At 62.7% G+C, this 229,716-nt stretch carries 212 protein-coding genes, 5 tRNA genes, 2 pseudogenes and 1 riboswitch; of the genes and pseudogenes, 108 read left to right on the top strand and 111 right to left on the bottom strand.

The window, feature by feature from the left end; all coding sequences use genetic code 11:
- Positions 1 to 111: 111 nt before the first annotated feature.
- Positions 112 to 804 (top strand): GcrA family cell cycle regulator, encoded by a 693-nt coding sequence (locus FFS68_RS02630; protein WP_137751738.1) that lies wholly within the window; start codon positions 112 to 114, stop codon positions 802 to 804.
- 10 nt (positions 805 to 814) lie between these two features.
- Entirely contained in the window at positions 815 to 1,213 is a 399-nt protein-coding gene (locus tag FFS68_RS02625; protein ID WP_137751737.1) for a PaaI family thioesterase, read from the top strand.
- Between the two features lie 57 nt (positions 1,214 to 1,270).
- On the opposite strand, the gene FFS68_RS02620 is transcribed toward FFS68_RS02625, so the two are convergent.
- On the bottom strand, positions 1,271 to 2,104 hold the full coding sequence (locus FFS68_RS02620) for an outer membrane beta-barrel protein (RefSeq protein ID WP_137751736.1): 834 nt from the start codon (positions 2,102 to 2,104) through the stop codon (positions 1,271 to 1,273).
- A 169-nt stretch (positions 2,105 to 2,273) separates the two neighbouring features.
- Here FFS68_RS02620 and parE point away from each other — a divergent pair, with 169 nt between their 5' ends.
- Positions 2,274 to 4,253: a DNA topoisomerase IV subunit B gene (gene parE, locus FFS68_RS02615; protein ID WP_137751735.1), complete on the top strand. Its 1,980-nt coding sequence runs from the start codon at positions 2,274 to 2,276 to the stop codon at positions 4,251 to 4,253.
- A gap of 33 nt (positions 4,254 to 4,286) precedes the next feature.
- The gene (locus FFS68_RS02610; protein WP_137751734.1) at positions 4,287 to 5,597 is read left to right on the top strand and encodes a serine hydrolase; all 1,311 of its coding nucleotides are present in this window, start codon (positions 4,287 to 4,289) and stop codon (positions 5,595 to 5,597) included.
- Between the two features lie 18 nt (positions 5,598 to 5,615).
- On the opposite strand, the gene FFS68_RS02605 is transcribed toward FFS68_RS02610, so the two are convergent.
- From FFS68_RS02605 to uvrC, 7 genes are all read right to left on the bottom strand, one after another.
- On the bottom strand, positions 5,616 to 6,407 hold the full coding sequence (locus FFS68_RS02605; RefSeq protein ID WP_137751733.1) for a LysR family transcriptional regulator: 792 nt from the start codon (positions 6,405 to 6,407) through the stop codon (positions 5,616 to 5,618).
- Entirely contained in the window at positions 6,404 to 6,805 is a 402-nt protein-coding gene (gene apaG, locus FFS68_RS02600) for a Co2+/Mg2+ efflux protein ApaG (protein WP_137751776.1), read from the bottom strand. The genes FFS68_RS02605 and apaG overlap by 4 nt, the downstream gene beginning before the upstream one ends.
- A 17-nt stretch (positions 6,806 to 6,822) precedes the next feature.
- Positions 6,823 to 8,028 (bottom strand): aminotransferase class I/II-fold pyridoxal phosphate-dependent enzyme, encoded by a 1,206-nt coding sequence (locus tag FFS68_RS02595; protein ID WP_137751732.1) that lies wholly within the window; start codon positions 8,026 to 8,028, stop codon positions 6,823 to 6,825.
- A gap of 5 nt (positions 8,029 to 8,033) precedes the next feature.
- Positions 8,034 to 9,080, bottom strand: a complete 1,047-nt coding sequence (gene leuB, locus FFS68_RS02590; protein ID WP_137751731.1) for a 3-isopropylmalate dehydrogenase — start codon at positions 9,078 to 9,080, stop codon at positions 8,034 to 8,036.
- A gap of 48 nt (positions 9,081 to 9,128) precedes the next feature.
- Positions 9,129 to 9,866, bottom strand: coding sequence for a DNA repair protein RecO (gene recO / locus FFS68_RS02585; protein ID WP_137751730.1), 738 nt, complete (start codon positions 9,864 to 9,866; stop codon positions 9,129 to 9,131).
- Positions 9,854 to 10,246 carry a PaaI family thioesterase gene (locus FFS68_RS02580; protein WP_137751729.1) on the bottom strand — a complete coding sequence of 131 codons (393 nt, stop codon included), beginning with the start codon at positions 10,244 to 10,246 and terminating at the stop codon, positions 9,854 to 9,856. Before FFS68_RS02580 ends, recO begins: the two co-directional genes overlap by 13 nt.
- 104 nt (positions 10,247 to 10,350) lie before the next feature.
- Positions 10,351 to 12,288: an excinuclease ABC subunit UvrC gene (gene uvrC, locus FFS68_RS02575; RefSeq protein WP_137751728.1), complete on the bottom strand. Its 1,938-nt coding sequence runs from the start codon at positions 12,286 to 12,288 to the stop codon at positions 10,351 to 10,353.
- A 71-nt stretch (positions 12,289 to 12,359) separates the two neighbouring features.
- On the opposite strand from uvrC, the gene FFS68_RS02570 reads away from it, so the two are divergent.
- Positions 12,360 to 13,079: an SDR family NAD(P)-dependent oxidoreductase gene (locus FFS68_RS02570; RefSeq protein WP_137751727.1), complete on the top strand. Its 720-nt coding sequence runs from the start codon at positions 12,360 to 12,362 to the stop codon at positions 13,077 to 13,079.
- A 583-nt stretch (positions 13,080 to 13,662) separates the two neighbouring features.
- Here the strand turns inward: FFS68_RS02570 and FFS68_RS02565 are convergent.
- The 8 genes from FFS68_RS02565 to FFS68_RS02530 all read right to left on the bottom strand — a co-directional run bounded on the left by FFS68_RS02565 (position 13,663) and on the right by FFS68_RS02530 (position 20,253).
- A complete protein-coding gene (locus tag FFS68_RS02565) occupies positions 13,663 to 14,205 on the bottom strand; it encodes a F0F1 ATP synthase subunit B (protein ID WP_137751726.1) in 543 nt (180 codons plus the stop codon).
- Positions 14,198 to 14,698, bottom strand: coding sequence for an ATPase (locus tag FFS68_RS02560; protein WP_137751725.1), 501 nt, complete (start codon positions 14,696 to 14,698; stop codon positions 14,198 to 14,200). The genes FFS68_RS02565 and FFS68_RS02560 overlap by 8 nt, the downstream gene beginning before the upstream one ends.
- 79 nt (positions 14,699 to 14,777) lie before the next feature.
- Positions 14,778 to 15,005: a F0F1 ATP synthase subunit C gene (locus FFS68_RS02555; RefSeq protein ID WP_003044110.1), complete on the bottom strand. Its 228-nt coding sequence runs from the start codon at positions 15,003 to 15,005 to the stop codon at positions 14,778 to 14,780.
- Positions 15,006 to 15,047: 42 nt separating this feature from the next.
- Positions 15,048 to 15,833, bottom strand: coding sequence for a F0F1 ATP synthase subunit A (locus FFS68_RS02550; protein WP_137751724.1), 786 nt, complete (start codon positions 15,831 to 15,833; stop codon positions 15,048 to 15,050).
- Between the two features lie 67 nt (positions 15,834 to 15,900).
- A complete protein-coding gene (locus tag FFS68_RS02545) occupies positions 15,901 to 16,221 on the bottom strand; it encodes an AtpZ/AtpI family protein (RefSeq protein WP_137751723.1) in 321 nt (106 codons plus the stop codon).
- Between the two features lie 233 nt (positions 16,222 to 16,454).
- Positions 16,455 to 16,859 carry a YdbL family protein gene (locus FFS68_RS02540; protein WP_137751775.1) on the bottom strand — a complete coding sequence of 135 codons (405 nt, stop codon included), beginning with the start codon at positions 16,857 to 16,859 and terminating at the stop codon, positions 16,455 to 16,457.
- Positions 16,860 to 16,873: 14 nt separating this feature from the next.
- Positions 16,874 to 17,053: a YnbE family lipoprotein gene (locus FFS68_RS02535; RefSeq protein WP_137751722.1), complete on the bottom strand. Its 180-nt coding sequence runs from the start codon at positions 17,051 to 17,053 to the stop codon at positions 16,874 to 16,876.
- A 32-nt stretch (positions 17,054 to 17,085) separates the two neighbouring features.
- Complete coding sequence (locus FFS68_RS02530) at positions 17,086 to 20,253, bottom strand: YdbH domain-containing protein (protein ID WP_137751721.1); 3,168 nt, start codon at positions 20,251 to 20,253, stop codon at positions 17,086 to 17,088.
- Between the two features lie 214 nt (positions 20,254 to 20,467).
- Here FFS68_RS02530 and radC point away from each other — a divergent pair, with 214 nt between their 5' ends.
- Positions 20,468 to 21,178 (top strand): DNA repair protein RadC, encoded by a 711-nt coding sequence (gene radC / locus FFS68_RS02525; RefSeq protein ID WP_249339985.1) that lies wholly within the window; start codon positions 20,468 to 20,470, stop codon positions 21,176 to 21,178.
- Positions 21,179 to 21,239: 61 nt separating this feature from the next.
- Here radC and FFS68_RS02520 read toward each other — a convergent pair whose 3' ends face one another.
- Positions 21,240 to 21,719, bottom strand: a complete 480-nt coding sequence (locus tag FFS68_RS02520) for a calcium-binding protein (protein WP_137751720.1) — start codon at positions 21,717 to 21,719, stop codon at positions 21,240 to 21,242.
- Between the two features lie 198 nt (positions 21,720 to 21,917).
- Between FFS68_RS02520 and purB the strand changes: the two genes are divergently transcribed.
- The 8 genes from purB (at position 21,918) to FFS68_RS02480 (ending at position 29,451) form a co-directional block, all read left to right on the top strand.
- Positions 21,918 to 23,234: an adenylosuccinate lyase gene (gene purB, locus FFS68_RS02515; RefSeq protein WP_137751719.1), complete on the top strand. Its 1,317-nt coding sequence runs from the start codon at positions 21,918 to 21,920 to the stop codon at positions 23,232 to 23,234.
- Positions 23,235 to 23,303: 69 nt separating this feature from the next.
- Positions 23,304 to 23,663: a LapA family protein gene (locus FFS68_RS02510; RefSeq protein WP_171003716.1), complete on the top strand. Its 360-nt coding sequence runs from the start codon at positions 23,304 to 23,306 to the stop codon at positions 23,661 to 23,663.
- Positions 23,660 to 24,334, top strand: coding sequence for an orotidine-5'-phosphate decarboxylase (gene pyrF, locus FFS68_RS02505; protein ID WP_137751718.1), 675 nt, complete (start codon positions 23,660 to 23,662; stop codon positions 24,332 to 24,334). The genes FFS68_RS02510 and pyrF overlap by 4 nt, the downstream gene beginning before the upstream one ends.
- 135 nt (positions 24,335 to 24,469) lie before the next feature.
- A complete protein-coding gene (locus FFS68_RS02500; protein ID WP_137751717.1) occupies positions 24,470 to 25,099 on the top strand; it encodes a phosphoribosylanthranilate isomerase in 630 nt (209 codons plus the stop codon).
- The gene (gene trpB / locus FFS68_RS02495) at positions 25,096 to 26,328 is read left to right on the top strand and encodes a tryptophan synthase subunit beta (RefSeq protein WP_171003715.1); all 1,233 of its coding nucleotides are present in this window, start codon (positions 25,096 to 25,098) and stop codon (positions 26,326 to 26,328) included. Before FFS68_RS02500 ends, trpB begins: the two co-directional genes overlap by 4 nt.
- Positions 26,325 to 27,116, top strand: coding sequence for a tryptophan synthase subunit alpha (gene trpA / locus FFS68_RS02490; protein ID WP_137751715.1), 792 nt, complete (start codon positions 26,325 to 26,327; stop codon positions 27,114 to 27,116). The genes trpB and trpA overlap by 4 nt, the downstream gene beginning before the upstream one ends.
- Positions 27,113 to 27,964 (top strand): acetyl-CoA carboxylase, carboxyltransferase subunit beta, encoded by an 852-nt coding sequence (gene accD / locus FFS68_RS02485; protein ID WP_137751714.1) that lies wholly within the window; start codon positions 27,113 to 27,115, stop codon positions 27,962 to 27,964. The genes trpA and accD overlap by 4 nt, the downstream gene beginning before the upstream one ends.
- 146 nt (positions 27,965 to 28,110) lie before the next feature.
- Positions 28,111 to 29,451 carry a folylpolyglutamate synthase/dihydrofolate synthase family protein gene (locus tag FFS68_RS02480; protein WP_137751713.1) on the top strand — a complete coding sequence of 447 codons (1,341 nt, stop codon included), beginning with the start codon at positions 28,111 to 28,113 and terminating at the stop codon, positions 29,449 to 29,451.
- Here the strand turns inward: FFS68_RS02480 and FFS68_RS02475 are convergent.
- From FFS68_RS02475 to FFS68_RS02465, 3 genes are all read right to left on the bottom strand, one after another.
- The gene (locus tag FFS68_RS02475; protein WP_137751712.1) at positions 29,448 to 31,004 is read right to left on the bottom strand and encodes an MFS transporter; all 1,557 of its coding nucleotides are present in this window, start codon (positions 31,002 to 31,004) and stop codon (positions 29,448 to 29,450) included. The genes FFS68_RS02480 and FFS68_RS02475 overlap by 4 nt on opposite strands.
- Before the next feature lie 82 nt (positions 31,005 to 31,086).
- A complete protein-coding gene (locus FFS68_RS02470) occupies positions 31,087 to 31,839 on the bottom strand; it encodes a DUF1223 domain-containing protein (protein WP_171003714.1) in 753 nt (250 codons plus the stop codon).
- 70 nt (positions 31,840 to 31,909) lie between these two features.
- Positions 31,910 to 32,347 (bottom strand): response regulator, encoded by a 438-nt coding sequence (locus FFS68_RS02465; protein ID WP_137751710.1) that lies wholly within the window; start codon positions 32,345 to 32,347, stop codon positions 31,910 to 31,912.
- A gap of 154 nt (positions 32,348 to 32,501) precedes the next feature.
- On the opposite strand from FFS68_RS02465, the gene FFS68_RS02460 reads away from it, so the two are divergent.
- The 6 genes from FFS68_RS02460 (at position 32,502) to FFS68_RS02435 (ending at position 39,549) form a co-directional block, all read left to right on the top strand.
- Positions 32,502 to 33,365 carry a pseudouridine synthase gene (locus tag FFS68_RS02460; RefSeq protein WP_137751709.1) on the top strand — a complete coding sequence of 288 codons (864 nt, stop codon included), beginning with the start codon at positions 32,502 to 32,504 and terminating at the stop codon, positions 33,363 to 33,365.
- 5 nt (positions 33,366 to 33,370) lie between these two features.
- The gene (gene rsmD / locus FFS68_RS02455) at positions 33,371 to 33,913 is read left to right on the top strand and encodes a 16S rRNA (guanine(966)-N(2))-methyltransferase RsmD (protein WP_137751708.1); all 543 of its coding nucleotides are present in this window, start codon (positions 33,371 to 33,373) and stop codon (positions 33,911 to 33,913) included.
- Between the two features lie 60 nt (positions 33,914 to 33,973).
- A complete protein-coding gene (locus tag FFS68_RS02450; RefSeq protein WP_137751772.1) occupies positions 33,974 to 36,280 on the top strand; it encodes a UvrD-helicase domain-containing protein in 2,307 nt (768 codons plus the stop codon).
- Between the two features lie 74 nt (positions 36,281 to 36,354).
- Entirely contained in the window at positions 36,355 to 37,263 is a 909-nt protein-coding gene (locus FFS68_RS02445) for a DUF4349 domain-containing protein (protein ID WP_171003713.1), read from the top strand.
- Positions 37,264 to 37,316: 53 nt separating this feature from the next.
- Complete coding sequence (locus tag FFS68_RS02440; protein WP_249339984.1) at positions 37,317 to 38,366, top strand: aspartyl/asparaginyl beta-hydroxylase domain-containing protein; 1,050 nt, start codon at positions 37,317 to 37,319, stop codon at positions 38,364 to 38,366.
- 19 nt (positions 38,367 to 38,385) lie between these two features.
- A complete protein-coding gene (locus FFS68_RS02435; protein ID WP_137751705.1) occupies positions 38,386 to 39,549 on the top strand; it encodes an acyl-CoA dehydrogenase family protein in 1,164 nt (387 codons plus the stop codon).
- A 28-nt stretch (positions 39,550 to 39,577) separates the two neighbouring features.
- On the opposite strand, the gene FFS68_RS02430 is transcribed toward FFS68_RS02435, so the two are convergent.
- Positions 39,578 to 39,653: transfer RNA gene (locus tag FFS68_RS02430), tRNA-Ala, on the bottom strand.
- 96 nt (positions 39,654 to 39,749) lie between these two features.
- On the opposite strand from FFS68_RS02430, the gene FFS68_RS02425 reads away from it, so the two are divergent.
- Complete coding sequence (locus FFS68_RS02425; protein ID WP_137751704.1) at positions 39,750 to 40,766, top strand: NADP-dependent oxidoreductase; 1,017 nt, start codon at positions 39,750 to 39,752, stop codon at positions 40,764 to 40,766.
- A gap of 168 nt (positions 40,767 to 40,934) precedes the next feature.
- Here FFS68_RS02425 and FFS68_RS02420 read toward each other — a convergent pair whose 3' ends face one another.
- Complete coding sequence (locus tag FFS68_RS02420; protein ID WP_137751703.1) at positions 40,935 to 42,317, bottom strand: DEAD/DEAH box helicase; 1,383 nt, start codon at positions 42,315 to 42,317, stop codon at positions 40,935 to 40,937.
- Positions 42,318 to 42,439: 122 nt separating this feature from the next.
- A complete protein-coding gene (locus tag FFS68_RS02415; protein WP_137751702.1) occupies positions 42,440 to 42,964 on the bottom strand; it encodes a hypothetical protein in 525 nt (174 codons plus the stop codon).
- A 177-nt stretch (positions 42,965 to 43,141) separates the two neighbouring features.
- Here FFS68_RS02415 and FFS68_RS02410 point away from each other — a divergent pair, with 177 nt between their 5' ends.
- The 3 genes from FFS68_RS02410 to FFS68_RS02400 all read left to right on the top strand — a co-directional run bounded on the left by FFS68_RS02410 (position 43,142) and on the right by FFS68_RS02400 (position 46,026).
- Positions 43,142 to 44,566, top strand: coding sequence for an FAD-binding oxidoreductase (locus FFS68_RS02410; RefSeq protein ID WP_137751701.1), 1,425 nt, complete (start codon positions 43,142 to 43,144; stop codon positions 44,564 to 44,566).
- Between the two features lie 111 nt (positions 44,567 to 44,677).
- Positions 44,678 to 45,457, top strand: coding sequence for a SapC family protein (locus FFS68_RS02405; RefSeq protein ID WP_137751700.1), 780 nt, complete (start codon positions 44,678 to 44,680; stop codon positions 45,455 to 45,457).
- Between the two features lie 14 nt (positions 45,458 to 45,471).
- Positions 45,472 to 46,026: a cytochrome b gene (locus FFS68_RS02400; RefSeq protein ID WP_171003712.1), complete on the top strand. Its 555-nt coding sequence runs from the start codon at positions 45,472 to 45,474 to the stop codon at positions 46,024 to 46,026.
- A gap of 20 nt (positions 46,027 to 46,046) precedes the next feature.
- On the opposite strand, the gene FFS68_RS02395 is transcribed toward FFS68_RS02400, so the two are convergent.
- Positions 46,047 to 46,313 carry a DUF1674 domain-containing protein gene (locus tag FFS68_RS02395; RefSeq protein ID WP_349290362.1) on the bottom strand — a complete coding sequence of 89 codons (267 nt, stop codon included), beginning with the start codon at positions 46,311 to 46,313 and terminating at the stop codon, positions 46,047 to 46,049.
- Here FFS68_RS02395 and FFS68_RS02390 point away from each other — a divergent pair.
- Positions 46,312 to 47,613, top strand: coding sequence for an RsmB/NOP family class I SAM-dependent RNA methyltransferase (locus FFS68_RS02390; RefSeq protein ID WP_137751698.1), 1,302 nt, complete (start codon positions 46,312 to 46,314; stop codon positions 47,611 to 47,613). The genes FFS68_RS02395 and FFS68_RS02390 overlap by 2 nt on opposite strands.
- Positions 47,614 to 47,637: 24 nt before the next feature.
- On the opposite strand, the gene FFS68_RS02385 is transcribed toward FFS68_RS02390, so the two are convergent.
- Positions 47,638 to 49,362: a DUF885 domain-containing protein gene (locus tag FFS68_RS02385; protein WP_137751697.1), complete on the bottom strand. Its 1,725-nt coding sequence runs from the start codon at positions 49,360 to 49,362 to the stop codon at positions 47,638 to 47,640.
- A gap of 129 nt (positions 49,363 to 49,491) precedes the next feature.
- Between FFS68_RS02385 and FFS68_RS02380 the strand changes: the two genes are divergently transcribed.
- Genes FFS68_RS02380 through FFS68_RS02370 form a run of 3 tightly spaced genes read left to right on the top strand, consistent with a single transcriptional unit; the run spans position 49,492 to position 52,886 of the window.
- On the top strand, positions 49,492 to 50,805 hold the full coding sequence (locus FFS68_RS02380; protein ID WP_137751696.1) for an MFS transporter: 1,314 nt from the start codon (positions 49,492 to 49,494) through the stop codon (positions 50,803 to 50,805).
- Positions 50,802 to 51,722 (top strand): cysteine synthase A, encoded by a 921-nt coding sequence (gene cysK, locus FFS68_RS02375; protein ID WP_137751695.1) that lies wholly within the window; start codon positions 50,802 to 50,804, stop codon positions 51,720 to 51,722. The genes FFS68_RS02380 and cysK overlap by 4 nt, the downstream gene beginning before the upstream one ends.
- A gap of 9 nt (positions 51,723 to 51,731) precedes the next feature.
- The gene (locus FFS68_RS02370) at positions 51,732 to 52,886 is read left to right on the top strand and encodes a cell wall hydrolase (protein ID WP_137751694.1); all 1,155 of its coding nucleotides are present in this window, start codon (positions 51,732 to 51,734) and stop codon (positions 52,884 to 52,886) included.
- A 10-nt stretch (positions 52,887 to 52,896) separates the two neighbouring features.
- Here FFS68_RS02370 and FFS68_RS02365 read toward each other — a convergent pair whose 3' ends face one another.
- From FFS68_RS02365 to FFS68_RS02335, 7 genes are all read right to left on the bottom strand, one after another.
- Entirely contained in the window at positions 52,897 to 53,676 is a 780-nt protein-coding gene (locus FFS68_RS02365) for a DUF2306 domain-containing protein (RefSeq protein WP_137751693.1), read from the bottom strand.
- A 153-nt stretch (positions 53,677 to 53,829) separates the two neighbouring features.
- The gene (locus FFS68_RS02360) at positions 53,830 to 54,867 is read right to left on the bottom strand and encodes an AraC family transcriptional regulator (RefSeq protein WP_137751692.1); all 1,038 of its coding nucleotides are present in this window, start codon (positions 54,865 to 54,867) and stop codon (positions 53,830 to 53,832) included.
- A gap of 21 nt (positions 54,868 to 54,888) precedes the next feature.
- A complete protein-coding gene (locus tag FFS68_RS02355) occupies positions 54,889 to 56,019 on the bottom strand; it encodes a zinc-binding dehydrogenase (RefSeq protein WP_137751691.1) in 1,131 nt (376 codons plus the stop codon).
- Positions 56,020 to 56,177: 158 nt separating this feature from the next.
- Positions 56,178 to 56,921, bottom strand: a complete 744-nt coding sequence (locus FFS68_RS02350) for a 3'(2'),5'-bisphosphate nucleotidase CysQ (protein ID WP_137751770.1) — start codon at positions 56,919 to 56,921, stop codon at positions 56,178 to 56,180.
- A 1-nt stretch (position 56,922) separates the two neighbouring features.
- On the bottom strand, positions 56,923 to 58,839 hold the full coding sequence (gene cysN / locus FFS68_RS02345) for a sulfate adenylyltransferase subunit CysN (RefSeq protein WP_137751690.1): 1,917 nt from the start codon (positions 58,837 to 58,839) through the stop codon (positions 56,923 to 56,925).
- On the bottom strand, positions 58,839 to 59,783 hold the full coding sequence (cysD, locus tag FFS68_RS02340) for a sulfate adenylyltransferase subunit CysD (RefSeq protein ID WP_137751689.1): 945 nt from the start codon (positions 59,781 to 59,783) through the stop codon (positions 58,839 to 58,841). The genes cysN and cysD overlap by 1 nt, the downstream gene beginning before the upstream one ends.
- A gap of 152 nt (positions 59,784 to 59,935) precedes the next feature.
- Positions 59,936 to 60,838, bottom strand: coding sequence for a LysR family transcriptional regulator (locus FFS68_RS02335; RefSeq protein WP_137751688.1), 903 nt, complete (start codon positions 60,836 to 60,838; stop codon positions 59,936 to 59,938).
- Between the two features lie 100 nt (positions 60,839 to 60,938).
- On the opposite strand from FFS68_RS02335, the gene FFS68_RS02330 reads away from it, so the two are divergent.
- The 8 genes from FFS68_RS02330 to FFS68_RS02295 all read left to right on the top strand — a co-directional run bounded on the left by FFS68_RS02330 (position 60,939) and on the right by FFS68_RS02295 (position 68,467).
- Complete coding sequence (locus FFS68_RS02330; RefSeq protein WP_137751687.1) at positions 60,939 to 62,108, top strand: isovaleryl-CoA dehydrogenase; 1,170 nt, start codon at positions 60,939 to 60,941, stop codon at positions 62,106 to 62,108.
- A complete protein-coding gene (locus tag FFS68_RS02325; protein ID WP_137751686.1) occupies positions 62,105 to 62,455 on the top strand; it encodes a hypothetical protein in 351 nt (116 codons plus the stop codon). Before FFS68_RS02330 ends, FFS68_RS02325 begins: the two co-directional genes overlap by 4 nt.
- On the top strand, positions 62,452 to 62,745 hold the full coding sequence (locus FFS68_RS02320) for a hypothetical protein (RefSeq protein ID WP_137751685.1): 294 nt from the start codon (positions 62,452 to 62,454) through the stop codon (positions 62,743 to 62,745). The genes FFS68_RS02325 and FFS68_RS02320 overlap by 4 nt, the downstream gene beginning before the upstream one ends.
- Positions 62,742 to 64,340 carry a carboxyl transferase domain-containing protein gene (locus FFS68_RS02315; RefSeq protein WP_137751684.1) on the top strand — a complete coding sequence of 533 codons (1,599 nt, stop codon included), beginning with the start codon at positions 62,742 to 62,744 and terminating at the stop codon, positions 64,338 to 64,340. The genes FFS68_RS02320 and FFS68_RS02315 overlap by 4 nt, the downstream gene beginning before the upstream one ends.
- Entirely contained in the window at positions 64,337 to 65,068 is a 732-nt protein-coding gene (locus tag FFS68_RS02310; protein ID WP_137751683.1) for a GIY-YIG nuclease family protein, read from the top strand. Before FFS68_RS02315 ends, FFS68_RS02310 begins: the two co-directional genes overlap by 4 nt.
- A complete protein-coding gene (locus FFS68_RS02305; protein ID WP_137751682.1) occupies positions 65,065 to 66,906 on the top strand; it encodes an acetyl/propionyl/methylcrotonyl-CoA carboxylase subunit alpha in 1,842 nt (613 codons plus the stop codon). Before FFS68_RS02310 ends, FFS68_RS02305 begins: the two co-directional genes overlap by 4 nt.
- Before the next feature lie 169 nt (positions 66,907 to 67,075).
- Positions 67,076 to 67,528, top strand: a complete 453-nt coding sequence (locus FFS68_RS02300; RefSeq protein ID WP_137751681.1) for a MaoC family dehydratase — start codon at positions 67,076 to 67,078, stop codon at positions 67,526 to 67,528.
- Positions 67,529 to 67,615: 87 nt separating this feature from the next.
- Positions 67,616 to 68,467 carry a CoA ester lyase gene (locus FFS68_RS02295; RefSeq protein ID WP_137751680.1) on the top strand — a complete coding sequence of 284 codons (852 nt, stop codon included), beginning with the start codon at positions 67,616 to 67,618 and terminating at the stop codon, positions 68,465 to 68,467.
- Positions 68,468 to 68,566: 99 nt separating this feature from the next.
- Here FFS68_RS02295 and FFS68_RS02290 read toward each other — a convergent pair whose 3' ends face one another.
- The 5 genes from FFS68_RS02290 to hisI are packed head-to-tail and all read right to left on the bottom strand — an operon-like array spanning position 68,567 to position 73,383.
- A complete protein-coding gene (locus FFS68_RS02290) occupies positions 68,567 to 70,078 on the bottom strand; it encodes a phospholipase D-like domain-containing protein (protein ID WP_137751679.1) in 1,512 nt (503 codons plus the stop codon).
- Positions 70,079 to 70,123: 45 nt separating this feature from the next.
- On the bottom strand, positions 70,124 to 71,926 hold the full coding sequence (locus tag FFS68_RS02285; protein ID WP_137751678.1) for an acyl-CoA dehydrogenase C-terminal domain-containing protein: 1,803 nt from the start codon (positions 71,924 to 71,926) through the stop codon (positions 70,124 to 70,126).
- A gap of 52 nt (positions 71,927 to 71,978) precedes the next feature.
- Complete coding sequence (locus FFS68_RS02280; protein ID WP_088439096.1) at positions 71,979 to 72,410, bottom strand: MerR family DNA-binding transcriptional regulator; 432 nt, start codon at positions 72,408 to 72,410, stop codon at positions 71,979 to 71,981.
- Positions 72,411 to 72,461: 51 nt separating this feature from the next.
- The gene (locus FFS68_RS02275; RefSeq protein WP_137751677.1) at positions 72,462 to 73,016 is read right to left on the bottom strand and encodes a hypothetical protein; all 555 of its coding nucleotides are present in this window, start codon (positions 73,014 to 73,016) and stop codon (positions 72,462 to 72,464) included.
- Positions 73,003 to 73,383 carry a phosphoribosyl-AMP cyclohydrolase gene (hisI, locus tag FFS68_RS02270; protein WP_137751676.1) on the bottom strand — a complete coding sequence of 127 codons (381 nt, stop codon included), beginning with the start codon at positions 73,381 to 73,383 and terminating at the stop codon, positions 73,003 to 73,005. Before hisI ends, FFS68_RS02275 begins: the two co-directional genes overlap by 14 nt.
- Positions 73,384 to 73,524: 141 nt before the next feature.
- Between hisI and purF the strand changes: the two genes are divergently transcribed.
- The 3 genes from purF (at position 73,525) to FFS68_RS02255 (ending at position 76,169) form a co-directional block, all read left to right on the top strand.
- Entirely contained in the window at positions 73,525 to 74,982 is a 1,458-nt protein-coding gene (purF, locus tag FFS68_RS02265; protein ID WP_137751675.1) for an amidophosphoribosyltransferase, read from the top strand.
- A 10-nt stretch (positions 74,983 to 74,992) separates the two neighbouring features.
- Positions 74,993 to 75,721: an SDR family NAD(P)-dependent oxidoreductase gene (locus FFS68_RS02260; protein WP_137751769.1), complete on the top strand. Its 729-nt coding sequence runs from the start codon at positions 74,993 to 74,995 to the stop codon at positions 75,719 to 75,721.
- A gap of 61 nt (positions 75,722 to 75,782) precedes the next feature.
- Positions 75,783 to 76,169 (top strand): hypothetical protein, encoded by a 387-nt coding sequence (locus tag FFS68_RS02255; RefSeq protein WP_137751674.1) that lies wholly within the window; start codon positions 75,783 to 75,785, stop codon positions 76,167 to 76,169.
- A 153-nt stretch (positions 76,170 to 76,322) separates the two neighbouring features.
- Here the strand turns inward: FFS68_RS02255 and FFS68_RS02250 are convergent, their stop codons facing one another.
- From FFS68_RS02250 to FFS68_RS02225, 6 genes are all read right to left on the bottom strand, one after another.
- Complete coding sequence (locus tag FFS68_RS02250; protein ID WP_249339990.1) at positions 76,323 to 77,399, bottom strand: serine hydrolase domain-containing protein; 1,077 nt, start codon at positions 77,397 to 77,399, stop codon at positions 76,323 to 76,325.
- A 113-nt stretch (positions 77,400 to 77,512) separates the two neighbouring features.
- Entirely contained in the window at positions 77,513 to 78,793 is a 1,281-nt protein-coding gene (locus FFS68_RS02245) for a cyclopropane-fatty-acyl-phospholipid synthase family protein (protein ID WP_137751768.1), read from the bottom strand.
- A gap of 35 nt (positions 78,794 to 78,828) precedes the next feature.
- Positions 78,829 to 80,217 (bottom strand): deoxyribodipyrimidine photo-lyase, encoded by a 1,389-nt coding sequence (locus FFS68_RS02240; RefSeq protein ID WP_137751672.1) that lies wholly within the window; start codon positions 80,215 to 80,217, stop codon positions 78,829 to 78,831.
- The gene (locus tag FFS68_RS02235; RefSeq protein WP_137751671.1) at positions 80,214 to 81,173 is read right to left on the bottom strand and encodes a metal-dependent hydrolase; all 960 of its coding nucleotides are present in this window, start codon (positions 81,171 to 81,173) and stop codon (positions 80,214 to 80,216) included. The genes FFS68_RS02240 and FFS68_RS02235 overlap by 4 nt, the downstream gene beginning before the upstream one ends.
- Before the next feature lie 89 nt (positions 81,174 to 81,262).
- Positions 81,263 to 82,300 (bottom strand): 2-oxoacid:ferredoxin oxidoreductase subunit beta, encoded by a 1,038-nt coding sequence (locus FFS68_RS02230; protein ID WP_137751670.1) that lies wholly within the window; start codon positions 82,298 to 82,300, stop codon positions 81,263 to 81,265.
- Positions 82,297 to 84,159, bottom strand: coding sequence for a 2-oxoacid:acceptor oxidoreductase subunit alpha (locus FFS68_RS02225; RefSeq protein ID WP_137751669.1), 1,863 nt, complete (start codon positions 84,157 to 84,159; stop codon positions 82,297 to 82,299). Before FFS68_RS02225 ends, FFS68_RS02230 begins: the two co-directional genes overlap by 4 nt.
- 197 nt (positions 84,160 to 84,356) lie before the next feature.
- Here FFS68_RS02225 and FFS68_RS02220 point away from each other — a divergent pair, with 197 nt between their 5' ends.
- Together FFS68_RS02220 and FFS68_RS02215 are read left to right on the top strand one after the other, a co-directional pair.
- Positions 84,357 to 85,304 (top strand): alpha/beta hydrolase, encoded by a 948-nt coding sequence (locus FFS68_RS02220; RefSeq protein WP_137751668.1) that lies wholly within the window; start codon positions 84,357 to 84,359, stop codon positions 85,302 to 85,304.
- Positions 85,301 to 85,777 carry an RNA pyrophosphohydrolase gene (locus FFS68_RS02215; RefSeq protein ID WP_137751667.1) on the top strand — a complete coding sequence of 159 codons (477 nt, stop codon included), beginning with the start codon at positions 85,301 to 85,303 and terminating at the stop codon, positions 85,775 to 85,777. Before FFS68_RS02220 ends, FFS68_RS02215 begins: the two co-directional genes overlap by 4 nt.
- Here FFS68_RS02215 and FFS68_RS02210 read toward each other — a convergent pair.
- Entirely contained in the window at positions 85,738 to 86,427 is a 690-nt protein-coding gene (locus FFS68_RS02210; RefSeq protein ID WP_137751666.1) for a uracil-DNA glycosylase, read from the bottom strand. The two genes, FFS68_RS02215 and FFS68_RS02210, sit on opposite strands and share 40 nt — an antisense overlap.
- Before the next feature lie 23 nt (positions 86,428 to 86,450).
- Between FFS68_RS02210 and folK the strand changes: the two genes are divergently transcribed.
- Together folK and FFS68_RS02200 are read left to right on the top strand one after the other, a co-directional pair.
- Complete coding sequence (folK, locus tag FFS68_RS02205) at positions 86,451 to 86,972, top strand: 2-amino-4-hydroxy-6-hydroxymethyldihydropteridine diphosphokinase (protein WP_137751665.1); 522 nt, start codon at positions 86,451 to 86,453, stop codon at positions 86,970 to 86,972.
- Between the two features lie 43 nt (positions 86,973 to 87,015).
- Positions 87,016 to 87,091 (top strand) — tRNA-Lys (locus tag FFS68_RS02200).
- Between the two features lie 28 nt (positions 87,092 to 87,119).
- Here FFS68_RS02200 and FFS68_RS02195 read toward each other — a convergent pair.
- Positions 87,120 to 87,785 carry a spermidine synthase gene (locus FFS68_RS02195; protein WP_137751664.1) on the bottom strand — a complete coding sequence of 222 codons (666 nt, stop codon included), beginning with the start codon at positions 87,783 to 87,785 and terminating at the stop codon, positions 87,120 to 87,122.
- A 183-nt stretch (positions 87,786 to 87,968) separates the two neighbouring features.
- On the opposite strand from FFS68_RS02195, the gene galE reads away from it, so the two are divergent.
- Entirely contained in the window at positions 87,969 to 88,985 is a 1,017-nt protein-coding gene (gene galE, locus FFS68_RS02190) for a UDP-glucose 4-epimerase GalE (RefSeq protein ID WP_137751663.1), read from the top strand.
- A gap of 140 nt (positions 88,986 to 89,125) precedes the next feature.
- On the opposite strand, the gene FFS68_RS02185 is transcribed toward galE, so the two are convergent.
- The 6 genes from FFS68_RS02185 to FFS68_RS02160 form a co-directional block, all read right to left on the bottom strand.
- Positions 89,126 to 89,698, bottom strand: a complete 573-nt coding sequence (locus FFS68_RS02185) for a TMEM165/GDT1 family protein (RefSeq protein ID WP_137751662.1) — start codon at positions 89,696 to 89,698, stop codon at positions 89,126 to 89,128.
- A gap of 21 nt (positions 89,699 to 89,719) precedes the next feature.
- Positions 89,720 to 89,895, bottom strand: a riboswitch (yybP-ykoY riboswitch).
- A complete protein-coding gene (locus FFS68_RS02180) occupies positions 89,874 to 90,158 on the bottom strand; it encodes a hypothetical protein (protein WP_137751661.1) in 285 nt (94 codons plus the stop codon). Its footprint overlaps the riboswitch before it by 22 nt.
- Positions 90,158 to 94,387, bottom strand: a complete 4,230-nt coding sequence (locus FFS68_RS02175; protein ID WP_137751660.1) for a translocation/assembly module TamB domain-containing protein — start codon at positions 94,385 to 94,387, stop codon at positions 90,158 to 90,160. Before FFS68_RS02175 ends, FFS68_RS02180 begins: the two co-directional genes overlap by 1 nt.
- Positions 94,387 to 96,714 (bottom strand): BamA/TamA family outer membrane protein, encoded by a 2,328-nt coding sequence (locus FFS68_RS02170; protein WP_137751659.1) that lies wholly within the window; start codon positions 96,712 to 96,714, stop codon positions 94,387 to 94,389. The genes FFS68_RS02175 and FFS68_RS02170 overlap by 1 nt, the downstream gene beginning before the upstream one ends.
- Before the next feature lie 159 nt (positions 96,715 to 96,873).
- Positions 96,874 to 98,058: a nucleotide sugar dehydrogenase gene (locus FFS68_RS02165; protein ID WP_137751658.1), complete on the bottom strand. Its 1,185-nt coding sequence runs from the start codon at positions 98,056 to 98,058 to the stop codon at positions 96,874 to 96,876.
- Positions 98,059 to 98,150: 92 nt separating this feature from the next.
- Complete coding sequence (locus tag FFS68_RS02160; RefSeq protein ID WP_137751657.1) at positions 98,151 to 99,614, bottom strand: protein adenylyltransferase SelO; 1,464 nt, start codon at positions 99,612 to 99,614, stop codon at positions 98,151 to 98,153.
- A gap of 186 nt (positions 99,615 to 99,800) precedes the next feature.
- Between FFS68_RS02160 and FFS68_RS17775 the strand changes: the two genes are divergently transcribed.
- Positions 99,801 to 101,282, top strand: coding sequence for a hypothetical protein (locus tag FFS68_RS17775; protein ID WP_171003711.1), 1,482 nt, complete (start codon positions 99,801 to 99,803; stop codon positions 101,280 to 101,282).
- 95 nt (positions 101,283 to 101,377) lie between these two features.
- Here the strand turns inward: FFS68_RS17775 and FFS68_RS02145 are convergent, their stop codons facing one another.
- A complete protein-coding gene (locus tag FFS68_RS02145; protein WP_171003710.1) occupies positions 101,378 to 102,676 on the bottom strand; it encodes a sugar transferase in 1,299 nt (432 codons plus the stop codon).
- Positions 102,677 to 102,995: 319 nt separating this feature from the next.
- On the bottom strand, positions 102,996 to 104,165 hold the full coding sequence (locus FFS68_RS02140; protein ID WP_137751653.1) for a glycosyltransferase family 4 protein: 1,170 nt from the start codon (positions 104,163 to 104,165) through the stop codon (positions 102,996 to 102,998).
- A 146-nt stretch (positions 104,166 to 104,311) separates the two neighbouring features.
- Between FFS68_RS02140 and FFS68_RS02135 the strand changes: the two genes are divergently transcribed.
- The gene (locus tag FFS68_RS02135) at positions 104,312 to 105,658 is read left to right on the top strand and encodes a hypothetical protein (RefSeq protein ID WP_137751652.1); all 1,347 of its coding nucleotides are present in this window, start codon (positions 104,312 to 104,314) and stop codon (positions 105,656 to 105,658) included.
- 6 nt (positions 105,659 to 105,664) lie between these two features.
- Here FFS68_RS02135 and asnB read toward each other — a convergent pair.
- The 3 genes and pseudogenes from asnB to FFS68_RS02120 form a co-directional block, all read right to left on the bottom strand.
- Positions 105,665 to 107,538 (bottom strand): annotated as a pseudogene (asnB, locus tag FFS68_RS02130) (asparagine synthase (glutamine-hydrolyzing)).
- A 65-nt stretch (positions 107,539 to 107,603) separates the two neighbouring features.
- Positions 107,604 to 108,749, bottom strand: coding sequence for a glycosyltransferase (locus FFS68_RS02125; RefSeq protein ID WP_171003709.1), 1,146 nt, complete (start codon positions 108,747 to 108,749; stop codon positions 107,604 to 107,606).
- A gap of 134 nt (positions 108,750 to 108,883) precedes the next feature.
- Entirely contained in the window at positions 108,884 to 109,900 is a 1,017-nt protein-coding gene (locus FFS68_RS02120) for an EpsG family protein (protein ID WP_137751650.1), read from the bottom strand.
- Here FFS68_RS02120 and FFS68_RS02115 point away from each other — a divergent pair.
- A complete protein-coding gene (locus FFS68_RS02115; RefSeq protein WP_137751649.1) occupies positions 109,873 to 111,084 on the top strand; it encodes a glycosyltransferase family 4 protein in 1,212 nt (403 codons plus the stop codon). The two genes, FFS68_RS02120 and FFS68_RS02115, sit on opposite strands and share 28 nt — an antisense overlap.
- On the opposite strand, the gene FFS68_RS02110 is transcribed toward FFS68_RS02115, so the two are convergent.
- The 7 genes from FFS68_RS02110 to FFS68_RS02080 are packed head-to-tail and all read right to left on the bottom strand — an operon-like array spanning position 111,054 to position 119,635.
- Complete coding sequence (locus FFS68_RS02110; RefSeq protein ID WP_137751648.1) at positions 111,054 to 111,983, bottom strand: glycosyltransferase family A protein; 930 nt, start codon at positions 111,981 to 111,983, stop codon at positions 111,054 to 111,056. The two genes, FFS68_RS02115 and FFS68_RS02110, sit on opposite strands and share 31 nt — an antisense overlap.
- 2 nt (positions 111,984 to 111,985) lie before the next feature.
- A complete protein-coding gene (locus FFS68_RS02105; protein ID WP_137751647.1) occupies positions 111,986 to 112,819 on the bottom strand; it encodes an FkbM family methyltransferase in 834 nt (277 codons plus the stop codon).
- 2 nt (positions 112,820 to 112,821) lie between these two features.
- Positions 112,822 to 114,147 carry an oligosaccharide flippase family protein gene (locus FFS68_RS02100; protein WP_137751646.1) on the bottom strand — a complete coding sequence of 442 codons (1,326 nt, stop codon included), beginning with the start codon at positions 114,145 to 114,147 and terminating at the stop codon, positions 112,822 to 112,824.
- A 29-nt stretch (positions 114,148 to 114,176) separates the two neighbouring features.
- Complete coding sequence (gene tviB / locus FFS68_RS02095; RefSeq protein ID WP_137751645.1) at positions 114,177 to 115,475, bottom strand: Vi polysaccharide biosynthesis UDP-N-acetylglucosamine C-6 dehydrogenase TviB; 1,299 nt, start codon at positions 115,473 to 115,475, stop codon at positions 114,177 to 114,179.
- Positions 115,472 to 116,488, bottom strand: coding sequence for an SDR family NAD(P)-dependent oxidoreductase (locus tag FFS68_RS02090; protein ID WP_137751644.1), 1,017 nt, complete (start codon positions 116,486 to 116,488; stop codon positions 115,472 to 115,474). The genes tviB and FFS68_RS02090 overlap by 4 nt, the downstream gene beginning before the upstream one ends.
- Positions 116,489 to 116,509: 21 nt before the next feature.
- Entirely contained in the window at positions 116,510 to 117,754 is a 1,245-nt protein-coding gene (locus tag FFS68_RS02085; protein WP_137751643.1) for a hypothetical protein, read from the bottom strand.
- A gap of 33 nt (positions 117,755 to 117,787) precedes the next feature.
- On the bottom strand, positions 117,788 to 119,635 hold the full coding sequence (locus FFS68_RS02080; protein ID WP_249339983.1) for a polysaccharide biosynthesis tyrosine autokinase: 1,848 nt from the start codon (positions 119,633 to 119,635) through the stop codon (positions 117,788 to 117,790).
- Between the two features lie 39 nt (positions 119,636 to 119,674).
- On the opposite strand from FFS68_RS02080, the gene FFS68_RS18080 reads away from it, so the two are divergent.
- Positions 119,675 to 120,016 (top strand): hypothetical protein, encoded by a 342-nt coding sequence (locus tag FFS68_RS18080; protein WP_249339982.1) that lies wholly within the window; start codon positions 119,675 to 119,677, stop codon positions 120,014 to 120,016.
- On the opposite strand, the gene FFS68_RS02075 is transcribed toward FFS68_RS18080, so the two are convergent.
- The 3 genes from FFS68_RS02075 to FFS68_RS02065 form a co-directional block, all read right to left on the bottom strand.
- Complete coding sequence (locus FFS68_RS02075) at positions 120,013 to 120,750, bottom strand: polysaccharide biosynthesis/export family protein (RefSeq protein WP_249339981.1); 738 nt, start codon at positions 120,748 to 120,750, stop codon at positions 120,013 to 120,015. The two genes, FFS68_RS18080 and FFS68_RS02075, sit on opposite strands and share 4 nt — an antisense overlap.
- Before the next feature lie 78 nt (positions 120,751 to 120,828).
- Entirely contained in the window at positions 120,829 to 122,214 is a 1,386-nt protein-coding gene (locus FFS68_RS02070; RefSeq protein WP_171003707.1) for an O-antigen ligase family protein, read from the bottom strand.
- Positions 122,215 to 122,405: 191 nt separating this feature from the next.
- Entirely contained in the window at positions 122,406 to 123,143 is a 738-nt protein-coding gene (locus tag FFS68_RS02065; protein WP_249339980.1) for a metallophosphoesterase family protein, read from the bottom strand.
- Between the two features lie 306 nt (positions 123,144 to 123,449).
- On the opposite strand from FFS68_RS02065, the gene wecB reads away from it, so the two are divergent.
- From wecB to FFS68_RS02005, 12 genes are all read left to right on the top strand, one after another.
- Positions 123,450 to 124,556 (top strand): UDP-N-acetylglucosamine 2-epimerase (non-hydrolyzing), encoded by a 1,107-nt coding sequence (gene wecB / locus FFS68_RS02060; protein ID WP_249339979.1) that lies wholly within the window; start codon positions 123,450 to 123,452, stop codon positions 124,554 to 124,556.
- Entirely contained in the window at positions 124,546 to 125,841 is a 1,296-nt protein-coding gene (gene wecC, locus FFS68_RS02055; protein WP_137751637.1) for a UDP-N-acetyl-D-mannosamine dehydrogenase, read from the top strand. Before wecB ends, wecC begins: the two co-directional genes overlap by 11 nt.
- Before the next feature lie 12 nt (positions 125,842 to 125,853).
- Positions 125,854 to 126,696, top strand: coding sequence for a class I mannose-6-phosphate isomerase (locus tag FFS68_RS02050; protein ID WP_137751636.1), 843 nt, complete (start codon positions 125,854 to 125,856; stop codon positions 126,694 to 126,696).
- Between the two features lie 55 nt (positions 126,697 to 126,751).
- The gene (gene hslV, locus FFS68_RS02045) at positions 126,752 to 127,318 is read left to right on the top strand and encodes an ATP-dependent protease subunit HslV (protein WP_137751635.1); all 567 of its coding nucleotides are present in this window, start codon (positions 126,752 to 126,754) and stop codon (positions 127,316 to 127,318) included.
- A 5-nt stretch (positions 127,319 to 127,323) separates the two neighbouring features.
- On the top strand, positions 127,324 to 128,625 hold the full coding sequence (hslU, locus tag FFS68_RS02040) for an ATP-dependent protease ATPase subunit HslU (RefSeq protein ID WP_137751634.1): 1,302 nt from the start codon (positions 127,324 to 127,326) through the stop codon (positions 128,623 to 128,625).
- Positions 128,626 to 128,768: 143 nt separating this feature from the next.
- On the top strand, positions 128,769 to 129,635 hold the full coding sequence (locus tag FFS68_RS02035; protein ID WP_137751633.1) for a helix-turn-helix domain-containing protein: 867 nt from the start codon (positions 128,769 to 128,771) through the stop codon (positions 129,633 to 129,635).
- Positions 129,636 to 129,755: 120 nt separating this feature from the next.
- Positions 129,756 to 130,691: a tetratricopeptide repeat protein gene (locus FFS68_RS02030; RefSeq protein ID WP_249339978.1), complete on the top strand. Its 936-nt coding sequence runs from the start codon at positions 129,756 to 129,758 to the stop codon at positions 130,689 to 130,691.
- The gene (gene tilS, locus FFS68_RS02025; protein ID WP_137751631.1) at positions 130,645 to 131,649 is read left to right on the top strand and encodes a tRNA lysidine(34) synthetase TilS; all 1,005 of its coding nucleotides are present in this window, start codon (positions 130,645 to 130,647) and stop codon (positions 131,647 to 131,649) included. Before FFS68_RS02030 ends, tilS begins: the two co-directional genes overlap by 47 nt.
- Before the next feature lie 81 nt (positions 131,650 to 131,730).
- The gene (gene ftsH / locus FFS68_RS02020; RefSeq protein WP_137751630.1) at positions 131,731 to 133,677 is read left to right on the top strand and encodes an ATP-dependent zinc metalloprotease FtsH; all 1,947 of its coding nucleotides are present in this window, start codon (positions 131,731 to 131,733) and stop codon (positions 133,675 to 133,677) included.
- 62 nt (positions 133,678 to 133,739) lie between these two features.
- Positions 133,740 to 134,126, top strand: coding sequence for a hypothetical protein (locus FFS68_RS02015; RefSeq protein WP_249339977.1), 387 nt, complete (start codon positions 133,740 to 133,742; stop codon positions 134,124 to 134,126).
- A gap of 33 nt (positions 134,127 to 134,159) precedes the next feature.
- Positions 134,160 to 134,645, top strand: a complete 486-nt coding sequence (locus FFS68_RS02010) for a DUF11 domain-containing protein (RefSeq protein ID WP_171003706.1) — start codon at positions 134,160 to 134,162, stop codon at positions 134,643 to 134,645.
- Positions 134,646 to 134,665: 20 nt separating this feature from the next.
- Positions 134,666 to 135,271, top strand: a complete 606-nt coding sequence (locus FFS68_RS02005; RefSeq protein ID WP_137751628.1) for a DUF3800 domain-containing protein — start codon at positions 134,666 to 134,668, stop codon at positions 135,269 to 135,271.
- A gap of 73 nt (positions 135,272 to 135,344) precedes the next feature.
- On the opposite strand, the gene FFS68_RS02000 is transcribed toward FFS68_RS02005, so the two are convergent.
- Together FFS68_RS02000 and rpoZ are read right to left on the bottom strand one after the other, a co-directional pair.
- Positions 135,345 to 136,415 carry a histidine kinase dimerization/phosphoacceptor domain -containing protein gene (locus FFS68_RS02000; RefSeq protein ID WP_137751627.1) on the bottom strand — a complete coding sequence of 357 codons (1,071 nt, stop codon included), beginning with the start codon at positions 136,413 to 136,415 and terminating at the stop codon, positions 135,345 to 135,347.
- Between the two features lie 636 nt (positions 136,416 to 137,051).
- Positions 137,052 to 137,396 (bottom strand): DNA-directed RNA polymerase subunit omega, encoded by a 345-nt coding sequence (gene rpoZ, locus FFS68_RS01995; protein ID WP_137751626.1) that lies wholly within the window; start codon positions 137,394 to 137,396, stop codon positions 137,052 to 137,054.
- Between the two features lie 140 nt (positions 137,397 to 137,536).
- On the opposite strand from rpoZ, the gene FFS68_RS01990 reads away from it, so the two are divergent.
- Positions 137,537 to 138,736, top strand: coding sequence for a phosphatidylserine/phosphatidylglycerophosphate/cardiolipin synthase family protein (locus tag FFS68_RS01990; RefSeq protein WP_137751625.1), 1,200 nt, complete (start codon positions 137,537 to 137,539; stop codon positions 138,734 to 138,736).
- A 150-nt stretch (positions 138,737 to 138,886) separates the two neighbouring features.
- Here the strand turns inward: FFS68_RS01990 and FFS68_RS01985 are convergent, their stop codons facing one another.
- Positions 138,887 to 139,525, bottom strand: coding sequence for a methyltransferase domain-containing protein (locus tag FFS68_RS01985; RefSeq protein WP_137751624.1), 639 nt, complete (start codon positions 139,523 to 139,525; stop codon positions 138,887 to 138,889).
- 151 nt (positions 139,526 to 139,676) lie between these two features.
- Here FFS68_RS01985 and FFS68_RS01980 point away from each other — a divergent pair, with 151 nt between their 5' ends.
- Positions 139,677 to 140,987, top strand: coding sequence for an MFS transporter (locus tag FFS68_RS01980; RefSeq protein WP_137751623.1), 1,311 nt, complete (start codon positions 139,677 to 139,679; stop codon positions 140,985 to 140,987).
- Between the two features lie 84 nt (positions 140,988 to 141,071).
- Here FFS68_RS01980 and FFS68_RS01975 read toward each other — a convergent pair whose 3' ends face one another.
- Entirely contained in the window at positions 141,072 to 143,399 is a 2,328-nt protein-coding gene (locus tag FFS68_RS01975; RefSeq protein WP_249339976.1) for a CDC48 family AAA ATPase, read from the bottom strand.
- A gap of 155 nt (positions 143,400 to 143,554) precedes the next feature.
- Here FFS68_RS01975 and FFS68_RS01970 point away from each other — a divergent pair, with 155 nt between their 5' ends.
- Positions 143,555 to 144,433: a LysR substrate-binding domain-containing protein gene (locus FFS68_RS01970; protein ID WP_137751622.1), complete on the top strand. Its 879-nt coding sequence runs from the start codon at positions 143,555 to 143,557 to the stop codon at positions 144,431 to 144,433.
- Between the two features lie 36 nt (positions 144,434 to 144,469).
- Here the strand turns inward: FFS68_RS01970 and FFS68_RS18175 are convergent, their stop codons facing one another.
- Together FFS68_RS18175 and FFS68_RS01960 are read right to left on the bottom strand one after the other, a co-directional pair.
- On the bottom strand, positions 144,470 to 146,362 hold the full coding sequence (locus FFS68_RS18175; RefSeq protein ID WP_137751621.1) for a glycosyl hydrolase family 28-related protein: 1,893 nt from the start codon (positions 146,360 to 146,362) through the stop codon (positions 144,470 to 144,472).
- 54 nt (positions 146,363 to 146,416) lie between these two features.
- Positions 146,417 to 146,491 (bottom strand) — tRNA-Thr (locus FFS68_RS01960).
- Positions 146,492 to 146,609: 118 nt separating this feature from the next.
- Between FFS68_RS01960 and FFS68_RS18170 the strand changes: the two genes are divergently transcribed.
- Complete coding sequence (locus tag FFS68_RS18170; protein ID WP_283214589.1) at positions 146,610 to 146,738, top strand: hypothetical protein; 129 nt, start codon at positions 146,610 to 146,612, stop codon at positions 146,736 to 146,738.
- Here the strand turns inward: FFS68_RS18170 and FFS68_RS01955 are convergent.
- The 3 genes and pseudogenes from FFS68_RS01955 to FFS68_RS01945 all read right to left on the bottom strand — a co-directional run bounded on the left by FFS68_RS01955 (position 146,728) and on the right by FFS68_RS01945 (position 148,491).
- Positions 146,728 to 147,042, bottom strand: coding sequence for a DUF1905 domain-containing protein (locus FFS68_RS01955; protein WP_137751620.1), 315 nt, complete (start codon positions 147,040 to 147,042; stop codon positions 146,728 to 146,730). The two genes, FFS68_RS18170 and FFS68_RS01955, sit on opposite strands and share 11 nt — an antisense overlap.
- A gap of 50 nt (positions 147,043 to 147,092) precedes the next feature.
- Positions 147,093 to 147,359: pseudogene (locus tag FFS68_RS01950) on the bottom strand (GIY-YIG nuclease family protein); the annotation flags it as partial.
- Positions 147,360 to 147,501: 142 nt separating this feature from the next.
- Positions 147,502 to 148,491, bottom strand: a complete 990-nt coding sequence (locus tag FFS68_RS01945; RefSeq protein WP_137751619.1) for a peptidylprolyl isomerase — start codon at positions 148,489 to 148,491, stop codon at positions 147,502 to 147,504.
- Positions 148,492 to 148,566: 75 nt separating this feature from the next.
- Between FFS68_RS01945 and FFS68_RS01940 the strand changes: the two genes are divergently transcribed.
- From FFS68_RS01940 to FFS68_RS01920, 5 genes are all read left to right on the top strand, one after another.
- Positions 148,567 to 148,657 (top strand) — tRNA-Ser (locus FFS68_RS01940).
- A gap of 587 nt (positions 148,658 to 149,244) precedes the next feature.
- Positions 149,245 to 150,195, top strand: a complete 951-nt coding sequence (locus FFS68_RS01935) for a hypothetical protein (protein WP_137751618.1) — start codon at positions 149,245 to 149,247, stop codon at positions 150,193 to 150,195.
- 238 nt (positions 150,196 to 150,433) lie between these two features.
- Positions 150,434 to 151,618, top strand: coding sequence for a HEPN domain-containing protein (locus tag FFS68_RS01930; RefSeq protein ID WP_249339975.1), 1,185 nt, complete (start codon positions 150,434 to 150,436; stop codon positions 151,616 to 151,618).
- An 87-nt stretch (positions 151,619 to 151,705) separates the two neighbouring features.
- On the top strand, positions 151,706 to 152,830 hold the full coding sequence (locus FFS68_RS01925) for a hypothetical protein (RefSeq protein WP_137751617.1): 1,125 nt from the start codon (positions 151,706 to 151,708) through the stop codon (positions 152,828 to 152,830).
- Positions 152,831 to 153,289: 459 nt separating this feature from the next.
- Positions 153,290 to 155,167: a nuclease-related domain-containing protein gene (locus FFS68_RS01920; RefSeq protein ID WP_249339974.1), complete on the top strand. Its 1,878-nt coding sequence runs from the start codon at positions 153,290 to 153,292 to the stop codon at positions 155,165 to 155,167.
- A gap of 123 nt (positions 155,168 to 155,290) precedes the next feature.
- On the opposite strand, the gene FFS68_RS01915 is transcribed toward FFS68_RS01920, so the two are convergent.
- The 3 genes from FFS68_RS01915 to FFS68_RS01905 form a co-directional block, all read right to left on the bottom strand.
- The gene (locus FFS68_RS01915) at positions 155,291 to 156,277 is read right to left on the bottom strand and encodes a hypothetical protein (protein WP_137751616.1); all 987 of its coding nucleotides are present in this window, start codon (positions 156,275 to 156,277) and stop codon (positions 155,291 to 155,293) included.
- A 125-nt stretch (positions 156,278 to 156,402) separates the two neighbouring features.
- A complete protein-coding gene (locus FFS68_RS01910; protein ID WP_137751615.1) occupies positions 156,403 to 156,954 on the bottom strand; it encodes a hypothetical protein in 552 nt (183 codons plus the stop codon).
- Positions 156,955 to 157,244: 290 nt separating this feature from the next.
- Positions 157,245 to 157,475: a hypothetical protein gene (locus FFS68_RS01905; RefSeq protein WP_137751614.1), complete on the bottom strand. Its 231-nt coding sequence runs from the start codon at positions 157,473 to 157,475 to the stop codon at positions 157,245 to 157,247.
- A gap of 98 nt (positions 157,476 to 157,573) precedes the next feature.
- On the opposite strand from FFS68_RS01905, the gene FFS68_RS01900 reads away from it, so the two are divergent.
- From FFS68_RS01900 to FFS68_RS01890, 3 genes are all read left to right on the top strand, one after another.
- A complete protein-coding gene (locus FFS68_RS01900; RefSeq protein WP_137751613.1) occupies positions 157,574 to 158,128 on the top strand; it encodes a hypothetical protein in 555 nt (184 codons plus the stop codon).
- Complete coding sequence (locus FFS68_RS01895) at positions 158,121 to 158,426, top strand: sigma factor-like helix-turn-helix DNA-binding protein (protein WP_212742309.1); 306 nt, start codon at positions 158,121 to 158,123, stop codon at positions 158,424 to 158,426. Before FFS68_RS01900 ends, FFS68_RS01895 begins: the two co-directional genes overlap by 8 nt.
- A gap of 191 nt (positions 158,427 to 158,617) precedes the next feature.
- A complete protein-coding gene (locus FFS68_RS01890) occupies positions 158,618 to 159,145 on the top strand; it encodes an Lrp/AsnC family transcriptional regulator (RefSeq protein WP_137751612.1) in 528 nt (175 codons plus the stop codon).
- A gap of 61 nt (positions 159,146 to 159,206) precedes the next feature.
- Here FFS68_RS01890 and FFS68_RS17770 read toward each other — a convergent pair whose 3' ends face one another.
- Both FFS68_RS17770 and FFS68_RS01885 read right to left on the bottom strand, forming a co-directional pair.
- Positions 159,207 to 159,386 carry a hypothetical protein gene (locus FFS68_RS17770; protein WP_171003704.1) on the bottom strand — a complete coding sequence of 60 codons (180 nt, stop codon included), beginning with the start codon at positions 159,384 to 159,386 and terminating at the stop codon, positions 159,207 to 159,209.
- A 16-nt stretch (positions 159,387 to 159,402) separates the two neighbouring features.
- Entirely contained in the window at positions 159,403 to 160,146 is a 744-nt protein-coding gene (locus FFS68_RS01885; protein WP_249339972.1) for a LuxR family transcriptional regulator, read from the bottom strand.
- A 423-nt stretch (positions 160,147 to 160,569) separates the two neighbouring features.
- Between FFS68_RS01885 and FFS68_RS01880 the strand changes: the two genes are divergently transcribed.
- From FFS68_RS01880 to FFS68_RS01820, 13 genes are all read left to right on the top strand, one after another.
- The gene (locus FFS68_RS01880; RefSeq protein WP_137751760.1) at positions 160,570 to 161,235 is read left to right on the top strand and encodes a lytic transglycosylase domain-containing protein; all 666 of its coding nucleotides are present in this window, start codon (positions 160,570 to 160,572) and stop codon (positions 161,233 to 161,235) included.
- A complete protein-coding gene (locus FFS68_RS01875) occupies positions 161,223 to 161,588 on the top strand; it encodes a TrbC/VirB2 family protein (RefSeq protein WP_137751611.1) in 366 nt (121 codons plus the stop codon). Before FFS68_RS01880 ends, FFS68_RS01875 begins: the two co-directional genes overlap by 13 nt.
- Positions 161,589 to 161,614: 26 nt before the next feature.
- Entirely contained in the window at positions 161,615 to 161,938 is a 324-nt protein-coding gene (locus FFS68_RS01870) for a VirB3 family type IV secretion system protein (RefSeq protein ID WP_137751759.1), read from the top strand.
- Complete coding sequence (locus FFS68_RS01865; RefSeq protein WP_249339971.1) at positions 161,931 to 164,348, top strand: VirB4 family type IV secretion/conjugal transfer ATPase; 2,418 nt, start codon at positions 161,931 to 161,933, stop codon at positions 164,346 to 164,348. Before FFS68_RS01870 ends, FFS68_RS01865 begins: the two co-directional genes overlap by 8 nt.
- Before the next feature lie 21 nt (positions 164,349 to 164,369).
- On the top strand, positions 164,370 to 165,074 hold the full coding sequence (locus tag FFS68_RS01860) for a type IV secretion system protein (RefSeq protein ID WP_171003703.1): 705 nt from the start codon (positions 164,370 to 164,372) through the stop codon (positions 165,072 to 165,074).
- Positions 165,075 to 165,355: 281 nt separating this feature from the next.
- Complete coding sequence (locus FFS68_RS01855) at positions 165,356 to 166,351, top strand: type IV secretion system protein (RefSeq protein WP_137751609.1); 996 nt, start codon at positions 165,356 to 165,358, stop codon at positions 166,349 to 166,351.
- Between the two features lie 12 nt (positions 166,352 to 166,363).
- Positions 166,364 to 166,684, top strand: coding sequence for a hypothetical protein (locus FFS68_RS01850; RefSeq protein ID WP_137751608.1), 321 nt, complete (start codon positions 166,364 to 166,366; stop codon positions 166,682 to 166,684).
- 5 nt (positions 166,685 to 166,689) lie between these two features.
- Positions 166,690 to 167,376, top strand: coding sequence for a VirB8/TrbF family protein (locus tag FFS68_RS01845; RefSeq protein WP_137751757.1), 687 nt, complete (start codon positions 166,690 to 166,692; stop codon positions 167,374 to 167,376).
- On the top strand, positions 167,373 to 168,239 hold the full coding sequence (gene virB9, locus FFS68_RS01840) for a P-type conjugative transfer protein VirB9 (RefSeq protein ID WP_137751607.1): 867 nt from the start codon (positions 167,373 to 167,375) through the stop codon (positions 168,237 to 168,239). The genes FFS68_RS01845 and virB9 overlap by 4 nt, the downstream gene beginning before the upstream one ends.
- Positions 168,236 to 169,429 (top strand): type IV secretion system protein VirB10, encoded by a 1,194-nt coding sequence (gene virB10 / locus FFS68_RS01835; RefSeq protein ID WP_249339970.1) that lies wholly within the window; start codon positions 168,236 to 168,238, stop codon positions 169,427 to 169,429. The genes virB9 and virB10 overlap by 4 nt, the downstream gene beginning before the upstream one ends.
- Positions 169,429 to 170,439, top strand: a complete 1,011-nt coding sequence (virB11, locus tag FFS68_RS01830) for a P-type DNA transfer ATPase VirB11 (protein WP_137751605.1) — start codon at positions 169,429 to 169,431, stop codon at positions 170,437 to 170,439. The genes virB10 and virB11 overlap by 1 nt, the downstream gene beginning before the upstream one ends.
- A gap of 67 nt (positions 170,440 to 170,506) precedes the next feature.
- Positions 170,507 to 172,249: a type IV secretory system conjugative DNA transfer family protein gene (locus tag FFS68_RS01825; RefSeq protein ID WP_249339988.1), complete on the top strand. Its 1,743-nt coding sequence runs from the start codon at positions 170,507 to 170,509 to the stop codon at positions 172,247 to 172,249.
- The gene (locus FFS68_RS01820) at positions 172,239 to 173,024 is read left to right on the top strand and encodes an LPD7 domain-containing protein (protein WP_137751603.1); all 786 of its coding nucleotides are present in this window, start codon (positions 172,239 to 172,241) and stop codon (positions 173,022 to 173,024) included. The genes FFS68_RS01825 and FFS68_RS01820 overlap by 11 nt, the downstream gene beginning before the upstream one ends.
- 525 nt (positions 173,025 to 173,549) lie before the next feature.
- Here the strand turns inward: FFS68_RS01820 and FFS68_RS01815 are convergent.
- From FFS68_RS01815 to FFS68_RS01720, 20 genes are all read right to left on the bottom strand, one after another.
- Positions 173,550 to 175,235 (bottom strand): recombinase family protein, encoded by a 1,686-nt coding sequence (locus tag FFS68_RS01815; protein WP_137751602.1) that lies wholly within the window; start codon positions 175,233 to 175,235, stop codon positions 173,550 to 173,552.
- A 52-nt stretch (positions 175,236 to 175,287) separates the two neighbouring features.
- Positions 175,288 to 176,964, bottom strand: a complete 1,677-nt coding sequence (locus FFS68_RS01810; RefSeq protein ID WP_137751601.1) for a recombinase family protein — start codon at positions 176,962 to 176,964, stop codon at positions 175,288 to 175,290.
- 214 nt (positions 176,965 to 177,178) lie between these two features.
- Positions 177,179 to 178,237 (bottom strand): relaxase/mobilization nuclease domain-containing protein, encoded by a 1,059-nt coding sequence (locus FFS68_RS01805; protein ID WP_137751600.1) that lies wholly within the window; start codon positions 178,235 to 178,237, stop codon positions 177,179 to 177,181.
- Positions 178,237 to 178,671 (bottom strand): hypothetical protein, encoded by a 435-nt coding sequence (locus FFS68_RS01800; protein WP_249339987.1) that lies wholly within the window; start codon positions 178,669 to 178,671, stop codon positions 178,237 to 178,239. Before FFS68_RS01800 ends, FFS68_RS01805 begins: the two co-directional genes overlap by 1 nt.
- 581 nt (positions 178,672 to 179,252) lie before the next feature.
- Positions 179,253 to 179,588: a single-stranded DNA-binding protein gene (locus tag FFS68_RS01795; RefSeq protein ID WP_137751598.1), complete on the bottom strand. Its 336-nt coding sequence runs from the start codon at positions 179,586 to 179,588 to the stop codon at positions 179,253 to 179,255.
- Positions 179,589 to 180,103: 515 nt separating this feature from the next.
- Positions 180,104 to 180,301, bottom strand: coding sequence for a DUF1289 domain-containing protein (locus FFS68_RS01790; protein ID WP_137751597.1), 198 nt, complete (start codon positions 180,299 to 180,301; stop codon positions 180,104 to 180,106).
- Positions 180,302 to 180,505: 204 nt separating this feature from the next.
- A complete protein-coding gene (locus tag FFS68_RS01785; RefSeq protein WP_137751596.1) occupies positions 180,506 to 182,368 on the bottom strand; it encodes a ParB/RepB/Spo0J family partition protein in 1,863 nt (620 codons plus the stop codon).
- A 36-nt stretch (positions 182,369 to 182,404) separates the two neighbouring features.
- The gene (locus FFS68_RS01780) at positions 182,405 to 182,596 is read right to left on the bottom strand and encodes a hypothetical protein (RefSeq protein ID WP_137751595.1); all 192 of its coding nucleotides are present in this window, start codon (positions 182,594 to 182,596) and stop codon (positions 182,405 to 182,407) included.
- Between the two features lie 14 nt (positions 182,597 to 182,610).
- Positions 182,611 to 183,003 (bottom strand): DUF3768 domain-containing protein, encoded by a 393-nt coding sequence (locus FFS68_RS01775; RefSeq protein WP_137751594.1) that lies wholly within the window; start codon positions 183,001 to 183,003, stop codon positions 182,611 to 182,613.
- Positions 183,000 to 183,233 (bottom strand): hypothetical protein, encoded by a 234-nt coding sequence (locus tag FFS68_RS01770; RefSeq protein ID WP_137751593.1) that lies wholly within the window; start codon positions 183,231 to 183,233, stop codon positions 183,000 to 183,002. The genes FFS68_RS01775 and FFS68_RS01770 overlap by 4 nt, the downstream gene beginning before the upstream one ends.
- A 744-nt stretch (positions 183,234 to 183,977) precedes the next feature.
- Positions 183,978 to 186,050: an antiviral reverse transcriptase Drt3b gene (gene drt3b, locus FFS68_RS01765; RefSeq protein WP_137751592.1), complete on the bottom strand. Its 2,073-nt coding sequence runs from the start codon at positions 186,048 to 186,050 to the stop codon at positions 183,978 to 183,980.
- Entirely contained in the window at positions 186,043 to 187,389 is a 1,347-nt protein-coding gene (drt3a, locus tag FFS68_RS01760) for an antiviral reverse transcriptase Drt3a (RefSeq protein ID WP_171003702.1), read from the bottom strand. Before drt3a ends, drt3b begins: the two co-directional genes overlap by 8 nt.
- Positions 187,389 to 188,603 carry a GIY-YIG nuclease family protein gene (locus FFS68_RS01755; RefSeq protein ID WP_137751591.1) on the bottom strand — a complete coding sequence of 405 codons (1,215 nt, stop codon included), beginning with the start codon at positions 188,601 to 188,603 and terminating at the stop codon, positions 187,389 to 187,391. The genes drt3a and FFS68_RS01755 overlap by 1 nt, the downstream gene beginning before the upstream one ends.
- Entirely contained in the window at positions 188,596 to 190,722 is a 2,127-nt protein-coding gene (locus FFS68_RS01750; protein ID WP_137751590.1) for a DEAD/DEAH box helicase, read from the bottom strand. The genes FFS68_RS01755 and FFS68_RS01750 overlap by 8 nt, the downstream gene beginning before the upstream one ends.
- Entirely contained in the window at positions 190,719 to 192,023 is a 1,305-nt protein-coding gene (locus tag FFS68_RS01745; protein ID WP_137751589.1) for a PD-(D/E)XK nuclease family protein, read from the bottom strand. Before FFS68_RS01745 ends, FFS68_RS01750 begins: the two co-directional genes overlap by 4 nt.
- Positions 192,020 to 194,794, bottom strand: coding sequence for a DNA methyltransferase (locus tag FFS68_RS01740; protein WP_137751588.1), 2,775 nt, complete (start codon positions 194,792 to 194,794; stop codon positions 192,020 to 192,022). Before FFS68_RS01740 ends, FFS68_RS01745 begins: the two co-directional genes overlap by 4 nt.
- Before the next feature lie 149 nt (positions 194,795 to 194,943).
- The gene (locus FFS68_RS01735) at positions 194,944 to 196,047 is read right to left on the bottom strand and encodes a Fic family protein (protein ID WP_137751587.1); all 1,104 of its coding nucleotides are present in this window, start codon (positions 196,045 to 196,047) and stop codon (positions 194,944 to 194,946) included.
- 203 nt (positions 196,048 to 196,250) lie between these two features.
- Positions 196,251 to 196,787: a GIY-YIG nuclease family protein gene (locus tag FFS68_RS01730; protein WP_137751586.1), complete on the bottom strand. Its 537-nt coding sequence runs from the start codon at positions 196,785 to 196,787 to the stop codon at positions 196,251 to 196,253.
- 278 nt (positions 196,788 to 197,065) lie between these two features.
- A tRNA-Leu gene (locus FFS68_RS01725) sits at positions 197,066 to 197,150 on the bottom strand.
- A gap of 60 nt (positions 197,151 to 197,210) precedes the next feature.
- Positions 197,211 to 198,497, bottom strand: a complete 1,287-nt coding sequence (locus FFS68_RS01720) for a site-specific integrase (RefSeq protein ID WP_137751585.1) — start codon at positions 198,495 to 198,497, stop codon at positions 197,211 to 197,213.
- 271 nt (positions 198,498 to 198,768) lie between these two features.
- Between FFS68_RS01720 and FFS68_RS01715 the strand changes: the two genes are divergently transcribed.
- The gene (locus tag FFS68_RS01715) at positions 198,769 to 199,887 is read left to right on the top strand and encodes an AI-2E family transporter (protein ID WP_137751584.1); all 1,119 of its coding nucleotides are present in this window, start codon (positions 198,769 to 198,771) and stop codon (positions 199,885 to 199,887) included.
- 156 nt (positions 199,888 to 200,043) lie between these two features.
- On the opposite strand, the gene FFS68_RS01710 is transcribed toward FFS68_RS01715, so the two are convergent.
- Positions 200,044 to 201,495: a coniferyl aldehyde dehydrogenase gene (locus FFS68_RS01710; protein WP_137751583.1), complete on the bottom strand. Its 1,452-nt coding sequence runs from the start codon at positions 201,493 to 201,495 to the stop codon at positions 200,044 to 200,046.
- Positions 201,496 to 201,652: 157 nt separating this feature from the next.
- On the opposite strand from FFS68_RS01710, the gene FFS68_RS01705 reads away from it, so the two are divergent.
- Together FFS68_RS01705 and FFS68_RS01700 are read left to right on the top strand one after the other, a co-directional pair.
- Positions 201,653 to 202,840 (top strand): acetyl-CoA C-acyltransferase, encoded by a 1,188-nt coding sequence (locus FFS68_RS01705; protein ID WP_137751582.1) that lies wholly within the window; start codon positions 201,653 to 201,655, stop codon positions 202,838 to 202,840.
- A 267-nt stretch (positions 202,841 to 203,107) separates the two neighbouring features.
- A complete protein-coding gene (locus FFS68_RS01700) occupies positions 203,108 to 203,575 on the top strand; it encodes an RcnB family protein (protein ID WP_137751581.1) in 468 nt (155 codons plus the stop codon).
- A 212-nt stretch (positions 203,576 to 203,787) separates the two neighbouring features.
- Here FFS68_RS01700 and FFS68_RS01695 read toward each other — a convergent pair whose 3' ends face one another.
- Complete coding sequence (locus FFS68_RS01695) at positions 203,788 to 204,246, bottom strand: SH3 domain-containing protein (protein WP_137751580.1); 459 nt, start codon at positions 204,244 to 204,246, stop codon at positions 203,788 to 203,790.
- A gap of 136 nt (positions 204,247 to 204,382) precedes the next feature.
- Here FFS68_RS01695 and FFS68_RS01690 point away from each other — a divergent pair, with 136 nt between their 5' ends.
- A complete protein-coding gene (locus tag FFS68_RS01690) occupies positions 204,383 to 205,381 on the top strand; it encodes a D-glycerate dehydrogenase (protein WP_137751579.1) in 999 nt (332 codons plus the stop codon).
- A gap of 88 nt (positions 205,382 to 205,469) precedes the next feature.
- Here FFS68_RS01690 and FFS68_RS01685 read toward each other — a convergent pair whose 3' ends face one another.
- From FFS68_RS01685 to FFS68_RS01675, 3 genes are all read right to left on the bottom strand, one after another.
- Complete coding sequence (locus tag FFS68_RS01685) at positions 205,470 to 206,873, bottom strand: nitronate monooxygenase (protein ID WP_137751578.1); 1,404 nt, start codon at positions 206,871 to 206,873, stop codon at positions 205,470 to 205,472.
- A gap of 102 nt (positions 206,874 to 206,975) precedes the next feature.
- Positions 206,976 to 208,118 (bottom strand): glycosyltransferase, encoded by a 1,143-nt coding sequence (locus tag FFS68_RS01680; RefSeq protein ID WP_249339969.1) that lies wholly within the window; start codon positions 208,116 to 208,118, stop codon positions 206,976 to 206,978.
- Complete coding sequence (locus FFS68_RS01675; protein ID WP_349290357.1) at positions 208,115 to 208,945, bottom strand: alpha/beta hydrolase; 831 nt, start codon at positions 208,943 to 208,945, stop codon at positions 208,115 to 208,117. Before FFS68_RS01675 ends, FFS68_RS01680 begins: the two co-directional genes overlap by 4 nt.
- Before the next feature lie 217 nt (positions 208,946 to 209,162).
- Here FFS68_RS01675 and astD point away from each other — a divergent pair, with 217 nt between their 5' ends.
- From astD to FFS68_RS01645, 6 genes are all read left to right on the top strand, one after another.
- On the top strand, positions 209,163 to 210,608 hold the full coding sequence (gene astD / locus FFS68_RS01670) for a succinylglutamate-semialdehyde dehydrogenase (RefSeq protein ID WP_137751576.1): 1,446 nt from the start codon (positions 209,163 to 209,165) through the stop codon (positions 210,606 to 210,608).
- 162 nt (positions 210,609 to 210,770) lie between these two features.
- A complete protein-coding gene (gene cobA, locus FFS68_RS01665) occupies positions 210,771 to 211,559 on the top strand; it encodes a uroporphyrinogen-III C-methyltransferase (protein ID WP_137751575.1) in 789 nt (262 codons plus the stop codon).
- Entirely contained in the window at positions 211,556 to 211,852 is a 297-nt protein-coding gene (locus FFS68_RS01660; protein ID WP_088442130.1) for a DUF2849 domain-containing protein, read from the top strand. The genes cobA and FFS68_RS01660 overlap by 4 nt, the downstream gene beginning before the upstream one ends.
- 1 nt (position 211,853) lies before the next feature.
- On the top strand, positions 211,854 to 213,485 hold the full coding sequence (locus FFS68_RS01655) for a nitrite/sulfite reductase (protein ID WP_137751574.1): 1,632 nt from the start codon (positions 211,854 to 211,856) through the stop codon (positions 213,483 to 213,485).
- Positions 213,478 to 213,891, top strand: coding sequence for a DUF934 domain-containing protein (locus FFS68_RS01650; protein WP_137751573.1), 414 nt, complete (start codon positions 213,478 to 213,480; stop codon positions 213,889 to 213,891). Before FFS68_RS01655 ends, FFS68_RS01650 begins: the two co-directional genes overlap by 8 nt.
- Complete coding sequence (locus tag FFS68_RS01645; RefSeq protein WP_137751572.1) at positions 213,884 to 214,762, top strand: phosphoadenylyl-sulfate reductase; 879 nt, start codon at positions 213,884 to 213,886, stop codon at positions 214,760 to 214,762. Before FFS68_RS01650 ends, FFS68_RS01645 begins: the two co-directional genes overlap by 8 nt.
- Before the next feature lie 107 nt (positions 214,763 to 214,869).
- Here the strand turns inward: FFS68_RS01645 and FFS68_RS01640 are convergent, their stop codons facing one another.
- Positions 214,870 to 216,381 carry a replicative DNA helicase gene (locus FFS68_RS01640; RefSeq protein WP_137751571.1) on the bottom strand — a complete coding sequence of 504 codons (1,512 nt, stop codon included), beginning with the start codon at positions 216,379 to 216,381 and terminating at the stop codon, positions 214,870 to 214,872.
- A gap of 129 nt (positions 216,382 to 216,510) precedes the next feature.
- Between FFS68_RS01640 and FFS68_RS01635 the strand changes: the two genes are divergently transcribed.
- The 7 genes from FFS68_RS01635 to FFS68_RS01605 all read left to right on the top strand — a co-directional run bounded on the left by FFS68_RS01635 (position 216,511) and on the right by FFS68_RS01605 (position 221,463).
- Positions 216,511 to 217,008, top strand: coding sequence for a UPF0262 family protein (locus FFS68_RS01635; protein ID WP_137751570.1), 498 nt, complete (start codon positions 216,511 to 216,513; stop codon positions 217,006 to 217,008).
- Between the two features lie 3 nt (positions 217,009 to 217,011).
- Positions 217,012 to 217,767 carry a glycoside hydrolase family 25 protein gene (locus FFS68_RS01630; RefSeq protein WP_137751569.1) on the top strand — a complete coding sequence of 252 codons (756 nt, stop codon included), beginning with the start codon at positions 217,012 to 217,014 and terminating at the stop codon, positions 217,765 to 217,767.
- Positions 217,764 to 218,216, top strand: a complete 453-nt coding sequence (locus tag FFS68_RS01625) for a cytidine deaminase (RefSeq protein ID WP_137751568.1) — start codon at positions 217,764 to 217,766, stop codon at positions 218,214 to 218,216. Before FFS68_RS01630 ends, FFS68_RS01625 begins: the two co-directional genes overlap by 4 nt.
- Positions 218,217 to 218,254: 38 nt before the next feature.
- Entirely contained in the window at positions 218,255 to 218,809 is a 555-nt protein-coding gene (gene dcd / locus FFS68_RS01620; protein WP_137751567.1) for a dCTP deaminase, read from the top strand.
- A 71-nt stretch (positions 218,810 to 218,880) separates the two neighbouring features.
- Positions 218,881 to 219,393, top strand: a complete 513-nt coding sequence (locus tag FFS68_RS01615) for a DoxX family protein (protein ID WP_137751566.1) — start codon at positions 218,881 to 218,883, stop codon at positions 219,391 to 219,393.
- A gap of 92 nt (positions 219,394 to 219,485) precedes the next feature.
- The gene (locus tag FFS68_RS01610; protein ID WP_137751565.1) at positions 219,486 to 220,655 is read left to right on the top strand and encodes a saccharopine dehydrogenase NADP-binding domain-containing protein; all 1,170 of its coding nucleotides are present in this window, start codon (positions 219,486 to 219,488) and stop codon (positions 220,653 to 220,655) included.
- Positions 220,656 to 220,662: 7 nt separating this feature from the next.
- Positions 220,663 to 221,463, top strand: a complete 801-nt coding sequence (locus tag FFS68_RS01605) for a thioesterase family protein (RefSeq protein WP_137751564.1) — start codon at positions 220,663 to 220,665, stop codon at positions 221,461 to 221,463.
- A gap of 111 nt (positions 221,464 to 221,574) precedes the next feature.
- On the opposite strand, the gene FFS68_RS01600 is transcribed toward FFS68_RS01605, so the two are convergent.
- The 4 genes from FFS68_RS01600 to FFS68_RS01585 form a co-directional block, all read right to left on the bottom strand.
- The gene (locus FFS68_RS01600) at positions 221,575 to 222,924 is read right to left on the bottom strand and encodes a HAMP domain-containing sensor histidine kinase (RefSeq protein ID WP_249339968.1); all 1,350 of its coding nucleotides are present in this window, start codon (positions 222,922 to 222,924) and stop codon (positions 221,575 to 221,577) included.
- The gene (locus FFS68_RS01595) at positions 222,921 to 223,655 is read right to left on the bottom strand and encodes a response regulator (protein ID WP_137751563.1); all 735 of its coding nucleotides are present in this window, start codon (positions 223,653 to 223,655) and stop codon (positions 222,921 to 222,923) included. The genes FFS68_RS01600 and FFS68_RS01595 overlap by 4 nt, the downstream gene beginning before the upstream one ends.
- Positions 223,656 to 223,803: 148 nt before the next feature.
- Positions 223,804 to 224,412 carry a hypothetical protein gene (locus FFS68_RS01590; protein ID WP_171003701.1) on the bottom strand — a complete coding sequence of 203 codons (609 nt, stop codon included), beginning with the start codon at positions 224,410 to 224,412 and terminating at the stop codon, positions 223,804 to 223,806.
- Positions 224,413 to 224,632: 220 nt separating this feature from the next.
- Complete coding sequence (locus FFS68_RS01585; RefSeq protein ID WP_137751562.1) at positions 224,633 to 224,860, bottom strand: hypothetical protein; 228 nt, start codon at positions 224,858 to 224,860, stop codon at positions 224,633 to 224,635.
- 230 nt (positions 224,861 to 225,090) lie between these two features.
- Between FFS68_RS01585 and FFS68_RS01580 the strand changes: the two genes are divergently transcribed.
- From FFS68_RS01580 to FFS68_RS01565, 4 genes are all read left to right on the top strand, one after another.
- Positions 225,091 to 225,582, top strand: a complete 492-nt coding sequence (locus FFS68_RS01580) for an FKBP-type peptidyl-prolyl cis-trans isomerase (protein ID WP_137751561.1) — start codon at positions 225,091 to 225,093, stop codon at positions 225,580 to 225,582.
- Between the two features lie 344 nt (positions 225,583 to 225,926).
- The gene (locus FFS68_RS01575) at positions 225,927 to 226,505 is read left to right on the top strand and encodes a site-specific integrase (RefSeq protein ID WP_137751560.1); all 579 of its coding nucleotides are present in this window, start codon (positions 225,927 to 225,929) and stop codon (positions 226,503 to 226,505) included.
- A gap of 5 nt (positions 226,506 to 226,510) precedes the next feature.
- Entirely contained in the window at positions 226,511 to 227,122 is a 612-nt protein-coding gene (locus FFS68_RS01570) for a hypothetical protein (protein WP_137751559.1), read from the top strand.
- A gap of 62 nt (positions 227,123 to 227,184) precedes the next feature.
- Complete coding sequence (locus FFS68_RS01565) at positions 227,185 to 227,544, top strand: DUF3768 domain-containing protein (protein ID WP_171003700.1); 360 nt, start codon at positions 227,185 to 227,187, stop codon at positions 227,542 to 227,544.
- A 1-nt stretch (position 227,545) separates the two neighbouring features.
- On the opposite strand, the gene FFS68_RS01560 is transcribed toward FFS68_RS01565, so the two are convergent.
- Positions 227,546 to 227,755 carry a helix-turn-helix transcriptional regulator gene (locus FFS68_RS01560; protein ID WP_249339967.1) on the bottom strand — a complete coding sequence of 70 codons (210 nt, stop codon included), beginning with the start codon at positions 227,753 to 227,755 and terminating at the stop codon, positions 227,546 to 227,548.
- A 101-nt stretch (positions 227,756 to 227,856) separates the two neighbouring features.
- On the opposite strand from FFS68_RS01560, the gene FFS68_RS01555 reads away from it, so the two are divergent.
- Together FFS68_RS01555 and FFS68_RS01550 are read left to right on the top strand one after the other, a co-directional pair.
- Positions 227,857 to 228,498, top strand: coding sequence for a hypothetical protein (locus tag FFS68_RS01555; RefSeq protein WP_137751556.1), 642 nt, complete (start codon positions 227,857 to 227,859; stop codon positions 228,496 to 228,498).
- Between the two features lie 178 nt (positions 228,499 to 228,676).
- Positions 228,677 to 229,642 (top strand): site-specific DNA-methyltransferase, encoded by a 966-nt coding sequence (locus tag FFS68_RS01550; protein ID WP_171003699.1) that lies wholly within the window; start codon positions 228,677 to 228,679, stop codon positions 229,640 to 229,642.
- The last annotated feature ends 74 nt before the right edge of the window (positions 229,643 to 229,716 follow it).

Below are 229,716 nucleotides of genomic sequence, written 5' to 3'. Positions count from 1 at the left end.
TCGCCTATCGCCTCCCCGATCTTACCGCAAGCTGGGCAGTGGCGCCGGTCCGAAAGGATCGCATCGATGACCGCGACATGGCCCGCGGCGTGGAATGATAAGGAATAGAATATGTCATGGACCGATGAGCGCATCGAAAGCCTGCGCACCATGTGGGAAAAAGGGCTGACCGCCAGCCAGATCGCCGATGAACTCGGCGGCGTGAGCCGCAATGCGGTGATCGGCAAGGCGCATCGCCTGGGCCTGAAATCGCGCCCGTCGCCGGTGAAGGCGACCGACAAGGCCAAGCCTGTCAAGGCAGCCGCCCCCGCGCCCAGGCCCGCCGCCCCTGCGGCGGCGCCGCGCGCCGCTGCCCCGGTCGCGCCCCGCCCGGTCAACACCGCGCCGCCGAAGGCCGAAGCGCGCCCGACGGTCGATACGCCGACCGCCGACGGTTCGGTGGGCGAACAAATCCCGAAGGCGGATCAGCCGCGCATCGTGTCGATCGGCCCCGGCGGCTTTATCCGCCAGGGTCCGGGCGACCAGCAGGCGCCGATCCCGCCCGCACCGCCGCGCCGCCTGGTGCCCGCCAAGCCGAGCCCGGAGATCGCCGACAAGACGACCTTGCTCGACCTCAACGACCGTATCTGCCGCTGGCCGATGGGGCATCCGGGTGAACCCGATTTCCATTTCTGTGGTCAGGCGGTCAATCCCGGCTTCCCTTACTGCGTCGAACATTGCGGCCGCGCCTATCAGGCCCAGCTGCCGCGCGGTACGCGCCGCCCGCCGCCGCCGCCGCCGTTCGGGGGTCCCCGAGTGCGTTAGGGCGCGTTCGGTGAAGCCGTTCGTGCAGGAGTTTGAATTCGCGCGCGCGCTCGGCCTGCAAATGGTCGAACGCGGCGGCGGGCGTTGTGTCATGGCGATCGACGTCGAGCGCGAGCGGCATTTCAGCCCACAGGGCGCCGCGCATGGCGGCGTCGCTTATTCGCTGGCCGACACCGCGATGGGCGGGGCGCTGAGCAGCCTGCTGGGCGCCGATCAATGGTGTGCGACGCTGGAAATCAAGTTCAACTATCATGTTCGCGTCGGCGAAGGGCGGCTGACCTGCGAAGCCGCGGTCCTGCACCGCGGCAAGCGCGTCGCCAATATCGACGCCAAGCTGTATCAGGACGGCCGCCTGGTCAGCAGCGCCAACGGCAATTTCGCGATTTTCGCGGCCCCGACCGCCCAATAGCCAAAAGGCGCCGGATCTTGCGATCCGACGCCTTTCGATTTCTGCTTTCAACAGAATTTAGAAGCGGAAGCTCAGCGTCCCGCGCACACTGTGGGTGCGGAAATTGTCGCTGCTGCGCTTCATATCGGTCCCGCCACCGTTCAGCAGGAACGGGTTGGTCGGCGGCGCGGTACCCGGGCCAACATTGACGACAAAATCATCATCCTTGATGTCGGTATAAAGATACTCGAGGCCGACCGCGATATTGTTGGTCACCATCACTTCGGCGCCGCCACCCGCGGTGTAGCCCCAACCGTTGGTCTTGCCGTTGTCGGCAAAGCTGTTGGCGCCGTTGCTGGTCGAGAAACGGTTGTCGAGGCGGGCATAGGCGCCGCCACCGGTCACATAGAACAGGGCGCCGCCACCGGGCGTGTAACCGGCACGCAGGCGTGCACTGGCCTGATAATCGGCTTCACGACTGAACGTATAGCTTGCCGGGGTGGTCGAGAAAGCCGAGACGCTGTCCCGCGCTACGCTGCGGCCGCCCTCGACAACGGCGCCGAGGACAAAATTGCCCATCCGCTTGTCGAAACCCAGACGCGCGAAATATTCAGGACCGTCCTTGTCGTTGCGGCAGTCGCGGTTGGCGCTGCTCGTCGCCGCACCGTTACAGAAACCGGTCGAGAACGCGTTAGCGCCGCCAACGGTGGTCACCTGATCGCCATAGGTGCCGTCGCGGTTGGTATCAAACACCACGGTTTCGCCGCGGTCGTTGCCTTGCAGCGTGCCGCCGCCGCCGATGCTGATATAGGGGCCGTCGAAATCCTGCGAGGTGTCACGGCCATCCTGGGCCATCGCCGGCACGGCGAGCATCGAAGCCGCCGAAGCGACGAGGAGAGAGGCGAGTTTCATATTGGTTGCTCCACTTTTTTTCTGACTTTGCGTCAGCGGCTAAACGTCAGCGGCGGCTCTAATGTTCCGTATCCAATGATAAATTCGACGAAACGAGTTTTCGCGCGCTGCGCCCGCCGCCCGAAAACCGCGCTTGCCAGCGCGCTTTGCCGCCCCCTATAGCCAGGACATGAGTCACGATTTGTTCGACGCCGCGACCCCGGCCACCGAGAGCTATAATGCTTCGCAGATCGAGGTGCTGGAGGGGCTGGAGCCCGTCCGGCGGCGGCCTGGCATGTATATCGGCGGCACCGACGAACGCGCCCTGCATCACCTGGCCGCCGAAGTTATCGACAACAGCATGGACGAGGCGGTGGCGGGCCATGCCAACCGCATCGAAGTGACGCTCGACGTCGGCAACCGGCTGACCGTCACCGACAATGGCCGCGGCATCCCAATCGACCCGCATCCCAAATTTCCCGGCAAATCGGCGCTCGAGGTCATCATGACCACCCTCCATTCGGGCGGCAAGTTCGAGGGCAAGGCCTATGCAACGTCGGGCGGTCTGCACGGCGTCGGGATCAGTGTCGTCAACGCGCTGTCGATCGACACCGAGATCGAGGTGGCGCGCAGCAAATTGCTTTATCGCCAGCGTTTCGCGCGCGGCACCCCCGTTGGCGGGCTCGAAGAACTTGGCCCCACTCCCAACCGCCGCGGCACCAGCGTATCGTTCGTCCCCGATCCCGAAATCTTTGGCGATCATGGCCGCTTCAAGCCGCAGCGCCTCTATCGCATGGCGCGGTCAAAGGCCTATTTGTTCGCGGGTGTCGAAATCCGCTGGAAATGCGCCCCCGAACTGATCGGCGACGACACGCCAGCCGAGGCGAGCTTCCAGTTTCCCGGCGGCCTTGCCGACCATCTGAAGGAACAGATCGGCACCCGCGACTGTGCCACGGCCGAACCGTTTATCGGCCGCCAGGATTTCCCGGGCGATCAGGGCCGCGCCGAATGGGCGATCGCCTGGCCCTTGTGGTCCGATGGCAGTTATAGCTGGTATTGCAACACCATCCCGACCCCCGCCGGCGGCACCCACGAGGCCGGGCTGCGTTCGGCGCTGACCAAGGGTTTGCGCGGTTTCGGCGAGCTGATCGGGCAAAAAAAAGCCGCACAGATCACCGCCGAGGACGTGTTCAACGGCGGCGAGATGATGCTGTCGGTGTTTATCCGCGACCCGCAGTTCCAGAGCCAGACCAAGGATCGTCTGTCGAGCCCCGAAGCCACCCGCCTCGTCGAAAATGCGGTGCGCGACCATTTCGACCATTTCCTGTCGGACAATATGGACCGCGGCCGCGCTTTGCTCGGCCTGATCCTCGACCGCATGGACGAGCGGCTGAAGCGCAAGGCCGAACGCGAAGTCAAACGCAAGACCGCGACCAGCGGCCGCAAGCTGCGTCTGCCCGGCAAGCTCACAGACTGTGCGAACCACGGCCCCGAAGGCACGGAATTGTTTATCGTTGAAGGCGACAGCGCCGGCGGCAGCGCCAAGCAGGCGCGTAACCGCAAGACGCAGGCGATCCTGCCGATCCGCGGCAAGATATTGAACGTCGCCAGCGCCAGCAACGACAAGATCCGCGCCAATCAGGAAATCGCCGACCTCGCGCTCGCCCTGGGCTGCGGGATGCGCAAGGATTGCGATGCCGACCGGCTGCGCTACGAAAAAATCGTCATCATGACCGACGCCGACGTCGACGGGGCGCACATTGCGACCCTGCTGATGACCTTCTTCTTTCAGGAAATGCCCGACATCGTGCGCCGCGGTCACGTCTATCTCGCGCAGCCGCCGCTCTATCGTATCACGTCGGGCAACACATCGGTGTACGCCCGCGACGATGCGCATCGGGCTGAGATAGAAGCCAAGCAATTCAAGGGCAAGAAGGTCGATGTCGGCCGTTTCAAGGGGTTGGGAGAAATGAACCCGAACCAGCTCAAGGAAACGACGATGGACCCGGCGACGCGCTCGATGCTGCGCGTCACCTTGCCGCAGGAATATGAAGAGCGGCATCTGGTCAAGGATCTGGTCGACCGGCTGATGGGCAAGCATCCCGAACACCGGTTCCAGTTCATCCAGGCCAACGCCGCGACGCTCGACGAGGCGGCGATCGACGCGTAGCGCGCGCGGGGTCACCTGATCGAAAGGGTTTCGATGATCCGTAAAACCGCCCTAGCCGCGCTTTTCATCGTCCTGTCGCTGCCGACGCTCGCCGCCGCGTCGCAGTCGCCCGAAACGGCGGCCCCGACGACGACGGCGTTCGAGCAGCGCGCGGCGGAGCTGGTTGCCATGCTGGACGGCAAGATCGCCTTTGCCGACTATTTCACCCCCACATTCCAAGCCGCGCTGCCAGAAACGGAGTTCAGGGCGATGACCGCCAGCCTGATCATGCGATATGGCAAGCCGGTTGCGGTCGAAAAGGCGGTTTCGACTAATGACCGCTCGGGGTCGCTGTCGCTACGCTTTGAAAAGGGCGTTGCGGCGGTGCTGCTTGACGTCGGTACGGATGCCGACGCCCGCGTGATCGGCCTGCGCCTGACCGGCTTCGAGATGGCCGATGACAGTTTCGACAAGGTCGCTGCTGAAATCGCTACGCTGCCAGGATCGAGCGGTTTCCTCGTCGCCGAACTGGACGGAAACACAGTCCGTCCCCTCGCCGCAGCAAACGTCGACCGGCAGTTTGCCGTCGGTTCGACATTCAAACTTTACGTCCTCGACGAACTGGCGGCACAAGTGGCGGCTGGAAAACGGCACTGGTCCGACGTTGTGCCGTTGTCGCACCTCAGTTTTTCGTCGATGGGCACCGCGAACTGGCCGAAGAACACCCCGGTAACGCTGCAAAGCCTGGCCAACTGGATGATTTCGGTCAGCGACAACAGCGCGACCGACACACTGATTCATCTACTCGGGCGCGAGCCGATTGAAGCGCGGATGCGCGCCGCAGGACATAGCGCGCCGTCGCGCAACATCCCCTTTCTGACCACGGTCGAGGCCTTTACCCTTAAAGGAAACAACTTTGAAAGCGAGCGCGCTGCCTTTATCGCGGGCGACGACGCGGCGCAGCGCAAGCTGATCGAGGCGAACCAGAACCGCCTGACGCTCGCCAATGTTGACGGCGTGAGCTTTGCGGGCGGCCCGCGCTTTATCGACAGTCTCGAATGGTTCGCCAGCCCCAACGATGTCGCGCGGTTGATGATCGACCTGCGCAACCGCAATTCGCCCACCGCGATGTCGGCAATGGCGATCAATCCCGGCGTGAACCCGGGCGCAACCAAGGATTGGACGTGGCTCGGCTACAAGGGTGGGTCCGAACTTGGCGTGATTTCGATGAGCCTGCTCGGTCAGCGCAAGTCCGACGGCAAATGGTTCGTCGTCACCGCGAGCTGGAACAATCCCACGGCGCCGGTCGCGACCGAAACGTTCGTCGGGCTGGTCACGCGATTGCTGGCGCTGGCGGCGAAATAGCCGCCTGCGCCGCGATGTTTACGCCGTCAACGCGGCGACCAGCGCCTTGACCTTTGCCTGCCGCCATTGCGGGGTTGGGGCGACCAGCCAGTAACCGCGCTTCACCGCAACAAATTCGCCGATCTGCCGCACCCGCCCCGCCGCAATGTCGGCCTCGGCCAGCATCGCGGGGACATTTGCATGGCCCAGCCCGTTGGCCGCGGCGTCGATCGCGAGCCCCGCATCGCCCAGCCGCAGCGCGGGTTCGCCGTCGGCGACCGGGCAGCCCGGCCAGGCAATCCGCGTATCGCTGGCGCTGCCCGGACCGGCGACGGTCACCATCAGCGGCTCAGAAAGCGCCACGCCTTCATGGTCACCGACACCGTCGGACCAGAAAATCGCGAGATCCAGATTGGCCTCGGTAAAGTCGATGCCGCCATCGGCCGACACCAACGTGAATCTCACGTCGGGCGCCTGCTGGCTGTAGCGCGCCAGCCGCGGCGCGAGCCATTTGGCGGTGAGGTCGCGCGGCGCGGCGATCGTCAGCGACTGCGACGATTGCCCCGCCTGCATCGCGCGCACCGATTCTTCGAATTGCAGGAAGCCCTGCCGCAGCGCGTCCAGTCCCGCATCGGCCTCGCCCGTCAGCTCCAGCCCCTTCGGCGTCCGGCGGAACAACACCACGCCCAGCATGTCTTCGAGCGCGCGGATCTGTTGCCCGACCGCGGCGGGGGTCACCGCCAGCTCGTCGGCAGCACGCGTGAAGCTGAGGTGCCGGGCCGCGGCGTCGAACACGCGCAAGGCGTTCAGCGGCAGATGGGTGCGCTTCATGCCGCGGTCGCAGGTGCCACGAGCGGGAAATGTGGGATAGCGATCAGCATCTGCGACCCATCGCCGACTTCCATCGTGTAACTCCCGACCATCGACCCTTCGGGGGTCGGGAGCGGGCATCCCGAGACATAATCGTAAGCGCCGCCGGGTGCGATCAGCGGCTGTTCGCCGACGACGCCCTCACCCTCGACTTCGCTGATCTGGCCGCGCCCATCGCTGATCCGCCAGTGACGGCTGATCAACTGGACCGCGACGTCCCCGTGATTCTCGATCCGGACATGATAGGCCCAAAACCAGCGCCCGAGCGCCGGGTGCGACTGTTCGGGCAGATAGCTGACCGACACGCGCACGGTGACGGGTCCGGTGGTCGCCGCGAAGGGGAAGAAGGAGTCGATCATCACGCGGCCAAGGTCGCTCAAAGCCCGACCCTGGTCAATGCCTGGTCCAGATCGGCGATCAGGTCGCGCGGATCCTCCAGCCCGATGTTGATCCGTAACATGCCCTCGACCACCCCCATATCGGCGCGCGCTTCGGCGCTGACGCCGTAATGCGTCGTCGAGGCGGGATGACAGCACAGGCTGCGTGAATCGCCAATATTGTTTGAAATATCGACGAGTTCGAGCGCGTTCAGCAGCGCCATCGCCTGTTTCCGGTCTTCGAGAATGAACGAGAAGATCGGCCCGCACGCCTCCATCTGGCTCATCGCCAGATTATGCTGCGGATGACTGGCGAGGCCGGGATGCAGCATCTTTGGCACGCGCTTTTCGACGAACTTGCCGACTGCCAGCGCGTTTTCCGACTGCCGCCGCGCCCGTAGATCAAGCGTTTCGAGGCCTTTCAGCACCACCCATGCGTTGAACGGCGACAGGTTCGGCCCGGTGTTGCGCTGGAACGGCAACAGCACGTCGTTGATGAATTTCTCGGTCCCGCAGACCGCGCCGGCGAGGACGCGCCCCTGCCCTTCCATCAGCTTGGTCGCCGAATAGGCAACGACGTCGGCGCCATAATCCATCGGCCGCTGCAGCACCGCGGTCGCGAACGCATTGTCGACGACCGACGTGATGCCATGCGCCCGGGCGACGGCGCAGACATGCTTCATGTCGACGATGTCCATTGTCGGATTGGCCGGGGTTTCAAAGAAGAACACTTTCGTGCTCGGCTGGATCGCGCGCTCCCAGGCATCATTGTCGCGCCCATCGATTACCGTCGTTTCGATCCCGAACCGCGGGCACAGATGGTCAACCAGCCAGCGGCACGATCCAAACGCTGCCTTTGCCGCTACGATATGATCGCCCGCCGACAGCTGGCACAGCAGCGCGGTGGTCATTGCCGCCATCCCGGTCGCCTGCGTCCGGCACGCCTCGGCACCCTCCATCAGCGCGATGCGCTCTTCGAGCATCGCCACCGTCGGGTTCTGGAGCCGCGAATAGGTCATGCCCTGCGCTTCACCCGCAAAGCGCGCCGCGACTGTCTCGGCGTCGTCATAGGTATAGCCCGACGTCAGGAACAACGCCTCCGACGTCTCGCCATGTTCGCTGCGCCAGGTGCCGCCGCGCACCGCCTGCGTTGCAGGGTGCCAGTGGCGGGTGGTGTTGCGATCGAAACCCGTCGTCTTTTTCATTGCATCTATCCGTTCAAAGCCGAAACGACTGCGTCACCCAACGCCGTGGTTCCCATGGTGCCGCCCAGATCGGCGCCGCGACACCCGTCGCTCAGCACCTTTGCCACCGCGCCCTCAATCCGCGCCGCGCTCGCTTCGTCGCCGCCCGAATGGCGCAGCAGCATCGCCAGCGACAGGATCATCGCGAGCGGGTTGGCGACGCCCTGCCCGGCAATATCGGGCGCGCTACCGTGGATCGGCTCGTAGAGCCCCTGCGTGCCTTCGCTGAGCGAGGCCGAAGCCAGCAAACCGATCGACCCGACGCACATCGACGCCTGATCGGACAATATGTCGCCGAACAGATTGCCGGTGACGACGACGTCGAACTGGCCGGGGTTGCGGACGAGCTGCATCGCGGCATTGTCGACATACATATGGCTGAGCGCCACGTCGGGATAGTCGGCCGCGACCTCGATCACCACGTCGCGCCACAGCTGCGACGTTTCCAGCACATTCGCCTTGTCGACCGAGCACAGCCGCCCGCGCCGCCCCTGCGCGGCACGGAACGCGACATGCGCGATGCGGCGCACCTCGTTCTCGCTATACGCCATGATGTCATAGCCTTCGCGCTGCCCATCGGCGGTCGTGCGCGTCCCCTTCTCGCCGAAATAGACATCGCCGTTGAGTTCGCGCACGATCAGCAGGTCGATCGCCGACGCGACTTCGGGGCGCAGCGCCGAGCTGTCTTCCAGCCCGGCGAACATTTTGGCGGGGCGGAGATTGGCAAACAGGCCAAGTTCGGCGCGCAGCCCCAATATCGCCTGTTCGGGGCGCAAATGGCGCTCGACATTGTCGAAGCGCGGATCGCCGACGGCGCCGAACAGGATTGCATCGGCGGCTTTTGCCTTCGCCAGCGTCTCGGGCGGCAGCGGATGGCCCGTGGCCGCATAGGCCGCGCCGCCAACCAGCGCGCGGTCGAGCGTCACCGGAAGGGCGAGCGCGGCCAGCACCTTTTCGGCCTCAACCATGATCTCCGGACCGATACCGTCACCAGCCAGCAGCAGGATTTTCAACTCGTCGCCCTTTCGTATCTCGCCCGCCGCTTAGACAGCGGCGGCGCGTCACGCAACCGCCCTGCCCAGCCGATCGATCAATCTTTCCCTTACGGACAGCAAGTCGCGGTTGCGCCCGTCGAGCAGGTCGCGATCGAGGAAGTGGCCGGTGATCACCAGTCCGTCGATCACATCGGGCAAGGACGGGTTCGCATCCGCACCATGCAGGAACGGCGGCAGGCGCATCAGCCGCGCTTCATAGCCTGCCGCGGCGGCCGCGCTCACTGCCCCCCCCGATTTCGGGCTGACAAACCCCAGGTCTTGGGTCGAGCCTGTCACGACGCATTCGTCGAGGTTCATTCCGAACCCCAGTTCGGCAAGCAGCAATTGCTCGTACCGGGCCAGCGCACCCGCCCATTGCCGCGCCGACGACGCGACGCCGATGGCATCGAGCAATCCCGACAGCGCCGAATAGAGCGCCGGATAGGGCTGGCTTTCGGGCAGGATCGTCGCGGTGACGCTGGTCACCCAGTCGATCGCCGCCGCCGCCAGCGGTTCGGCGAGCAGCGGCGCGCGGCTCGCCAGCAGCTCGGCGGTGGCGCTCGCCAATTGCTCCTCGGTGCGCGCACGCAATTCGAGCGCGATCAGATTTCCCGCGATCAAGATCGGGCGCAGCCGCGTCGATCGCCCGCCGCGCACATAACCCGCGACCAGCCCCGCCTCCTCGGTCAGCGCGCGCAGGATTGCCCCATGCTCGCCGTGCGCACGCACCGCACAGACGATCGCCGGGGCGGTCAGGCTGGCCAAAGCACCAGCTGCGTCTGCGTCACCAGCGCGACATCGGCGCCGTCTTCGGTAACGATGCGCGTCTGCCACACCGACACGCGCTTGCCGATCTTGACCGGGGTTGCTTCGCCGACCAGCACCGATCCGACCGGCCCGGCGCCGAGGAAATTGGTCTTGCTCTCGATCGTCGTCGTCCCGCTCGCCCCTTCGGGCAACGTCAGAAACGCCCCGACCGCGCCCAGGCAGTCGGCAAAGGCCATGATCGCGCCGCCATGGACGATCCCGCCAGCGGTGCAGATGTCCGGGCGCACGGGCAGCTTACCCGCGACGCGCTCCTTACCGCCTTCGTGGATTGTCACACCGAGCGTCGCGGCCAGGGGCATCATTGCAGCAAAATCCATATGCTTTCCTCTCAAATCGTCATCCCGATGGAGGCCGGGATCTCAACCTTGCGCCCCCGATGCATCGGCGAGATCCCGGCCTTCGCGGGGATGACGAATGCAGTCTATCCACGCCCCGCATGATAGAAATCATGCACCGCCTGCGCCACCGCCGCGCTTACCCCCGGTGCCTTTTGCAAATCCTCCAGGCTCGCCCCCCGCACCGCGCGTGCGGTGCCGAAATGCATCAGCAGCGCCTTTTTGCGGGACGGGCCGATCCCCGGCACTTCGTCGAGCGGCGACGCCCCCATCGCCTTTGACCGCTTGGCGCGGTGCGCGCCGATCGCAAAGCGGTGCGCCTCGTCGCGCAGCCGCTGGATATAGAAAAGCGCCGCATTGTTCGGCGGCAGCGTGAATTCGCGCCCGTCGGGCCAGTAAAATGTCTCTCGCCCGGCGTTGCGATCGGGCCCCTTGGCGACCCCGACGAAGGGCAGATCGTCGATCCCCAGCTCGGCGAACACCCCCGCGACCGCCGACACCTGCCCCTTGCCGCCGTCGATCAGCACGAGGTCGGGCCATTCGCCCTTGGTGCGCTCGGGGTCTTCCTCGATCGCGCGCGCAAAGCGGCGCTGGAACACCTCGCGCATCATCGCGAAATCGTCGCCCGGCATCGTCTCGGCGCGCTTGATGTTGAACTTGCGGTACGCGCCCTTGATCCAGCCCTCCGGCCCCGCGACCACCATCGCGCCGAGCGCATTGGTGCCCTGGATATGGCTGTTGTCGTAAATCTCGATCCGCTGCGGCGGGTTCTCCAGATCGAATAGCTCGGCGAGCTCGCGGCCCAGCTTGGCTTGCGAGCTGCTCTCGGCGAGCCGTCGGTCGAGCTCTTCGCCCGCATTGCGCACCGCCTGTTCGAGCAAACGGCGGCGGTTGCCGCGTTGCGGCACGCTGATCTCGACCTTGCGCTCGGCGACTTCGCCCAGCGCCTCGGCGAGCAGCTCCATTTCGGCGGGTTCGCGATCGACGAGGATCGTCCTGGGCGGCGGCACGCCTTCGTAAAATTGCATCAGGAAGCTCGCCATCACTTCCTCTTCGGGGACGCCCGAGACATGCGCCGGAAAAAAGCTGCGATGCCCCCAATTCTGGCCGCCGCGGATGAAAAAGCCCGCGACGCACAATTGGCCACCCTTGGCCGCCAGCGCGAACACATCGGCGTCGCCCAGCCCATCGGCGTGCACCGACTGGCTGCCCTGAATGAAGGTCAGCGATTTCAGCCGGTCGCGCAGCACCGCCGCCTGCTCGAAATCCATCGCTTCCGCCGACCTGGTCATCGCATCGCCGAGACGCTTCTGCACGGCGGTCGAGCGGCCCTCGAGAAAGTCCTGCGCGTCGCTAACCAGCCCGGCATATTCCTCGGTGCCGATCCGCCCGACGCACGGCGCGCTGCATCGCTTGATCTGGTACAGCAGGCACGGTCGCGATCGGTTGGCAAAGAAGCTGTCGGTGCAGCTACGCAGCAGGAAAGTTTTTTGCAACGCATTCAGCGTCTTGGTGACCGACCCGGCGCTCGCGAACGGCCCGTAATAACGCCCCTTGGCGCGCCGCGCGCCGCGATGTTTCTGCACCCGCGGGAAATCATGATCCATCCGCAGCAGGATGAAGGGGAAACTTTTGTCGTCGCGCAGCAGCACATTATACGGCGGCCGATAGCGTTTGATCAGTTGCGCTTCGAGCAACAGCGCCTCGGCCTCGCTCGTCGTCGTGACAATCTCCATCGCGCGCGTTTGCGACACCATGCGCTGCAACCGCTGCGGCAGCCGCGCGACCTGGGTGTAATTGGTCACCCGGTTCTTCAGCGCGCGCGCCTTGCCGACGTACAGCACATCGCCGCGCGCATCGAGCATCCGATAGACGCCGGGGCGGGTCGGCAATTTGCGCACGACGCTGCGGATCGCTTCGGCGCCGCGCTCCAGATCGGGCTTGTCATCGGCCTCGCCGCTGCCGCGGATAACGTAGGTGGCCTTCTCTTCATTGAATCGGTCGGGAGCGTTCGGGCGAGCCATGATTTTGCATGTAGGCGATGGTGATGCGACCCGCCATAGTGTGCGAAGCAAAACAACATGGGAGGGGTCGCATGGACGTCAGAGGGAAATTGGCGCTGGTCACCGGCGGCAGCGACGGGATCGGGCGCGAGATCGCGCTGCAATTGCAGGCGGCGGGCGCGGAGGTGATCGTCACCGGGCGCTCGGCCGATAAATTGCAGGCGATGGCGGCGCTGGGCTTTGGGACCATCGCGGGCGATTTGTCGACCGCGGCGGGGATCGATGCCGTCGTGCATGGCGTCGCGGGCAGGCCGCTGGCGGTGCTGGTCAACAATGCGGGGGTTGGCAGCAGCTACGAACCGGATGACGCCGCGACGCTGGACAGCGCGGCGCTGTGCATCCGCACCAACCTCGATGCACCGATCGCGCTTTGCACCCGCCTGCTGCCGACGCTGCGCGCCCAGCCCGAGGCAGCGATCGTCAATGTCACATCGGGCCTCGCCATCGCGCCGCGCGCCGGCGGGTCGATCTATTGCGCGACCAAGGCGGGGCTGCGCAGCTATACGCAGGCGATCCGCTATCTCCTCAAGGACAGCAATGTCCGGGTGATCGAAGCACTGCCGCCCGTCGTCGAAACCAACATGACCGCGGGCCGCGCGGGCAAGAAGATGAGCGCACACGACTGCGCCGCCGAAATCGTCCACGGCATCCGCACCGGCAAAAGCGAGGTCAATGCCGGCATGGTCAAGATGCTGCAGTTCGTCCACAGCCTCTCACCGGCACTGGCCCGGCGGATCATGATCAAATTTTGAAGCGCAGTGGCGTTTGAAGAAATGGCGCGGCTGGCGCACCGAATGTCGGCTTTGGGATGAGGAGCGGACATTTTCGTCTTCGGTTATCGCGGGCCGGGGCCGCGATCCGGTTGGCGCGTGCACCAGGCCAGCATACCAAAGTTCAGGAAAGTTCAGCCTAGTGCAGCGCCGCATTTGTCGCGCTCGGCGGACAGATGGGGTGGGTTTTTGATCGCATCCGGAATCCGGGCGGTGACCACTTTTGCCTGTAAATTGAAAGAGCTGGGATGAAGGCTGGCATAGCGGAACAATGTAGGACAGCGCTTTTTTAGCGGCGGATGGCGGCTTTGGGGTGGGAAGTGGACATTGCATATCCTCCCCATCGACTTGCGATGGGGAGGGGGCAGCCCGTAGGGCTGACGGAGGGGCTGCGACGTTGCTGCCCCTCCACCACCGCTTCGCGGCGGTCCCCCTCCCCATCGCACGTCGATGGGGAGGATTGCTTAAGACCGCTATCGGTCGTTAACAGACATCGCCATTACCCCACAGCAAAACGCCCGCGGAAATCCGCGGGCGCTTTGTGTTTCAGCGATGGCGGAGCGCGTCAGCCTTTGGCGACGCCCGCAATCGCCTGATCGACCAGCGCCTTGTCGGCCGCGGCGTCGTGCCTTTCAGCAATCAGCGCCGCAGCGGCCGCCGTCGCAGCCTTCGCGGTCGCCGCGCGGACTTCGCTCAGCGCGGTCGCTTCGGCGGCGGCGATGCGGTCTTCGGCCATCTGCTTGCGGCGGCCGATCAGTGCGGTCGCGTCGGCTTTCGCCTTGGCGACCAGCGTTTCGGCTTCGGCTTCGGCGCGGGCGCGCATGTCGTCGGCTTCCTTCGCCGCGGCGGCGAGCTTTGCCTCATATTCCGCCTTCAGCGATTCGGCGTCGAGCCGTAGCTGTTCGGCTTCGTTCAGCTGCTTCGAGATCTCGGCGATCCGCTTGTCGAGCATCGCGGCAATCGCGCCGGGCACGCCTTTCCAGACGAGGATACCAAGGAACACGAGCATCGCGATCGACACCCACACCGTCGCGTCCATGCCGAACGCGGTCGGCGCGGCGTGCGCTTCGCCTGCTGCTTCGGACAGGATGAGACCGAAATTAGCCATGGAGCACCGCCTTTACCGCCGCCTTGGCGTCTGCCGCACCGATTTTCACGCCCGACAGCTTGGCGACCAGATCGCCCGCCGCTTCGGCCGCGACCGATTCGATTTCGGCCATCGCCGACTTGCGCGCCGCCGCGACATCGGCTTCCGCCGCTGCCAGCTTGTCGCCCAGTTCGGCATCGACCTTGGCTAGACGCTTTTCGGCGTCCTTGGCGGCCTTGTCCTTGGCTTCGGCAACCGCTTTTTGCGCGGCGACGCGGCTCGCGTCGCTCTGCTGGCGATAGCTTTCCTCAAGTCCATCGGCGGCAGCATGCGCTGCCTTGGCCGCCGCCAGATCGTCGGCCACCTTGCGGTCGCGGGCGTCGACGGTCGCTTCGATCTTTGGCAACATGCCGCGGCCGATCACCAGGTAAATCCCGGCGAAAACGACCAGCAGCCAGAACAGCTGCGAGGCAAGATACCAATTGTCAGCGGTGAGCTGGGCTATTTGAGGCATGAAAGGCGAACCTTAACTTACTGAAAAACCTGCCACGAAGCCGATCCCGCCGGGACCGGCCTCGCATATCATCGCCGAATTAGACGACGAAGAGCAGGATCATCGCAACGACGAACGCCAGCAGGCCGAGAAGTTCGGCAGCGGCGAAGCCGATGAACAGGCGGCCCTGCTGGCCGTCGGCGGCTGCCGGGTTGCGCAGCGCGCTTTCGAGGAAGCTGCCGAACACATTACCCACGCCGATGGCGGCCATGCCGGCACCGATAGCGGCCAGACCGGCACCGATCAGCTTTGCTGCTTCTGCGTCCATTATAAATACTCCTTGGTGTAATCGTTTGAAAGTAAACGTAACTTAGTGAAGGTTGACCGCGTCGTTGATATACAGCGAGGTCAACAGGGCGAAAACATAGGCCTGGATGCCGGCAACCAGCAGCTCGAGCGCGCTGATCCCGATCATCAGGATGAAGCTGAGCACCGACACGATCGAACCGAGCCAGAGCGTTTCGGCGTTGAAACCGTTGATGACAAAGCCCGACAGCACTTTCAGCAGCACGTGACCCGCGGTCATCGCGACAAACAGACGCAGGCCGAGGCTGAACGGGCGGACCATGAACGACACGAACTCGATCGGCGCGATGATCGGGATCATCGGCAGCGGCGTACCGTGCGGCACGAACAGCGAGAAGAAGTGCAGGCCGTGGCGCCAGAAACCGACGATCAGGACGATCGCAAAGCTGATCAGCGCCAATACGCCGGTGATCGCGATGTGGCTGGTGACGGTGAAGGGGTGGAGCCCCAGCACGCCCAACGGCAACATGCCAAGCAGGTTGCAGAACAGGATGAACATGAACAGCGAGAAGACATAGGGCGTATATTTGCGGCCTTCGCTGCCGATATTCGCCATCATCATGTTCGAGATAAAGCCGGTGAAGCCTTCGACCGCGGCCTGCCAGCGGCCGGGCACGAGCTGACGGCGCATCCCGCCCCACATGAACAGGCCGAGCGCAATCGCCGCGATCACCATCCACAGCGCGCTGTTGGTGAACAGGATGTCGTGCCCGCCGAGGTTGAAACCGCCGCCGAGCGGGGTCACCTCGAACTGGTGCATCGGGTCGATCTTGCCGGATTCCGCCGCCACTCTTCACTCCACGCGTCTGGCGAGGCGGCTGGTTCGCCGTCTCGCTGAAAATATCTTGTGCGCCCCGCTATTTGCGCGGCGTCTTGGACAGCCGAATGATGTTCCGGAAGGCCACGATTATGCCCATGAACAACATCACCAACAAACCCCAGGGCGACGTTCCCGCGAACCGGTCGATCAGCCAGCCGAACAAGGCACCGCCGATCAATCCGCCCAACAGTTCGGCCAGAACGCGGTTGCCGAGCCGGTAATTGGCATCGGATTCCGGTCCGGCGTTCACCGCGGTCCGTTTCGCTTCTGCGGTTTCGGCCCGGTCCAATCGCTTTTCAAGCGAGACCAGGCGCGAATCCTCTGAAGTTGGTTCCGGATCGCTGCCGTTCCCCGTCATTTCCCGCCATCCTCCTGAAACAGAACCGGAAAGCCCCGATTCCGCCTGCGAAAAAAGGCCCGAAAATTCGGGGGACCCCTAAGGCGCGGTCCGTTTAGGAATGCCGTCCGATTAAGTCAATGCCCGCGCGCAAGCGCAACAGCACACAATTGCGGCGACGCACAAAAATGCCGCCGCGTTTAGGGGCGCGGCGGCATGTGGCGCCCGCGGGCGCCCTTGAACGATCGTTCGGGTTACGGACAGCTGGAATTGCGGACCGGCGGGCTGTCGTCGCGGGTCAGCCAGCGGCCATCGGGCGCCTGATATTTCTCGCCCGGCCTGGTGTTGGCGATCAGGTTGCAGCCACTGGTAAAGGCGAATTGCTCGACCGTGCTGCCCGTCGCCTGCGCGCGTTCGGTATAGGCGGCCTTGCGCTTGATGTTCAGATCCTGGACCAGCGCGCGGATCGCCGGGGTCGGGGTCGTGGCAAAGCCCAGATAGCCGTCGGGCTGCTCGCCGATCTGGCCCGCGGCGCGCGCCGCCGCATAGGCGGGGTCGCGCTGCGCCATCGCCGACGGCACCGCGAACGCAACGGCAGCCGTCACCGCAATCGCGGCAAGAGCCAATCCGGTCGGTTTCCACATCTTCACACGCATCATATCATTCCCTGTCATCAGAATATCTCGCTATTCTGCTCGATGAGCTTTTTGGCGTCGCCATCCAGCCTGTACACCACTTCCTGACGAATGTTGATGTTCAGGTTGATTTCGATCGGCTTGTCGGGGGTTTCGATCTGCACGCAGCCGGTCAGGGCTATCGCGCCGATCAAGACCACCAGACCGCGACCGACCATGGTCCGCCTCCTTGCTCCAGTCTTGAGTATCGTCATCGCATGGGCTCGCTTTCTGGAGGCTGAACAGGGGCGGATGGACCTTTGGCCGCGGCTTCGGCTTCTTCTTGGGCGCGGATCAGCGCGGGGAGATTCTGTTCGATCAGCAGCGTCGGGTCGTAGAACCCCTTCGCCGAGGTCAAGAGCTGGCGGAACGGCGCCTTGATCTTGACGTTAAAGACCAGCGGGATCTTGGCGATCTGGTTGGTCAGGAAATTGCGCGACGCGCCCTCGCCCTGCCCCACGCCGCCAAAGCGGATGTCGGTCACCATTTCGCCGTCCAGATCCCCGTTCAAAATGATCGTCAGATCATCATATTTCAGGCTGCGTAGCGCGCCAAAGGCAAAATTCGCGATCACGCCCAGATTGCGGTTCGACAATTCGCCGACATAGGCGAGCGTGCCGCCACCGGCGCGCGAATCGATGCGGCCACCGACGATCCGCCCGCCAAGCCCGCTGAACTCGACCGGCAATGTGCCGTCGAATTTGCCCGTCGCGTTGATATTCTCGAACCCGAAACTTTGCAGGAACACCGCGGCGTCGATCCCGACGATATCGAACGACAGCCGCCGCGTCTGTTCGGCGCCGAAATCGAGCGTCGTCGGGTGGAGCAGCAATTGTCCCCCGGCAAAGGGCCAGCTGCCGCCCTCGACCCGCACGCGGTTGTCGCCCAGCAGCTGATATTCGATTTCGCCGTCGAGAACCGGGATGCCGGGGTTGATCTCCTTGATCCTGGCGATCTGGCCGGGCGCCGAGTGCAGGCCGATCAGGTCGTCGAAGGTCAGCGTGGTGGTCAGCCCGGTCACCGGGCCAAAGGCGGCGGCCAGATTGGCATCGGCGGTCGCAAAGGTGCCGCGGCTCGTCACCCCCGCAGCGGTCCACTCGATGCGCCCGTCGCCGACGACCGACCCCTGCACATTGGCGACGACGCCGAGCGCCAGGCTGGTCAGCTGGTCGGGCTGGAACCGCTCGTCAAACCGCAGCTCGCGGACCATCAGGTCGGCCGAACCGCTGCTGTCGGCGAACCGGTGCCGGATGACGGTGTCGAGGATCCTGGTCCCGGTCGTTCGCTCGTTGAAGGCCGCTTTGGCGTCGATCACCCCATCGGCGAAGCGCAGCGTCGCATTGGTACTGACCAGCGGCGCAAAGCGCGCCTCGGGCGCTGCGTCGGTGAGCAGCAACCCGCCATCGAGGGTCAGCGCGCCGTCCGCCCAACGCCATCCGCCGGCGATCTCGCTCATGGTCAGCGGCACCGCGCCGATCTTGCCGCTGGCACCGCTGAGCTCGCCTGCCATGCCCTGCGCGGTGGCGCGCCCGGTCACGCTCTCGGCGCCGAAGCGGGTGACGCTCTCGCCTTCCCCCAGCCGGAAATCGGCGAGCGCGAGCGACCAGCGCATCGCGGTCAGATCGATGTTCGCCGGCCCGCTGGTCACCGCGAACGGCGAACGGCCGCTGGTACCGCGTAGATTGACGCCCGGGATGCGGATCTGGCCGCGGAGCCCGCCCGGCCCCGCGCTCAGCAACGGCGCGCCGACGCGGCTGCACAGGTCGATCGCGCTTTGGCCGATCTGGAATCCCGACACGCTGATGCGCGCTGCGCTCACCCGGCTGCACCCGCCGTCCAGCGCCAGCGCACCGGTGGGGGCGAGGAAGCCATTGAGCGGGACGCTGAGCCGTTCCACACGCCCGCCCGCCAACGGCCCCGACAGGGCGGCGCGCGTCGCAAAGCGCAGCAATCCGTTGCGGTCGCCCGAAAAACGCACCGGCGCCAGCGCCAGCGCGGCGTCACCGGCCTGATAGGGATCGAGGCGCGCCAGCCCGGTGATCGACCCGTCACCGCGGCGATCGAGGCTGACCGAGCCTGTCGGCAGGTCGCCGCCGCGAAAAGCCCAGCGCCCCGACGCCAATATCGCGGGCTGCGCGGCGCCGTACAGATAGCCGATGCGGCTGTCGGCGCTGCCGGTGAAACGCGCGCCGCTCGCGCTCGCCAGTTGCAGCGCGATCAGGTCGATGCGCGCCGAGCGCCCTTCGCCGACCAGCGCGAAATCGGCGCTGCCGCCGACGTCGGCCAACATCCGGCTGAGCGCGGCGCTCGCCTTGGCCGCCAGCGGTCCGACCGGTGTGTTGGTCAGACCGCCAACACTATCAACCACCGCCCGCCGCAGCGCCGCGCTGCCGCTGGCGCTGGCAAAGCGGATCCGGCCGTCGAGTTTCGGCGCTGTCCGGCCGACGACGCCCTGGGCATCGAGGCTGACCGTCTCGGCGGCGAAATCGGCGCCGCGCACCCGCGCCATATCGGCATCGAGGTCGAGCTTTGTCGCCGTCGCGGTGCCATCAAAACGCGCCAGCACGCCCAGCCGGTCGGCCTGAACCGGCCCCGCCACCAACTGCGCAATGCTGGCGTCGGCCTCGCCCTTCCAGCTTTGCAGGTCTTCGGACAGCGATACGTCGAGCGCAATTTGCGGCGATGCTGCGGTCACGCCGCCATCGGCGCACGACAGGCTGCGTCCGCGCAAGGGGCCGACAAGTTGTGGGCGGACATTGCGAACGAGCAACGTGCCGTAAAAGCTGATGTTGCGCCCGCGGCATCCCGCGGCCGCCACATTGGGCGCCACGAGCGCGAGCTTGCCGGTGAAGTCGCGGCGTAAATTGCCGCCGCCGTTCAACGCCGCGCCGACATTGCCCCACGGCGTTTCAACCCGTGCCCGGGCATCGCGCAGCACGACCGCCAGATCGGGCAAGGCGAACGGGTCGGTGCTGGTCGGGTCGCGAAACTTGTCGAGCGCCCCGAACGACAGACGGTCGTCGATGAAGCGGCCATAGAGCCTAACGCCCTCGGCGCGAATTTCGGTGACATAGGGGCCTGACCAGCCATAGCCGAGCAGTATCTCGACCTTTTTCGCGGTCAGGTCAGGGTTCGCAGGATCGCCGATCACGACATTCGACAGCCGTTCGCTGCGAAAGCCGATCGCGTCGATCTGATAGCGCGCCGCGACCCCGCGGCTGCCTAGCTGATCGGTGATGAAGCGGTCGGCGATCGGCTCGCGCGCGATCCACAAGCCGGCGACAACGACGATCACGGCGCCCGCGGTCAGCCAGCGTTTCTTGAACAATAGCGTCCGGTGCCGCCACTTCGGTCGTGACGCAGCCTCGCCGTCAGCCATGGCGCGGCCGCGATGCGCCAAATATCACGCCAAATATCATGCTGGACTGGAGGGCGGCAGATCGCGCCATTGCTTCAATTCGTCCCTCGAACCGCCGGTGTTCATGGGGAGCAACGCCGGAAATCCCTTTTCGCTGCAACAAATTGGTCCGGATTGCCATCCTGTGTTTCCTATGACCGTTGAGTGCGGCTCACAAGGCGGTTATTCGGGGGCGATGGCCGATGCCGACATGCCCGCCCCTTCCCCCAACCCTGCCCCCGATCATGCGGGCCACCGCGCCCGGCTGCGCGGGCGGCTGCTCGGCGGCGACGTCGATGGCATGGCGGATTATGAGCTGGTCGAATATCTGCTCGCGCTCGCCATTCCGCGCCGCGACACCAAGCCGCTGGCCAAGGCCCTGCTGCGCGAATTCGGCTCGCTGGCCCAATTGGTCAGCGCCGACCCCGAATCGCTGCGCCGCGTCGATGGGCTGGGCGATACCGCGATTGCCGCGCTGAAAATCGTTCAGGCCGCCAGCTTGCGGCTGCTCAAGGGCGAATTTCGCGACAAGCCTTTGCTGTCCAGCTGGGACGCGCTGCTCGACTGGCTGCGCGCCGACATGGGACCGATCGATGTCGAGCGCGTCCGCGTCCTCTATCTCAATTCACGCAACATGCTGATCCGCGACGAGCTGGCGAGCGAGGGATCGATCGACCAGTCGGCAATCTATGTCCGCGAAATCGTCAAACGCGCGCTCGAGCTTGGTGCCTCCGCGATCATTCTGGTCCACAACCACCCCAGCGGCAGCCCCGAACCCAGCCGCCAGGACATCGCGATCACCCGCGACATCGCCGATGCCGCGAGCCGGCTGGGGATTGCGTTGCACGACCATATCGTCGTCGGCGGGTCGGAGTATCGCAGCTTTCGGGCGATGGGACTGTTATAGCGCGTAAACGGATGCAGCCGCCGGATCGCTCCGACGGCTGCACCACCCCGCGGGAAGCCGTTTAGGCGCCGCGCGAAAGAAATCCGGTCAGTTCGGTCTTGTTGACCGCGCCCGACTTGTCGCCATCGGCGGCGGCAAACGCCTGGTCGATCCACGCCTTCACCTCGGCCGACTCGGGGTCGACGCCGGGCTCGGTCGCGGCGCGCAGCTTCTTCATCCACGCGGCGAATTCCATATTGTTCAGATCGCCATTGGCATCGGCGTCATAGGTCGGAAATTCCTTTTCGACGATCTGCGCGATCTGGGTCGGGGTTGCCGCCGTTCCCGCAGCCGGGGCGGGTTCGGTCGCTGCCGGCGGCGCCGAAGCGTCCGGGGCCGACGCCGGCGTCGTTGCCGGGTCCGTCGGCATGGTCGATTCAGGCACCGGAGCCGGTTCAGCGGCCGTCGTCGGCGCCGCCGAGTCGGCGGCGGGGGCGGTCGTCTGCGCCAGCACCGGGAAACTCACGGCGGCGGCACCGATCAAAAGCATCTGTTTCAACATGAAAATTCTCCTTTCGTGGCGACTTATCGCGGGCTTGCGACCCGTCGCCTTATTGATGGGGTATCAAAGCAACCGCCATGTTCGGCCATGGTTGCCGCACCGCGACATTTGGCGAAACGCCCCGTCCCTGCTACGGGGCGGCCCGGCGCGGATCCGCAGGGATTCCGCGATGGAGCGCCCTAAAAGGAAGGAAATTCAATGGTTCCGCGTTACGCCAGGCCGGAAATGACCGCGATCTGGTCGGCCGAGAATCGGTTTCGCATCTGGTTCGAGATCGAGGCGCACGCCACCGATGCCCTCGCCGAACTGGGAACTGTTCCAAAGTCCGCCGCGAAAGCCCTGTGGGACTGGTGGGCGACCAAGCCCGTCATCGACGTCGCGGCGATCGACGCGATCGAGGCGGTCACCAAGCATGACGTCATCGCCTTTCTGACCTGGGTGTCGGAAAATGTCGGCGAGGAAGCGCGCTTCATGCATCAGGGCATGACCAGCTCGGACGTCCTCGATACCTGTCTGGCGGTCCAGTTGGCCCAGGCGGCCGACATATTGATCGCCGACCTCGACGCGCTGCTCGCCGCGATCAAGCGCCGCGCCTTTGAGCATAAGCTCACCCCGACGATCGGGCGCAGCCATGGCATCCATGCCGAACCGGTGACGTTCGGACTCAAGCTGGCGCAGGCCTATGCCGAATTTGATCGCTGCAAGGCGCGCCTGATCGCCGCCCGCGCCGAAGTCGCCACCTGCGCAATCTCGGGCGCGGTCGGCACCTTCGCCAACATCGACCCGCGGGTCGAGGCGCATGTCGCCGCGAAGCTCGGCCTGTCGATCGAACCGGTGTCGACGCAGGTTATCCCGCGCGACCGCCATGCGATGTTCTTTGCCACGCTGGGCGTCGTCGCTGGTTCGATCGAGCGCTTGGCGACCGAAGTCCGCCACTTGCAGCGCACCGAAGTGCTGGAGGCCGAGGAATATTTCTCGCCGGGGCAAAAGGGCAGCTCGGCGATGCCGCACAAGCGCAACCCGATCCTGACCGAAAACCTGACCGGCCTCGCGCGCATGGTGCGCAGCGCCGTTGTCCCGGCGCTCGAAAATGTCGCGCTGTGGCACGAACGCGACATCAGCCATTCGTCGGTCGAACGCTTCATCGGTCCTGATGCCACGATCACCCTCGACTTCGCGCTGGGGCGGCTGACCGGAGTGATCGACAAGCTGCTGATCTATCCCGAACGGATGCAGAAAAATCTCGACCGCATGGGCGGCCTTGTTCATTCGCAGCGCGTCCTGCTGGCGCTGACCCAGGCCGGGGCGAGCCGCGAGGACAGCTACACCCTTGTCCAGCGCAACGCGATGCAGGTGTGGGAAAGCGACGGCCAATTGTCGCTGCTCGAACTGCTGAAAGCCGATGCCGATGTCATAGCGCGCCTGTCGGCCGAACAGCTGACGGAACTTTTCGACCTTGGCTATCATATGAAGCATGTCGACACGATCTTTGACCGTGTCTTCGGCGCGGCATAGGCTGGACTGGAAAGCCGCGCCAATCTGGCATAGGGTCCACCGACCGGACCGAATGAGGAGCAAGCGATAGTGGGTATCCTGCGGACGATTATCTGGGTCTTGCTGACGGCAATTCTTGTCGCATTTGCGGCGATGAATTGGGATCCCGTTGATGTAAAGATTTGGCCGGCGACTGAGCCTGCCAATGTTCTCATTTGGAGCACCAAGCTCCCCGCTGTGATCTTGATTTCATTCCTTGTCGGTTTTCTGCCCACATGGTTTGCGCTGCGCACCACCCGCTGGTCGCTGAAACGCCGCCTCGATACGAGCGAACGCCAGCTGGCCGACATGCGGGCGCTGGCCAATCGTCCCGTGGAGCCTGCACCGGCGACCACCCCTGCCCCCACGCCCGGTACCGCGTCACCCACCTTGCCACTGGATATCCCATGAGCTCGCCGCTTTATCTCGCCATCGATCATCCGCACCTCGACGCCGCGGTCACGCTGGCGCAAAAGGTGCGGCATCATGTCGGCGGGCTAAAGCTCGGCCTCGAATTCTTCTGCGCCAACGGCCACCACGGCGTCCATGAAATGGCCAAGCTGGGGCTGCCGATCTTTCTCGACCTGAAGCTCCACGACATTCCCAACACGGTTGCCAAGGCGATTCAGGCGCTCCGCCCGCTCGAACCGGCCATTTTGACCGTGCACGCCGCGGGCGGCCGCGCGATGCTGGAGGAAGCCAAGGCGGTGGCGGGTCTGAACACCAAAGTCGTCGCGGTGACCGTGCTGACCAGTCTCGACGCCCCCGACCTCGACGACATCGGCGTCGGCGGCACCCCGCACGATCAGGTCGTCCGCCTCGCCGCGCTCGCGCGCCAGGCCGGGCTCGACGGCATCGTCTGCTCGGGTCAGGAGGTGAAGGCAGCGCGCAAGGCGTGGCCGGGCGGCTTTTTTGTCGTCCCCGGGGTGCGTCCGTCGAACGGCAGCGCGGGCGACCAGAAACGTGTCGTTACCCCGGCCCAGGCGATGGCCGATGGCGCATCGATCCTGGTGGTCGGCCGCCCGATCAGCCAGTCGCCCGACCCCGACCTTGCCGCGCGCGAAATCGAAGCGACGCTGTAAGACCCAACACATCCGCCCGTATCGGTCATTGCGAGGAGCGGAGCGACGAAGCAATCTCCAGCCATCGATCATGCGCCAGCCCGATGGCTGGAGATTGCTTCGCTTCGCTCGCAATGACGCCAACCGAGTTCAAATATGTCCCTCCTCGTCAAAATCTGCGGCCTGTCCACTCCCGAAACCGTCGATGCGGCCATCGAGCTGGGGGCGACGCACATCGGTCTGGTTCACTATGAGCCGAGCTCGCGCCACGTCGCCCTGAAAACCGCCGCCGAATTGCGCAAGCGCGCCGGGCGCCACGTCCAGGTCGCGCTGCTGCTGGTCAACGCCTCGCAGCAACTGACCGCCGACGCGCTGGCTGCGGTGCGGCCCGACATCATCCAGTTCCACGGCAACGAAACCCCCGAATGGCTCGCCGTCGTGAAACGGCTGGTGCCAACGCAAGTATGGAAAGCCGTCGGCCTGAAAGACGCCGGCACGCTGGAGCGGGTCCAGAAATATCATGGTATCGCCGACCGCATCCTGTTCGACGCCCCGGCGGCCGCGATGCCGGGCGGCACCGGCACGCGCTTTGACTGGTCGCTGCTCAAAAACCATCGCCATACAATGGACTGGGGCGTCGCGGGCGGCCTGACCCCCGCCAACGTCGCCGAAGCGATCGCCGCCACCGGCGCGCCGCTGGTCGATGTGTCGTCGGGGGTCGAAAGCGCCCCGGGTGTGAAGGATGTGGACAAGATGGCGGCTTTCCTTAAAGCGGCGCGATCATGAGCACCCAGCCCAACAGCTATCGCAGCCAGCCCGACGAGCGCGGCCATTTCGGTATCTTTGGCGGCCGTTTCGTCGCCGAGACGCTGATGCCGCTCGTCCTCGACCTCGAACGCGAATATCGCGCGGCGCAAAACGACCCGGCTTTCGCCGCCGAATTCGACGATCTGCTCACCCATTATGTCGGCCGCCCCAGCCCGCTTTATTATGCCGAGCGGCTGACCGAGGAACTGCGCAAGGACGCGCCCGCGGGCAAGGGCGCGCAAATCTGGTTCAAGCGCGACGAACTCAACCACACCGGCGCGCACAAGATCAACAATTGCATCGGCCAGATTCTGCTCGCGCGCCGCATGGGCAAGACGCGGATCATCGCCGAGACAGGCGCGGGCCAGCATGGTGTCGCCACCGCGACCGTCTGCGCCCGCTTTGGCCTGCCCTGCGTCATCTATATGGGCGCGCGCGACATGGAGCGGCAGCAGCCGAACGTGTTCCGCATGAAGCTGCTCGGCGCCGAGGTGATCGGGGTCGAAAGCGGCGCCCGGACGCTGAAGGACGCGATGAACGAGGCGCTGCGCGACTGGGTCGCCAACGTCCATGATACGTTTTACATCATCGGCACTGCCGCCGGCCCGCACCCCTATCCCGAACTCGTCCGCGATTTTCAGAGCGTGATCGGCAAGGAAGCACGCGCGCAATTGCTCGAACGCACCGGTCGCCTGCCCGACCTGCTCGTTGCCGCGATCGGCGGCGGGTCGAACGCGATCGGCCTGTTCCACCCCTTCCTCGACGATCCCTCGGTCCAGATGCTCGGCGTCGAAGCCGCCGGGCACGGGCTCGACAAGGAACATGCCGCCAGCCTCGCGGGCGGCGCCCCCGGCATCCTCCACGGCAATCGCACCTATCTGCTGCAGGACGAGGACGGGCAGATCGACGAAGCGCATTCGATCAGCGCCGGGCTCGATTATCCCGGTATCGGCCCCGAACATGCGTGGCTGCGCGACGTCGGCCGCGTCGATTACACCAGCGCGACCGACAAAGAAGCGCTCGACGCCTTCCAGCTGCTCTGCCGGACCGAAGGCATCATCCCGGCGCTTGAACCCGCGCACGCGATTGCGGCGGTCGCCAAGGTGGCGCTGGAAATGGACCGCGACGCGATCATCGTCGCCAATTTGTGCGGCCGCGGCGACAAGGACATCTTCACGGTCGCCGAAGCGTTGGGGACGCAGATATGAGCCGCTTTGCCGCCGCCTTCGCCAAATCCCATCCGGCGCTCGTCACCTTCGTCACCGCCGGTGACGGCGACACCGCCGCCATTCTCGACGCGCTCGTCGCCGGGGGCGCTGATGTGATCGAACTCGGGATGCCGTTCACCGATCCGATGGCCGACGGCCCGGCGATCCAGGCGGCGAACCTGCGCAGCTTTGCGGCGGGAACGACCACCGCCGACATCCTCGCGATCGCTGCGGCTTTTCGCGCCCGACATCCCGACATTGCGCTCGTCCTGATGGGCTATGCCAATCCGATGACGGTGCGCGGCGCCGACTGGTTCGCGGCCGTCTGCAAGGATGCGGGCGTCGACGGCGTCATCTGCGTCGATATTCCGTTTGAGGAAGACGACAGCCTTGGCCCTGCGCTCCGCGCCGCCGGAGTCGACCAGATCCGCCTCGCCACCCCGACGACCGACGCGGCGCGCCTGCCCGCGGTGCTCGATGGCGCGGGCGGTTTCCTCTATTACGTCAGCGTCGCCGGCATCACCGGGCTGCAACAGGCGGCGCAGGCAAGCATCGAAGACGCCGTCGCGCGCCTCCGCACCCAGACCGACCTGCCGATCGCGGTCGGTTTCGGTGTTCGCACCCCCGATCAGGCGGCGCAGATCGCCCGGGTGGCCGATGGCGTGGTCGTCGGTTCGGCGCTGGTCGAACTCGTCGCGCAGCACGGCGCCGGCGCGCCGCGCCATATCGAAACCTTCACCCGCAGCCTGGCCGCTGCTATCCATGGCGCAAAGGAGATCGCCGCATGAGCTGGCTCGACCGCGTCCGCAACGCCCTGCCTTTCGCCGCCAAGCGCGATACCGCCGACAATCTGTGGCACAAATGCCGCCAGTGCCAGCAGATGGTGTTCGTCAAGGAATGGGAGGACAATCTCAACGTCTGCCCGCGCTGTGACCATCATGACCGCATCGGGGCGACCGAACGTTTTGCACAATTGTTCGACGGCGGTTCGCACGAACTCCTGCCCGCCCCCGCCGCCCCCGAAGATCCGCTGAAATTCCGCGACACCAAAAAATATGTCGACCGGATCAAGGCTGCGCGCGTGGCGACCGGCGATCGCGACGCCTATCAGAACGCCTTTGGCCGCATCGCGGGCCAACCCGCAGTGATCGGCGTCCAGGATTTCGCCTTCATGGGCGGGTCGATGGGCGTCGCAGTCGGCGAAGCCTTTGTTGCGGGCGTCGAACAGGCGATCAAACGGCGCTGCCCCTATATCGCGATTACCGCCGCGGGCGGGGCGCGGATGCAGGAAGGCACGCTATCGCTGATGCAGATGCCGCGCGCCACGGTGGCGCTCGCGCGCCTGCGCCGCGCCGGCCTGCCCTATATCGTGCTGCTCACCGATCCGACGACCGGCGGCGTCACCGCCAGCTACGCAATGCTCGGCGATGTCCAGATCAGCGAACCCAAGGCGCTGATCGGTTTCGCCGGCCAGCGCGTGATCGAGAATACGATCCGCGAAAAACTGCCCGAAGGGTTTCAGCGCGCCGAATATCTGCTCGATCACGGGATGATCGACATGGTGGTGCATCGCAAGGAATTGCCCGAAACGCTGGGACGACTGATTGGCTATCTGGCGCCGGAAAAGGCGGCTTAGGGTCACCGACAATCTGTCTCTTCCCTCGTCACCCCGGACTTGATCCGGGGCCCCTGCCACCGGCGCAGTGAATGGATGCCGGATCAAGTCCGGCATGACGAAGACGAGGAAGGTCTGACGGCAATTTCAGGATCAAGGCTCTAACAATGCCCGACCACGCCCACTCCTCCGACCCCGCAGTCCAGACCCAGCTCGACCGCCTCGCCGCGTTGTCGCCGGGCCGCGACATCCTCGGCCTTGAGCGCATCGCCGAACTTTGCGCCCGCCTCGGCAACCCGCACAATGACCTCCCGCGCATCTTTCACGTCGCTGGCACCAACGGCAAAGGCTCGACCTGCGCCTATCTGCGCTCGATCCTCGAAGCGCAGGGGCGCCGCGTCCACAGTTACACCAGCCCGCATCTCGTCCGCTTCAACGAGCGTATCCGCCTTGCCGGAACGCTGATCGATGACGCGCTGCTCGCGGCGTTGCTCCACGAAGTGCTCGACGTCGCCGCCGACCTGCAAGCCAGCTTCTTCGAAGTAACCACCGCCGCCGCTTTCCTTGCCTTTGCGCGCATCCCCGCCGACGATTGCATTATCGAGGTTGGTCTGGGCGGCCGCCTTGACGCCACCAACATCATCCCCGCCCCGGCGGTCTGCGGCATCGCCTCGCTCGGCATCGATCATGAAGCGTTCCTGCTGGCCCCCGAAGAAGGCGTGCCAGCCGAGGCGATCGAACGCATCGCCTGGGAGAAGACCGGGATCTTCAAGCCGGGTGCGGCGCTGGCCACGCTTGCTTATCCCGATCATGTGATGAAGCTGGTCCGCGACCGCGCCGCCGCAGTCGATGGCACGCTATTTTCAGAAGGCGATGGATGGGCTGTCGTCCCCGAGACCAACGGCTTCCGCTGGCAATCGAACCGCGGTTCGATTGCGCCGACCCTTCGTTCGCGCATGGCGGGCGCGCATCAGATGCGCAATGCCGGTCTCGCGATTGCCATGCTGCGCAGCACCGCAGAGCCGCAACCGAGCGGCGATGACATCGGCAAGGGTATCGCCACAGCTTTCTGGCCGGGCAGGATGCAGCGATTGGGCGACGGGCCGCTCACTAAGTTGCTGCCCGACGGCACGGACATCTGGCTCGACGGCGGCCATAATCCCGATGCGGGTGCGGCGCTCGCAATGGCGCTAGCCGACCAGCCGCAACTGCACATTGTCTGCGGGCTGTTGGGCAACAAGGATGCCATGGGTTTCCTATGTCCCTTCGCCGACAAAATCGCGTCGTTTCAGGCGGTGCCGATCCCGGGCCATGATGATCACGATCCCAAAAATCTGTGCCATTGGGTCCAAAGCGAGCTGGGCATCGCCGACACGCAACCGTGCGATGATGTGGCGGCGGCGCTCGCGTTCATCGCTGCGCACCGCCCCGCCGCAGACGTCCTCATCTGCGGTTCGCTTTACCTCGCCGGTGATGTCCTGCGCCGCAACGACGAGCTGCCCGACTAAACTGCCTGCGCAGGCTTGCCGGTCCACGCCATGACGCTGCCCACCACGACCGCAACCAGCGACGACGCCATCACATAGCCCGCAAGCTCCAACTGCTGCGCCAACAACACCCCGACCAGCCCCGCGACGATCAGAATGAAACCGGTGATGCGGATCGCCCCGACGGGCTGCCGCAACCGCTGGTCATCGACGACCTCGGCCTGCCGGACGCCTTCAACGACATAGCCCTTGCTCCACAGGAGCCACAGCAGCAGCATCCCCGGGATCGCCGCCGCCACCGTGAAGCCCCAGAAAATAACCCAGCCAAAATTTTCGGCGACGATGCCCGCCGGTCCCGCCATGAACGTCCGCCCGACCCCGGCGAACGACGACAGCAGCGCAAATTGTGTGGCGGTGTAGGCGATGTTCGACAGCCCCGACAAATAGGTCGCGAACACCGTAAGCCCGATGCCGCTCGTCACATTTTCGGTCACGATCGCCGCGACCATCATCCAGTAATTGTCGCCGGTGGCGGCCAGGATCATGAACATGACGTTCGAGAACATCATCATAAAGCCGGAGATCACGAGCGCGCGGCCCATCCCCAGCCACAGCAAGAATGGCGCGCCGAGCGCCGATCCGACGATCAGCGCGCCAAAGCCCCACAGCTTGTTGGCCGAAATATAATCGAGGTCGGCAAAGCCCAGATCGACGATCATCGGCCCCAGCATCGCCTGCCCCATCGCATCGCCGACCTTGTACACCAGCACGAAGCCGAGGATCAGGAAGGCGCCGTGGCGGCTCAAAAACTCGCGGAATGGATTGACTACCGCCTCGGTCAGCCATTGCCCCGCCTTCATGCCCGACGCCTGCGCGAAACGATCGACGAACTTACCTGGCCCCGCCCACAGCGCGCCGATAATAGCAGGAACGATGCAGAACCCCGTTAGCGCATACGCAGTCGCCCAGCCCAGCCCGAGCCCCTCGGTCGACGCAAAATAGATCGTCCCGGCGCCCGCGATCAGATTGCCGGTGCGATAGCCGAACTGATTGGTCGCGATGCCATGGGCGAACTCGTCGTCCTCGAGGATTTCGATGCGATAGGCATCGATAACGATGTCCTGCGTCGCCGACAGAAAGGCGGTGATCAGCGCCCAGATGGCGAACTGGCCGATGTCGCCGGGTTGCGGATTGCTCGCCCCCAATTGCCAGATCGCGACGAACAGCAGCGCCTGAATGAAGAACAGCCACCCGCGCCTTTGCCCGAATGTTCTGGTCAAAAAAGGGATCGGCAATTTGTCGACGAGCGGCGCCCACAGGAATTTGATCGTGTAGGGAATGCCGAGCGCGACCGCAAAACCGATCGTCGCGGTATCGATACCGACTTTCGCCAGCCAGAAGGTCATCGTTGCGATCAACAGAGTCAGCGGAAAGCCGCTCGAGATGCCGAGCAGGAACGTCACCATCGGGTTCTTCCGCAGATAGGGGCGAAAGGCCGGGACCGACAAGGCGACGATTACCAGCCCGACCAGCACCGCGACAAAAATCAAAAACCGGATCAGATCAATCGACATTCCATGCTCCCGCGCATCCGTCGTCGCGGATGCGAATATGCTGATCGCTTGGCCTAAAGCGTCGGGGGCAAATTGGAAGCGGCTATTTGGCCGGTCGGCTGATCCAGCGCACGGCTTCCACTGGGCCGTGATCGACGCGTTGCAGGACAACGGCCCAGCGATCGGCGCCGGGTTGATTTGCGATCGCAGCGGGGATCGCGGCGCTGCACACGCCTTTCCGGGAACAGGCCACCGCGACTTCGTTCAGCACGACATTGGTATAACCAAGCCGTCGCTGACCATTCTCGCCGGCCTGGATCCCGACATCGCGGCGGGCGGCCACGGCAATGAAATTCAGCTCGCTGTGCGGGGCTGCCTGTCCCGCCGTGATGCGGCCGCCCGTCTGCGTCAGGGTCATCGGCGGGCCTTTGCGTGCTCCGGCTATCAGTCGGCGAAGTTGCCGCTCGTCTGACCCAACGACCGCCTGACGTGCCTGGACCACCGCCTCCGGCGTATAGACCCCGCCGCCGGGCAGGCCGCGCGCAGCATAGCGTCGCTGACGCGCATCGTTTGCCGCGCGGGCCAGCGTGTCTTTCCAGCCCAGTCGATCCCAGTATGTCACCGGACGACTGATCGCGACAACGGCGGTCGCACGGTCGATCTTTTCCAGAACGCGGTCGGCTGGTGGACATGACGAACAGCCTTGGCTGGTGAACAGTTCGACCAGCACCGGTGGTCCATTTTCCGCGCTCGGTCGTGATTGCGCGGCGGCCAGACTTTCTTCAGGAGCGAGCGTCACGAGCGCCACTACCGCCGTTGCGCCAAGCGCGGCGAGAAAAATCGGGTTCGTCTTCACACTATTTCCCTTCGCCCGAGCATGTGGGTCTATCGGGAAAGTTCGACCGCAGTGGCCGAAAGGTTACCGGTTACGCCGGTTCGGGTCGCCAATAAGTCAACAGCCCGCTGACCTTGCGCGGCGCCTGGTTCTTGCACGTCATCGTTTCGACCGCGCGCAATGCGCTCACCAATGCCGACGCGCTGTGCGGCTTGCTCAGACAGGCTACCGCGATGTCGGCAGCGTCTTCGGGGCATTTGCCCGTCACCAACAGCACCGCAATGCCGCGATCGCGCGCCAATCGCGCCACTTCGCGGCCGGTCATATGCCCCGCCAGCCCCAGGTCGAGGACCAGCGCGTCGATCTGTTCGTCGGCGATGATCGGCACCGCTGCCTCGCCCGAATCGACCGTCGCGACGATGTCGTACCCGCTGTGTTTCAGCGTCCGCTCATTATCGAACGCGACCAGCGGATCATCCTCGATGATCAGCAGCCGCTTGATGCAGGACGGGCGGGACGCAAAGAGCATATTCATTCCCTTTAACCGCGCCATGACGCGCTCGGCACGGTCGTGCAAGATTGCTTCTGCTTGCCATCGACGAAGCGACACTTTTCCGGCTATGAGCGTGATCACAAGGCAACACTATTGCCCGCATAACGACAAGAAAGCCGTACCCGTTCCCATGACCACCCGTCGACCTCCCCGCGCCGCCCCGCGCTCAGCGCCCAAGTCCGCTGGCGACCGCGACGCGCCGAAAGGCCGCCGCGCCGCGCGCGGTGCCGCCTCGGCGCTCAAAGCCAAGCCCGCCGACGCCGAACGCGACGAGGACGGCCCGCAGCGGATCGCCAAGCTGCTCGCGCGCGCCGGGGTCGGCTCGCGCCGCGATGTCGAGCGGATGGTCGAGGAAGGGCGGATCGCGCTGAACGGTGTCGTCGTGGTCCAGCCCGCGCCGCTGCTGACCTCGCTCGAAGGGCTGACGGTCGATGGCAATCCGGTCGCCAAGCCGGTTTCGACGCGCCTCTACCGCTTTCACAAGCCTGCTGGCTGCATCACCGCAGCGCGCGACCCCAAGGGGCGCAAGACGATTTACGATATATTGCCCAAGGACCTGCCGCGGCTGATGCCGGTCGGCCGCCTCGATTATAACACCGAGGGCTTGCTGCTGCTGACCAATGACGGTGAATTCAAGCGCCAGCTCGAACTGCCCGCCAGCGGGGTCGAGCGCACCTATCGCGCCCGCGCCTTTGGCGACATCAGCCAGGATCAGCTGGAGGAACTCGCGATGGGGATCACCATCGACGGGGTGACCTATGGCAAGATCGACGCCAATCTGGAACGCCGCACCGGGCGCAACCAATGGGTCGAAATGACGCTGACCGAGGGCAAGAACCGCGAAGTCCGCAAGGTGCTCGAACATTTCGGCTTGCAGGTCAGCCGCCTGATCCGCACCCGTTACGGTGCGTTCGAACTCGACGGTTTGCCGATGAGCGCGGTCGATGTTGTGCCGCGCGACGAATTGTTCAAATTCCGCCGGCATATGGGCTGAGCGCGATGCGAGTCATTTCCGGCGAATGGCGCGGCCGCAAGCTGCTGGCGCCCAAAGGCGACGCAACGCGCCCGACCGCCGACCGCACCCGCGAGACCCTGTTCTCGATGCTGACCAGCCGCCTGGGCAGTTTCGAGGGGCTGGTCGTCGCCGACCTGTTCGCCGGGTCGGGCGCGCTCGGCATCGAAGCCCTGTCGCGCGGCGCCGCGACCTGCCTGTTCGCCGAACAGGACCGTGACGCCCTCGACGTGCTGCGCGGAAATTTGTCCAGCCTGGGCGCGGCCGGGCGCGCCGATGTCCGCGCCGGGTCGGTGCTCGGGCTGGGTCCGGCACCGCGCGCCTATGACCTGCTGATGCTCGACCCGCCCTATGGCACCGGCGCCGCCAGCGTCGCGCTCGATAAATTGAACCGCCTCGGCTGGATCGGCCCCGATAGCTGGGTGTCGGTCGAAACCGCGCACAGCGAAACCATCGACGTGGCCGGATTCACCATCGACGCCGATCGCAAGGTGGGCAAGGCGCGGCTGACATTGCTGCGGCTTGCATAACAACCCGCCGCGCTAAGCTGGACAGCGCCGCCGCTGTTCCCTAATCGTTCGCGCGTGACCATGCCCCCTGCCTCGCTGCCCGACCTGCCCCCACCCGATCCGTCGGACCCGCCCTATCTGCAAGGATTGAACGGGCCGCAGCGGCAGGCGGTGCTGACCACCGAAGGCCCGGTGCTGATGCTCGCGGGCGCCGGGACCGGCAAGACCGCGGCGCTGACCGCGCGGCTGGGCCACATCATCGCGACGCGGCGCGCCTGGCCGTCCGAAATTCTCGCGGTCACCTTTACCAACAAGGCGGCGCGCGAGATGCGCGAGCGGATCGGGCGCATGATGGGCGACGCGGTCGAGGGCATGGCGTGGCTCGGCACCTTTCACAGCATCGCGGCCAAGATGCTGCGCCGCCACGCCGAATTGGTGGGCCTGCAAAGCAATTTCACCATCCTCGACACCGACGACCAGCTGCGCGTGCTCAAACAGCTGATCCAGGCCGACGGCCTCGACGAAAAGCGCTGGCCCGCGCGCCAACTGGCGGGGCTGATCGACAAATGGAAGAACCGCGGCCTCGTCCCGTCCGATCTCGACGCCGCCGACAAGGAATCCTACGCCGACGGCAAGGGGCAGCATTTCTACGCGCTGTATCAGGCGCGGCTGAAGACGCTCAACGCCTGCGATTTCGGCGACCTGTTGCTCCACATGCTGGTGATCCTGAAAAACCATCGCGATGTGCTGGCGCAGTATCAGGACCGCTTCAAATATATCCTGGTCGACGAATATCAGGACACCAATGCCAGCCAGTATTTGTGGCTGCGCCTGCTCGCGCAAACCCGGAAAAATATCTGCTGCGTCGGCGATGACGACCAGTCGATCTATTCATGGCGCGGCGCCGAGGTTGCGAACATCCTGCGCTTTGAGAAGGATTTTCCCGGCGCGACGGTGATCCGCCTTGAACAAAATTACCGCTCGACGCCCCAGATCCTCGCCGCCGCCTCGGCGCTGATCGCGCAGAACAGCGGGCGGCTGGGCAAGACGTTGTGGACCGATCTCGATCCCGGCGACAAGCTGCGCGTCGTGGGGGTGTGGGACGGGCCGGAGGAAGCGCGGCGGATCGGCGAGGAGCTGGAAACGCTTCAGCATCGTCAGGTCAGCCTCGACCGCGCCGCCATCCTCGTTCGCGCGCAGTTTCAAACCCGCGAGTTTGAGGACCGCTTCATTGCGATCGGCATGCCCTACCGCATCGTCGGCGGCTTTCGTTTCTACGAACGCGCCGAGATTCGCGACGCCCTCGCCTATCTCCGCCTCGTCCAGTCGGCGGCCGATGATCTGGCGTTCGAGCGCATCGTCAACACGCCGAAACGCGGGCTTGGCGACAAGGCGCTCCAGCGGATCCACCAGTTCGCGCGCCACGAACAGGCCTCGCTGCTCCACGCCGCGGCGCGCCTGATCGAAACCGACGAGCTGACCCCCCAGGCGCGCCGCCAGCTCGCCAATTTCGTCACACAAATGCGCGGTTGGCAGGAAAAGGCAAACCAGCTGTCGCACCCCGAGTTGACCCAGCTGATCCTCGACGAATCGGGCTACACCGCGATGCTCCAGGCCGACCGCAGCGTCGAGGCCGCGGGGCGGCTCGAAAACCTGTCCGAACTCGTCCGCGCGATGGAGGAATATCAAACGCTCGAGGAATTCCTCGAACATGTCAGCCTGGTGATGGACCGCGACACCAACGACACGACCGAAACCGTCACCATCATGACGATCCACGCCGCGAAAGGCCTTGAGTTCGACCATGTCTTTCTGGCCGGGTGGGAGGATGGCGTGTTCCCGTCGCAGCGGTCGATGGACGAAGGCGGCACCGCCAGCCTCGAGGAAGAACGCCGGCTCGCCTATGTCGCGATCACCCGCGCCCGCCAGCGCGCCAGCATCTACCACGCCGCCAACCGCCGCATCTACGGCCAGTGGATGAGCAGCATCCCCAGCCGCTTCATCGCCGAAATCCCGCCCGAACATATCGACAGCGAAAACAGCTTCGGTGGTGGTGCGAGTTTGTGGCGCGCCAACTGGTCGGCGCAGGGCGATCCCTTCGCGCACGTCGCAGAACGCCAACCGTCGCGGATCATGACGCGCGGCCCGGCGTGGCAGCGCGCCGTCGCCGGGTCATCGACGATCACCCGCGCCCCCGCGCCCAGCGAGAAAGGCCCGGCGGCATCGGTTGGCGCCAAGCCGCGCGCCGACCTGGCCATCGGCATGCGCGTGTTCCACGAAAAATTCGGCTATGGCGAAATCGCCGACATCGACGGCAACAAGCTGGAAGTGGCGTTCGAACAGGCCGGCAGCAAGCGGGTTTTGGACAGCTTCGTCCAGCGCGCTTGAGCCTATTGTCAACTAGAACAGTTATGATATGCCATCCCACGCGGCCATCGAGTCGCGTTTTGGGAGAATCTTCAATGAAAATGAAGCTCTTAGCGGGCGTGATGGCGCTCGCCCTGGTCGGCTGTTCGGAACAATCTTCCGAAGATGCGGCGGTTTCCGAGACGTCCGCCACCGAAAGCCCTGCCGCCGCTGATGCGGCCGCCGATGATGTCGTCGCCCCCCGCATCGGCATCGAAGCCGCCCCCGGTGTCGCCTTCGACTATGCCTACACCTTCCGCCTTGCCGACGACCGTATAGCGAAGGTGCAGGAGGATCATGCCGCCGCCTGCGAAACGCTTGGTGTCCAGCGGTGCCGCATCGTCGACGTCCGCTACCAGCTAAGCGACGAAAAGCTCGTCGAGGCGCAAACCCAGTTCAAGCTCGACCCCGGCATCGCCCGCAGGTTCGGCGCCAACGCGATCGCCAGCGTCGAAAAGGCCGAAGGCGTGCTCGCCGACGCCAGCGTGGCCGGTGAAGACGTCGGCACCGAAATCCTCGCCTCGCAACAGCGCAGCGCCGGGTCGGAAGCCGAAATCGCACGCATCGAGGAGCGTCTGAAGTCAGGCGGGCTCGACAAGCGCGAACGCGCCGAGCTGCTCGCGCAGATCAGCCAGCTGCGCGGGCAGCTCGGTGATGAACGTCAAAGCCGCCGCACGGGCGAAGCCCGCATCGCGTGGACCAGCGTCGCGTTCAACTATGTCAGCGACGGCGGCCTGCCCGGCATTGGCCGCGAAAACCCCTTCGCCAACGCTGGCGAGACGCTGGTGCGCAGCGGCAGCACCGCGCTGACCATTGTCCTGACGCTGGGCGCCGCAATCCTGCCGTGGGGCATCCTGCTGGCGCTGCTCGTCGCCATCTGGCGGAGCCGGTTCGTCAGCGCGGTTCGCGCGCAATTGCGAAGCAAGCCGTCGGCGACCGATCCAGCGACCCCGCCCGCGGGCTGACGCACGACAGGGCGTCGCTTGCAAAGGTCCACCGCCGCGTTATGGCAAAGGCCATGACGGGGCAGGCAACATGGCTGGACCAGGCACGCGACGCCCATCGCCGCGGCGATGCCGCGGCGGAAACCGCGGCGCTCGACGGCGCGATCCGCGCCGATCGCGGCAATATCGCCGCCATGCTCGCCATGGCTGAACTCAAGCGCCGTCTGGCCGACGACCGCGCCGCCGGGAGCTTCTATCGCCTCGCGCTCGGCACCGCCGCCCAGGCACAGAGCATCCCGCCCGCCCTTCATCCCGGGCTGCAACGCGCCGAACAATTTCTGGCCGCCACCGAGCGCGCCTATGCCGATCATCTGCTCAGCCAGTTGCGCGGCGCGGGCATTGATGCCGCCAGCGCGGCGCCGCGCGTCGCCGCGGCGCTCCGCATGCTGGCCGGCGAACAGCCGCTTTATCTGCAGCAGCCCAGCATGTTCTATTTCCCCGGCCTGGCCCAGCGCCCGTTTTTCGACCGCGCCGATTTCGCGTGGGTCGATGCCATCGAGGCCGCGACCGACGCCATCCGCGCCGAATTGCTGGCCTTGATCGACCATGCCGCCGATCGTTTCGGTCCCTATGTCACCGCCAGCGCCGATCGCCCGCCGCCCAATAATCCGCTGCTCGATAAACCCGATTGGGGCGCTGCCTGGCTTTGGAAAGATGGCGCGATCGCCGATGGCATCGACATGCTGTGCCCCGCCGCCCTCGCCGCGCTGTCGCTTGCCCCGCAACCGGTGATCCCCGGCCGCGCGCCGCTCGCGCTGTTTTCGCGGCTGACCCCCGGCACCCATATCCAGCCGCATCACGGCATGCTCAACACGCGGCTGATTTGTCATCTGCCGCTGGTTGTGCCCGACGGGTGCGGGCTGCGCGTCGGCGCCGAAACGCGCCATTGGGCCGAAGGCGAACTGCTGATCTTTGACGACAGTTTTGAACATGAAGCGTGGAACCGCGGCACCAGCGACCGCACCATCCTGCTGTTCGAAATCTGGCGGCCCGATATCGACGCCGATGAGCGCGAGCAGCTGACCCGCATTTTTTCCGCCATCGACAGCTATTCGGAACAATAGACCAAGGGACAGGACGACGATGATCAACCCGGGAATGGACGCCGACATTTATGACGCCTTCATGGAACAGCTGCAGCGCTATGTCCGCGAACGCTTGATCCCGGCGGAGGACCAACTCGAAGAACTTGGCCGCGTTCCCGACGACATCTTGGCGGAAATGCGCGACATGGGCCTGTTCGGGGTGACCATGCCCGAACAATATGGCGGCGCCGGAATGAACATCAGCCAATATGTCGGCTTCATCCGCGAGATCGCTTATGCCTCGCCCGCCTATCGTTCGATCGTGTCGATCAATATCGGCATGGTGTGCAAATCGCTGGTCGGCTTTGGCACCGAGCAGCAGAAGGAGCATTGGCTGCCCAAGCTGGCGATGGGCAGCATCGCCGCCTTTGGCCTGACCGAACCCGACAGCGGGTCGGACAGCGCTGCGATGAAGACCCGCGCGGTGCGCGACGGCAATGGCTATGTGCTCAACGGCACCAAGCGTTATATTACCAACGCCCCGTTTGCCGATATGATCTTGATCATGGCGCGCACAAATGCCGAGGCGCTGCCCAAGAACGCGCATGTCAGCGCCTTCCTTGTCCCGCGCGATGCCCCCGGTGTCTCGATCGGCAAACCCGACGGCAAGATGGGCCAGGCCGGATCGCAGATCGCCGACGTCATATTGGACGATGTCCATGTCGACGGCGATGCGCTGCTTGGCGGCGAAGAAGGAATCGGCTTCCGTGCCGCGATGCAGAGCCTCGACAACGGGCGCCTGTCGGTTGCTGCTGCCAGCGTCGGCTATGCCAAGCGCATGCTCGATGCGGGCCTGAAATATGCCATGGAACGCAAGGCGTTCGGCGAACCGATCGCTAATTTTCAGCTGATTCAAGCGATGCTGGCCGACAGCAAGGCCGAAATCTATGCCGCCGAATGTATGCTCGCCGACGCTTGCGCGCGCGCCGACCGCGGTGAAAAAATCCTTGTCGAGGCGGCGGCGACCAAGATGTTTGCCAGCGAAATGTGCGGGCGCGTTGCCGACCGGGTGGTGCAGATCCACGGCGGTGCGGGATACCTCAAGGAATATCTGGCCGAACGCTTCTATCGCGACTGCCGCATTTACCGGATTTATGAAGGAACGACCCAGATCCAACAGCTAGTCATTGCGAAGAACATGATCCGCGACTACGCGGGGTAAGTCTGTATGATCGCGGGAGAAAGGTCGCTGGTGGAGCCGAGGGGAATCGAACCCCTGACCTCTGCAGTGCGATTGCAGCGCTCTCCCATCTGAGCTACGGCCCCGCGACGGCGGCGTATTAACGGCACAGCCGAACAGTGGCAACGGCTTTTCTGATCAGAGCCTTCACCGCCACGCGAAATCAGGGAATGGGGGTTCCGATGAGCAAAGCCTGGCATTTGACCAGCCGTCCGCAAGGATTGCCGACGATGGACAATTTCGCGCTCCGCGACTTGCCCGACGGTCCGCTGGAAGCCGACCAGTTGCGGGTCCGCAACCTGTGGCTGTCGGTCGATCCCTATATGCGCGGCCGGATGAACGACGCCAAAAGCTATGCCGCGAGTTTCCAGATCGACCAGCCGATGACCGGCGGCGCGATCGGCGAGGTGACCGAAAGCCGCATGGAGGGTTTCGCGCCCGGCGACCTGATCCTGCACATGGGCGGTTGGCGCGACGGCGGCATTGTCGGCCTCGACATGATGCCCAATAAGCTGCCTGCCGAAGCACTGGCGGCGGGGCTGACCCCGCAGACCTTCCTGCACAATATGGGGCTGACCGGGGGCACCGCGTGGATCGGCCTGCTGCGCGTCGCCGCGGCCAAGCCCGGCGACACGATATTCGTCTCGGCGGCGGCGGGCGCGGTGGGATCCGCGGTCGTCCAGATCGCCAAAGCGCGCGAGATGACCGTCATCGGATCGGCGGGCGGCGGCGAAAAATGCGCCTGGGTCAAGGATCTGGGCGCCGATGCGGTGGTCGATTACAAGGCGGGACCGGTCTTGGCGGGATTGGCGCAAGCACTCGATCAACTGGGCAAGCCCGGGATCGACGTCTATTTCGACAATGTCGGCGGCGAGCATCTCGACGCCGCCTTTGCGACCGCCAATGATTTCGCGCGCTTTGCGATCTGCGGGATGATCGACGTCTATAACGACGGCAAAGCGCAGGACATGAAATACCTGATCCGCACGATCCCGGCCCGCATCCGCATGGAAGGCTTTATCTACACCGACCAGTTCTTCGACTGCATGGAAGAATTTTACGCCGACATGGGCGCCCTGATCGCCAGCGGCGCGGTGACGATGCGCGAAACCGTGCACGAAGGGCTGGCGTCGGCACCCGACGCCTTTCTGGGGCTATTTTCGGGCGCCAATATGGGGAAGATGCTGGTTAGGGTATAGGGCTGCGGCGGCTAACGGCCGATTGCGGACCTCCAATTTTGTGATCCCGGACTTGATCCGGGATCCATCCGTCCTCACGGCATAGCGCGGCGCAAGGGGTCATGGACCCCGGATCAAGTCCGGGGTGACGGCGGGAGGATGTGAGTTCCCCCACCCGTCAGAAAATTCTTAGCTTCCGAAGCCGACCGACAGGAAACCGGGGGTCGGGCCGTTCCAGCCGTCGTCAGGACCGTCCTGATCGTCGCGCCGGGGCGTCGGCGCCGGTTTGCGATCGGCGCGGGGCTTGGCCGGGGCTGCTTTGGGCTCCTCGCTCGGACGCGCCGCCGCCTTGTCCGGTTTCGCTGCGCCGCGACCGCGTCCGCCACGCTCTGACCGGCCGCGCCGCGGCGTGGCTTCGGCTTCGCTCGGCGCAACCTGCGGCGTTGCGGCCACCGCGGCTTCACCACCGTGGACCGGGATCTTATAACCCGTCAGCTTTTGGATATTGTCGATGGCCTCGTCATCCGACGGCGTCACCAGCGTGAAAGCGCGGCCCTGCGCGCCGGCGCGGCCCGTCCGGCCGATGCGGTGGACATAATCGTCGGGATGCCACGGAGCATCGAAGTTGAAGACATGGCTGACGCCTTTGACGTCGAGCCCGCGCGCCGCGACGTCCGACGCAACCAATATGTTGATCGTGCCGGCCTTGAACCGGTCGAGTTCGGCGGTGCGGCTCGACTGGTCCATATCGCCCTGGATCTCGCCGGCGCTGTAACCCGAACGCTGCAGCGCTTTGGCCAGTTCGCGCACCGTCGTCTTGCGGTTGCAAAAGACGATCGCGGTGTGAACCTTTTCGGATTCGATCAGGCCACGCAGCGCATCGCGCTTGCCGCGTTCCGACGTTTTGACCAGAAATTGTTCGATATTTTCGTTGCGGCTTGCCGGGCGCGCGACCTCGACGGTCTTCGGGTTCGACAGGAATTTATCGGCCAACCGTTTGATCGGCGCCGGCATCGTTGCCGAAAACAGCAAGGTCTGGCGATTCGCGGGCAGTTTGGTGCAAATATTCTCGATGTCGGGGATGAACCCCATGTCGAGCATGCGGTCGGCCTCGTCGATCACCAGCAGGTTGCACCCGGTCAGCAAAATCTTGCCGCGTTCGAACAGGTCCATCAGGCGGCCGGGGGTCGCGATCAGGACGTCGACGCCCTTTTCCAGCGCCTTGACCTGATCGCCCATCTGGACGCCACCGATCAGCAGCGCCATCGACAGCTTGTGATACTTGCCATATTTCTCAAAATTCTCAGCGACCTGCGCGGCAAGTTCGCGCGTCGGCGCGAGGATCAGCGACCGCGGCATACGCGCGCGGGCGCGGCCATGGGCGAGAATGTCGATCATCGGCAGCACGAACGACGCGGTCTTGCCGGTCCCCGTCTGCGCGATGCCGATGATGTCGCGCATCATCAGCACCGAGGGGATAACGCCCGCCTGGATGGGCGTCGCTTCGTCATAGCCCGACTCGTCGATGGCGCGTAAAAGTTCGTCGGAAAGGCCGATGTCGGCAAATTTCATAAGATTATCATGTCCGGAAAAAAGAGGTGACGCTCAGCCTTCCACGCAGGCGGCGCTGCGCGGGCCTTGGGCAAATAGCGATGAAAAGTCAAGAAATGGCGACGAAAGCCGCGATTAATCGCCTAATCGTCGTCGCGGACCGGAACCATCAAGCGAAACTTGTCGATCTCGCATTTTGCGCCGGTGCGGGCATGGATTTCATCGCGGTCCTCGCAAAGCTGCCCGTCCTTGCTGCCCTGCATGTAAAAACCGGCATAAAAGTCCAGCGCGCGGCAGCCGCGATTGAGCTGGGCGCGCAGCCGCTGTTTTTGCCGCGTGATGATATCGATGCTGTCGCGCTGAACCGCCTGCATCCCCATGATATTGCGCATCGCGACGCATTTTGGCGCTTTTTTCTCTTTCCACACGATCGGAATTTCGGTCGCGCGCCGCGACGGCGATGGGCCGGCGGCAAAATTGTTGAGCTGCGATCGCTGGGCGGGGACGCGGATGATCAGCTGCTGTTCGATCACCACCTGCCAGAATGACGTGATCTGCTCGGGCGTCGGCGCGGTGATCGCTACCAGCGGCTCGGGCGCCGCAACCGGCGGCGCCGCATCGGCGCCGGGCGCCGCTGCGGCAAACCACAGGGCCGCCGCGGTCAGCACAGCAGTGCTGCCGCTCCTTCGGCGTCCTGACGATAATTGCTGCCCACCCGTAACTCCCGCGTCCATAGCCGCTGGACGAAAAAATGATATTCATCCAACGCGGGCTTTAACAGCCATGATTGAACATCAAATGAACTATATTCGCTCTGTTGTCGCCGCAAGATCGGAACCCAAAGCATGACCCGGACGCCGTCCAAGCCGTTTCTCGATCGTCTGGCCGGGTTGCTGGGTCCAAAAGGCTATACGACCGACCTCGACAGCATGGCGCCCTGGCTGACCGACTGGCGCGGCAAATATACCGGACACGCCGCGGCGATGCTGTCGCCCGCCTCGACCCAAGAGGTCGCTGCGGTCGTTCGCCTGTGCGCAGACGAGCAGGTCGCGCTGGTGCCGCAGGGCGGCAACAGCGGCATGGTCGGCGGCGCCACTCCCGATGCAACTGGCGACCAACTGTTGCTCAGCTTGCGCCGGATGAACCGGATGCGCTCGATCGACACCGCTGCCCGGATAGCGGTGGCCGACGCAGGCGTGATCCTTGAAGCCTTCCATCAAGAAGCATTGGCACACGGCCTGCGCTTCCCGCTTACCCTGGGCGGCAAGGGTTCGGCGACGATCGGCGGGCTGGTATCAACCAACGCCGGCGGCACCCAGGTGCTCCGCCACGGCACGATGCGCGCGCTGGTCGCGGGGATCGAGGCGGTACTCCCCGACGGCAGCATCTTCGACGGGCTCGCGCCGCTCAAAAAGGACAACCGCGGCTATGATCTGCGGCACTTGCTCTGCGGTGCCGAGGGGACGCTGGGCATCGTCACCGCCGCCAGCCTGCATCTCGTCCCTGCGGCAGCGGCGCGGCGCACCGCATGGATCGCGATCGATTCGCCCGAACAGGCGCTCATCCTGCTCCGCCAGCTCGATGCCAGCATCGGGCGCGAGCTTGAGGGGTTCGAGATCATCCCGCACGCTTGCCTTGATGCCGTGCTGCGCCATATCCCGCAAACCCGCGCACCGATCGCCGCCGTGCATCCTTGGTACGTGCTCGCCGAACTGGCGGGTGAAAGCGATCAGGCGCTAAGTGATGCACTGGAGCGCGAACTCGCCGCAGCGCTCGACGCCGGATTGATTCGCGACGTCGTGATTGCCAAGAATGATCGCGAAAGCGACGATTTTTGGCGCCTGCGCGATTCGATTTCAGAGGCCGAACGCGCCGAAGGACCGGCGTTGCAACATGACGTCAGCGTCCCCGTCGACCGGATGCCGACCTTCATCGCCGATAATCCGGCGCGACTGACAGCCGCCTTCCCCGGAACCCGCGCCCTGTCGTTCGGGCATCTGGGCGATGGCAATGTCCATCACCATGTCCAGCCCCCTGTTGGCGTCGACGGCGCCGCATGGCTCGCCGAGCACGGCACAGCGGTCAGCCGGCTGGTCTATTCGCATGTCATTGACCTTGGCGGCTCAATCTCGGCCGAACATGGCATCGGCCAGATGAAACGCGACATCCTGGCCGAACTCGACAGCCCGGCGCGGCTGGCGGCGCTGCGCGGCATCAAGGCCGGGCTCGATCCGGCGGGCATCTTCAACCCCGGCAAGCTGATCGTCTGACGCTTTGCCCGTCCTGCGCTATCGCCCCCTTGCGCCGCGGGGCGCGGGTCAATAAGGCGCGCTGTTATCTTTTCGTCCCGGCTGGTCGGGACGCCCTACCGGAGTTTTATCATGGCCACTGCGCCCGCCCCTGCCAACCTGCCGCTGTTCTATAAGGACCTCGTTCCGCTTTCGAGCATCGATCATGCCGATTTCCACGCGCGTCCGCTGGACAACGCGGAATTTCTGATCAACCAGCATGCCATCCCGCTGACCTCGGACGAGTTCGTATCGGCGTGCCGCTTTTTCCCGATCGTCTTTTCGGCGGGTGACAATCCGGTGCCGCTCGCGCTGATGGGCCTGAACGAAGGCGTGAACACGTTCGTCGACGACAATGGCAAGCTGGTCAATCCGGTCTATGTTCCCGCCTATATCCGCCGTTACCCGTTCCTGCTCGCCAAGCTCCAGCCGAATTCGGACGAATTGTCGCTGTGCTTCGACCCGACGTCGGGCGCGATCGGCAAGTTCGACGAAGGCGATGCGCTGTTCGACAATGGCCAGCCGACGGCGCCGGTTCAGGCGGTCCTCGAATTCTGCAAGAATTTTGAAGAAGCCGGTCAGCGCACCGGCATGTTCGTTGACGAGCTGAAAAAGGCCGATCTGCTGATCGACGGCGAAGTCAGCATCCAGCAGGAAGGCAGCGACAAGCCCTATATCTATCGCGGTTTTCAGATGGTCGACGAGAACAAGCTGCGCGAACTGCGCGGCGATGTGCTGCGCAAGCTGATGCAGAACGGCATCCTCGGCCTGATCTTTGCCCACCTCTTCTCGCTGCAGCTGATGCGCGAAGTGTTTGCCGAGCAGGTGAAAGCCGGCAAGGTGCCGGAAATTCAGGAAGTCCCGGCGGTCTGAGGCGTTTGATGCCGATGGCCACCCTGGCAGACCCCGCCGGCACCGCCGGTCCGCGTTATACCAAGGTGGCCATCTGGCTTCACTGGCTGATCGGCCTGGCGGTCATCGCCAATATCGGCCTCGCCATGCTGACCGAGGACATGCAGCGCGAAACGCATCGTGCCGCAATGGACATCCACAAGGCGCTGGGCATCACAATCCTGGCGTTGACCATCGTCCGGATCCTGTGGCGGCTGGGCCACAAACCGCCGCCCCTGCCCGCCGCGACCCCGGCATGGCAGCGCCCGCTCAGCAAGGTCGTGCATTTTCTCTTCTACGCGCTGCTCATCCTGCTGCCGCTGTCGGGTTGGGTGTGGATGTCGGCCGCGGACCGGCCCATCGACTTTTTCGGGCTGGCGACAATTCCGACGATCGCCCAGCCGAACAAGGGTCTGGCCGATGTGATGCATGACCGGCACGAGGTGCTTGGCCTCACCATGCTGGCGCTGGCCGCGATCCATATTCTTGCCGCACTAAAGCATCAATTTGTCGATCGGACCGGACTGATCGGGCGGATGAACCCTTTTTGACGCGGGCGCTGGCCGCGGCGTCAAAAATCGACGGCAATGCCCTTCAGCTCCCAGTCGCCATAGCGCACCGGATTACGCCCGCCGGGTTGGTCCTTGGCCTTTTCCTCGCGGATCGGCGCTGGCGGTGGTACCGGGCTGGTGGTCCAGTCGGCAGGCGCCTTCACATGCGCCGGACGCTTCACCGCTCGCGGCGTTCCGCCTATCGTTTCCGTTTCACTGCGCTCGGTCATGGTGCAGCCACTATAGGATTTTTCATGCGTCACGCCAACCGCGTCGAATATCATCATGGTTGATCGCCCCCGGCGCCCAAAACAGCGGTCACAGAGTGAGCCCGATCCGCCCGGCACCGCGCCGCGGCGGGCGGCGCTGCGGCTGGTCGATGCGATCTTGCGCCGCGGCGACCCGCTCGACGTCGCAATGCACGCCGCCGCGCAGGGGCTGACCGGGGCCGACCGCGCCTTTGCCGTCGCCATCGCGTCCGAAGCCCTGCGCTGGATGGTCGATATCGACGCGCTGATCGACAGTGCGACGGCGCAGATTCTGCCCGACGACGTCAAATCGCGGACCGTGCTGCGGATCGCGCTGGCGCAGTTGCTCGTCCTCAAAAGCCCCGCGCACGCCGTGGTCGCCACCGCGTTGCCGCTCGTCGCAGGCGGCCCGCGGCGGCTGGTCCACGCCATCCTGTCGCGCGCGCAGCAGGACGAATGGCGGCTGCCCGACCGCGCCACCCTGCCCCTGCCCACCGCCGAGCGATGGGCCGAGCAATGGAGCCTGGCGACGGTCGAAGCCGCTGAAGCGGGCTGGAGCGTGCCGCCGCCGATCGACCTCAGCTTTGCCGCCGAACCGGGCGCCGAGGAGTGGGAGGGCGCCATATCGCTCGCGCCGCGCCATCGCCGCCTGCCGCGCGGACAGGCGGTCGATACGATGCCAGGCTATAGCGAAGGCGGCTGGTGGATTCAGGATCTGGCGGCGAGCCTTCCCGCCCGCCTGCTGGGTTCGGGCGACGGGCGCAGTGTGCTCGATCTGTGCGCGGCGCCGGGCGGCAAGACAATGCAGCTGGCGGCGGCGGGATGGCAAGTGGTCGCCGTCGACTCGAGCGCCAAACGGCTGGAACGTTTGAGCGCCAATATGGCGCGCACCGGGCTGGTCGCCGACATCGTGCAGGCGGATCTAAGGTCATGGGCGCCCGCGGCGCCGGCCGACGCGGTCCTGCTCGACGCGCCCTGTTCGGCGACCGGTATCTTTCGCCGTCATCCCGATGTGCTGCACCGGATCGAACCGCGCCAGATCGACGAGATGGCGGTGCTGCAAACCGAGTTGCTCGCCCGCGCTGCGCGGTGGGTCAAGCCCGGCGGCACGCTGATCTACGCCACCTGCTCGCTCGAGCGCGCCGAGGGCGAGGATCAGGTCGCGGCGTTCCTGAAACATCACCCGGCGTGGCGCATCGACCCGGTGCGCGCGGACGAACTGCCCGACGCCATCGCACCCGATACCAGCGGTTTTGTCCGCACCCTGCCCGGAGTCCTGAGCGACGCTGGCGGGCTCGACGGCTTCTTCGTCGCGCGGCTGCGGGCGCCAGCGGGCTAACGCCCCCGCCAGCGCCCGTTAGCGTCAGAACACGGCTTTCGGCGTATCTTCCTTCATCATCGCCGCGCGCACCATCGGGATCGGCGGGCCGCCATAGGACAGGAATTCGTCGTGGAACGCCTTCCACTTCGTGCGGTCGCCTTTTGTCCAATCCTCGCGCAGCTTGCGGATCATCAGCTTGCCCAGCGTGTAGTTGAGGTAGAGCGGATCATAGGTACCGCGCGCCGCCTGTTGCCGCGCATTGCCTTCGTCCTGATAGCATTGTTCCTTGAACAGCTTCTCGGAGTCGGCCACGGTCATTCCCTTGGTGTGCAGCCCGATCGCCGACAGATAGCGGCAATTGCGCAGCAGCGCGTTCGACAGCTGGCCGATATGGGTCTCGGGATCGCCCGCGCCCAGCCCCGCATCCCACATCATCTCTTCGGTATAATGCGCCCAGCCCTCGGCAAAGGCATAGCCGACGAACAGCTTGCCAAAAATGCTCTCGGCCCGGTTCGCGTGAAGGAAGTTGAGGAAATGCCCCGGCCACACCTCGTGGACCGAGGTGAACATCAGATCCTTGCGCCCCGGCACGAAATCGGCCTGCGTCTGCTTGTCCCACGCCGGATCGGGCGGCGAGATATAATAGACCGACGGCAGCCCTTTTTCATACGGTCCCGGAATGTCGATATAGGCGCTGTTCTGCCGGTTATATGGCGGTGATTCTTCGACCTGCGCCTGTTCGGTCCCGGGGATCGACACCAGATCCTTTTCGACCAGAAACGCGCGCAGCATCGGCAACTGGCGCCGCGCCTCGGCGACCGGACCGCCGGCGGGCTTGTCGGCGTTCATCTTTTTCATGCACTCGCCGATCGTCATCCCCGCGGCATAGGTCGCGCACGCGGTCTTCAGCGCATCCTGATTGCGCTTGAGGTCGGCCTGACCGATGCGCTCCAGTTCGTCGAGCGGGGTGTCGACCCCCTCGTTGGTTAGGATCAGCTTGGCGAATTTGTCGGCGCCCAGCGCATAGCCGTCGGCGGTGCCGGGCTGCGATCCGACATATTCCGCCAGATCGGTCATCGCCGCCCCGGCCTTCGCCGCGGCGTCGTCGAACTGTTTTTGCAGCGCCGCGTCCTTGACCTCGGCAAAGGCCGCCTTCGCGTCGCCAGTGTAATAATCGGCAAAGCCGCCGAACCCGGCGGTGCCATATTTGACGAAAGTCGCGGGCAGCGGCAGCTTCAGATTGGCCTTGATCTGCGCGGCGGCGGCGGGGACTTTTTCGGCATAGGCGATAAACGCCTTCATACGGGTGGTCGCGTCGGCATAAGGCCGCGCGATATAGACATTGGGGTCGAGCGCGCCGGTATAATAGGACGGGTTCTTCTGCGCGAAATCGGTATCGCGCAGGAAGAACAGCTGCCCCTGCGCGACATGCACCAAATAATCGCGCTCGAACTTTTCGGCCGCGCTCATCTCGCCGTCAAAGGCCTTCGCGTCGGTGATCGCCTTTTCAAGATAAGCCGCCTGTTTCTCCAGTCCCGCCGGTGACCAGTCGGGCAATTGCCCGTCAAATTCATGCTTGCCCTGATAGACGGCAAAGGTCGGGTTGAGCGGGAAATAGCCGGCCAGAAACTGGTCGCGAAATTCGGTCCAGCTTGCCGCGCTTGGGGCGGTGGTGGTGGATTTGTTATCCGATGCGTTGCAGGCGGTCAGCACCAGCAGTGCCCCGGCCATGGCGACGCCGCCAAAGCGGGCAAATTTGCGTGTCATTCGGCTATCTCCCTGGATTTCCATGCCCCGGCTTCTGCCACTCGGACCGACCGATGGCATCCGATAATCGACGAACGGCGCCAGCAACGCCACTGGACAGCGGCAAAAAGCCGTTTAGGGCAAAGCGTGATGGCGACGATCCCTCCCGCAGATGGCGACGAACCGGTGATGCCGGGGGCGACGCCCAAAGCCCCCTCCCCGCTCAGCTTTCCCGATTTTCGCTATTATTGGCTGGCGCGTTTCACCGCGGTGGTGGCGACGATGGCGATGGTCGTGGTCATCGGGTACCAGCTGTATGACACCGCGCGCACCGACTATGGCATGTCGATCCGCGAGGCATCCTTTCAGCTCGGCCTGCTCGGCCTGGTCCAGTTTGTCCCGCTGGCGATCCTGACCCCGGTGGCAGGATGGGTTGCCGACCGTTTCGAGCGGCGGAGCGTGGCGATCTTTTCCAACCTGATCGACCTTGTCATCGCCGCGCTGCTCGGCTGGTTCACCTGGACCGACGCATTGACCCTGCCGCTGCTGTTCGGCCTTGCCGCGCTGCACGGGGTCGCGCGCGTCTTTTCCGGCCCCGCGATGAGCGCGATCGCGCCCAATATCGTCCCGCCCGCCGTACTGCCACGTGCGATCGCGATGAGCAGCATCGCGTGGCAGTCGGCGTCGGTGGTCGGTCCCGCCGCAGGTGGGCTGATCTATGCGGCGCACCCCGCGTCGGTTTATGTTTTCGCTGCGATCCTGCTCGCGGTTTCGGCCTTCACGATCAGCCGGGTGCGCCCGGTGCTCCCGCCGCCGACCGAGGTGCGCCGCCATCCGCTGCGCGAAATGGCCGACGGGCTGCAGTTTACCTGGCGCGAACGCTTTCTGCTCGGCACGATTACGCTCGACCTGTTCGCGGTCATCCTGTCGGGCGCGACCGCCATGCTGCCGGTCTATGCGCGCGACATTCTGCAAACCGGATCCGAAGGGCTGGGGTTCCTGCGCGCCGCGCCTGCCGTCGGGGCCGCTGTCGTCGCACTCGGCCTCGCCTTTCGCCCGATCGAGCGCGATGTCGGGGTCAAGATGCTGTGGGCGGTCGCCGTGTTCGGCGCCGGCACCGTCGCTTTTGGCCTGTCGACCAACTTTATCCTTTCGCTCGGACTGCTCGTCCTGATGGGCGCGGCGGACATGTTCTCGGTCTTTGTGCGCGGGACGTTGATCCAGCTCAACACCCCCGACCATATGCGCGGGCGGGTCAGCGCGGTGTCGGGGCTGGCGATTTCGGCGTCGAACGAGCTCGGCGAAATGCGCGCCGGTTCGATGGCAGCGTTTATGGGGCCGGTGGGCGCTGTGGTCATCGGAGGTGCTGGCGCCATCGCTGTGACGGCGCTATGGGCTTGGCTGTTCCCCGAACTGCGCCGCGCGCGCACCTTTGCACCGCAATTCAAGGCAGGATCGACATGAAAGCCAATTCTATCCTCGATACCATCGGCAACACGCCGCACATCCGCATGGGCAAGCTGTTCCCCGACGCCGAAGTCTGGGTGAAGTCGGAACGCAGCAATCCCGGCGGATCGATCAAGGATCGCATCGGCCTCGCGATGATCGAGGCGGCCGAAGCCGACGGCAGCCTGAAAGCTGGCGGCACCATCGTCGAGCCGACGTCGGGTAACACCGGCATCGGCCTGGCGATGGCCGCCGCGGTCAAGGGGTATAAGCTCGTCCTCGTCATGCCCGAAAGCATGTCGATCGAGCGCCGCCGGTTGATGCTGGCCTATGGCGCCACCTTTGACCTGACCCCGCGCGAAAAGGGCATGAAGGGCGCGATCGAGCGCGCGATCGAGCTGGTCGAGACGACGCCCGGCGCGTGGATGCCGCAGCAGTTTGAAAATGAAGCCAATATCGACGTCCATATCCGCACCACCGGCCCCGAAATCCTCGCCGATTTCAAGGATACTCCGATCGACGCGCTGATCACCGGGGTCGGCACCGGCGGCCACATCACCGGCACCGCGCAGTTCCTGAAAGAACATTGGCCGAACCTGAAAGTGTTCGCGGTCGAGCCCGAAGCCTCGCCGGTCATCTCGGGCGGCCAGCCCGCGCCGCACCCGATTCAGGGCATCGGCGCCGGGTTCATTCCGCGCAACCTGCACACCGACCTGCTCGACGGGGTGATCAAGGTCGATGCCGCCGATGCGAAGACTTACGCGCGCCGCGCCGCGACCGAGGAAGGCATGCTGGTCGGCATCTCGTCGGGCGCCACCCTCGCCGCAATCGCCCAGAAACTGGCCGAGCTGCCACCCGGCAGCCGCGTGCTCGGTTTCAACTACGACACCGGCGAACGCTATCTGTCGGTCCCCGATTTCCTCCCGGAGATCTGAGGCCAGCGCATGTGGCCCGACGGCGATCAATTGGCGTTGCCTGAAGGGCGCGACTGGACCGGTTGGCTGTTCGTGCTGCTGGCCGCGGCCGCCATAGGACTCGTGCTCTACGCCAGCGATAGCAGCGCAGATCGCGCGCTGGCCGCGCGCCCACACCCGATTGCGCCGCCCGCCGATGTCGTCCCCGAAGTGCTGCCGATGGAATTCGCACCGGTCGCCGAGGACGACGCCCGCGCCGCCAATGCGCGGATCGCGCTTATCACCAAGGGCTTCATCGCCGCGCGCCCCTTCATCTATGCTGGCGGCGGCGACGCCAAAGCCCGCGCGCGCGACTGCCTCGCCGCGGCGATGATCTACGAAGCGGGTGACGACGCCAAGGGCCAACAGGCGGTCGGACAGGTCATCATCAACCGCGCCCGTCATCCAGCCTTCCCCAAATCGATCTGCGGCGTGGTATTCCAAGGCTCCGAACGTGTCACCGGCTGCCAGTTCACCTTCACCTGCGACGGCGCCTTGAACCGCCGCTATTCGGACGCGGCGTGGCAGCGCGCGCGCAATAACGCCGATCTGATGCTCTCGGGCGGTACCTACCCGCCCGTTGGCCTCGCAACCCACTACCACACCGACTGGGTCCGCCCCTATTGGAGCGACAGCCTCGAAAAGATCGCGATTGTCGACACCCATCTTTTCTTCCGCTGGCCCGGCTATTGGGGCACGCCGGGCGCGTTCCGCGGGGCGGTGTCGGGCGGCGACGGCCCGATCGCAAAACTCGCTGCGATATCGCCGCTCCACGCCATGGCGCTAGGCTTGCCGACCGATCTGGCAACCGGTGTCGATGCCAATGCCGCGGTCGGCGAAGCGCGCGTCGTCGTCGGCGCGGGGGAAGCGACAGGCCGTGACACCATCTACACCCAGCTCGACCGCCGCCCCGCGCCCGAGAGTTTCGTCACCACGGCACTGCGGCTGTGCGGCGACAAACCCTATTGCAAGTTCATGGGCTGGACCAACCCGGTGCTGAAACCCGACAGCGACGCGATGAGCGATACCCAGCGCGCCGCGATGACCTTTTCCTACCTCCGCGATGACAAGGCAGGGTTTGAAAAGGCGCTGTGGAATTGCAGCGAGTACAAGCGCGACGATGTGCGCCAGTGCATGAAGCGCTAGGCTGAATGCCTTACAAATTGGGCAGCCACAGGAATAGCCAGGCCATCCCGATCCCTGCGCCCATCAGCGTCGAGCAGAGGAACAGCGTCGCGGCGACCGACCAGCGAACCGCCGGGGTCTTGCTGCGCTGCGCCCAGCGATACAGCTCGAACAGCATAATCGGGACGATGAACTGCGCATAGTTGAGCCCGACGCCGGCAGGCCCGCCCAGATCCTCGCCCAGCCCATCGGGACCGAACAACAGCACCCACAGCATGATGAAGACGCGCAAGAACCACACCCCGCTCACCGCCAGGAACAGCCGGATCGCCCACGGCTGGTGCCGCATGAAATCGCGCGCCATGGCAAAGCGGGTCGCAAAATAGACGCAGACCAGAATAATGATGCCGTTGATCGACGTCGCATAGCCCGACCCGGTCTCGCCCCTGCCCCAGGCAATATACAGCCCGCCCACGCTCATCACGACCGCCGACAGCATGTACAGCCGTCCGTTCCAGCGATGGAACCGAGGGTATTTTGCGCGCACTCTGGGGATGAGCTGCACCAGCCCGCCAAAGGTGATCAGCGCCCCGAACAGCAAATGGACAAAGATCGCCACATTGCCCGGCCCGTCGCCCGGGATCATGCCATCGGGCAGGATATCATTGGCCGCCCGCCAATCACCGGTCACGCTGGCGCGGCCGTAAAAGATCAGAATGTAGAGCGTGAACAGGCTTTGCCCGATAAAGGTCAGGGCGAACCAATAGATTGCCGCCGCGACAAGTGGTCGCTGTCGAATTGTCTGAAGCATGATGGCGTGATGTCCCGCTGTTTTTCCAGGCGGGGCCGCCAGTGAAGTGAATGATCGGCCGACCCGCAGGCAGCTGTGCTATATGAGCAACACACCGTGCGCCATGACCGCGCATCCCAAAATATTGACTTCAGGTTGCATGGAAGGACGGTTTCAGCCGTCGGTACTGCCGTCGTGCGTCGTTACGCCCTTCAACGTCGCGCGCGGCGACGTGCCGGTCCACCGCTTGAACGCGCGCGTGAACGCGCTCGGGGCCGAATAGCCGAGCAGATAGGCGACTTCGTTGATCGACACCCTCCGCTCCTGAAAATAGCTCAGCGCCAACCGGTGGCGCAGATTGTCGAGCAGCTTTTCATAACTGGTATTTTCGGCCTTCAACCGCCGGAAAATCGTCTGACGGCTGACGCCCAGTTCATTTGCGACCGTTGCCAGATCAATCGCGCCGGTGTGCAGGCGCGGCATGATCACCGCCTCGATCCGGTGCGCGAAATCGTCGCTGCTCTGCAAATCCTTCAGCAACCGGTCGGCATGCGCGCTCAGGATGCCGAAGGTGAAACGCGGCTGTTTTGCGACCCGATAGGTCAGCCAGCGTTCGTCAACGCGCATCGCATTGCGGCCCGCCGCAAATTTGACCGGCGCCTGAAAGACCGCTTCATACTCGCGGGCATAGGACGGTGCCGGATGGCTGACATGAACCTCCAGCACAAAAGGCGTATCGCCGAAAACCCGAGTTCCGCACACCATGCGCGCGAAAGACATTTCGGTGAGTTCGATAAAGTCATTGGGGTCGGCGCGATGGTCGGTCAGCCAAAGCCCTTCCCGGTCGCGCTCCAGCGTGAACCGGTTCGGACCGTTTGACGCGACGTCGGTGATCAGCCGCGTATAGCGATTGATCTGGGCAAAGGCGTCGATCATCGTTTCCGATGCGTGGGTGATCAGCCCCAGCACCGAAATTTCCGATACGTCGATCGCCTCGGCATAATGCAGCGCAAACGCGGGATCGTTGGTGAGCACCGCGCCCGCCTCGATCAGGCGCCGATACGCCGGCAGCGACAGGCGCGCGTCGAAATTGCCCAGCATGCCCTCGGTAAGGCCTGCAACCGCCAGTAACTGCTCGCGATCGACACCTTTGCGCACCGCAAAATTCACCATGCCGCGGGCGTCACCCACCGCGGCCGTCAGTCGTGCCATATGCGCCTCGCCGAAAGCTCGTCAGGGTCGGATCAGATACTTCTCTCCGGTCCGCTTGGCGTTGTAGGCATTGGCGACGTCGAGCGATAGCGCTTCGGTGAGCGAGATTTCATGGCTATAGTGGCTCTTGAACGTCGTCGTCAGCTCGTCGACGACGCGCTTCCGCAGCCGCAGATTGGTTTCCATTCCCGCCTTCTGCAGGAAGGGCGTCAGCAAGAAGCCCGACAAGGACCAGGTCAGCCCGAACGCACGGTTGAGCACCGTCGGCCCCAGGTCGAGCGCGCCATAAATATAGACCTGCTTGAACGTGTCCGAACCATAACGGCTGTACGTCGTCATCCGCTTCACCGCGGCGACTTCCATCGCCGACAAGATCTGGCCCGACAGCTTGCCGCCGCCGATCGCGTCGAAGCCGATCGTCGCGCCGGTGGCGACGATCGCAGCGACCAGCTGGTCGATGAAATCGTCGGCGCTGCTGTTGACGATATGCGCCGCGCCAATGCCTTTCAGGATTTCGACCTGCGCCTCGCTGCGCACGATGTTGACCAGCGGAATACCATCCTTGGCGCAAATCTTGACCAGCATCTGGCCCAGGTTCGATGCCGCGGCGGTGTGGATGATCGCGCTATGCCCCTCGGCCTTCATGGTTTCGGTAAAGGCCAGGCTGGTCAGCGGATTGACGAAGCACGACGCGCCGTCCTTCGGATCGGTGCCATCGGGCAAGACCATGCACATCTGCGCGGGCAGGCAGCGATATTCGGCATAGATTTCGCCCCCGATCAGCGCGACGGTCTTGCCGAGCAACGCCTGTGCCTCGGGCGAATCGCCCGCTGCGACCACCGTGCCGCACCCTTCGTTGCCGATCGCCAATGCTTCGCCGATCCGCCCGCCCATCGCGCGCATCCCGGCGGGCGGAATATCGGCGGTGATCACGGGCAAGCCGTCGCGGGTCGATGCGCGCGCGGTCGACATGTCGGCGCCGCCGAACAGCAGGCCCAGGTCCGACGGATTGATCGGGGTGGCGAGGATCTTGACCAGCACCTCGTGCGCTTTCGGCGTCGGCATCGGACGCCGTTCGAGCGACACCTCCAGCTCGCCCTCGGGCTTGACCAGCGTCAGCATGGTCAGGTTGGTGTCAGGCAGGTCGGTCATTGCGGGTCTCCCGTCGCTTTTCGGTTTCTCGATGCAACGGATTAGGGGGTGACGAAGCGGCTGGCAACCTCTCCGTGCCCGTCATCCCGGCGAAGGCCGGGATCTCGCCGCTGCGAGCGAAATCGACGGTGAGATCCCGGCCTTCGTCGGGACGACGATCAAAGGGTGGGCGAATATTCCGCCGCCAACCGCAAAATCTCGCCCGCCAGCTCCGCCCGACAGATCAGCAAATCGGGCAAATAAGTATCCGCCGCATTATACCGGATCGCCGATCCATCGACCCGGCTGACATGCAGCCCCGCGGCCTGCGCCACCGCCACCGGCGCGCAATTGTCCCATTCATACTGACCACCGGTGTGCAGATAGATGTCGGCCTCGCCGCGCACGACCGCCATCGCCTTGGCCCCCGCCGATCCCATCGCGAGCAGCTCGGCGCCGATCCGTTCGGCCACAAAAACGGCCTCGGCCGCGGGGCGTGTGCGGCTGACCAGCATTTTCAGGGGCTTGTTCGCGGGCTGCAATGGCATCGGCGCACCCGATGTCAGCGTGATCCCCAGCCCCGGCAGCGCGACCGCGCCAACGGTCGCAACGCCATCGACCGCAAGCGCGACATGCACCGCCCAATCGTCGCGCCCCTCGCCATATTCGCGCGTGCCGTCGAGCGGATCGATGATCCACACCCGGTTGTACGCCAGCCGCGCGGCGCTGTCCTTTTCCTCTTCGGACAGGATCGCATCGTCGGGGCGCGCGGCGCGCAATTCGCGGCACAGCATCGTGTTGGCGGCTTCGTCGCCCGCCTGCCCCAGCGCCTTGCCCTCGAGCCCCTCGGCCCGCAGCGCCAGCAGGATCACGCCCGCCGCCGTGGCGAGCCGTTCGGCCAGTTGCTCGTCGGTTTCCACCATGTCAGCCAAGCAGCCGGTCGATGATCAGGTCAGCCGCTTCTTCGGGCGACATCGCGGTGGTGTCGATGCGAATCTCGGGAGCCTCGGGCGCCTCATACGGGCTGTCGATGCCGGTGAAATTCTTGAGCTGCCCGGCGCGGGCCTTTTTATACAGGCCTTTCACATCGCGGCGCTCGGCTTCGGCCAGCGGCGTATCGATAAATACCTCGATAAACTCGCCTTCGGGCAACATCGACCGCACCATGTCACGTTCGACGCGGAACGGTGAGATGAACGCCGTGATGACGATCAACCCGGCGTCGGTCATCAGCTTCGCCACCTCGCCGACGCGGCGGATATTCTCGATCCGGTCGGCCTCGGTAAAGCCCAGATCGCGGTTCAGCCCGTGGCGGACATTGTCGCCGTCGAGCAGGAAGCTGTGCCGGTTCATTCGGTGCAGCTTCTTTTCGACCAGATTGGCGATCGTCGATTTGCCCGACCCCGACAGGCCGGTAAACCACAGCAAAGCAGGGCGCTGGTTCTTCAGGTTCGCGCGCATGTCGCGGTCGACGTCGGTCGCCTGCCAATGGACATTCTGCGCGCGGCGCAGGCTGAAATGCAGCATCCCCGCCGCGACCGTCGCGTTGGTCAGCTTGTCGATCAGGATGAAACCGCCCATCACCTTATTTGGGCTTGTCCGGTTGTCCGAATAGGCCTCGAACACAATCGGCTTGTCGGTCGAAATTTCGACGACGCCGATGCCGTTCAGTTCCAGCGTCTTCGCCGCCAGATGGTCGAGCGTGTTGACGTTGATCTCATATTTCGGCGCCTGCACCGTCGCCGACACCGTCTGCGTCGCGAGCTTCAGCCAATAGGCGCGCCCCGCGATCATCGCCTCGTCGGCCATCCAAACCAGCGTCGCCTCGAACTGGTCGGCGGCTTCGGGGGGGGCGTCGGCGGCGGCGATCACGTCGCCGCGCGAGCAATCAACCTCGTCGGAAAGGGTGAGCGTCACCGACTGGCCCGCAACGGCTTCGCCCAGGTCGCCGTCCAGCGTGACGATGCGGTCGACCGTGGTCGTCTTGCCGCTGGGCAGGATGCGCACCGCGTCTCCCGGCTTGACGGTGCCGCTCGCGATCTGGCCCGAAAAGCCGCGAAAGTCGAGGTTCGGGCGGTTGACCCATTGCACTGGCAGCCGGAACGGCTTCGCCTCATCGGCGGTGCTGCCGATCTCGACATTTTCCAGATGCTCGATCAGCGCCGGACCCTTGAACCAAGGCGTGTTGTCCGACAGCGCGGTGATATTATCGCCCTTGAACCCCGAGATCGGGATCGCGGTGAAATGGGTGATGCCGATCTCGCTGGCGAATGCTCGGTAGCTCAGCAAAATCCGCTCGAACACGGTCTTGTCGTAGCCGACGAGGTCCATCTTGTTCACCGCCAGCACGATATGCTTGATGCCGATCAGGTGCGCGAGGAAGCTGTGCCGCCGCGTCTGGGTCAACACGCCCTTACGCGCGTCGATCAGGATCACGGCGAGGTCGGCGGTCGAGGCGCCGGTGACCATGTTGCGCGTATATTGTTCGTGCCCCGGCGTGTCGGCGACGATGAACTTGCGCTTTTCGGTGGTGAAGAAGCGGTAGGCGACGTCGATCGTGATCCCCTGCTCGCGCTCCGCGGCGAGCCCGTCAACGAGCAGGGCGAAATCGATCTCCTGCCCCTGCGTGCCGACGCGCTTGCTGTCGGCTTCAAGCGCGGCAAGCTGGTCCTCAAAGATCATCTTGCTGTCGTAGAGCAAGCGCCCGATCAGCGTCGACTTGCCGTCGTCGACCGAACCGCAAGTGATGAAGCGCAGCAGCGACTTCTGTTGATGCTGCGCAAGATAGGCGTCAATGTCCTCGGCGATGAGAGCGTCGGTGACGTAGATGGGGTCGGTCATCAGAAGTACCCCTCCTGCTTCTTCTTCTCCATGCTCGCGTCGCCGCCATCCTTGTCGATGATGCGGCCCTGCCGTTCGCTGGTCGTCGTCAGCAGCATTTCCTGGATCACTTCGGACAATGTCTTGGCCTCGCTCTCGACCGCGCCGGTGAGCGGATAGCAGCCGAGGGTGCGGAAGCGCACCGAACGCTCGACCGGCGTCTCGCCGGGAAGCAGCGGAAAGCGGTCGTCATCGACCATCAGCAGCAGCCCGTCGCGCTCCACAGTCGGCCGCGGCGCGGCGAAATAGAGCGGGACGATCGGGATATTTTCGCGCGCGATGTACTGCCAGATGTCGAGCTCGGTCCAGTTCGAGATCGGGAAGACGCGGATGCTTTCGCCTTTGGCTTTACGGGCATTGTAGAGGTTCCAGAGCTCGGGGCGCTGTTTCTTCGGATCCCAGCCGTGGGTCGCGGTGCGAAAGGAGAAGATGCGTTCCTTGGCGCGGCTCTTTTCCTCGTCGCGGCGCGCGCCGCCAAAGGCGACGTCAAAACCGTGGAGGTCGAGCGCCTGTTTGAGCCCCTCGGTCTTCCACATGTCGGTGTGGAGCGGGCCGTGGTCGAACGGGTTAATCCCGCGCTCCTTGGCTTCGGGGTTCTGATAGACGAGCAATTCCATGCCGCTCTCGCGCGCCATGCGGTCGCGCAGTTCGTACATCGCCTGAAACTTCCACGTCGTGTCGACGTGGAGCAGCGGGAACGGCGGCGGCGAGGGGTAAAAGGCCTTGCGCGCCAGATGGAGCATCACCGCGCTGTCCTTGCCGACGCTGTACAGCATCACCGGCTTGACCGCGTCGGCCATCACTTCGCGCATGATATGGATGCTCTCGGCCTCGAGCCGGTCGAGGTGCGTCAACTCCGACGACCTTGTCTGCAAATCAGACGACAACAAACTCTGCCTCCTCATACTCCCGCCGCTGTGCAGCGGAATAGGACATTCAACATCCCGTCATACGTCCAAATGGACGGGAACCGGACGTCGCCGTAGCTTTGCCTCACGCAAGCCGGCAAACGTTATGGCCTTTCGACGCTGCAAGCCAGACTTGTGGAGCGGTAGAGTCACGCGACGGTATCGACCTTCGCCCGTCTCCATTCGGCAGCGATCGCAACGATCGTTTCGAGCGCGTGGGTCAGGCGCAGCGCGACTTCGGGCAACACCCGCCACGCCGGATCGAGGATCAGCCCCAGCTCGCGCCGGAAATCATAGCCGGCGACCTTGAGCGGGACGATGCCCTCGATCGCGAGCGATACCGGCGCGGTGGTGATGCCGATCCCGGCGGCGACCATGCGCAGGCAGCGCTCGTCGCTCTCGCTGCGCAAGGCAAAGCGCGGCCGAACACCGTGGCGGGTGAAGAAGCGGCTGGTTCCGTCAAGAAATTCGCAAGAGCGGCGCGCGATCATCGTTTCGGCGGCGAGTTCCTCGGGACCGACCTCGATCCGCCCGGCGAGCGGATGATCGGCCGCAATGAACATCGCCAGCGGCTCTGCATAGAGCGGCATGACGTGATCGCCGCGCTCTCCCGACCGCAACGGAACAAGGGCCATGTTGATGCGCCCGTTGCCCAGCGCCGCGCGCAATTCGGAATCGCTGTTTTCAATGAGTTCGATGGCGAAGCCGGGCCGCAGCGCCGTGACGACCGCCTGCAAAAACTCCCCCGGCGTCGATCGGATCACCCCGAGCTTGAGCTCGGCCTCTTGCCGGTCGCTGTCGCGGCCGAAATCGTCGGCGACGCGGAACCCGCGCTCCAGGTCGCGCGCGATCGGCAAGAAGCGCCCGCCCGCTTCGGTCAGGCGGACCTGCCGGCGGTTGCGGATGAACAGCGGCGTGCCGACCAGTTTTTCCAGTTCGGCGATCCCGCTCGACAACGCCGGCTGCGTCACTCGAATCCGCGCCGCCGCTTGCGTAAAACTGCCGGCGTCGACGACGGCGAGAAACTGGCGGATATGGGCGCGCTTAATCATAGATTTTACTTATGCCAAATCGCCTATCGTTTCAATTTCCATATGCTGGAATTTTGAGGCAGTATCGCGCCCTGTCCTGCCCTCGATCGATAGGTTCCCCATGCGCGCCACCCCCGACTTCGATTTCGCGCTCGGCGAAACCGCCGACATGATCCGCGACACCACCGCCCGCTTCGCTGACGAACGGATCGCGCCGCTCGCCGCCAGGGCCGACGCCGAAGACTGGTTCCCGCGCGACGAACTATGGACGCAAATGGGCGATCTGGGCCTCCACGGCATCACCGTTGAAGAGGAGTTTGGCGGGCTCGGCCTCGGCTATCTCGAACATGTGATTGCGGTCGAAGAAGTGTCGCGCGCTTCGGGCGCGATCGGCCTGTCCTATGGCGCGCATTCGAACCTCTGCGTCAACCAGATCCGCCGCTGGGGCAATGCCGACCAGAAATCAAAATATCTGCCCAAGCTGATCAGCGGCGAACATGTCGGCAGCCTTGCGATGTCGGAAGCGGGCGCGGGCAGCGATGTCGTGTCGATGAAGCTGAAGGCCGAGCGCAAAGGCAGCGGTTATGTCCTCAATGGCACCAAATTCTGGATCACCAATGCGACGCATGCCGACACGCTGGTCGTCTATGCCAAAACCAGTCCCGAGGCGGGGTCGCGCGGCATCACCGCGTTCTTGATCGAGAAAGACATGCCGGGGTTCAGCATCGGCCAAAAGATCGACAAGGTCGGCATGCGCGGCTCGCCGACCGCCGAGCTCGTCTTCACCGATTGCGAGGTTTCGGAAGAGCAGGTCATGGGGCCGGAGAATGGCGGCGTCGGCGTGCTGATGTCGGGGCTCGACTATGAACGCGTCGTGCTCGCCGGGCTCCAGCTCGGCATCATGCAGGCGTGCCTCGACACGGTCATTCCCTATGTCCGCGACCGCAAGCAGTTCGGCAAGCCGATCGGGTCGTTCCAGCTGATGCAGGCGAAGGTCGCCGACATGTATGTCGCGCTCCAGTCGGCGCGCTCCTACGTCTATAACGTCGCCAAAGCGTGCGACGCGGGACAAACGACACGCTTCGATGCCGCGGGCTGCATTTTGCTGGCGAGCGAGAATGCGGTGAAGGTCGCGGGCGAAGCGATCCAGGCGCTCGGCGGCGCGGGCTATACCAAGGACTGGCCGGTCGAGCGTTACTGGCGCGATGCCAAGCTGCTCGACATCGGCGCAGGGACGAACGAGATCCGCCGGATGCTGATCGGCCGCGAACTGATCGGTGCCGGCGCGTGATCTGGCTCTGGCTGTCGGCGGCCTTCATGGCGACGACGGCCTTGGTGCATGGCGCCTTGGGTGAAAAGCGACTGATCCAGCCGCTGCTCACACTCGATCAGGGGATCATGGCGGTCGATCTGGCGCGCAAGGTGTTTCGCTTTGCCTGGCACGCGATGTCGCTGTTGATGCTGGTGTCGGCCGCTACCGTTATCTGGCCCGGCACGCCGCGCAACCTGATCCTACTGGTTGGCGGGGTATGGACTGCAGTGGGATTGTTCGACGCCGTTTATACGCGCGGGAAGCACATCGGCTGGCCGATCCTGACCGCGTCGGGCGTCTTCGCAATCTTGGGCGCGACGGCGTGAACGACACGCTGCTCACCACCCTGCAATATTATGGCGCTGGCGCCGCGACGCTGGCGGCGTTGATCGTGTCGCTCAACCTCGGCCGCCGCCGCACGGGCTGGGCCTTTGTCATCTTCGTCACCAGCAGCATCGCACTGATCGCATGGGGCTTTCTGCAACCCGACAGCGAGGGCATCGGTTGGCAGAATATCGCGCTGCTGATCATCAACGCGATCGGCGTCTATCGTTACCTGATCCTGAAAGATAAACCGGATCATCCGGACGAAAAGCGGGGAGAGACTTTACAGTGAGCGCACCGGTCCTTGGCACCAATATCGATCCTGACAGCGACGAGTTTCGCACCCGCGCCGCGCACAATCGCGCGCTGAAGGACGAACTGTGGGCGCGCGTCGCCGAGGCGGCGCTCGGCGGCAACGAGAAATCACGCGAGCGCCACACGAGCCGCGGCAAATTGCTGCCGCGCGAGCGCGTCGAGCGGCTGCTGGATCCGGGCTCGCCTTTCCTGGAAATCGGCCAGCTCGCGGCGAACGACCTCTACGAAGGCGAAGTTCCGGGCGCAGGCCTGATTTGCGGCATCGGCCGCGTGTCGGGACGCCAGTGCATGATCGTGTGCAACGACGCGACGGTGAAGGGCGGCACTTACTATCCGCTGACCGTGAAAAAGCATCTGCGCGCGCAGGAGATCGCGCTCGAAAACCGCCTGCCGTGCATCTATCTGGTCGATAGCGGCGGCGCGAACCTGCCGCATCAGGATCAGGTGTTTCCCGACCGCGACCATTTCGGGCGCATCTTTTTCAACCAGGCCAATATGTCGGCGCGCCGTATCCCGCAGATCGCCTGCGTGATGGGCAGTTGCACCGCGGGCGGCGCCTATGTCCCCGCGATGAGCGATGAAACCGTCATCGTCCGCAACCAAGGCACGATCTTCCTCGCTGGCCCGCCGCTGGTGAAGGCGGCGACGGGCGAAGAAATCAGCGCCGAGGATCTGGGCGGCGGCGACCTGCATGCGCGAAAGTCCGGCGTCGTCGATCATCTGGCCGAGAATGACGAACATGCGCTGACCATCGTCCGCGATATCGTCAGCCATCTGGGCGCCGACACCGGGTTTGAGGTCGCGCTGAAAGACCCACGTCCGCCCAAATATGATCCCGAGCAGCTCTATGGCGTCGTCCCCGACGACGTCCGCGCGCCCTATGACGTCCACGAAGCCATCGCGCGCATCGTCGACGCCAGCGAGTTTCACGAATTCAAAGCCAATTACGGCAGCACTTTGGTGTGCGGTTTCGCGCACATCTGGGGCATCCCCGTCGCGATCCTCGCCAACAATGGCGTGCTGTTCAGCGAAAGCGCGGTCAAGGGCGCGCATTTCATCGAACTGGCGCAACAACGCCGCATCCCCCTGCTCTTCTTGCAGAACATCAGCGGCTTCATGGTCGGCGGCAAATATGAGGCCGAGGGCATCGCCAAACATGGCGCGAAGCTGGTGACCGCGGTTGCCACCGCGACGGTGCCCAAGGTCACGGTGCTGATCGGCGGGAGTTTCGGTGCGGGCAACTACGGCATGTGCGGGCGCGCCTATAGCCCACGTTTCCTGTTCACCTGGCCCAATGCGCGGATCAGCGTGATGGGCGGCGAACAGGCAGCATCGGTGCTGGCGACCGTCCACCGCGACGCCGACAAATGGACGCCCGAGGAAGCGGAAGCGTTCAAGGCGCCGATCCGCCAGAAATATGAGGACGAGGGCAACCCCTACCACGCGACCGCGCGCCTGTGGGACGATGGCATCATCGACCCGGCCCAGACGCGCGACGTGCTGGGATTGGCCTTCGCTGCAACGCTGAATGCCCCGGTCGAAAACCGCGGCTTTGGGGTGTTCAGGATGTGATTATTGGCAATCCTTCGGAGTTGGACCAAGCCTTGGCTAAGGGGTTAGGTCCTAATTACGTCTATATCCTTCGACATCCCGACGAAGTTGAGAAATTTGGGGGTGTAGGGACACCATTCTATGTCGGCATCGGAATTGGACATCGCATTTTTGAGCATGAGAAAGCGGCCAGCATCGCGTCGACAACGGGAAGAAAAGTCACAGCAATTCGAGCTATTTGGGCTGCGGGTGGCGAAGTCGCTCGGACGATAGACTCTTTTGACCAGACGGACCTTTGGCATCGCGAGGCCGAACTTGTGAATGCAATTGGGTTGTTGAAGGACGGAACGGGTACCCTCACGAACGAGCAGCGACCGCCAATGTCCTTTACGATCGATGGAATAGAAGTTCGGAAATATTCGCATCGGCAATCGGCAGCCGGTGGTCCACGGTGCATTCCGTCTGATTTTCGATTGGCTAACACGGCCTTGGTTCCCGGCCCGAATACGCAACAGAGCCGGACCAGCGTGGCTGGTGTGATCTATTCGTTAGTGGAAAATGAGCCGGGAATTACAGGACGCGAGGTGGTCGAACGTATGATGGAAATGAATTGGACAAAGACTAAATCAGCCTACACCCAAAGCGGCAGCATTTGCGCCGTCTGGGCGGCTGACTGGGTTCATGGGTGCTGCTTTCATACGAAGCTGCAAATAATCCAGCCTCTCAATGCAGCGGAAGTCACAAAATGATCCGATCCCTCCTCATCGCCAATCGCGGCGAGATCGCCTGTCGCATCATCCGCACTGCGCGCGAGACGGGCATTCGGACCGTGGCGGTCTATTCGGACGCCGATGCGAAGGCGCTGCATGTGCGGCAGGCCGACGAGGCGGTGCATATCGGGCCGTCACCCGCGCGCGAATCCTATCTGGTCGGCGAAAAGATCATCGCCGCCGCTAAGGCCACCGGCGCCGAGGCGATCCATCCGGGTTATGGCTTCCTGTCGGAGAACGCCGCGTTCGCACAGGCCGTCGTGGACGCCGGGCTGATATGGGTCGGCCCCAACCCCTCGTCGATCACCGCGATGGGGCTGAAGGATGCCGCCAAGAAGCTGATGGCCGAAGCCGGAGTGCCGGTCACCCCCGGCTATATGGGCGAAAATCAGGAGCCTGCCTTCCTCGCCGAGCGCGCTGTCGAAATCGGCTATCCCGTACTGATCAAGGCGGTCGCGGGCGGCGGCGGCAAGGGGATGCGCAAGGTCGATGCGGCGGCCGACTTCATCGACGCACTCGCCTCGTGCCAGCGCGAGGCCGCGGCCTCGTTCGGCAACGACCATGTGCTGATCGAGAAATATATCCTGACCCCGCGCCATATCGAGGTGCAGGTGTTCGGCGATACCCACGGCAATGTCGTCCACCTGTTCGAACGCGACTGCTCGCTGCAACGCCGCCACCAGAAGGTGATCGAGGAAGCCCCAGCCCCCGGCATGGACGAGGTCACCCGCGAGGCACTGTGCGCCGACGCGGTGCGCGCCGCGCAGGCGGTCGACTATGTCGGCGCCGGAACGATCGAATTCATCGCCGATGCCAGCGAAGGTCTCCGCGCCGACCGCATCTGGTTCATGGAAATGAACACGCGATTGCAGGTCGAGCATCCGGTGACCGAGGAGATCACCGGGGTCGATCTGGTCGAATGGCAGTTGCGGGTCGCGAGCGGTGAGCCGTTGCCGCTGCGACAGGAGGATTTGTCGATCAACGGCTGGGCGATGGAAGCGCGGCTTTATGCGGAAGATCCCGCGAAGGGCTTCCTACCCTCGATCGGCACGCTCGAACTGTTCCAGCTTCCCGAGCACCTCGGCCGCGTCGATACCGGCGTCTATGAAGGCGCCGAAGTCTCACCCTTCTATGACCCGATGATCGCCAAGGTCATCGCTTATGGCGACGATCGCGAGGAAGCGCGCGAGCTGCTGTCCGAGATGCTGGAGGACAGCGCGATCTGGCCGGTGAAGACCAATTCGGCCTTTCTGATCAACGCGCTCGCTCATCCCGATTTCGTCGCAGGCACCGTCGATACCGGACTCATCGGCCGCGATGGCGACGCGATGACCGAAGAGCCCACTCCCACGATCGAAGCCCTGACCAACGCCGCGATGGCGATCGTCCCGCGCTCGCTGCAGGCGGGTTTCCGTCTCAACGCACCCGACGTGCGCTCGGCGGCCTTTCTGCTTGATGGAAAGCGTGTCGAGGTCGACCTACACGGCCCCGGCACCGACGAGCCAGCACCTGCGATGCTGGTCGCCGAGGGCGGTTCCGTGTGGCAACTCACCCCGTGGCGCGCCGCGGGCGGCGCAGGCGGAGCAGCTGGCGACGGCGCCATCCTTTCTCCCATGCCCGGCAAAATCATTGCGGTCGAAGTCGCTGCGGGCGACACAGTGATCAAAGGCCAGAAACTGCTCACCCTCGAAGCGATGAAGATGGAGCATAGCCTGACCGCGCCGTTCGACGGCATGGTGGCCGAGCTCAATGCAAAACCGGGCGCGCAGGTGCAGGTTGAGGCGTTGCTGGTGCGGATCGAAGCGGCGGCGGAATGAACATCCTTCTCCCGGCGGGAGAAGGATATGGAGCCTTATCGCGCAGCGATTAGGCGGAGTTGGATGAGGGGTTGCGAGCTATCGGGAGGGCACAGCCCCTCACCCAGCTGCGACTAGCCGGCAAGCCGGCAAGTCTTCGCATCCCTCTCCCCATGGGAGAGGTAAATATATGGCCGGCAAATATTTCGACGAATGGACCATCGGCGACACGCTGACCCACGACATTCGCCGCACGGTGACCGAGACCGACAATCTGTTGTTCACGGTGATGACGCACAATCCGCAGCCGCTGCATCTCGACGTCGAGGCCGCGAAGGCGTCGGAATTCGGCCAGATCCTCGTCAACGGCACTTTTACCTTCAGCCTGATGGTCGGGCTGTCGGTCGGCGACACGACGCTGGGGACGCTCGTCGCAAACCTCGGCTATGACAAGCTGGTGATGCCCAAGCCGGTGTTCATCGGCGACACCCTGCGCGCAGAGAGCGAAGTCATCGGACTGAAAGAATCGAAATCGCGGCCCAATGCCGGGATCGTGACCTTCCTCCACCGCTGCATCAACCAGCGCGATGAACTTGTGTGCCAGTGCGAGCGTTCTACGCTGGTGAAGAGAAGCGGCGCCTGACATCATCACCGAAGCCCTGAGCTTGTCGAAGGGCGGCTCACGGTTGATAAGCGTCCTTCGACAAGCTCAGGACTACGGACAAACCCCATGCGACTTCGTTCCCTCCTCTTTGTCCCCGGCGACCGGCCCGAGCGTTTTGCCAAGGCGGCGGCGTCCGGCGCCGATGCGATCATCCTCGATCTGGAAGATTCGGTGTCGCTCGCGAACAAGGACGCCGCGCGGCACGCGATCGCCGATTATCTGGTCGGCGCGCGCGAGGTCGTCACGCTGGTGCGCGTCAATCCGCTCGACGGCCATCTGACCGCCGCCGACATCGCCGCGATCATCGCCGCGCGACCCGATGCGATCATGCTGCCCAAGGCCGAAGGCGCGCCGAGCATCGCGCAGCTCGACACGATTATCCGCAGCGAATCCGCGGCCGATGCCTCACTGCCCCCGGTCCTGCCGATCGCCACCGAAACCGCCGCGGCAATTTTTTCCCTCGGCAGCTACCGCGAGGCGAAGGACCGTCTGCTCGGGCTGACCTGGGGCGCCGAAGACCTGCCCGCCGCCATCGGCGCGACGACGAGCCGTGAAGCCGACGGCAGCTACACCGCGCCCTATAACGTCGCTCGCGCGCTGACGCTGTTCGCCGCGCACGCCGCGGGCGTCGCGGCGATCGACACGGTGTTCCCGGCGATCAAGGACCAAGCGGGCCTTGCTGCTTACGCCGCGCGCGCGCGGCGCGACGGCTTTACCGGGATGATGGCGATCCATCCGTCGCAGGTCGCGCCAATCAATGCGGCCTTCACCCCCAGCGCCGACGAGGTGTCGCGCGCGCAGGCGATCGTCGATGCCTTTGCCGCCAATCCCGGGGTCGGGGTGCTGCAGGTCGATGGCAAGATGATCGACGCCCCGCACCTCAAACAAGCGAAGCATATTTTGTCCTTGGCGGACTGACGCTAAACTTACCCCGTTCGTGTCGATCGAAGTCGAGACACCCATCGAGACAACGCCAAGCCGGGGGGCATGTCGACTTCGCTCGATGCGAACGGAATTTCAGTTCGACCTATGCCGAAACGGCCGGTGCCGCTTTATCCAGCTTCGCCCGCGGTGCCAGCTTTTCTTCAGGCCGCGGTCGGCAAAACCTTCAAACATCGCGTCGGGGCTGGTCGGGTCCAGCACTTCATTGTCGGCGATAAATTGGTCGAGCGGGCCGGGCGGCACCAGGTCGAGCAGTTCGAGCGAGCGGCCGTCGCCGCGCAGCGCCTCGATCGTGTCGATCAACGAACCGGTGCGTTCATAGGATGCCGCAACCTCTGCGTCGGCAACACCCAGATGCTCGGCGAGCAGCGATGTCCGCAGGCGCGCGATCACCGGCTCTACGCCGCGATTTGCGGATAGCGCCGCGTCGATCGTCACATCACATTCGCTGTCGAGCCCCATTGATCGATTGTTGAGGTTCGACGAGCCGATCCGCAGCAAACGGTCATCGACGATCGCGGTCTTGGCGTGAACATAGATCGGATCGCCGCCCCTGGTATGCGGCACATAGACTTTCAGCCGGTCGCCGCGGCGCGATTTGGCGATCGAGCGGACCAGCTGGACCCGCGCGGCGTCCATCGCCATCTGTTCGAGCCAGCCATCGGCGGTGAGCGGCATGACCATCACGAATTCGGGCGGATCGTCTTCTTCAAGCCGCGCGGCAATCGCCGCGGCAATCGCGCCGCTCGTGAAATATTGATTCTCGAAATAGATGAAGCGCTTCGCGCCGGCGATCATGTCGAGATAGAGTTGCTCGTTCTCACGCACTTCGGCGCGGCCATCATATTCGGCGCTGGTTCGCGAAATCGCGACATCGACGTCCTTGAAATCTGCTTCGAGGTCTTTGGGCCAATTTTCGCCCGCCCCGCTGAGATCGCGGAGTGGTTTGTTCGTGGCGCGCTGCCAGCGTTCGTTGCCGAGGTCGGCAAGCGCGGTGCCGATCGGCCCCGACAGGATCATCGTCGAATCGTGCCACGGCATATAGGGTTTGCCATCGGGACCGGTCCGCCGCGGATCATCATCGACATGATCGCGCGTGTCCCACCGCGCCGAACTGACGTCGATGCCGCCGCACACCGCCAGATGATCGTCGAACACCGCGACTTTCTGGTGATGGCTGCACCCGACCGGATGCGCGCTGTCGAGGCGGAAGCTGATCGACTTCGTCATTTTCCAGCGCAGGATCATGCCGACGATCGACGGGACGAAAAGATGCTTCAGGCCGCCGAAGTTCCAGCGCAATATGTCGATATCACGCTGGGGTCGGTCTTTCGCGAGGCGGAGCAGATAATGGCCGAGCGATTCGCCTTTGCCCTTTGCATCGGGGATCAGGGGGATGCGCGGATCGAAATCCCAGCCGATCAGCAGGATGCGTTCCTTCGCCCCCGCCATCAACCGTTCGAGCAGCGCATAATAGTCGGCGGCATCGACGATCATCCGCGCCTTGTTGGCGCGTTCGATGCGCCAGCAATTGCGGCCTTCAATGACGATCGGGACCAATGCCCCCTGGCTTGCCGGCGTGCTCATCGCCCACGCCACGCACGGCGCGGGCGATGGTTCCGGCGGGCCCGATCAGGCGGCGTAAAATTGCTCGGGCGTCAGCGCCATCATCGCTTCACTGCCCGCTTCGATCTTGCGGCGCAGCGACCCGGCGTCGGGCAGGAATCGTTCGCCGAAATGGCGCATGGTGACCAGCTTGGCTTCGAGGAACGGCTTGTTGCCGCGCCCTTCCGCGAGTGCTTTCCCGGCCGCTTCGGCCATCATCAGCCACATCGATCCCAGTGCGACGATTCCCATGATGTGCATATAATGGTGCGCGCCGGCGCCGATGTTGTTCGGGTTGACCATGCCGTTCTGCATGAACCACATCGTCGCCGCCTTGAGCTCGCCGTTCGCCTTTTCGAGCCGACCGGCAAAGTCGGCGAGCGCTTCATTGTCTTTGGCGCGGCCGCATTCGGCATCGATGATCGCAAAGAACGCCTGGATCGCGCGCCCGCCATTCTGTGCCAGCTTGCGCCCGACCAGATCCATCGCCTGAACGCCGTTCGCGCCTTCATAGATCATCGTGATGCGGGCATCGCGGACATATTGGCTCATGCCATGTTCCTCGATGTAGCCGTGGCCGCCGAACACCTGCTGCGCGTTGGTCGCGACGTCATAACCCTTGTCGGTGCCATAGCCTTTGATCACCGGGGTGAGCAGACTGACGAGGTCGTCGGCTTGCTGGCGTTCTTCCTCGGTCTCGGCGACATGCGCCAGATCAACCTGCAAGGCGCCCCACAGGCACAGCGCGCGCAGTCCTTCGACGGTGGCCTTGGCATCCATCAGCATGCGGCGGACGTCGGGATGGACGAACAGCGGGTCGGCCTTTTCCTGCGGATCGGCAGGGCCGGTGAGCGCGCGGCCCTGACGGCGGTCCTGCGCATAGGCGACGGCATTCTGGAACGCGATGTCGGCTTGCCCCAGCCCCTGGATGCCGACGCCGAGGCGCGCCGCGTTCATCATCACGAACATCGCGGCAAGGCCCTTATTCTCCTCGCCGACCATCCAGCCCTTGGCGCCGTCATAGTTCATCACGCAGGTCGAATTGGCATGGATTCCCATCTTGTGCTCGATCGACCCGCATTGCAGCGTGTTGCGGTCGCCCAACGAGCCGTCGTCGTTGACCAGGAACTTGGGCACGATGAACAGCGAGATGCCCTTGACGCTGTCGGGTGCGTCGGGGGTCTTGGCGAGCACCAGGTGGACGATGTTGTCGGTCAGGTCATGCTCACCCGACGAAATGAAGATCTTGGTTCCGGTGACGTCATAGCTGCCGTCACCGTTCGGCACCGCGCGGGTACGGATCAGGCCAAGGTCGGTGCCGCAATGCGGTTCGGTCAGGTTCATCGTCCCGCCCCACTCGCCCGAAATCATCCGCGGCGCATAAAGCGCCTTCTGCTCGTCCGATCCCTTGACCAGGATCGCCGCGACCGCCGCCTGGGTCAGCCCCGGATACATCGCAAAGGCCTGGTTCGCCGCCATGCGATATTCTTCGACCGGAAAGCCGACGACATGTGGCAGCCCCTGACCGCCGAATTCTTCGGGCTGGGTCAGCAGCGTCCAGCCGGCGTCACAATAGGCCTTATAGGCTTCTTGGAAGCCCTTGGGCGTGGTTACCGATCCATCGTCGTGGCGCGTGCAGCCTGCCAGATCGCCCGACTGGTTGATCGGGAACAGCACTTCCTCGCAAAATTTGCCGGCTTCGGTCAGCACCGCCTCGATCATATCGGGGGTCGCGTTGGCGAAACCGGGCAGGTTCGCATAACGCTCGACCCCCAGCACGTCGTTGAGGAGGAAAAGGCTGTCTTGCACAGGCGCGCGATAGACGGGCATGGGATATCCTTCTGAAAATCAGGTTCGCAATGTCACTTGCCTGGGGAGAGGCTCAACCGACCTTTTGGCCGGCGTCGACTTTCTTCACCATATCGATGAACCGCGACAATTCTTCGACAGCGCTGTCGATATCGTCGCGCTGCCGCTGCAACAAGCCAATGCGCTGTTCGCATTTCTCGATCGTTACCTGCCGTTGCAGCTTGCGACCATCGCCGACGTCGTACAGGTCGATCATCTCGCGGATGTCGGCCAGGCTGAAGCCCGTCCGCTTCGCCCGCAATATCCACGCCAGCCGGGCGCGGTCACGTTTCGAATAGATGCGCGACAATCCCTTGCGCGACGGGCTGATCAGCCCTTCATCCTCATAAAAACGCAGCGCACGTGCGGTGACGCCGAACTCGGTCGACAAGTCGGTGATGCTGAATTGTTCGCGCCCCAGGTGATCGGGCGTATCGATATGGGCGTGGCCATATGGTTCGGTCATGCCGATGAAACTAGTTTCCGTTGACGTGAACGTCAAGACCGGCAAATCGGCCTATTTTGGGGCCGGTCGGACCCCGCAGGGCTGGTGCATATTGCCCTGTCGATCACGGATCTGCAAGCCCCGCGCATCGTCGGCCGACCAGCTGGCGCGCGGCAGCCGTAAACCCGACAGCGAGGCGCGGGCGGGGCAGAGCGTGGCGCATTGTGGCGGCAAGCTTCCGGGAAGGCGCAGCTCGTCCTCCTCCTCATGAACCAACGCCTCGCAGCCATCGGTGCCGGCGAAGCGCAGCCGCCAACCGCCGTGATCGCGCGTCATGGTGCCGCTTGCCGGGCAGGACAGGGTGGCGCCGAACGCCGCGGTGACCGCAAAGCGCCACTGCCCTGCCCCGTCGGGCACGACGCACATCGCGTCGCGCCCCAGATCGTGGGTGCGTTCAAACACCCCGACCGGCGATGTAGGATCGGCCCGGACGACGCCGCGCTCGCGGGCCGCCTGCTCCAGCGGGTTGTCGGCGTCGATCCCCTGCCCGCTGTTGCCCGAGGTCGGTCGCTCGCACCCGGCGAGCAACAGCGCCGCACATGCCAGCGCGGCGCTAGCCCTGTGCATCGTCGGTCAGGAAGGTCAGGCTGCCATCGGCTTCGACGCGGCGATAAAAACAGCTCCGCCGTCCGGTGTGGCAGGCCGGGCCGGCGGGTGTCACGCGCAGCAGCAGCGCATCCTGATCGCAATCGACGCGCATCTCGACCAGCGTCAATCCGTTGCCCGACGTTTCGCCCTTGCGCCACAGCGCGCCGCGCGAGCGCGACCAGAAATGCGCCTGCCCCGTCGCCTGCGTCCGCTCGATCGCTTCGGCATTCATATGCGCGACCATCAACAGCACCCCGGTGTCCGCATCGGTGACGATCGCGGTCACCAGCCCTGCCGCGTCGAACCGCGGAATGAAGTGGTCGGCGGTGTCGCGCTGATCGTCCATGTCCCGCGCCTTAGAGCAGGATCAAAGCCCCTGTCACCCCGTCGTTCGCAGGCGCGATGACAATATCGTGAATATGGGGGCGACATTTGCGATTGCCGTCCCTATATGCGCGCCAGTCACTGCCCTCGCTGCTGGACCATCATGCTCACCACACACCCCTTCGACGACGACAAACTCCGCGAGGAGTGCGGCGTCTTTGGTATTCATGGCGCCGACAGCGCCGCCGCGGTCGTCGCGCTGGGGCTGCACGCCCTGCAGCACCGTGGACAGGAAGCCGCAGGCATTACCGCCTTTGACGGCAAGGAATTCCACACGCATCGCGCGATGGGCCATGTCGCGGGCAATTTCGACCGCGACGAGATCATGCGCCAGTTGCAGGGCGGATCGGCGATCGGCCATGTCCGCTATTCAACGACCGGCGAGACCGCGCTGCGCAACGTCCAGCCGCTGTTCGCCGACCTGTCCACCGGCGGCTTTGCGGTCGCGCATAACGGCAATATTTCCAATGCGACGGCGCTCAAAAAATTGCTCGTTCGCCGCGGCTCGATCTTTCAATCGACCAGCGATACCGAGGTGATCATCCATCTTGTCGCGACGTCTAGCTATCGGTCACTGATCGACCGCTTCATCGACGCGCTGAAACAGGTCGAGGGCGCCTATTCGCTGATCTGCCTCACCGCCGAGGGAATGATCGGGTGCCGCGATCCACTCGGGATCCGCCCGCTCGTCATCGGCAAGCTGGGCGATGCGCATATTCTGGCATCGGAAACCGTGGCGCTCGACGTTGTTGGCGCTGAATTTGTCCGCTCGGTCGAGCCCGGCGAACTGGTGATCATCCGCGACGGTCAGCTGAAATCGCATCGGCCCTTTGCGTCGCAATCGGCGCGGCCGTGCATCTTTGAATATGTCTATTTCTCACGCCCCGACTCGATCGTCGATGGCACCAGCGTCTATTCGGTCCGCAAGGCGATCGGCGCCGAACTGGCGCGCGAAAACCCGGTCGATGCCGACCTGATCATCCCCGTCCCCGATTCGGGCACCCCTGCGGCGATCGGTTATGCGCAGGAATCGGGTATCCCGTTCGAACTCGGGATCATCCGCTCGCACTATGTCGGCCGCACCTTCATCCAGCCGGGCGACAAGGTTCGTCACCTGGGCGTCAAGTTGAAGCACAACGCCAACCGCGCGCTGATCGCGGGCAAGCGGATCGTGCTGATCGACGATTCGATCGTCCGCGGCACGACGAGCCTGAAAATCGTGCAGATGATGCGCGATGCCGGCGCCGCCGAGGTCCATATGCGGATCGCCAGCCCGCCGACCCAGCACAGCTGCTTTTACGGCGTCGACACCCCTGAGCGCGCCAAGCTGCTGGCGGCGCAGATGACCGTCGGGCAGATGGCGAATTTCATCAATGCCGACAGCCTGTCGTTCGTCACCATCGACGGCCTGTACCGCGCACTGGGCGAAGCAAAGCGCAGCGACGACGCGCCGCAATATTGCGATGCCTGCTTTACCGGCGACTATCCGACCACCCTGACCGATTTCGACGAGCATGGGCTGGAAGATCAATTTTCGCTGCTTGCCGAACGGGTTGTCTGACACCATGACGATGAAGACTGAAGAATTGGCGGGCCAGGTTGCGCTCGTCACCGGGGCCAGCCGTGGCATCGGCGAAGCGATCGCCGAAGCGCTGGCGGCGCGCGGCGCGCATGTCGTGATCACCGCGCGCACGGCGGGCGGGCTCGAAGCGCTCGAAGACCGCATCCACGCGGCGGGCGGCGCCGCGACGATCGCCCCGCTCGACCTGACCGACGGCGACAGCATTGCGCGCCTTGCCAGCGCGATGGCCGAACGCTGGCAACAGCTCGACATGCTGGTGCTCAACGCCGCAATGCTCGGCACGCTGACTCCGGTGGCCGCGATCGACGGCAAGGAATTCAACAAGCTGCTGACGCTGAACCTGATCGCGCAGCAGGCGCTGATCGCCAATTTCGACCCGCTGCTGCGCCGCGCCGCGAACGGCCGCCTGCTCGCACTGTCGAGCGGCGTCGCCCGGACCCCGCGCGCCTATTGGGGCGCTTATGCGGCGTCGAAGGCGGCGTTCGAGACGCTGGTCACCAGCTATGGCGCCGAAATGCGCAATATTTCGACCGTCCGCACCGCGATCCTCGATCCCGGCGGCACCCGGACCCAAATGCGCGCGCGCGCCTATCCCGGTGAAGATGCCCAGAGCATCAAAGAACCCGCAGCGGTCGGCGAATTTGTCGCCGGGCTGATGGTCGACGGCTTTGACAGCACCGCGTTCCACGCACTGCCCAAGGTCATGGAAAAGGCTTAACGCCATCTTTGTTTTCCTGCACTAAGGCAGCCGGATAAGACGGGTTGGCAAGGGCGCAGCTATGACCAAGGATATTTTGCGATCGGCGATCGCCGCCGTGATCGGCATCGTCGTCGCATTCGGGCTGATCTGGCTGGCCCAATATGCCGGCAGCGAATTTTCGCCCGCCGAATATGACATCGACACCGGCGAGATATTGATCCCGATCGGATCGACGATTGCGCTGATCGTCGGCTGGTTCATCGGCACCTTCGCCGGTGCCTGGCTCGCCATGCGCATCTCGGCAGGCACCGGTGCGGGATGGATCGTCGCCGGGTCGGTGATCGGTGCCGCGCTCTACCGCGCCGTGACCCTTGCCGACACCTGGTGGATCATGGCGCTGGGCGTCGCGGTTCCGCTTGCTGCGGTGTGGTTGGCGCAGCGGGCGGCGAGTATGATCGCCGAGTAGAAACTCGTTTGCGTTTTAAGGGCGGCGGCGCGCAATTTCACAATCGTCATTGCGAGCGAAGCGAAGCAATCCAGAGCGGGTTACGCGGGCGCTGGATTGCCGCGTCGCTTCGCTCCTCGCAATGACGGAGCTATTTTAGTTGACCAGCGCGTTCTATTTCGCCTCCCCATCCACCGCCGCCTGCACGCTCTTGTAAAACGCTTCGCGCGCCGCGCCGACGCCCTCGGGATCGGTTGCCGTCGGCCAGTTGCCGTTCGACGCGATCACCAGCTTGCGCTTGGGATCGATGAAGATGCCCTGGCCGAAAATGCCCTGCGCCGCATAACTGCCGTCGTCGTTGGTCCACCATTGATAGCCATAGCCGCGCCCCGGCTGGTCGATCCCCGCCTGTTTGGTGGTCGCAGCCGTCATCCAGTCATCGGGAACGACCTTCTGACCGCCGGCAACGCCGCCGTTCAACATGAATTGGCCGAAGCGCGCATAATCCTTGAGGCTCGCCGACATGCAGCAGCCGCTGATTTCGTGCCCGGTGGCGCCCAGCATCCACACCGCATCCTGTTCCATCCCGAACGGTTTCCAGACCTTTTCGGACAGATATTGCGACAGCGTCTTGCCCGTCGCGCTCGACACCAGCACCCCGATCAAATTGGTCTCGCCGGTCTTGTACACCCACTTCGACCCCGCCGGCGCTTCGCGCGGCAAGGTTTTCATATAGCTGACAGTTATGTCTTCGCCCGCGACCGGTTTTTGCATATTGAACTGCGCGACGTCGGATTTCGGATCGGTATAATCCTCGTTCCATTTGACGCCCGAGGTCATCGTCAGCAACTGCCGCACCGACACGTCGTCATAGGCCGAACCCTTGAGCCCCGGGATATAGACCGTCACCTTATCGTCGAGGCTCTTGATATAGCCGTCCTTCACCGCCGCCCCGACGAGGGTCGAGGTGAAGCTCTTGGCCACCGAAAAACTCGTCCAGCGCCCCGCGGCGCCATAGCCAAGCGCATATTTCTCCAGCCGGATCTTGCCATCCTGGACGATGATCAACCCGGCGTTGCGCTGTTTCGCCATATAGGCATCGACATCGGCGCCAAGGTCGAGCGGCTGCCCCTGCGGCAGCGGATACACCCCGTCACCCGCCTCAACCGTGTTGACGACGACCTTGGGCACGGTCTCCATCGTGCGGAAAGCGGCGTCGCGTTGATCCTGGGTCCAGAACAGCACATTCATATCCTTTGGCAGCGTGTCTGCAGTCGGGGCGGAAGCGGGCGCATTGCACCCCGTCGTCGCGGCGCACAAAAGCGCCGCTACCAGATATCGTCGCATAACTCCCTCCCCTGTTTTCAGGCTGTTTTTTCCAGCGTGACTTGCGCGACATCGATGCCGCCGCCGCGAAAGCCACCTTCGCAATATTGCAGATAATAGCGCCAGAGCCGCACGAAGCGATCATCGAAGCCCGACGGCAGTTGGTCAGCAGCGACCGCCGCGTCGAAGCGTTCGCGCCACTGGCGCAGCGTTTCGGCATAATCGTCGCCGAACCGGTGGACATCGCGCCACGCCAGCCCCCGGGCCTCGGCGAGCGCGCGAAACCGGCTTTCGGAGATCAGGCAGCCACCCGGGAAGATATACGCCTGGATGAAATCGCTGCTCACCGCATAGCGTTCGAACAGCGCGTCGTTGATCAGGATATACTGGATCGCCGCCTTGCCCCCCGGACGCAGCAAGCGGGCGATCGCGTCGAGATAGGCCGGCCAATAGGCCTGCCCCACCGCTTCGACCATTTCGACGCTGGCGATCGCGTCATAGGGGCCCTGCGCGTCGCGATAGTCGCAGATTTCGATGCGCGAGCGCCCCGACAGATCGATCGCGGCAAGCCGCGCGTCGGCGACTTCGGCCTGTGACGGCGACAGCGTGATCCCGGTGTAGAGCACATCGTGACGCTCGACCGCGCGTTCGGCCAATGCGCCCCAGCCGCAACCGATTTCCAGCAGGCGACTGCCCGACCGCAAGTCCAGCCGGTCAAGGATCGCATCGACCTTGGCCGCCTGTGCCTCGTCCAGCGACTGCCCCGGATCGGTGAACAATGCGCTGGAATAATTCATCGCTTGGTCGAGCCACAAGCGATAGAAATCATTGCCCAAATCATAGTGAGCATGGATGTTTCGCCGGGCGCCGCGGCGGTTGTTGCGACGAAGGCCATGGACCGCCTTGTTTACCCAGCGCAGCGGCCCCCGCGCCCGCGCCACATCGCCCAGCATCTCGCCGTTGCGCATGAACAGGTCGAACAGCGGCACCGGATCGGGCGATGTCCACTCGCCCGCGTCCCAGGCGCGATACCAGCCGACCGATCCTGACAGCGCGAGGCGCACCAGCGACGCCCAACTCTGCAAATGAACAACCGCCACCGGCCCCTTGCCGCGGCCGCCGAGCAGCCGCACGCTGCCGTCGGGCAAATGCGCCTCGATCGTCCCGAGCGCGAGCCCCGCGTCGATCCGGTCGAGCAGCCGGTGAAACAGGTTCGCGGGCGCCAGCGCCAACAGCCGTGCCAACAACCCGCCGGTGCGATAAGCGCGATCAGCGCGAAGCAATTCCTTGCCACGGCGCGGGCTGACATGCGTGTTCATCGTGTCTTTCTGCCCCAAAGTCCGGCGCCTGACAATCAGTTGCCGCGCGCCTTCATGACGTCATAAGCGGCCAGCGCGCGTTCGCGGGCTTCGCGGTGACCGATGATCTTGGCGGGGTAGCTGCGCGGTCGCTGTCCATAGCTGTCGGGGTCGTGGATCGCGGGCTCGGTAACGTCGGCAAGTTCGGGCACCCAATAGCGGATATAGGCCGCGGCATCGAATTTTTCCGACTGCGTCAGCGGCGCCATTATGCGCGGGAACATATTGCTGTCGACGCCGCTGCCCGCCACCCACTGCCAGTTCACCGCGTTCGATCCATAGTCCGCATCGACCAGCGTGTCCCAGAACCATTGCTCGCCCTGCCGCCAGTCGATCAGCAGATGCTTGATCAGGAAGCTGGCGGCGATCATCCGCACCCGGTTGTGCATCCACCCCGTCGCCCACAGCTGGCGCATCCCGGCATCGACAATCGGATAGCCGGTGCGGCCCTGTTGCCAGGCCGCCAGGTCGGCATCGGCCTTGCTGCCGCTGCGCCACGGCAAATCATCGTCAAAGGCCGGGCGCGCGCTGCGCCCGCCATAATCCGGGAATTGCAGGATGATATTCTGGGCATAGTCGCGCCAGCCGATCTCGCCCAGAAACACATCGACCGAGCCCCCGGCGTCGGCGGTGCGATGCCAGATGGCGGCCGGCGACACCTCACCGAAATGGAGGTGCGGCGACAGGCGTGAGCTACCCTCTTGCGACGGCAGGTTGCGGCAGCGGTCATAATCGGACGCGGCGTCGATGAAATCGACCACACGCGTGCGCGCACCCGCCTCGCCCGGTTGCCATTCGGCGGCAAAACCGGTGGCCCAGTCGGGCATAGTCGGCCGCAAATTCCAGTCGGCCAGTACGTCCGACACCGGCCATGCCCCCGACGTCGCAATATCGCGCGGCGCTTCCAGCGGGTTCGCCGGCGGCATCTGCTCCTTCAGCGCGCGCCAGAAGGGGGTGTAAATCTTGTAGGGTGTGCCGCCACCGGTGGTCAGCGATCCGGGCGGCAGCAGGTAATTGCCGTCATGGCAAATCAGGTCGAGTCGCTTCGCCACCGCCTTTTCCGCGTTACGCCACCATGGCTCGTAATGGCGGAGGCAATACACCCGACGCGCGCCGGTTTCTTCGGCAATCTGAGCCAGTTGTTCCTCGCACTTGCCGCGCCGCAATATCAAGCGCGATCCTTTTTCGCGCAAGCTGGCATCGAGGCTGGCGAGGCTGTGGTGCAGCCACCAGCGCGACGCCGCGCCCATGCGGCGATGCCGGGGCGTCTCGTCGTCTAGGATGAAGACCGGGATGACCGGACCTTCGGCGGCCGCAGCGATCAGCGCCGCCTGATCCGACAGGCGCAGGTCGCGGCGGAACCACAGAATAGTCGGCGGGGTCATTCGTCGTGAGTGGCGGTGTCGGGCGCCGTCAGCCGCGCCTGAAACCGGTCCTGCGCCAGCGGATGCATGAAGCGCTGGTCGCGCAGCAGGATCGCATCACCATCGGCCTGCGCCACCGGCATCCGCGCCCAGAACAGGAAGGCGCGGGCGTCGGGGTCGCCCATCAGCCATGTTTTCAGGCGCGGGTCGTCCATCCCGGTCGGCTGCCCACTGATGTCCAGATTTCCGCCCACGCCAGGCGTAAAGCTCCCGTTCCCATAACGCTCTGCGGTGCGCCAGAAGACATCGCGCTGCCAGAAGGCCAGCGGCGGCGGGCTGGCGACAACCAGGGCGCCGCGATGCCCGCTCGCTGCCAGCGCGCTCGCAGTCGTCCGTTCGGCGGCGCCGGTGATCAGGCCATTGGCGAAGATATAGGCGCAAACCGCCGTGAAACCGACCCATGCGGGCCGCTGCCAATGGCCCGCGCCAGCGCGCTCGCGGCGCAGCGACAGCCACACCGACAGGCCCAGCGCGATCCATATCCACAGGTCGATGATGAAGATCGTATCGCCATAAAACCATTGCGACGAAAAGGGTTCGAGCAGGCGGATGCCGTAATTGTTGAGCCAGTCGAGCGCCGGGTGGCTGAAGCAACCGATATAGGCGAGCGCGAGCAACCAGCCCTTGTCGATCGGCGGCCGTGCTGCGGGACGCTTGCCGCGCCTCGTCTGCCAGCGATCGAAGGCGAGCATCGCCGCCCACAGCAGGATCGGCAGCACGACCAGCGCGATCGGGCCATGGGTGATGCCGCGCCGAAAGCCCAGATGCTGAATCCCGTCGAGCCAGGCGAGACACGCCGCATCCACGTCGGGCAGGTTGGCCGCCAGAATCAGCGTCGGGATCGCCAACCCGGTTTTCTTTTTGAGCCCCATCTGGCCGAGAACCGCGCCAACGAGGCTGTGCGTCAGATTATCCATCGCCGCTTGGTGGCGTGGATCGGGCCGCTTTGCAATGCGCTATGCGGACCGGTTCACGCTCCGCATAGCCAAAGCCGGTTGCGCTGGCGTTACAGGTCGGGGCCGCCCTCGGTCACCGTCCACGTCTGCCCTTTTTTCAGCAGGCTCTGCAGATCGGCGGTCTTGCCTTCGGCGGCCGCCGCATTCTGGCGCCAGACATCGGCCTCGAAGGTCGGGCGCGGATCGTCGTAGAGGACGCCGAGCGCCATCGGGAATTCACCGAAGCGCATTTCGACCAACATATGCGCGACGCTGCGGTTGGTGACGTCGTGGACGATGACCCCGGCGGACTGCCAGTCGCCATCGACGACATCGACGGTCTTGAGGTGCAACGCCTCGGCGTCGAGCGCGATGCCCTTGGTGCCCTTGGCATAGAGCATCGGTTCGCCATTCTCGAGCCAGAGCTGGCGATCCTCGGCGCCTTTCGGTGCCGCAAAATCCTCGAACACGTCTTTATTATAGACGATACAGTTCTGGAAAATCTCGATAAATGCCGCGCCCTTGTGGGCATGGGCCGCTTTCAACACCTCGGGCAGCTTTTTTGACACGTCAAAGCCGCGCGCCACGAACCGCGATCCGGCACCGAGCGCGAAGGCGGCGGGCTGCGCCGGACGGTCGACCGAGCCATAGGGGGTCGACGGGCTGGTCGTGCCAACGCGGCTGGTCGGCGAATATTGCCCCTTGGTCAGCCCGTAAATCTCGTTGTTGAACAACATGATCTGGCAATCGAGATTGCGGCGGATCAGGTGCATCGTGTGGTTGCCGCCGATCGACAGCCCGTCGCCGTCGCCGGTGACGATCCACACATCGAGGTTCGGATTGGCGAGCTTCAGCCCGGTCGCGAACGCCGGCGCACGGCCGTGGATCGTGTGGAAGCCATAGGTTTCCATATAATAGGGAAAGCGCGAAGAGCAGCCGATGCCGCTGATGAACACGGTATTTTCGGGCGTCGTGCCGATTTCTGGCATCGTGCGCTGCACCGCCTTCAGGATCGCATAGTCGCCGCAGCCGGGGCACCAGCGGACTTCCTGATCGGTTTCCCAATCCTTCAGCGTCGTGGTGCGGGCGATGGTCGTCATCTCGTTCACTTGAGTGCCTCCTCGATGGCGGCTTCGATCTCAGCGATCGTGAAGGGCTGGCCCGACACCTTGTTCACCGGCTGGGCATCGACCAGATATTGGTCGCGCAGCACGGTCTTGAGCTGGCCGGTGTTCATTTCGGGCACGATGACCTTGTCATAGCTTTTGAGCAGCGCGCCCAGATTGGCGGGCAGCGGCCAGATATGGCGGATATGGACGTGGCTGACGTCGAGCCCCTCGGCGCGTTTGCGGCGCACCGCCTGATGGATCGGGCCAAAGGTCGAGCCCCAGCCGACGACCGCGAGCTTGCCGCCCTCGGCGCCGAGTTCGACGACCTGATCGGGCACCGCGATGCCGTCGATCTTGGCCTTGCGAATGTCGGTCATCGCCTGGTGGTTCGACGCTTCGTAATTGATGTGGCCGGTGTCGATTTCCTTCTCGATCCCGCCGATCCGGTGAAGCAGCCCGGGCGTCCCGGGCTTGACCCACGGACGCTTGAGCTTTTCGTCGCGGCCATAGGGCTTGAACCCGCCTTCGGGCACCTCGGTCAGGAACTCGACCGGGAATGCCTCGTAAGTCGTGAGATCAGGCACCGCCCAGGGTTCAGCAGCGTTGGCGATATAGCCGTCGGTGAGCAGCATCACCGGGGTCATATATTGCACCGCGATCCGCACCGCCTCGACCGCGCATTCAAACGCATCGCCGGGCGATCGCGCGGCAATGACGGGCATCGGGGCATCGCCGTTGCGGCCATAGACCGCCTGATACAGGTCCGATTGTTCGGTCTTGGTCGGCAGGCCGGTCGACGGGCCGCCGCGCTGCGAATTGACGATGACCAGCGGCAGCTCGGTCATGATCGCCAGGCCCATCGCCTCGCCCTTCAGCGCGATCCCCGGCCCCGACGAGCTGGTGACGCCGAGCGAGCCGGCATAGCTCGCGCCGATCGCCGAGCAGATCGCGGCGATTTCGTCCTCGGCCTGGAAGGTTGTGACGTCATATTCCTTGAGCCGCGACAGATGGTGGAGGATCGCCGACGCCGGAGTGATCGGATAGCCGCCGAAGAACATCGGCAGCTTTGCCAACTGCGCCCCCGCGACAAGGCCGAGCGCGATGCCCTCAGCACCAGTGAGCGTGCGATACAGCCCCGGCGCGACGGGCGCGGGATCGACATGGTGTTGCTGGAGCGGCCCGGCCAGCTCCGCAGTCTCGCCATAAGCATGGCCGGCATTGAGCGCCGCGATATTGGCGGCGGCCAGATCGGGTGCCTTGGCGAATTTGGCATTCAACCAGTCAACGAGCGGCGCACGATCGCGATCGAACATCCAGAGCGCGAGCCCCAGCGTCCACATATTCTTGCAGCGCAGCGCTTCCTTGTTGCCAAGCCCAAAGGGCTTCACTGCATCCATGGTCAGCTGGCTGATGTTCAGCTTGAGCAACTGCCACTTCGCAAGGCTACCATCGTCGAGCGGGTTGGCGTCATATTTCGCCTTGGCGAGGTTGCGATCGTTGAACTCGCCCTCGTCGGCGATGATCAGCCCGCCCTGCTTGAGCGACGGCACATTCGTCTTGAGCGCCGCCGGGTTCATCGCGACGAGCACATCGGGCGCGTCGCCCGCGGTGTCGATCGCCGATGATCCGAAGTTGATCTGGAAGGCCGACACCCCGAACAACGTGCCCTGCGGCGCGCGGATCTCCGCCGGGAAATCGGGGAAGGTCGCAAAGTCGTTGCCCGCCAGCGCCGACGACAGGGTGAACTGACCACCGGTCAGCTGCATCCCGTCGCCGCTATCACCCGCAAATCTGACTACTACCGCATCCGAAAGGGGGGACTGCCGCTTGTCGGCTTCGTCCACTACCGCTGTCGCCATTTTATCTTCTGCCTTGAATCTTGCGAACCTGTGACGCTGGCCTAGGCCTGTGGGCGCGATGCCGCAATTCAGAAAAAATTGTGCGCTGCAAACTTCAAACGCCCAATGAGTTGCCAATTGCCATTGAATTATCGGGCGCGATGCCGAATAGCTGCGCGAACGACAGGCCGCACCAGCGGAAAAAGGGGACCAGCAGGATGACCGACGGCACCACCCATTATACCCGCCCCGACGTGGCGGCGTTCCTGGCGTTCCTGAACGCGCAGGAAGGCCCCAAGATGGAGGAGGTGCCGCCCGCGACCGCGCGCGAGATGTTCCGGATGATGGGCCAGCTGGCGGATGTCCCGCGCGGCGAGATCGCGCATGTCGAGGATCGGATGATCCCCGGCCCCGCAGGCGACATTGCGATCCGCATCTATGACAATCGTCCGGGCCGCGGGCCCGGCCCGGTGATGGTCTTTTATCATGGCGGTGGCTGGGTGATCGGCGACCTCGACACCCACGACGCCTATTGCGCCGAAGCGGCGCGCCTGCTCGATATGCCGGTGATCGCGGTCGATTATCGCTTGGCGCCCGAACACCCCTTCCCCGCCGCGCCCGACGATTGCGAAGCGGCGACGCGCTGGGTTGCCGATCATTTCCCCTGCACCGGACTGGTCCTGTCGGGGGAAAGTGCTGGCGGCAACCTCACTATCGCAACCGCCCTGACGCTCCGCGACAAGCCTGCGTCGAAGCCGGTCATCGCGATGTACCCGATCTACCCTGCCGTCACGACGCACGACGACTGGCAAAGCTATCGCGATTTCGGCGAAGGCCATCTGCTGACGACTGGCAGCATGACATATTTCGGCAATCACTATGCCGCCGATCCCGCCGACTATCGCGCCTCGCCGCTCGACTTCCCGGCGGCGGGCCTGCCGCCGACGCTGCTCACCACCGCGGGGCTCGACCCGCTGCGCGATCAAGGCCGCGCCTATGCCGCCAAGCTGATCGAGGCCGGCGTGCCGACGACCTATCGCGAAGCCAGCGGTACGATCCACGGTTACATCAATCTGGCGCAGGGCATCCCGAGCGCGAAAGATGACATCCGCGGTGCCCTGACGGTCTTGAAAGCGATCGTCGCCGAAGCTACCGGCTCGGCATGATCGACCCCAGCACGCTTCCCTACCGCCCCTGCGCCGGTGTCATGCTCGCCAACCGCGACGGCCGGATCTTCGTCGGCCAGCGGCTCGATACGTCGAGCGAGGCGTGGCAGATGCCGCAAGGCGGGATCGACCCCGGCGAAGATGCCGAGGAAGCCGCGATTCGTGAACTTGGCGAAGAAACCGGCATTCACGGCGGACTGGTCGAGATCATCGCGCGCAGCCGCGAGGAATATTTCTATGATCTACCGGACAAATTGATCGGCAAGATGTGGGGCGGCAAATATCGCGGCCAGCGCCAGCACTGGTTCCTGATGCGCTTCATGGGCGAGGATGGCGACGTCAACATCGCGACCAAGCATCAGGAGTTTCGCGCCTGGAAATGGGCCGAACTCAGCGAGATCGAGAAGCTGATCGTCCCGTTCAAGCGCGTGCTTTACCGTGGACTGATCGAGGAATTCGGCCCACTAGTCTGATCGCGCAGCGCGAGCGCGATACGAAAGACATCGGCAAACATTTCAGGCGTCAGCCGTCCGGTGTTGGTGTTGTAACGCGAGCAATGATAGCTATCGACCAGGTGGCGCCCGTCCGCGAGAAGATGAACAGCGCCATGGCCGAAAGGAAGCGCCACTAGCCGTGCTCCTGCCGCCCTCAGCACCGCATCATGCGCAATCCGCCCTAGCGCGATGATCACGCGAACGTGGGGCAAGGCGGCCAGTTGATTCTCGAAAAACGGTCGGCAATTCGCAATCTCCGCGGGGGTCGGCTTGTTCTGCGGCGGCAGGCATTTGACGCTGTTGACGACAATGGCGCCGTCCAGTGTCAGCCCGTCGTCGACCCGCGCGTCGTAACGGCCTTTGCTCAGCCCGAACTCGGCGAGCGTCGCGAACAGCAGGTCACCGGCATAGTCACCGGTGAACGGCCGCCCCGTTCGGTTGGCGCCATGCTTGCCGGGAGCCAAGCCAGCGAATGCTAGCCAAGCATTTGGGTCGCCGAACGCGCGAACGGGCGCATTCCACCAATCGGGATGTTCGGCCTGACATTCACGCCGCAGCGCCACGAGTCGCGGACAGCGCGGGCAATCGCGCGGCGGCTCGGTTCCGGGCAATGGGCTGTCAATTTCCACGCATCTGCGATAGGCGCGGGGCCATGAGCAACGCAATACCGCTTCCTCTCTATGCCATCGGCCTGGGGTCGAACCGCCGCCATCCGCGCTTCGGCGATCCGCGCGCGGTGCTGATGGCCGCGCTCGCGGCGCTGGAAAGCGACGATATCGAAGCGGTCGACGCCAGCCCGATCATCGCCACTGCCCCGCTCGGCCCCTCGCGCCGCCGCTACGCCAATGCGGTGGCGCTGGTCGCATCGACGCTGGCCCCGCCCGAAATGCTGGCGCGCTTGCAGGCCATCGAGGCCGCGTTCGGACGCCGCACCGGGCAACGCTGGGGCGCGCGCACCCTGGACCTCGACATCCTGCTGTGGTCGGGCGGCGTCTGGTCCGACGCAGTGCTGAACATTCCGCATCCGGCGATGGCACAGCGCGATTTCGTGCTGGGTCCGCTGCGCGCGATCGTCCCCGATTGGCGCCATCCCTTGACCGCGCACAGCGTTCGGCAACTGGCCGCACGGCTGGTGCGGGCAAAGCCGGTTGACCGCACCGCCACACCGCACTAGGGCGACGGCTCATTTTGCGCGCCGCGACACGCAGCGCCGGGATGGGCCCTTAGCTCAGTCGGTAGAGCAACTGACTTTTAATCAGTAGGTCGCTGGTTCGAACCCAGCAGGGCTCACCATTTCGTGGTCAGGCGCCGTCGCCCAACCTCATCGGGCAAACCAGATGACGTGACGCGCGCCCTTGCCATTTGACCGCGCCCGCACGCTGACCTGTTCGACCGCGAAGCCCGCCGCGGTCAGGCGGCGCGTAAAGCTGGCGTCGGGGGCCGCCGACCAGATCGCCAGCACACCGCCCGGTTTGAGCGCCGCTTTCGCTTTGGCCAGACCGGCCGGCGAGTAAATTCGATCATTGTCCGGTCGGGTCAAACCATCGGGGCCATTGTCGACATCGAGCAGGATCGCATCGAAAGCCGCGGCTGGGGCTGCGATCGTTGCGGCGACGTCGGCGATGACAATCTCGACCCGGGGATCGTCGAGGCAGCCCGCCGCAAGTGTCGCCATCGGGCCGCGCGCCCAGTCGATGATATCAGGGACCAGTTCGGCGACGGTGACGCGCGCCTGCGGCCCCAAAACGGCCAAGGCGGCGCGCAGGGTGAATCCCATGCCATAGCCGCCGATCAGCATCTGCGCGGAGCCCGGATCGCGCAACCGGGCGCAGCTCATCGTCGCGAGCGCCTCTTCGGAACCGCTCATCCGGCTGCTCATCAACTCGTTACCGCCAAGCGCGATGATATATTCATCGCCGCGCTGAAACAGGCGAAGCTCGTCGCCGCCGGGAACCGGCGCGCTATCGATCAGCTGCCGCGTTTTCAAGGCCTGCCGCCCGTCATGATCCGTTTCCTTGTCACATTCGAATCCGCCTTAGCGGTTCACGGGCCTTTGCCAAACAGGCGGCGCGCGGCCGATGCTTTGCGGGCAATATCTTGGTAGGAGGTCGCGGATAGAATAAGGCGGGCCGCGAACGACGCCAAGTTCGGCATGGAGGCAGAATATCCGATGAAAATCCTATTGACCGGCGGTGCCGGCTATATCGGCAGCCATGTCGCGGCGGCGCTCGTGTCGGCGGGCCACGCGGCCGTGTGTTTCGACAATCTGGCCAATAGCAATGCCGACGTGATCGATCGGCTGGAGGCCATCACCGGTGTCGCCATCCCGCTGGTCGTCGGCGACATTCGCGACGGTGACGCGGTGCGTCAGGCGATCGCCGAGCATGACATCGAGGCGGTGATTCATTTCGCGGGGCTGAAGGCGGTCGGCGAATCGGTCGCCGAGCCGATCAGATATTATGACAATAATGTCCGCGGCACGCTGTCGCTGGTGCAGGCGATGGCCGATTGCGACGTCAAGACGCTCGTTTTTTCCTCCAGCGCGACGGTGTATGGCGAGCCGCGCTATCTGCCGCTCGACGAAAATCACCCGACCTCGGCGACCAATCCCTATGGCCGTACCAAGCTGATGGTCGAGGAAATGCTGTCCGACATCGCCGCCGCCGATCCCGCCTGGCGCATCGCGACGCTGCGCTATTTCAACCCGGTCGGCGCGCATGACAGCGGCCTGATCGGCGAGAATCCGAACGGTATCCCCAACAATCTGATGCCGTTTATCAGCCGCGTCGCGGCGGGACGGCTCAGCGAATTGTCGGTGTTCGGGAACGATTATGACACCCCCGACGGCACCGGGGTGCGCGACTATATCCATGTCCTTGATCTTGCCGACGGCCATGTCGCCGCACTGGACGCAATCGCCAGGATCGAACCGGCGCTGTCGACATGGAACCTCGGTACCGGCCAGGGCTATTCGGTGCTTGATATGGTCGAGGCGTTCGAGCGGGTGAACGATGTCCGCATCCCCTATCGCATCGCGCCGCGCCGCGACGGCGACGTTGCCAGCTGTTTCGCCAGCCCCGAACGCGCCGCGCGCGAGCTGGGCTGGACCGCGCAGCGCGACCTCGACGCGATGTGCGCGTCGAGCTGGAGCTTTGAGCGCACACTGGCGATGCGCAATTCGGGCTAGGGCCGATCGACATTCAGGAGATGGCGGAGCGAAAATGGTGGTTTTTCGTGACCCGGAGCGCAGCGTGCTCAATGCACGTGAGCACCGGAAGCACGGAAATCCGCCATTTGCAGCCCGCCAGAACTGAATGTCGATTGGCCCTAGCCGAACCACCCCGCGGTCTGCGCCAACACCCACAATCCGATCAGCAGAAACATCGCCGCCGCGATCATCCGCACCTTCGCCAGATCGACACGCTTCAGCAATTCATGTCCCAGGAAAATCGCAGGCACATTGGCGATCATCATCCCCAGCGTGGTTCCCGCGGTCACCGCGATGACATCATGATATTGCGCGCCCAGCGCGATCGTCGCGATCTGGGTCTTGTCGCCCATTTCGACGAGGAAAAAGGCGACAAGCGTCGTCAGGAAGGCCCCGAAGCGCGGCCGCGGCGCCGCATCGTCCTCGAGCTTGTCGGGGATCAATGTCCACGCCGCCATCGCGATGAACGAAAGGCCCACGGCGTAGCGGAAAATCGGGCTGTCGAGAAACGCCGCTACCTGCGCGCCGAGCAGCGCCGCGAGCGCGTGGTTGGCCAGCGTCGCCACCAGGATGCCCAGGATAATCGGCATTGGGCGGTTGAACCGCGTCGCGAGCAATATTGCCAGCAATTGCGTCTTGTCGCCGATTTCGGCGAGCGCGACGACCGCGGTCGAGGTGAGCATGGCTTCCATGAAAAAACTCCGGGGCCGGGCGGCGTTGCGATTCCAACGGACATCGACACCCCCGCCCGGCCCGGACGAAGGATGCGATGCCATTGGTCTCGCCCAAGCGGTTCCCCGCTTCCACCGCACCACGACCTCTCGGCCGAGTATGTTGACACGGTGGCCCGTCCAATCGGACGGCTGGCTACTCCCCAGATGACGGGGGCGGGTTAGTCGGGTTGACGGTTTCTGGCAAGGGTTCGGGCGACACGCGCGGAATTTTTCCGCCCGGCTCGACCATTTGTTCCGGCGCCTTGGCGGGGTCGCCGGCGGCTTGCGCGGCCGCTTGGGATTCAGCGATATCGGCATCCATCGCCTTGGCGCGCGCCTCGATTTCCTCGGCCGCCTTGTCGTAACGCGCCTCGAAATCGGGCTCGTCCTTGCACCCGGCGAGCAGCAGCAACGGCAGCAGGGCTATCGCGCCGCGCATCAATAATCCTTGCGGTACCGGATGCTGAGGTTCGATTGCCCCGACCCGCCCGCCTGGCTGAGCAACGACAACGCCGGGGTCAGGCTGATTTCAAGCTGGGTCGCGGTGTAACCGCGCGCGTCGGTGATGACCTCCAGATAGATGTCCTTGGTGATATATTGTCCGGCGGCGAGCGCGGTGCCGCGCCCGACGGTATCGTCGGGGCCAAGGACGCGCAGCCGGTCGATCCCGGTTGCCGACTGGAGCGCGCCGAGCGGGCTCAATCCGGCGCCGCCGCTCCTCAGCGTGTTGAGCGACGAGGCCAACTGCACCGCCTGCAGCGGCGACAAGGTCGTGATCGAATCGCCGAACAGGATGCGCGATACGATCTCGTCCTGCGGCAGGCCGGGGACGCTGGAAAAAGCGATCTGCGGATTGCTGGCGCGGCCCGACACGCTGACATTCACCGTTACGGTTTCAATCGTGTCGCTGGCAAGCAGGCGAATCGCGGGATCGAACGCGTCGCCGGTCGGGAAGGTGACCCGGCCTTCCTGCAGTTCGAACGATCGCCCCGCAAAGCCCAGCGTCCCGCGGACCAGTTCAATCTCGCCGGTGACGCGGGGTGCTTCGGTTGTCCCGCGCAAGACGATGTCGGCCTTCCATTCCGATTCGAGCCCCATGCCGGTGACATAGATTTCGTCGGGCGCCTTGAGCGCAATGTCGAGGCGGATGAGGTCGAACAAACTGCCGCCGACCGCCGCCAGCCCGTCGCCGCTGATCCGCTGGCGGCCCGCCGCGGGTTTGCGCCTTATTCCCGTGAGCACCGGCACCTGCGCCGCGCCTTCGCGGACGATGCGGTACCGCGTTTCGGGAAGACGCAGACTGCCCGACAATAGAGCGGCCTGTCCCGCCACCTTTTCGAGCACCAGATTGCCCGTCGCGCGCGCCGCGATATTTTCGCTGCGCGCCAGCCGCGCATTGTCGAGCGTCATCGCGATGTTCATCGGATAACCATCGGCCTGCGCCAGGCTGATATAGCCCTTCGCGTCGACCTTGCCCTCACCCGCGGTCGCGGTGAGCTGATCGATCTCCAGCCGGTTGCCGGTGAAGCGACCATTCACGACCATGTTGGTCAGCCGCGTGCCATAGGTCTGGTTTTCATAGACCATGTCCTTGCCGCGCACGACGCCCGCCAGGCAGGGATCGGCGACGCTACAGCTGAAATCTGCAGCAACCGCGATCGGACCCTGGATGCTTTGATCGGCCGGCCCAAAGAAGGAATAGAGCGTGTCGGCGGGGCCGTTGTAACGGATGCCGCCGCCCAGCGGCGCGGCGCGAAGCCGGGTCGTCCAGTCGCCAGCGCCGGGACCAAGCGGGCGCAGCGACGCCTGGATGCGACCGATCACGCTGCCGCGCTTGCGCATCACCGCGCGCGCTTCGCCGCCGTCGCTCAGCAGCTTGCCGGCGAAATTGACATCGACCGGCTGGCTGACCGACGCTGCGGTGGTGCGGGTAAAGCCGGTGATCGACAAGCGCGCGTCGGCGCGCGGGAAGCTGTCTGAATTGGCCTGCTCGAAATCCAGGCTGCCCGTCGCGCGGCCGCCCAACCCCATGTCGGGATAGACCGCATTGAGGATCGCCATGTTGACGCGCTCGAGCCGGCTCTGGACCATGATGCCGTCGCCGAAGCGCCCGGCGACGCGCGCGCTGCTGCCGCGACCCAGATTGACCGTCGTCGGCAACAACTCATAGCCGTCGGCGCCCGGAATGATCCGCGCCGGCGACGTGGTGCGGAAATTGATCCCGGTCGCGCGGCCCTGCACCGACGCGCGCCACAATTCGGGGGTCAGGTCGGCATTGGCGGCGATGCGGAACGGCACCCCGCTGGTCCCTTCGACCAGCGCCTGCGCCTTGCCGCGCCCATCGCGATAGTCAATCTTCACCCGCCCGACCGCAATGTCATATTCGCGGATCCGCGTCTGGGCGATCTGGATGTCGGCGACGACGTGCGGGGTGTCATAGAGGGTGACGTCGGCGTCCACGATCGCCGATCCGACGGCAAGTTTGGCCGCTCCAGGCAGCACGACATCATTGGCGCGCACGTTGATCGCCGCGGCCTGATACCGGCCCGCCGCGCTCAATCGCACGAGCCCGCCCAGCCCCTGCCCCGATGCGTTGAGCTGGCCAACGAACGGCCCGGCGCTGCTTTGCACCAATCGCCCGTTGAACCCGATTCCAGACAGATCGCCGCGCTCGACGTCGATCGTCAACGGCCCAGCCGCGGTCAACAGCACGACATCAGCCGCCAGCGGCCCATAGTCGGTGTCGCCGGTCGCCGCGAGGCGATAGCCATTCGGCGCCGCGTTGATCTCTGCCGCCAGATTGGCGAGACCAATGCCAAGGCCGGGTCGTTCGGCGGTCAGCGTCGCGCGCGGGTCGCTGATCGTCCCGGCCAGCTGGACGCCAAGCGGGCCATAGTCGGTCGAATTGGCGCGCGCGGTCAACCGAACCTGCCCGTTCGGCGCATAGCTCCCCTGCCCGCTGACGATCCGCAGCAAGGGTGAGGTCATCCGCAGGTTCGCGAAACGGACGATGCCATCGGTGCCATAACGCACATTGCTGGTCGCCACCGCATTGCCGCCGAGCAGATCGCGCACGCCCGAGTTGAACAATTGCGTCGAGCGCGCCCGAACGCGCCCGGCAATGGCAAAGCCGCCGCCCGGTGCGGTTTCCAGATCGGCATCGGTGTCGATGTCGAAAATGCCGACGCTTTCGATGCGATAGTCGTTGATCCGTCCGTCGATCGCCCCGGTGTAAAAACCGCGCTTCAAATCGGCGATGACGATCGCCTTGGCATCGACACGCGGCGACCGCAGGCGCAGATTGTCGCTGAGTATCCGCCCATTGCTGTAAGCGAGATCGCCGTCGAGCCGGACCTGCGCCAGCGTTCCGCCCGCGACCGCGTCGAGGCCGCGGATCCGCGCCGCGCGGCCCGCGACCGGAATGATGACCTGATCGGCGTCGACGCGCGCCTTGCCCGACAGGCTCAACGTGTCGATGATAATGTCGTTGACCGCGAGCGCCTTCGCATTCGCCTGATACGCAACCGTCGGCAGGTCGAACGCTCCGTCGAGCCGCGCGGTCGCGCGCACCCCATTGGCGCGCACCGACGGCGCGATCGCACTCGGACGGAGCAGCACGAACGCCAATTGCAGCGCCTCATAACGGCTGGTGCCCAGATCGACCCCGCCGCTCACCCCGAGGCGGAAAGCGTCGGACGACAGGCGGCCATCGAGATCGGCTTTCCGCGCATCGAGCCGCGCCGTGAGATCGATAGCGGTTTGCGGACCCAACAGCGCGGCGACCGGACCGGTAAACAGCCGCGACGCCTGCGTCATGCCCTTGACCGCGAACGTGCCATCGCGGCCACTGAGCCCAAGCCGGGCCAGCGGTGCCGCACCGAGATTGGCGACAAGGGTGCCGTTCCATGTCTTCCAGTCGCCGCGTCCCGTCAGCTTGGCCGTCAGCGGTTCGGAAAAGCCGCCCATCGCCGCCAACACGCCGCCCTGCGGCGCCGTAACGTCCAATGTCATCGCCAGCCGGTTTGCCTCGGGAACGGCGTCGAGCAGCAACGCGAGCGTATCGCCCTTTGCATTGGCCCCGACCGTCTCGGCATTGGCGGTGATCTGGGCGCGGCGATCGGCGATTGCGACCTTGCCCGTCAGCCGCGCTTCCTGTCGCTCACCAGCGACCGCCGGTTCAAAAATCAGGCGATCGACGCGCACCGCGCCGACGTCGATATCAAGATCGGGCAGCAGCGGCTCGCCGGTGTCGGGCACGATCCTGAATTCGGGCGTCTTGCGCATCGTCATCGTCGCAGCGGTCGCCGAGCGAACGTCAACATGGTTCGCGAAATAGCGGATCGGCCGCCAATCGACCCTGACCTCGGGCGACGCCAGGAACACCCCCTTCGGATCGGACAGCGTGAAGTTGCGGATCACCATCTGGCCATAAAGGGATCCGTCGAGCCGGCCGATGCCGATCTTCATCCCGTTTTCGAACTCATGTTTTTCGATCTGGGTGACCACGAAGCGGCGTCCGGCATCGCTGTTCAGCCCGACGAGGAACAGCGCGAACAGCAGGATCAGCCCCAGCAGCGCCAGACCAAGCCAGCGCAGGATCGTCATCGGCCAGCCCGGCCGCGCTGCGGTCGGCGCCGCTTCGGCGGCCACAGGCGCCGCACCGGCCATCAGAAGGCTTGGCCGATCGATACATAGACGCTGACCAGCGCCTCACCGGGCTTGCGGCCGATCGGGGTCGCGACGTCGAGCCGCATCGGGCCGAAGTTCGTATAATAACGCGCCCCGATCCCGGCGCCAAAGCGCAGGTCGGAGAAGGTCGGCGCCGACCCGCGATAGACTTGCCCCGCATCGACAAAGCCGACGACGCCGAAATTGCCGAAGCGATAGCGCCCCTCGACCGCCGCCTCGTTGACGCTGCGTCCGCCAATCGGATCGTTGTTGGGATCTTTCGGCCCCAGTTCCTGATAGCCGAAGCCGCGCACCGAACCGCCGCCCCCGGCATAAAAGCGCCGCGACGGCGCCAAGCGTTCGCGCGCGGCGCCCAAGATCGATCCAAAGCGGATGCGGCCCGCAAGCACGATGCTGTCGGTCACCGGATAATAGCCGCTGATATCGACTCGGGTGCGCGCATAGGGCGAGAAGCGCCCCGCTAGCGACCCTTCGGGCTGAATCAGCGACGTGATGCGGAACCCTTTGGTCGGGTCGAGCAGGCTGTCGGTACGATCCATGCCGACTTGGCCGGTCAGTCCGAAAATCGTATAAAAATCGCGGTTTCGCTCGGCGCGGGCGAAATCATAATCGTCCTCGCTCGTCGCGATCAATTCGGCCCCAAAGGCATAGGTGAATTTCTTTTGCCAGATGGGGGTCGAATCAAAACTGACGCGCGCGGCGACGCGGCCGGTGATCGCGTTGAACGCGTTGGTATCGCTCCGGGTCGCTTCGGCGACGAGCTCGAAGGTGCGGTCGCGCCGCCCCGCGTTCGACCGGCGCAGCGTCGCGCCGATGCCCTGCTCCTGCGTTCCCAACACCCCGCGAAAGATCAGCGCGCCTTCGGGGGGCAGCAGATTGCGGTGCGTCCAGCTGCCCTCCAGCCGGATGCCCTCGCCGGTGCCATAGCCCGCGCTTGCCGCCAGCGTCCGCGGCGGCCCCGCTTGCTGGGTCACCAGCATCGTCACATATTCGGTGTCGTCGCCTGCACTTTCGCCGGTTGGCTGGGGCTCGGCGGCGACGGTCGCGAATAATCCCGTGGCGATCAGCGCCTGGCGCAGGTCGTCGACCTTTCGGCTATCGTAAAGCTCGCCGCGCTTGAACCTCGCCAGCACTCCGACATGCTCGGCGTCAAAGGCGAGATCGCCGGTCGTCTCGATGCCCCCGAACCGCGACCTTTTGCCGATTTCGACGGGCAATGTGTAAACCCCGTCGCCGGTCGCGCCGTCGAGCAATATGTCGCGCTGGCCGATCTGAGCGAAGGGATAGCCCTCCTCGGGCAATTTGAGCGCGATGGCAGCTTCGGCGCCCTGGACGCGCTGCGCGACGATCGGCTCACCAACACTGAGCGGAAAATTATCGGCGATCAACGTCGGCGGCACCGTCGGCGCCGCGTTGATGATGATATCGGCCAATGTGTAGCGCGTGCCGGGCTTTACATCGATGACCGCGGTGATCGGGCGGCGCGGTCGCGGTTGCCCTTCCTGGCCTTCCTCACGTTCGCCGCGATCGATGCGCGTGTCGACCACCGCGTCATAATAGCCTTCGGACGCCAGGATGCGCTGCATCAACTCGCCATCGGCGGTCAGGCGGGCGCGTACCATCGCAGCATTGTCGGCCTTGCCATCGCCGTCGTACAGCGCCGACAGATCGCCGAACAGGTCGGCAAGATCCACATCGGTGCTGTCGTCGGCGGGAACGAGGCCATTGACCTGAACGGTATAACCGACGCTGACATTCTCTCGGTCTGTCTCGGCTTCGGCGAATTCGACTGGCTCGACGTCAAAATTTTCAAGCGGCGGCAAGGGCGCAGCGAGTTCGCGGTCGGCGATGGGCGCATCGCCGATGACCTCGGCCGCATCGCCATCGGCCAACGCAGGGACCGGCACCCCGTCCACCGCCGGCGCTGGCGCCTCGGTGGTTGCGTCACCCGTTTTTAGAGCTTCAGCCGTCTGACGCTTTTCAAAGTCGGCGATCGATTCCAAGGGCCGATCGAGTTCGGTATCATCTTCGGCACTGATCGGCGGGATCGCTTTTTCGAACTCCTCGTCGCCGATGATCGGTGCGACCTCTGGCAACACCCCGTCGGGCGGCGGCGGCGACGGCAGTGCGATCGGCGCGGTCGATGCGGCTTCGACCGTGGGCACGACCGGCGGCGGCTCGACCGGCTGCGCGGCGGCGCTGGTTGCCCAGGCCAGACCGCAAACCGACGCCGAAATAATCCATAGCGAGCGCGCCCGCGTCAATCGCACCAGGTGATAATCACGGGAAGTTTCAGGGTTTTGCATCTATCAGCCGTCGATACGGCATCTGTGGCTGGCGCGCGGCGGCGGCGCAACCCGTTTCTATGCCGTGAAACCCCCGATTTACGCTCATTTCGTCGCATATCCGTGCCCGGACATCGGGCGTATCCGATCAACGAGCCTCCCGCGGACGGGTTCCGCGCGTCAGGAATCGACGCCGAACAGATCGCGGCTGTAAACCTTGTCCGCGACGTCGGCCAATTCATCGCTCACCCGGTTCGCGATAATCACATCGGCCTCGGCCTTGAACGCCGCAAGGTTTTGCACGACGCGCGAATTGAACAACCGGTCGTCCGCGATCAAGGGTTCATAGACAATCACCTCGACCCCTTTCGCCTTGATTCGCTTCATCACCCCCAGGATGCTGCTGGCGCGAAAATTGTCCGATCCCGCTTTCATCGCCAGCCGGTGGATGCCAACCACGCGCGGACGGCGCTTGAGCACCTCTGCCGCGACGAAGTCCTTGCGCGTCGTGTTCGACGACACGATCGCCTGGATCAAATTTTGCGGTACCTCGCGGTAATTCGCCAGCATCTGCTTGGTATCCTTGGGCAGGCAATAGCCACCATAGCCAAAGGAGGGATTGTTATAAAATTGACCGATCCGCGGATCGAGGCAGACGCCCTCGATGATCTGGCGCGAATCCGCATCGTGCATCGCCGCATAGGTATCGAGTTCGTTGAAGAAGGCGACCCGCATCGCAAGATAGGTGTTGGCGAACAATTTGATCGCCTCGGCCTCGGTGTTGCCGGTCATCAAAACTGTCGTTTCGGGCTTCAACGACGCTCCGAGCAATAGCTGGGCGAACTCGGCGGCGCGCGGATGGGTGTTGCCGACGATGATCCGCGACGGGTGAAGATTGTCAAACAGCGCACGCCCCTCGCGCAGGAATTCGGGCGAAAAGACGATCGCATCGCTGCGATGCGCGGCGCGCATCCGTTCGGTAAACCCGACCGGGACAGTCGATTTCACGACAATCATCGCGCCCGGCGCCAATTTCAATGCGTCGGCGATCACCGACTCGACCGAACCGGTGTTGAAATAATTGCTGTCGGGGTCGTAATCGGTTGGCGTCGCAACGATAACGAAATCGGCGCCGTCATACGCCGTCTGTTTGTCGGTAGTGGCGGTCAGATCGAGCGCGCCGTTCGCCAGATAATCCTCGATTTCGGGATCGGCGATCGGCGAGACCCGCGCGTTGATCTGATCGACCTTGCGGCCGTCGATGTCGAGCGCGACGACTTGATTGTGCTGCGCCAGCAGCACCGCGTTGGAAACGCCAACATACCCCGTACCGACAATAGTGATTTTAACGGGCGTGTGCGGCACTGGCGGTATCCCTTTTTAATCCTGGCTGCCCCCCTAACAGGCAGGGTCGGATCGCTCAACCGCGTCGCCATTTCGCCATGGCCGTATCATGATCACGTTCCGCAAAAGGTCGTGTAGGCCGCGGCATCGCTCGGCGCGGGATGCGCGAACTCGCGCCATTCAGCGCGGCCGACATAGGGGTTCCGAACGACCTCCAACAGCGCAGACCAAGGCGCCATATCGCCAGACTCGGCCGCAGTCAGCGCGGCCTCGACCCGGTGGTTGCGCGGAATATACAGCGGATTCACCGCATCCATCGCGTCGGCGCGTTCGAGCGGGGCAATCGCTTCGCGTTCAAGATGTGCCCACCAGTCCGCAATCCACGGCGCCATCGCCTCGGCGTCGGGCAACAGCGCCTGCATCAAATCGCCGTCGCCGCGCAGCAACTGCGACAATGCCCGAAAAAACGACGTGAAATCCACGTCATGCTGTTCGAGCTCGCCGAATAGCGAGTCGATCAGATGACCGTCAGCCTCGTCCGCCTGCACCAGCCCCAGCTTCGCGCGCATCCGTTCGAACCATATCGCGCGGAACCGGTCGGGAATCGCATCGACCATCGCCTTAGCCCGATCGACGTCGACGGGATCGACCGCATGGATCGCGGGCAGCAACGCTTCGGCAAAGCGCGCCATGTTCCAGTGCATGATCTGCGGTTGGCGGCCATAAGCATAGCGGCCGTTCGCATCGATCGAACTGAACACTGTGTTCACCGCAAAACGGTCCATGAACGCACAGGGGCCGTAGTCGATGGTCTCGCCACTGATCGCGACATTGTCGGTGTTCATGACGCCGTGGATAAAGCCGATGCCCAGCCAATGCGCAACGAGCTCGCATTGCAGACCGATAACCCGGTCGAGCAGCGCGAGGTGCGGGTTCGCGGCTTCGGCGAGATCGGGAAAATGACGGCGGATGCTGTAATCGGACAGCTGGATCACATGGTCGGCGCCAAAATGCGCGGCGAAAAACTGAAAGGTACCGACCCTTATGTGGCTGCTGGCGATCCGCGTCAGCACCGCGCCCGGATGCGCCTGCTCGCGCTGGACGCGGTCGCCGGTGGCCACCGCGGCGAGCGACCGCGTCGTCGGCACTCCCAAGGCGGCCATTGCCTCCGACACCAGAAATTCACGCAAAACCGGTCCGATGGCGGCCTTGCCGTCGCCGTTGCGCGAAAAGGCGGTGGGCCCTGACCCTTTCAGCTGGACATCAAACCGCGCCCCATCGGGCGCGACAATCTCGCCGATCAACAGCGCCCGACCGTCGCCGAGCTGCGACGAGAAATGGCCGAACTGATGCCCGGCATAGGCAAAGGCGAGTGGGTTTGCGCCATCGGGCAGATCGCTACCCGAAAAAATGCCCGCAAGCCGGCTGTCCTTGGCCTTCCCGACCACAAGCCCCAGACGCTCGGCCAGCGGATGGTTGAACGCCAGCAACGCCGGCGCCGATGGCTTGGCCGCCTCGGCGGGCGCGTAAAAGCCCTCCATCGCGGCGTGAAAACTATTGTCGAATGCGAAATCCATCGGGCGCTCCCAGTTGCCCCCCTATGTCGGACCTCCGCGCCGCGGTTGCAAGTTTCGCGGTCGCTGCGATCATGGTCCGCCGCTTGGTTCGCATCCTTTGACCCCGGTCACTGGAAGTTCAGCCAGAACAAGTTAGCATTGGCTCCGCTGTAAACGAGCAGACTGCCGAAGGGACATCTCGACTTGATGACGCCGAACGACTTTCGCCGCGCCGGCGATGCACCATTGTCACGGTTGCAGCGCTTTTTCGATGCATTGGGCAAGGGTGTCGAGGGGGTTCTCGACGCGAATTATGTGATCCCATCGCAATTGGTGATCGACGGCAAATCGGGATTTACGCTGCGCGGCAACGGCCATCGCATCAAGCTGGCTGACGGCGCCCCGACCGGGTGGGGGGGGTCGGCCATCTACATGGTGCGGTGCACCGACTTCCAGATTGTCGACCTTGTCTGCGACGGCAACCGGATCCGCCGAAAGGTGGCCGAGGATCCGGCGCATGTCATCGTCGTCGACAAATGCCACCGCTGGACGTTTCGCGACGTTCACGCGGTGAATGGCACCTGCGATGGATTTTTCATTTCGGCCGGCGGCAATAAAGCGGGGAGCGGTCCGAATGGCGCGGTGTCGCTGGACGATTGCCCGTCGAATTGGAAAATGGAGCGGTGCGTTGCACTCAACAACTATCGTCAGGGCGCGTCGATTATCGAGAGCATCGGCGGCCTGATAAGCGGCGGTCGATACGGTTTGACCGACGGCATATTGGACGACGGCAGCGGCCCCGGCGCCGGCATCGATCTGGAACCCGACAATCAGCCGGGCTGGCCGCCGAACCGGATTCGCAATATTCGAATTCACAATGTGCTGTTCGATCGCAACCAAGGGCCCGGGCTGCTGATCACCCGGGTGAACGGGGTTCGGAACATCGAAGTGAGCGATTGCACCTTCGACCAGAACCGAAAGGCAGCGATCGAAAGCGTCGGCGACGAGGTTGCGATCCTTCGACCGCGCGTCAAAGGGTGGAGCGGCGCAGCCTATACGCGCCGGGCCGCGGCCCCTCCGAAACGTGGTGCCATAGACATCGGCTATCAAGCCGGGCCGACCAGGATCGTCGATCCGGAATTTCAGACCACGAGCCGGACGGGAACGACGGCCAACCCGTGCATCTATGTGCACGGCGGCGCCGCGGCGAACATCAGCATCACCGGGATCAAATCAGATGGGTCGGCTTCGATCATCTGTGGCGCCCATTCGCCGCACGTCCGCGTCAGCCACAGCGTGATAGATCTTCGCAACGCCACCCAGCAGGATGCCTTTACATTTCTGGGCGACTACCCTGTTTTTGAAGAGGTGATGCTGCTCGGGGTTTATCGGCGCGCGGCTTATTTCGGCGGCAAGAGCCCCCGGATATCGAACAACAAATTCTATATCCGCGCTTCCGATCCGGAAAGCTCGGTCATCAGCGCATGGGACGCGCAGAGTCCCGAGTTTCGGGCAAATCTTGTCGAGTATGAGACACGCGATGCATCGATCGTGTTCGGGATCGGCCCCGATGCCGTGGTGATCGACAACATCGTCATCAACAGTGGCAATCCCACCGCCTTCTCGTTCACGGCGGCTCCTCGGTTGTCGTCGGGCAACCAGATGCTGAAAGCCCGGCCGGTTCGATAGGTCCGGATTTGCCGGGTTGCCGCGAAATGTCGTCCCCGGGCGCGGGCAAAGCATGGTCGGCAAAGCGCATCGACGCGGGTTGTGAAGGCCGGATTCTACTTGGCCCCGATGCCCCGGATGACAACCAGAACGGTCTTGAACAGAATCGCGAGGTCAATCCACATCGAGAAATTCTTGATGTAGTAAAAATCGAAGCGAAGTTTGTCATGGACCTCGCTGATCCCGGCGACATGGCCCTGGTTTACCTGCGCCCAGCCGGTCACGCCGGGACGCACGATATGCCGATAAACATAAAAGGGAATTTCCCGTTCGTACCATTCGGACAGGGGCTGCGCTTCGGGGCGCGGGCCGATCCAGCTCATTTCGCCGCGCAGGATATTATAAAGCTGCGGCAGTTCGTCGATCCGCGTTTGGCGAAGAAACCGGCCGATCCGGGTGATTCGATCGTCGTCATCCTTGGTGATAGCGGCATCGACCAGGTCGCCGTTCGTCGACATGGGCTCTGCAACCCGCATGGTACGAAATTTCAGCACGCGAAACTGATGGCCGCGATATCCGATCCGCTCTTGCCGAAAAAACATCGGCCCCGGCGAATCAAGCCGGATCAACAGGCCGGTGATCAACAGCGGCAGGAAAAGGATCGGCAAAACCGCCAACGTCAGCACAATGTCGAACAGCCGCTTTCCCTTTGAATAGGAATTGCTCGGAATCAGTGACCCCAGGCTGTTTTCCGACAGATGTTCGATCCGAACCTTGCCGGTGCGCGCTTCCCATACCTGTTTATAGTGATAGACGCCGACGCCATTGAGCGCCGCAACCGCAAAGGCGCGTTCCCACTCCGGCAAATGGTCGTGATGAAGATCCGCAACAATGATCGCCCGCGCATCGTTTGGAAGCAGCGGCTCGTTCAGGATGACGCACACCGTCTCAAGCTCTTCGCGAATACGTTCGACATCGCCGCCGGGCACCAGATAATAGCGGTTGGTGTCGCGCCGTGGCTCGAGCGCGCCAATGATAAAGCGCGTGGTCAACACGCACAGGAACGTCACCGACAGCAATACCCCGCTGTAAGGGGCGCGGATGAACAGGATCAGCAGCAGGGCGATCGCATAGGTGATTGCCATGGCCGGAAAGATGTAACTCACCCCGACCGAGCCGGGGAATGTACCGAATTTGCGCGCCGAAATGACGCCGACAATCGTGACGATCGTCGCGGTCAGGGTCGATACAATGACCGCCTCATTCGATGAGATCACCGACAGATTGCCACGCGTCAGGATGAAAACCGGCACGAATACGCCGAAAGCAAGGCAGAGCAGCAATTGCACGCGCAGCAACGCGAGCCATTGCGACCATTTGTGGGCCGGCTGGACCGGATGGTCGATTGCCTTCAAAGGGAAAACCTTCTTTCGCAGATCAGCAACGCCAAGCAAGCCATTGGCCGCAACAGCGGTCGGGGTGGATCCGGCCGACGCATCATTGGCCGGGTGCAATCCCTGCCTGTTTAACATGGTTTTCTCATAAAGTTGCTTTTCGTCCGACGCAACGCGTCCGTTCGAGGTTGTCTTTGAACAACGATCCGCTGCGCAACCGTTTCGGTCGACCTCGGCAGGGCGCTTTCGACGCGCTAATAGCCTGATAACAAAGCCCCGTCAGCCCGAAAATCGCTGCGCGCCCGGCATCCATCGCGCAAACGCCCCGCATCGCCGGGATTCAGGTCGGTTGCGAGCCGATCAACGCCGCACGCATATGTCGATTGATAACCCGGACGTCGAACTTCCGCTCGACCAGCGCGCGGCCAGCCGCGGCATGCTGGGTGGCGAGGCCGGGTTCGCGGGCGTAGCGGATCATCGCATCGGCGATCGCTGGTGCCGATCGAACCGGCACGAGCATGCCGTTCACGCCGTCCACCACGGTCTCACGGCAACCGGGAACGTCGGTGGTGATGACCGCCAGGCCGATTGCCATCGCTTCCTGGGTGCTGCGCGGCAGGCCTTCGCGATAGGACGGCAAGACGAACACATCCGATTGCGCAAGATAGGGGCGGACATCGTCGACTTTGCCGGTCCAGGTGATGACCCCGGCCTCATGCCAGCCCTGCACGGTCGCTTCGGTCAACGAGCCCGGGTTGGAATCGACACCGCCGACCAGCAAGACCTCGACGTCAAAGCCTTGCTCGCGCACGATTTTAGTCGCTTCGACAAGCTCGACTACGCCCTTCTCACGAAGCAAACGTCCCACCCAGATGAAGGTGAGCCGCCGCTGCGCATCGCGCGGCGTCGTTCGCAGCGGAAAGCGGTCGAGATTGACGCCGCTGCCATCGACCAGCATGGCGCGGTCGCGCGGCGCGACCCCGCTTTTGACCATCAGCTCGAAGTCATCGGGATTCTGGAAAATGACCCGATGCGATAGCCGGAACGCGAGCCAATACAGGCTGTTGACGACAGCCTTCAAAACGCGCGCCTTAGCGGATGTGCCGCGGTCGGCGTCGATGAAAACGAACCCAAGCCCCGCCACCATGACCACGCGGCGCGGAACGCGCGCAAGCCATGCTGCGATCGCGCCATAAATGACCGGCTTGATGAAATAGCCGAAAAAGATGGCGGGACGGATACGCCGGAACACCCGATACAAAGCGACGAGGCTTCGCATATCGCGCACCAGGCTCAAGCCGTTTCGTTCAAGCGATATGGTCATCGGGATCGCGCCGAGTTCGATCACCCTGGCCTCTTTCGCGGCGTCATAATCCGGCGCCAGCGCATAGACGCGCCACCCCTCGCCGACCAGTTGCGCGATCAGGTCGCCGCGAAACCGATAATGCGCCTCGGCATAGCCCGACAGGAAGATGATAGCGGGCTCGGTGGTCGGCGCTACGGCTGGCACAACGGATCCTCGTCATTTTGGGGGAGACGGCCCCCTAGGCCGACGGCGGCGGTAATTCAATATCATACGACGGCCGGTCTGGAATTGGCGGCAGCCAAACGCCTTGCACGTTGATTTCACCTCTTTCATGCGGCAGAGGGTCAACGATGAACAAGCCCGCGAAGTTGTTTCAACTCGAACTGAACGAAATCAATTTCGATTTCGTCCAGCGCTACGGCGCGATCGACGAATTGCCGAATCTGAACCGCTTGATCAAGCGCCACGGGCTGATCGAGACGACCTCGGAATCCCGCTATGAAGAGCTGGAGCCGTGGATTCAGTGGGTCACCGCGCATACCGGTTTGCCGTTCAAACAACATGGCGTTTTTCGGCTGGGCGATATCGTCGAGCATGACCTTTGCCAGATCTGGGAATGGCTGGAAGAGCGCGGCGTTGTTGTCGCCGCGACCAGCCCCATGAATGCAAGCAACCAGACGCGCGATGCGGCATTTTTTCTGCCGGATCCATGGACGGACACGCGCGTGACCGGATCGGCGCTGTTGAAGCGCGTGATGGTGGCCGCCTCGCAGGCGGTAAACGAAAATGCCGGCTCCCGGCTTAGCCCCCAATCCGCGGCAGCTCTGGGGCTCGCTGTTCTGCGCTATTGCGGAATTCGCGAATATGGACAGCTCGCAAGCTATGTGACGCGCGCCGCCCGGGGCGGCAAATGGGCGCTGGCGCTGATATTGGACGAGCTTCTGACCGCGATCACCATTTCGGAAACGCGCGCAAAGCGGCCCGGCTATGTATCGCTTTTCCTGAACGGCGGCGCGCATTTACAGCATCATTACATGTTCAATTCTGCCGTTTATGATGGCCCGCACCGCAACCCCGAATGGTTGCTCCCGCACAGTGACGACCCGATCCTTGGCGTGTACCGGCAATATGACCGACTGGTCGGGCGCATCGAGCAAGCACTCCCCGACTATCGGCTGATGATAGCAACCGGGCTGCATCAAAATCCCTATTCCGAAGAATGCTATTATTGGCGGCTTGCCGATCATGACGCCTTCCTGCGCGAGATCGGGTGTAGCAATTTTGCGGTGCATCCTCGCATGTCGCGCGATTTTCTGATCGATGCCGGCACGGCCGACAACGCCCAGGCCATTCAGCGCCGCCTCGACGCGGCCATCGGCGCCGACGGCATGAAGCTGTTCGACGTCGACAACCGCGGCGACAGTCTGTTTGTGATGCTGACCTATCCCAAAGACATCGCGAGCGGCTTTGGCTTCGTGGTTGATAACGAGCATTTTGCCAATCTGCGCCGCCATGTGAATTTCGTCGCGATCAAAAATGGCGAACATGATGGCATCGGCTATCTGGTCGACACGGCAGAATGTGCCGACCGGCTGTCGACGTCGCGGATCGCGCTCGCCGATTTGCCGTCGCGGGTCGCGGCGCATTTCGGGTTGACGTGGCCGGAGCGTTCGATGGCGTTAAACGCCGTCGCCTGACGCCGCCTACCGCGCGGTTGGCGAATCCAGCCACGCCTGAAACATCAAAATATCCCAGATATGGTAGTGCATGCGTCGACGGCCGCTGCGCGTGTCGGACCACATACGGGTCACCGCATCGACATCGAAGAATCCGTCACGCTTGAGCCGGTCGGGCGCGAGCAAATCATCCGCCCAGTCGCGCAGCGGGCCGCGCAGCCAATGTTCGATCGGCACGCCGAACCCCATTTTCGGGCGCTCCATCATTTCGCGTGGAACATAGCGGTATAGAAGCTGGCGCAGCGGCCATTTGGGCTGTCCGTCGCGGATTTTATATGCGAGCGGCAGCCCGAGCGCGAACTCGACGACCCGGTGATCGAGCAACGGAACGCGCGATTCCAGGCTAAATGCCATGCTCGCGCGATCGACCTTGACCAGAATATCGTCGGGCAAATAGCTCCGCATGTCGAGATACATCATGCGGTCGCGGAAATCCCCGTTCGACGGCCAGCCGGAATCCGTCGTCGTCAATATCGTCGGCGGCTCGTTTGCGCCCAGCACCAGATCCGTCGGCCGCTTGGCATGGGATACCAGCGAGCGATAAAAATCATCGGCGCTGTCGACGTCCAGCACGTCGGCAAATTTGAGCAGCCGATCGCCGACCGCCATCTTGCGCAACCGTTCGGGCGCGATCCGCATCGCCGCGTCGATGGCGCCTGCCGGCGTCATCCGCAAGGCGCCTGCCGCCAGCTTACGCATTCCGCGGGGCAGCACCCCAAGCCGTTTCCAGAGGTCATATCCCAGCGTGTAGCGGGTATAGCCGCCAAACAGTTCGTCGCCCGCATCGCCCGACAGGCTGACGGTCACCTCGCTGCGCGCGAGGCGGCTGACCAGCATCGTGGGAATCTGAGAGGAATCCGCGAAAGGTTCATCCCAATGATGCGGCAGGACCGGTATTTGCGCCAAGGCATCGTCGGGGGTGACATAAAGCTCAGTGTGGTCGGTGCCCAGATGCGCCGCCACGCGTTTCGCATGATGCGCCTCGTCATATTCGGCTTCCGAAAAGCCAATGGAAAACGTCTTCACCGGGCGCGACGACTGGCGCTGCATCAACGCGACAACGGTGCTGGAGTCATAGCCGCCCGACAGGAAGGCGCCCAGCGGCACGTCCGCTGCCATCCGGATACCCACGGCGTCGAGCAGCAGCTCCTCGAGCGCGTCGACCGCCGCGTCGGGCGAGCCCACGAACGGAGCGTCGCGGCCCTCCCGCGCTTTTTCGGCAATGTTCCAATAGGCCACCGGCTCGCCGGGCGCCGCGTCGTCCGTCCCGACCTCCAGATAATGACCGGGCGGCAGTTTGCGGATGCCTTCAAAGATCGAATAAGGACCGGGAACATAATTGTGCCGCAGGAACAGCGCCAGCACATCGCGGTCGATGCCGCCCTGCCAGCCGGGATGCTGCCGCAGCGCCTTCAGTTCAGAACCGAACAGCAGCGCGCCGCCCTGCATGCCATAATAGATCGGCTTTTCGCCCATACGGTCTCGCGCCAGGATCAGCTTGCGTTCGGCACGGTCCCAAAGCGCGAATGCGAACATGCCGTTCGTTCCAGCGTTCCCAGCACACCCCAGGTGGAAAAGCCCTGTAGCAAGGTTTCGGTATCGGAATGACCGCGCCATTCAATGGCGCCCCTCGCTTCAAGCTCGCGCCGCAGATCGAGGTGATTGTAGATTTCGCCGTTGTAGCTCAGCACATAACGGCCGTCGTGGCTCGCCATGGGCTGGTGCCCCGCCGCCGACAGGTCGATGATCGCCAGACGACGATGCGCGAGGGCGATCCCCGCTTCACCGTCAACCCAATAGCCATCACTGTCGGGTCCGCGATGGACGATCGTGTCGGCCATGCGCCGCAAAAGCGCCTCGCCGTCCGAAAAACCGGCCCGATCCAGAAAGCCTACAAAACCACACATCAATCTTCTCTTTTTACCAAGGAATCATAAAGCCTTGTATAGGCATCCAATGTCGCATCAAACCCAAAGCCGGTGACAATTCTGTCCCGTGCTGCCATCCCGATCGCGTGCCGCTGAGCGGCACTCAAGTCACCCAGCTCGCTCATCGCGGTTGCCATGGCAGCGACATCGCCGGGTGGCACGATCCGCCCCCGCCCGTCCATCACCCACGCACAATCGCCGACATCGGTGGTTATGCACGGCAGCGCGGTCGCCATCGCTTCACCCAACACGTTTGGAAAGCCTTCGCTGGCGGAAGACAGGCAAAGCAAATCAAAACCGGGCAGAATCTTTTCGATGTCGCCTCGCCGCCCCAGCGAATGCACTCTGCCAGCCGGCAGGCGCGCAAAATGCGCGGCGAGCGCCGGGTTGTCGGCATTCAGCCCCTCCCCGACCAGCGCAATATGCAGTCGCGGATCATGGGCCATGGCCTTCGCGCTGGCGGCGAGAAAGGTCGGGACATCCTTGATCGGATGATAACGACCCACAAAACCTGCAACAATATCGGTGTCGGCGACCGCAAGTGCGCTCCGCATGGTTTGGCGGTGTGCCGCATCCGGTCGCCAGCGGGCGGTATCAAAACCATTCGGGATCACCGTCCCCGACCCTGCCGACCGGAAACCGAAGGCTTCATGATGGTCCCGCGCCTGGAAGCTATTATACACAATGGCATCGGGCCGGGCCGATAGCTTGGCGAGCATCCGTATGACCTGCTGCGTCCCGGGCTTCTCGGTCGCAACGTCATAGAGCGATTGCCGGATATTCCAGGCAACAGACACGCGCGGGCCAGCCATCAGGCCAGCCAGCGATGCGATCAGATTGCCATGATACATCCAACCCTGGATCACATCCGGCCGGAACCGTCGGATGATCCGATAAAGCCGCAGCGGCGCCGACAGCAGTCGCGGGGAACGGCTCAGCTCGAGATGATCGACGCCGATTCCAAGCCCGGCGAGGATGTCGCTATAATGGCCCCTTCCCGACAGCGAAACGACATGCGCATCTTGCCGTTCACCAGGGCGGTCGAGGAGCAGGTTCGCCAGCGATCGCTCAGCGCCTCCCATCTCCAAAGCGGTGATGACGTGCAGGATGCGGGGCACTGCCATTACCGCCAGCAACCGGTCGGACCGCGCGCGACGATCGCGCGGACGCATTGCACAAGGCGACGCGGAGGCAGTTCGATCCTGCCCACAGCCCTAGGTCGCGCGCCCTTCCAAATCCAGTGACGTTTCACCAGGGACTATCCGTTCAACGTGTTCAGATAATAATACCATTGGGCGGCCATATACATCAGAAAAATGACCAGCGTCGGGATGCGTACCGCCGGCCTGGTCATCATGATCGCGGCGATCGCAAACGGGTAGAACATCGCCAGAAAACGGAGCGAATAGAAGGAAGTGAAGATATTGACGAAGACGAGCGCCAGCACGCAAAGCGTAAAGCGTCCTTCAAGAGATCGAAAAGTTTCCCGATAATTCTGCAAGAAGATGGCGAAGAGGATTACCCAGAAACTCATGTAAAGCAGGCCGCTCGACGCATCGGCATATTCGGCGCGCCGATCGCCGACGAATGTCAGGATCGAACCTCTCAACGGTCCGATCATCAGGCCGATCGCGAGCCCGACACCGACGACCAGCGCCAACCGCACCTCCTTCGACCATCCCGACAGCTTGCCGCCCTCGTCAGCCGTGATGCTGCAAAGCACATAAATCGCCAGAAAGATAAGCATCGATGTATGTATGGTCGCCGCAAACAGACACAGAGCGATCGCAATCAGATTGGATTTCGGGCGGAGAAGGTAGACGATATACAGAATTGAAACCGCCAAAGCCGATCTGAGCTGTGAATAGGCAAGATCGAAAACAAGCGGGTTAGCGATTAAAGGAAGGCAAAAATATCCGCCATGGCGATAAAGAATCATCGCGGCAGACACGACCCATATTGTCGATATTATCTGGAAAAATAAGGTATGATCGATAGGAATGACCCCATCCTGGATCATCTTGATCAAAAATTCCCAAGTATATTCCGCGGTAAAATATGACGATAACGTGTCATATTCAAAATAGTTTAATACCGAATCTCCGGTGATAATTTTCTGTGCGTATATTTCCCGATCCCAAAGCATCTTGTTGGTTGCCGATAACAAGATGTCAGACCATGGGATGAGAGAAATCATCACCATAATCAGTGCAGGAATGATATATGATTTACCGCTGCGATACTTAGGTGAATTATATTGATTTACTTCACGCATCGAGCAATAGCTTTACTGAAATTTTGACTGCAGGAAGTTTCACGGTGAAAATTCTTTTCCTGACTTCGTCCATGGGAGGGGGTGGCGCTGAACGGGTGGCCGCGCTGCTCGCCAACGCCTGGACCGCCCGCGGGCATGACGTCACTCTTATGCCGACTTTCTCAGCCCGCGGAGAGTGTGTCTATCAGTTAGCGGAAAGGGTCGAACTGGAGTTTCTTTCGGATCACTGCAAAGCTGGGGCAAGCCGGCTCGCGCGGCTCAAAATCTTGCGCCGGTTCATAGGGGCGTTGCGGCCCCATGTCATCGTTTCATTTTTGCCCCACGTGAACATTGGCGCGCTGATTGCCGCCAAGGGCACCGGCATTCCTGTCATCGCCTGCGAACGCACCTATCCGCCGCGGCTCATGCCACCACTCCCCCGTTCCTACCGCATCCTTCGTCGCTTGACCTATCCTTGGGCGGCCGCGCTCGTGGCGCAAACCGAAGCGACAGCCGATTGGTTGCGGCGGCGCGCGCGCCGGACAAAGACCGTGGTCATTTCCAATCCCATTGCCTTGCCGATGGTCGATGCGGACCCCGTCATCCCGTCGGCAGCTTTGTTGAAGTCGGGGGATCGGGTCATATTGTGGGTGGGCCGGATGGACGCCGCCAAACGCCCTGACATCATGGTCGACGCCTTCACCAGGCTCGCGGGCGCCGCCAAACAATGGAAACTTGTCATGCTGGGTGACGGTCCGCTGCGCCCAATGCTGCAAGCCAGGCTCGCGGAGCGGGAGCTCGACGGACGCATATTCCTGCCCGGCTTCGCCGGTAATCTCGCCAGCTGGTACGGCCGCGCCGACCTGTATGTCATGACCTCCAGCTACGAAGGCTTTCCGAACAGCCTGCTGGAGGCGATGGCGCATGGCGTGGCATCGGTGGCGTTCGACGTCGAAACCGGCCCCGCACAATTGAGCGATGGCGGACGCCGATTGCGGTTGCTGCCCGACAACAGCCATGTGGAGCGGCTTCAGAAGACCCTGCAGGATCTGATGACCGACGATCCGCAGCGCGCAGCGCTGTCGCGCACCGCTCGCGAGGTCGCCGATGTTTATTCGCTCGATGTGATCTTGTCGGAGTGGGATAGCCTGCTTCGCGACGTCGCGGCCGAGGATCAAACGGTCGCAGACCCCATCTCGTCATAGAGGAACGCCGCAACACCGATCGGCCAGGCGAGCAACTTCAGCGTCCAGCCGACAAGCGTTTTGGGAGGGTGCCGCACGGTTCGGCCGCTCCGGTGCAGATGCCACGCAAAGCGTGTGTGATTGGCGGCGATCTTCACCACTTCGGTTGGCGCCTTCGCAAACCAGCGCCAGTCGTGATCCAGAAATGCCGCAGCAGCATAGCATTGCCCTTCGGCAACACCGCGCATTTTGGCCACCGTCTTCTGGCTATGAATCAGCGAATCCGGCTCGACATGATAGATGCGCACGACATCATTGACGTAGCGGGTCCGATATTTTCGGGCGATCGCGTTCCAGATCAGCCCTTCGCCAACCAGCCCCTGAATGAACTCGGGAAAGGGATAGTCCCGAAGCACCGCCAACCGCTGAAAGCCCCATTTTTCGCCGCCGATACCGTCGCCCAGCGTCGATGACAGCGTGTCGCTGTCATACGGGCTGGTGGGATAGCGGTCGCCGACGATCGCGCCCGCTTCGTCGATGCACAGCCCGGTAATCCCGACATAGGCATCGCGATCCCCTTCCGGGATCGCGGCCCAACGATCGCGAAAAATCTGGAGCGCGTCAGCCGGCGCCGTATCATCGCTGTCCCAGCACAGGAACAATTCGCCCCGCGCCTCGCGAACGCCGCGATTGAACGCGGTCTTCTTGTGCCCGTTGGGCTGATGGAAATAGCGGATCGCGAAATCGGCCTCGCGCGCCCATGCCTTGACCAGTTCAGCGGTATTGTCGGTCGATCCGTCATCGACGACGACCCATTCGAAATCGCGGAAAATCTGCGCCGCGATGCTTTCGTAAACCCGCGGCAACGTGTGCGCGCGGTTATAGCTGGGGGTGAAAATCGTAAAGAGCGGCGCCGCCATGATTATTCGGCCAGCAGGCGCTGGGCTTGGGGATCACGCGACGCGAGGATGTTCTGCACCATCGGAAAGGGATGATCGCGATCCGTGACCGGATGCCATGCGCCATCAGCCTTTGCCTTATCCAGCGCAAAGATCGCGAAGCCCTGCGCGATCAACAGGTCGTGGATATCAGCATAACGATAGCCGAATTGCGCGAAATGCACGTCGCCAACCTCGATGAGCAGATGCCGGGTCCGCCCCAGTGATTTCTGGAGCCCTTTCAAAACAAAAAACTCGAATCCCTCGACATCGATCTTGATGAGATCGATGTCCTCGTCGGGCAGCAACATCTGCGCCGGAATCGTCGGGACGACGATCTCGCCATGACCAATCTGATTCATGTCGTCGGATCGCATGTCGCTAAAACGCGCCCAGCCAAAATCTTCGCCGCAAGCCGCGTTCACCGGGTGAATATTGGGTGTTTGGTTCAATCGCAAGTTTTGCGACATCAGCCCAAAGATCCGCGGATGCGCCTCAAACGCAAAGACTTTTCCATCCGGCCCAACGGCTTTTGCACCCGCAAGAACGAGATCGCCGATATTGGCACCGATATCGACATAGGTGCCGCCCGGTTTCAGCAGCGACTGGATGATATCGACATCGTCCGACCGTTCGTTGGCGTAAAGCCAGAGCGTCATGGACAGCGCCGTGTTGAAGAAATGCAGCTGATAGCCGCGGCGCTGAATCTTGAAACCCAGCTTTTCGGCAAGGCCGGAACGCGCCAACAGGCGCGAAGCCAGAAAGCGCATGGGCTGCCGCTCTTCACCCAGTCGTTTGACGATATGCGAAATTTGCATGCTTACTCCATGTTCGTTCTGAGTGGTGCCGCGCTTCCGGCCTTGGGCGCGCGCCCAAATACCGCGCAATTGATCCCGAGCGTCCTGTACACGGCACGAAAGGCGAGCGCACGATAACTGACCAGAGCGATCGAGGCCGCGAGCGCTGCCCCGGTCAATCCCAAGAGGGGGATGAGGACCAGGCAGAGGATCAACGATATTGCCAGGCCAATGCCGACGAGCGCGGTGATCCGGTTGTGGTGGCCCGTCATGTTAAGCAGATAGACCGGATCACCAAAGAAGAAGGTGGCGAAATGACCCGCAGCCAGGATCGAAAGCGCCAGGCCGGCGCCGGCATATTCGGCCCCAAAAACCAGCGTGATAATCTGTTCTGAAAAGATGATGAGGGGGATCGCGGTCGCGGCGCCGGCCAGCATGATCAGTCGGCCAGTTTGCCGGACAAGGCGTTGCAACAGCTGATGCTCGCCCGCCGCGAACAGCCGGGCATATTCGGGCGCGAGCACGATCGTGGCGGCGCCATAGGCAAACGCAACGAGCAACCCGCCCTCCACCGCCACGCGGTAAAGGCCCACCGCCGCTTCGTCGGCGATCAGGCCGAGCACCAGCAGGTCGACCCGCATCAACGCCATATAGACCAGCGCGTTCAGCATGAAGCCGAGGCCCGTTTGCAACAGTTCCCCCGCTCCGCGCACCTGGCTGGCGTCGTCGACGACGTGATGACGCAGCAGCGACCACAAATGGCCGCCCGCGATCAGCAACAAAAGCGTAACCGCTATAAAACGCCCCTCGACCGCGATGTCGGCATCGTAGCGGTTCAGGGCGAGCATGAGCGCCGCGCTGATCAGCAACGTCGCCCCCGACAGCAGCAACGTTCCATAGAGTTGGAACGACAGGGTGCGCCCGAGCCCCCGCAAAACGCCGATCGTCACTTCAAAAAACGCCGCGGGCACGATCAGCCACAGACCGAATTTCATCAACTCGCCCAGCGACGTCTGCGGCGCCAATTGCAAGGCCACTTGCCCGATCAGGACGATCGCGAGCGCGGCGGCGCCGACGAGCAGATAGCCTTTACGAATTGTCGCGCGAACATTCACGGCGGTCGCACTGCCGCGCGATGCCGCGATGTCGCGCGTCAACAGTTCGGGCAAACCCAGCCTTGCCGGCAGCAACAGCAACCCGATGGCCGCAATGACGAAGGAATAGGCGCCGAATTGCGCGGGGCCGAGCCAACGCGCAAATATGATGCCCACGCCAACCGCAACAGCACGATCAACCAGGCTCACGGCGCCGACGCCGGCGGCTTGCTGAATGAAGGAACGGAGTTGCATACAGATTGAGCCCGTATTTGCGCGCCGGTTTACAGGCGCAAATCGCTTTCGGCGAGCGGCAGGATGCCCTTTACGTCGACCAGAATGGCGTCCGCTTTGCCAAAGACCCGCAGCGCGGCGCTTCCTCCTTCGGCAAATTCACGATGCGCGACCGCCAGGACCACGGCGTCATAGTCGCCCGCGGCCGGATCGGTCAGGTCGATCCCATATTCATGCTGCGCTTCGGCGGCATCGACCCACGGATCGTGGACATCGACCTGTGCGCCATATTCCTTCAGTTCCGACACAACATCAACGACGCGGGTGTTGCGAATGTCGGGGCAATTCTCTTTGAACGCCAGCCCGAGCATCAGGATGCGGGCGCCCTGCACCGGCAGGTTGCGCTTGATCATCAGGCGGACGATCTGACTGGCGATATAGCCCCCCATCCCGTCGTTGACCCGGCGTCCGGCCAGGATGACTTCGGGGTGATAGCCGACCGACTGGGCCTTGTGGGTCAAATAATAGGGGTCGACGCCGATGCAGTGTCCCCCGACCAGGCCGGGGGTGAATTTCAGGAAGTTCCATTTGGTGCCCGCGGCGGCGAGCACGCTGTGGGTGTCGATGTCGAGTTTGCCGAAGATGATCGACAGCTCGTTCATCAACGCGATGTTCAGATCGCGCTGGGTGTTTTCGATCACCTTCGCGGCCTCGGCCACCTTGATGCTCTGGGCCATGAAGGTGCCCGCGGTGATGATCTCGCCGTACAGGCGATCGACCCATTGCGCCGCTTCGGGCGTCGAACCGCTCGTCACCTTGCGGATCGACGGCAGGCGATGCTCCTTGTCACCGGGATTGATCCGTTCGGGGCTATAGCCGCAGAAAAAATCATGGTTGAAGGTCAGGCCGCTGACCCGCTCCAGGATCGGCACGCAATCCTCTTCGGTACAGCCCGGATAGACGGTGCTTTCATAAATCACGACGTCGCCGCGCTTCAGCGCGCGGCCGACGGTCTCCGACGCCTTGATCAGCGGGGTCAGGTCGGGGCGCTTATGCTGGTCGATCGGCGTCGGCACGGTAACGATGAAGACACGCGCCTGCGCCAGATCGGCCGGATCATGCGAAAAACGCAACTGGCTCGCCGCGGCCAGCTCGTCCGCGGTCGTTTCCAGCGTATCATCGCGTCCCTCGCGGAGCGCCGCGATCCGCGAAACATTGATGTCGAACCCGACGACCGAACGCCGACGGCCGAACTCGACGGCCAGCGGCAACCCGACATAGCCGAGACCAAGCACGGCGATGGCAGCAGAGTCAAAATCGGGAAGCGATGCGGGGGAAGTCTCGCTCATTTTTGAAAATAATCCCTATACCAGGCAACGAATTGGCGGACGCCGTCGCGAAAATCGGTTTGCGGTCGATAGCCGGTCAAGCGTTCGAGCAGACTGGCATCGGCCCAGGTCGCCGGGACATCGCCCATCTGCATCGGCATCAGATTGCGCTTTGCGGTCATCCCGAGCGTTTCCTCGATCGCCGCCACGAAATCGAGCAGCCGAACCTTGTCATTGTTGCCGATGTTGACGATGCGGAACGGCGCGACGGGCGACAGGCTGTCGCCGGGTTCGATATCGGCGGCGCTTGCCGGACGTTCGGGCACGGCGTCGATCAGCAGCCGGATGGCGCGGACCAGATCCTCGACATAGGTGAAGTCGCGGTACATGTCGCCGTTGTTGTAAAGGTCGATCGGCCGACCATCCAGCATGGCATCGACAAATTTGTAGAGCGCCATGTCGGGCCGCCCCCACGGGCCATAGACGGTGAAGAAACGGAACATCGTCGTCGGCACGTTCCACAGATGGGCATGGGCATGCGCCATCGATTCGGTCGCCTTCTTGGTCGCCGCGTAAATGGTCAGCGGCGTGTCGGCCTTTTCGGTCTCTACGAACGGCATTTCCTCGTTGGCGCCATAGACTGACGACGTCGACGCCATCAGCAGATGCGCCACCTGGTTGCGGCGCGCCGCGTCCATCACGTTGAACGTGCCCACGACATTGGCCGAGATATAGGCATGGGGGTTTTCAAGCGAATAGCGCACGCCGGCCTGCGCCGCGAGATGGACGATCACATCGGGTTTGAAATCGTCGATCGCATCGTCGACCCGCGCGCGATCCTCGAGCATCGCTTCGACCGCGCGGAAATGCTGATTCTGCATCAGAACCTGGTGTCGGCGACGCTTCAGATTGACGTCGTAATAATCGGTCATCCCGTCGAAGCCGGCGACCTCATACCCTTCCGCCAGCAACAGCTTGGCGAGATGAAAACCGATAAAGCCGGCGGTGCCGGTCACGAATATTTTGCGTCGCACGTAAATCTCCGAAAGACGGGGTTAGTTTCGGGCGGGAAGCCGTGCCGGGCGGCTTGAGCCCGCTACCTGGCGCTGAAGGCTCAGTTGGTCGAGCGTGATATCGACGCCGGAATCGACATTGGTGGCGTCGAGTTCGACCTCGAACCAGTACCAACGGCAAGGCGACGCCGGTAAATTGATTGTCTGGCTGCCGACCCCTTCGGCAAGCCGCCCTGAATCGGCTGACTTGCCGCCACTGATGCCGAGATCGGTACACGACAGACGGTAACGCAGCTCGGCGCCGGGCGACGCCTTCAGTCCGGCCAGTTTCCAGCTCAGCTGATAGCGCCCCGGCGTCAGGGCCGTGATCTGGCGTACGGCGACTCCGCTCGATGACGGCAGACTGGAAAGCAGCAAGCTGCCCTTTGCCGGATCGATGCTCACACCGATTTCACCGCTCTGCATCATTTCCCAATCGACGGGTGAAAAGCGCGGAACTTGCGAAAAATCCGGGTTTACGAGGCTATCGCCGAGCGTCGTTTTCAGCCCGAGCGCCCGCGCCAGATCGGACGCGATATCATATTGGCTCGACTCCACCAGTCGACTGACGAGCAACGCGTCGGTTTCAAGCGGTTTGCGCTGGTTCCAGGGGGGCCGCGTGATACGAAGTCGCAATTCGCCGACCTGCGGCACGGCTTGCGAGAAGCGGAGCGCGGCTGCCCAATATTCGTCAGCCCAATCGGGGGCGCGGCCCAGCATCGGAGCCAATGCCTGAATCGCAGCCGGATTGAGCGTCGCGGTAGCCAGCCGCTCCAGGTAAAAGCTGCGGACCTCGGTGCTGACCGCCATCGCGCGATCGAACAGCTTGATCACGCGGTCGGGACGGTTTTTCGGCAACTCCTCGTCGATCAGCATCGCGTTGATCAGCCGGTCACGCCGCGTGACCTTGCCCGCGAGTTGCAGCAGCGCCTGGGATTGCTGCCGGTCACCGTCCGCCGCCAGCCCGGCGATCAAGATCGGCAAGGCGTTTGCCGCCATCGGCTCCGCGGCAAAGGCGCGCTCGGCCAGACGGCGCTCAGGCGCGCCTGGGCGGGCTTTCGGGTTTTTGACGAGACGGGAACCATAAAGGGCCCGCGCGACGCCCGCCTGCGCCAGTCCCTGTGGCGGCACGCCAACGGCCATCGCAACGGCCGGTTTGCGCGTCTGGTTCGCGATCGCGAAGCTCGTCGCGCCAACCGCGACGGCCGCCAGAGCGCCCATCCCCAACACAAGATATCGTCTGTCCATTTTCACGCGCCAACCGCTTTCCGACCTGGGACGTTAATCAGACTTCTCCGCGTTCTTGTCCGCGCCATAGCCATAGCCGTAGCCATAGCCGTAACCATAGCCGTAACCGTAGATCTCGTTCCGGCGGCTGACCTTGGTAACCAACGCACCAAAGATCTGGGCGTCCGACTGCCGCAGGCGGTTGAGCGCCGATTTGATCGCCCGCGAGCTGTTGCTCGACGCATCGATCGTGAAGATGAGCCCTTCGACGCGACGTGAGAGCAGCGGCGCATCGGCGAGCCCAAGGACCGGCGGGGAATCGAGAATGACATGGTCATATTCGTTCTGGAGCAATTCGATCAGCTGCCCGAGCCGCGACGAGCTGAACAGTTCGGCCGCATTGGGCGGGGTGGGGCCCGCGAGCATATAGTCGAAGCCGAAGGTATCCGACGTCGCAATCAAGCTGGTCACGTCGTCCGAACCGGTCAGATAGTTGCTCAAACCCTGCTTGTTCTCGATCCCGAGCATCTCGTTCAGCGATGGGCTGCGGATGTCGGCATCGATCAAGATGATCTTTTTGCCGGTTGACGCGAACACATGCGCGACGCTCAGCGCCGAGCTGCTCTTGCCTTCCGCCGGCCGCGTCGACGTCAACAGGAAGCTACGCGGCGCGCCGTGATGGGTCAGGAAGGTCAGGTTAGTCTGCGCGGCCAGATAGGCTTCGTAAACCATGGACTTCTTGTCGAGCAGAAGGTTTTGGAAGTCATCCGATTCCACGCGGGGAATCGAACCGAGCAACGGCAAGCCGAAGCGCTCGTTGACTTCCGCCGGATCGCGGATCGACTGGTCGAGTTGTTCGAGGATGAACACGAGGCCGCCGGCGAGCAAAAATCCTGCGATGATCGACAACAACAGGTTCAGGAACAGCTTCGGACTCGACGGCGCATTGGGCACCGTCGCTTGATCGACGACGGCAATATTGTTCGTCCCAACACCGGCAACGCCGATTTCCTTGTAGCGCTGAAGCAGGCCGTCATAGAGTTGCCGATTGGTGTCAACCTCGCGCTGCAAGATCGTATATTCGATCGATCGGCGCTGTTGACTACGATAATCACCGGTGACGCGATCGAGTTCGGCCATCAGGTCGCGTTCGCGTTTGACAGCACTGTTATAGGACTCGCGGTTGACGGTTTGTGTCCGCCCGGATTCCGTTGCCAACGAGCGACTGATGCTTTCGAGTTGCTCGCGCTTGGCGATCAATTCAGGATAATCTTCGCCAAAGGTCGACCGCAGCTGGGCCAGCTCGGCGGTCACCTCTGCGCGGCGCTGCCGCAGGATGCTGACAGCATTATTGCCGGCCGCGTCGGCGACTGCCGTCGAATTGGCAATCTGGCTTTCCGCCGCGATCCGCGCATCGCGTGCCGCAGACAGTGCTTGGCTGATCTGTTCGATGTCCGCCGATACCAGCGTGCGCTCTACCGTCGTGCGGCCGTTGGCATCGCTGCGCCCCTGCAGCGTGATGATGTCATTGTTGGTCGCATAATTGATCAGCTCACGCTCAGAATCTTCAAGATTTCGGCGCAAGCTGACGATGCGCTCTTCGAGGAAGCGCCGCGCATCGCTGGTCGCGGCATAGCGACGGTCAAGGCTCGCGGCCACGAACTGCTTCACCCAAAGGTTGGTCAGACGCGCCGACAAGGCAGGCGAAGGCGTCGAAAAGCTGACGTCCACCAGGCTCGATGTTCGCACGGGCGTGATGGTGACCGCATCCATCAGGATACGCGCTGCCCGCTCCGCCATGCGCTGGCGCGCCTCGCTGGTGCGCACGTCGCCGTCTTCCGCCTCGTCCAAACCGTAGAGCTTGACGAATTCTTCGTCATTGAGGAGGTTGCCGGCCCGCACCGCACGCTCCGACAGCGAGCGCGATTCCAGCAGATTATATTGGGTGTTGTAGAAGGCGATCTCGTTCGTCAGATTCTTTTCGCGCGCCCCCTCGACCTCGGTCTCGACCGGCGCCTGCGGCGAAATTTCGACGCGCGAGGTGCTCGTGTAAAGCGGCGTGGTCAGAAACGTCGCGATCAGGCCGAGCGCGACGCAGCCAAGAACGGCACCCAGAACCCACGCCTTGTGATTGAGCAGCGCGACAAAGGCGCGCTCGAGCATATGCATGTCGAAAAATCCGCCCTGATAGGACGCTTCACGCGTGTCCATATCGGGAAGTCGCGGATTTATCGCCGAACGCCCGGCTTTTACACTGTCCATCTGTTTTGCTGTCCGTCTTAGATCTGGTTGCCGAGGATGATGAGCGGCGTGGTCAGCAGCGTCGATGCCTTCAAAATATTGTCGAACATCCGGCGCTGCGGGGAATCGCCCACTACTACGACGTCATTGGGATAAATCTCCGGGTCGCCGTAATTGCCGCGGCGGATCGCCTGAAGGTTATAGGCGCCGACATATTGCTGTCCCTCGACCTTGCGAAAGATCAGCACCTCATCGAGCTTTGAAAATTCGGTCGTGCCACCGGCTAGCGCGATAGCGCGCATCAGCGTCACCTTGCCATAGATCGGGAATTGCCCGGGTTTCGTGACTTCGCCATCAACCGTTACCGACTGGGCCAGCATGAGCGCGGGATTTGTCGGCACCTTGAAATTCACGCTGACGTTCGGGTTGCGAATAAAGCGTCCAGCCAGGCGCTGTTCGATCTCGCGCGCCACTTGATCGGGCGTTTTTCCCGCACCATCGACCAGCCCCACGAGCGGGAAATTGAACTTTCCTTCGCCGTCGGTCAGCACGTCGCGCTGAAGATCGCGAACGCCATAAACATCGACGGCAAGCTCCGTGAACGGCCCGACAAAGGACTGCCGCGACGTCTGGCGCGTATCATTGCCGCCCGGGGTTGGCAGGTCGGTCAGCAACGTCACGCCCGACGCCGGGTTAACCGCCACCGGTCCAGGAGCCTTTGAACAGCCCGACAGCGCTATCACCGCGACAACAAAAAGGATTCGCAGGCCATTCATAAATGAAGATTCCAGACCGAGGATTATTAGGTAAATGAAAAACGCCCATAGTCAGAAACGAGGGGATACGGAAGCCCGCTAGTCCCTTTTTCCCAATCTGTCCCCGTCGGATCGAGCCCGGACGAGGATCACGACCAGAAACGCGACCACCATCATCAAAGACGGTTGCCGCAGCGGATAATCGACGAGACTCCCGATCGCGAGGAAGACAAAGCAGGTCGACAACGCCACCTGTTCGATCGTTGCAATTCCGCCCGAACTCGGACGTTTGCGCAGCGCGGCAAGGATCGACCATGCAAGCCATCCGATTGCGGCGAGCGCGACCAGCACTGCCGGCAGCCCGCCCTCGATCGGAAACTGCAGCCAGTCGTTATGCGCATGATTGAAATATGTAGGACGCAACAGCGCGTCGGGCTCCACGATCTGGAAGACCTTGGCAAAGGAACCAAAGCCCGATCCCCACAGCCATTGGCCCCGCAGCAATTCCGTTACGGTGGACAGCGCCTCCAGCCGCATCTCCGCGGCGGCGTCGCCGGAACTTCCGAGCATCCGGGTGACCGAACTCGCCCGGCCCGACAAATAGGAAATCAGGCCAACGACCGCCACGATGACGATAGGCGCAACGGTAAGCGCGATCCGAACCACCCTGTCCCAGCGCGCCGACTTTGCTGTGCGCAATTGATTCACCGGCTGATGGCGAAACCGATACCCCCAGCGGATGACGACGAAAGTCAAAATGAGCGCCAATGTGCCGCAAAGCAGTCCCAGGCGCGAACCGGTGATCAGAATCAAGACGAAAAACAGCGCAATACTGCTGCCCAACGCCGCTATGATGAGCGGCTTTCGCTGTTTGCGGGACATTTCCTTGACGATCAGCCAGCCCGCCGCAACAATCGCCAAGGCCAGCAAAAAAGCCTGATGATTGCGATTGGCAAAAAGCCCGACCAGCCCCTCTTCATTGGTAATCCGGTAAAGATAAAAGACGCTGCGCGGTCCCGCGACAAACTGCATCAGGGCAAATGCCGACGAAACGACGGCGAAACCCCAGACAAGCCACCACAGGCGCTCACGCTGCTCGGCAGGCGCCGCGGCCGCAACCAGCAGCGCCCCGAATGGAACGACAAGCGATAACAGGCTGTTGAGAGTCAGCGATGGCGTGAGACTGATCGGCCGCCACCGGTCGCCGTGCCCGAGCAGCTCGTCCATTTTGAAAACGATGTCTCGGTTTGGCAGGCCCCGCCAGACATCCGACGGCAGCGGGATAAGCTGAACCACCATCCAAACCGCCAGCGCCGCGAGAAGCAATAGCGGTATCCTGATCGACCGCCAGGCCGCGGCGGGCGTACTCACGAGCGCCGCAAAGGCCAACAGGACAACGAATGCGCGCAGAAAAGGCAGCGACGCGACGTCGCTGCGCGATGAACCGCCCATCAACGCGATGATCACGACGAACGCCGCAAGCATCACCCACCTGCCGCTCGCTGACATATCGCCAGAAAGGCTGAACAGAGGCCCCCTTCTGATCGACGATCGCTTGGTCGAAAATCGGCTCATCGAACAGCGTCGCCGTTCAACGGGCGCTGCGTCGGCGCGGCCCAGTCAAGGCTCATGGCTATTACAACTCCCATATTTTGCTTTGCCGCTCGCCGCTGAGCTTACGCGTTATCGGCCGTGTCGAGAAACCAGCGGTCCTGGCCTTCCAGACCAAGCGCGGTCAGACGTCCGGTCATATAGGCTCCCGTGTCGATCCCGATCCGATTCGCCGCCTCATCGACGGTTTCCGATATGGTGTGGCCATAAACGATTATTCCGTCAAAGCTATCTTCCGCTTCCAGAAACTCCTCGCGGATCCACCTCAGGTCGGACAGTTTCTGCCGCTCCAGCGGCACCCCGGGCCGCACGCCGGCATGGACGAATACATAGTCGCCGATCTGGACCATATCTTCGCCGCGGCCGAGGAAATCGACGTGCGCCTGCGGCACCACGTCCGACAATCGTTCGGCCACTTCTTCGAAACTCGCCGCCGCATAAGCCGCGTCGTCGCCCCAATAGCTGCGGATGGTGGCGTCGCCGCCAATGCGGACGAAGTAGCGCACCCGTTTCAAATCGCCGGTGAGCGCGGCGAGAAAACACTCTTCGTGATTACCGATCAGCATCACCACCTTGTCGAACGGCGCTCCCAGCCCGATCGCCCGCTCGATCACCGACGCGGAATCGGGGCCGCGATCGACAAGATCGCCAAGCAAAATCAATGTTGTGAAAGCCTTGCCGCGGGCGGCGTTATCGGCTTCGACCTTCGCCAGCAATTGCGCGAAAAGATCGTCACGGCCGTGTATATCGCCAATGGCATAGACGCGCTCGCCGTCCGGCACGCGCGAAAGCGCTGCCGACACCCGGTCGTCGCGTTGTCGGCGTTTCAAGAAACCAAGAAAGGACATATGGGCGTAATATCAACTATATCAGTAGCTTACAAAAACGAACTTGTCCGCCTGTCCCCTCGTTGACGGATGCCGTGCCACTTTGTGATACACCAACCGGACAGCCGATCGAGAATCCCTTGCGGTCGGCGCGGCGATTAGAGCCAAGTTAAGCCACCGGCAAGAGCTTTGCGCTAGGGCGGCCGGAAGACTAGCCGAGGAACCACCTGATTTATGCCTTTGGAACCGCCTTCGACACCATTCTCCGCTCGCCGAAAGATCATGGTCGTGTTCGGCACCCGCCCCGAAGCGATCAAGATGTTTCCGGTTGTTCATGCCCTGCGCCAGCTGCCGACGCTTGACGTGCGCGTGTGCGTCACCGCCCAGCACCGCGAGATGCTCGACCAGGTGCTTGAAATCGCTCGCATCACCCCGGACATCGATCTGGACGTCATGCAGGCCAGTCAGACGCTGGACGGCCTTCTCGCCCGGCTTGTCGTCGGGCTGGGCGAGACATTCGACCGCGAACAGCCCGATCGCGTGCTGGTCCACGGCGACACCCTGACGACGATGGCGGCCACCCTTGCCGCCTATTTTCGCAAGATACCCGTCGGCCATGTCGAAGCAGGCTTGCGCAGCGGCAATATCTATCACCCCTGGCCCGAGGAGGTGAACCGCAAGGTCGCCGGCGCGGTCGCCGATCTGCACTTTGCCCCGACCGCGACCGCCGCGGCCGCGCTCCGCGCCGAAAATGTGCCCGCCGACCGCATCCATATCACCGGCAACACCGTCATCGATGCCCTGCTCGCGACCAAGGCGCGGATCGACGAAGATCCTTCGCTGGCGAGCGGCCTCGACCCGCTCGTTGCGCGCTTTGCCGGCAAGCGCATCATTGCCGTGACGTCGCACCGGCGCGAGAATTTCGGCGACGGGATGAACGCCATCGCCGAAGCGATTGCGGCGATCGCGGCGCGAAGCGATGTCGCGGTCGTCTTTCCGGTCCACCCCAATCCGCATGTCCGCAGCTGCATGGAACCGATCCTGGGCGACCTGTCCAACGTGGCCTTGATCGATCCGCTCGACTACCCGCATTTCGTGCGCCTGCTCGCGACATCCGACCTGGTGCTGACCGACAGCGGCGGAGTCCAGGAAGAGGCGCCGGCGCTTGGCAAACCGGTGCTGGTCATGCGCGAAACGACCGAGCGCCCCGAAGGCATCGAAGCGGGCACGGCGCGGCTTGTCGGAACCGACAAAGCGCGTATTGTTTCCGAAATTTTCAGCCTTCTCGACGATAAGGAGGCCTATTCGGCCATGGCCCGCGCCCATAATCCGTTCGGTGACGGCACGGCGGCCAAACAGATTGCGGAGATTGTTGCGCGTGCCCATTGATACACAGCAGACGGTCACCGTCCTCGGGCTCGGTTATATCGGCCTGCCGACCGCGGCGCTGATCGCGCGCTCGGGCTGCAAGGTGACCGGCGTCGATGTCAGCCGCAACGTCGTCGACACCGTCAACAGCGGCAAGGTCCATATCGAGGAGGTCGACCTTGACGGGCTGGTGCAGGGCGTCGTGTCGCGCGGCGCGCTGGTGGCTTCGGTCGATGTTGCGCCCGCCGACACCTTTGTTATCGCTGTGCCGACCCCGCACGATGATGAGCATCGGCCCGACATCAGCCATGTCCTGTCGGCGGCGCGCGCGATCGCGCCGAAACTCGAAGCCGGCAATCTCGTCATCCTCGAATCGACCTCACCCGTCGGCACCACCGAAAAGGTTGCGGCGCTGCTCGCCGAGCTGCGCCCCGACCTTAAGGTTCCTGGCGCCTGCACCGGCGCCGCCGACATCTTTGTCGCCTATTGCCCCGAGCGCGTGCTGCCGGGACGCATCCTGGTCGAGTTGGTCGACAATGACCGCTGTATCGGCGGCATCACCCCGCGCTGCGCCCGGCGGGCGATGACTTTTTATCGGCAGTTCGTGCGCGGTGCGTGCGTCACCACGTCGGCGCGCGCCGCCGAAATGGTCAAGCTGGTCGAGAACAGCTACCGCGACGTCAACATCGCCTTTGCCAACGAGCTGTCGATGATGGCTGAGCAGATGGGGGTCGATGTGTGGGAAGTCATCCGCCTCGCCAACCGCCACCCGCGCGTCAACATCCTGCAACCCGGCCCCGGCGTCGGCGGCCATTGCATCGCGGTCGATCCCTGGTTCCTGGTCCATGGCGCCCCCGAGCATAGCCGCCTGATCCGCACCGCGCGTGAGGTTAATCTGGCCAAGACCGCGCATGTCATCGGCGCCGCCGAAATGCTGGTGTCACAGCATCCGCAAGCGCGCGTCGCCTGCCTCGGCCTCGCCTTCAAGCCCAATATCGATGATTTTCGCGAAAGCCCGGCGGTCGAAGTTGCGGCCGCGCTGGCACGCCGGTTCGGCCCGCAGATCCAGATCGTCGAGCCCTATGCACGCGGCCTGCCGATGGAGTTCGCGGGCACCGGCGCCGAATTGATCGACCTCGACAGCGCGCTGGCCGATTGCGACCTGCTGATCGTCCTCGTTGACCATGATCTGTTCAAATCGATCCCGCTCGAAGAACGTGGCGAAAAGATCGTCTATGACACGCGCGGCCTGTGGCTCGACCAGCCGAATGTGGCAGGCGCCAGTCCGCTGCATCGCGCGGCCTGATTTCCGTTGTACATGGCCCCCCGTCACCGTCTTCACGATAACGCCGGAACCGTCCGGCGACTGCAACGCCTGGTCGTCGAAAAGCCTTGGGGCCGCGACGATATTCCGTGCGAATATGGTGATTTCAGGGGACGCCGGATCGGCGAGATCTGGTTCGCCCATCCCGACGGCGATGCGGCGCCGCTGATGGTCAAATTCCTCTTCACCTCCGAACGTTTGTCGGTCCAGGTCCATCCCGACGACGCGGCAGCGAAGGCCGCAGGTCTGGCGCGGGGCAAGGACGAATGCTGGCTGGTGCTGGCGGCGGACGCCCATGCCCAGCTTGGCGCCGGATTGACCGTCGATACCGATCGTGACGCGCTACGCGCCGCGGCGCTCGATGGATCGATTGTCGACCTGATCGACTGGCGCGCCGCCGCAAAGGACGATTTCGTCTATAACCCCGCGGGCACGATCCACGCGATCGGGGCCGGCCTGACGATTGTCGAGGTGCAGCAAAATATCGATCGCACCTACCGTCTCTATGACTATGGCCGTCCGCGCGACCTGCACCTGGACGAGGGGCTGGCCGTTGCCCGGCTCGATCCCGCAGCCGATCCCCGCGACCGCCGTATTGACGGCACTGCCGACGCCAAACTGGTCAGTGGCCCTTATTTCCACGTCCTCCACCTGACCGGCCCGGTCGATCCGCGGGCAATCGCACAGGTCGAAGGCGAGCTGACGTTCGTGCCGCTTTCGGCCGGATGCCATGCGGCGGGCACCGCGGTATCGCTCGGCGAGGCCGTGCTGCTTGGCGATCCGTCGCTGATCGCCATCGAACCCGGCGGCCGCGCCCTGCTGTGCTGGGCGACCTGAGCCGCGCAGCGCGCGCCCCTTGCAGCGCCTGACCGTATCTCCCATATCGCTCGCCATGAGCGAACCTAATGCGCACCGTGCCGCGCCCTGGCATGGAACCACCATCCTGTCCGCCCGCACCGCCGAAAAGGTCGTCGTAATCGGCGACGGGCAGGTGTCGATGGGCCAGACCGTGATGAAGCCCAACGCGCGCAAGGTGCGCCGTCTGCACGACGGCAGCGTCATCGGCGGCTTTGCCGGGGCAACCGCCGACGCCTTCACCCTCTTTGAACGGCTCGAGGCCAAACTCGAACGGCACAACGGCCAGCTGTTGCGCGCTGCGGTCGAACTCGCCAAGGACTGGCGCACCGACAAATATCTCCGCAATCTGGAGGCGATGATGATCGTCGCCGACAAGGAAGTGACGTTGGTCATTACCGGCAATGGCGACGTGCTGGAACCCAAGGGCGGCATCGCGGCGATCGGTTCGGGCGGCAATTACGCCCTCGCCGCCGCCACCGCGCTGGTCGAATATGAGACGGACGCCGAAGTTCTGGTGCGCAAGGCGATGCAGGTCGCCGCCGACATCTGCGTCTATACCAACGATCAGTTCACCCAAGAAACCATCGAAACTCAGGTGTAAACCAGATGAACAAGGACCTGACTCCCAAGGCGATCGTCGCTGCGCTCGACACGCATATCATCGGCCAGGACGCCGCCAAGCGCGCGGTCGCGGTGGCGCTGCGCAATCGCTGGCGCCGCCAGCAGCTGGCGCCCGACCTGCGCGACGAGGTAACGCCGAAGAATATCCTGATGATCGGCCCCACCGGCTGCGGCAAGACCGAGATTTCGCGTCGCCTGGCGAAGCTGGCCGACGCCCCCTTTATCAAGGTCGAGGCGACCAAGTTCACCGAAGTCGGCTATGTTGGCCGCGATGTCGAACAAATCGCCCGCGATCTGGTCGAGGAAGCGGTGCGGCTGGAAAAAGAGCGCCGCCGCGAAGCGGTACGCGCCGCCGCCGAAGAGGCCGCAATGGAACGGCTGCTCGACGCGCTCACCGGCAAGGGCGCGAGCGAAGCGACCCGCCAGAGTTTTCGCCAGCGCATCCGCGACGGCCATCTTGACGACAGCGAGGTCGAGATCGAGATTGCCGACGCGCCGAACATGCCGTTCGAATTGCCGGGTCAGCCGGGGCAGATGAGCATGATCAACCTGTCCGACATGCTGGGCAAGGCGATGGGCGGCGCACCCAAGAAGCGCCGCAAGCTGAAGGTCATCGAAGCCGCGACGCGGTTGATCGAGGAAGAACAGGACAAGCGCCTGGATCAGGATGATGTCGCCCGCATCGCGCTCGCCGATGCCGAGGCCAATGGCATCGTGTTTCTCGACGAGATCGACAAGATCGCGGTCAGCGACGTGCGCGGCGGATCGGTCAGCCGCGAGGGCGTCCAGCGCGACCTGCTACCGCTGATCGAAGGCACCACGGTTGCGACCAAATATGGCCCGATGAAGACCGACCATATCCTGTTCATCGCCTCGGGCGCGTTCCATGTCGCCAAACCCAGCGATCTGCTGCCCGAACTGCAGGGCCGCCTGCCGATCCGCGTCGAATTGAGCGCGCTGACCGAAAGCGATTTCGTCCGTATCCTGAGCGAGACCAAGGCGGGTCTGCCCGAACAATATGCGGCGCTGCTCGGCACCGAGGGCGTAACCCTGTCGTTCACCGACGATGCGATCGCGCGGGTCGCCAAGCTGGCGGCCGAGGTCAACGAGCGGGTCGAAAATATAGGCGCGCGGCGTTTGCAGACGATCATGGAGCGATTGGTCGAAGAGATCAGCTTTGCCGCCGAAGACATGTCGGGAACCACTTTGGCGATCGACGCGAGCTATGTCGAACGGCAGCTTTCCGAGATTGTCGGCGATACCGACCTCAGCAAATATGTGCTGTAACCCGCGAACGTTCGGGCGGGCGTAATTAGGCTTCTTTTCAGCCGTTCGTTTGCCGAACTTCATTTGACTTTCGCGGCTCGTCAATGCGATGAACGGTGCGACACGGTCGACACGGGTTGCAACCGACCGGCGCGGAGACAGTAATGACAGACGAGGACGTCGCCCCGGAACAGGGCGAGCTGGCGATCACGCGCACCGGCGATCGGCTTCGGCTGGCGCGGGAAGCCGCGGGGTTGTCGCTTGCCGATGTGGCGACGCGGACGCGGATCACCCAGCGTCATCTGGCCGCGATCGAAAAGTCCGATTTTTCCGAACTGCCGGGTCGCACCTATGTCACCGGTTTCGCGCGGGCCTATGCCCGCGCCGTCGATTTGCCCGAGGCGGAGGTCGGCGCCGCAGTGCGCCGCGAACTCGAAGCCGACGCTTATGGGGCGCGGCCGCTGTACGAGGCGTATGAGCCCACCGACCCGGCCCGATTGCCGACCGCGCGGCTGACGTGGACGCTGGTCATCGTCACCTTGCTGCTGGCATCCGCTTATGGGGTGTGGCGCTTCCTGTCGGTCGAACCCGACGAGGCGCTGATCGCGGCGCAGAACCGTGCTGCCGATGCGTCCGAAGCGCCGCAGAGCGACGCCGCCGCGCCGCCGACAACCAAGGCCGGGACCAGCACGTCGGCCGTCGCCGCCAATGCGCCCGTCGTGCTGACCGGTCTATCCGAAGTCTGGATCGGGTTCGACGACGCCGCGGGCAAAACCGAAAATTGGCGCACGCTCGATCCGGGTGAAACCTATCAGGTGCCGCCCGCCTATATCGAGCAGTTCACGCTGCGCACGAGCATCCCGCAGGCGCTGAAAGTTACCGTCGGCGGCCGCGACATTGGTGCCATCGGTCCCGCCGACACGCTGGTCAAGGGCATCTCGATGAAGCCTGCCGATCTGGTCGCCCGCGCCGACGCCGGCGGCCCGGCCGCCGCCACGCCGCCGCCAGCACGCGCGCTGCCCAAGGGCTGAATCGGCCGTCATTCGGGCCGGTAAGAGCGGCAGCGCACCGAATTGGGTTTGCGCTGCTGCACTTTGCCGCGTTATGAACAGAACAATGGTTAATTGGTGGGGGCCGAACGGCAAATGAAGATGCGTCATATCACTTTCCTCGGAGCGGCGTCTGTCGCGCTCGTAGCGGCGATGCCCGCGCTGGCGCAGGACGGCGCCATCGACAAGCGGGTCGAGCGGTTGGAAAAGGAAATGCGGGCGGTCCAGCGCTCGGTGTTTCCCGGCGGCAGCCCGACTTTTTTTGAAGGCGAGATCGCGCCCGACAACACCCCCGGCGAACGCGCGCGCAGCAATGCGCCGGTGATCGACCTGACCGCCCGCGTCGACGCGCTGGAGACTCAGCTTCAGACGCTGACCGGCCAGACCGAGCAGAATGCGTTTCAACTGCGCGAGCTGGAAAAGCAGTTCACCGCTTACAAGACCGAGATGGACAAGAGATTTGCCGACCCGGCAGCGATCGCGACCCCCGCCAATCTTGGTTCCGTTCCGACGGTGAGGCCGCCGGCGGCGACGGCGACCGTCGCCGCCGCACCCGCCAAAAAACCGGCGGCGACCCCCAAGCCCGCAGCGACGACGCCCAATGCGGCGCGGCTTGCGCTGGTCAAAAAGGTCGAAATCCCCGCGACAGGGAACGAAACGAAAGACGCCTACGACTATGGCTATCGCCTGTGGGAAGCCAAGCTCTATCCCGAGGCGCAGGTCCAGTTGAAACAGGTGGTGACCAAATGGCCGACCAGCAGCCAGGCAAGTTTTGCCCAGAATCTGCTCGGCCGCGCCTATCTGGACGAGGGTAAACCCAGTCTCGCCGCCGTCGCTTTCTATAACAATTACAAGGACCGGCCCAGCGGTGCCCGCGCGCCGCACAGCCTGATGTACATGGGCGTCGCGCTCGACAAACTTGGGCGCAAGGCCGACGCCTGCAAGGCGTTCCGCGAACTCGAAGAAGTGTATGGCGACAAGACCCCGCAGGATGTCCGGACCGATGCTGCCGCCGCAAAAACAAAAGCAGGTTGCTGATCGCGACAGCGCCGACCGGCTGGCAACCGACCTAGGCGCGCTGGCGGGATCGGACTGGCACCGTCTCCACTACGGCGTCGCCGTGTCGGGCGGCCCCGACAGCATGGCGCTGCTCTGGCTGATGGCGACGCTGTTGCCCGGACAGGTCTGGGCGGCGACGGTCGATCATGGGCTGCGCAAGGGGTCCGGCGACGAAGCGCGCATGGTGGCGGGTTTTTGCGAGCGCGAGCATATTCCCCATTCGACCTTGCGGCCCGCGGTTCCGATCAAGGGGTCGCTGCAGGCGGCCGCGCGCGCCGAACGGTACCAGCTGCTCGAACAATGGCGCGGGGCCAATGCGCTCGACCATATCGTCACCGCGCATCATGCCGACGATCAGCTTGAAACGATGGTCATGCGGATCAATCGCAGCAGCGGAGTGAGCGGTCTGGCGGCGATCCGCGCCCGCAACGGCGTCATTCTGCGGCCGCTGTTGCACTGGCGGCGCGGCGATCTGGTCGATCTGGCGCTGGACCATGACCTGCCCTTTGTCGATGATCCGTCGAACAACGACCATCGCTTCGATCGCGCCCGGCTGCGTCAGGCGCTGCGATCGCAGACGGTGCTGGACCCCGCCGCCGCGGCCCGGTCGGCGGGCTGGCTTGCCGAAGCCGACGAAGCGCTCGACTGGGCGGTGGAGCGGTTGATCGCATCGTGGCCCGACGCCTCCGACATCGCGGTGATCCGCGACGAGGGCTATCCGCCCGAGATGTTTCGCCGCATCGTCGCCCAGCGCCTGCGGGCGAATGCACCGCAGCTGGCGGTGCGCGGCGCCTCGCTCGACGGCGTCATCGCGGCGATGCACCAGGGCAAGCGGGCGATGGTCGGCGCCCTGCTGATCGACCCCGTCCGCGGCTTTCAGACGACGATTTGGCGCATTTCTGCTGCGCCGCGCCGGAAACCACCCAAAAAGGCCTGATTGGCTCATTGTCATTTAACCCGATTATCCTATCTTGTTGGGGTAGGAGCGCATCGCCGCGCCGGTTAGGAAAGATTCCGCATGCAGGACGACAAGGAACCTCAGGGCAACCCCTGGATGAAGAGTGTGATGATCTGGAGCGGCATTTTGCTCGCCATGCTCCTCGTCGCCTCGATGTTCGGCGGGGCAGCGCAGCCTGCGGGCAGCGCGCTTGCCTATTCGGAGTTCCGTCAAAAGGTCGAGGAAGGCAGCGTAAAGGACGTCGTGCTGTCCGAAGACAAGGTGACCGGCACGCTGTCGAACGGCGACCGTTTCACCGCCAATGTCGTGCGCGATCCCGACCTGCTGAAAATGCTCAACGATAATGGCGTCAAATATGACGGCAAGGCGACCGAAGCGCCGAACTTCTGGATGTATATGCTCCTCCAGTCGCTGCCCTTCCTGCTGATCCTCGGCATTGCCTTTTTCGTCTTTCGCCAGGTCCAGAAGAACAACGGCTCGGGCGCGATGGGCTTTGGAAAATCGCGCGCCAAGATGCTGACCGAAAAGCAGGGCAAGGTGACCTTCGACGACGTCGCGGGCATCGACGAGGCGCGCGAAGAACTCGAAGAAATCGTCGAATTCCTGCGCGATCCGACCAAATTTTCGCGGCTCGGCGGCCAAATTCCGAAGGGCGCCTTGCTCGTCGGTTCGCCCGGCACCGGCAAGACCCTGCTCGCCCGCGCCATCGCGGGTGAAGCGGGCGTGCCCTTTTTCACCATCTCGGGTTCGGACTTCGTCGAAATGTTCGTCGGGGTCGGCGCCAGCCGCGTCCGCGACATGTTCGAACAGGCCAAGCGCAACGCGCCGTGCATCGTGTTCATCGACGAAATCGACGCCGTCGGCCGCCATCGCGGCGCCGGTCTGGGCAACGGTAATGACGAGCGCGAACAGACGCTCAACCAGCTGCTCGTCGAAATGGACGGGTTCGAGGCGAATGAAGGCATCATCATCGTCGCCGCGACCAACCGCCCCGACGTGCTCGACCCTGCCCTCCTCCGCCCCGGCCGCTTCGACCGCCAGGTCGTCGTGCCGCGCCCCGACATCGAAGGCCGCCAGAAGATTCTGGAAGTGCACACCCGCAAAAAGCCGCTGGCACCCGACGTCGACCTGCGCCGCGTTGCGCGCGGCACCCCGGGCTTTTCGGGCGCCGATCTGGCCAATCTGTGCAACGAAGCGGCGCTGCTTGCGGCGCGCAAGGGCAAACGCCTGATCGCCAACGACGAGTTTGAAGAGGCGAAGGACAAGGTCATGATGGGCGCCGAGCGCCGATCAATGGTGATGACCGAGGACGAGAAAAAATCGACCGCCTATCACGAGGCGGGCCATGCGCTCGTGTCGCTGCACGTCGAGGGCTGCGATCCGCTGCACAAGGTGACGATCATCCCGCGCGGCCGCGCGCTGGGCGTGACGTGGAACCTGCCCGAACGCGATCGCTATTCGACCAATATGAAGCAGATGAAGGCGCGCCTCGCGCTGTGCTTCGGCGGCCGGATCGCCGAACAGCTGATCTATGGCAAGGACGAGCTCAACACCGGCGCGTCGAACGATATCCAGCAGGCGACCGAAATGGCGCGCTCGATGGTCATGGAATATGGCATGTCCGACAAGCTCGGCTGGCTGCGCTACCGCGACAATCAGGACGAAGTGTTCCTGGGCCATAGCGTGTCGCGCGCGCAGAATATGTCCGAAGACACCGCCCGGCTGATCGACGCCGAAGTTCGCCGCCTGGTCGAAGAAGGCGAAAATGTCGCGCGCAAGGTGCTCACCGATCATCTCGACGAGCTTCACCTGCTCGCCGGCGCGCTGCTCGAATATGAGACGCTGTCGGGCGAGGAGTCGAAACGCGCGATCAAGGGCGAAGACATCGGCCGCGAGGACGACGCCGACAAGCGCGGCACGCCGGTGTCGGGCCACGCCGGGTCGCTGCCGCAGATCAAGCGCAAACCGCGCCGTCCGCTGGGCGACGCCAATCCCCAGGGCGCGTAGCCTTAACGCGCCGCCACGCTCGATTCAGGGGTTATTCATTGGCTGACGGCATTTTGCGGCGCATGCCCTTGGGGAAACGCGTCCGCATCTTGCCTGTCCTGCTCGCCGCACCGTTGCTTGGCGCGATGGCGCCGGGGGACATGAGCGTCGCGGCCTTTCTGGCCCGCGCCGATTCCATCGCCCGGCTCGGACCGCTCGCGCTGGCCACCCCGCAGGGAAACCAGCTGAAGGGCGAAGTGGTCGCCGCGGGCAAACGTTACAAGGCGCGGATCGATGCCGACCGCCGCGCGGGCCGGAAAACGACCAGTTGCCCCCCCGAATCCGGAACGCTGACCCCCGATCAATGGCTGGCGCATCTGCGATCCTATCCCGCCCCCGTCCGCAGGACCGTGAGCATCAACGCCGCGTTCGATGCGTTGATGAAGAAACGCTACCCCTGCCCCGCCTGATGCGCCATGGAGCGATCGACCAAGGAGACGGTGATGACCGGTAAAGCGTGGAAAATTCTGGCGATCGCCGCCGTGCTAGCGATGGGTCCGCACCCCGCCGCGGCGCAGGGCACCGGCGCGCTGACCAGCAAGATCGAACTGGAGCGACTGGCGCCGACGACGAGCGGCCAAGCCGCGACAAAAACCTACGTCGCGCCCGACGTCGTCGTCCCCGGCGACCGCATCCGGGTGACGCTGACCTTTACCAACAATGGCGCCGCGCCCGCGGCGGGGCTGAATCTGACCAACCCGATTCCCGAAGGTCTGGTGTACGACGAAACCGCTGACCCCGCCGGATTTGCGGTTTCGATCGATGGCGGCAAGACATTCGGCGCGCTCACCGGCCTGACGGTGCCGGTATCGGGCGCCGACCCGCGCGCCGCGGTGGCGGCCGACGTGACGCATGTCCGCTGGCTGTGGCCCGCCGCAGTGGCGCCCGGGCAAAGCCGCTCGGTCGCCTTTTTCGGGCGCGTCCGGTGACCGGATCGCGGCGCTAGTCGGTGACAATCTATTGCGATGAATCGGGCGGGCTCAATGCGGGCGCCATGATTTTTTCGGCGGTGATGCTGACGCCGCAGGCCGCCGCCGATATTCACGCCCGATTTCGCTCCGTCACCGGGCTGCGCGGCGAATTGAAAGGCAGCCGGATCAGCATTGTCGAGCGGGCCTACCTGCTCGAACTGTTCGATCGCGCCGGTGGCCGCGCATGGGTCGCGGTGGCGAAGCGCGATACGCTGGCGCAGAATCCGGGCGGCACCCTGCCCAGCGACCTGACGCTTTACGCCGCGCTGCTCGATCTCGCGGTCGGCCGCTGGCTTCCCGAAACCGGCGGCGTGTGCACCGATGTGGTGATCGATGAAGGCCGCTACGATCCGACCATCCTGGCGAAGGTTCGCGAAGATATTCAGGCCGGACTAGGCGAGTGGGGCCGCGCCTCGCTCGCCGACAGCCGCCGCAGCGACGGGGTGCAGATCGCCGATGTGATCGCCAACAGCCTGTTCAACATCACCGTCAGCTCGCCACGCGCGCACCGCATCCAGCGGATCATCGAGCCGATGCTGGCATCGAAAGCGATCCGCGTGGCGGAATTGACGCAGCTTTCTTAGCTGGACGTCCGGTTTGGGGTGATTAGCAGACGTTCAGGGTCGCCCTGAATTCCACTGCGCTCACAGGAGAAAATCACACCGCAGCACTTTCCGCTTCGTCGTTGGCAGCCACCTGCCGCGCGATCTGCGCGGCGTGGGTCAGCGACACACGCGTTCCCGGTGCGGTATCCTCGACCGCGATTTCGGCTCCCAATTGCTTGGCGAGCGCCTGGACGATACGCGTGCCCAGCCCCGCGGTCGGTCGTTCGGGATTCTCGCCGAAGCCGACCCCGTCGTCGGAGACCGACAGAGTCCAATCGTCGCCCGTCGCGGTATAGTCGACGACGACATGGCCATGGCGGTCGTTCGGAAAGGCGTGCTTGAGAGCATTGATCACCAGCTCGGTGACAACCAGCCCCAGGCTGACCGACACATCGCCGCCGATCGAAACCGGATCGACCTCGGTGGTCAGCGTGAGCTGCTCCGGGTCAAAGATCATCGACGCGCCAATGCTCGCGCACAGCTGCGCCAGATAGGGTTCGAGCTCGACCGCATTCGCGTCGGATTCGGCAAGGTGGCGTTGCAGCGTCGCGATCGACATCACGCGTTGATGCGCGTCGCTCAAATGGCCTCGCGCTTCGCTCGACTGCACCTTGCGCGCGCTCTGCATCAATATGCTCGCGATGATCTGCAGGCTGTTGGCGACCCGGTGCTGCATCTCGTGAAGCAGCGCCGCATTGTCGTGGACCAGTGCTTTCTGCCGCTTCTCGCTCGCGCGCACTTCGGTCACGTCGATCACCGTGATCATCATGCGCGTGTGGAGGCTGTCGCCATATTCGAGCCGCTGCGCCTTTAGCACCAGTCGGCGGCGCCCACCGAGGCTGGTTTCGATATCGACCTCATACGCCTCGACGTCCGCCGCGCCCGAGAGGGTCGCGTCGATCAGCGAGCGCAGCCGCGGCAGATCCCATTGCTGGTTGTCGAGGTCATAAATCGTCCGGCCGGTGACGGTATCGGGATCGATGCCGAAGGCCGCACGGAAACTGTCGCTCGCCGCAACGATCGCGAGATTTTCGTCGAGCAGCAGGAGTGGCGCGTCGGACGCAAGCACCACCGCTAGCCCCAGCGTGCGGCCCATGTTGATTGGAGGATTATCGGCAGCCATCCAGCGCGCCTTTCCGGTCGGCCCGGGCCGCAGGACGCGGCCTTGTCGGCAACCAAATCGCGGAGCTATGTTCATCGGCGTTGCCGACCATTGCCCCGAAATCCGCGTATAGCATGCAGCGGGGCGGACACGCACAGAATCGACAAGGCGGTCACCTCCCACCGTAAGCGGGTCGGAAGAATATATCGGCAATCGTCGGCAATTGATCGATTCCGGACCCTTGTCGTCCCGGACTTGATCCGGGATCGGATCGGCGCAAGAGCCGCGTAATATTCCAAAGTTCAGGAAAGTTCAGCCTTATGCATCGCTGCATTTGTCGCGCTCGGCGGACAGATGGCGGTCGATTCTTGGCCGCATCCGGAATCTAGGCCGCGACCGCTTTTGCCTGTAAATTGAAAGAGCTGAGATGAAGGCTGGCACAGCGGAACAATGTAGGACAGCGTTTTTTGATCTGCGGATGGCGGCTTTGGGGTGGGGAGTTGCCCTACGCCCTCCTCGTCATTCCCGTGAAAGCGGGAATGATGGAGGGAAGAGAGAGCGTCCACAATCGGCCGCCAGGAAATATTCCGCACGCCCCACCCCAACAAAAAGGGCCGCGGTTTCCCGCGGCCCCCCTTGTATCGATGTTCGCGGCGCTTATTCGAAGTCGCTGCCGCCGCCCGCGGGGCTGCGCGGCGGCGCGGCGGCGGTCAGGCGCAGGGCTTCGGCCGAGCGGCTGATCGAGCTGATTTCATCGGGCGTATCGTCATCGTCGACGACAACCTTTTGCAGCGTCGTGATCAGCGTTTCCTTCAGATCCTTCGGACGCACGGTCTGTTCGGCGATTTCGCGCAGCGCCACGACCGGGTTCTTGTCGCGGTCGCGGTCGATCGTCAGTTCCGAGCCGCCCGAAATCTCACGCGCGCGGTGCGCGGAGAGCAGGACGAGGTCGAAACGGTTGGGAATCTTGTCGACGCAATCCTCGACGGTAACGCGGGCCATGTTGTTTCCTTAGAATATCGGAGAGACCAGCCTTTTGGGAGGCGTGGCGGCAAGCGCTGCGCGCTAGCAGCAACGCCCGTGGCTGTCAATCGAAGCGCTGCCCTTGCGGCGCTTGCAGCGCCCCGCCTATGAGCCGAAAGATGACCGATGCGCCCTGCCCCCCCGCCAGCGATCCCGATACCCTGACCGCGGACGTCGCCGGGCACCGGCTGGAGGTCATCGTCGACGGCGACCAGCGGCTCGACCGCATCCTGGCGCTCCTGTCTGGCGCCATCCGCAGCATCGACATCATCATGTACATTTTTGAGCACGACGGCGCCGGAACCCGCGTCCTCGATGCGATGATCGCGGCGGCGCAGCGCGGGGTGCGGGTCCGCGCGGTGATCGACAGTTTCGGCTCATCGGATATTTCCGACAGCATTTTTGCGCCGCTGCGCGGCGCCGGCGGCAGCGTGACCTTTTTTTCGCGGCATTGGCGGTCGAGCTATCTGGTCCGCAATCACCAGAAATTGCTGCTGATCGACGAGACGGTGGCGGTGACCGGCGGTTTCAACATTGCGACCCCCTATCTTGGGACACAGCCGAACAATTGCTGGTTCGACCTTGGCATCGTCGTTCGCGGCCCGTCGGTGGCGCGCATGGTCGCCTGGTTTGCGGAAATCCACGACTATACGCTGAACAACGACGGCAAGCTGTTGATGCTCCGCCGCCTGATCCGCGAATGGCCGGTCGACACGGGGCCGGTCACCTGGCTGGTCGGTGGTCCGACCCAGCGGCTGTCGCCTTGGGCCCGCGCGGTGCGAACCGACCTGACCGGCGCGCGCCAGCTCGATATGGTGATGGCCTATTTCTCGCCCGGACAGGGCATGTTGCGGCGGCTCGGCCGCGTCGCGCGGCTCGGCCGGGCGCGCTTCATCATGGCGGCAAAGTCCGACAATGCGGCGACGATCGGCGCCTCGCGCCTGCTTTATGGCTATCTGCTGCGCAAACGCGCGCAGATCTGGGAATATCAGCCATGCAAGCTGCATATGAAGCTGATCGTCATCGACGATGTCGTTTATGTCGGGACCGCCAATTTCGACATGCGTAGCCTGTTCGTCAATGTCGAGGTGATGCTGCGCGTCGCCGACGCCGGTTTCGCGCAGCAGATGCGTCGGTTCATCGCGGCCCAGCAGGACGATTGCGACGACATCACGCCAGCGCGTCACAAGGCGCGCGCCGGGTGGCTGACGCGGCTGCGCTGGACGCTGGCGTGGTTTGTCGTCGGCGTCGCCGACTATACCGTGTCGCGGCGGCTGAACTTTGGCCTGGGTGAGACCGATCCCGATCTGGAGGTCTAAAGCCGAGAGGATCGGTTGCCATTTGGCTCAGGGCGAGTCGAAAATGGGGGCGTCTCGCGACCCGGAGCGCAGCGTACTTCTGTACGTGAGCACCGGAAGCGCGAGAGGTCGCCATTTGCAGGCCGCCATGGGCCAGATGGCAGCCGATCCTTAGTCTTTCCAGCCCCAGAACAGGAAGCAGGGCGGCACATTCACCCATTCGAACGCATTGTCGATACGGGCGAAATGTGGGGCAAGGAAGTCGCGCGCACGAGCGCGGAACTGATAGACCAGGAACGCGCCGCCGGGCCGCAGCACGCGATGCGTTGCTGCCGCAATCGCCGGGCCAACACCTGCGGGCAAGGTCGAAAAGGGCAGGCCCGACAGCACATAATCGGCCTTGTCAAAGCCATGCGCTGCGATGATCGCCTCGACGTCGGAGGCCGACCCGTGGACTGCGATAAAGCGGCTGTCGCGGATGTCTTCCCGCAGATAGTCGATGAAATCCTCGTTCGTGTCGATCGCGATCAGCGTCGCGTCACCCGCCATCCGTTCGAGTAGCGGGCGGCAAAAGGTGCCGACCCCCGGGCCATATTCGACGAACAGCTTCGTGCTCTTCCAATCGACCGGCCGCAGCATGTGGCGGATCAGCGTCGGCGACGACGGCACGATCGATCCCACCATGACCGGATGCTTGATGAAGCCGCGGACAAACATGCCCCACGGCCCGAAAAAGCGTTTGAGGCCCACGCGCAGCCGGCGCGCCAGCGGCGCTTTCTTTTCTTGGGCCTGCGCCCGCGGATTGGTCATGATGGCTTTCGCGTTGTTGCGGTTGACGAGGGCGTGGCAAAAACGGCGCGCGGGCGCAAGGAAAGAGTCAGTCTTGACTCTGGACAGGTCACCGCGCGCGTGTAGGGAAAGGCCGACATGGGCAGCTGAAAAGTCGGAGGTGAAGTCGATCATGGCGACAAAATCGCAATCGATCCCGGCCGACCGCATGACGATCCTGTTCGCGGTGATGCTGGTCGCCGCCGCCGGCAACACCGCGATGCAGTCGATCCTGCCCGCGATCGGCGCCAAGCTGCACATCCCCGACGTCTGGGTCAGCCTGGCCTTCAGCTGGTCGGCGCTGTTGTGGGTGATGACGGCGCCTTATTGGGCGCGCCAGTCCGACAAGCGCGGCCGCAAGGCGCTGATGGCGCTGGGTGTGATCGGGTTCATGCTATCGATGGCACTGTGCGGTGTGGCGCTCTGGTCGGGGCTTCAGGGCTATCTCGCCGCCGGCACCACCTTCGTCATTTTTGCGCTGTTTCGCAGCCTCTATGGCGGCTTCGGGTCGGCCGCGCCGCCCGCGGTGCAAGCCTATGTCGCGGCGCGCACCGACCCGGAGGAGCGCACCCAGGCCTTGTCGCTCGTCTCCTCCTCCTTCGGCCTGGGCACCGTGATCGGACCCGCGATCGCGCCGTTCTTCATTCTGCCGTTCGTCGGGCTGGCCGGTCCCCTGCTCGTCTTTGCGCTGATCGGTCTGCTCGTCCTCGTCATGCTGCGCTGGCGGCTGCCCGACGATGTGCCGCGGTTCGCGGCGCGCGGCGCGATCGTCGCTTATCCGACGTCGGCGGGGTCGCCCGCGGCGGCGACCGACGATAGCGACGATGATGTCGTCGACCCCGGCGCCGCCGCTGCGCCGCCGCTGCGCTGGTCGGACAATCGCGTTCGCCCGTGGTTGCTGGCGGGGCTGTACGGCGGCCAGGCGCAGGCGATGATGCTGGGCGTCATCGGCTTCCTGATCCTCGACCGGCTCGACCTCCGCCTCAACCCCGACGAGGGCGCCGCGATGACCGGCATCGTGTTGATGGCGGGCGCCTTTGCCACCCTGCTGTCGCAATGGGGACTGATTCCGCTGCTGAAGCTGTCGGCACGGACCGCAGTGCTGATCGGCGCCGCGCTGGGCGCCACCGGGCTGGTCATGACCGGGCTGTCGCAGGGCCTGCACGGCATCATCATCGGCTTCGCCCTCGCCTCGCTCGGCTTTGGCCTGTTCCGCCCCGGCTTCACCGCCGGCGCGTCGCTGTCGGTGCCGCGCCGCGATCAGGGCAGCGTCGCGGGGATGACCGCGTCGATCAACGGCTCGGCCTATATCGTCTCGCCCGCCATCGGCGTGCTGCTGTACAACTGGCACCCGATGGTCGCTTATGGCCTGATGGCGGGCTTCTGCGGCTGGCTGGTGCTGTGGGGCTGGTCCGCGCTGCGGCAGGACGAACCTGCGACCTGAATAGCCGTGGCCCTGAGCTTGTCGAAGGGCGCCTCGCCGAGAAGCGCCCTTCGACAAGCTCAGGGCTACGGTTGCGCCTAGCGCCTAGTCCTTCGCGGCGTCGTCGCTATGCTTGCGCTCGCGCACCGGCTTGAGCATCCCGGGCGCGAAAAAGCCGATCGGGTCGACGCTCATCGCGTTCTGCTTGATCTCGCCCTGGATTTTTTCATAGTCCTTTTCCATCGCCTCGGTCACCGATGCGCGGGTATCCTTCAACGCCGCGTCGAAATCGGCCATCGTCACCATGTCGCTGTTGATCGAGCGCTTGAGCGCCGCCAGACCGGCGCGGCGCGTCAGATCCTCCAGGTCGGCACCGGTGAACCGGTCGGATTTTTCCGCCAGCACCGCCAGATCGACGTCGCCCGCCAGCGGCATCTTGCCGGTCTGGATCTCGAGTATACGGCGCCGTCCCTCCTTGTCGGGAACCGCGACATAGATCAGCTCGTCGAGCCGCCCGGGGCGCAGCAACGCCGGGTCGATCAGGTTCGGGCGATTGGTCGCGCCGATCACCACGACCGACTGCATTTCCTCGATCCCGTCCATCTCGGCCAGGATCGTGTTGACGACCCGTTCGGTGGCCTGCGGCTCGCCCGATGCACCGCTGCCGCGCGCCGGGACCAGACTGTCGAGTTCGTCGATAAAGATGATCGTCGGCGCGACGGCGCGCGCGCGGGCGAACAGCCGCGCGATCTGCTGCTCGCTCTCGCCATACCATTTCGACAGCAGGTCCGACGATTTGATCGAAATGAAATTGGCATCGGATTCGCGCGCCGCCGCTTTGGCCAGCAAGGTTTTGCCGGTGCCGGGCGGACCATAGAGCAGGAAACCCTTGGCGGCCCGGATGCCCAGCCGCCGGAACGCCTCGGGATGCTTCAGAGGCAGCTCGATCCCCTCGATCAGCTTCTCGCGCGCCGCGTCGAGACCGCCGATATCGCTCCATCGCGTCGTCGGCGCCTGCACCATCACTTCGCGCATCGCCGACGGCTGCACGCGCTTTAATGCGTTGCTGAAATCGTCGCGCGTCACGCGCAATTCTTCCAACACCTCGGGCGGGATCGTGCCTTCGGCCAGATCGAGCCTGGGCATGATCCGCCGCACCGCCTCGATCGCCGCCTCGCGCGTCAGCGCCGCCATATCGGCGCCGACAAAGCCAAAAGTCGTGCGCGCCAGCTCGGCCAGATCGACATCGGCGGACAGCGGCATACCGCGGGTGTGAATGCCCAATATCTCGCGGCGTCCGCTCTCGTCGGGCACCCCGATGATGATCTCGCGATCGAAGCGGCCCGGGCGCCGCAGCGCTTCGTCGATCGCATCGGGGCGATTGGTCGCGGCGATCACCACCAGATTGGTCCGCGGCTCCAGCCCGTCCATCAGCGTCAGCAGCTGCGCGACGAGGCGCTTTTCGGCCTCGCCCGTCACCTGGCCGCGCTTGGGCGCGATCGAATCGATCTCGTCGATGAACAGGATCGACGGCGCCGCCTTGGCAGCCTGTTCGAAAACATCACGCAGCCGCTTTTCGGATTCGCCATAGGCCGACCCCATGATTTCAGGGCCGTTGATCAGGAAAAATTGCGCTTCGCTCTCGTTCGCGACGGCGCGGGCCAGCCGTGTCTTGCCGGTGCCCGGCGGCCCGTGGAGCAGCACCCCGCGCGGCGGATCGACGCCCAGGCGGCGAAACAGCTCGGGATAGCGCAGCGGCAGTTCGACCATTTCGCGCAGCTGGTCGATCGTCTCGCCCAGCCCGCCCAGATCGTCATAGGTCACATCGGTGCGGCGCGCGTCCTGCGGCTCTTGATATTCGGGCAGCAGCTCGATTTCGGTATTCTCGTCGATAAACACGACGCCCTTTGGCGCCGCCGAGACGACGATCAGGCGCACCTCGGCCAACGCATAGGCCGGCGCATTGAGCATCTGGCGCAGCTGCGGCGGCATGTCGCCCGATTCCAACCGCTGTTGCCCGGCGGTCGCGACGGTATCGCCCGCCACCAGTGGCCGCCCAAAGAAGCTGCGTTTCAGCGCGTTCGCCGATCCCTGCAACCGCAGATTTTCCTGCGCCGGGGCGAACACCACGCGCGTCGCCGGGCGCGTTTCAACGCGGCTGAGCATCACCATATCGCCCGCGCCCGCGCCCGCATTGGCGCGCTGCAGGCCGTCGAGGCGGATGACCTCCAGCCCTTCATCCTCGGCATAAGGCGCCACGACGCGCGACGCGGTCTGCCGCTTGCCGCTGATCTCGATGATATCGCCTTCGGTGACGCCCAATTCGGCCATCGCAGAGCGCGGGATGCGGGCGATGCCGCCGCCGCTTTCCTCGGCGCGCGAATTCGCCACCTGCAGTTTTACCTGTTTTTCTTTTACCGCTGCATCGGCCAAGGCGCGTCTCCGTCAAAAAAGGTCACAATGCCGAAGATAGGATGGTCGTTCCCGATTTGCGACCCCTCGCGCTCCCGTGGTCGCGCGACGATCTATGACGCACTGCACAAAATAGTGGCAAGTCGCGCGGGGGCATGTCATCATCGGCGCCGGATATGCCACGCCTTCCTCCCCTCAGCAGCATGGAGGCCTTTCTCGAGGTCGCCCGCCATGGCACGGTGAAAGCCGCCGCGATCGAACTCGGCCTGTCGATGCCCGCGCTGTCGCGCCGCATCCAGACGCTCGAACATTCGGTCGGGCGCCCGCTGTTCAACCGCCACCACCACGGGCTCAGCCTGACCGAGGCGGGGCGCACGTTGCAGGAACAGCTGTCGCCGATCCTCGACGAACTCAGGACCGTCATCGGCCAGGTCGGCAGCCCCGACGCCTCGCTGCGCCTCCACCTCAACGTCCTGCCGCTCTTTGCCCAGCAGCGCCTGTTCCCGCGCCTGCCCGAACTGCGGCGCCAGCATCCCGAGCTGCATATCGACATCGACACGATGTCGCACGCCGAAGCGCGACTGGGCGACGGGATCGACGCCGCGATCGCCCTTGCGCGCGCGATCGATCCGGCGCTCTATGCCGCCCGGCTCGATCAGGACAAGGTGTTCCCGATCGCCGCGCGCAACCTGACCGACGCCGACCGGCCGATCGCGGTGCCCGAACAATTGCAGCGGATGACCATCCTGCTCCATCGCGAGATGCCCGAAACCTTTACCGAGTGGAAAAAGGCGATCGGCATGCCCTATCTGGAACCGGCGGGGATCGACTATTTCGATTCGGGGCCGCTGATGCTCGAAGCCGCGGCGCAAGGCATCGGCGTCGCGTTCATGCACGGCCATCATTTCGACGACGCCCACGACCCGCGTCTCGTCCGCCTGTTCGATTTCGACGTCGACAGCCCGTACAGCTATTGGTTCGTCTGCCGCCCGCGCGCGCTGCGCCAACCCGCGGTGAAGCTGTTCCACGACTGGTTGCTGGCGGCAAAGATCTGAACGGGTATTGCACCACCCGAACGATATTGACCGCGGTTAGGGCTCAAAGCTCGTCGCCCCGCGCGAGCGGCTTATGTCCCATACCCCGGGGGCCGCGCAGCGAATCGTTACCGCAGAGCGGCCATCCCCCTGATCAATCTGCAGATATTTCCCGGCCCGGTGTCCGCGAAACATATCGGCTCTGCGGGGCTTGATCCGCATCGGATAGGCGGCCGCCTCCTGCGTGAATTCATATTCCAGATCCATCTTGGCGACCGGCAGGTTATAGACGACCGGTTTGTCGGTCCCGAAGTTGGAAATGGAAAGCCCCCGGTAGGATCGGCGCACCGCGACCGGTGACGTGCTGAGTGCAGGTCGCCGAAGCCCATGAACACCGGTCGTTCGATTATAACGATCAAGGTTCGTGCTGATGACCCCAGACACGACGACACGGGCGTCATCAGACGCAGGCGCGTAATCCTCGACCGACGTGCCGCCCCAGATATCGATATCGCTCTCGCTTTTAATATCCTGGAGATACAAGGCTCCCTTGAGTGCTGGCATCATGCGAACGGCATCAATCGCCCGCCCCTTTGTGCCAACGAAGTCGAGTCCGTTCAGCCGAATATCGGATATCGTATCACCGGCACCGAATTTCGAACCCTGGCGCCCGAACTGGATCGGCGCGCCGGTTTGCGGCGTGCCGCGAATGATGCCGGTGACCTGAAGACCACGCAGGACATGTCCCCGATCGACCGTATCGGGATTCCCGGTCACATCGATTTTGCTATATTCGAGCGCCGATCCCATGCCGCCCGATAGTGCGACATTCAATCTTATCCTGATATCGCTGATCGTCCCCGCAACGCCATCGGCAAAGCTGTGCCCGATATCGACGGCGACCCCGCCGTTGGTCGCGTTGCTGTCGATATTGGTATAATCGATTTCGACATCGGTGACATGGTTGAAGCCCTTGTTGATCGCCGCAATCACGACATCCGCGGCATATTTGAAGTTGCGCGACCGCACGCGCGCCTTCGCATGGCTGATCCCGTAGATGAAAAAGGAGCGCCCGCAGCCGTCGGTGACCAAATTGCTGACGGTGATGTTATTTCCCGAATTGGCGCAGTTGATCGCATAGACGCAACTGGTCGCCACCAACGTCCCGATGCGAATATCGCGCGAACCGGCGCGGGTTGCAGGTTCGGATATCGCCAGCACGGCAAGCAGGTTCGTCGCCCGCACCTGCGGTATCTCGACCCCGACACAGTCGCCGCGGAGCGACACAAACTCCAGGCCCTGAAAGCGGCCATCGATCGGAATGGCCGGAGAGGTGACCTCGCGGGCGGTCACCACGCAGTCGCGGCAATCGACGAACTTGACGAAAGAGGCGTTGGTACCTGACCAATCCTTGCCAGGATCGACTTTGATGTGTGCGTCGCTGGCATCAACCTTCACACCGGACAATTTTTCGAACAGCAAGACGTTGCCGCCATAGGCCCGCCCCCGCCGAAAAATCAGATATGTGCCCTTGGGAAACAGCAGGCGACCGCCGCCGGCCGCCTGGAGCGCCGCGCCGGCCCGCCGGATCGCCAGCGTGTCATCCGATTTGCCGTCGCCCACCGCGCCGAAATGCGTCACGTCAAACGTGTCGCCGAATTGCGCCGCGCCAGTTGTCGGGGCGGGCTTGGGCGACGCCGCGTGGCCCTGATGCGCCCCATATTCGATCGATTGCGGTTGGCCGGAATACCAAAAACTAGTGTGATAATCGTCGGCCGGGGCGCCGTATGCGTAGCGGCCTTCCGTGCCGGTCAGGATCGGCTGGGCGATCGGCAAACCCAACTCGGTCGTTATGTCGGCGAGAAATCCATTCGGCGAATAGACATAAACTTCCGCGCCTTCGACGGCGCGCCCGTCTTCGTCGGTGCACTGACCACGGTATATCGTCATAGCCACGGCTCCTTCACTAACCGGCTATAACAGATCATGAATGGGTGAGTTAAATGGTGCTGCTGGGGAGGATTGAACTCCCGACCTCGTCATTACCAATGACGCGCTCTACCACTGAGCTACAGCAGCAACCGAAACGCCCGCAAACGCCTGTTCGCTGGGCAGGCGCGGCCTATGGCGGGGCGCCTGTCGCGTGTCAAGGTGCGAGGCTTGACGATATGGCAAATTCGCGCGCATGGGGGACCGGGTGAGCAAGACGCCCTCCCCCGCCGACATCGAACGCGAACGCCGCCTGGCCGAGGCGCTGCGCGACAATCTGCGCAAGCGCAAGGCGCAAGCCCGCGACGCCAGGTCCGAAACCCCGGCTAAAGACTGACGGTCACCGTCACCGCGTCACCCTCGACCAGCCCCTCGGCCTTGCGCACCGCGGCTTTGACCGGCAGCAGCCAGCCGCCGCTTTCCTTGTGCGGGAACACCGACGTCTGCCAATGGGTATCGCCAATCGTCGCCGCGACCCGCGCCGATCCGAATCCCTTGCGTCCAGCGAGCCACTGGCCGCTGATCGCCGCGACCCGGATGCCATCGGCCGCGTCGCCCGCGATGGTGACGAAAAACCATGCCGCGGGGGCGGTGGCCGACTGCCAGCGCCAGAGCGGGGTGGTGACGGTGAAACGTTCCATTACCGTAGCCCTGAGCCTGTCGAAGGGCGACTATCGGCCATCGACCGACATCTGGCCAATTCCGAAATCCGGTTCCAGTCGCCAGCGATCAGGGCTTCTTTTTTGGCCCTGCTCCAACCTTTGATCTGCCGCTCGGCTGCCTTGGCATCGTCTCGCGTCTGAAAAGCGTCGCTCCAGACAAGCTCGACGGGACGTCGTTTGTGGGTGTATCCCGCAAAGAAGCCTGACTGATGCTCGGCAAATCGGCGCGGCAGGTCGTCGGTGTGCCCGGTGTAATACGAGCCGTCCGCGCAGCGCAGCAAATAGCAGTGGAACATCCAGTCCATCGAGCAACCCTCTGCGTGTGGCCGACAAGCGTGCTTCGACAAGCTCAGCACTACGGTATTGAAACAAACCGTCAGCTTTCCATCACCGCAGCCCTGAGCCTGTCGAAGGGCGCTTCTCGATCGCGCGCCAACATCATTTCCCGCCGCTCATCGCCCGCACCGGCACCGGAACATTACAGATGTCGGCGCCGCCCGCGGGCTTGATAAAAAACGGATCGCGGCGATTGGCCCGTGCGTCGGCGTAGCGCGCGAAGCTGTCGCTGTCGGTCGACAGATATTCGAAACGCGGTTGCTCGGCGCTTGCCAGTTCGCTGGCGACCCGGATCGCGGCGATCGGCACCCGTTCCGCCTCATCCTCGTAAAAGCCCAGCGCGCCGGTGCCGCGCGGCAGGCTCGACAGATGTTCGATCCCGCTGATCACGCGGCCCACAACCGCGATATTGCGATCGAGGTGGCGCGGCGCATGGCCGATGACGGTATAGAGCTCGGCCCCGCTGCCGGTGTCGGGCGACAGGTTGCGGCCAACGCCGACCATGCCGTAGCAATGGACGGGCCAAAATTCGAACTGCGGCCCGCCCGCCACTGGAAAACCCGCCGCAAAACCGACGACGCCCGTGTACACATCTTCGGGTTTGTCAAAGGGTGGCGGTGGCGGTGGCCCCTTGAGCCCCTTCTTCACCATAAAGGCTCGCGCGTTCACGGAGGAAACACTCTCGAAATCGCGCACCGACTTGGCCACATACTCACTCTCAGCCACCGAAACCAAACCCTTCGGCAACGCCTTTTTCTCAGTCGCATCGCCCCATTGCACGACATAGTTATCCTGCACCCGGTTGATGCTCGTCCCGTCCCACCAATGCGCGGCGGCGAGCTTGCGGATATTGCCGATCCACCCCTGGCTGAACGGAGCGGGCATCAACTGGATCACGACGCGGCGCGGTTTGCCCTTGGCGTCGGGCGCCAGATCCATCACCAACAGGTCCGACGGGGCCATCGCGATCCAGTCGCTGGCGGGCGCGGCGGCCGCAATCTCCCCCGGCGACGGGATCGGCGCAGGCTCCTGCGCAACGGTGGGATGGGCGAGCGACGCGGCGGCAACCGCCGACAGGAGCAGATGTTTCATGGCGGCATGTCTGCCATGCCCTATCGGCTTGCGAAAGCCCCGCCGAGCGATTAGGGCGCGCCTTCCAGTGCATGCGGAGCGGTGGCCGAGTGGTCGAAGGCGCTCGCCTGGAAAGTGAGTATAGGTCAAAAGCCTATCGTGGGTTCGAATCCCACCCGCTCCGCCAGCTGCCGCACCGCAGCCATGATTCCTGGGCTTTTCAGGCTGTATCAATCGACGTTGGGGCGGTCCGCGGCGCCGGTTACCGGCGGCGTCAGATCGTGAATGGTGCCCCTGGCCGGACTCGAACCAGCACTCCTTGCGGAACCGCATTTTGAGTGCGGCGAGACTTCCGTATAACATTGATAACACTGCTTGTTTTTGGCTACAACCGAAAACTGTGTAAGGATTTGTGTAAGTTTGGATCCTTAGAGTTTCTGCTTTGCACCCCAATTGTCGCCGTTGACCGATCGCGCGGTCGATCACAAAACCCGCCGTTCGTTCGTCTTCGGACGCCTGGATTGCGCCTGACTGACTTTGGGATAAAATGATCGTTCCCAAGCATGATCGGCAATGGCCAGTTTCGGCGGCACCGGACATTCACTCAGTTGCGACGCTGCCCCCAATGAATGCGCAAGACTGACCGGTTGCAGGCCGGCAACTCCAAAATACCTGATGCGGGGAAGCTGGCATTCGTCCAGTCAGTTAGCCGAGCCGATTTCACTGATGCCATGTGACTTGCTTCGCTCCGGCATGTACAAGTAGTATCCGCGGATGGCTGAAAATCAACCTGATACAAAACTGAAGCGCGATCCCGCCGAGCTGTTCGGCGGCAAGCGATTCGACATCGAACACGCTCTCAACATGTACGCGACGAGCTTCGTGCTCATGCCTGCCTTCGGAATCTACGAGGAGAATATTGTGGCGGCGTTCAAGCCGCAGCTCGCGAAGTGTCACATCTACGTCATCGGCACTATGCCGGCGATGGAGACCATCGATCAACGCCTTGAGAATGGGCAGCTTGTCATCGGTATGCTCGTTGCCGGCAAACGTCATGAACTCGCCTGGCCGATGCCTGAAGGCGTCGAGATGGTCGAGACCGAGCGGGGCTGGTTCATCAAGAACGGTGACGGCTACTGGGCGCCCTCTGACGACGAGATAGCGCAACGGTTAAATAACGAACAGGACGCAGTCCACTTCGAGGTACTCTATATCGGTCAGGCTTATGGCAAGGACGGGTCCCGCAACGCCCTAGACCGGCTGCTCAAGCACGAGACACTGCAGCGGATCTCGGTCAAGGGCGTACCCGCCGATCGTCGACTCACGCTTCTCATGCTTGAAATCGTGCCGGGCAACCGCATGATCACGTTTATGAACCCTTGGGCCCAGGCCACGGAGGACGGCAGCGCCCGCATCTCGGCGGGCTTGGACAAGCTGTTCGGGACATCAGACGCCGAGCGCGTGACCCTCTACGAGGCGTCGCTGATCCGTCACTTCCAGCCACCGTTCAACAAGGAGTTCAAGCAAAGCTTTCCTTCGACCAATCTGAAGGTACTGGCGGACTGCTACGACAAGGACTTCTCCGCCTTGATCTCGGAGATCTGCATCGACGAACTACCGTTCAAGATGACCTCGGATGCCGTTCCCCCGTCCCAGTATCACACCGCCAAGTTCGACCTTCACGAGGACGAGGCACGTAAAGTTTTCTTCGGCAGGAAGAGGTAGCGGCGCGGGGGCCGTGGGCACGGTATGAGGTGGTCAGAGAGACCATCTGCGGCGCCATTCTGCATAGCCAGTCGTCGCGTCAATTTTACCGTTTTTGTCGCACTTCGGCATGAGCGCCGGAGTTAGAAGGGAACCACGAAGATATGGCAACGATACGGCATGACGCTAGGTGAGTGGCGAACTCGAAGGCGGTCATTTCGACATTACGGTTGACAGAATAGCTATGATGGGAGGGGATTTGACGCACGCTCAAGCAATAGAATTGCTCGACGAAGCGGCGCGCGAACTGGCTGAAATTTATCGCGGGAAGCACTATGCTTTGTGGCGCGATGAAAAACGTCGTTCCCTTGGCGACGCCCTTCAACAAGTCTCGCCGTTCAACGCCTATAGTGACAATTGGATTTTCACTGGCGATGGCGGGGGGGCGATAGCGCGAGGCCGGTTCGGCGATTGGGCGATTGATCGTCTGGTCGAGAAGCTCGACGCTGCCGCGATTTTCGCTGCCTTTGGCGAAGAGATCGCCGGAAATGTTGGACACTATTCCGAACTGAGCGCAATCCTCGGCGTGCAACTAGACGCTACCGTCGATTTGGGCGGCGGCGTGACACTGGATGCAGAGCCCGAGGATTATTTCGAAGGGCTGATGCACCGCATCCCATTCCAGATGCTGCCCGTGCCGTCAGGAACGAGCGTGCTCTGCCATCAATACCGTGTCGAGCCCGCATTCGAGCTCCGCACCGGCCCGCCGCTCGGCGAGAGTGTGACGACACCGGCTGCGTCGGCCCGTGATCAGGTGCGCCAGCGAGTGCGCCTGGCGTGCCTCCTCGCCAGCACCGGTCCGGTCGAGCTACCTTTTTCGCTGCTGCAGCCGGATCGAGCGAGCCTGTTCGTCGCTGGAGACGGCAATCAGTCCGGGCGCCCGTTCGCCGCGATGCCGTTGGTCGCATTTCCCGTTGAGGGCGCGGCAGTCGCGCGAGCCTATGGTCTTCTCGCAACCTTCCGGGGCGGCGCCAGCATGGCGCGCGCGATCGACCGGCTGGGACGTTCGCGCCTGGCGATCAACCCGGTAGATCGCGCGCTCGACCTCGGCATGGCGTCCGAGATCGTGCTGATGCACGACCACAGCCCCAACAATACCGAAATTGCCCATAAGATCGGCAGCCGCGCGGCATGGCTTCTCGGTCAAACACCGACCGAGCGGGCGACGATTTTCGCTGACATGAAATCGCTCTATGGAGCTCGGTCACAAGCGGTGCATTCCGGCGTTTTGTCGTCACGATCGACCATAGACCTCGATGCGGCTGATGCGCTCGTCACGCGTATCTTCACCGCGATCCTCGCGCGTGGCGCCTTTCCGGATTGGTCTAGCCTGGTGATGGGCGGAGACGCCTTGCAACCGGGGGAGGACGAAGGTGACGCATAATACAATGCGTGCGCGTCCTCGACCGGAAAACGAAGTGCGGCTCATTTTTGCGTTCAAATGACGCGCCAAAGTCGATAGTTATTCCAGATGCCTACCACAGCCTTTTCGAACCACTTCAGACGCGAACTTGATGTCGGCCAGCTCGCTCGCCTGATCCTGCAGGGCGCGCCGGACGCGAGCGAGAATCACCTCTCGGACGCTCAGCGCGTCTGGATCCGGACCGACGTGCGCTGCTCGTCCTGCGGCGTGGGCGGCGCTCAGATTGTGCGGGCAACGAAGCCCGCGGGCGCACGGGGCGGCACCCGACAGGCGCATTTTCGCTTCGTCGGCGATAATGCCATGGACGCCCACCACCGCTTTTGCGAGTTCCACGGGGCCGATGGCCAAGAGCGGCAGACCGAAAGTCTCGTCGACTTCGGAAGTGCCAAGACCATCGAGACCCGGCTTATCGGCCAGCTCGTCTGCAAGGGGATCGAACAGGGTATCTTCGACCAGACCGCGATCCGTGGAATGCGGCAATGGTTCTTCGACCTGAAGGCGGCAAACCGCTTTACCATCGCCATTGATTCGACGGCAGTCGACTGGCTCTCCGCGCTCCTGCGCCATCCCTTCTACCAGCGATGGGTCTTCCACCCAGTCCAAGCGCAACTTCCTGGCTTCGACTGGAAGCAGGCGACCCGTCAGGCATTCACCGAGCAGTTCTGGCCACTTTTCGATCACATGTCCGGCAGGCGCCTCGGCGATACCAAATCGCGCACGAAGGAGTTGGTTGCCCGCTACGCGGGCCAGGAGGTGTTTGACCCAGCGGCGCTCGAGCCGAGCTATGAGCTGACCCTCCAGCTCGCGACCTTCATCGGACGCAATTCCGGGCTGGATTTTCGCCGGTCAAAGCCCGATGAATATCGGTGGAACGGCGCACCGCCGGCGCTGCTGGCCTTGTGTGCCCTCATACTGTTCGTATCGGACTGGCAGTTGAACGCGGCGATCGGCAAGTTCGCGCAGATCCTGGCAGCGCCTGATCCGAGTGATCCGCTCCTTGGAAATGTCGTCGGGCTAAATCCCTTCCACGACTATGCCGCTTGGAAGATGGTGGTGCTCGCCCAGGAGATTGCCGAGCAGCCCACTGACGTCCGCGTCTATGATACCGAGCTCGCGCGGATCGAGGCCGAACTGCGCGAAGCCTATCACGCTTGGACCCAAGGCCAGGGCTGATCGCTCATCGCGGAGGTGGAGGGCGCATCTGGCCGCCCAAAGCCGTCATATCTTCCCAGGCCTGCCGCACCATTTCATCGCAGATCAAGTCGCGCGGAACGTCGCCTTTACGAACGAGAGCTGCCATTAGCTCGCGAGCCTCGAACGTCGTAGTCTGGTCGGCTACCGCCAGCCCGATCGGCAGCATAAGCGACTTAGGGGCCATCCGCAGCCCAAGGGCGAAAGTCAGCTTCCGGCAGTAGCGGATGTGCGAAGGCTAAGGTCAACTCGGTCCCAAAAATGCAGCATCCATAAAACGGTGAACGTCCTGCGCGAACAGCCAAACTCTCGCACTGCGCGCGAACCTCAAGCTATCCATGCATCAGAAAGATCTGCGACCCTTTGACCTATGCTTAGCTGACGCTAACATCGGCGCCTTAATCCGCTGAGCCCTTCGCTTAGCAGCAATCGAGGGTTCGTTTGGGAAGGCTGATTTCACCGCCTTTGGTCGATTTGCCGAAGCTGCGACAGCCGCTGACGGCTGGCGAGAGCATGGTGCTGGAAATGTTTGATCAAACGCTCGATCCCGAGTGGGAAATCTACGTCCAGCCCCATCTCAACGGCCTGCGGCCGGATTTCGTCCTCTTGCATCCAAGGGTTGGAATTGCGGTCTTCGAGGTGAAGGACTGGAATCTTGATGCGATGGACTATTTCGTTCGTAAAGGAACGAAACGTCCAGAGTTATGGGCTAGGCGGGACGGTAAGGAGTTCTCCCGCCAATCCGAGAATCCCTTTCCAAAGGTTGAATATTACAGAGAAGCCATATACAATCTTTACTGCCCCAGGCTCACTAAGGACAAAGGCTTCGGCGCTATTACGGCGGGCGTTATATTCCCATTCGCTAGCATTAATCGCCTGCGTTCTCTCTTCTCCCCTTTTTTGCAACACGGTGAGCTGGAAGCTGCGGCGAAATATACCCCTTTGAGCGGTGTAGAGGAGGTCGCAAATGGGATGATCTCTCAGGTTTTCCCGGAATCTGCGCGCAAATCGTCGATGCTGATGCGTCCTGAGCTCGCCGACGATCTTCGGGGTTGGCTCATGGAACCAGATTTCTCAGCGACACAACGCCGTCCCCTCGAAATGAACGCTAGCCAGCAGCAGTTCGCTGGCTCCAGAACCGAGAGTGGATTTAGGCGGATAAAGGGTCCGGCGGGATCAGGGAAATCACTGGTTTTGGCTGCGCGCGCCGCCCGACTTGCCGATGAAGGCAAGACAGTCCTCGTAGCCACTTTTAACATCACGCTATGGCATTACCTGCGAGACTTGGTCGTTCGTGAGCTGAAATCTGGATCCAGTTATCGGAATATTGTTTTCGTCAACTTTCACAGTTGGTGCAGGGACGTTTGCGAGACCGTGGGGTGGTCCGAACCCTACGACGAACTCTGGAAATCTGGTGATCCTGTCTCGGTAATGGAGACTGCCCTCCCGGAACTGGTAGGGCAATCGGCCACTGAATCAGCGGCCCCGAGCTATGACGCCATACTTGTCGATGAGGGACAAGATTACCGTCCCCTTTGGTGGAGCACACTGCGCACGTTTCTGAAGCCTGGCGGCGAGATGCTCATGGCGGCAGACGCGACACAGGACATTTACGGGACTGCTGGAGCATGGACTGACGATGTTATGGCGGGAGCTGGCTTCAGAGGTGCGTGGGCTAATCTGGATGTTAGCTACCGGCTGCCCGTATCCGCAGTGCCGCTAATTCGAGACTTCGCTGAGCGCTTCCTTCCGGATACCGAGATCAACCTACCGCTTCCACAGCAAGCCTCGTTCGAACTCGCTCCCTGTCGGCTACGATGGGTACAATGCGCGACTGAAAACTCGGTCACCGCTTGCGTCGAAGAACTGCTGCGCATGATGCATTTCACCGGCGAGGGTAGCTTCGCCAATGCGGATATTACCTTCCTTGCGTCCGACACAGCAAGCGGGAGCGAGGTAGTTGATGAGCTAGAAGCACACGGCATCAGAATCGTGTCTACCTTTGCGCAAGACACGCAAGAGCGGAGGCGCCAGAAAGTTGGCTTCTACATGGGTGACGCGCGCATAAAGGCGACGACACTTCACAGCTTTAAGGGCTGGGAATCCCCGTTGCTGGTCATACAGGCTGGAGCTTCGACCGATGCTGGAAGCCGAGCACTCATATATACCGGCCTTACGCGGCTCAAGAATACGATCGCGGGCAGTCGACTTACGATCGTAAGCTCGTCACCAGACTTCCTGGATTTCGGGAGAACGTGGCCCAATTTCCATGACGTTTCAGCCGAAGGCAAGACCGGTTTCGGCGTGAGCGGACGCTGATGCGACGGTCGCAGGATGGCTTGAACTGGTCGCCTGCTGTCGATCAGAGAACTTGCGAAAAATGGGACATAGCCGCCAATCGAGCCAGAAAACTCGAATGTCCGTGCCTCCAACACCCGACGTTCAAGGCTGATGCAGGCAGGAGATGAGATCATCGCACGCGGCATAATAATATTGACCCTGCTCCGAGGTCATCTTTGGCTTGTAGAGCGCTGAAGGCCAAGCGTCCTTCCTCTGGCACTCTTTAAACATGAGCGAATGGAACAGGTCGCTGTCCATGTAGATTTCCATGCGAGGATGGGTCCCCGCCTTGATGGCCTTGCGCGCAGCCGCTTCGATCAGCGAGATTTGCGCGAAAGGAAGCCCCAGACTGTTGAGCGAGATGTGGTTCTGCGCTTTCGAGATATGGAGCAACGGGTCGTCATAATATTCGTTCGACCCTTGCGCGAACACCCCATAGATTTCGAGGCCCAACGCGTCCCGGTACAGCGTTTGCAACTGCCGGAAGAGGATGAAGAGGTTCTCCGGCACATAGGTGTATTTGACGTCGGTCTCGACCATGCCCGCGGTCCAGTTCGTCTTGAGCAGCAGGCTGTCGGCAAACGAGATGAAGGAGATGAACGGGTATCGCGCCGCAAACTCGTCCAGTGCATCGCGTAGCCTGATGACTTTCTCATGCGAGATAGCGCCTGACTGGATCGCGACCGTCATGTCGACCGCATCGATCATCGCGAAAATCGAGTTGGAGCGCAGGTGCAGCTTGCCCAGCCATTCGCTCTTCACGAACACGGTCACTCGCTTCTCGTATTCGTAAGCAAGCGCAGCCCCGACGAAAGCATCGCGCGGAAGGAAGGTCTTCACGACATGAAAGCGGTCATGCGTATTGGGATACCATCGGATTTCAGCGCCTATCGCCGTGATGGCCTCTATGCTTACCGCGGTGATGTAGCCTGTCGTATAGGGGGAAGCATCCTCGTCATCATTGATGTTCTTGAGCCACTCCGTCTCCCACTCGGCCATATAGGCCTCATCCATGATCCATGTGTCGCGACCGATCGGGAGATCGTCGAACGTGAAAGTCTGGAACGAGTAGTGGGAGAATGTCGCCATATCCCATGTTGGCATGGCGACGAGAGATTGGCGATCCGGAGTTTGTCGCCATCGGCCGTCAGCGCGTAGTCACTGGTCGGACGTGCCACCACTGAGCGAGACAGCCGGCCGTTGATGTAGTGCGACTAATCAATGAAAATCGACGGGACCCGGCACACTGGCCAAGCCTGAGTAGGTGGAACGTTCGCAACGCTGTGGGCCTGAAAGCTCGCCAATCGATGTTGGAAGATTCCCCCGCGACTGCTTGTCAGTGCCGAAGCGGTAATAGGGTCCGAAAACCATATCCCATCGACGTTGAGGCTCTTAGCCCATGCGATCAGAATGGCCCGCTCACCCTCGTTAGGGGGAATATTGCAACTGAAATACGACGTTAGCGCAATCATATCAGGCGCCGCCAATGATCCCAACTTCGTCGTTAAAGCCCACGCGTCAATGGCGGCCCGGTTCCTGAGCGAGAGCCGCTCGAGATCGACGAACGTCGCAGCGGTGCCATCGATCCGCGCCAGCGAATAAAGGGCAGCAGGTGGTTGAGCCGGAAACAAAGCGAACCATTCGCGCGGGCAGAGCGATACCGAAAGAGTATCTCCCTCATAATGCCACATGCGCCCTAGAAGAGGAGAGAGTTGGGGCAGTTCTCCATAGTGGAAGACCGTCTGCTCGCTAACTTTCACGTACAATTTGACGGTGCCTTTCCTGATATTGAAGCCCAGGCGCGGATTTTTGCCACTTGCATTGCACGTAGCCAATATTGACCCGACTCGGGCGCCCGCCAGTCATTCCGGCGGGAACCCAACATTAATCGGCCGGAATCCAAATGATGGCGAACTGATCGCCGTCCTCCTTTCCAGCGGTAGGAACAAGGTTTGCGTGAAGCTGTCGTGGTTCGAACCCAAGCAAGACACGCGTGGAGCGATATTTCAACCGATGCGACGGCGAGGCAAAATGCAGTCGATCAACGCTGCGGTGCTTAAAGCTTCTGCTCTTCTTCTCGCCGCCGCAGCTCCCGCTCGACCGCCTCGCGAATAAACTTCGCAAGCTGACGGTTTCCGACCTGCGCTTCGATCCGGCGGATCGTGTCTACAGATAGCCGGATGGTCGTGGCTTTCATTCCGAGCGGCGGGCGTCCCATGCCGTCGTCGCTATCGGCGTCGCGCTCAATCTCAAAGAGAATCGCGTTAATGACATCGTTTATTTGCATATACGCTACCGTTTATGCTATAAACGATAGCGTAAACAAGCTTAGGCTTTTCGGCGGAAGATGAACTGAGGCCGAATCACGCCAGCGACGGAGGCGACATGATCCACAAAGCCGCTAGCCCCCGATCGAAGTCGATCAGGATAGACAAACCGGCGCCCGTCCCGGCTTCGCCTTTATTGGAGGAGCAGCGCCCCGCATTCCCGATGCTAGTGAGATCACGCGAGGGCCGGCTATTAAGCGAAGCTCGCTATCGGAACGGCGAGAGTTTCGCCCTCGCGATTGAGGAATTGCGTTTCCCCGATACTGGCGACCTTCTCTACCAGACCGGCATCGTGACCCAGATGGCGTTAAGCTCGCATCTGCTGGATGTTGGCTTTGATGATCGATGGTGCGCCCGGAACATCGGCCTGCACATCAGCACGGCACTGGCATATGCCAATGCGACCGGCCTCAATTATCAATCCCCGGAACTAGAGCGGCTGGCCACGGTGCTGTCACCCTATAACGTCTGGCGAAATCCGGACATCCACGGTTCGCGGCCCCCGGTCCCCGCATCGCTGCCGGACATTCCACTCTTACTCAGAGAACTGCTGGACCATGTGCGTGGCATAACCGGACACTCTCGCCCTAGGCGGAGGAAGGCTCTTGGCTGAGGACAACATGGCCGCCCGCTTCGCGCGCACGATCCGAGGCCTGTTGGTCCCGCCCCCGGTGGTTCCAAGACTTGACGAACATGTCGATCCGGAGATTGCGCGGGTCGAGTGGGCGATAGCCCGCTTGCCGAAGCGCACTCGCGAAGTGTTCCTGATGCACCGCTTTGAAAATCTTGGATACGACCGTATCGCGCATCGGCTCGGCATCAGCGAAAAGGCTGTTGAGCGGGAGATCGTCAGGGTGTTGCGCGCCGTTCGCAAGGCAAGGGAAGATCATGCCCGTGAGCTTTACAAATAGCTGTCTGGCATCGTCGCCTATGGCTGTGATTTGCGGCGCAAGGCTAAGCCAATGCAGATAGCCGGGACGGCGCCAGCATACGATTTTGCCCTGCTTTGCGGGTAGCGCGAACTGCACGCGCGATCGCTTAGGCGTCGAACCTGCCCACATTCCCGGTCTGGTCGAATGTTGTTGATTGCGAACGCCAGCGCATGAACGGGGTCAATCCCGCTTTCCCGGTATGTCCAAAAATAGGCGCACGGAGCATGCCTTGCATCATGAACCGAAGCCGGTACATCGCGCGCGCCCTTGACCCTGTTGATCGAGCTATTTGCCTTGCGCTAAGCCAAAATGCGCGTCTCACGATACGCGAGATTGCTCGAATAATCGGATTATCCTCGCCAAGCGCAACGGAACGAATGCGTCGATTGGAAGATTCAGGTGTAATTGCCGGCTACACGATCACAGTCGATAACCAGGTGGTCGGACAGCCTATCGGTGCCCATTTTCGTCTGCGTCCCATTGCTGGTGAGATACCACGCATAGTCGCAATGCTCGCTGAAACACCTGAAGTGGTGGAAGCTGACCGCGTGACAGGCGATAATTGCTTAGTCGCCAAGGCTTATGTTACAGATTTGAGAGAGCTTGAACGGTTGATTGATCGATTTCTTCCCTATGCGGCGACGACAGCAGACGTGATTCAATCCACTTCAATCAAACGCCGTTTACTGAGGTTTTAGCCTCACCGGCAGCATCAATTTTCTACCAATGGGGTCAGTCGTCGGGCATCCTTACTGCATATTAAGTGCGCTTGAACGACGGCGCGCCGATGGCCGGGTAGCCGATGCAATGTCCAGGTCGTTTCGCGACTAAAGGCACCGGCGCATGTTCTCGCACATGTTCTCTTTGCCCGGCTTCGCCCGTCGTGTCGGAGAAGATCAAGGAGGCTTCTTTATGCAGACCCTCGTCCTTCGCAATCATGAGAATAAAGGTCCCGCTAGGGCAGGATATCTGAGAAACTAAGCGTGCCGTCGAACAGGGCTCGAACGAGCAACATCGTGCGTTTCGGCACCTCGTATCGCTCTCGCGCATTGGTGAGATGACGATCGACGGTGTCCTCCGTAATGCCCAGTATTCGGCCGGTCTCCCAGTCGCTCTTGCCGCGACCGACCCAAAGCAAGCAATCTCGTTGGCGGTCCGTTAATCGTGGCTGACTTTTCTCAAACGTCCGGATTCCCGAGTAACTGCGCGCGCGCTCAAACGCGAAGATGCCGACGAGTTGCGCCAACGGCAGCGTCGCCTCATCGACCGGGATGTCCGCGACGTTTGCGAAGGAACATGATCCGCTTGGTTCTCCAGGAACATTTGCCGGCACGGTAAAGCCGTCGCCGACTCCGTGTTCGCGGCTAAGTGCGAGGACCCGCCGGTCCTCTGAATTTAGTGGGATCATCGTCTCCATTTCAGACCACAAAAACCCAGCGCATGACATATGGCTTGCCCGGTGAACGGGGTCGGATGTGCCGAGAGCGTTGCGGTCATGGTAGGCGACCCATTGTGACGGATAGTTGTGGATCCGGACGACGTTGGCGGCGCCTCGTGTCACCTCCACATGGTGTGTGAGAGCGAAGTATTTGAATCCCATCTGCGTGCAGATATTTCCAAGTGCTGCTGCCAACTGCCCGGCCTCAGGCGCAGACTTGATCTCGCGCAGCATCTCTTGGGTCGTCATCTTGATCGTCATCAGCTAGCCTTCGGATCGCTGACGGACCTCTCTCGCGGTCCCGTTGCCGTTGATCGTCCTTCACTGATTTAATGCTTTGCGATGCTTCTCATGGCGTCGGTCGGCAATAATTGCGGGGGGAAACTTAATAACTTTATGAATCTCCTACATTCAACTAACTGATTATAGCTCAGATTCTGCTTCAAATCTACCTTTGTTGAAAAGCCCCAGCTCTGCAGAAATCTGAAAGGTACATACCCCTTTTCCGGGATGTTCACTGAGTGCGCATTTCCAGATCAGTGCGCATATGGCTTCCTACCATCATATTTGGGTTTCAGATCTCGGACATCCGGCATCAACTTTCATTGTCGCGCGGTTGACCGATCACGAAGCCGAAATCTACGCACCGTCCCGCAACTCATTTGTAGGTATTCAGCGGTGACCATGTCCGGCGCCATGATTGCCGCCTTAGCGTCGCAATGTGCGCCCAATGTCGCACCGCAGACCGTCGCTGCAATCGTGCAAACCGAAAGCCACGGACGGCCCTTCGCGCTAAACGTCAATGGCGGGAAACAACCTCCGCCGCAGCCCGACGCCGCCAGCGCCGCTGCGACTGCACAGCGCTACATCGCTGCCGGCTATTCGGTCGATCTCGGTCTCGGCCAAATCAACTCACGCAACATGCGCTGGCTTGGCCTGACCTGGGAGACAGTGTTTGACCCCTGCAAAAATATCGAGGCGCTCGGCAGAGTACTCACCCAAAATTATAATGGGGCAATTGTCGGACGCGATCCGCAAACCGCGCTTCGCATCGCACTCTCGCTTTACAACACCGGAAGCTCGTCGAGGGGATTTCGCAACGGCTATGTCGCAAAGGTTGTCAGAAATGCGGGCTTTGTCGACCTAGTGGCGATGGAAGCGCCGACGGCGCCGACGATGCCTCTCGACCCGCGCGTCCAACTCATCTCGGAGAATTTTGGTTCTACGTTGCTGCCTATCGCGCGCCGCAGCGCGCCACCTGCGTGGAACCTATTCGATCGCGCCGCTCATGACCGGCAAAGGTCCAACCGATCTGAAACGATAGAAAGCAGGAGCGTATGGCGAGATTAAAATACTTTGTGCGAAGAACCGCAGGTGTTCGGTCCCGACTGACGCTTTGGTTCGAGGGCATACCGCAGCCACGGCAGAACGTGCTGCTTTGGAGCGTCGCGCTCGCGCTGGTGTTAGGGGTTTCCGCGCTCAACCCTGATCCCGCCTCCGCACAGAATCTGGAGAGCTTCGCCACCAAAGTTCGCGGCCTGCTGTCGTCGACGCTGCTGCGGACGCTTGCGGTCATCGCGGTGATCGTCACCGGCCTGCTCTGGTTCACGGGTCGGGCCTCCACAACGATCCTCGTGACCGTTATCATCGGGATCGCCATTGTCTTTTCGGCTGATTCCATTGTCGGCATCATTGCGGGCTGACGCGCGTGAACGCCGACACCGAAATCATGACCAAGGACCCGCTGTTCCTCGCCGTGACCCGCCCTGCACTATGGGCTGGAATCCCGATTGAGGCGGCGGTGCTGCTGCTCATTTGCAGCGCGTCGGTCCTGATCGGAACCAACAGTCCGGTTTACGCCGCATTGGTCGCCATATTCGGCTATTCGATTTCGCGGCTGGTTGTGCGCCACGACGTCAATGCGTTCCGGCTTCTGTTCCTCTGGGGCCGGACCAAAGCGGGCAACCGCAACCGGGCGTTCTGGGGCGGAAGCAGCTACTCGCCGCTCAAGCTGACGGGCATGCGCCGCAAGGGTTTTGGCCGCTATGCCTAAGCGGCTTGCACCCGATGCCATGCGACCCAACGCCGTGCCGCTCGAAGTCGCGCGGCGCGAGGCGACGCCCGAAAAGTTCCTGCCCTATTCGCGTCATGTGAATGAAGAGATGGTGGCACTCGATTCCGGTGACATCATGCTGACCTTCGAGCTGCAAGGCCGTGCGTTCGAGACGGCCGACGTGCGCGACCTGAACGATTGGCACACCAAGCTGAACGGCATGCTCCGCAACCTGCATGATGAAAGGCTGTCGATCTGGACGCATCTGATCAGGATGCGGGTCGATCAATATCCTGGTGGGGCGTTCAAATCGGGCTTCGCTGCCGATCTCAACCGTGCCTATTTTGGGCGGATCAACCGGGAACGGATGTTCATCAACCGCTTCTTTGCGACGCTTGTGATCCGTCCAGCCGCCACCGGCGGCGACAAACTCATCCAGCTTCTCAAGCGCAAGATCTCGGGCAATGCCAGGCGCAGCGCGGCGCTGGGGCTGGAGATCGACGAGTCCCTGATCGAGCTTCTCGACGACAAGGCCCGTGATTTTGAAAAGCTCATGGCGCGCTGCGAACCGCGCCGCTGCGCGATCTATGAGCATCGCGGTTTGATGTTTTCCGAAACGATGGAAGTCGCCGATATGGTGATGACCGGACGCCCTGCCCGCGTCCCCGTTGTGCGCGGTCATCTGGGCGGTGCGTTATATCGTGCCCGCACGATCTTCGGCGCCGAAACCATAGAAATTCGCGGCGCCGACACGTCGGCCTTTGGCGGTATCTTTGGTATCCGCGAATATCCAGCACAGACAACCTCGCGCCAGTTAGAGGCTTTGCTGTCGGTGGATTTTGGCTTCGTGCTCACACAATCCTTCACCTTCCTTGGGAGGGCTGCGGCCACTGAGAAATTCCGGCTGCGCATGACCCAGATGGAAAATGCCGGCGACCGCGCCGTCAGCCAGGCCGATGCGCTGATCGATGCCGGCGATGACCTGATGTCAAACCGCTTTGTGCTGGGCGACCATCACTTCACCCTCGCGGTCTATGCCAGTTCGATGAAGGCGCTCCGCGACCAAATGGCGATCGCCCGGGCCGCGCTTGCCGATACGGGAATGGTCGCGGCGCGCGAAGGGGCTGCGCTCGAAGCGGCTTACTGGTCGCAGCTCGTCGGAAATTTCGCATGGCGTGCCCGTCCCGCGCCGATCACTTCGCTCAATTTCGCGGCCTTCTCACCCTTCCATACCTTCCCCGCCGGCCTCGCCAGCGGCAACCATTGGGGCGACGCGGTGGCGCTGCTCAAGACCAATGCGCGCAGCCCGTATTTCTTCAATTTCCACAAGGGCGATCTGGGACACACGCTGATTATCGGCCCATCGGGCGGCGGCAAGACGGTGCTGCTCAACTTCCTGATGGCACAGGTTGAAAAGACCGGCGCACGTCAGATCTTTATCGACAAGGATCGCGGCGCGCAGATCTTCGTCCAGGCCAGCGGCGGGACATATCTGGCTTTGCGCAACGGCGTCGCCACCGGTTTCTCACCGCTGAAAGCCCTTTGCGACACACCCGGGGACAAGAGTTTTCTGTCTATTTTCATCCGCCAGCTCGTTCGTGCTGATGGCCTGCCCGTCTCGGTTCAGGAAGAACGGCGGATTGAAGACGGCATCAATGCCGTGATGAAACTTCCCAGCGCTGACCGCTCACTCAGTGCGCTCCGCTCGATGCTCGGCATGAAGGACATCAGCGGCGTCGGCGCGCGTCTTGAAAAATGGACGTCGGAAGGTTCGCTTGGATGGGTGTTCGATAATCCTGCCGACAGGATGACGCTCGGCGCCCGATTCATCGGGTTCGACATGACCGATTTCCTCGACAACGCCGACATCCGCACGCCGGTCATGTTGTATCTGTTCCACCGGATCGACCAACTCCTCAACGGCGAGCGGATGATTATCTGCATCGACGAATTCTGGAAGGCGCTCGGCGATGAAGCCTTCCGGCGCTTCGCTCAGGACGGCCTCAAAACCTACCGCAAACGAAACGCCCTGTTGGTCTTCGCCACGCAATCGCCTGCCGATGCGCTCAAGAGCGATATCAGCCATTCGATTCTGGAACAGGTCGCCACCAAGATCATGCTCCCGAATCCGTTCGGCGCGCGGCGTGATTATGTCGAAGGCTTCGCACTGTCCGAAGCCGAGTTCAAACTGGTGCGCGACGACCTAGCCGCGGAAAGCCACAAGTTTCTGGTGAAGCAGGGCCATGACAGCGTGGTGGTCGAACTCGATCTGAGCGGTCTGGACGACGCGCTGGCGGTGCTGTCGGGCCGCGCCGAAACCAACGCTGTTGCCGACGAAATCATCGCCGAGGTGGGGAACGACCCGGTGCTCTGGCTACCCGTCTTCCATCAACGGAGACGTCCAAGCTGAACTGCAAGGAAAGGCAATATGATGAAAACGATGACCAAGCTACTCGGTGCGGGACTGCTGATAGCGGCTCCCCTCCCTGCCATTGCACAGGGCATGCCGGTTCATGACAGCGCCAGTCTGGTGCAGCAAGTCAACGCGGTGCGGCAGGCAATCCAGATTGCGGCGCAGGGCAAACAGCAGATTTCCGAAGCGCAGAAACTCTATCAGGATCTGAATAAGCTGACCGATATTCCGCAGCTGGCATCACAGCTCAAAAGCGACGCACTACGTGAACTCGATACAAGTCCGGCCGTGCTGCATGGCTTCGGCAGCGGCGATCTCGATGTTGTAGGTGCGGCACGCGCCAAAGCCGATGCGGTTTATCGCGGCCTCCGTGAAAAGCGCGGGGTGTCGGGGTCCGAAGAGTCGCGCGCTGGCTTCGATCTCAACGCGCGCAACATCGGCATCACCGCGGGGCTTGCCGATAATATGGGTGCCGCCGTCACCTCGCGGACGCAAGGGCTTGACCAGCTCCGCGCCCGAATGGCGACCGCCGTCACGGCCAAGGAAGTCGGCGACCTGACCGTCCGACTGCAACTCGAATCTGCGGCGATGCAAAACGACCAGCTTCGCCTCCAGGCCATCGCCATGCAGCAACAGGCTCAGGAACGCGAACGGGCGGCGGCAGGAAAGGCGGCACTTGCCCAAAAGCTCGACGCGGCGAGTCGCTATTACAAGGGACAATGAGATTGCGGATCGCGACCGTCTCGATCGCGCTGCTGATGGCCGGGTGCGGCCCATCCCCCGCCCCGCCCCCAGCCGATATGCCAGCGCGGACTTGGCAATATTATTTTGCCCACGGCGAGGAGATCGAAGCGATGCAAGCCATCTGCCGCAAATGGTCGGCCAGCGATACGCCGGCTGGATCGCAACCCGCGGTGGTCACGGGTAATTGCCGCGCGGCGGCGTTCGCCAAGTCGCAACTCCAGATCGCTCGATAAAGCGTCAAACCGGACCCGGAAAGATATATGGATTTCACCGATCATGTATTCACCACAATGTTCGAGGCGCTGGACAATGCGCTGGCGGCCATCGTGGGCAAATATGCGGCCGTGATCGGCGTTGTTAGCCCTGCCCTGCGCATCGGGATCGTGATCTATATTTCTCTGCTGGGCTACGCGATCATGCGCGGGGCGGTGCAATATCCGTTCCGCGAATATACCTATCGCGGTTGCCAGCTCGCTGTTCTCTATTTTGCCGTGACATCGCTCTACGGCACCCAGATTGGCATGTTTGCGCTGGGTGGCTTGCCCGGCCAGTTCGCAAACGCGCTGGGCGGTGCGGACGTTGGTGGTCTTGGCGGTTTTTATGACAAGCTGGCAGGCACCGGCTTTGAAACTGCCAACACAATGCGCAAGATCGCCGCTAATTATCAGGATACCCAGGGTGCGCTCCCCGATATCGGCTATGCCGTCTTTGCGGGCTTTCTGGTGGTCATTGTCATCATCGCCACGCTGCTTTGCGCGGCCATCGGCTTCGTCATCAGTGCGTTCGGCTTGTTTGCGCTCGGGCTTCTCTCGGTTGTCGGTCCGCTTTTTGTGGCCGCCCTGCTGTTCGAGTCCACGCGCGGCTATTTCTTTGCCTGGCTTGGGGCGTGCATCAACTATCTGATGCTGATCGTTTTCGCGCTCGTGCTGACATTGTTTCTGACCCAAACGGGCGAGACGATCATCGCCACCATCTCGGAAAATGATGACATCGGCATGGCCGCTATCAAGGCACTGGCCTTTTACGCACTCGGCTTCTTCTTTTTCCTGCAGATTCCATCGCTCGCCGCTTCGCTCGGCGGCGGCGGCCCTGCCCTTGCCAACCAGTTTGCGTCCGCAATCGCAGCGGCAGGCGGGTTCGTCGTCGGGCGCGGCGCAACCGGCGCTCAGGCGACCAGCCGCGCCATCGAGCGGGGCTTCGCCCGCGGCATCGCACGGATGCGAACGTCAGGATCAGTCAGTCGCGGCACAGCATAAAGGGATAGGGCCATGCGTAAGCATATGATGAGTATATTGGTTGGGCTGGCACTCATTGCACCAGTCGAGGCCATCAGCGCTGCGTCGAAATCGCCAAAACTTGCCAAATGTAGCGGCAAGCAGCGCCGCCCGGCCAACCCCAATGGTACGATCCTGCCAACGGTCGATCCCCTCGCAGGAACATCAACACCAGCCGACCAGACGCCAGGCCAGAAAGAGGGACGCAAAGGCGTTGATGTATTTCCCGAGCCCGCACAGCCCGACGCCAAACCCGGCCCGCAGGTCCCGCCCATCAGCAGCGCAACCCCACCAACCTCCTATCGGAGTTGGTGAGCATCATGGCTGGCGGCGTTACAGACAGGCAGGATCTCAAGGCCTATTTTTCAGAGGCCGCGAGCTGGGACCATGACCGGCTGATAGCCGCAAACCGCTCGAAACGGTTGGCGTGGATCATCGCGGTCATGGCCGGCAGTCTTGCAATCGCAGCGATTGCGGCCGTGGCCATGCTCACGCCGCTCAAGACCGTCACGCCCTATGTGATCACCGTGGACAAGGCCACCGGCGCAAGCGAGATCGCCGCGCCACTGACCGGCGACCGGCAGATCACCTATAATGAGGCTGTCGCCAAATATTTTCTCGCCGATTATGTCCGCAATCGCGAGGGATGGATTCCTCAGGCGCGCCAGGAGTTTTTCGAAGGCGTGCTGGCGATGTCGTCGCGTGACGAACAGGCGCGCTGGACGGCCTTTTACGCCAAGGGCAATCCCCAGTCGCCACAAAGCGTTTTCACCGATCTGGATACGGTGTTTATCGCCATAAAGTCGGTGACCTTCGTGTCAAAGAACGTCGCGCAAATCCGCTTCACCAAGACACTCCAGCGCGGCGCATCGACGATCGACACCCCGGCGATCGCGACGGTGACTTACGACACCACCGACACCCCAACGACCGAACAGCAACGGTTCAAAAACCCGCTGGGGCTGGAAGTCCAAAGCTACCGCGCCGATTTGGAGGTGACGCAATGAAGACTGCACACGGCATCATTGCCATCGCCCTGATGTTCTCCGCCGGCGCCGCACGCGCCAGCGAGACGCCGCACCCTACCGCGCAGGACAGCAGAATCCGCGAAGCGATCTATAGCGACGCCGAAGTTTACCGCATTGTCGGCGCGTTCCGCTCGGCAACACAGATCGTATTTTCAGCGGGTGAACGGGTCGAGCATGTCGCGCTCGGCGACAGCGTATCGTGGGAGGTGGCGCCGGCTGAAAATTCGCTGTTCATCAAACCACGCGAACTGGCCGGAGCGACCAATCTGATCGTGATCACGCGTTCCGACGCCGGGAGCCGCAGCTACACATTCGAACTGTCGGCGCGGCGCGGGAGCATCGGCGCGCGGTCCGCCGACACATTCTTCAAGGTCGTGTTTCGCTATCCGCGCGAGGAAGCCGCCGCGGCACAAGCGGCGGCGGCGCAAGCCGCATACGCGCGAGCCACGGCCCTTCAATCGGGCGCGATCCGCTCGGCCCTCGACCTCGCGGTCCTCGAAGGCAAGCGCAACCTCCAATATAGTGTGCAGGGATCATCCGCGATTCAACCGTCCGAAATTACCGACAATGGCCAGTTCACTGCGCTGCGCTTTCCTAACCAGCGCGAGCTTCCTGCGTTCTTCGCCGTCAATCCCGATGGCGGCGAGAGCATCGTCCCGTTCGATGTCCGCGACGAATTTGTCGTGATCCACGGCGTCTTTGCCCAGCTCCGTTTGCGGCGCGGCAAAGAGGTGCTGTGCGTCTTCAACGAGGCTCCGGAATTCTACGGGCGCGATCCCAAGACCGGCACCGCGTCCAGCATCGTCGAGCGCACATCTGGTACTGATGGGGAGACGAAATGATGGCCGACACAGTTGACCCGGAACGCGCCTCAGGCCGAGGCGCCAATCGCCCCGCCGTCGATCAAACACCCGATCCCGACGAGATTGATCGCACCCCCGCCTCCGAACGCGGTAGCAAAATGCCGTCGATCTCCGGCACCACGATGGATCCAAAAAAGATGATCGGCCTGGCCGCCGCCGCAGGCGCCGTCATGTTCACGGTCCTGGCGCTGGGAACCGGACTGACGGGCAATACGACTCTGCCACCCGTCAAACCCAAACCCGCGCTCGAGCCCGCGCAATATGACCCAGCAACGGTTATCGCACCGACACTGGCGGAGGCGGCAGCCGACCCCGACGCCCCCATTTCCCTTGGAGAACCGGCCGTACCCGCCATCGGCCCGCAACAAGGTTCGTCAGCAGCACTCCAACAGCCCGGCCAGCAATCCCCGGCCGAAGCCCTGCGCGAAGCCACGCGTCGGTCATCGCTGATCGCCTATGGCGGGGAACGCGAGAGTGCGGGTGGAAGCGTTCGTTACGGCGACCATGGGACTGTGGCCAATCCCGGTCTTTCACCATCCCCCGAACTCACCAATCTCGACAGGCTTCGGCGTGGCTCGGTCATCGGACAGGCGCAGGCTCGCGCGCTTCCCGACCGCAATTTCCTGATTACGGCGGGAAGCTTCATTCCGTGCGTGTTGCAGACCGCGATGGATTCAAGCCAGCCGGGCTATGTGAGCTGTATTCTTCCGCGCAATGTCTATTCGGACAATGGCCGGGTTGTGCTGATGGAGAAAGGCACCAAGATCTTTGGCGAATATCAGGGTGGCATCAACCGCGGGCAATACCGGCTGTTCGTCCTGTGGACGCGTGCCGTAACGCCGCGCGGGATTGCGATCGATGTCGGATCGTCCGCAACTGATGCACTCGGGCGCGGCGGCGTGGATGGCCGGGTCAATAATTTCTTCTGGCAGCGTTTTGGCACAGCCCTGCTGTTCAGCCTTGTCGAAGATGCGGCGACCGTCGGGTCGGAAGCCGTTGGCAATAACGGCTCGAACACCACGCGCGTCCCCTCCGATGCGGCATCGACTGTCTTGCAGCAAAATGCCGAGATCAAGCCGGTGCTGCGCAAGAATCAGGGCGAGGATGTCGGGATCACGGTGGCGCAGGACTTCGACTTCTCGACCGTTTACGGCCTCGCGCTGAAATAATGGCCGCACCGGGCAAAAACACCGCTGTCCTCGACAGCGTGACTGCACCCTTACGCAGATATCTCGATGACGCGAGCGTCACCGAACTGGTCATCAATTTGCCCGGCGAGGTCGGGATTGAACGACGCGGGCGCTGGACTTGGGAAAGCGAACCCTCACTCGATTTCAAGACACTCATGGCGCTCGCGACTGCCGCCGCCGCCTTTACCTCGCAGGATGTCACCCGCGAAAACCCCATCGTCTCTACAATCTTCCCGACTGGCGAGCGCGTGCAAATCGTCGTGCCACCCGTCGTGCCGGACGAAACGGTCTCGATCACTGTGCGAAAGCCATCGACCGTGACAATGACACTTGCCGATTTCGAGGCGGCTGGCCTTTTCAGGGACACGCGAATCTCGGAAAAGAAAGTAACTCCGCAGGAATTGGAGTTGCTCGCACTTCTGCAATCAGGCCGTCATGTCGAATTCTTCGACCGCGCGGTGAAGGCCAGGCTCAATATTCTCATTTCGGGGGCAACGGGATCAGGCAAGACTACGCTGTCGAAGGGCCTGATCCAGTTGATCCCGCCCGACGAGCGGTTGCTGACGATCGAGGACACGCGCGAACTGATCGTCGGTCAAAAGAACGTCGTCCATATGCTCTATGCCAAGGACGGTCAGGGCACTGCCAATGTCACTGCTAAACATCTGCTCGAAAGCGCGCTCAGGATGCGCCCCGATCGTATCCTGCTCCAAGAACTGCGCGACGGGACTGCCTTTTTCTATTTGCGCAACGTCAATTCCGGCCATCCCGGCTCGATCACCACCATCCATGCCGATTCCGCCGAATTAGCGTTCGAGCAGCTGACGCTTTTGGTGAAAGAAAGCGAAGGCGGTTCCGATCTGGCCCGCTGCGATATTCGCGCGCTGCTCAAGATGCTGGTCGATGTCGTGGTGCAAACCAAAAAGACCGATGGCGAATTTCGGGTGACGGAGATCTATTATGACCCGGAAGGCAGGTACGCCGCCTAGCGGCGCGACGGCTAGATTGCTGGTCGGCATTCCGCTCGGTGTGCTGATCGCGCTCGCCATCGCCACCATGATCGGCTGGCTAGTCCTCGGCCTGCCCGTCGCCGCCTATGATCCCCTCAAAATGCCGCAGTTCGTCTGGTATTATCGCGGCGACGCCCGTGTTGTCCGCGCGATGGCAGGCGGACTGATCGGCGGCGGACTAATCCTGGTAGGCCTGATCTATGCGCTTTGGTCGCGCGGCGCGCCGCTCCACGGAGCCGCGCGTTTCGCTCGCGAAAGCGAGATCAGGCGCCACGGATTTCGCGCACGCTCCGGCATCGTTCTTGGCCGGAAGGGCGGGCGCTTCCTGACCTTTGGCGGAAGCGAGCATGTCATTGTCGAAGCCCCTACCCGCTCGGGCAAAGGCGTCGGCATCGTCATTCCGAACCTGCTGACATGGGCTGGCTCGGTCGTCGTCCTCGATGTGAAGCGCGAGAATTACGAAGCGAGCGCGGGGTTTCGTGCCCATTACGGGCAGGCGGTCTATCTGTTTAATCCGACCGACCGCGAAGGCCGCACCGCCCGCTACAATCCGCTCGCCTATATCGATTGCAATGACCCGGATGACGTCATCATCGAATTGCAGAAGATCGCAACGATGCTCTTTGTTGCGCCCGACCACGGCGAAGCCTTTTGGGCGAATGGCGCGCGAACCGGATTTGCAGGCGTTGGTGCTTGGCTCGCCGAAACCAGCACCGAACCGCTGACGATGGGTGCCATCTATCGCCATATGACGGATAGCGATGCACGCATCTTTTTCAAAAAGGAAATCGCCAATCCCGGACTGAACCTCTCGGTCGGCTGCCGAACGGCGCTCGCTGATTTCGCCGGCGGCTCGGACAACAGCTTTGCCGACATTAAAAAGACGATCACCAATGTCCTTGGCCTCTGGCTCAACCCCCTTGTCGATGCCGCGACAGCGGCAAGCGACTTTGATCTTCGACAGCTCCGCAAACACCCCATGTCGATCTATCTCGGCGTGTCGCCTGATGAACTCGACCGGATCGCGCCGCTCTACAATCTTCTGTTCCAGCAGCTCGTCGATCTCAATGTGCGCGAATTGCCCGACGAACACTCAGCCGTGCCGTTGCTGGTCATTCTCGATGAATTTGCACGGCTCGGCCGGGCATCGGTCATCGCCAGCGCCTTTTCCTATGTCGCGGGCTACGGCATCAGGCTTATGCCCGTCATCCAGTCACGCTCGCAACTGCGCGGCGTTTACGGAGAGCATGTCGCCGATGAAATCGTCGCCAATTGCGGTGTCGAAGTGGCGTTCACGCCCAAGGAGTTGCGCGTCGCCAGCCACCTGTCCGAGAGGATCGGCTATGTCGGACAGGATAGCGTCACCAGGTCGCTCACGATCAATGGTCTCCTCGCCAATCGGTCGAAATCCATCGCGGAACAGCGCCGCGCTCTGTTGTTGCCGCAGGAACTCATGCAGTTTCCAACCGATAAGCTGATCCTCCTGCGCGGCGGCATTCCGCCGATCGTCGGCACGAAGATTGCCTATTTCAGCAACCGCTTTTTCAAAAAGCGTGCGTTTCCAGCGCCGAAAGTGCCGGCCGCGCCTAAGCGAACTCCTGGCACCGCGCTGCCCGCGCTGTTCCGCGACATGACCGCCGAAGAGGCCGCCGGGCACGAGACCCGGCCTATGTCACAAGATGATGTCCTCACCGCAGATTGCCCGAGCTTCTTCGCCGACATGCTGACGCTGGATCATGACGGCAATGTATCTGGGCTTATCGAGGAAGGTGACGAAAATGGCGAATAAACAAGATGGCGATGCCTCTTCAGGACGCAGCCGCAAGGCAATGCCGAAGCCGGACAAAACCAAATCGGAGACGGCGAAGCTGAAGCGCAAAGCCGAAACACCCACCCTCACCGACGACCTGACCGGAAAATTCCTGCGTGTCGGCAATGCACTCTATCGCACTACGGATGATAAAAATCCGATTGCCCGCCTCGAACCCGACCGGCTCAAGACCAGCAAGATCGACGCCCTTCCCGACATCGTGCGGATCGCCAAGGCCAATGGCTGGACGTCAATCAGGATCAATGGCGGCGATACGTTCAAGAAGGCCGCATTTCTTGCTGCAGCCGCACGAGGCCTAACGGTCGAGAATTACACGCCGTCGAAAGTCGTCCAAGCCGAAGCTGTCCGGCTGCAAACGCGGCTCGCCGAGCCCGACAAGCGCCGCGAAGCTAAAAGCTCAACGGGCAAATCACCCCGTCCGACCGAAGAGACAATCACGCGCAAAGCCATGTCGGAACGCTTCCTGAGCCAGACCCACGAGCAAAATGCTCGTGACCCCGAACTGCGCCGCGCCCAAAGCCTTGTCGCCCAAACCATCTCGATCACGCGCTCGAAATATCCCGAAGATCCGGTGAAGGCATTGCAGGAAGTCGAGGCCAAGCGTCACGAGGTGGCTCGCCGCATTGCCAATGGCGACAAGATTGCGGCAATTCATGTGCGTAACCAACAAACGCAGCGCGTCCGAGAAGTCACGCAGGATCAGGCATTGATGCGCGAGGGACGGACACGCTGACGCGGAGCCACGGCGTGATATTCACAGTGAACCGACAGAAAAATCGATATTGGGCGCGACATGAGAGGCGCGGCAGTAGTTAAAAAAAATGCTTCCGGCGGCATAGCGGTCGTTGCAAAGTCAAAAAGGGGCTTGTCAGAAGCCTTCAATTTTTAGCGCAGCTCAATCGCGATATCTGGCCGGTTGCGGTCAGGCAGGTTTCAAACAAAAAATCTCGGGAAGCAAACATACGAGCGATATTTCGATTGCCGGCTGCCTTTGCTAGACCCCAATGACGGCAGCCGTTCTGTCGATTAAATCCTCCCCCTTGCCTTCCCGAATTCGGCGATCGGCAGACGGTTACAACGCCGAACGCGTGGCCGGGAGCAGCATGTCCCGTCCGTCTCTCGCATGCTCATTCACGAAAGACGGACACGCGGCAATCCGAGCACCAGACGGGTCCATCGCCCTTCCACACGGCGTTGGGCGTGTAGCTGAAAGATTGCCCAGCGGGGACGACGGACGCAGTGAACAGGCGCGCGATAATCATCCGGCGGTGTTGCCTTGATCGTTGGCCTTTGCATCCGCGCGATGAGCCCTTCGTACTGCATGTTGCGCTGTTGCGGCCCTGCTCCAAATTTTGGACCGACGGTTTTCTAAGCCTGCGCTTGCGTAAGCATTCAGGAGCGAGCCGAAACGCGTAGTGAAGAGTTGGGGTGTGGGCGAAAGCTCATCGTCACGAATGATTTGCGCCGTCACATACCCATGTTCCTTTTGAAGCCGACGGAGACATTCGAGCAAATCGTCGTCGCTGAATCGGCTAGCCAGTTCGGGCCATCGGCGGGCGATCGTTTCACGAGGGGTTTCGCCGGCTCTTTTGGCCATCCATCGCTCGTGACCCATACGTTGCAGTTCTGTGCGACCGAATGGAATCCCGGCAAGCCGATATGCCTCAGTCAACTTGCCAAAATGCCGCTGGAGGACGCTGCAGCTGGGAACATCGGGATGTTCGTTGATTATGTGCTCATTTACATAGCCGAGACGATCATGGAGGCGACGCAGCTGGGCGAGGATTTCGTTCTTTGATGAAGGACCCATGCCACCGCGCGGACACCAGCGATCCTTTGTGACATAACCCAACTGTCTGTAGACCTCGGCCATACTTCCGAACTGCCGCCTGAGGACGGTCGTGCTCGGGGTGTAAAGGCATTGGTCGATCAACCGTCCGGTGAGGTACCCTTTGCTGCGCAACAGGCGGGACACGGCCGCCAAATTTTCCTCCCGAGGAACTTTGCGCCGTCTTATGCGCAACCGTTGTGCAGCCGATGCAAATTGAACCCGGCTGATGATTGGCTCGGTCACCTTGGTCTTAATCAGAGCTTCGGGCGGGTTCCGACGCATCTTGCTCTTCAATCTTTGCGTCGTCCGATTGAAGACATAAATGCCCAATACAAGTTCGTCAGAAAGAATGCGGCGCACTATGTTTGCGCTCCAGACATCTCGATCGCCAGCAGGAATTTCCATATTGGTCAGGCGCTCTGCGATCCCTTTCATGCTCATGCGGTCGCGCGTAAACCAGGCGAAAATGTCGCGAATTACCTGTACCTCTTGGTCCGAACCTCTGACATAAACGACGCGCTGGCAGTTCAGAGCTTTCGTTTCGCCGCGCTTTAATTTCTGGATCGGCCTGTCGTGCTGATCGACGAGCATTCGGTCGAAACCGTACCGGCGGGGGCCGCCAATTTTGTGGCCGATCTTCGCTTGTAGAAGCTGTGCGTAAATTACTTTTTCAGATAGCTCCCGGCTAAACTCCGCAGCTTGCAGTCGCTTGATCTGTTTCAGCAGCATCATGACCGGCGTGCCGTCGTTTTCAAAGGGCTCCGCACAATAGATAATCGGCACCCCAGCTTCGAGGCATATAAACTCGTAATGGCTGCTCTCGTCTAGGTTTTGAAACCGCCCCCAACGGCTGACATCTAGGACCAAGATTCGGGCGAAGGAGCGGATCGGCTTCATCGTATCGGCTAGCAATGCTTGAAGTCCCGGGCGCTGCCTCAAGGTCAGGCCGCTCTCGCCGGGATCGGTGTAGGTCTTCACGATCTCGAAGTGATGCTGCGCGGCGTAGTCCGAGATCGCACGCGCCTGATTCCTGATCGAATAGCGCTGATGATCTCTGGACATGCGCAAATATTGCGCGACCGGTATCGGCGACGCTGGTAGGTTCTCAGTCATCAGGCCACTCCTTCTCCCTCAGCGTGGCAACGCTAATCGATGCGAGAAGGTCTCATGATCGTAAAAATGGCGAGACCCATGTTCCCATCGCGCGCGCCATCGCCGCCTTGTTAACCTGACTCTGCGTCGAATAGTATCCTGCAGCGGCGTACGCATTGAGCATCCCGTTGAACCTGAGTGCAACCGCATGGCTCATCGGTACGCGACCATCCGCATTGATCAAAGGGCGCGACAAATATCCCTTCTCAGCAAGCAGCGACTTAAGTTTGCTGACTATCTGCTCGTTGGTGAACTTCTTACCATCCTCGTTCCGGCTACAGGGCGCCTTTCGGTTTGCCTTCGTTTCATAAAGGGCGCGCTGCCTTGCCTCTCCTGCCACGTCGCGCTGCGACCGCGGCGGTATTGGCAAGCCAGCGAGGCGGACAATGTTTCGAAAACCGCCAAAGCGTGCGATAAAGTACGAGCGGCTCGGTACCAAAGGGTCTTTGTCTATGAGGTCGATGGTGAGCCGACCTTGCTCGCGGTGGATTCTCCGGATCTGATCAAGCAGCTCTTCGTCGCTGAATGGCAGGCCAGCCTCGTTGATCTGAAAATGACGCTGCGGAGTAAAACCTACCGCGGTATAGGCTGCTTCGAGCGATCCGAACCGGCGGGCAAAAACGGACGGCACAGGGAGGTAGCGACATTTCGTTATGATCGCGTGGGATAGCTTCCCTTTTTCCTCATATAGGCGAGCCAACCCCTCAGTAAGTTCCTGCATCGATAACGGCCTCTTGGAGGCTGCGGAGCGCTTCAATCGCCGCGCCGCGGCTTCGAAGAGTTGAACCGACACGGCGGGCTGGACCACTGCGACCCTGATCCAGTCCTTCTCGTCGAACCTAATAGTGCGACCGAGGTTCATATAGCGGCGGCCGAAGACAAGGGTGCCGATGTATATTTCGTTCTTCAGCATGCATCGCACGATGTCGGGTGTCCAAATCTCGCGCATCGGATGCTTGCGCTTCTCGTCGTTGAGCCAACGCGCGATCTCGGTCATTTTCTTTCTGCGGATCGCGTAGTCGCGAAAAACCCTCTCCACCACTTCGACCTCGGCCGGCGGTCCCAAGGCGTAGATTACTTTATCAGTGCTGAGCGCCTTTCGCTGGCGGGGCTTCAACGTCATTCGACGCTTTCCGCTTTCGTCGACCACTTGGCGCCGGGTGCCGTACGGAGCCATTCCGCCCATCTTGAAACCGAGCTTAGCCTGCTGCCGTTGGGCACGCGAAATGCGAGCGGAGAGATCGCGGCTATATTCTGCCGCCATGACTCGCTTCATATGTTTGACGATCGACGAGATGGCGCCGCCGTCATTCTCGAATGATTCCGCGCAGTAGTGGAGTTGTACTCCCGCTTCGCGGCACAGATATTCGTAATGCGCCGCTTGGTCAGTGTCCTGAAACCTACCCCAGCGACTAACGTCGAGAACCAAAATAGCACGAAAGTTGATCTCTCCCGAGATGACATCGCTGAGCAGTTGTTTCAGGCCATCGCGCCTCGCAAGAGAGAGACCGCTTTTGCCCGCGTCGAGATAGGTTTTAACGACCTCAAATCCGCGCGCGTCGGCGAACGATGCGATAGCGGCTTTTTGATTGTCAGGAGAATATCGCTGATGCTCAGTAGACATGCGAATGTACTGCGCCGCCGGTATGCCGGCGACATTCCCATTCCGGAGAACCATTTCCTTCGACATGTCTGCCTCCGCCCCTGTGTTGGAGAAGGCTTATCCGCGTCAATCCCTTCCAATCGCTGAACGGACACGAACAGGACGGTGGCGACGGGTCGGGCGGTCGCTCAGTGCCGAACCTGGCTAGTTCGTATCGTCCTGCCGCGTATTTTAGCACCCAATAGCCCACTTGGTCCATTGCCCCCCTCTCTTCCCACTTAAGGCGAAACAAAGCCGTAGCTTAGCGCCCTCGATCGTGCGGGGGCGGCATAGGAACTGGCGGATCATGTTTCGCGCGTGCTGCCGACAGGGCCTCGACATGACGCGCGGCAAAGATTTCGGGCGTGGCGTGTACGTCGGGTTGCTTGTCGAGGAATCTCCGAACGTCCCTTGCGAGAGCCCGATCATCCGGTTGGCCACTGGCATCCAGCGCGGCAGCCGCCTGGCGGTAGGCTTGGCGTATCGCCTGCCAGCGGGTTTTCCCTTTGGCGACAAAGCATGGAAGTCTGGCCTGACCGCGCGCAACGGCGATGGCCTGCTCGTTAGTTCGCCGGTCAGCGTTGGTCATCACGCCGCTGGCCCCGCTCGACAGACGGGCACGAAGTTTGACCAGCCTAATGCTGGATCCGGCAACTCCCCTGCCACGCGCCCGTCTCGGCGTGGCTTCCGCGGCGACACCGCGCTCGCGCAGTTCGCGGGCGAACCGCTCGCGAAAGCGGTGAAGCTGAACCGGTCTGGGATTGAACCGGTTGCGGTCCAACCCTTCGGCCTGAACCGTCAGATGGACATGGGGACGCGGCGTGTCTGTATGAAGCGCCAAGACATAATCGTGATTGTCGCTGAGTTCGGCATGGGCCAGCGCGCGAACGGCTCCCAGCACCTTGTCAGGGTCAGTGCCTTCGGGCATCGAGAAGATCAGCGACACCGACGCGACCGTTGGCCGCGACCGCCATTCAAGCGTATCGCTCCATTCGGCCGCACGCTCGGCGATGTCGTCCTTGCTGGTCAGGATTTCACCATCGCGTGTTTCGATGTCGACCGCCCCCTTCCGCCCGATATAGTCGAGATGGGCTTTGACATGGCTGCCGCCCCGCTGGCGGCCCGTGACCTTGACCACCACCTCGGGCGCGCCGCGCACGATCCGCGCCAGCTTGGCGCGCGCCGTCTTCGGATTGGCGACACCGTAGCTGGCGTAAAGCGGCACGCCGGGCTGAGCGCCCGGATCGTGGATATAGCGCACACGATACGGCGGACGGCTCGCTTCCCACACGGCTGATTCCAGGCTTGATCCCATCGCCATCAGTCGGCCACCGTCCAATAGCTCGCATCGCCGCGCATGGCATCGCCGACGGCTGCGACCTGCTCGGAAATCTCCATCCGCATATCGGCGATCCGTCGCAGCTCGGGTTCGATCTTCCTGTCGCCGGTTTCGAGCATGGCTGCATTGGCGGCCTTCATCGCCTGATTGAGATTGCGACCGATGCGGAGCAACTGCATTCTGATCGGTGCGAGTTCAGCAAGCAGGCCGTCATCGACCCGTGATTTCAGAGCAAGGTGGCGGCGCACCAATGCCTTGATCCAGCCGGCGCGATCGGTCGAACGCTGTGATGCGCGGTGCGCGATCACGGCAATTTCGACCTCAGTAAACCGCAGCGAGATCCGGTTGCGCGCGGCGCCCTCCGGGCGGTCGATATGGGGTCGGTCGCTGTTCTCTTGCAGCGTCCGTTCGATCATCTGACGCACCAGAGCGCTCCGACCGCCACGACCGACCGCGAAGCTATCGAACGCCGTAAGCGCCTGCGCATCGACGCGGACGCTTAGCATCGCAGTGGTTGGCCCAGAATTTGTCGCCATCAATCATGCCCGGTGAAGCAAAGCTGAAATCATAGGGCAATGTAAGACAACACGCGCCGCTAGGCATATCCTGCAATCAAGACAATAACCGACAAATTCCCAAACTAACGAAGGCAGAATCGCCCAATCATCGCTCCGATCCTCGGCAGCTCGACACGAGCGATAGCGCCCATAGTAATCAGCCTGCGCCCATTCCTCCGGTCGCGTCGCTGGCCGTGTGAAGAAGCCAACAGCGTATAGGCCTCCCCCGGATATTACTGCCAGGGCGAGCCGCATTGGCCACACTATCCCGACAGAGCGACCAACCGACCGCCCCCCTTCCTGCCGACATCAACGCGCAAAAAAAAACGGCGGCGCGCGACACCAACCCCGTTGGTGCCGCGCGCCGCCTCGGCCTGCCTTATCGGCAGCATCGGCCGCAGTGAAGAAGCGGGGCGGCTTGTCGCCGCCCCGCTGGGTGGTCAGTCCGGCTTTTCGTCATCGGCAGGGCCGCCGTCCTTCTTGGCGAGGATGGCGATGCCGTCGGCGATCAGATCGACGCCGTGGTGGGTGCTGCCGCCTGCCTCATATTGGTTCTGGCGGACGCGACCGGTGATGTGAACGAGGTCGCCCTTGCTGGCGGTCAGACGCTTGGCGAGCTTGTCAAACAGCGTAACGCTGTTCCAGTGCACGTCGGTTTTCCAGTCGTCGCCGTCCTTACGGTTGTAGTTCGAGGCCACCGAAAGATAAGTGACCTTCTCCTTGACCTCGACCTTGCCGATGCGGCCGATGATCCGAAATTCTGCGATGTTCTGCATGGGTCTTACTCCGTCTTGGATTGCAGGGTGATTTCCTGACGGTCTTCAAGGGGGCCGCGAAGGAGCCGCGATCCAGCCAAAAAACGGAGGCTCCGTCCCATGCAATGGGGTGGAAACCGTAGGACGCCTCGCCCGCCTTGGCGGGCATCTGGGCGTCCGCTTTTTTGCTTGATCGTATTAGGCGACGCGCGCAGCCACGAAACCGGCAAACAAGGAAATCGTCCTGCCAACCCCGGATAAGAGAAGCTGCCGATCCTTCGCTCGATCAGTTCTGGCCGTATCGACACCGAGGTCTGCAATGTCACAGCTGGTGCGAGCTCACCCGCCACCGACGCACCACCAGTCCGCGCTCATCCGAACAGTCTCGCCATCCTCCAGCGCGCACGCGCTGCGCGCTAAGCCGCGACCTTCAACGCAGCCCGGCGATCCGTCACCACCACGGCAGCGGTGTCATCGACAGCGGCGATTGCTTTCGGCGGGGCATAATCCAGACGACGACGGCGGTGACATTACGCTCACAGCACTACCGGCTGACCAGCGGCTTGCCGCGCCATCCGCTCCGGCAACAAGGCCAGTATCGCGCACTGCCGTTCGACAGTCGCGCCGCCCCATTCGCCGATCTCGGCTACGGTGCGACCGCAGGCGGTGCAAAACTCTGCGCGCGCATCGAGCGCGCAGACCGCAACACAGGGCGATTGAGCACGGTCGATCATGCCCTTCCCCTAGTCGCGAAGCGGCTCGCTCGCTATCCTTCGCGCGCAATCGGCACGGCAGCTATAAGCTGCCGTACCGATTTGAGGCCGGCCGGAACATCCGGCCTTTGCCCGTCCAGCAGGGACGGGCCGCGCGAACTCCTGCACAGGCAAATTCGGTAACAAGACAATGAGGGCGGGCCACATGGTCCGCCCTCTCGATCATCAAGCCGCGTCTTCTTCCTCGAACTCGGGGGCTTCGCCTTCCTCATCGCCATCATCTTCATCGTCGAACACGGGGCGCTCCTGCGCTACCTCGACGGGCGGCTCAACGATCACAAGCGCTGGCGGCAGCCATCCACGCCCTGCCATTCGCTCGGCGGCGGCGGCGGCAAGGTCGGCCTTCTTCATCTTGACGCAATTGTCGGCAGCGGGCTTGCCCAGCACCTCGGTCATGATCTTGGCGATCACAGGCTTTTTGAGCCGGTCGTAAAAAGCGACCGGCGCTTGCCACTTGGCGACCATATCGACGCCAGAGGCAAAGGCGATCTGGTCGAACCGGTGGTGGCGACGGTCACGGCGCGAGCCGGACGTTTCGCCGCCGTTGATCTGGCGCGCAACAAGCAACGCCAGCAACCGGCCCTTGGCCTCGGCGTCCATCGCCTGAATGGCCGCGAACCGATTGACCTCGGGCAGTGCGGCGAAGTCGCTGCCGCCGATCTCATCGACCGATGCGATCTCGGCCATCGTCATCATTTCGTCGGGAACGGCGGCATTGAACCCGTCGAGCCGAAGCGACAGCGGCGAGTAATAGCTTGGTTCGCGGTGGATGCCCTGCCCGACAAGACAATCGAGCAAGATGTCGAGCGCCAACGCGGGGTTGGTAGCAACCGCTTCCTGCACGGCCAGCGTCTTGATCTTCGATAGCGTCTCGATCATCGCCCCCGAATAATCGGGCTTGATGGCGGGCGCATCGCCGCTGCCGCCTTTGGCAATCCGCTTGGTGCGGATAGCCTTGGCCTCGATCTCGCCGCCATTGCCGACGAACAGCACCATCGCACTGTCTGCCATTTGCATGTCGGTGAATACGCACAGGCGGTTTTCAAGGACGCGGGCCTCGCGCTCCAGACCATTGAACACCCTGTCGCCCCACTGGTTGCCCTTGCCAAGTTCGGCAAGCCGCGCGTCGGCTGCTTCCTGAATACGGGCGCGCTCGGCCTGTTCGGCATCCGTCGGCTCGCGCTTCCCCTCGGCGTGGACAGTGACAAGGTTGTAATAGTCGTCCGGTCGTTCGAGCGATGCCCGAACGTCGCCCCACCCTTCGCCGCGATAGCCCGCTTCAACCTCGGCCATCCTCGCGGTGGCCAGCGTCTTGACCAGTTCGGGGTCGTCGGCATACCCATCGCCATTCTCGGCAAACAGGTCGGCGGTGATCGTCCCGCCCGCTGCGGCATAGGCGTCATGCCCGACGAACAGGAACAGGGCGTGGCTCGTGCCGATCTTTTCCTCGGTCAGCATCCGGCGGATTTGATGGGCGCTGTTGCCGAACCGCTTCAACGCCTCAAGTTGGCGGTCGTGGTCGTCGGTCAGGGTCAATGCCTGTGCCGCCTCCATGCCGATCTGATCGCGCGCCAGACAGGCAAGCGCATCGGGGTGCAATGCCGACAGCCGCAACACCTTCTTGACGTAGGACAGCGCCACGCCGAACCGCGCGGCAATATCCTCGGGCGATTTTCCCTCGGTGCGAAGATCGCCATAAGCGATCACCGCATCGGCAACGTGCATATCCTCACGGCTCACATTCTCGGCCAAGGACAGTTCCACCGCCTCGGCCTTATCGCGCACGTCCACACTAACCGGATGGCTGGCAGAAATCGCCTTGGCCTTCTCAAGCTGCTTGAATGCGCGATAGCGTCGACCTCCGGCGGCAACCTCGAAGCGATTGCCTTCGGCGTAAACGACAAGGTTCTGCAATTGGCCATGCGCCAGCATATCGGCGGCAAGCTGGTCGATAGCCTTGGGCTTCACGCGCCGCACGTTGAGTGGCGACAAACGAAGCTGCGAAAGTTTGACGGTCTGTAGGGTCATCTGGAACACTCCTGAAAATGGTTGGAAACGGGCAGGTCAGAACATCTCAAGCTGGTCGCGCATCGGGTTCCAAAACCCGATGTCGAGCGGGCGCTGTTCACGGCGGGGCTGCATCGGTTGCGCGGCAAGCCAGCCAAGCCGTTCGCCCATGCTGACGGGCGCGATGCCCGCCATCATGATCTGATCGGGGTCGGGCGGGGTGACGCTGGCAAGGTCTTTGCGTTTCATGGAACTGCCTCCGTTCAATATTCATCGGACAGCATGATGGTCAGGACGCGCCTCGTGATCGCTGGGTTCGCCGCGTCGTCGCTGGCGAACTCCATCTGGCGGTCGTAATAATCGAGTTTCCAGAACACCCGTTCGCGCTCATCCTCTCGCAGTCGTGGGCGCTCGGTCGTCCAGCGCCCATCGGCAAGCTGGTAGATCGTCCCGAAATCGCGTTCGCCGTGCAGGTCGTTGTCCTCGTCGAAAGCGTCGAACGTCTCGATCAATTCACGGACGCAGGACTGATCGGCGTCGGGCAGCGAACGAAAACCGACCGTTGCAACGGCGGTGCAGGCAACGCCCATCGCGCGCCGTGCCAAGTCGTTCAAACGGGCGATGCGTTCGCGCTGGCTGGTGAGGGTCGCGCTCATTGCGCCAGCCCCCGCCGCCCTTCGCAAATCAGGATAAGCGCCCCGAAATCCTCGCGCTCGCCAAGCCGGTCGGCGATCTTGCGAACGCACTCCAGCTGCAAGCCGTTCTCGTTGGCGACTCCGCGCAAATAATCGTCGCGGCACTCCGCGCCGCAAGCACGATAGTTCAAGAGTAAATCGGTCATCTGAAACCTTCCTTCCTCGGCTGAAAGCCGCACTGCCTGCGGCATGCGGCTCTGCCTTCCGGCGAGGATGGGAGGGGGAGGGAAAGCTGAATCGCCGTCCTGGCGCGGGCCAGCGGTCGCGCAGCGACCGCCACACGGGGGCGGCTATTCTGCTTGGGGAACGAGAGGGCAAAGCCCTTGGCGTTCCCGCACATTCGAAGGAACGGAGGCGATCAGCCTCCCTCGGCCGCGGCGCGGCGCAGGCAACGGCACACTTGCACGGCGCGACGCCGACGGGCGACGTGACGGCAAGCAGAGCGAAGACAAGGATGTTGCGCCATCGGCGCAGCGCCGCCGGTCGAAGCGAAAGCGCGGCCGGCGCTCGCATGGCAAGGAGAGAAGCAAGAGCGCCTGCGGGTCAATTCAAAGACTCCGCACCCAAAAGGAGCGCAGCGGGAAAGAGTGCGTCCTTAAAAAAATCCCGCTCATTTTCGCGCGCTCCCGATCGTCACCCGTAGGGCCAAGACTACAGGCTTGGTTCGCGCAGCGAATAGAGCGGGTTGCCCGTGAGGGCAGCGCATAACATCCTAACATCCCGCTTCGTATCCACCCTGTCAGTTTGCTCCCTCCGCTGTCTGACAATCAATAGGGCTTTCCACTGACCAAAAAGATTTCATCTATCCTGCCAGTTTTGGGTGGGACGGCCCGCTCCTACCGCCCAATTACCCAACCCCCAATTGATATAGGGGAAGAGAGGGCGCTTGTGTGTAGGCTGCCAACAGCCATTAAGGGTAAAGCGGAGCGCCGGAGTCAGTATACCTCACGACTGCGCTTCGCGTCCAGCTCCTTGCCGAGATCGAACTTATCGCCCCAGGCAGTGAACCAGTGATCGTTTGCGGATTTGACTGACGCGAGACCCACCGCGTCCAGTCCGAAAATGAGTCCTATGGCATTCTTGGTGGTGGCACTGATGTAAGGACATACGACGAGATCGAGCAGCATGATAAGCGTTTCGGCGTCGTTCGGACAATGGGCCTTCATGTATTCGAGTTTGGCGATGATATGCCCCTCGATGAAGGTTTTCAGCTTCGCATACCTGACCTTGTCCTTTATATAGGACAGTAGGATCGTGACCGAAAAATGGTTCATGAACCCGGTAGGACGTATGTAGTCCCCCGTGCCCTCCTCCTCCGTGATCAGAAAGTGTCGGAGCAGCACGGAGACCGGCATCCAATATTCGCGACCGATCTGCGAGAGCGAGATGAGCAGATAGAGGCTTTCGACCTCGCGATGGACGCTCATCGTGTTCTTTTCAAGCTGCTGCATCACGTTGTCGTGGACATACTTGAACAGCAGGTGCTTCTGTTCGTAGGGTAAATTCTGGGCGTGCAGGAAGTCCACAGAGGTCGCGATCATCCGACAAATGCGGATGGTGTGATTAACCTTCGGGCTCGCCGAATAGGCGAAGAAGGCAAACTCCAAGATCGCCAGCAACGCATTGGAGAGACGCTTACGGTCGCGGTCTGACTTGTCGCTCGCAACAAAGGCCTTGAATAGCTTCTCGACCTTGTTTTCGATAATCGCGAATGTGTAATTTAGCAGGTCGCCATAGGTGACGCCTGTCTCCTTGATGGCGGCTTTGTAACGAATGATCAGCCGGTTCGCGTTGATGCCGCACACGAGCTTCTGTTTCGGCGGCTTGGCCGGATCGGCCGGCGGCTCCTCCTCGCAAACCGGATTGATCTCGTCGTTCAGCAGCATCGAGACGCGCTCTTTCGCGACCGTGATCTCGGTGATGATCGGCTTCTGGTAGTGCTTGATCTTCGCCGTGTTGATGCTGAGCTTCCTGCCCTTGAGGATTTCCTGGAGCGTCTCGAAAATCTTTAGCTGGGTCGACTCCTCGTTGTAGAAAACGAAGAAGTCATCGACGTACCTGAAAATCTCGTAATCGACCTTGTGTTTCAGGTTGGCCCCTTCGGCCAACTGTTTGATCAGCTCGGCATCGACCGATTGCAAAATGATCTCGGCAAAAATCCGTGAAAACTCGGGACCGATCACAATGCCATTGGTCTCTTTATGATTCAGGCCCTGCATGAGGGCGTCGAAGTGTCCGCCGAAAGTGCCCTTCGATTCTTCGAGGCTGAACTTTGTCTGGTCCTTGCCTAAAACGGCCCAAGGCAGCGAGTGGGTGTAGATGCTGTCGAAGCACTTACTCACGTCGATCTGCACCATCGCGTCGTATTTTTTCTCGCTGCGGTGATATTTGTAGGATTCGAAAAAGCGATGGATGTTTCGGTATTTCCGGTACACGAAATAGGAGCCGAGCTGCTCGTACTCCCGGTCCTCCTCCTCCACACCCGCCACGGAATCCAGCCGCTCTTCGTGGAGTTTGTCCTTGAAGTAGGCGTAGCGAGACACCGACACCGGTCGGCGGATCGAAAACTCGCTGACCGACGTGTGATAAATGATGAGCGCGCTGTGGGTGGCGTAAAAGCTCGCTACCGCAACCTGATTGCGCGGATGCACGACGCTCAACGTGCGCCCGTCGAGATTGTGCGCGACCCGGAAATTGAAAGGGATCGTCGCCATCTGGCATTTGTTGAGGGGCACGAACCTGCGGGTTTTTTCCTTGCCCCATTCGGTCAGGGTCTCTTCCGCGATCCCTGCGCTGGGCAAAACTCCGAACAGAAGGCGCATTGTACGATCAAGGACGTCGGTTTTGCTGATCCAGCGCAAATGGCCATTTTCAATCTCGACACTGTTGTCTCGCAGAAACCGGTAATAGCCCCGGTTGGAAAAAGTCGGCGGCACCTCGAAAGGCAGCATGTCGGTGAGGACAGAACGCTGCTTTCGGTGCGTGAGAGAGACGCGCCGCTTAGCCATGCTTCCAGGCCCTCACGATCATCTGCAACTCTCTCGTACTGAAATTGTGATACCGGCGTTGCACGAAGCCGGTAGTGAATTTGAGCTTCTTCAACTGCTTTTGCAGGGTCGTGCGCTTCGTCGCTGTGACGAGGACTTTCAGCTCCTTATCGAGCTGTTCAAAATCCGACAGGTCGGTCACGATTGAGTTGTTGTAATAGATGCCCGTAACCGCACGGGACTTGCTGTTGGCAAGCCGAGTGTTACCAGTCAAAAACTTGACCCGTCCGACCAGCTTGCGAAAAGCCCCTTTTGGGTTCACCGGACGCTCGTGCCAATAGTCGTCAAACGAGACATTCATTCGCGCACGATATTTTTCCACCTTTGCAACGCTCGGAGAAACCGCGAACTTATCGCCGATGCACGTAAAGCGATAACCCAGATACTCGAACTCCTGGGAAGCCGTGTCCGGGAGCTTGAATTCTGCGGTTTTTGCGGCGTTGTGTGTGAGCGCATTTTCGACGAAAATCGCAATGATCAGGTCTTTGAATGAACCAAGGCTTTTACCTGCGGGCGGTCGTGCGAACACGGCCACGATGTCATCGACGAATCGGCAATAGAGGACGAGGCCGGGAATTGCCCTGATCGCTTTGTCGACGGGACGCAGATAAAGCTCGGCCAGATAGGCGCTGATACCTACACCACGGGGGATGCCGATCGCGGTGCCGGAAATCGCGCCGTAAGAATCCAGCACTTGCTTGATGTATTTCTTCGACGCCGGACTCAGAAGCTGGTCCTGGTCCAGTTTCTCCACCAGCTGCTTGCGGTCGACGCTCTCATAGAACGACGAAATGTCAGTGCGAACCAGCTCGAAAGGAAAGCTGCTGCCGAGCATGTCCCGAAGCTGGCACACCAAGTCGTGGCGGTTCGCCTGTTTCACACCGTAGATGCGGTGGATGTTTCGCTGGAGCTGCTTGATGACGAAGAACGTCTCGGGCTCCGCATCGATGCAGTAGACCGGCTTTCCCTGTGGCCCGACCTTCTGCGACAGGTCGATCTTGAAGGTTCGCTTGAGAACCTTTTGGCTGATCTCCTCCATCAGTGCATCAACCGCAGATGATTTTGCTATCTTCAAGACTGCTAGCTCGCCTTTCAAGGCGAGCAGCTGTGCCTCGAAATCATCTGCCGTCAGCGTAATTTCGATTTTGCGCAGATCACGAATATCCTGCACCTTGTCGCGCACAGCGAGCGTGTGCGGTTCGAGATCCGGGAAGTAGCGAGTGGCCAGATCAAGGCCTTTGCGATTCTCTGAATCATAAATACGACGGAAGTTTTCCGCGGTGAACATTTGATCGAGCATCAGGCTTGCGCGCCTAATTCTCGCTGAACCAAACGTGCGTGTTTTGGGTCATACATATACAGCGCAATCGATCCGTCTCGTATTCGTTCAACAGCCTCATCGATCGCATAGAGCGGGACGAGAAACCACTCGCGGGGTCGCACAGGCCTACCAAAGCGATCAGTAATTTGGATGTCGTATGCGGCATCAGCGAAAAATCGGTGGATCAGCTTTTCCAGCTTCGTCCGGTTGATGTTGAACAGCTTGTATTCGGCGATGATCTCGACGCCGGCCAGCAGATAGGTCGCGTCGTTCTCCGCTGCCGCAATGCGCGTCGTAACACTGCCACCCGTCACGCCGATCTTGTGGATCAGGTCACGGTGCTTGGCGATCTGGGGATGGTCGGACTTGCTCCGCAAGACATAGATGGTCCCGCTTTCGGTGTCGTCTTTGCCCGCATTGTCAGAGAAGAGCGGCCCCGCCGCTGGATCGGTAATGCGCCGCCCTGCGTCATCCTTGTAAAGCGCGCGTTGCAGGGAGCGGCGCAACAGGTTGCTCTCCGTCCCATTGGAATAGATGACCCTTAAACGGGCGTCGAACTCGCCATTTGGGGCCTTAATGGTCTCGCCAACCTCAGCCACATAGGCTGTCTGGCCGCCCAGGATGAAAAATTGGCCCGTGCCAATGTCGGCTTTCAGAAATCCGGCGTCCTTTACGAAAGGGCGGGTGCTGCGAACGCCGGAATCAAGGTCGAGCTGCACATCGGCAAACAGCGGCTGAAATTTCGCAAAATCGATGCAGCGTTCACGGTTGGCAATCTCTTCGGCGGCCTGCCTTTCTTCCCGTGTTTGCACATGGCGAAGCTGCGTGATGTCATCATCACCGCCAGGATCAATGCCGAGTTCAGCAAGCAACGCATCATCATCCAGCTCATCGGGAACGATGTGGCTGGCATCCGAGTTCACCTTCAGCAAACCATGCTTGTCAAAGCCTGCCAACAGCGAACGGCAATCCTCCAGCTCGCGCAGGCGATCGAGCCTCACTGCATAAAGTCGCTCGAATATGTCGCGCTGCTCACCGTGCTGCGGCGCTCGACCATGCGCATCGTGGAATTTGAGAATGTCCTCAAAGCCCGCGATGATCCGCTCCTGCTGCGGAGTATAGGCGCGTGCAGCCTGTTGCTCGACGCTAACACCAAGTTCGGCGAGCAATTCGTCGTCGGACAGATCAACCATTGTCAGACTCTTGAGCATTCTGCTGCGCGCGGAATTTCGCGAGGGCGGCAACGCCTTCGGCAAGGCGCTTTTCCCAAGGATCTTGCGAAGTGATCTCAGGAGCGCGCCCACGTTCCTTTTTCCACTGCAACGCGCGGACCGCCAGGTCGCGGGCTTCCTCGTAGGGGATGCTGACCTTGCGCTTGCCGATCACAGCGGCAACCTGCTTCAACGTCCCCTCGTTCATCGCCTTGGCGAGAACAGAATAGGCTGCCTCAAACGGATTGATCCTGTCGATCAGGTCAATATCGAGGTCTTTCACCTCAATCGCAAATTTGCGAACGCCCTCGATCAACGCTGTATTGGACCGGGCCTCCCCATCATCAATGTGGCCTGCTCCAGTATCACCGCTGCCCGCAAGCTGCTTGGCCTTCTGGGTCAGGTTCAACGCCGCGACGGCGTGCTGCCGCACCGCTTCCTGATCTTCACCTGATAATTCAGGGTAACGATCCCGCACGATCTTACCCATTTTTAGCTGGGTCAGTTCTTCCGCCAATGTTTCGCCGCCAACGTGCGCACCATCGAACAAACCGCGCTCAAGAGCGGACTTATCCTGCACGAACGCGGTGATAACCTCGTTCAAATCTTCAGCGCAAATGCGGGTTGCCTCGGGACTCTTGGGCGTCACAAGTCCTTTGATCTCGAAATGGAACTGTCCGCGTTCTTCGTTGAAACCTACGTTCGTTTGCCCTTCCTGATACCCGCCTTCATATTTGAAGTCAGGCAGCGGTCCGTGGTCTTTCGGGGTGAAATTGAAACGCGGCGCCAGCACCTGCTCCATGAGCAAGCTCGCCGCGATGGCTTTGAGCGTGTCATTGATCGCGTCGACCACGGCGGCTTCGGACGCATCGGGTTCCGCGATCAGATTTGTGAAGCTCGCCACTTCCTTGCCCGGCGCATCGCGGGTGGCACGACCGATAATTTGAATGATCTCGGTCAGGCTGGAGCGATAGCCCACGGTCAGCGCATGTTCGCACCAAATCCAGTCGAAGCCTTCCTTTGCCATGCCAAGCGCGATGATGATATCCACATGGTCGCGGTCATTCTTGTGCGCCGGATCTTTCAGAGCCGCCAGAACCTTCGTGCGCTTTACCTGATCGCTGTCGTCCACGAGATCGGCGATCTTGACCGTGCGGACGTTCCCATTTTCATCGGCGGGCAGCTCGACCAGATGGAAGCCGGTCACGGGATCGGCACCCTTCCAGTCACCGAGATACTCCATGATCTCTTCGACTTCCTTGATCTTGTCCTTCGTGCTTTCGCGCGAATTGACCGAAGGAATATGCACGATGGTTTTGCGCGATGGATCAAGCACGGCCTCTATCGCGCCCAGATAGCGGCCCGTGTAGAAAAAATAGCCGATATTGAGCGATTTCAGATACTCATAGCCGTTGAGCTGCTCGTAATAGGTGTAGGTTACAGTCTCGAATTTCGCCTCATCTTCGGGCATCAAGACGGGAACGGCGTCGCCCCGGAAATAGCTGCCGGTCATGGCGACAAGATGCACCTTGTCGCGGTGGATGAAGTCGCCAAGCTGGCTGCCTAGCTTGTTGTCGGCGCTCGCGGAAACATGGTGGAACTCGTCCACCGCGATCAGGCGGTTGTCAAACGCCTCGATACCAAGCTGCTCAACCGCAAAGCGGAAAGACGCATGGGTGCAAACCAGCACCTTGTCATCGCTGGCGAGGAACTGCCCAACGGCGCGCACCTTGGATGGATCAACGCGTTCTTCATCGGGGCCAGGTGCGTTGCACAGATTCCATTGCGGCTTGACCGTCCAGTCAGCCCAGAAACCGAACTTTGAAAGCGGCTCATCGGCAAAGCTGCCGCCGATGCTCTTTTCCGGCACGACGATGATTGCCTGTTTGACGCCCTGATTGTGGAGCTTGTCGAGCGCGATGAACATTAACGCGCGCGACTTGCCCGATGCGGGCGGCGATTTGATCAGCAAATATTGCTCGCCGCGCTTGGCATAGGCACGCTCCTGCATCTGGCGCATACCCATTTCATTGGGTTTGGCCGATGCCCCGGTGCGCGCGGTCTGGAATGACACTGCGGGGATGGGTTTAGAAGTCGTCATTTGTCAACATAGCCATATTTTTTGAATTCGGTCAGAATACTGCCTATTCCGTCAAATTCCGGTTGGAACCGTTGGAGAAGTTTCTTCATACCTTCAGCAATCTCTTCTGCATCCTGCACATCTTTGATTTTCAGAAAGTTCTCTTTCAGGAATTTCGAGTATTGCTTGCCTTCGTCGGCAGCGGCCTTATGAAACTTTATACGATTTTTAGGCAGGTTCTCTCCGGCGCTCTGAATTGCGTTGATTAGACTGCTTCTGAATTCATACTCCTTCAGCGGACCGACCTCGCCATACAAGCCTAACTGCCCCGATGTCCCGTCGGCATCAGCCCAAAGTTGAAGCCATGAAATCAGCGGGTATCCTGACCACCACTGCTCGCAGCCCTTCCAGTCATACTCGTCTTTTCCAAGCGCCAAAAACCAGCTTTCGGGAAGAAAACTGACCATTTTATGGTCCAAATGGCAGAATCGATATTTATGCCCGTCAATCTCGATGACATCGAGATGATCCCGACCGTCGCCAAAAACGTCTTCAGCCGCAATGGCGAAATCTGACCCCGCACCATGCTCCATGATGAAGTCCAGCGCCTTCTTGTTCTCGCGGTAAAGCTGCCTAGCCAGCTTTTCCATCTCATTGCTCTCGGCGCTCATGCCGACCTCCTCCGCGATAATTTCGTTGTAATGCTGTAAGAATGTCCTCACCTCTGCCGTCAGTAGATGAGCTTCTTGGCCGATGAACCTCGGCAAAAATTGGCAAATTGCCTCATAGTTTATCGGCGCGTAGCGCGCATCTTCTGGCTCTTCATCATGCAGAGTTAGAAATATTCCCCTGACAGATAGATCATCCGCCAACTTTCCCAAGCCCGCAGAAACGCTGTCCAGATATTTGGCCAACTGCCCTTCGTGCTGCTTACTGTCGAATTTGTTCTCAATCACAAATCCCCAGGCGTTCTTCTCGCTGTAGATGAAAATGTCGATATTCTGCCATTCAAGACGAACGGTCGAATCCCGCAAGTCGGCTCGTGCAATGTCTAGCGCAGTAGGAGACCCAAGCGAGCTATGTCCGCGCAATGCCTCACCCAAGAAGGCTTTCAAAAATTTGTCATCAAGCCCGTGACTTTCGCCCGGGTTCAAAAGCCAGCTCAATATCGCCGAATGACGGATTTCCATCCGTTCCATTTTCATAACCCTGATCGGATTGAAGCGATTAAGGTGAGTTTCGATCTTCGCCATAGATTCGTTGTTTACGAACAGGCTCTCAAGCTCCTCGGTAGATGGAAATTGCGTGACTGCCTCGGTCACGCCGCTTTCCCCTTCGCAGCCATCTTGGTGTAAAGCTCGAACAGCTTTTCCAACCGCTCCGTATCGTTCCTGAAGCGCCGTCCGATAAAAATGCGTTCAAGCACCTCATCGTTTGCTTCATGTGCAGCGCGGACGCGGGGAAACTCGGAGTCCATGCGCTTGGGGTCATACATCTCAGCAATGGTGGCTGGGAAATAATGCTCACGAGCAAGTAGAATGTCCTCCGCGCAACGGATGAGGTCAGCCTTGTTTTGCTCGGTCAGAGTTGGAATTGGGAATGTGTTCCAGCCCAACGTATTCGAGTATGAAAAATCATTCCGCAGTCGTCCACAAATCGTATCAATCCAAGCAAGGTGAATTTTGGATGCGATAACGGCGAGAGACCAGAGCGGGCCGTCAGGAATATAGAAGGCCTTGTTCGTTGGAATGACAGATCCATCAGCAACGCCGGCAGGAAAATACTCTCGATTCTCGGATGAGACGATCGGAACGAAAATCTTGAACGCTTCGCCACCTTTGCGCTCTCGAAATTGGTGAGGCTTGGCAGCAAGCTTATTGACGGCTTCGTCGTCGGTTTCAGTCCGGTCCCGCTTGACGCTCTGGATACGTTCACGGACCACAGGAAATTGGCAAATTTCCCCAACATCGTCGTCACCGATCCAAAGGCAAAAACGTTCTCTACCGTTTATGTATTCCGTCGAGCCGATAAATCGCCGGAGGAAGCGGCTCGGAACTCCGGCCGCAAGCAACGCCGTCTTTTCTGCCGATTCAAGCATCAGTCCGGCCGATTTGGAGTAGTAAACACCATATTCCATTGACACGTTTGTCGCGCGAGGCCGCTTCTCGGCAGACACGACGGAAATGTCATGGTCTGTCAAATATGGATTGATGTTCGCGACCTCGCGGACGCTCTCGTCCGCGTAGATTCGACGGATGCCGCCTTGTTCGCGATCAACCCCGGTGACCACGACAGTCACCCCCGCCTTGTTAGCAGCCAAATTGGACCATTTGAACGACGTATGGGCAAACCGTATTCGTAACCCGCGCTTCAAAATCAGTGACCAAGTGATCGGAACCTGCTGCCCCTGACAGAGACTATTGGTGGTTACGAAGGCGAATGGAGCGGCGCAGGAATCATTGTAGATTGCTGCCTTCATCAACCATGCGCCTACATAATCGACATTTTTCCACTTGCTCGTTTGGCTTGAAAAGACCTCGTTTAGATCGCGCTTTTCCTCGTCGGCTTGCTTGCGCGTGCCTTTGAACGGAGGATTTCCACAGATGTAAGTTTCCCCGCCTTCGTTCTCGAAATCAATCTGGACCTGATCGAGCGGGGTGTTGAACAAATCATCGCCGTGAATCTTCACGCCGGTGCCGGTCGGCGGGCAGATGCTCAACCAGTCTAGCCGCAGCGCATTGCCGCAAGTGATCCAATTCTGCGCATTCAGCGGGAGCAGTTCGGCCAGCGCTTCTTTCTGGCCGCGATAGGTCACGTCGCACTGATATTCGGCGATGATCAGCGCAAGGCGCGCAATCTCTGCCGGGAAATCACGCAGCTCGATGCCGCGAAAATTGGTGAGCGGAATGTCGCTGCGTCGCTCTTCCTCATTGCGGCGCTGGTTGATCACCGCCTCGATCGCGCGCATTTCCTTGTAAGCGATCACGAGGAAATTGCCGCTGCCACAAGCCGGATCGAACACCCGGATTTTCGCCATGCGGTTGCGAAGATTGAGCAGCTTACGCCCATTGTCGCCCGCCTCCTCCAATGCCCCGCGCAGGTCATCGAGGAACAACGGGTTCAGAACCTTCAAAATATTCGGCACACTGGTGTAGTGCATACCAAGTGCGCCCCGCTCCTCGTCATCGGCAACGGCCTGAATCATGCTGCCAAAAATGTCGGGGTTGATCTTTTTCCAGTCGAGACTACCGATGTTGATCAAATAGGATCGCGCGATCTTGCTGAAACGCGGAACCTCGGTGCTGCCCGAAAACAGCCCACCGTTCACATACGGAAATCGGTTGGCCCACAAACGGATTCCCGCCGCTTCCCGATAGCGGTTATCAGGCTTCCCCTCATGTCGCGTTGGCGTATTCATCGCCAGGAATATGTGGCTGATGACCTCGTGCGTGTTCGAGCTGTCCGCCTCGGACATTTTCTGCACCTCTGCCGTAAACAGGCCGGTGCCATTGAAGATGTCGGTATCCTCCGCGAAAAAGCAGAAGATCAGCCGCGCCATAAAATGGTTCATGTCCGGTCGGCGTTCGGCGGTCGCCCATTCGGGATTGTCTTTCAGCAGCTCGACATAGAGCTTGTTGAGCCGCCCCGTGGCGCGAATGTCGAATGAGCTTTCGCGGATTTGCTTGACGGTGGTGATGCCCGCCAGCGGCAGGAAGAATCCGAAGTGATCGGGAAACTTGGCATATTCGCACGCGATGGGCGGATCGTCGCTGGTGACGTCCTCCGCCTGTAGCGTCTCGCCATCGGTGGCGAGGATGAACTTGGCCTTGGCTGACGCCGTTTTCGGACTGTCGCGCAACGCCTTCAACGTCGCATCAACCTCACCCGTCGCGCACGCCGCCAAGTGAATGTTGTTACGCTGAAGAATGCCGCCAGGAACATCAGAGGCGTTGGAGCCACCCGCAGCGCGAAGGCGCTTTATGGTGGTCTCCTTGTTCCCAAAGGCGGCTAAGAATTGATACGCGAAATCGGCCCGATCAAAGGGCTTGCTTGCAAGTTCCGATACTGCTTCCTCAATTTCTACAGCATTCATTCTACAATATTTTCCTGCACCAGATGAGATGCTTTTGTGTCGCGATTTCTAGGGGGCGCAAAGTTGCGTCCAGAGATGAGTAATGACTAGCGGCTGGTGATGCGACTGTCACCGAGTTCCAAACCTGCACCTGCTCAATTCCTCTTATCCTAGCTGCTCGTAAGAAAGTAGCGAGCATAGCGGCGTTCACCGGTGCGGATCAGCGCACCTTTCTCCACAAGATCGGCAAGATCGCGGGTCGCAGTTGCAAGCGCCGCCCCGGTGATCGTCCGGTAATTCCCGGCGCTCAACCCGCCCTCGAATCCGTCCGGTCCCTCACGGAACAGGCGAAGCAACGCCATTTCCTGACGTTCGTTGATTTGCCCGCGCAAGCGATCGAGCAGCCGGGTCTTGTCGATCAGGAAGCGGATGCGGGTGATCGTTCGCGCCTGCGCCTCGATGACAATATCGGCAAACCATGTCAGCCAGGCGTCGATGTCGTTGCTCTGGCTTCCGAGCTGAAGCGCGGCGTAGTAGGCTTTGCGGTGGCGATTGATCGTTTCCGCGAGTGCCGTCAGCGTCGGAGCAGCAACGTTTTGGGCCAATGTCTTTTCCGAAATCGCGCGTCCGATCCGGCCATTTCCGTCTTCAAAGGGATGGATGCTCTCAAACCACAAGTGCGAGATCGCGGCGCGGGTGATCGCCGGAAGCGGAGCCGCTCCCGATGGCGCGCTATCGTTGAACCACACGATGAACCGGGCCATTTCCGCAGGAACGGTATCGGATGGCGGTGCCTCGAAATGCACGCGCGGCGCGTGAAGCGCGCCCGAGACGATCTGCATGGCGTCTTCATGCGTCCGGTAGTGCCCGACATCAGCAATATCGCGGCGACCGTTCATCAGCATGGCGTGCCACGCGAACAGAGTCTGGTCATCAAGCGGCGCGGCATGGTTGCGATAGACATCGGCCATGAGTTCGGCGGCACCGGCCTCGGCCGCACTGGCGCGGCGCTGATCGGCGGCAAAGCCCAGATGCCTTGCGAGTGACGACTGGACGCTCGCGCGGTCGAGAATTTCGCCCTCGATGGCAGAGCTATCCACGATCTCCTGCGAAATGAGTTCGATGGTCAGACCATCGCGCCCATCGGTGTCGAGGTGATGCAACGCCCCAATGACGACACCGGCCCCTTTCAGAAATTGCTCTTCCGACACACTGATGCGGTCCGCGTCGAAGCGGAAATCGGGCCAGTCGGGAAGTTGCCAGTTCCAGCGCATGATCGACAGGATGCCTTTCTATCAATCACGATTAGCACGATTATGATTGATAAAGCGATAGCCAATCACTCACAAGCTACGCTTCCCAGCGCCGTTTCGTAGCGATGATCGAATTTCGCGCACTTTTTAACCTCCAAAAAAGTTGCAGTAGCGCGCTCTTAAGTCACAAAAAGTTACAATGGGGTGCGAAAGGATGGCCTTCGTCAACAGCCTCCAACCAGCCGTGCGGCATGTGCTTTGAGCCTTTCACGCCGACCCAGGACGAACAACTGCTGCGCGTTCAAAGGGCACACCCTTTTGTCACAATTGAGCGGAGGCTCCCACTGCCTAATCAACGCACGTTCGTAGCCGGCCGGGTTATCGTAAATCTGCAACGCAACGCGGAGATTGTCTTCCATCCACTGGTCGAGCAAATGCTCCGAAGCATTGTCGAGTTTGAATGTCGTGGCCCCGGAAGGTTTGCGGATGAAGATTGGTCGTAGGCCCAATTCGTTAGCGAGCAATGCGGAAAGGCTGCGCCGAGGTGAATGAGCAGCAGTCTTGCCTTTGAAGTGACACCTGGCTGCCAGGCCGCGTGTGCCTTGCCCCAAGCCGACATAAACCAAGCCGCACTTGCCCGGCTGCACACCTGGGATGATCGCTCCTTCGTTCAGGAACAGCGCATAAACGCCAGCCGCATTCGGATAGGTCGTCTGCCTATTGGCGGCTCTGCGCCAATTCGAAAGATTCAAATCATTCATGCGCCCAGATATTGCAGGCGAGTCTGCGGCACTCAAGGATTGTTCGCCAAGGTGGTTTCCTCATGCCCTGCCGGCCGAAGCAAGTCCGAGTACGATTAGAGTTTTGGGTCTGTGTCGGCGATGGCCGAATCCCGTCCGGGATTCCTACGGCCAGCATGACAATGACGTTCGATTGTCATTTCGCAGGACGCGGGACGCGGCCCGTATGGGCCGCTATGCCCCGCTCGGGCATGATCCCTCCACCGTGCGGTGGCGCAAATGGATCATGCCGAGAGGGCTGGTGCGGGCGGTGGGAATCGAACCCACACTCCTTGCGGAACGGGATTTTGAATCCCGCGCGTCTACCAATTCCACCACGCCCGCGTTGCGAGGTGCCTATAGCGCCGCCGTCAAAACACGCAACAGCAAACACGGCATCTTGGCCTATGTCGTTCGCTTCGCGGTCTTCTTCCGGACGGCCTCTTTCGGGGGCTTGGCCTTACGAACATTGACGGCCGATGCGTCGATGTTGTTCTTCAAATGGCGCCCGTAAAACTTCTCGATCATTTCGACACTCGTGCGGCAGTTCTTGGCAACCTGATAAATGTCCGCCCCTTCGAGCAAGCGCAGACAGATATAGGTATGCCGCAGGCTGTAGCAGGTGCGGATGTGGCCATCGCGGTCGAACTTCAGATTCAGCTCGTCGAGAACCGTGTTCATTAATTCGCGCGGCGACTTCCCGAATATCCGGTCGGTCGGTTTGAGCTGCTTGCGCTTGCGAACGCGCTCGAAGGGCAGGATCGCACCGGGCATCGACTTGCAGAAACCGACACCGCGCTTGCCTCGCACCTCGATCTCCAAGATGCGCTCGCCGGTCGACTCGTCGTTCACGATCTTGACGTCCCGCAGCTCAAGTCGAGCGGACTCATCGGGCCGAAGTCCGGTGTTGCCCATGAACAGAACATAATCGTGGAAGGTCTCGCAAACTTCACGCCAGCGCGGCTTCGGCGGGTTCTTGGCCCGCTCGCGCGTAGCCTCATAAAGCATCTTGTATTCCTCAGGCGAAAACCACGCGCGATGCTCCACCTTGCCGGACGTCTTGTAGGGCGCTGACATATCCGGGATTGCCGCAATCCAGCCCTTACGGTTGGCGGTTTTTAAAACCTGCCGAAGCGTGACGATCTCGCCGTGCAAGGTCGCGCGTGCTGGCTTCTTCGGCTTGCCGGTTTTGGGATCGACCCTCGATGTCTGACGGTGCGCCCGATACTCCTGCACTTTGCCGGCCGTTATGTCCTCAAGCGCGGTGTCGCCAAAGAATGGTAACAGGTGCACGCGGATGTGATCTGACTTCGATGCCACATATTCCGCGTTGCGTTCGCCCAGCGTGATTACCTCGAACTCGCTGGTGAAAGCGTCTGCGGCATCCTTAAAGCTGGGGCCAGTAGGCGTTCGCCGACGCCGACCATCGGTCGGCGCGCCGGTTCCGGCGATCGGGGGCTGGACGGTGCCGTCCAGCAAGGCAACACCACCGCGTCGGCGTTGCCGATCCTCGACGCAACGCTCCATATACCAGTCGCGCGCGAAATCCTTGGCGGCAGCAAGGCTGACCTCCTTGGTCGTCTGCCGGTAGTTGCGGCTGCCAAGATAGGTCGAGCATTGCCAGTAGCGGCTGTTCTCACGCCGATAGACGTGCAGCGCCCCATCCATCAGCAGATGGCTTTCTGTCGGCATTGCGAGAACTCCAAAATGTGTAAGACATGTGTAAGTCTTTTTGGAGGTCTCGTCCTTGCTCAAACTATTGGTTTTGCGTGGTTTTTGGCTTACTTTTTTAGGCTAAACGCAATTTTGAGTGCGGCGCGTCTACCAATTTCACCACAGGGGCCCATGGACGGCAGCCAAACCGGAAACTGATTCCCGCCGGGCGACCGATGCGGACGAGCCGTTGCCACAGAAAGGTGGTTTTAGTCTAGTGGATAAGCGGCATCGTGCATAAGACGGGGGCATGACCGACAAAAGCAAGGCAGCCCCTGCCCCATCCAATACCCCCGCCGCCCGCGCCAAGCCCGCGCGCGCCAAGTCTGCGCTGGCCGCGCCGTTCGGACCCGGACGGGTCGCGATGGCGGCGGTGACGGTTATCGCGATCATCGGCGTCGCGTGGCTGGCGATCACGCTGACCCGCTTTTTCATGCTGGTGTTCGCCGCGATCGTGCTGGCGGCGATCTTTGATGCGATCGCCAGCTGGCTGGTCCGCCGTACCGGGATGCGGCGCGGGATCGCTCTCGCGCTGTCGGTCGCGGGCATCGTCGCCATCTTTGCCGGCGCCTTCATCCTGTTCGGGTCGCAGCTGGCGCGCGAGATCGACACGATCCGGCAGCAGGTGCCGCAGGCGCTGCGCGGCGTCGAAGCCTTCCTCGACCGCTACGGCCTCGGCACGCGCGTGCGCGAACTGGCCGAGGTCGGCAGCAACGACATCTCACAGATCGTCTCACAGGCCGGCGGCTATGCGCTGGCGGCGGGCAGCGGCATCGCCGATTTCGTGCTGGTGCTGGTCGCCGCGATCTTCCTCGCCAGCGATCCCGCGACCTATCGCCGCGGGCTTTTGTTGCTGATGCCCGCCCGGGCCGAAGCGACCGCACAGCTTGCGCTGGGCGACGCAGCCCGCGGGCTGAAGGGCTGGATGGTCGGCCAGGCGGTGTCATCGCTGGTCGTCGCGGCGCTGACCGGCGCCGGGCTGGCGCTGCTCGGCGTACCCGCGGCGGGCGGCCTGGGGCTGATCGCCGGGCTGCTCGACGTGATCCCGATGATCGGGCCGATCATCGCGGGGCTTCCCGCGGTGCTGCTCGCCTTTACCGTGTCGCCCGCCACCGCGCTGTGGACGCTGGTCCTGTTCCTGGTGATCCAGCAGTTGCAGGGCAATTTCCTGCAACCGATGATCCAGAAACAGGCGGTCGATGTGCCGCCCGCGGTGCTGTTGTTCGCGGTGGTCGCGGCGGGGGTGCTGTTCGGCTTCCTCGGCGTCCTGCTCGCCGCGCCGCTGACGGTCGTGGTCTATGTGCTGGTGCAGCGGGTGTATGTGAAGACGCTGCTGGGCAAGGACATCAAGATCGCGGGGGCGGATTGAACCCTCCCCTCCCTGCAAGGGAGGGGTCGGGGGTGGGTTAGCTTTGAAGGAGGCTCAATGCCTCCTTCAAAGCTTTCCACGCTGCCGTCGAATATTTTTTAGGCGCGCAGACGCGCGCACCCACCCCCCGCCCCTCCCTTGCAGGGAGGGGAGAAGCTACTTCTTCAACTCTTTCGCCAGCGTCTTCGCCGTCGCCTTGCCATAGGGGGGCTTGAACCCCGCCAGCCCGGCGACGTCGAGCTTGGGCTGGCGATAGACCGCCCGCGCGTGGCTGAAGGTGCGGAAGCCATCAACGCCGTGATAATTGCCCATCCCTGACGGCCCGACGCCACCGAACGGCAGATCCTCCATCGCATTGTGGAACAGCACGTCGTTAACCGTCACCCCGCCCGAGATCGTCCGCGTCAGCACGCGGTCCTCCTCGCTCTTGTCCTGCCCGAAATAATAAAGTCCAAGCGGGCGATCATTGGCATTCACATAATCGATTGCCTCGTCGATCGTCTTGTAGGTCTTGACCGGCAGGATCGGGCCAAAGATTTCCTCCTGCATCACCTTCATGTCGTCGGTCGGGTTGCGCACGATGTGCAGCGGCATCTTGTGGCCGTTCGCACTCGCAAAATCCTCATTGCCCGGATTGACCTCGATCACCTCGGCACCCTTGTCGCGCGCATCGGTCAGATAGGATTGCAGCCGGTCGTAATTGCGCGTGTTGACCACCGACGTATAATCATCGTTGGCGAGCAGGGTCGGGTAAAGTTCACCCGCGCTTTTGGTGACGCTGTCGATCACCGCGCCTTCCTGATCCTCGGCGACGAGCAGATAATCGGGCGCGAGGCATATCTGCCCCGCGTTCATCATCTTGCCCAGCGCGACGCGCTGCCCGACCAGATCCTTGTTCGCGCTGCGCCCGATAAAGGTCGGCGACTTGCCGCCCAGCTCCAGCGTCACCGGCACCAGATTATCCGCCGCAGCGCGCATGATATGCCGCCCAACACTCGTCGCGCCCGTGAAGATCATATGGTCGAAGGCGAGCTTCGAGAAAGCGACGCCGACGTCGGCGTCACCGGTGAACACCGCCATCTCGGTCGCGTCGAAATATTCGGGCACCAGCCGCGCCATCAGCGCCGACACATTCTCGGTGAACTCCGACGGCTTGATCATCGCGCGATTGCCCGCCGCCAGGATTCCCGCCATCGGCACGAACACCATGCCGACCGGGAAATTCCATGGGCTCACGATGCCAACGACACCCTTCGGCTGATAGACAACCTCGGCCTTGGCGCCGAGCAGCCCGAGCGGGAAAGTGGGCCTCCGCTTTTCGCCCTTCGCCCAGCTCGCCATATGTTTTTTGGCATGCTTGAGCGCGCTGACCGACGGCATGATGTCGGTCATCAGCGTCTGTTCGCGGCTGCGGTGGCCGAAATCTTCGCTGACCGCCTTGGCAAAATTTTCGGCATTGTCGACGAGCAGCGCAATCGCGCGGTCGATACGGTCGGCGCGAACGCTCAGGCTTTCGGGCATCGCCGCAGTAAAGGCGGTTTTTTGCGCCGCGAGCACCTCGGCCATGCGCTGCGTTTCGCCGGTGATATTGGTTGCGACCGTTGCCATTGCCCATCTCCCTGTTTTGCTGGCGCGTGTTTGATCATGAGCCGAGGCGGGTTGCAAGATGAAACCGGCTCCTTATGTCGGTTCAACCCCTTTCGCATTTGCAGCAAAGCCGCTAATCGGGCGACCGATCCTGTTTTCCCTTACGGAGTCTTGTCCCATGACCGCCACCGATCCCGTCGTCTTCCTGTCCTATGCCCGCACCCCGATGGGCAGCATGCAGGGCAGCCTGTCGGACGCCAGCGCGACCGATCTGGGCGCGACCGCAGTCAAGGCAGCGGTCGAGCGCGCCGGGGTTTCGGGCGACGATATCGAGCGTATCTATATGGGCTGCGTCCTTCCCGCCGGGCTGGGCCAGGCCCCCGCGCGCCAGGCTGCGATCAAGGCAGGCCTGCCCAAATCGGTGCAGGCCACCACCGTCAACAAGGTGTGCGGATCGGGTATGCAAACGGTGATCATGGGCGCCGAAGCGCTCGCCGCGGGCAGCGTCGACCTGATCGTCGCGGGGGGCATGGAATCGATGACCAACGCCCCCTATTTGCTCAAAAAGCATCGCGGCGGCGCGCGCATCGGCCACGACACCGCCTATGACCATATGTTCCTCGACGGGCTGGAAGACGCCTATGAGGCCGGCCGCGCGATGGGCACCTTTGCCCAGGATACCGCCGACGCCTATCAGCTGAGCCGTCAGGCGCAGGATGACTATACGCTGACCTCGCTGAGCCGCGCCAAGAGCGCGATCACCGACGGCGCCTTTGCCGCCGAAATCGCGCCGGTGACGATCGCCGGGCGCAAGGGCGACACCATCGTCGACACCGACGAAGCGCCGGGCAAGGCGATGCCCGACAAGATCCCGACGCTGAAGCCCGCCTTTGCCAAGGACGGCACGATCACCGCCGCGACGAGCAGCTCGATTTCGGACGGCGCCGCCGCCGTCGTGCTGACCCGCCAGTCGGTCGCCGATGCCAAGGGTGCCAAGCCCGTCGCGCGCCTCGTCGCGCACGCCGCGCACGCGCAGGAGCCCAAGGATTTCACGATTGCCCCAGTCGGCGCGATCAACAAGGTGCTGGCCAAGGCTGGCTGGACGATCGGTGACGTCGACCTGTTCGAGGTCAACGAAGCCTTTGCCTGCGTCGCGATGTTCGCGATGCACGACCTGGGTATCGCGCACGACAAGATCAACATCCACGGCGGCGCAACCGCGCTGGGCCACCCGATCGGCGCCAGCGGCACCCGCATCATCACGACGCTGATCGCCGCACTGCAACGCCACGGCAAGACGCGCGGCATCGCCAGCCTGTGCATCGGCGGCGGCGAAGCGACGGCGGTGGCGGTCGAACTGGTTTAAGGATCGTCGCCCCGCGAAGGCGGGGGTCGTTATCGACCTTGCGCCACGTCGCCAGCGGCCCCCGCCTTCGCGGGGGCGACGGTTGCTATGCAAGGTTCCCCGGCCTCGTCGCACGGCAGCATCTGCCCATCGCAACGCCGCGACAATTTGCGACACTAATGTCCTGAAAATAAACGGGCCATTCCGCCACCGTTCAAAACGACTCGCCTATCCCAGTTTTGTCATCGGGCAGATCCCCTCCCCCTGACCGATTGAAAGGAATGGCACATGAAGACCAAATTTCTCACCGCCGGCCTGATCGCCGCGATGATGGTCCCCGCCGCTGCGCAGGCCCAGACCCGCGAGATCCGCGAAGACCGCCGCGACGTTCGCGAAGAAAAGCGCGAGCTGCGCGATGCTCAGCGCTATGGTGACCGCGGCGATGTCCGCGAAGAGCGCCGCGAGCTGCGCGATGCGCGCGGCGACCTGCGCGACAGCCGTCGCGACTGGCGCCAGGACCGTCGCTATTCGAACTATCGCGCGCCGTTCCGTTACCAGCAGTTCCGCGTCGGCGCGACGCTCCGCTCGAACTATTACGCCCCGGCGTATCGTCCGAGCTATGACAGCCGCTGGGGCTTGCCGCGCGCCGGTCGCAACCTGACCTATGTGCGTCACTATAACGACCTGCTGCTGGTCAACGAGCGCAACGGCCGCGTTGTCCGGGTTTACCGCAACCATTTCAACTGGCGGCGCTAACCGATAGAGTATCAGAGGGCCGGGCGGGAAACCGTCCGGCCCTTTTCGTTGTGCGCTTTGGCGTGGAAAGCTGCCCTTCGATTTTCGTCATCCCGGGCTTGACCCGGGATCCCGCTTCTTGAGGCGACTCCGGGCGTTCCACGCAAAGCGGGACCCCGGATCAAGTCCGGGGTGACGAGAATTCTATAATCGGCACCGGTCGAAACCCTCCCTTAATCGCCCCAGATATGATCGGTCTGGATCCAGCCCTTGCGCCCCTTGACGTCGAACCGGCACCAGCCATCGCCACATTCGGTGATCCGCCCGACGACGCCGGGCTCGGCGCGATAGGCTACCGCCGCCGCCGCGTTCGCTTCTTCGCGCAGCGGGCGGATGTCACCGGTGACGATCGCGGTGCGCGTGCGGCTGAGCAGACGCGCCGCCATCCACCCCTGCGTCCCGTCGGGATCCTCTATCTTGCGCCAGGTTTCGTGGCGCGCGACAACCTTGACCGGCAAATCCTTGCGCCGATATTCCCAGATCACCGGCACGTCGGGCGACGGCCCCTTGCGCATCCGCGCCTCGTCGACGCTGATCGATGCCCAATAGGGTAGTTTCGGGTCGGATTGCGCGGCGGCCGGTCCCACGATGGCCATCAGCGCGGCGGTTGCTATTATCAAGCGGCTGGTCATCACATTGCCTTGTCAAACTCGGGTCCGATATTCAACCGCTCGCCGCGCAAAAGGCTGCGTTCATCCCCAGTCTTTTCGCGCCTGTTTCGGGTTCCTGCTCTTGACCACCGCCCATCGGCGCGCTCTATCGGCGGCCATGCCCGATTCCACCCGCCCGAAACGCCCGCGCGTCATCGTCACCCGCCAGTTGATGCCGCATGTCGAAGCGCGCATGGCCGAATTGTTCGACGTCGCGCTGTCGGCCAACGACCACGCCTTTACCAGGGACGAGCTGAAGGCCGCGGTCACAGACTGCGACGTGTTCGTGCCGACGGTGACCGACGAAATCGACGCCGACGTCATCGCCGCGGCGGGCGAGCGGCTGAAACTGATCGCCAATTTCGGCGCCGGGGTCGATCATATCGATCTGTCGGCAGCGCGCGCGCGCGGCATCATGGTGTCGAACACCCCCGGCGTCTTCACCGAGGATACCGCCGACATGACGATGGCGCTGATCCTGTCGGTGCCGCGGCGACTGGCCGAGGGCGAGAAACTGATGCGGTCGGGCCAATGGGCCGGCTGGGCGCCCAGCGCGATGCTCGGCCACCGCGTCGGCGGCAAATTGCTCGGCATCATCGGCATGGGGCGCATCGGGCTGGCGGTTGCCCGCCGCGCCCGTGCATTCGGCCTGTCGATCCATTACCACAACCGCCGCCGCCTGCCCGAGGCGATCGAGGAGGAATTGGGCGCGAGCTATCACGCCAGTGTCGACACCCTGCTGCGGATCAGCGACATCGTGACGCTGCACTGCCCGCACACCGCCGAAACGCACGAAATGGTCAATGCGGCGCGCATCGGGTCAATGAAGCCCACCGCGTACCTGATCAACACCGCGCGCGGCGAGATCGTCGACGAGGCGGCGCTGATCGCGGCGCTCCAGACGGGGCGCATCGCCGGCGCCGGGCTCGACGTTTACACCCACGAACCCGCGGTCGATCCGGCGCTGCTGGCGCTCGACAATGTCGTGCTGCTCCCGCACCTCGGCTCGGCGACGATCGAGGGCCGCGAGGCATCGGGTGAAAAAGTCATCGCCAACATTCGCGCCTGGTGCGACGGGCATCGCCCCGCCGATCAGGTGCTGGAGGGGTGGGTTTAAACAGCCCGTCACCCCAGCGAAAGCCGGGGTCTCCATCGTCCTGTCGCCACGATAGCGGTCCCAGCTTTCGCTGGGACGACATATCGGCTCAATCCCCCGTCAAAATCCGGTCGACCAGCTGCTTCACCGTCGGGGTGAAGTTGTTCGAATAGAAGGGATCGGTTTTGAAATTGAACGCGGCATGGCCCGCAAACATCAGATTTTGCTCGGGATCGCCGCCGTGCGCGATGTCCTGCAGCGTCTTTTGGATGCAAAAGCTGCGCGGGTCGGCGAGGTAGCCGGTGGTGTAATCGTCATGGTCTTTCCACGACGAAAAGCCGCAATGCGACAGGCAGCCCATGCAGTCGGTCTGGTCCTTGCGGATCACCGCCTTGTCGTCGGGGGTCACAAACACCACCGTATTGTCGGGGGTCTTCAGCGCCTCGGTATAGCCCTCGGCCGCCCAGTCGCGCGCCCTCGCCCGGTCATGCGGGGTGACCCAGAAATTCTTGCCCTTCACCCCGACGTCGAGCTGGACGATATGATCGCCCGCTTCCTGCTTCGAGTAAGGAATCTGGCGCTCCGAACGCGCTTCGAGATCGCGCAAGAACGGTGTGCGCACCGCGCTCGAGTAGAAGCCGGTCGGCGAAAAGCGGTGCAGCAGCACGTCGCCGTCGTCGAGGGTGCGGAGGCGATCCTTCCACGCCTGCGGGATCGGGCTTTCTTCGGTCAGCAGCGGGCGGGTGCCGTACTGGAACACGATCTGGCCCAGCTCGGGATTGTCGATCCAGTTTTCCCAGTCGCGCAGATACCACACGCCGCCCGCCATCACGATCGGCACCGAGTCGGCGATTCCTTCGGCGCGCATCGTTTCGCGCACTGCGGCGACGCGCGGATAGGGGTCCTGCGGGACCAGCGGGTCTTCGGCGTTCGACAGGCCGTTGTGACCGCCCGCGAGCCACGGATCCTCATAGACCACCGCGCCCAGCAGATGCGGCACCTTGTGATAGGCGCGCTTCCACAGCGCGCGAAAGGCGCGGGCCGAGCTGATGATCGGCAGGTACATCACATTGTGGCGCTCGGCGATTTCGCTGAGCTTGTAGGGCATTCCGGCGCCGCAGGTGACCCCGGCGACCATGCCCTTGGTCCTTGCAAGGACGCCCTCGAGGATCTGCTGCGCGCCGCCCATTTCCCACAGCACGTTGATGTTGATCGCGCCCTTGCCGCCCGACACTTCATAAGCGCGTTCGACCTGCGCCACCGCGCCTTCGATGCCGTATTGGATCAGCTCTTCATGGCGTTCGCGCCGGGTCAGCGCGTTGTAAACCTGCGGGACGATCTTGCCCTCGGCGTCATAGCTGTCGGCGTTGACCGCCGACACGGTGCCGATCCCGCCCGCCGCGGCCCACGCGCCGCTCGACATATGGTTGGTCGCCGACACGCCTTTGCCGCCCTCGACCAACGGCCAGACTTCACGTCCGCCGTAAAGGATGGGCTTCAATCCTTTGAACATTCTAGATCTCTTTCTCTCCACCGGCCGTTCCCGTTCCGGCCAGTCCCCGTATCACTTCCGTAAGCGGAAGCGCGCAGCGAAAGTCAATGGTTCCGCGGCTGGTCAGCCCGCAAACAAACGGCGGCCTTTAAGCGCCCGACCATAGAGATTTTCATACGCCGCGACCATGGTCGATTCGTCAAACCGCTCAGCGGCGACGCGCCGGTTCGCGGTGCCGATCCGCGCGCGCAGGTCGGCGTCGGCTGCCAGTTCTGCCAATGCCACGCGAAAGGCCGCGTCGTCCGGCGCGATAAAGGACCGGTTATCAGGCGCCACCATCGCCGCAACATCGCCGACATCGGGACTGACCACCGGCAGACCCGCCGCCATCGCCTCGATCACCGCGATCGGCGCCTGTTCGCTCGCCGACGACAACGCCAGCAAATCGAAATGGCCGATCCAGCGTGCCGGGTGGGCCATGAACCCCGGCATCACCAGCCGGTCGGCGATGCCGCACCCCGCCGCTTCGGCCGCAATCGCGGCGCGCTCCGGCCCTTCGCCGACGATCACCAGCCGGACGTTGGTCGGCAAAGTCGCGACCGCGCGCACCAGCCGTGGCAGATCCTTGACCTTGCGCAGCCCGGCGACGGTCCCGATTACGACCTCGCCCGCGCGGCGGTCCAGCCCCGGAATCGCCGCAGACGGTTCGGCGCCATAGGCCTCGACGTCAATCCCGTTGCGGATCAGAACGGTCCGCCGCCGCGCGCCCCATTCGTCCGCCGCGATCCGTTCGAGCAGCGCCGACGGCACCACCAACGCCTCGGCGGTCGGCAGCGCAAGGCGGCGAAAGGCGCTTCGCTTCCAGTTGCGCCGAACGCTCTCATCCTCGTTGAACCCATCCTCATGGTGGATCAGCGGCGGCGGGTCGCGAAACGGCGCCAGAACGCGGTGCGCCATCACCCCGTCCATTGCCCCCCAATTATAGCTGAGCACCAGATCAAATCGCTGCATATAGCGCGCCAGATCGCGATAGCGCGCCAGCCCCGGCTTGCCATGCAGTGGCGGGGCATCGACCGGAAATTCGACGTCGATCGCCGGGTCGATCGCGGCGCGCGCGCCCATCGCCTCGGGCACCGCCGACAATATCGTGTGGCGCGCGCGCGGCCCCATCAAATTCATCAAACGGACGGCGCGCGCCTCCTTCCCGCCCAGCGAAAAGCTGGAATGGAGATGCAGCAGGCGCACAGGAGCCTTGGCGTCGGTCACGCGGCGGGCAGTTCCGCCACCCAGGCGTCGATCGCGGCGCGGGCTTCGGGTTCGTCCAGCGTCGGCGCGTGGCCGACCCCCGGCACCTCGACCAGCCGGGCGTGCGGCAGCGCGGCGACCATCTTCTCGCCCGCCGTCCGCGCCAATATGTCCGACAGTTCGCCGCGCAGGATCAGCAACGGGCCATCGCCAAGCGCGCGATACACCGGCCACATATCGAACGCGGCTTCACCGCCGGTTACGCGCAGCGGCGCTGCGATCTGCTTGTCATAATCGGTGACGATGCGGCCTTCGGGGGTCAAGCGGTGGGTGCGCTTGGTCAGCCGCAGCCAGTCGTGAATACTAAAATGCGGATAGATCGCGCCGTTGAGTTCGGCATGGGCGCGCGCCGCGTGCATCCACGTCGGCTGGCTGCCCCCCGCGCCGATATAATCGCGGATCCGCGCCAGCCCGGCGGTTTGCAGTTCGGGTCCGACGTCGTTCAGCACCGCGCCGACCAGCCGTCCGGGCAGCGTCGCCGCCATCAGCATCGACACCAGCCCGCCCAGCGACGTGCCGATCGTCGCAAAGCGATCGATCGCCATGTCGTCGAGCAGCGCGACGACATCCTGGACATAGGTCAGCGGGACATAGGTCATCGGGTCCTTGGCATAGGCGCTCTCGCCGCGACCGCGGAATTCGATGACGATCGTTTTGCGGTGCCGCGCGACATGCGGCGCGAGCAGCTCGAAATCGCGGGCGTTGCGGGCGAGGCCCGGCATGCACAATATCGGCGGCGCTTTCTCGGTCCCTTCTGGCCCCGCATAGATGCGCGCGTGCAGCCGCACGCCGTCGCCCGACCACCAATATTGGTCCGACCACTCGCGGCGGCTGTCCTGCTTGGCCAGAATGGCACGTCCCCTTGGCTATTGTCTTGGCATGTCCCGGTGCGCGGGAGTCGTCCGTGTCTATCGCCAACCATGAAGCGCGGTGCAAGCAATCCATCACGCCAAACCGCAGCGCAGGTTGCCGCCACCGCCTTTCGCCGATAAGACCCGATCGACCATGAGCGAACCCCTGCTTTCCTTCGAACCCGCAACCGGCGAAGAACTGTGGCGCGGCGCGGTCAGCCATGTCGATGACGAAGTGGACATCGCCCGCCGCGCCTGGCCCGAATGGGCGGCAAAACCCGTCACCTTTCGCACCGAAACGCTGCGCCGCTTCGCCGATCGGGTCAAAGCCGAGAGCGAAACCTTTGCCGACCTGATCGCGCGCGAAACCGGAAAACCGCTTTGGGAAGCGCGGACCGAGGTCGAATCGGTCGTGGCCAAGGTCAATATCTCGGTCACCGCTTACGCCGAACGCACCCCCAACCGGCGGATCGAGGGCGCAATGGGGCTGCGCAACGCGGTGCGCCACAAACCGCATGGCGCGCTCGCGGTGCTCGGCCCGTATAATTTTCCTGCCCATCTGCCGAACGGCCATATCGTCCCGGCGCTGATTGCGGGCAATTCGGTGCTGTTCAAACCGTCGGAAAAGACCCCCGCGGTCGGCGCCAAGCTGGTCGAACTGTTCCACAGCGCCGGGGTACCGGAAGCGGTGCTGCGCCTGATCGTCGGCGGCCCCGACACGGGCAAGGCGCTGGCGGGGCATCAGGGCATCGACGGCCTGCTGTTCACCGGCTCGGCGCGCACCGGCCTGGCGCTCAATCGCCAGTTCGCCGATCAGCCGGGCAAGCTGCTGGCGCTCGAAATGGGCGGCAACAATCCGATCGTCGTGTGGGACACCGCCGACATCCGCACCGCGGCGATCATCGTGGTGCAATCGGCGTTCCTCAGCGCCGGGCAGCGGTGCAGCAATGCGCGGCGGCTGATCGTGCGCGACAGTCTGGCCGACGCGCTGCTTGAAGAGGTCAAGACGCTCGCGGGCCGGCTGATCGTCGATCATGCGCACGCCGACCCCGCGCCCTATATGGGGCCGGTGATCGACAATGAGGCCGCCGACCATCTGACCGAAAGCTTTCTGATCCTGATGTCGAACGGCGGCCAGGTGATCCGCCACATGACGCGGCCGATCGCCGGGCGCCCGTTCCTGACCCCCGGCATCATCGACGTGACCGGCATGCCCGAACGCCCCGACATCGAGCTGTTCGGCCCGTTGCTGCAAGTGATCCGCGTCGACAGTTTCGAGGCCGCGATTGCCGAGGCGAACAACACATCTTTCGGTCTGTCGGCGGCGCTGGTCGGCGGCACGCCCCAGCTTTACGACCAGTTCTGGGCCAATGCCCGCGCCGGGGTGATCAACTGGAACCGCCCGACCAACGGCGCCTCATCGGCCGCGCCCTTTGGCGGCGTCGGCCTGTCGGGCAATCATCGCCCCAGTGCCTTCTACGCCGCCGATTATTGCGCCTATCCGGTCGCAAGCAGCGAAAGCGACGCGATGCGCGCGTCGATCGGGGTGGGCTTGCGCGATCCCGAAGGGTCGCAGCTGGTGCTCAAGAACTATAACTAGCCGCTTCTTCGTCATGCCGGACTTGATCCGGCATCCATTCCCGCAGCGGCAGCATGGACCCGGATCAAGTCCGGGGTGACGATCGAGAGGGGCAATTTTACCTTCATCACCGTCAATAAAGCCTGCTTTGCCATTCGGCGGGCGCGCCATCATCTATCCTGCATGGAAAAGACTCTCCCCCCTGCCGGCAAATTATGGCTGGTCGGCGCCGGTCCCGGCGACCCGGACCTGCTGACGCTGCGCGCGGCGCGCTTGCTGGCGAGTGCCGACCTTGTTGTCCATGACGGGCTGGTCGGCGCTGGCGTGCTCGCGCTGATCCCGCCGCATGTGACGCGCATTTCGGTCGCCAAGCAGCGCAGCCGCCACACGATGAAACAGGAATTGATCAACGACCTGCTCGTCCGCGAGACGCTGGCCGGGAAACAGGTCGTGCGGCTGAAGGGCGGCGATCCGTTGATCTTCGGGCGCGGCGGCGAAGAACTGGATGCCGCGCGCCAAGCCGGCGTCGCGTGCGAGGTCGTCCCCGGCATCACCGCCGCCGCCGGCTGCGCCGCGCAGGCCGGCCTCCCCCTCACCCACCGCGAAGACGCCAGCGCGGTCAGCTTTGTCGCTGGCCAGTGCAAGGATTTGTCCGATCAGGACTGGTCGGGGTTGGCGGGCCACGGCCGCACCCTCGTCATCTACATGGGCATCGCCACCGCAACCGCCATCGCCGACAAGCTGATCGCCGACGGCGTGTCGCCCGATCTGCCCGTCGCGGTGATCGAGCGCGGCACCACCGCCGACGCCCGCGTCCTGCGCACTCTGCTCACCGATCTTGGCGATCTCGTCGCACGCGAAGCGGTGAAGAGCCCGGCGCTGATCATCGTCGGCAAGGTCGCAGCGCGCGCCGACGCGCTCGACTGTCTCGGCGCCCCCGGGGTTGCCGAAAAATTGGGGAATTTTGCATGAAACTGCTGACCGGCAACGACCTGAAAACGGGCTTCGTCACCTGGTGGACCGGCGCCGACTGGTCGCTGCATATCGAGGACGCCGCCGACGTCGGTGAGGCTGGCGAGGCGATCCTCGCGGTCGAGGAAGCCGCGCGCCGCGTCAATGCGCCCTATATCATCGCGGGCGAGCAAACCGCCGACGGCCCGCGCCCCGCGCACATCAAGGACCGTATTCGCGCGCTCGGCCCGACCGTGCGCCCCGACCTGACATTAAAACCCGCCGATCCCGCGGCCGGCGACTGGGTGATCTGACATGTATAAATATGACGAATATGACCAGCAAATGGTCGATGCCCGTGTCGCCGAATTCGCCGATCAGGTGAAGCGCCGCCTGGCGGGGGAGATCACCGAGGATCAGTTCAAGCCGCTGCGGCTGATGAACGGTCTCTATCTCCAGCTCCACGCCTATATGCTGCGCGTCGCAGTGCCTTACGGCACGCTCGACAGCCGCCAGATGCGGATGCTCGCGCATATCGCGCGCAAATATGACCGCGATTACGGCCATTTCACCACCCGCCAGAATATCCAGTATAACTGGATCAAGCTGGAGGACGCACCCGCGATCCTCGCAGACCTGGCGTCGGTCGAAATGCACGCGATCCAGACCAGCGGCAATTGCATCCGCAATATCAGTTCGGACCAGTGGGCGGGCGCCGCCGCCGACGAGCTGACCGATCCGCGCCCGTGGGCCGAGCTGCTGCGCCAATGGTCGAGCTTTCACCCCGAATTCAGCTATTTGCCGCGCAAGTTCAAGATCGCGGTGATCGCCGCCGACGAAGATCGCGCCGCGATGCGCCTCCACGACATCGGCATCCAGATCGTCGAAAAGGACGGTGCCCACGGCGCCGCTTTCTATGTCGGCGGCGGCATGGGTCGCACCCCGATGATCGCGCCGTTGATCAAGGATTTCGTGCCGCTCGACGATCTGCTCAGCTACACCGAAGCGTGCCTGCGCGTGTACAATCGCTACGGCCGCCGCGACAATATCTACAAGGCGCGAATCAAGATCCTGATCCACGAGCTCGGCGCCGACGAATATCGTCGCCAAGTCGAAGAAGAATTTGCGCACGTAAAATCACTCGGCATCGATCCGCCCAAGGCCGAATTCGACCGCATCGCGGCGCAATTTGCGATGCCACCGCTCGATGCGTCGGCTTCGGACGAGATCGACCGCACCGACCCCGATTTTGCGGTCTGGGTCGACCAGAATGTCGCGGCGCACAAGGTGCCGGGCCATGCGATCGTCAACATCAGCCTGAAACCCATCGGCGGCATCCCCGGCGACGCCAGCTCGGCGCAGATCGACCTGATGGCCGACCTCGCCGAGAAATACAGCCATGACGAGCTGCGCGTCACCCACGCGCAGAACATCGTCCTGCCGCACGTCCGCAAGGCCGATCTTTACGCGATCTGGCAGGCCCTCGACGGCGCAGGGCTCGCGACGCCCAACCTCGACCTGATCAGCGACATCATCGCCTGCCCCGGCCTCGACTATTGCAGCCTCGCCAATGCGCGCTCGATCCCGGTCGCGCAGAAAATCGCCCAGCGTTTTGCCGACCCAGCGCGCCAGCGCGATCTCGGCGAACTCAAGCTCAAGATTTCGGGTTGCATCAACGCGTGCGGGCATCACCATGCGGGTCACATCGGCATTCTCGGGGTCGACCGTAAAGGGACCGAGAATTACCAGCTCCTCCTTGGTGGCTCGGGCGCGGAGGATGTGTCGCTCGGCACCATCACCGGCCCCGGTTTCGACGAAGACGGCATCGTCGACGCCATCGAACGCGTCACCGACAAATATCTTGCCGAGCGGACCGATGGCGAACGCTTCGTCGACACCTATCGCCGCGTCGGCATGGCGCCGTTCAAGGAGGCGATCTATGGTTGAGCATCTGCAAGCCGATGGCGAGGAACCCTGCGTCACCCTCGACGCCTTCCTTGACCAGTCGAACGCGACCGCCGTCCGCCTCGAATCCGATGAGGACGCGCGCGCGCTGATCCCCTTTCTTGATCGGCTCAAGCTGATCGAGGTCGCCTTCCCGAAATTCCGCGACGGCCGCGGCTATTCATCGGCGCGTATCCTGCGTGAGGCGGGCTATACCGGCGAACTGCGCGCGCAGGGCGACGTGCTGGTCGATCAGATCGGCTATCTGAAACGCTGTGGTTTCGACAGCTTCGCGCCCGAAAAATCGCTCAATCCCGCCGATGTCGAAGCGGCGCTGTCGCGCTGGCCCGAACATTATCAGGGCGCTGCCGACGGCGCTGTGCCGATCTGGAAACTGCGGCATGGGTAAAGCCGATCCCCGAATTCCGTTCGTGTCGAGCGAGGTCGGGACACCCAGCGGCAGCGCGCCGACGCGCGGCATCTCGACTACGCGCGATACGAACGGGGTTGGGAAAGATCGCACCCGCGACCGCATCGACGTCGCGCCGCGTTTCACCGACGCCGACGTGATCCGCCTCAACAATCTGTTCCGTGGCCAAGACGCCGCCGAGGTGGTCGCCAGCGTGATCGGCGCAGGCCTGCTTGGCGATACCGCAATCGTCTCAAGCTTTGGCGCCGAAAGCGCGGTTTTGCTGCATCTCGTGGCACAGGTTGCCCCCGACATGCCGGTGCTGTTTCTCGACACCGGCAAACATTTTCCCGAAACGCTGGCGTATCGCGATACGCTCACGGCGCGGCTCGGACTCAAGATCGTCAACCTGACCCCCGATGCCGACGATCTCGCGGTCAAGGACGCAACCGAATTGCGCTGGTCCTACGACCCCGATGGCTGCTGCGAAATCCGCAAGGTCAAGCCGCTCGAAAAGGCGATGGCGGGTTTCGATGCGTCGATCACCGGTCGCAAAGGCTTCCAGTCCTCGACGCGCCAAGGCTTGCCGCGCTTCGAACTCGACGGCAGCACCGGCCGGTTGAAATTCAACCCGCTCGCCAACTGGACGCGCGCCGACCTCGACGCCTATTTCGAAGCGCACGACCTGCCGCGCCATCCGCTGGAATCGCAAGGCTATCCGTCGATCGGCTGCTCGCCGTGCACATCAAAGGTTCTGCCCGGTGAAGACCCGCGCTCGGGCCGCTGGCGCGGCTGGGACAAGACAGAATGCGGCATCCACGAAGCGGTGTCGCCGATCGGTGACGACCCAGCGAATGATCCGGCGTTCTGATCTGACGCATCGCAAAAAACGTTGTCATTGCGAGCGAAGCGAAGCAATCCAGTGCGGCTTGTCACGCTCTGGATTGCTTCGCTTCGCTCGCAATGACAGGCTACGCCTTACTCATAATCCGCAAACGCCTGGCTCTCGTCGGCCAGATCGCTGAACTTCGTCGTCTTCGCCTCGAAGTGCATGCGGATCTTGCCCGTCGAACCGTGACGGGATTTGGCAACGATCACTTCGGCGAGGCCAAAGACGCGCTCCATCTCGGCCGCCCATTCCTCATGCGCGGCGTGAATCTTAACATCGTCGCCCTCCATCGGGCGTTTCGGCTCGCGCGAGGCGACATAATAATCCTCGCGAAACACGAACAGCACCATGTCCGCGTCCTGCTCGATCGAGCCCGATTCGCGCAGATCGGACAGCATCGGCCGTTTGTCTTCGCGCTGTTCGACCGCGCGGCTAAGCTGCGACAGCGCCATCACCGGCACATGAAGTTCCTTCGCCAGCGTCTTCAAACCCCGCGAAATTTCCGAAATTTCCTGCACGCGATTGTCGCCGCTCTTCGAGCTGCCCGCCAGCAATTGGAGATAATCGACGATGATCAGGCCGATGCCGTGCCGTCGCTGCAAGCGCCGCGCCCGCGTCCGCAGCCCTGCGATCGTCAGCGCCGGCGTGTCGTCGATGAACAGCGGCAATGTCTGGAGCGTCTGCGCCGCACGGGACAGTTGCTGGAACTGCTCCTTGCTGATCTTGCCCATGCGCAGCGCTTCGCCCGACACCCCCGATTGTTCGGCCAGGACGCGCGTTGCGAGCTGGTCGGCGGACATTTCGAGGCTGAAAAAGGCGACCTTCGCGCCCATATTCTTTTCGGGCGGAATGCCGTCACCCTCGTCGCGGCGGAAGCGTTCGGCGGCGTTATAGGCGATGTTGGTGGCGAGCGAGGTCTTGCCCATGCCCGGACGGCCGGCGAGGATCATCAAGTCGCTGTTGTGCATGCCGCCGATCTTGGCGTTCATGCTCGAAATCCCGGTCGTGATCCCCGACAGGTGGCCGCCCGAATTGAGCGCGCGTTCGGCGGCCTGTAACGCCGTGAGGCTGGCCTGACTGAAACTTTTGACCGACCCCATCTCGGCCTCGCCGCCCGCGACGCGGTAGAGCGCGGTTTCCGCTTCCTCGATCTGCGCCTGCGGATCGACGCGCTCGCTGGTGTCGAGCGCATTTTCGACGAGCACCCGCCCGACGCCTGCCAGTTCGCGCAGCAAGGCCAAGTCGTAAATCTGCTTGGCAAAGTCGCGGGCGCCGATCAGCCCGGCACCGCTGCCCGTAAGCTGGGCCAGATAGCCGGGTCCGCCGACCGCCTTCATCGCCTCGTCCGCTTCGAAATAGGGCTTCAGCGTCACCGGCGTCGCGATGCTGTTGCGCTCGATCAGCGCCATCGTCTGCTGGAAAATGCGGCCATGGAGCGGCTCGAAGAAATGATCGGGGGTCAGCGCGATAGGCAGATCCTCGACGACTCGGTTGTCGATCAGAATCGCACCAAGAAACGCGGCCTCGGCCTCGATATTGCGCGGCAATTGGCGGTCATCCCCGGCGGATGCCGCGATCGGTAGGCGGGCTACGTCAAGCATGGGCGGCACCATGCGACGACGATGCAAAGGGCGCAACTGCCATCACGACAGCCAGGACGTGCCTGTGGACACTTTCGGGATAAGTCGTCCCTTGCCCTTCGCCCCGTGCCAAGTAGAAGCACAGGCAGCATGGCCGACGCAGACCCTTCACGACAACGCATCATTTCGGTCGAACTCGACGAGGGTTCGATCGTCTGGCGCAATCCCGATGTCGAACAGGAACGCCGTGTCGCGATTTTCGACCTGATCGAGGACAATAAATTCGTCCCGCAACGCGGCCATGCCGATGGCTATGCCGGCCCCTACCGGCTGATGCTGCGCGTCGAGGAAGGCCGGTTGATCTTTGAAATTTCGCGCGAGGACGGTTCGCCGCTCGAAGCGATTATTCTTGGCCTCGGCCGTTTCCGCCGCCCGATCCGCGATTATTTCGCGATCTGCGACAGCTATTACCAGGCGATCAAGACCTCGACCGCGCAGCAGATTGAAACCGTCGATATGGCGCGCCGCGGGCTGCACAACGAAGCAGCCGAGATGCTGATGGACCGGTTGGACGGCAAGATTGCAGTCGATTTCGATACCGCGCGGCGGCTGTTCACGCTGATCTGCGTCCTGCACATCAAGGGTTAAGGCGTGGCAACGGGGGCGATCAACAACAAGCGGCGAGCAAAGCGGGGCGACGGTTGGCGCGCCGCGGCCGTGCGCCTGCTGCGGCGGATCGGCGCGGCGATCGTGCTGCTGCTGCTCGCCACCGGTCTGGCGCTGTGGTGGGCGGCGCGCTGGACCCCCGATCGGGCGATCTATCCGACGCAGGGGGTGACGATCGACGCGGGCAATGGCGATGTCCAATGGGGATCGATCAAGGCGGCGGGCGCCGATTTCGCTTATGTGATGGGCACCGACGGAACCCGCGGCATCGACGCCCAATTCGCCCGCAACATGGTCGCGGCGCGCGAGGCGGGGGTGCAGACCGGCGCGATCCACCGCTACAGCCTGTGCCAGCTGGCAACCGATCAGGCGGCCAATTTCATCCGCCACGTCCCGCGCCGCGCCGACGCACTGCCCGCGGTGGTGTGGCTCGATTATGACGACCGCTGCCCCGACCGCCCGACCCGCGCGCTGCTGCTCTCCGAACTCGCGACCTTTTTGGCGCAGATCGAGGCGCATATGGGCAAACCCAGCCTGATCGCCCCCGGCCCGGGGTTCGAGAGCGACTATAAGGTCACCCAGGGCATCGCGCGCACCATCTGGCTGCGCCGCGATTTTTTCGAGCCCGACTATGGCGCCCACCCCTGGGCGATGTGGCAGGCGAATGATTATGTCCGCTTGTCGGGGGCCGATGGCACCGTCGGCTGGAACGTCGTCCGCCCCGAAGGAGACCCGCGATGAGCGACCCCCGTGACGAGTTGATCGCCGCCGCCCGCGACGCCGCACGCCGCGCTTATGCGCCCTATTCGGGCTTTCACGTCGGCGCGGCGCTGCTGCTCAAAAATGGCGACGTCGTCACCGGGGCGAATGTCGAGAACGCCAGCTATGGCCTGACCCTCTGCGCCGAGACCGCCGCGGTGGCCAAGATCGCCAACGAGGGCTGGATCGGCGAGCTCGCGGAAGTCGCGATCATCGGCGGCCGTCCCGACGGCGACGCGCTGCTGGGCAGCGACCCGGTCAACCCGTGCGGCCGCTGCCGCCAGATATTGAACGAAGCCGCCGAACGGTCGCAAACCGACATCCTGGTTCATTGCGCGTCGGGCGATGGCGCAAAGGTGAAGACCTACAAACTCAGCGAGCTGCTACCCGCCGCCTTCGGTCCGAAGGATCTGGGCCTGATCGGCGACTGACCGCTTGCGCGAATCTGCGCGCGCCGACAAACAGCGGTATGGCCATTCTTTCCGACCGCTGGATTCGCGAAGCCGCCCAGACACAGGGCATGATCGAACCGTTTGTCGAGGCGCAGCGCCGCGACGGGTGCATCAGCTATGGCCTGTCGTCCTATGGTTATGACGCGCGCGTTGCGCCCGAATTCAAGATTTTCACCAATGTCGATTCGACGATCGTCGATCCCAAGGATTTTAATCCGAAGAATTTCGTCGACCGCGAAACCGACGTCTGCATCATCCCACCAAACAGCTTCGCGCTCGCGCGGACGGTGGAATATTTCCGCATCCCGCGCGACGTGCTGGTCATCTGCCTCGGCAAATCGACCTATGCGCGCTGCGGCATCATCGTCAACGTCACCCCGCTCGAACCCGGCTGGGAAGGTCATGTGACGCTGGAGTTTTCCAACACCACCCCCCTGCCCGCCAAGATTTACGCCAATGAGGGCGCGTGCCAGTTCCTGTTCCTGGCTGGCAACGAGCCGTGCGAGATCAGCTACGCCGACCGGGCGGGCAAATATATGGGGCAAAAGGGCGTCACGCTGCCCAAGCTCTGACGCGGAACCTCCACCCGCCCCCAAGCGTCCTGAAACCATCGGCGCGGGGGCATCGTTTGGAGGATAGACGCATGTCCATGATTGCCGTTTTTATCGGGCGCCTGTTCATCGCCGTGATTTTCATCGTGTCGGGGATCAACAAGCTGATCCACGTCAACGACACCACCGCCATGATTTCCGCCGCGGGGCTGCCCGGCGGCCTCGCGATCCCGACCGGGCTGTTCGAACTGATCGCCGGGGTGTGCATCGCGCTCGGCATCGCGGTGCGGCTGTGGTCGATCCTGCTCGCGGGCTTTGTCCTGGCGACGATCCTGTTTTTCCATCGCGAATTTACCGATCCTGTGCAGGCGATGGCGGCGATGAAGAATCTCGCGATCGCGGGCGGCCTGCTCAGCCTGTTCGGCTATGGCCATACGCGCTGGAGCTATGACGCGCTGCGCCAGCGTCGCCGCGACGAACTGGCGACGCACAAGGCACAGCAGCACGCCGCCGACGCCGAACTGCGCGCCGCACGCGCCGAAGGCCGCGCCGAGGCGGTCGGTACCCCGGTGGTGGTGGAAAAGCGGCCGTTCTGGCGGCGCTGACTCACACTTCACCGGTGCGCTGACGCTTGGTGCTTGGCATCGGCCGCGCGCTGCGCTAGCCTCCCTTTACGTTTACGTAAGGGGAGGCTTTCATGGCCAGCCGGGAATTTGATATCATCGTCTATGGCGCCACCGGGTTCACCGGTCGGCTCGTCGCCGAATATCTGGCGCGGCATTATGCGGGCCGCAAGGACGCGCCGAAATGGGCGATGGCGGGGCGCAGCGCCGCCAAGCTGGCCGAGGTGCGCGACCTGATCGATGCGCCCAAGGACACCCCGCTGGTCGTCGCCGACGCCAGCGATCCCGCGACCCTCGACACGATGGCAGCGCGCGCGACGGTCATCCTGACCACCGTCGGCCCCTATCAGCTTTACGGCAGCGAACTTGTCGCCGCCTGCGTCAAGGCGGGCACCGCCTATGCCGACCTGTGCGGCGAACCCGGCTGGATGCGCGAGATGATCGACGCGCATCAGGACGCCGCCAAGGCTTCGGGGGCGCGGATCACCTTCAGCTGCGGCTTCGACTCGATCCCCTTCGACCTTGGCGTCCATTTCCTCCAGGCCGAAGCGGTGAAGCGCCATGGCAAGCCCGCGCCGCGGGTCAAGGGCCGCGTCCGCAAGATGGCGGGCGGCGCGTCGGGTGGCACCATCGCCAGCCTGACCGAGACGTTAAAGGCGATCGCCAAAAAGCCCTCGCTCGCGCTGCTGCTCAAATCGAGTTTTGCGCTGACCCCCGGTTTCGACGGGCCGTCGCAGCCGACCGGGCTGATCCCCGAATATGACAGCGCGACCGGCACCTGGACCGCGCCCTTTGTCATGGCGCCGATCAACACCAAGAATGTCCACCGCACCAACTTCCTGCTCGGCCACGCGTGGGGTGCCGATCTGGTCTATGACGAGATGGTGATGACGACGATCGGCGACGCCGGCAAAGCGATGGCCGAAGCGATGGCAAAGGCGAACCCGTTCGGCGAATCGAAGCTGAAGCCCGGCGAAGGCCCGAGCCAGGAAGAGCGCGAAAACGGCTTTTACGACATATTGTTCATCGGCGAATATCCCGACGGCACCACCATTCGCGCCAGTGTCCAGGGCGACCGCGATCCCGGCTATGGCTCGACGTCAAAGATGCTGGCTGAAACCGGCATCGCGCTGCTCGCGAACAAGGGCGACGGCGGCGTATGGACCCCGGGCGCCTTGCTCGGCGACGCGCTGATCGCGCGGCTGACCGAACATGCCGGACTGACCTTTCAGATCGAGGACTAAAAGCAAGATGACGACCTCCCCCAGCGCGCTCGACGCGCTGCTTTCGACGCTGCGTACCGAAGACGGCGTGGCGAAGGCGCATATCGATGATGGCTGGATGCAGGGCCGCACCGCTTATGGCGGGATCAGCTCGGCGGTCGCGCTGGCGGGTACGATGATGCTCCACCCCACCGGCACGCCGCTGCGTTATGCCCAGATCAGCTTCGTCGGCCCGGTCGGCGGCGATTGCACCGTGAACACGCGCGTCCTGCGCCAGTCGAAATCGTCGCTGTTCGTCGAGGCTGGCGTATCGAGTGACGCGGGGTTCGGCACCGCGGCCGTGTTCGCCTTTTCGCCCGACCGCAAAAGCCATCTCGATCACAATCGGCTGACGATGCCTGCCTGCCCGGCGCCCGAAACGCTCGAACCGGTGCCCGACCATCACGCGCGTCCATCGTTCGTGCGCCATTTCGACATGCGCCCGACGACCGGCCCGCGTTTTGCATGGAAAAGCGAGGTCGGCGAATATCTGACCTGGGTGCGCTTTGTCGAGGAACCCGCCTGCCACCCCGCCGTCGCACTGCTCGCGATGGGCGACGCGCTGCCCCCCGCCGCAATGGCGCTGTTCAGCGAATTCGGGCCGATCAGCTCGATGAACTGGACCGTCAACATGCTGACCGGCGACCCGCAAACCGACGACGGCTGGTGGTTGCTGTCGGCCAAGACCGGCTATGCCCGCCACGGGCTGTCGGTGCAGGACATGATGCTGTGGAACCGCGCCGGCGAACCGGTGCTCAGCGGCAGCCAGGCGATCGCGATTTACGCCTAGAGCCTGACGTTTTCAGGTTCAACAATAGCCCTGAGCTTGTCGAAGGGCGCCTCTCGGCGAAGCGCTCTTCGACAAGCTCAGGGCTACGGTTTAGGGTAACGGCCCTGGGCGTTAGCTCGCGCTCGGCAACATCACCACCGCGTCCAGCCCGCCGCCGGCGCGATTGACCAAAGTCAGCGTCCCGCCTTCGCCCTCGGCAATGTCGCGCGCGATCGACAGGCCCAGTCCCGACCCGCCGGTCGCCCGGTTGCGTGACCCTTCGCCGCGCGCGAACGGTTCGATCAGCGTCCGGATTTGCTCGTCGGTCAGGCCGGGGCCGTCATCCGATACGATGATCCGCACCTCGCCCGGCGCGCGCTCCACCGACAGGCGGGCGCGAACCCCATAGGCCGCGGCATTGTCGATCAGGTTGCGCAGCGCGCGGCGGAGCAGCAACGGCCGCGCCATCACCGCGGCATCGGCCGCCGCGGCCACCGTGACATCCTGACCGCGCTCCCGGTAATCGGCGGCGATTTCTTCAACCAGGCCGCGCAGGCCCACCGCCTCGCGCAGCTCGGTCCCTGCCCCTGATCGCGCCAGCGCCAATATGTCGGTCAGCATCGCGGTCATTTCGTCGATCGATGCGATCATCTTGTCGCGCAGGACATCGTCGTCGATCTGCTCGACCCGCACCCGCAAGCTGGCCAGCGGGGTGCGAAGATCGTGGCCGACCGCGCCGAGCATCCGGTCCTTGTCCGACAACATCGTGGCAATCCGGCCGCGATACGCGTTAAAGGCGATGATCAGGTCGCGAACGTCCGACGGCCCCTCCTCCTCCAGCGGCGTCGCATCGCGCAATGCCGGATTGGCCCGCGCCGCGCGCGTCAGGTCGCGCAGCGGCGCCGCGGCGCGCCAGGCAATGACCATGATCGGGATGAGCAGAAGCAGATAGAGCGAGAGCGTCTGCCAGATCAGAAACCCCTGCAACCGGTTGCCGCTGGTCTGGATCCGGCTGCGCACCGCGATATAGCGATTGTCGATCCTGGCCGACACGATCACCGTGCGGCCGGGGAAATTCGGCCGCAACCGCGGCCGCTGTGGCAGCGCCCAGGCATCGACCGACTGCGCGCCGACATCGGCCTCGTTCAGCAAGTCGGCGACATAATCAGCCAGCTCGGGCAGCCGCACCGCACCGGTCGGAACCGCAATGGGGGTGTCCGAAATCACCAGCTTTTGCGCGCGCTCGCGCTCGTGCGGGTCGTCGCGCCGGTCACGCGGCCCGCGCCGAAAATCGCCGCGCCGGTCGCGATCGACCGCGTCGATGATCCGCGCCACCGCCATGCCGCCGCCATGCGCCAGCATCTGCTGTTTCTGGCCGCGCACGAGCAGGGCAAAGTTGATCGCCTGCGCGACGAACAGCATCAGCGCCACCGCGAAAACAAGCTGGCCGATCAGGCTGCGCGGCCACAGACGGAATTTCACGCCGCCGGTCCCATCCGCTTCACTTCGCACGCCAGCGTATAGCCGCCGCCCCACACCGTCTTGACGATCTGCGGGTGCGCGGCGTCGACCTCGATCTTCTTGCGCAGGCGGCTGACCAGATTGTCGATCGCGCGATCAAAAATATCGGCCTCGCGCCCGCGGACCAGATCGAGCAGGCGGTCGCGGCTCATCACCTGGCGCGGATGGCGGACCAGCGCGTGGAGCAGATGATATTCGCCCGACGACAGCGCGACCTCATTGCCGTCGCTATCGACCAGCACCCGTTCGACCTCGCGCAGCACCCAGTCGCCAAATGCATAGCAAGTGCCGCCGGGATCGAGCGCCCGGCCGCCCTGCTGGGTGCGCCGCAGCACGGTGCGGATGCGCGCGACCAGCTCGCGCGGATTGAAGGGTTTGACGACATAATCGTCGGCGCCGATTTCCAGGCCGACGATCCGTTCGGTATCCTCGGCGCGCGCGGTGAGCAGGATCACGGGAATGGCGCTCGTCTCGCGCAAATGGCGGGTCAGCGACAAGCCGTCCTCGCCGGGCATCATGATATCGCTGACGACCAGATCGACCGATTGGGCGCGCAGCACCGACCGCGCCTCGGCGGCGCTCGCCGCGGCGGTCACCGCAAAGCCCTGCGCCGCCAGATATTCGGTCAGCGGCTCGCGGATCGACGGCTCGTCGTCGATCAGCAGGATGCGCGGAGAATTGCTGTCGGTCATCGTCGGCCCATGGATAAACGGGAATTGAACGCTGGTTCGCCCACCGGCCGAAGGGCCGATGGGCGATAGCTGGCAGGGACCAGCGGCAAAGGCAATGCCGGGAGGGGGGGAGAAAGCCTGCCCCATGCCGCTGGCCCCGGCCAAATGCTTATTCGCTGGCGGGGGCAGCCGGCGGTGCAGCGCGCTTGGCGCGCCAGGCGCCGCGCTGCGCCTGACGCTCCTCGGCGGTCACCTGGCCATCCTTGTTGGCGTCGGACGCATCGAAGCGCGCGAGCGCCGCGGTCTGGAACTCGGCCTGGCTGATCGCCTTGTCACCATTGGTATCGGCCTTGGCCATCATGCCGCCGCGCATGCCGTGGTAGCCAACGCGCTTGCCGGGACCGCGCATGCCATGACGCTTGCCTTCGCCAGCCTCACCCGCGTCGGCGCGCTTGGCCCCGCGTTCGGCGCGCTTCGCGGCGCGATCGACGCCATGCTGGTCCCATTCGGCCTTGCTGATGCTGCCATTGCTGTCGGCGTCGATTGCGGCAAACATCTTGCCCTGGCGTTCGGCATGCTGGGCGGCCCGGTCGCTCGGGTCGACCTTGCCATCCTTGTTGGCATCCATCCGGGCAAACATCTGCGTCGCACGCGCCTGCGCCTCGGCACGCGACACCGTGCCATTGCCGTCGGTGTCACCCTTGCCACCGGGCGCAGCAAGCACCGGCACCGCGATCAGCGCCGCACCCAGGGTCAGAAATGTCATTTTTTTGTTCACGTCACGAACTCCTTCATGGGCTGTCCGGGCAAAGGCCGGATCCCGATGAAGCCGTTCTAGGCGCCATTTGTCCCAGTCCCTTGCCGGATCGGCGCAAAAATGTCGCAAAATGTCACAGTCGCGCCGCGCCGTTCATCGCGGCGCAACGCGATCGGCAACGCAAACGCCGAGCGCGCGCACCGACAATGCGCACGCCCGGCGGTCGTCGCTCATGGCTGGATCAGGGGCTGGTGGGCGAATCCTCGTCATTATCGGCGACCAGCACGATCGCGACGACCCCGGCGAGCAGGCCGACGAGCCCGATCAACCAGCCGGAATTGCCTTCCAGTTCGCTGTCGCCCTCGACCATCGACCCCGCCCGCACGCCGCTGGCCGCCGATGCGGCAACCGGCGCCACGACGGCGGACGTCGCCGCCAGCGCGATGACGAGCTTTTTGACCATATGCATTGCTTTCTCCATCCGTGAAAACTGTGACGTTGAACCCGACCAACGATCCGCACCGGCGGATTGATCCGGCGCGCCGCGGCGTTCGTCGCGTTAATCGGACAGGTCGGCGGAGGTCGGCGGAGGTCGCCGCGGCGCCGCGGCGCGCGCGCAAAAGCGACGTTGGCGCATGATAGGGTTTGCACAACCGGGCACGGGTGCGTTTATGAACAGCGATCATAACAGGAGTGACCATGCGCGTATCGCTACCCCACCGACTGCTGCTGGCGACGCTCGGCCTCGGCATATTGTCCCCCGCCACCATCGCCGCCGAACCGTCATCGGGAACTGCGTGGCTGAACCGCCAGATGGCGGCGCTCGCCCAGCGCCATGGCGCCGATGGCTGGCACGTCACGGCCAGCGGCCTGCGCTGGCGCCGCATCGCCGGCGACGGCAACGGCGCCCGGCCCGGCCCGACCGACATGGTCACCGTCCATTATGTCGGCACCCTCGCCGACGGTCAGGAATTCGACAGCTCGATCAAGCGCGGCGAACCGACCAGCTTTCCGCTCAATCGCGTCATCAAGGGCTGGCAGGAAGGCGTCGCGCTGATGGGCGTCGGCGACAAGGTCGAACTCGCGATCCCCTACCAGCTGGCTTATGGCGCCGACGGCAAAGGCCCGATCCCGGGCGCCGCCACCTTGCTGTTCACGGTCGAACTGCTGGGCATCGAACCGGCGGGATGATCGGAAAGACCTGGAGGTAGCGGGAACCACAACTGCGAATTAACGCGTTGATATAATTACAGTCCTGCAATGATATAACTCAAGCTACCCCCAATTATACCCCCAAATGCAGCGGATGGAGGCGGACCTCCACGATCACGAGCGGCTGTAGTGGTTATCCATCACGCGGTTTCGCTCAATTGCGTAGGAGCATATAGCCTCCCACAGCATTAGTCAGCACCCCTCGGAGAATCGAGCCATCCCTATACCAAAGCATTGATAAATTGATGTAATTTGACGAAGTAGTGAAAACTTGCTATACGTTGCTGGCGGCGGTTTGCCGTATTTCATGACAGAGGCAGATTATGGGAACGTCAGCAAAAGTGCTGACGCCTCGAGAGTTTGGCCGCGTGCTGGAGCACGTTCGTCAAGGAGGCGCAGCGAAACGAAACCAATGCATCGTGCTGCTTAGCTTTAGGGCCGGACTTCGCGCTTGCGAGATTGCCGGGCTGAGTTGGGAGATGGTCACCGGTCCCGATGGACATATTTCGACGACAATCGCGGTCAGCGGATCAATTGCCAAAAATGGTCGCGGCAGGATTGTACCCATTCACGCGGAGCTCAAGACAGTCCTCGCGTCGATGCGCGCGTCTCAAGGTTATCCGACGGCTGGACCAGTTATTCGCTCTCAGCGGGGTGGTCACATGACAGCCAAGAGCATCGTTAACTGGTTCTCTGCCCTGTACAGCAAACTCGGGTTTGTCGGGTGCTCCTCGCATTCCGGGCGCCGGACGTTCATCACCCAATCCGCAAGGTTGCTCGCAAAGGTTGGTGGCTCACTACGCGACATTCAGGAGCTGGCGGGACACCGCGCTCTCACCACCACGGAGCGATACATTGAGGGCGACCGGGAGGCACAGCGGAAGCTGATCCAAATGCTGTGATAACTTTGAAGCGATTTCGCCGGATCGAGTTGCTTCTTCGAAGCGCAGGTTTTTCCGACGACATCGATTGGTCAGAGGCGGTTCCGCGCGCAACGACTCCCGAAGAATTTGCAGACCACGCGATCTATGTAATCTGCAATTCCGGCATGAAGAACAGCGTGGCAGAACCGATCTATGAAAGATGCATGTCGGCGCTGCATAACGGCAAACGCGTGAGGCGGGTGTTCGGCCACCCTGGGAAGAGCAAGGCGATCCAAAAAATATGGCGTGATCGCGAGCTGTTTTTCGTAGCCTATTTGCTGTCGAACGAGCCGGTGGCGTTTTTGCAGCGGCTGCCGTGGGTCGGCCCAATTACCAGCTACCATCTCGCCAAAAACTTGGGTGCGGATGTTGCAAAGCCTGATATTCATCTCGAACGGATTGCCCGCCGTGACAAAACGTCGACTCATAAGCTGTGTCGACGACTGGCCCGCGAATCTGGGTATCGAATTGCGACGATCGACACCGTGTTATGGCGAGCGTGCGCCGAGGGATTGTTGAATTCCTCGGCCTACGAGAGAGCCGGTTGGACGGCTGCTTTCGACCCCAGAAAGCTAGTGCCGCGCTCGACCGACTAGCGATGCGGGTCAATCACCGAGTTGGCCACACAATTTCAATCTTAGAAGAAGGAGTACGGAAAATGGATTCCGAGAATAATTGTACGTGCGCCAAGCCACCGCGGGCGGAACGTATCGCGCGGCTTAACGACGCCTTACGGAAGCGCGGCGAAGGTGGGAATTTGGTGGTCACCGCTGGTGTTCTTTCGCTTTCCGACTTCGATCCGATCGCGCTCGCCAAGGCCTTAGCAAAGTACGCCGCGTTTGATGGCGAGAATGACCCTCACGGCGAACGCGACTTCGGAGACGTCCACCTGTTTGGTGCGGATCTATTTTGGAAGATCGATTATTATGCTCTCGATCGAAAATACGGATCCGACGACCCAGCCAATGAAGCGGTGACGGCCAGAGTGCTGACTGTGATGCTCGTTTCCGAATACTAAGTTATCGGCTGGCGACCTGTCCTGTGTCGGCCAGCAACGCTAGCGGACTTACATTTAGAGCCGCGGCCAACCGCTCAATCATGTCGATTGTCGCGGCATAGCGTTCGCGCTCCAGCGCGCTAACGTAAGTGCGGTCGATCGCTGCCAGATGGGCCAGCTCTTCTTGCGACAAGCCAGCAGCGGAGCGCAGGCCGCGCAGATTCCGAGCCAATATGGTCCTCAAAGTCATACCGGCAAACTGAGGTCACGGTAGACTTTTCATCCACGGAGTATACTCATCAATCAACGCGCAAGAGCGCAAAGGAGGGCAGCATGAAGAGGTACGTTCTGTCGGCAATAATGTTGGCGACAATGTCGGGGTGTTCCGGCTCGCTGGGGACAGAGATTGATTATGCGACGGATGAGCCGGCGCGGCGGATTGTGACCGACATCCTTCGGAGCAACGACATGATATCCAGCGCGGGGCTAATCAAAATTCACATCGCAAGCGTCGAATCTGAAAGCTTGACCTTCTGCAACAACGATGCGGACGATCGCACGATTAAAGTGCGGATCTACTCCGAGTTTGGCGACAACCAGTCTTCGGGACGCGAGGTTCATTTTTGCGTGACCGGTCATGGCGATATCAAAAGGTTGGGAGAGCAGAGCGTCGGCATGGCTCGACCCGATAAGTTTGTCACATGGGCTGATATAGGCGGCGGCCCGGCGCTGACGAACGCGCCGACAGAACGCTCAGCCGCAGACGAATCTCATGACGGAGAGCTAATCGAAGGTGATGTCGATGCCGTCGAAGAGACAGCGCCTCCCGTGAGGACATGGGACGACATGATGGCGGAACAGCGCGTAAAGGATGACGCATTCAAAGAGAGGATGCAGGCAAAAGCCGCGACCGAAGAAGCCGCCAGAGTAGAGGCCCAAAAAGCAGAAAGAGAAAGCCAACCCTTAGACGAATGAGCAGAGACCGCCTGTCCCCGCAAACTCGCAGAAACACCTATCCGATCGACCTAAATGGCAACAATTGTTCCGGTCATGTTCTTGCGCAATTGGTCTTTCCTGATAGAGCCAGAAAATCGGTAACCGTGCGACCGAGGACGGGTGCGAACGCCTGCCTTGCTCGCACTAAGGGGTTGATATGGTGGATTACGCAAAGCTCAGCCGAGATGATCTGATTCGGCTGCTCCTCGAACGTGATGGAGCGGACGCAGGCGGCATCCGACTGACCTACCCGGGGCAGACGCCTCCTTGGCAGATAATCCGGCAACTCAAACCGCGCTCCCAACGCATCGAGCGAAAATTCTGTGTTGGCGACGAGGCCAGTCAATCACAGAATATGCTGATTGAAGGCGAAAACCTGCAAGCCCTAGTGAGCCTTTATAAATATCGAGGCCAAGTCGACCTGGTATTAACTGACCCGCCTTATAACACCGGCCTAGACTTCAGGTACAATGATCGTTGGGACGAAGATCCTAACGATCCCGACCTTGGCAGCCTCGTCCCTGCCGACGATGGCTCGCGACATTCCAAATGGCTTCGCTTCATGACCCCGCGCTTATGGATGATGAAGGAAATGTTGAAACCGGGCGGCGTCTTGGCGATCTGCATCGATCATCGAGAAGTCTTCAGGCTGGGTATGCTTTTGGACGAAATGTTTGGTGAATCGAATCGTATTGCCATCATCAATTGGCAAAAAAGCTATGCCCCCAAGAACAACGTCGGAAAGCGGTCGCATGTGTCGACCTCTACCGAATATGTTCTGGTCTATGCGAAGTCAGTGGATCGGGCAAAAACGAACCTCTTACCGCGCAGCGAGGCAATGAACGCGCGCTATGGCAATCGCGATGGCGACCCGAAAATTTGGAAAGCGGGCGATCTAACCGGCCCGGGTGCTGATACTCATCGGTCACAGGTTTATGGCATACAAAATCCGTTTACGGGCGAGATGGTCTACCCCACCGCCGGCCGGTGTTGGGCGGCTGAACGCCGTCGAGTAAAATCGATGCTTGAAGCATACCGCATTAAGTACAAGAATGCGGCACTCGATGACGGATGTGTAGACGCCTGCGGATTCCGACGATCCCGCGCAGGGATACCGACATGATCACGCGCATCGTTCCGATCTGATCCCGCGCGGGATTCCGATCTGATGCCGCGCACGGCTCAGAGCCGTCATCG

The organism is Sphingopyxis sp. L1A2A, assembly GCF_005502465.1.
Taxonomy (GTDB): Bacteria; Pseudomonadota; Alphaproteobacteria; order Sphingomonadales; family Sphingomonadaceae; genus Sphingopyxis.
Note: the sequence above shows the minus strand (reverse complement) of the source record. Positions and strands in the feature narration are given on the sequence as shown.

Bases quoted from the DNA above. Each gene is read 5' to 3' on its own strand.
- FFS68_RS02630 (WP_137751738.1), top strand. From the start codon at position 112: ATGTCATGGACCGATGAGCGCATCGAAAGCCTGCGCACCATGTGGGAA.
- FFS68_RS02620 (WP_137751736.1), bottom strand. From the start codon at position 2,104: ATGAAACTCGCCTCTCTCCTCGTCGCTTCGGCGGCTTCGATGCTCGCC.
- parE (WP_137751735.1), top strand. From the start codon at position 2,274: ATGAGTCACGATTTGTTCGACGCCGCGACCCCGGCCACCGAGAGCTAT.
- FFS68_RS02610 (WP_137751734.1), top strand. From the start codon at position 4,287: ATGATCCGTAAAACCGCCCTAGCCGCGCTTTTCATCGTCCTGTCGCTG.
- FFS68_RS02605 (WP_137751733.1), bottom strand. From the start codon at position 6,407: ATGAAGCGCACCCATCTGCCGCTGAACGCCTTGCGCGTGTTCGACGCC.
- apaG (WP_137751776.1), bottom strand. From the start codon at position 6,805: ATGATCGACTCCTTCTTCCCCTTCGCGGCGACCACCGGACCCGTCACC.
- FFS68_RS02595 (WP_137751732.1), bottom strand. From the start codon at position 8,028: ATGAAAAAGACGACGGGTTTCGATCGCAACACCACCCGCCACTGGCAC.
- FFS68_RS02580 (WP_137751729.1), bottom strand. From the start codon at position 10,246: ATGGATTTTGCTGCAATGATGCCCCTGGCCGCGACGCTCGGTGTGACA.
- uvrC (WP_137751728.1), bottom strand. From the start codon at position 12,288: ATGGCTCGCCCGAACGCTCCCGACCGATTCAATGAAGAGAAGGCCACC.
- FFS68_RS02570 (WP_137751727.1), top strand. From the start codon at position 12,360: ATGGACGTCAGAGGGAAATTGGCGCTGGTCACCGGCGGCAGCGACGGG.
- FFS68_RS02565 (WP_137751726.1), bottom strand. From the start codon at position 14,205: ATGGCTAATTTCGGTCTCATCCTGTCCGAAGCAGCAGGCGAAGCGCAC.
- FFS68_RS02560 (WP_137751725.1), bottom strand. From the start codon at position 14,698: ATGCCTCAAATAGCCCAGCTCACCGCTGACAATTGGTATCTTGCCTCG.
- FFS68_RS02555 (WP_003044110.1), bottom strand. From the start codon at position 15,005: ATGGACGCAGAAGCAGCAAAGCTGATCGGTGCCGGTCTGGCCGCTATC.
- FFS68_RS02545 (WP_137751723.1), bottom strand. From the start codon at position 16,221: ATGACGGGGAACGGCAGCGATCCGGAACCAACTTCAGAGGATTCGCGC.
- FFS68_RS02540 (WP_137751775.1), bottom strand. From the start codon at position 16,859: ATGATGCGTGTGAAGATGTGGAAACCGACCGGATTGGCTCTTGCCGCG.
- FFS68_RS02535 (WP_137751722.1), bottom strand. From the start codon at position 17,053: ATGGTCGGTCGCGGTCTGGTGGTCTTGATCGGCGCGATAGCCCTGACC.
- FFS68_RS02530 (WP_137751721.1), bottom strand. From the start codon at position 20,253: ATGGCTGACGGCGAGGCTGCGTCACGACCGAAGTGGCGGCACCGGACG.
- radC (WP_249339985.1), top strand. From the start codon at position 20,468: ATGGCCGATGCCGACATGCCCGCCCCTTCCCCCAACCCTGCCCCCGAT.
- FFS68_RS02520 (WP_137751720.1), bottom strand. From the start codon at position 21,719: ATGTTGAAACAGATGCTTTTGATCGGTGCCGCCGCCGTGAGTTTCCCG.
- purB (WP_137751719.1), top strand. From the start codon at position 21,918: ATGGTTCCGCGTTACGCCAGGCCGGAAATGACCGCGATCTGGTCGGCC.
- pyrF (WP_137751718.1), top strand. From the start codon at position 23,660: ATGAGCTCGCCGCTTTATCTCGCCATCGATCATCCGCACCTCGACGCC.
- FFS68_RS02500 (WP_137751717.1), top strand. From the start codon at position 24,470: ATGTCCCTCCTCGTCAAAATCTGCGGCCTGTCCACTCCCGAAACCGTC.
- trpB (WP_171003715.1), top strand. From the start codon at position 25,096: ATGAGCACCCAGCCCAACAGCTATCGCAGCCAGCCCGACGAGCGCGGC.
- trpA (WP_137751715.1), top strand. From the start codon at position 26,325: ATGAGCCGCTTTGCCGCCGCCTTCGCCAAATCCCATCCGGCGCTCGTC.
- accD (WP_137751714.1), top strand. From the start codon at position 27,113: ATGAGCTGGCTCGACCGCGTCCGCAACGCCCTGCCTTTCGCCGCCAAG.
- FFS68_RS02480 (WP_137751713.1), top strand. From the start codon at position 28,111: ATGCCCGACCACGCCCACTCCTCCGACCCCGCAGTCCAGACCCAGCTC.
- FFS68_RS02475 (WP_137751712.1), bottom strand. From the start codon at position 31,004: ATGTCGATTGATCTGATCCGGTTTTTGATTTTTGTCGCGGTGCTGGTC.
- FFS68_RS02465 (WP_137751710.1), bottom strand. From the start codon at position 32,347: ATGCTCTTTGCGTCCCGCCCGTCCTGCATCAAGCGGCTGCTGATCATC.
- FFS68_RS02460 (WP_137751709.1), top strand. From the start codon at position 32,502: ATGACCACCCGTCGACCTCCCCGCGCCGCCCCGCGCTCAGCGCCCAAG.
- rsmD (WP_137751708.1), top strand. From the start codon at position 33,371: ATGCGAGTCATTTCCGGCGAATGGCGCGGCCGCAAGCTGCTGGCGCCC.
- FFS68_RS02450 (WP_137751772.1), top strand. From the start codon at position 33,974: ATGCCCCCTGCCTCGCTGCCCGACCTGCCCCCACCCGATCCGTCGGAC.
- FFS68_RS02445 (WP_171003713.1), top strand. From the start codon at position 36,355: ATGAAAATGAAGCTCTTAGCGGGCGTGATGGCGCTCGCCCTGGTCGGC.
- FFS68_RS02440 (WP_249339984.1), top strand. From the start codon at position 37,317: ATGACGGGGCAGGCAACATGGCTGGACCAGGCACGCGACGCCCATCGC.
- FFS68_RS02435 (WP_137751705.1), top strand. From the start codon at position 38,386: ATGATCAACCCGGGAATGGACGCCGACATTTATGACGCCTTCATGGAA.
- FFS68_RS02425 (WP_137751704.1), top strand. From the start codon at position 39,750: ATGAGCAAAGCCTGGCATTTGACCAGCCGTCCGCAAGGATTGCCGACG.
- FFS68_RS02420 (WP_137751703.1), bottom strand. From the start codon at position 42,317: ATGAAATTTGCCGACATCGGCCTTTCCGACGAACTTTTACGCGCCATC.
- FFS68_RS02410 (WP_137751701.1), top strand. From the start codon at position 43,142: ATGACCCGGACGCCGTCCAAGCCGTTTCTCGATCGTCTGGCCGGGTTG.
- FFS68_RS02405 (WP_137751700.1), top strand. From the start codon at position 44,678: ATGGCCACTGCGCCCGCCCCTGCCAACCTGCCGCTGTTCTATAAGGAC.
- FFS68_RS02400 (WP_171003712.1), top strand. From the start codon at position 45,472: ATGGCCACCCTGGCAGACCCCGCCGGCACCGCCGGTCCGCGTTATACC.
- FFS68_RS02390 (WP_137751698.1), top strand. From the start codon at position 46,312: ATGGTTGATCGCCCCCGGCGCCCAAAACAGCGGTCACAGAGTGAGCCC.
- FFS68_RS02395 (WP_349290362.1), bottom strand. From the start codon at position 46,313: ATGATGATATTCGACGCGGTTGGCGTGACGCATGAAAAATCCTATAGT.
- FFS68_RS02385 (WP_137751697.1), bottom strand. From the start codon at position 49,362: ATGACACGCAAATTTGCCCGCTTTGGCGGCGTCGCCATGGCCGGGGCA.
- FFS68_RS02380 (WP_137751696.1), top strand. From the start codon at position 49,492: ATGGCGACGATCCCTCCCGCAGATGGCGACGAACCGGTGATGCCGGGG.
- cysK (WP_137751695.1), top strand. From the start codon at position 50,802: ATGAAAGCCAATTCTATCCTCGATACCATCGGCAACACGCCGCACATC.
- FFS68_RS02370 (WP_137751694.1), top strand. From the start codon at position 51,732: ATGTGGCCCGACGGCGATCAATTGGCGTTGCCTGAAGGGCGCGACTGG.
- FFS68_RS02365 (WP_137751693.1), bottom strand. From the start codon at position 53,676: ATGCTTCAGACAATTCGACAGCGACCACTTGTCGCGGCGGCAATCTAT.
- FFS68_RS02360 (WP_137751692.1), bottom strand. From the start codon at position 54,867: ATGGCACGACTGACGGCCGCGGTGGGTGACGCCCGCGGCATGGTGAAT.
- FFS68_RS02355 (WP_137751691.1), bottom strand. From the start codon at position 56,019: ATGACCGACCTGCCTGACACCAACCTGACCATGCTGACGCTGGTCAAG.
- FFS68_RS02350 (WP_137751770.1), bottom strand. From the start codon at position 56,921: ATGGTGGAAACCGACGAGCAACTGGCCGAACGGCTCGCCACGGCGGCG.
- cysN (WP_137751690.1), bottom strand. From the start codon at position 58,839: ATGACCGACCCCATCTACGTCACCGACGCTCTCATCGCCGAGGACATT.
- cysD (WP_137751689.1), bottom strand. From the start codon at position 59,783: ATGAGGAGGCAGAGTTTGTTGTCGTCTGATTTGCAGACAAGGTCGTCG.
- FFS68_RS02335 (WP_137751688.1), bottom strand. From the start codon at position 60,838: ATGATTAAGCGCGCCCATATCCGCCAGTTTCTCGCCGTCGTCGACGCC.
- FFS68_RS02330 (WP_137751687.1), top strand. From the start codon at position 60,939: ATGCGCGCCACCCCCGACTTCGATTTCGCGCTCGGCGAAACCGCCGAC.
- FFS68_RS02305 (WP_137751682.1), top strand. From the start codon at position 65,065: ATGATCCGATCCCTCCTCATCGCCAATCGCGGCGAGATCGCCTGTCGC.
- FFS68_RS02300 (WP_137751681.1), top strand. From the start codon at position 67,076: ATGGCCGGCAAATATTTCGACGAATGGACCATCGGCGACACGCTGACC.
- FFS68_RS02295 (WP_137751680.1), top strand. From the start codon at position 67,616: ATGCGACTTCGTTCCCTCCTCTTTGTCCCCGGCGACCGGCCCGAGCGT.
- FFS68_RS02290 (WP_137751679.1), bottom strand. From the start codon at position 70,078: ATGAGCACGCCGGCAAGCCAGGGGGCATTGGTCCCGATCGTCATTGAA.
- FFS68_RS02285 (WP_137751678.1), bottom strand. From the start codon at position 71,926: ATGCCCGTCTATCGCGCGCCTGTGCAAGACAGCCTTTTCCTCCTCAAC.
- FFS68_RS02280 (WP_088439096.1), bottom strand. From the start codon at position 72,410: ATGACCGAACCATATGGCCACGCCCATATCGATACGCCCGATCACCTG.
- FFS68_RS02275 (WP_137751677.1), bottom strand. From the start codon at position 73,016: ATGCACAGGGCTAGCGCCGCGCTGGCATGTGCGGCGCTGTTGCTCGCC.
- hisI (WP_137751676.1), bottom strand. From the start codon at position 73,383: ATGGACGATCAGCGCGACACCGCCGACCACTTCATTCCGCGGTTCGAC.
- purF (WP_137751675.1), top strand. From the start codon at position 73,525: ATGCTCACCACACACCCCTTCGACGACGACAAACTCCGCGAGGAGTGC.
- FFS68_RS02260 (WP_137751769.1), top strand. From the start codon at position 74,993: ATGAAGACTGAAGAATTGGCGGGCCAGGTTGCGCTCGTCACCGGGGCC.
- FFS68_RS02255 (WP_137751674.1), top strand. From the start codon at position 75,783: ATGACCAAGGATATTTTGCGATCGGCGATCGCCGCCGTGATCGGCATC.
- FFS68_RS02250 (WP_249339990.1), bottom strand. From the start codon at position 77,399: ATGAATGTGCTGTTCTGGACCCAGGATCAACGCGACGCCGCTTTCCGC.
- FFS68_RS02245 (WP_137751768.1), bottom strand. From the start codon at position 78,793: ATGAACACGCATGTCAGCCCGCGCCGTGGCAAGGAATTGCTTCGCGCT.
- FFS68_RS02240 (WP_137751672.1), bottom strand. From the start codon at position 80,217: ATGACCCCGCCGACTATTCTGTGGTTCCGCCGCGACCTGCGCCTGTCG.
- FFS68_RS02235 (WP_137751671.1), bottom strand. From the start codon at position 81,173: ATGGATAATCTGACGCACAGCCTCGTTGGCGCGGTTCTCGGCCAGATG.
- FFS68_RS02225 (WP_137751669.1), bottom strand. From the start codon at position 84,159: ATGGCGACAGCGGTAGTGGACGAAGCCGACAAGCGGCAGTCCCCCCTT.
- FFS68_RS02220 (WP_137751668.1), top strand. From the start codon at position 84,357: ATGACCGACGGCACCACCCATTATACCCGCCCCGACGTGGCGGCGTTC.
- FFS68_RS02215 (WP_137751667.1), top strand. From the start codon at position 85,301: ATGATCGACCCCAGCACGCTTCCCTACCGCCCCTGCGCCGGTGTCATG.
- folK (WP_137751665.1), top strand. From the start codon at position 86,451: ATGAGCAACGCAATACCGCTTCCTCTCTATGCCATCGGCCTGGGGTCG.
- galE (WP_137751663.1), top strand. From the start codon at position 87,969: ATGAAAATCCTATTGACCGGCGGTGCCGGCTATATCGGCAGCCATGTC.
- FFS68_RS02185 (WP_137751662.1), bottom strand. From the start codon at position 89,698: ATGGAAGCCATGCTCACCTCGACCGCGGTCGTCGCGCTCGCCGAAATC.
- FFS68_RS02180 (WP_137751661.1), bottom strand. From the start codon at position 90,158: ATGCGCGGCGCGATAGCCCTGCTGCCGTTGCTGCTGCTCGCCGGGTGC.
- FFS68_RS02175 (WP_137751660.1), bottom strand. From the start codon at position 94,387: ATGGCCGGTGCGGCGCCTGTGGCCGCCGAAGCGGCGCCGACCGCAGCG.
- FFS68_RS02170 (WP_137751659.1), bottom strand. From the start codon at position 96,714: ATGCAAAACCCTGAAACTTCCCGTGATTATCACCTGGTGCGATTGACG.
- FFS68_RS02160 (WP_137751657.1), bottom strand. From the start codon at position 99,614: ATGGATTTCGCATTCGACAATAGTTTTCACGCCGCGATGGAGGGCTTT.
- FFS68_RS17775 (WP_171003711.1), top strand. From the start codon at position 99,801: ATGACGCCGAACGACTTTCGCCGCGCCGGCGATGCACCATTGTCACGG.
- FFS68_RS02135 (WP_137751652.1), top strand. From the start codon at position 104,312: ATGAACAAGCCCGCGAAGTTGTTTCAACTCGAACTGAACGAAATCAAT.
- FFS68_RS02125 (WP_171003709.1), bottom strand. From the start codon at position 108,749: ATGGCAGTGCCCCGCATCCTGCACGTCATCACCGCTTTGGAGATGGGA.
- FFS68_RS02120 (WP_137751650.1), bottom strand. From the start codon at position 109,900: ATGCGTGAAGTAAATCAATATAATTCACCTAAGTATCGCAGCGGTAAA.
- FFS68_RS02110 (WP_137751648.1), bottom strand. From the start codon at position 111,983: ATGGCGGCGCCGCTCTTTACGATTTTCACCCCCAGCTATAACCGCGCG.
- FFS68_RS02105 (WP_137751647.1), bottom strand. From the start codon at position 112,819: ATGCAAATTTCGCATATCGTCAAACGACTGGGTGAAGAGCGGCAGCCC.
- FFS68_RS02100 (WP_137751646.1), bottom strand. From the start codon at position 114,147: ATGCAACTCCGTTCCTTCATTCAGCAAGCCGCCGGCGTCGGCGCCGTG.
- tviB (WP_137751645.1), bottom strand. From the start codon at position 115,475: ATGAGCGAGACTTCCCCCGCATCGCTTCCCGATTTTGACTCTGCTGCC.
- FFS68_RS02085 (WP_137751643.1), bottom strand. From the start codon at position 117,754: ATGGACAGACGATATCTTGTGTTGGGGATGGGCGCTCTGGCGGCCGTC.
- FFS68_RS02075 (WP_249339981.1), bottom strand. From the start codon at position 120,750: ATGAATGGCCTGCGAATCCTTTTTGTTGTCGCGGTGATAGCGCTGTCG.
- FFS68_RS02070 (WP_171003707.1), bottom strand. From the start codon at position 122,214: ATGCTTGCGGCGTTCGTCGTGATCATCGCGTTGATGGGCGGTTCATCG.
- wecB (WP_249339979.1), top strand. From the start codon at position 123,450: ATGGTCGTGTTCGGCACCCGCCCCGAAGCGATCAAGATGTTTCCGGTT.
- FFS68_RS02050 (WP_137751636.1), top strand. From the start codon at position 125,854: ATGGCCCCCCGTCACCGTCTTCACGATAACGCCGGAACCGTCCGGCGA.
- hslV (WP_137751635.1), top strand. From the start codon at position 126,752: ATGAGCGAACCTAATGCGCACCGTGCCGCGCCCTGGCATGGAACCACC.
- hslU (WP_137751634.1), top strand. From the start codon at position 127,324: ATGAACAAGGACCTGACTCCCAAGGCGATCGTCGCTGCGCTCGACACG.
- FFS68_RS02035 (WP_137751633.1), top strand. From the start codon at position 128,769: ATGACAGACGAGGACGTCGCCCCGGAACAGGGCGAGCTGGCGATCACG.
- FFS68_RS02030 (WP_249339978.1), top strand. From the start codon at position 129,756: ATGCGTCATATCACTTTCCTCGGAGCGGCGTCTGTCGCGCTCGTAGCG.
- tilS (WP_137751631.1), top strand. From the start codon at position 130,645: ATGTCCGGACCGATGCTGCCGCCGCAAAAACAAAAGCAGGTTGCTGAT.
- ftsH (WP_137751630.1), top strand. From the start codon at position 131,731: ATGCAGGACGACAAGGAACCTCAGGGCAACCCCTGGATGAAGAGTGTG.
- FFS68_RS02015 (WP_249339977.1), top strand. From the start codon at position 133,740: ATGCCCTTGGGGAAACGCGTCCGCATCTTGCCTGTCCTGCTCGCCGCA.
- FFS68_RS02010 (WP_171003706.1), top strand. From the start codon at position 134,160: ATGACCGGTAAAGCGTGGAAAATTCTGGCGATCGCCGCCGTGCTAGCG.
- FFS68_RS02000 (WP_137751627.1), bottom strand. From the start codon at position 136,415: ATGGCTGCCGATAATCCTCCAATCAACATGGGCCGCACGCTGGGGCTA.
- rpoZ (WP_137751626.1), bottom strand. From the start codon at position 137,396: ATGGCCCGCGTTACCGTCGAGGATTGCGTCGACAAGATTCCCAACCGT.
- FFS68_RS01990 (WP_137751625.1), top strand. From the start codon at position 137,537: ATGACCGATGCGCCCTGCCCCCCCGCCAGCGATCCCGATACCCTGACC.
- FFS68_RS01985 (WP_137751624.1), bottom strand. From the start codon at position 139,525: ATGACCAATCCGCGGGCGCAGGCCCAAGAAAAGAAAGCGCCGCTGGCG.
- FFS68_RS01980 (WP_137751623.1), top strand. From the start codon at position 139,677: ATGGCGACAAAATCGCAATCGATCCCGGCCGACCGCATGACGATCCTG.
- FFS68_RS01970 (WP_137751622.1), top strand. From the start codon at position 143,555: ATGCCACGCCTTCCTCCCCTCAGCAGCATGGAGGCCTTTCTCGAGGTC.
- FFS68_RS18175 (WP_137751621.1), bottom strand. From the start codon at position 146,362: ATGACGATATACCGTGGTCAGTGCACCGACGAAGACGGGCGCGCCGTC.
- FFS68_RS01955 (WP_137751620.1), bottom strand. From the start codon at position 147,042: ATGGAACGTTTCACCGTCACCACCCCGCTCTGGCGCTGGCAGTCGGCC.
- FFS68_RS01945 (WP_137751619.1), bottom strand. From the start codon at position 148,491: ATGAAACATCTGCTCCTGTCGGCGGTTGCCGCCGCGTCGCTCGCCCAT.
- FFS68_RS01935 (WP_137751618.1), top strand. From the start codon at position 149,245: ATGGCTGAAAATCAACCTGATACAAAACTGAAGCGCGATCCCGCCGAG.
- FFS68_RS01925 (WP_137751617.1), top strand. From the start codon at position 151,706: ATGCCTACCACAGCCTTTTCGAACCACTTCAGACGCGAACTTGATGTC.
- FFS68_RS01915 (WP_137751616.1), bottom strand. From the start codon at position 156,277: ATGGCGACATTCTCCCACTACTCGTTCCAGACTTTCACGTTCGACGAT.
- FFS68_RS01905 (WP_137751614.1), bottom strand. From the start codon at position 157,475: ATGCAAATAAACGATGTCATTAACGCGATTCTCTTTGAGATTGAGCGC.
- FFS68_RS01900 (WP_137751613.1), top strand. From the start codon at position 157,574: ATGATCCACAAAGCCGCTAGCCCCCGATCGAAGTCGATCAGGATAGAC.
- FFS68_RS01890 (WP_137751612.1), top strand. From the start codon at position 158,618: ATGAACGGGGTCAATCCCGCTTTCCCGGTATGTCCAAAAATAGGCGCA.
- FFS68_RS17770 (WP_171003704.1), bottom strand. From the start codon at position 159,386: ATGATTGCGAAGGACGAGGGTCTGCATAAAGAAGCCTCCTTGATCTTC.
- FFS68_RS01885 (WP_249339972.1), bottom strand. From the start codon at position 160,146: ATGACGATCAAGATGACGACCCAAGAGATGCTGCGCGAGATCAAGTCT.
- FFS68_RS01880 (WP_137751760.1), top strand. From the start codon at position 160,570: ATGTCCGGCGCCATGATTGCCGCCTTAGCGTCGCAATGTGCGCCCAAT.
- FFS68_RS01875 (WP_137751611.1), top strand. From the start codon at position 161,223: ATGGCGAGATTAAAATACTTTGTGCGAAGAACCGCAGGTGTTCGGTCC.
- FFS68_RS01870 (WP_137751759.1), top strand. From the start codon at position 161,615: ATGACCAAGGACCCGCTGTTCCTCGCCGTGACCCGCCCTGCACTATGG.
- FFS68_RS01865 (WP_249339971.1), top strand. From the start codon at position 161,931: ATGCCTAAGCGGCTTGCACCCGATGCCATGCGACCCAACGCCGTGCCG.
- FFS68_RS01860 (WP_171003703.1), top strand. From the start codon at position 164,370: ATGAAAACGATGACCAAGCTACTCGGTGCGGGACTGCTGATAGCGGCT.
- FFS68_RS01855 (WP_137751609.1), top strand. From the start codon at position 165,356: ATGGATTTCACCGATCATGTATTCACCACAATGTTCGAGGCGCTGGAC.
- FFS68_RS01850 (WP_137751608.1), top strand. From the start codon at position 166,364: ATGCGTAAGCATATGATGAGTATATTGGTTGGGCTGGCACTCATTGCA.
- FFS68_RS01845 (WP_137751757.1), top strand. From the start codon at position 166,690: ATGGCTGGCGGCGTTACAGACAGGCAGGATCTCAAGGCCTATTTTTCA.
- virB9 (WP_137751607.1), top strand. From the start codon at position 167,373: ATGAAGACTGCACACGGCATCATTGCCATCGCCCTGATGTTCTCCGCC.
- virB10 (WP_249339970.1), top strand. From the start codon at position 168,236: ATGATGGCCGACACAGTTGACCCGGAACGCGCCTCAGGCCGAGGCGCC.
- virB11 (WP_137751605.1), top strand. From the start codon at position 169,429: ATGGCCGCACCGGGCAAAAACACCGCTGTCCTCGACAGCGTGACTGCA.
- FFS68_RS01825 (WP_249339988.1), top strand. From the start codon at position 170,507: ATGATCGGCTGGCTAGTCCTCGGCCTGCCCGTCGCCGCCTATGATCCC.
- FFS68_RS01820 (WP_137751603.1), top strand. From the start codon at position 172,239: ATGGCGAATAAACAAGATGGCGATGCCTCTTCAGGACGCAGCCGCAAG.
- FFS68_RS01815 (WP_137751602.1), bottom strand. From the start codon at position 175,235: ATGACTGAGAACCTACCAGCGTCGCCGATACCGGTCGCGCAATATTTG.
- FFS68_RS01810 (WP_137751601.1), bottom strand. From the start codon at position 176,964: ATGTCGAAGGAAATGGTTCTCCGGAATGGGAATGTCGCCGGCATACCG.
- FFS68_RS01805 (WP_137751600.1), bottom strand. From the start codon at position 178,237: ATGGCGATGGGATCAAGCCTGGAATCAGCCGTGTGGGAAGCGAGCCGT.
- FFS68_RS01800 (WP_249339987.1), bottom strand. From the start codon at position 178,671: ATGATCGAACGGACGCTGCAAGAGAACAGCGACCGACCCCATATCGAC.
- FFS68_RS01795 (WP_137751598.1), bottom strand. From the start codon at position 179,588: ATGCAGAACATCGCAGAATTTCGGATCATCGGCCGCATCGGCAAGGTC.
- FFS68_RS01790 (WP_137751597.1), bottom strand. From the start codon at position 180,301: ATGATCGACCGTGCTCAATCGCCCTGTGTTGCGGTCTGCGCGCTCGAT.
- FFS68_RS01785 (WP_137751596.1), bottom strand. From the start codon at position 182,368: ATGACCCTACAGACCGTCAAACTTTCGCAGCTTCGTTTGTCGCCACTC.
- FFS68_RS01780 (WP_137751595.1), bottom strand. From the start codon at position 182,596: ATGAAACGCAAAGACCTTGCCAGCGTCACCCCGCCCGACCCCGATCAG.
- FFS68_RS01775 (WP_137751594.1), bottom strand. From the start codon at position 183,003: ATGAGCGCGACCCTCACCAGCCAGCGCGAACGCATCGCCCGTTTGAAC.
- FFS68_RS01770 (WP_137751593.1), bottom strand. From the start codon at position 183,233: ATGCCGCAGGCAGTGCGGCTTTCAGCCGAGGAAGGAAGGTTTCAGATG.
- drt3b (WP_137751592.1), bottom strand. From the start codon at position 186,050: ATGGCTAAGCGGCGCGTCTCTCTCACGCACCGAAAGCAGCGTTCTGTC.
- drt3a (WP_171003702.1), bottom strand. From the start codon at position 187,389: ATGCTCGATCAAATGTTCACCGCGGAAAACTTCCGTCGTATTTATGAT.
- FFS68_RS01755 (WP_137751591.1), bottom strand. From the start codon at position 188,603: ATGGTTGATCTGTCCGACGACGAATTGCTCGCCGAACTTGGTGTTAGC.
- FFS68_RS01750 (WP_137751590.1), bottom strand. From the start codon at position 190,722: ATGACGACTTCTAAACCCATCCCCGCAGTGTCATTCCAGACCGCGCGC.
- FFS68_RS01740 (WP_137751588.1), bottom strand. From the start codon at position 194,794: ATGAATGCTGTAGAAATTGAGGAAGCAGTATCGGAACTTGCAAGCAAG.
- FFS68_RS01735 (WP_137751587.1), bottom strand. From the start codon at position 196,047: ATGCGCTGGAACTGGCAACTTCCCGACTGGCCCGATTTCCGCTTCGAC.
- FFS68_RS01730 (WP_137751586.1), bottom strand. From the start codon at position 196,787: ATGAATGATTTGAATCTTTCGAATTGGCGCAGAGCCGCCAATAGGCAG.
- FFS68_RS01720 (WP_137751585.1), bottom strand. From the start codon at position 198,497: ATGCCGACAGAAAGCCATCTGCTGATGGATGGGGCGCTGCACGTCTAT.
- FFS68_RS01715 (WP_137751584.1), top strand. From the start codon at position 198,769: ATGACCGACAAAAGCAAGGCAGCCCCTGCCCCATCCAATACCCCCGCC.
- FFS68_RS01710 (WP_137751583.1), bottom strand. From the start codon at position 201,495: ATGGCAACGGTCGCAACCAATATCACCGGCGAAACGCAGCGCATGGCC.
- FFS68_RS01705 (WP_137751582.1), top strand. From the start codon at position 201,653: ATGACCGCCACCGATCCCGTCGTCTTCCTGTCCTATGCCCGCACCCCG.
- FFS68_RS01700 (WP_137751581.1), top strand. From the start codon at position 203,108: ATGAAGACCAAATTTCTCACCGCCGGCCTGATCGCCGCGATGATGGTC.
- FFS68_RS01695 (WP_137751580.1), bottom strand. From the start codon at position 204,246: ATGACCAGCCGCTTGATAATAGCAACCGCCGCGCTGATGGCCATCGTG.
- FFS68_RS01690 (WP_137751579.1), top strand. From the start codon at position 204,383: ATGCCCGATTCCACCCGCCCGAAACGCCCGCGCGTCATCGTCACCCGC.
- FFS68_RS01685 (WP_137751578.1), bottom strand. From the start codon at position 206,873: ATGTTCAAAGGATTGAAGCCCATCCTTTACGGCGGACGTGAAGTCTGG.
- astD (WP_137751576.1), top strand. From the start codon at position 209,163: ATGAGCGAACCCCTGCTTTCCTTCGAACCCGCAACCGGCGAAGAACTG.
- cobA (WP_137751575.1), top strand. From the start codon at position 210,771: ATGGAAAAGACTCTCCCCCCTGCCGGCAAATTATGGCTGGTCGGCGCC.
- FFS68_RS01660 (WP_088442130.1), top strand. From the start codon at position 211,556: ATGAAACTGCTGACCGGCAACGACCTGAAAACGGGCTTCGTCACCTGG.
- FFS68_RS01655 (WP_137751574.1), top strand. From the start codon at position 211,854: ATGTATAAATATGACGAATATGACCAGCAAATGGTCGATGCCCGTGTC.
- FFS68_RS01650 (WP_137751573.1), top strand. From the start codon at position 213,478: ATGGTTGAGCATCTGCAAGCCGATGGCGAGGAACCCTGCGTCACCCTC.
- FFS68_RS01645 (WP_137751572.1), top strand. From the start codon at position 213,884: ATGGGTAAAGCCGATCCCCGAATTCCGTTCGTGTCGAGCGAGGTCGGG.
- FFS68_RS01640 (WP_137751571.1), bottom strand. From the start codon at position 216,381: ATGCTTGACGTAGCCCGCCTACCGATCGCGGCATCCGCCGGGGATGAC.
- FFS68_RS01635 (WP_137751570.1), top strand. From the start codon at position 216,511: ATGGCCGACGCAGACCCTTCACGACAACGCATCATTTCGGTCGAACTC.
- FFS68_RS01625 (WP_137751568.1), top strand. From the start codon at position 217,764: ATGAGCGACCCCCGTGACGAGTTGATCGCCGCCGCCCGCGACGCCGCA.
- dcd (WP_137751567.1), top strand. From the start codon at position 218,255: ATGGCCATTCTTTCCGACCGCTGGATTCGCGAAGCCGCCCAGACACAG.
- FFS68_RS01615 (WP_137751566.1), top strand. From the start codon at position 218,881: ATGTCCATGATTGCCGTTTTTATCGGGCGCCTGTTCATCGCCGTGATT.
- FFS68_RS01610 (WP_137751565.1), top strand. From the start codon at position 219,486: ATGGCCAGCCGGGAATTTGATATCATCGTCTATGGCGCCACCGGGTTC.
- FFS68_RS01605 (WP_137751564.1), top strand. From the start codon at position 220,663: ATGACGACCTCCCCCAGCGCGCTCGACGCGCTGCTTTCGACGCTGCGT.
- FFS68_RS01595 (WP_137751563.1), bottom strand. From the start codon at position 223,655: ATGACCGACAGCAATTCTCCGCGCATCCTGCTGATCGACGACGAGCCG.
- FFS68_RS01585 (WP_137751562.1), bottom strand. From the start codon at position 224,860: ATGCATATGGTCAAAAAGCTCGTCATCGCGCTGGCGGCGACGTCCGCC.
- FFS68_RS01580 (WP_137751561.1), top strand. From the start codon at position 225,091: ATGCGCGTATCGCTACCCCACCGACTGCTGCTGGCGACGCTCGGCCTC.
- FFS68_RS01575 (WP_137751560.1), top strand. From the start codon at position 225,927: ATGGGAACGTCAGCAAAAGTGCTGACGCCTCGAGAGTTTGGCCGCGTG.
- FFS68_RS01565 (WP_171003700.1), top strand. From the start codon at position 227,185: ATGGATTCCGAGAATAATTGTACGTGCGCCAAGCCACCGCGGGCGGAA.
- FFS68_RS01555 (WP_137751556.1), top strand. From the start codon at position 227,857: ATGAAGAGGTACGTTCTGTCGGCAATAATGTTGGCGACAATGTCGGGG.
- FFS68_RS01550 (WP_171003699.1), top strand. From the start codon at position 228,677: ATGGTGGATTACGCAAAGCTCAGCCGAGATGATCTGATTCGGCTGCTC.